Raw genomic sequence first — 230,686 nt, forward strand, 5'->3', positions numbered from 1 at the left:
GACAACACGAGGAGCGGCGGATTCTCCGTGCGGGCCAGGGCGACGGACACCGGTGCCTGGATCACCTTCGCCGAGCGGACGGTGCGGATCCCGGCACGCACCCGCGCGGACGTGCCGTTCACCGTGAGCGTCCCGGCGGGCGCCACGCCCGGCGACCACCCCGGCGCGATCGTCGCGAGCGCCGCGGGGCGGACCGCGGCCGTACGCGTCCATCTGCGGGTCGAGGGCCCGACCCTCTCCGCGCTCACCGTCGAGCACGTACGGGTCAGCGGCGGGCGCATCTCGTACGAACTGGTCAACCGCGGCACCACCGTGCTGACCCCGAGACTCGCCGTACGCGCCGAGGGGCTCTTCGGCGAGGTGCTGGACCGGGCCCCGCGCACCCTGCCCGTCGAACTGCTCCCCGGTCGCCGCGTCGCGCTCACCGAACCCTGGCCCGACCGGCCCGCGCTCGACTCCGTCGACGTCGAGGTGGCGGTCACGGCGGCGGGCGGGGCGCACGACGAGGCGGGCGCGTCGGCGCGGTTCGTGCCGTGGGGAGCGGTGGCGGGCACGGCGGCGATCGGGCTCGTGGCGTGTGCGGCCGGAGGCCACTGGTTCGTACGACGTCGTGGGCGGGCGCGGGAGACACCGGACGCCGGACAGCCGCGTACGGAAGCCGAGTTGACGGGAGCGGTGACGTGAGCGCGAAAAGCGGGGTGCGGATTCCGGCGGTGGTCGTGGTGCTCGCGCTCGTTCTGTTCCCCATGGCGGGGGCGACCGCCTCGGCGGCGGAGAAACCGGTGGTCAAGCTGTCCAAGTCCCAGGCGGGGACGGGTGGTTCGATCACGGTGAGCGGTACGGGGTGGCGGCCGAACGCGCTGCTGATGATGCTGATCTGCGGGCAGTCCTCGACCGACCGGGGCGTGATCGGCGGGACCAACTCCTGCGCCAACGCGGACGGCCGGGCCGTCACGACCGACGCTAAGGGCGCCTTCAGCAAGAAGCTGCCGGTCGCCGAGCCGCCCAAGCCGTGCCCCTGCGTGGTGCACGTGGCGACGGTCACCGGGGAGAAGGCGGAGGCGGACGCCCCGTTCCTGGTCGCCGGACACGATGTCGAGCCGCTGCCCAAGCAGGACAGTGCCGGACGGCTCTCGGTGCTCACCGACACCCGGCTCGACGGGTCGAGCGGCCTGCTCGCCTGGTTCGGCGCGCCGCCGTCCCGCAAGCTCGTCTTCACCGTCGGCAACGTCGGCACCACCGCCGTCAAGAACCCTGTCTTCCAAGTCGGCACCTCCCACGGCGTGTTCGCCCCGCAGTGGGAGGAACAGCAGTGGCGCGGCACCATCGGCCCCGGCGAGAAGGAACGGATCACCCTGCCGGTCGAGCTGACGGCCGGTGCGCACGGCGACTACACGGTCTCGCTCAAGTTCGGCGGCAAGGTGCTCGCCGAACAGCCGTGGGGCGTGGGGCGCCCCTGGGGCGTGACGCTCTTCTGGATCCTGGTGTGTGTCGTCGTACCGGCCGCGGTGTTCCGGATCGGAATGGCCGTGGTCGACCGGATGAGGCCGCGCGGTTCCTCCGGGCGTGCCGGGCGCTTCGGCGGCGGCAGGGGAGGGCGGCCGGGACGTCCCGGGCGTGGCGCGCACGGGGTGCGGCGCGGCGGGCTCCGGCTGCCCGAAGTCACCCTGCGCATGCCGAAGTCGATCCTTCCGTCGGCCTCCTCGGAGGAGTCCGAGGCCGACACCACGACACGTACGCGATCCCGTACGAACCCGACCCTGCCCTGGTTCACCCCGGACACCGATCCGGGGGCGGCCGAGGCCGATCCGCTCTCCGCACCGCACGAGAACAGTCCGACGACCCCCACCAGGAAGGGAAACACGTGAGCACGCAACGGAGAGTCCGGCCGGGGCCGAAACGGCCCAGAGGCAGCCGGAGAGCGGGCGCGGCCGGGGTCGCGATGATGCTCGGCGGTGCGGGAGTCCTGCTGGGCGTGGCCGCGGCGCCGGCCCAGGCCGCCGAGGTGTCCTACGCGACCGACTGCGTACCGCCTCCGGCCGCCGGGCTGCCGACGGTCAAGGGCACCACCAAGGTGGAGGTCACCGCGCCGGCCACGGCGAAGGTCGGCGACGAGGTCGAGGTGGTCTGGAAGTTCACGCAGGCCGCGTCGAAGAACCCCGACCTCATCGACCTGCCCGCCAACTCGGTCCAGCCGTCCGGGACCCTCAAGGCGGCCGGCGCGCAGGCCGCGTCCATCGCGATGCAGGGGCCGCGCGAGAACCCGGCGATCCCCAAGGGCGGGGCGATGGTCCTGTCCGACATGAAGGGCAAACTGAAACTGACCACGGCGGGCGAGGTGACGCTGACGCCGGACGCGTACGCCATCAACGTCTTCTCGACGGACACGAAGTGCGCGCCCACGGAGACGGTGAAGCCCGCGGCGACGATCAAGGTCACGGCGGGGGAGGGGACTCCGCCTCCCGGGACGCCCGATCCCACCGAGACCACCAGCCCGCCGCCGAGCGGTGAGCCGACCCCGACCGAGAGCGAGACCGGGGGCAGCGACACGGGCGGGACCACCGGTGGCGGCGGTGAGACCGACTTCACGGGCAAGGAGGTCAAGATCCCCTACGCGTGCAAGACGCCGATCGGCGACAAGAACGCGACCTCTCCCGTGCAGATCAACGCCAAGAAGGACGGCGGGAGTTACGACCTCACCGTGCAGTTCAAGGGCTCCGTGATGGACAGCCCCGCCGACATCCCGGCGGACTCGGTCAAGCCGTCGATGGAGGTCGTGCTCGGCGGTGCCGACAAGGGCACGGTCCATGTCGAGGGGCCGACGAACCCCGAGGCGATCAAGTCCGGGGATCCCATGGTGATCTCCGACATGACCGGCACGTACAAGCCGGGCGCCGACGGGGAGTCGACCCTCTCGCCCGGCGTGCTGACGGTGAAGGCGCTCGGGACGACCACGACGTGCACGCCGGAGAAGTCCGAGGTGTCGTTGACGCTGGACACGTCTGCCCAGCCGGGTGGCGCCGCTGGTGGGAGTGGCTCCGCCGGTGGGACCGGGACGTCGGGGTCCGGTGACTCCGGCGGAGGGCTGGCCGACACCGGGGCCGATGACAGCGGAGGGCTGCGGGCGCTCGGGTTCGTTGCCGGGACCGCGATTCTGCTCGGCGGGGCGGTGTTCACGTTCATGCCCGGACGGAGGGCCTCGCGGCGAGCGCCGTAGGGGTGGCGCTCAGTTCCTCGCGCCCCTAAAAGCCAAAAGACTGCGCAGTTCCCCGCGCCCCAAAATGGGGGCGCGGGGAACTGCGCAGTCAGTCACAACGGACCCGCGGTTGACCTGCCGGACCTCGGCGGAGCGTCTAGCGGACGTCGCCCATCAGGGACTTGACCTTGTTGCGGTACATGTAGACCGCGAAGCCGGCGATGACGGCGAGGGTCGCTTCCAGGGCGACGATGCCCATGCCGTTGAGGTCGACGCCCGCGATGGAGAGCAGGCCCGTCGTGGCGTCGCCGGCGGTGACGGCGAGGAACCAGACGCCCATCATCTGGGAGGCGTACTTCGCGGGAGCCATCTTCGTGGTGACGGAGAGGCCGACCGGGGAGACGGTCAGCTCGCCGACGGTCTGCACGAAGTAGATGGCGACCAGCCACATCGCGGCGGCCTTGTGACCGCCCTCGGCGATCGACAGGGGAGCCAGGAACAGGAAGAACGACGCGCCGACCAGGACCAGACCCGAGGAGAACTTCACGATCGTGCTCGGCTCCTTGCCGGCGCGGTTCAGCGCCAGCCAGGCCCAGGCGAAGACCGGGGCGAGGGCCATGATCAGCACGGGGTTGACCGACTGGTACCAGGAGACCGGGAACTCCCAGCCGAACACGGTGTTCTCGGCCGACGACTCGGCGAAGATCGACAGCGTGGAGCCGCCCTGGTCGTAGATCATCCAGAAGACGGCCGCGGCGATGAAGAACCAGATGTACGCGGACATCTTCGACTGCTCGACACGGTCCAGGGACTTGTCCCGCTTGATACGGGCGATGACCCAGACCGGGATGACCAGGCCGAGAATCGTCAGCGGAACCAGGATCCAGTTCAGCGTGTAGTGGCCGGAGAAGCCGACGACGGCGTAGAAGACGGCGGCGACGGCCAGCCACAGCAGACCCTTGCGCAGCGTCGAGGCCTTCTCGGCGGCGGACAGAGGCGTCGGGACGACGTCGGAGCGCGTGTCGAGGTGGCGGCGGCCGATCAGGAACTGCGCCAGACCCAGCGCCATGCCGAGCGCGGCGAGCGCGAAGCCCAGGTGCCAGTTGACGTTCTCGCCGATGGTGCCGATCACCAGCGGCGCGGCGAAGGCGCCGAGGTTGATGCCGATGTAGAAGACGGTGAAGCCGCCGTCACGGCGCGGGTCGTCCGGGCCGTCGTAGAGGTGGCCGACCATCGTCGAGATGTTGGCCTTCAGCAGACCCGAGCCGATCGCGACGAGGCCGAGACCGGCGTAGAACGTGCCGGACGAGGGCAGCGCCAGCGTCAGGTGGCCGAGCATGATGACCAGGCCGGCGACGGCGACGGTCTTGCGGGGGCCGAGCACGCGGTCCGCGAACCAGCCGCCGGGGAGGGCGAGCAGGTACACGAGCGACAGGTACACCGAGTAGATCGCGGTGGCGGCGGTCGCGCTCAGGTGCAGGCCGCCGGGGGCGACCAGGTACAGCGGGAGGAGTGCCCTCATGCCGTAGTAGGAGAAACGCTCCCACATCTCGGTCATGAAGAGAGTGGCCAGTCCGCGGGGGTGGCCGAAGAAGGTCTTCTCGGAACCGGGGGTGCCCGGAGAGACCGAGTCCTTCGTCAGGCTGGACGCCATGGTCGTTCCTTGCTGGTCGGGACGCGCTGCAGAGCGTCGCGCGCCCGGTGGGGGAGGCGGCCGGCACCGGCGGGGAGGGCCGTCCTGCCCCACGCCCACGGGGAGTCCGCTCCGGATCGTCGGAGCGGAGGACGGCGACCACCGGGATCCACGCCCCACACGCGTCCTCGCGCTCGGGGCCCGGCCACAGGTCATTCCTTTCAAGGCTGGTAGACACCAGCCCGCACACAAAAGAGACCTTCGGCGTCAAGCTCCCGCCAAAGGTCCCTGCGTGGTGCTACAGGCGTCTGGTCACCATAAGGCCCCACGGCATGGCATTGCCGCATATGACATGACTTGAGAGATGGATCACAGGTATGGATGGAACTATGCGCCTGAATCGAAGGCCGTTCATAGATTTACATCCCTAACCCACAGGGTTTCATCTCCCGCGCGGTGCGGGTGAATCACGGGCGGCGATCACCCTGTCTGCACTGGTCCGCAGCGGACTACCATCAGTTCATGACCCGAGTACTGCTCGCCGAGGACGACGCGTCCATCTCGGAACCCCTGGCCCGCGCCCTGCGCCGGGAGGGGTACGAGGTCGAGGTACGCGAAGACGGCCCCACCGCGCTCGACGCCGGCATCCAGGGCGGCATCGATCTGTGTGTGCTCGACCTCGGGCTGCCCGGCATGGACGGCCTGGAGGTGGCCCGGCGGCTGCGCGCCGAGGGGCACACCGTGCCGATCCTCATCCTGACCGCGCGCGCCGACGAGGTGGACACGGTCGTCGGCCTGGACGCCGGAGCCGACGACTACGTCACCAAGCCGTTCCGCCTCGCCGAGCTGCTGGCCCGTGTCCGGGCCCTGCTGCGGCGTGGCGCCGCCGAGCCCCAGCAGCCGCCCGCCACGCACGGGGTGCGCATCGACGTCGAGTCGCACCGGGCCTGGATGGGCGAGGAGGAGCTCCAGCTCACCGCCAAGGAGTTCGACCTGCTGCGGGTGCTCGTCCGGGACGCGGGGCGGGTCGTCACGCGTGACCAGCTCATGCGTGAGGTGTGGGACACGACGTGGTGGTCCTCCACGAAGACCCTCGACATGCACATCTCGTGGTTGCGGAAGAAGCTCGGTGATGACGCGGCGAACCCCCGCTACATCGCGACGGTACGAGGTGTCGGGTTCCGCTTCGAGAAGAGTTAGCTCGTTGCTGTTGGGCTGCGCCTCATCGCCGTTGTGACGTTGGTGAGTGCGCGGCCGCGGGGTGTGTGGCTGGTCGCGCAGTTCCCCGCGCCCCTTACGGGGACGCGGTCCTAGCCCTCATTGATCAGTTGCCCGGAGGGACCTGTGCGTCGCCGTCTCATCAGTTCCACGTTGGCCGTCGTGCTGGTCGTGGTCGCCGTGTTCGGGGTCTCGCTCGTCATCGTCGAGACCCGCACGATCAGCGACAGCGCCCAGGAACGCGTGGAGACCGAGGCGGTGCGGCTGGCGAGCATCGTCGACAGCCGCATCCTCGGTGACGAGCAGATCAGCGCGAAGATCCTCAAGGACCAGGTCGCCGACGACCGGTACGCCCGCATCGAGATCCCGGGCCGCGCCGCCATCCACATCGGCACCAAGTCCACGGGGGACGTCACCACCGCCAGCCGTGAGGGCGAGGAGGGCGAGACGGTCACGGTCCAGGAGCCGCGTTCCGCGGTCACCCGGGAGATCGGCCGTACGCTCCTGCTCATCGCGGCGGTCGCCCTGCTCGCGGTGATCGCCGCCGTGCTCCTCGCGGTACGCCAGGCCAACCGGCTCGCCTCCCCGCTGACCGACCTCGCGGAGACCGCAGAGCGGCTCGGCTCAGGGGATCCGAGGCCGCGCCACAAGCGCTACGGCGTCCCGGAGCTGGACCGCGTCGCGGACGTCCTGGACGGCTCCGCCGAGCGCATCGCCCGCATGCTGACCGCCGAGCGGCGCCTCGCGGCCGACGCCTCCCACCAGCTGCGTACGCCGCTGACCGCGCTGTCCATGCGCCTGGAGGAGATCACCCTCACCGACGACCCGGACATCGTGAAGGAGGAGGCGACCATCGCGCTGGGCCAGGTCGAGCGCCTCACGGACGTGGTCGAACGGCTCCTGACGAACTCCCGGGACCCGCGCACCGGCTCCGCCGTCACCTTCGACCTCGACGAGGTCATCAAGCAGCAGCTCGCGGAGTGGCGCCCGGCCTACCGCAACGCGGGCCGTGCCATCGTCAACTCGGGCAAGCACCGTCTGCAGGCCGTCGGGACGCCCGGGGCCGTGGCCCAGGTCCTCGCCGCACTGATCGAGAACTCCCTGATGCACGGTGGCGGGACGGTCGCCCTGCGCACCCGCGTCATCGGCAACCAGGCTGTGATCGAAGTCACCGACGAGGGGCCCGGTGTTCCGGCCGATCTGGGTGCCCGGATCTTCGAGCGGGCCATCAGCGGCCGGAACTCCACGGGGATCGGGCTCGCCGTGGCCCGTGACCTCGCGGAAGCCGACGGGGGGCGCTTGGAGATGCTCCAGGCCCAGCCTCCGGTGTTCGGGCTGTTCCTGTCGCGTACGCCGCTCAAACGGCCGCAGGACGGCGACAGTGACGGCGAGGAGCAGACGGTCCGCTGAGGCGGCTGTGGCTGGTCACACAGTTCCCTGCACCCCCGCAAGGCCCCTCTACCGCACGCGCTGGACCTGGCGGAACTGGCGGGTCGGGCGGTCCTCGTCCTGCAGGTAGGCCTGGCGCTCCTGGTCGAGGTAGGGCTCCGGGTTCTCCAGGAACGATTCCGCGCTGGCCACGGCCTCACGGGCCGGAGCAGCCCGGAAGACCCAGGTGCGGTAGGACCAGAAGCGGAAGAGCGTCGCGATACCGATGCCGACGAACTTGAAGACGTTGCTGGCGAGGGGGCTGTCCAGCCCGAGCCCGTACGTGGCGGCGTAGAGGAAGCCGTTCTCGATGACGAGGCCGACCGCGCTGAACAGCACGAACAGCGTCAGCTCCTTGGTGCGGCCGCTCTTGTCGCGATCGCGGTACGTGAAGTACCGGAAACCGATGTAGTTCGAGACGATCGCGACGACCGTGGCGATCACACTGGCCCGTACGACCTGAAGATCCGTGGTACTGCGCACCAGGTTGAAGGCGATCAGGTTGACCAGCAGACCGGCTCCGCCGACCGCGCCGAACTTGGCGACTTCCCTGGTCAGCCGGTCGATCCGCATGCGGACAGCGCTGGGCGGCCTGGCATGTGCCCTGCGTTTACCACCTTTGCCCATGGTGTCGCCCAGCCCCCGTCTCGTCGGATACGTCAATTTCGTCAACCTTCGTCGACTCCGCCATGCTAACCAGCGGTTCCCTTCGGTGCCCGGCTTGGACTCGAATATGTGGCCGGGATGTGATGAACATGCGGAACTTCCGATGATCATGCGGGTGACAGGGGTGCCCCGGTATGGCCGATACCCTGGGGGCGTGACGTTCCCGGTAGTCGGCATGGTCGGCGGGGGCCAGCTCGCTCGTATGACACACGAGGCGGGCATCCCGCTCGGCATCAAATTCAAGCTCCTCAGTGACACCCCCCAGGATTCCGCGGCGCAGGTCGTCGGCGATGTCGTCATCGGCGACTACCGCGACCTCGACACGCTGCGGGCCTTCGCGCGGGGCTGCGACGTGATCACTTTCGATCACGAACACGTACCCACCGAGCATCTGCGTGCCCTGGAGGCGGACGGCATTCCCGTGCGCCCCGGGCCCGACGCGCTCGTGCACGCCCAGGACAAGGGCGTGATGCGCGCGAAGCTCGACGAGATCGGCGTGCCGTGCCCGCGGCACCGGATCGTGAGCGATCCGCAGGACGTGGTGGCCTTCGCGGCGGAAGGGCTCCCCGAGGGGGCCGAGGGCGACGGCTTCCCGGTCGTCCTCAAGACCGTCCGCGGCGGCTACGACGGCAAGGGCGTGTGGGTCGTACGGTCCGAGGCGGACGCCGAGGACCCCTTCCGCGCCGGCGTCCCGGTCCTCGCCGAGGAGAAGGTCGACTTCGCACGGGAGCTGGCGGCCAACGTCGTACGGTCGCCGCACGGCCAGGCCGTCGCCTACCCCGTCGTCGAGTCCCAGCAGGTCGACGGGGTCTGCGACACGGTCATCGCGCCCGCGCCCGGCATCTCGGACGAGCTCGCGCTGCGGGCCGAGGAACTGGCCCTGCGCATCGCGAAGGAACTCGGCGTAGTCGGCCACCTCGCGGTCGAGCTCTTCGAGACCCGTGACGGCCGCATCCTCGTGAACGAGCTGGCCATGCGCCCGCACAACTCCGGCCACTGGACCCAGGACGGCGCGATCACGTCCCAGTTCGCCAACCACGTCCGCGCGGTCCTGGACCTCCCCCTCGGCGATCCGCGCCCGCGTGCGAAGTGGACGGTCATGGTGAACGTCCTGGGCGGCGACTACCCCGACATGTACTCCGCGTACCTGCACTGCATGGCCCGCGACCCCCAGCTCAAGATCCACATGTACGGCAAGGACGTGAAGCCCGGCCGCAAGGTGGGCCACGTCAACACCTACGGCGCCGACCTGGACGACGTCCTGGACCGCGCCCGTCACGCAGCCGCCTACCTGAGAGGCACGATCACCGAATGAGCACGTCCGCAGATGCGTCCTCCGAGTCGCCCGTAGTCGGCATCGTCATGGGCTCGGACTCCGACTGGCCCGTCATGGAAGCGGCCGCACAGGCCCTCGACGAGTTCGAGATCGCCTACGAGGTCGACGTGGTCTCCGCACACCGGATGCCGCGCGAGATGATCGCGTACGGCGAGGAGGCGGCCGGGCGCGGCCTCAAGGTGATCATCGCGGGCGCGGGCGGCGCGGCCCATCTGCCGGGCATGCTCGCCTCGGTGAGCCCGCTGCCGGTCATCGGCGTCCCGGTCCCGCTGAAGTACCTCGACGGCATGGACTCCCTGCTCTCCATCGTCCAGATGCCCGCGGGCGTCCCGGTCGCCACGGTCTCGGTCGGCGGCGCACGCAACGCGGGCCTGCTGGCCGCCCGCATCCTCGCCACCCAGGACACCGAACTCCTCGCCCGAATGCGAGAGTTCCAACAGGACCTCAACGACCAGGCCACGGAGAAGGGCAAGCGCCTGCGCTCCAAGGTCGAGGCCGGCGCCGGCAACGGATTCGGATTCGGGAAGTGACACGCATGCCGTCCCTGGAGCGCGCCCGCGCCCTGCTCGCCGACTTCCCCGTCGTCGACGGCCACAACGACCTCCCCTGGGCGCTGCGCGAGCAGGTCCGTTACGACATCGGTGCCCGTGACATCGCCGTCGACCAGAGCGCCCATCTGCACACGGACCTGGCCCGGCTGCGGGCGGGCGGGGTCGGTGCGCAGTTCTGGTCGGTGTACGTGCGCTCCGATCTGCCCGGTGCGGTGACGGCGACGCTCGAACAGATCGACTGTGTACGGCAGTTGATCGCGCGTTACCGCGCCGACCTGCGCGCCGCGCTGACGGCCGCGGACATGGAGACGGCCCGCGGCGAGGGCCGTATCGCCTCGCTGATGGGCGCGGAGGGCGGTCACTCGATCGACAACTCCCTCGCCACGCTGCGCGGGTTGTACGAGCTGGGGGTCCGCTACATGACCCTCACCCACAACGACAACATCGCGTGGGCGGACTCGGCGACCGACAAGCCGTCCGTCGGCGGCCTGTCGCCCTTCGGCCACGAGGTCGTACGGGAGATGAACCGCCTGGGCATGCTCGTGGACCTCTCCCACGTGGCCGCCACGACGATGCGGGACGCGCTGGACACGTCCGTCGCGCCGGTGATCTTCTCCCACTCCTCCTCGCGCGCGATCTGCGACCACCCGCGCAACATCCCGGACGACGTGCTGGAGCGGCTGCCCGCCAACGGCGGTGTGGCGATGGTGACGTTCGTGCCGAAGTTCGTCCTCCAGGCCGCCGTCGACTGGACGGCCGCCGCAGACGAGAACATGCGCGAGCAGGGCTTCCACCACCTCGACACGACCGCCGAGGCGATGAAGGTCCACCGCCTATTCGAGGAGTCCAACCCCCGCCCGGTCGCGACCGTCCCGACGGTCGCCGACCACCTCGACCACATGCGCGAGGTCGCGGGCGTCGACCACATCGGCATCGGCGGCGACTACGACGGCACGGCGTTCACGCCCGACGGCCTCGACGACGTCTCCGGCTACCCGAACCTCATCGCGGAACTCCTGGACCGCGGCTGGTCGTCCACCGACCTCGCCAAGCTGACCTGGCAGAACGCGGTCCGCGTGCTGGGCGCCGCCGAGGACGTGGCCCGCGAGGAGCAGTCCCGCAGGGGCCCGTCGAACGCGACCCTGGAGCAGCTGGACGGCTAGGTAAGGCCAAGTACGGCCAGGCACACGGCGGTCACGCGGGTGCGGGGTTCCCCAGCAGCATGGTCGGGGCGCCCTTCACCCGGGTCAGGAACACGGTCGCCGAGTTGGGCCCCTGCGGCTTCACCTTGCGCCGCAACTCCTCCGGCTCGACGGCGGATCCGCGCTTCTTGACGGTCAGGACACCGACCCCGCGCTCCCGCAGCAGCCCCTTCAACTTCTTCACGCCGAAGGGGAGTTGATCGGTGATCTCGTAGGCGGTGGCGTACGGAGTGGGGTCGAGGGAGTCCGCGGTGATGTAGGCGATGGTCTCGTCGATCAGGCCGCCGCCGTCGAGTTCCTCGGCGACCTCCGCGACTAGGTGCGCCCGGATGACGGCCCCGTCGGGCTCGTACAAGTACCGTCCCAGGGGCCGCACTTGGGGGTCGGGCAGTCCCCGGCCGACGAGGGTCCGCGGCCCGGGCAGCAGGGTCGCGCGTACGGACCCGGCCTCTCCCGTGCCGAACCACAGCACGGCCTCCTTCACGTCCCCGGAGTCCGAGATCCACTCGGCCCCGGCCTCGGCGGGGACGGTCTCGTGCGGAATCCCGGGTGCGATCTTCAGCGCGGCGAGGGGCGCTTCGAGGGCGGTCCGCACGGCCCACGACAGCGGCGGCGAATAGGCCTCGGGATCGAAGACGCGCCCGCGCCCGCCCCGCCGGGCAGGATCCACGAACACGGCGTCGTACGCGGCTGTCGAGACCTCCGTGACATCCGCCTCGCGCACCTCGATCAGCTCGCCGAGCCCGAGCGCGTCGGCGTTCGCCCGCGCGACGGCCGCCGTCAGCGGGTCCCGGTCGACGGCGAGGACCCGGATCCCGGCCCGGGCGAGCGCGATCGCGTCACCGCCGATCCCGCAGCACAGGTCCGCCAGGGACCGCACACCGAGCTCCTGGAAACGCCGGGCCCGGTAGGCGGCGACACTCGCCCGGGTCGACTGCTCCACCCCGTTCGGCGTGAAGTACATCCGCTCCGCGTCCGCCGCGCCGAACTTCGCCACGGCCCGCTGCCGCAACCGCGCCTGCCCGAGCGCCGCCGACACGAGCCCGACGGGATACTCCCGCCGCAGCCGGGTCGCGACGGCCAGCTCCTGAGCGGGTTCGGTGTCCCGCACCTCGTCGAGCAGGGCGCGGCCCTGGTCCGTGAGCAGGGAGGCGAAGGCGGAGAGGGGATCGAGGTCGTTCACCGCCCCATTGTGGGCCAGTCGGTGGACGGGACGCGGTCGCCGGATGTGTCGAGGGCTTGTGAGGGGTGTGACCTGTGAGGATCCGGGTTCATGCGACTTGTACGACAAAATGACGGAAATGATGTCAATGGCGGCTCAGGGGGTGCCCGCTCAAGGGCGCGGGGAACTGCGCGACAAGCCTCCACCGTCCGGCAGGTCGCAATCCGGCCGTCCCGCGCGGCACGCACCGCTCTCGTCCTGCTGACGGTCACCGCACTGGCGGCCGGCTGCGGAGAGGCAACATCCACCACCGCCGAGCCGGCCGCAGGCCAACAGCTCCTGAAGGCCCCAGCGGCCCGGGCCATGGAGGCCTACGCCACCAAACTCCGCCAGGAGCAGCGCGCCCGCGCGACGGCGGCAAAACGGTGGGGCCTGGCCAAGCCCCCTCTGCCCGCACCCCCCGCCCCCAAGAAGAAGCCCGGCATCGGCACCCGTAAAGGCTTCGAGGTGGACGACCACGAAGGCCTGCCACCCGTCTTCACCACGATCCCCACCAAGGACAAGGTCGTCTTCCTCACCATCGACGACGGCGCCGAGAAGGACCCGGCGTTCCTGCGGATGATGAGCGAACTGAAGATCCCGTACACGGCCTTCCTGAGCGACTACCTCGTCAAAGAGGACTACGGCTACTTCAAGAAGATGCAGGACAGGGGCGTGGTCCTGAACAACCACACCCTCAACCACCGCTATATGCCGAACCTCTCCTACGAACGGCAGAAGCAGGAGATCTGCGGGATGCAGGACGTGATCGAGAAGCGCTACGGCAAGCGGCCGACCCTCTTCCGCCCGCCCTTCGGCAGCTACAACGAGAACACCCTGCGCGCGGCCAGGGCCTGCGGCATCAAGGCGGCCCCGCTGTGGAACGAGGAGGTCTTCGTCGACCGCTGGGACTACCGCGAGCTGGACCGGGACCTCCATCCCGGAGACATCGTTCTCAGCCATTTCCGCGGCAAGGAGCACTGGAAGGGCACGATGCCCGACATGGTCCGCCGCTTCCTGAAGCTGGTCACGGACAAGGGGTACGCGGTGGCGCGCATCGAGGACTACCTGTGATGAAGCGGCCGGCCGCCGCCGCGGCACTGCTCGCGGGGCTGGTCTGCCTGGCCGGCTGCGCCCAGTCCGTGGACCCCATCGAGCGGCTGGGCAAGAAGGCCGCGGAGAAGGTACGCACGTACGGGCCCACCGAGCACCCGTACCGCCGCTGGGGTCTGACCGCCCCGCTCGCCCCGGCGCCGAAGCCGCCCGACCGGCGGCCCTCCGCCCGCACCGCGGGGCCGGGTCTGCCGCCCGTCGTCGACCGCGTCGCCACCCGCGACCGGGTCGTCTTCCTGACCTTCGACGACGGTGCCGAGAAGGACCCGGGGTTCGTCGACATGGTCCGTGAACTGCGGCTGCCGGTCACGATGTTCCTCACGGACAGTGTGGTCGGGCCGGGGTACGCCCACTTCGGGCGGCTGCGCGCGGTCGGTGCGAGCGTGCAGAACCACACGCTCGATCACCCGTACCTGCCGGGCCTCCCCTACGCCGGCCAGCGCGCCGAGATCTGCGGCCAGCAGGAGAAGCTCAAGCAGCGCTTCGGAATCCGCCCGCGGCTCTTCCGCCCTCCCTACGGCGACTACAACTCCGACACCGTGCAGGCCGCCGCCGACTGCGGGCTCGCCGCCATCGTCCTCTGGCACGATGCCGACCGCCTCCGCCCGGGCGACATCCTCCACTGCCCCGAGGGCCGGAACGGTACGACCCTCACCCGAACAACCGCCAAGACCCTGAACCGAGCCCAGGACCAGGGCTTCACGGTGGCCCGCCTGGAGGACTACCTCTAGGGATTCTTCGCCCCCGCCGCCCCTACCCATTCCCGTCCCTTACTCAGGGGCTCCGCCCCCGAACCCCCGCTCCTCAAACGCCGGAGGGGCTGAAGATTTCGCGGGCTGGGAGGAAGACTTCGAGGCTGCGCTCAAGGCTCCGGGGCTGCGCGCAACACTTCGGGGCTGGGCCGAAGACTTCGGGGGCCGGCCTGAAGATTTCGGGGCTGGCGGAAGACGTCGGGGGCTGGCGGAAGACTTCGAGGGCTGGGCTGAAGATCTCGGGGCTGGTCTGAACGTGCCGGGGGCAGGGCCGAACTTCTATGGCCCGGTCCAGGCGCATCTCAGCCCGTCCGGCGTTTGAGGACGAGGCCGTTCAGGCCGATTGCGGGGGTCTGGGGGCGGCAGCCCTCAGGGGCGTTCACCCCGGTTCTGGGCGCCGAACACCCCCTGACCGCCGGAGGCAACTGGCACTCCGCTTGACCGAGTGCTAATCGCAGTCATAGTCTCAGGCCTGGCACTCACCGCAGGAGAGTGCCAATAGCGACGGGCAGGTCCGGCACCCGCGACGACGGATCCACCTGGTCGCCACCTCAGACAGTTAACCCCGTGAGATCTCCGAAGGGGGAGGTCGGATCGTGACGACCACCAGCTCCAAGGTTGCCATCAAGCCGCTTGAGGACCGCATTGTGGTCCAGCCGCTCGACGCCGAGCAGACCACGGCCTCTGGCCTGGTCATCCCGGACACCGCCAAGGAGAAGCCCCAGGAGGGCGTCGTCCTGGCCGTCGGCCCGGGCCGCTTCGAGAACGGCGAGCGTCTTCCGCTCGACGTCAAGACCGGCGATGTCGTGCTGTACAGCAAGTACGGCGGCACCGAGGTGAAGTACAACGGCGAGGAGTACCTCGTCCTCTCGGCTCGCGACGTGCTCGCGATCGTCGAGAAGTAATTCACCCGGCACCACCAGCATTCCCGGCATTACCAGCATTGCAGTGAACTGCGCCCCTGGCCCCCGCGACCTTATGAAGCCGGGCGTCGGGGGCGCAGTTCGTTTCACCCACGTTTTCCGAGAGGGCTGAACCGCTCCCATGGCGAAGATCCTGAAGTTCGACGAGGACGCCCGTCGCGCCCTCGAGCGCGGCGTCAACAAGCTTGCCGACACGGTCAAGGTGACGATCGGCCCCAAGGGCCGCAACGTCGTCATCGACAAGAAGTTCGGCGCACCCACCATCACCAACGACGGTGTCACGATCGCCCGCGAGGTCGAGATCGACGACCCGTACGAGAACCTCGGCGCCCAGCTGGTGAAGGAGGTGGCGACCAAGACCAACGACATCGCGGGTGACGGTACGACCACCGCCACCGTGCTGGCCCAGGCGCTCGTCCGCGAGGGCCTGAAGAACGTCGCCGCCGGCGCGTCCCCCGCCCTCCTGAAGAAGGGCATCGACGCGGCCGTCGCCGCGGTCTCCGAGGAGCTCCTCGCGACCGCGCGCCCGATCGACGAGAAGTCCGACATCGCCGCCGTCGCCGGTCTGTCCGCCCAGGACAGCCAGGTCGGCGAGCTCATCGCCGAGGCGATGGACAAGGTCGGCAAGGACGGTGTCATCACCGTCGAGGAGTCCAACGCCTTCGGTCTGGAGCTGGACTTCACCGAGGGCATGGCCTTCGACAAGGGCTACCTGTCGCCGTACTTCGTGACGGACCAGGAGCGCATGGAAGCCGTCCTGGACGACCCGTACATCCTGATCCACCAGGGCAAGATCTCCTCCATCCAGGACATGCTGCCGCTGCTGGAGAAGGTCATCCAGACCAACTCCTCCAAGCCGCTGCTGATCATCGCCGAGGACGTCGAGGGCGAGGCCCTGTCGACCCTGGTCGTGAACAAGATCCGCGGCACGTTCAACGCCGTCGCCGTGAAGGCCCCCGGCTTCGGTGACCGCCGCAAGGCGATGCTCGGTGACATGGCCGCGCTCACCGGCGCCGAGGTCATCGCCGAGGAGGTCGGCCTCAAGCTCGACCAGGTCGGCCTCGACGTGCTGGGCACCGCCCGCCGCGTCACCATCTCGAAGGACGACACGGTCATCGTCGACGGCGGTGGCGACACCGGTGCCGTGGCCGGCCGTGTCAACCAGATCAAGGCCGAGATCGAGAACACCGACTCCGACTGGGACCGCGAGAAGCTCCAGGAGCGCCTCGCGAAGCTGGCCGGCGGCGTGTGCGTCATCAAGGTCGGCGCCGCCACCGAGGTGGAGCTCAAGGAGAAGAAGCACCGCCTTGAGGACGCCATCTCCGCGACCCGCGCCGCGGTCGAGGAGGGCATCGTCTCCGGTGGTGGCTCCGCGCTGGTCCACGCCGTGAAGGTCCTCGAGGGCAACCTCGGCAAGACCGGCGACGAGGCGACGGGTGTCGCGGTCGTCCGCAAGGCCGCCGTCGAGCCGCTGCGCTGGATCGCCGAGAACGCCGGCCTGGAGGGTTACGTCATCACCTCCAAGGTCGCCGAGCTCGACAAGGGCCAGGGCTTCAACGCCGCGACCGGCGAGTACGGCGACCTGGTCAAGCAGGGCGTCATCGACCCGGTCAAGGTCACCCGCTCCGCCCTGGAGAACGCCGCCTCCATCGCCTCCCTGCTCCTCACGACCGAGACCCTGGTCGTCGAGAAGCCGGCCGAGGAAGAGGGCGACGCGGGCCACGGCCACGGTCACGGCCACTCTCACTAGGCGCAAGCCGCTTCCGGGCGGCCCGAGGGGGCGTACGTCCCTTTGAGCGCCCGGCGAAGGCCCGGTTCCCCGTCGCGGGGGACCGGGCCTTCGTGCTGCCGGGCTCTCGTGCCGTCGCCGCCGCACTCGGCCCGGCGCGGTCAGATCTCCAGCTGGTCCAGCACCCCGAGCTGGTCCATCAGCCCCAGCCGGTCGTACTGCCACCACCCCTCGACGATCTTGCCGTCCTCGCGGCACCGGTGAATGGTCATGCCGGTCATGGTGACCTTCTTGCCACTGCCCGGGATCCCCATGAAGTCACCCTTGTGGGTGCCGTTCCAGGTCCAGCGCGTACAGACCCGGTCGCCGTCGGAGATCTGGTCCTCGATGGTGAACATGAAGTCGAACCCGGCCCGCCACATGTCCACCTCGCGGCGCATGGCGTCCATCCCGATCACGTCCTGCTCGTTGGACGGATCGTGGTCGTGGTAGTTCTCCGCGACGGTCTCGTCCCACGACGGCAGCGTGCCCCTCCCGGCGAGCAGTCCGAAGAGATTACGGACGCTGGCCTTGTAGAGCCGCTCGTCCCGCACCACCTCGAGATCCGTGAACGTCGGCATCTCGTCACAGAGCGCCACCATCTCCCGGAAGATCCGGTCGGTCTCCGGAAGGTTCGAGTTCCGCATCGCCACCTCGAACGACGGAAACTCCACGATCTCGATGAAGTGCCCGGCGTTGTGCCGGTCCTTCCCGATCACGTTGTGCGTCGCGGTCCGCTTGCCCTTGGTCTGCTCGACCCAGGTGTCCATGAGCCGGTTCATCTCGTCGATCCGGCTCGTCTTGCAGTCGATCAGCTGTACGAAAGTCATGGCGCCGCCTCCCGGCACTTCGAGTCCGGTTGAATACGCCCATTTTAGTGAAAATCCCCTCCAGCCGTTTTTCGGCCGAAGGGGATTCCACCTGTGTCCGTGCCCGCGCTGTCCGCGCCCTCTACGTGATCCGTGCCGTTGCCTAAGTGCCCGTCCGTGTCACCGCGCACCAGCGGGCTCACTTCGGCCCGTACTTCCGCCCCGTCTTCGAACTGATCCCGCTGAGCAACGCCCGCGGTGTTACCTTCGCGACACCCATCAGGGCCTTGTAGCGCGGATCCGGGATGGACAGCGACTTGCCCCGGGCCAGGTCGGCCAGCGCGGCGGCGACCACCTTGTCGGCGTCCAGCCACATCCAGTTCGGGATGTTGTCCGTGCCCATCCCGGCCCGCTCGTGGAACTCGGTCCGCACGAACCCGGGGCACAGCGCCATCAGCCGGACACCGCTGCCGGACAGGTCCTTCGCCACGCCCTGCGTGAACTGCACGACCCACGCCTTCGACGCCCCGTACGTACCGCGCGGCAAGAACGCGGCCGTGGACGCCACGTTGACGACACCGCCGCGCCCCCGCGCCCGCATGGACTCGGCCGCCGCCGACGTCAGCCGGAGCACCGCCTCGCAGTGCACCTTGAGCATCTTCAGCTCGTCGGCCATCGGTACGTCCAGATAGAGGCCCTTGTTGCCGAAGCCCGCGTTGTTGATCAGCAGGTCGACCGCGTTCTTGCGGTCCGAGAGGCGGGCGGCCACCGCCTCGATGCCCGAGTCCGTCGCCAGATCCGCCGTCAGCACCTCCGCCTCGATGCCGTGCCGGTCGTGCAGTTCCGTCGCCTGCTCGCCGAGCCGCTTCTTGTCACGCGCCACCAGCACGAGGTTGTGCCCGTCGGAGGCGAGCCGCCGCGCGAAGGCGGCACCGATGCCCGCGGTCGATCCCGTAATCAGAGCCGTTGTCATGGCCCAAGATTAGTGACCTGTCTCATGCTGTCCGTGCGCCGAATGACCCGAAAGTGCACCCGTCGGCTGTCCCTTCCCCACAACCTCCACAACGACGAACTGCCCCGTCATCTCCAGGCCTTCGCGATGCGGCGGACGGCGGAGGGATTTGCGCGGAGTGTTCGGGTCGGCGGCGCGTCGGTGCCGAGCTCCGTCAACTCGCCCGACCGGGACGGCGGTCCCGGCTCACCTCGCGTCCTGGCCGTACTTCTCGACGTACTCCCGGGCCTTCTTCAGTGCCTCCGGGTGAAGCGCGTCGCCCGCCTCCAACACCTGTGGCAGCAGGCCCCGTTCGGTCGTGACGGCGCGGAACTGGAGGGCGACGGTCACCTCGTGGTCGGGCCGGTGGACGATCTCGATCGGGTCGCCCGCCCGCAGCTCACCCGGCTCGATCACCCGCAGATACGCACCGGGCGCGCCCTTCGCGGTGAACCGCTTGACCCACCCCTTCTCGCCCAGATGGCCCTGGAAGGTGAGACAGGGAATCCGCCCGGAGGTGACCTCCAGGACAACCTCGGAGCCGACCCGCCAGCGCTCCCCGATCCGCGCGCCGGACACGTCGACGCCCTCCGTCGTGAGGTTCTCCCCGAACATGCCGCTGGCCAGGGGGCGCCCCAGCTCGCGCTCCCAGTCGTCGAGGTCCTCGCGCGCGACGGCGTACACCGCCTGGTGGTCGCCGCCGTGGTGCCGCAGTTCGCACACCGCGTCCCTGGCGAGCCCGCTCGCGCCGACCCCCTTGGGCCCGGGCGCGGACACCCGCACCGGCCCGTCCACCGGCCGCTTGTCGATCCCGGTCACGCCGTCCGCCTGGTCCGTGTAGTCGACGGACTTGGGGCGGCCAAGGTTCAGAGACAGAAGCTTCATGACTGCACGCTAGACGGTACGATCCAAAGCCTCGACGCAATATTCGTCGCCGTATCCAAGATTCGCTTATGCTCGGAGGGTGATCGAGGCCCGTCATCTCCGTGTGCTGCGCGCCGTCGCCGCCACCGGCTCCTTCTCGGCGGCGGGGCGCGAACTGGGCTGCACCCAGCCCGCCGTCAGCCAGCAGATGAAGGCCCTGGAGGCCTCCGTCGGCACGCCCCTGCTGATCCGCACGGGCCGCGAGATGCGTATGACCCAGGCCGGCGAGGCCCTCGTACGGCATGCGGCGGGCATCATCGCCGGGCTGACGGCCGCCGAGGAGGAGGTCGCCGCGATCGCGGGCCTGCGGGCCGGCCGGGTCCGGCTCGTCTCCTTCCCCAGCGGCAGTTCCACGCTCGTACCGGCCGCGCTCGCCGCCCTGCGCGCCGCGCACCCCGGCACCCGCGTCTCCCTGGAGGAGGCCGAGCCGCCGCGCTCGGTCGAGATGCTGCGCGAGGGCGACTGCGACGTCACACTCGCGTTCCGGTACGAGGGCGCGGCGGGCGCCGAGGAGTGGGACGACCTGGTGGTACGGCCCCTGCTCAGGGACCGGCTCGTCGGCCTGGTCCCCGAGGGGCACCGGCTGGCCCGCGCGCGGACGGTCGCCATCGGCGAACTGGCCGACGAGCCGTGGATCGCCGGCTGCCCCCGCTGCCGCGGCCAGCTCGTCGAGGTCTGCGAGCGCGCGGGCTTCACACCGCGTATCGACTTCGCGACCGACGACTACCCGGCCGTGGTCGGCCTGGTCGGAGCGGGCCTGGGGGTCGCGGTCCTGCCGGAGCTCGCCATCGAGTCCGTACGCCCCAAGGGTGCGCGCACGGTGATGGTCGAGCCCGCCCTGCGGCGGGAGATCGTCGCGCTCACGCTGCCGGACCTCGCCCAGGTGCCCGCGGTGGCGGCCACACTGGATCAGCTGGCCCGGGCCGCGGCGCGCTGACCCGCCGGAGAGCCGCGGCGCGCCGACTCCTCGGGACAGTGGCTGACCTGCTGGAAGGCCGGCCTATGGGAGGGCTTGTCTGTCGGAAAGTAGGGGCACGCGCGCGTGCCCGTTCGAAGAAACGTTCCTTCAGTGATGTGACGGAGTGCCTCCGCCGGACGTCGACGCCGACGCCGAGACCAGGCGGTTGCGTGCCCGCCCCATGAGTTCCTCGCGCTCGTCCTCGGTGAGGCCGCCCCACACGCCGTACGGCTCGCGCACCGCCAGTGCGTGCGCCGCGCACTCCGCGCGTACCGGGCACCTCATGCAGACCTCTTTGGCCGAGTTCTCACGAGCGCTCCGTGCCGCACCGCGCTCGCCCTCCGGGTGGAAGAAGAGCGAGCTGTCGACCCCGCGGCAAGCCGCGAGGAGCTGCCAGTCCCACAGATCCGCGTTCGGTCCGGGAAGGCGGGAGAAATCTGCCATTTCGTTGTCCCCTTGTAGCCGTTCTGGGCGGTTACGTGCCCATGACCGTACATCTACGATCTAAGGAGATGAAAATATGACTCATTGCGAATCTAGCCTCAGACACCAGTAAATGGGAAGAAAAGCGGCTAAATGGGGCATAGGTTGTGATGAAACCTTGAGGGTCCGCCGTGGGTGTCTCCACCGTGTCCGCGCCCTCACGTAGAGTGCCGAACGTGGCTCACCGCCCCGTAACTCTTTCGGGTGACCGTCGTTGAGAGTGCGGAGGCGGTTGAAAGAACAAGCGCTCGGGCAAGCGTCCGAGAGCGTCAACCGCACAGGTGACGATTCGTACCAGCCTGGAGGCTCAAGGTGACGCGCATCAGCTGCGGAGGACGGCCATGACATCCGTCCTCGTCTGCGACGACTCCCCGCTTGCCCGAGAGGCGCTCCGCCGTGCGGTGGCGACCGTGCCCGGCGTAGAGCGCGTGACCACGGCGGCCAACGGCGAGGAAGTCCTCCGCCGCTGGGGTGCCGACCGTTCGGATCTGATTCTGATGGACGTACGCATGCCCGGTCTGGGCGGCGTGGAGACGGTCCGGCGGCTGCTGTCCGCCGACCCCGGTGCGCGCATCATCATGCTCACCGTCGCCGAGGACCTGGACGGTGTCGCACTCGCGGTCGCCGCCGGTGCCCGTGGCTATCTCCACAAGGACGCCTCCCGTGCGGAGCTGCGTGCGACCGTCACCCAGGCTCTCGCCGACCCGACCTGGCGGCTCGCGCCGCGCAGACTGCGGTCGGCCGAGATGGGCGCGGCGCCGACACTAACCGCGCGTGAGATCCAGGTCCTGGAAGGCATGAGCCACGGCCGGTCGAACGCGGAGATCGGCCGTGAGCTGTTCCTCTCCGAGGACACCGTCAAGACCCACGCGCGGCGGCTCTTCAAGAAGCTCGGCGCCTCGGACCGCGCGCACGCGGTGGCGCTCGGGTTCCGATGGGGCCTGGTCCGCTAGGTGAACCGCCGCGGGGGTACGGGTGTCCCCGCCCGCCGCACGGCGGGTGGGGCCGGACCCGACGGGGGATCGAAATCGGCCGTTCGGGCGCCCGATCCCCGTTTCCCGGCGGATGCCGCATCCTTGAGGTGTGGAGTTCCTCGGGAACGAGTCGGTCGAGCGGGAGGGGAGGGCGCAGGAGATGAGTTCCGGCGCACCTGCTCATAACGCTTCGGTGCACAACTACGGACGCGGTGCCACGGACAGGACGACGCCAAGGCACCATGGACCGATGCGTGACGACGAGGCGGCCACTGCCCAAGGGGCAATCGGTGCGCTCGTCCATCGCGCGGTCGACGGAGACGAGCAGGCCACGCACGACCTGCTCGCCCATGTCCATCCCCTCGCGATCCGCTACTGCCGCACACGTCTGTCCCGACTGCCGGGTGACGCACGGCACTTCGTGGAGGACCTGGCGCAGGAGGTCTGTGTCGCGGTGCTCCTCGCACTGCCGCGGTACAAGGACACCGGGCGCCCCTTCGAAGCCTTCGTCTTCGCCATCGCCGCGCACAAGGTCGCCGACCTGCAGCGCGCCGCGATGCGCCATCCCGGCTCGACGGCCGTGCCGTCGGACGAGATGCCCGAGCGGCCGGACGACTCGCTCGGCCCCGAGGAGCGTGCCCTCCTCAGCAGCGACGCCGAGTGGGCCAAGAAGCTCATGGCCAACCTCCCCGAGAACCAGCGGGAGCTCCTCCTGCTGAGGATCGCGGTGGGCCTCACGGCCGAGGAGACGGGCCAGATGCTGGGCATGTCACCGGGCGCGGTCCGCGTGGCCCAGCACAGGGCGCTGAGCCGTTTGCGGGCACTGGCGGAGCAGTAGGCGGGCGGACTTCGCGCGCTTTGCGGGGCTTCTGAGTGGGGCCTCTGGGCGGAGCGACGGGTTGGCATTCGGCGGGTGAACCGGTGGGCCGGGGGCACGTGCGGCCGGTGGGCCGGGCTCACGTGCGGCCAGACGGCTGGTGTGCCAGGTCAATGTGCTGCGGTCGCGCGACCGGTGCGCCAGGCCCATGTGCGGTCGGACCGCCGGTGCGCCGGGGCCGGTGATCGCCGGGTGAGCCTCTCGGCAGGGTGGGCTTTCTCATGCGTACGGCAAATTTTTTTCCGCCGTCCCGGGCGAGGCGCGGGGCGGCGACGCGGGGCACGGCCCGCTCAAGGCCCGTGCCCCCGGCGGGCGGGCGCCGGATGAACGCGGCGGTCGTCCTCCACGTACGAAGCTACGAAGCCCAGGGGCACCCGTAACCGTGGAATGAGAGAGCCATGCTTCCCGTTAGCATGGACATCCGCACCGATCAAGGCCATTTGGGGAAGGTGTCATGACTGCAAACGTCGACGGAGTGCCCGAGAAATTCGCGACACTCGGGCTGACCTACGACGACGTGCTGCTGCTGCCGGGCGCATCCGAGGTGCTGCCCAACGCGGTCGACACCTCGTCCCGCATCTCCCGCAACGTGCGCGTGAACATCCCGCTGCTGTCCGCGGCGATGGACAAGGTGACCGAGTCGCGCATGGCGATCGCCATGGCACGGCAGGGCGGTGTCGGCGTACTGCACCGCAACCTGTCCATCGAGGACCAGGTCAACCAGGTCGACCTCGTGAAGCGCTCCGAGTCCGGCATGGTCACCGACCCGATCACGGTGCACCCGGACGCGACGCTCGCCGAGGCCGACGCCCTGTGCGCCAAGTTCCGCATCAGCGGCGTGCCGGTTACCGACGGCAACAAGAAGCTGCTGGGCATCGTCACCAACCGTGACATGGCCTTCGAGACCGACCGCTCCCGTCAGGTGCGCGAGGTCATGACCCCGATGCCCCTGGTCACCGGCAAGGTCGGCATCTCGGGCAACGACGCCATGCAGCTGCTCCGCCGCCACAAGATCGAGAAGCTTCCGCTGGTCGACGACGCGGGCATCCTCAAGGGCCTCATCACGGTCAAGGACTTCGTGAAGGCCGAGAAGTACCCGAGCGCGGCGAAGGACGGCGAGGGTCGTCTCCTCGTCGGTGCCGCCGTCGGCGCGAGCCCCGAGGCCCTGGACCGGGCGCAGGCGCTCGCCGAGGCCGGTGCCGACTTCCTGATCGTCGACACCTCGCACGGGCACAACAGCAACGCCCTCAACTGGATGGCGAAGATCAAGTCGAGCGTCGGCGTCGACGTGATCGGCGGAAACGTCGCCACCCGTGACGGCGCCCAGGCGCTCGTGGACGCCGGTGTCGACGGCGTCAAGGTGGGCGTGGGCCCCGGTTCGATCTGTACCACCCGCGTGGTCGCCGGCATCGGCGTCCCGCAGGTCACCGCCATCTACGAAGCCGCCCTCGCGGCCCGCGCCGCGGGCGTCCCGGTCATCGGTGACGGCGGACTGCAGTACTCCGGAGACATCGGCAAGGCGCTGGCCGCCGGCGCCGACACGGTGATGCTCGGCAGCCTCCTCGCCGGCTGTGAGGAGTCGCCCGGCGAGCTGCTCTTCATCAACGGCAAGCAGTTCAAGTCGTACCGCGGCATGGGCTCGCTCGGGGCCATGCAGTCCCGCGGCCAGGGCAGGTCGTACTCGAAGGACCGCTACTTCCAGGCCGAGGTCGCCTCCGACGACAAGCTCGTGCCCGAGGGCATCGAGGGCCAGGTGCCCTACCGCGGCCCGCTGGCCAACGTCCTGCACCAGCTCGTCGGTGGCCTCCGCCAGACCATGGGCTACGTGGGCGCCGCCTCCATCGACGAGATGGAGACCAAGGGCCGCTTCGTACGGATCACGTCGGCGGGCCTCAAGGAGAGCCACCCGCACGACATCCAGATGACGGTCGAGGCGCCGAACTACAGCCGTAACCAGTAGTCGCCACCCAGCCGACACCCACGACGAGGGCGGTCCCGGAGCATCCGGGACCGCCCTCGTCGTGGGTGTCGGGGATACTGGGAGGCGCAGAAACGAAGAGGGAAAGGCCACACACGTGACTGAGATCGAGATCGGGCGCGGCAAGCGCGGCCGCCGGGCGTACGCCTTCGACGACATCGCCGTCGTCCCGAGCCGCCGTACGCGAGACCCGAAGGAGGTCTCGATCGCCTGGCAGATCGACGCCTACCGCTTCGAGCTGCCGTTCCTGGCCGCCCCCATGGACTCGGTCGTCTCGCCGGCCACCGCCATCCGTATCGGCGAGCTCGGCGGCCTGGGCGTCCTGAACCTCGAAGGCCTCTGGACGAGGTACGAGGACCCGCAGCCGCTCCTCGACGAGATTGCGGAGCTGGACGCGGACACCGCGACCCGCCGTCTCCAGGAGATCTACGCGGCTCCCATCAAGGAGGAGCTGATCGGGCAGCGCATCAAGGAGGTGCGCGACTCGGGCGTGGTCACCGCGGCCGCGCTCTCCCCGCAGCGCACCGCCCAGTTCTCCAAGGCCGTGGTGGACGCGGGTGTCGACATCTTCGTCATCCGCGGTACGACGGTGTCGGCCGAGCACGTGTCCGGTGCCTCCGAGCCGCTGAACCTGAAGCAGTTCATCTACGAGCTGGACGTCCCGGTCATCGTCGGCGGCTGCGCCACGTACACGGCGGCCCTGCACCTGATGCGTACGGGAGCCGCGGGCGTGCTCGTCGGCTTCGGCGGCGGCGCCGCGCACACCACGCGCAACGTGCTGGGCATCCAGGTCCCGATGGCCACCGCGGTCGCCGACGTGGCCGCGGCCCGCCGGGACTACATGGACGAGTCCGGCGGCCGGTACGTGCACGTGATCGCGGACGGCGGTGTCGGCTGGTCCGGCGACCTCCCCAAGGCGATCGCCTGCGGCGCCGACTCCGTGATGATGGGCTCCCCGCTCGCGCGCGCCACCGACGCGCCCGGCCGGGGCCACCACTGGGGCATGGAGGCCGTCAACGACGAGCTGCCGCGCGGCAAGAAGGTCGACCTCGGCACCGTCGGCACCATCGAGGAGGTCCTCGCCGGACCCTCGCACACGCCCGACGGCTCCATGAACTTCTTCGGCGCCCTGCGGCGGGCCATGGCCACGACCGGCTACAGCGAGCTCAAGGAGTTCCAGCGGGTCGAGGTCACGGTGGCGGACTCGCAGCACAAGCGGTAGCCGCACGGCACTTCGAGGGGCCCGGGCCGGGGTGGTCCGGGCCCTTTCGTGTGCCCAACTGGGCCTGGTGGGGCGCGTTTTGTGATGGGGGGCGCGTGGTTGCGTTCGGGACAAATGCGCGTCTGAAGGCCATATCTGGGCGGTAACGTCCCTGTTCGGCGCCCCAGTTGTGTGGGGTGCCCCCTTCCAAGGACATGGTTCCGGACCCCGGCCGTCGGGGCCCGGCCCGAGTTCCGACGTGCTGCCTACCGGGTCAATGGGTGGCGTCGTGGAAGGGGGCGCCCATGGGCCGCCATCGCAAGCCCACCCGCTGGGACCGGATCCGTCTGTGGACGGTGAAGTGCCGGAGGAGGTGGGTCTTGCGAATTTTCGGATGGTGAGCGGCCGCCCCCACACACACTAGGGGCGGACACTCCGTGAACCATCCTGGAGCCTGCCGCAGTGACCGCTGCGGTGGGCTCCTCCTTTTGTGAGCGGCCGCCCCTAAACACACTAGGGGCGGACACTCCGTGAACCATCCTGGAGCCTGCCGCAGTAGCCCCTGCGGTGGGCTCCACCTTTGGTGAGCGGCCGCCCCCATACACAGTAGGGGCGGACACTCCGTGATCCATCCTGGAGCCTGCCGCAGTGTCCCCTGCGGTGGCCTCCACTTTTGTACGGTACCGGCGTGGAGCGCTCCGTGCCACCAACCCCAGAGGCTCGGGACCGCCCCGCACGCCCCCGGTCACAACCTGTGCGCCGCCCCCGTAGGCGTAGCCCCCCGTGTGTCCAGCAGCAGCTGTGCCTTCACCGATAGCCCCTGAAGGTCGTACGTGCGGTGTTGCTGGAGGAGGATCGTCAGGTCCGCGTCGGCTGCCGCCTCGTAGAGGGAGTCCACGCGGGGGACCGGGCGGTCGAGGATGCTCCAGGACGGGACGAGCGGGTCGTGGTAGCTGACGGCGGCGCCGAGTTCCATCAGGCGGGTCGCGATCTCCTTGGCGGGGGAGCCCTGTTGGTCGGCGTGGTCGGGCTTGTAGGTGATGCCGAGGAGGAGCACGCGGGCGCCGCGGGCGGACTTGCCGTGCTCGTTGAGGAGCGTGGCCGCGCGCTGGATGACGTACTGCGGCATGTGGTTGTTGACCTGCTGGGCCAGTTCGACCATGCGCAGGGAGCGGGTCCTCGGGCCCGCGAGGTCCCGGGGGACGGCGTGGCCGCCTACGCCGGGGCCGGGGCGGAAGGCCTGGAAGCCGAACGGCTTGGTCTCGGCGCAGCGGATGACGTCCCACAGGTCGACGCCCAGGTCGTGGCAGAGGACCGCCATCTCGTTGACGAGGGCGATGTTGACGTGCCGGTAGTTGGTCTCCAGGAGCTGCACGGTCTCCGCTTCCCGTGGTCCACGCGCGCGTACGACCTTGTCGGTGAGGCGCCCGTAGAAGGCGGCGGCCGACTCGGTGCAGGCGGGGGTGAGGCCGCCGATGACCTTCGGGGTGTTGGCGGGGGTGTGGTCGCGGTTGCCCGGGTCGACGCGGCTGGGTGAGTACGCGAGGTGGAAGTCGCGGCCCGCGCGGAGACCGGAGCCCTCTTCGAGGAGCGGCCGGAGGAATTCCTCGGTCGTACCCGGGTACACGGGGGACTCCAGGATCACCGTGGTGTGCGGGCGCAGGTGTGCGGCCAGGGTGCGGGCGGCGTCGGCCAGTTGGCCCAGGTCGAGTGCGCCGTCCGCGCCACGCGGGGTCGGCGCGCAGATGACCGCGGTACGGACCCGGCCGAGTTCGGCCGGGTTGGTGGCCGGCCGGAAGCCCGTCGAGAGCATCCGGCGCTGGTCGGCCGCGGCCAGCGGCGCGGGGTCGCCGCACTGGTAGCCGAGTGTGGAGATGCCGGCGCTGACGGCGGCCTGAGCCAGGGGCAGGCCGAACTGGCCGAGACCGATGACGGCGAGATCTGCGGGCATGGCGGTGGGCCGTCCTTCCCAGTAACCGAAGGGGGACAAGGACGCAAGCCCTGTGGACAGAACGGGCGAGCGCAATGTCAGACTAGGAGTAAATATGACCGATTTGCGGGATTGCTCGGCTGTGTTTCTCCGGAAGTCACCGAGAGATATCCACAGGCGGACGGCTGGTGGTGGCCGAAGGCGGGCAACGGGTTGAGAATTTGGGCATGGGGGATGTGAGCCGGGCCTCGCCGGACGGGTGAGCCCGGCGCGACAGACAGCGGGAGGCAACTGTGCGGACAGCGACACTGGGACCGGCGGAGCGCGCCGAGTCACTCGCGGGAATGGCCGAGCACGAACTGGATGTGCTGGTCGTGGGAGCAGGCGTGGTCGGTGCGGGCACGGCACTGGACGCCGTGACCCGCGGTCTGTCCACCGGCCTGGTCGAGGCGCGTGACTGGGCGTCGGGCACGTCGAGCCGGTCGAGCAAGCTGATCCACGGAGGTCTGCGCTATCTGGAGATGCTCGACTTCCCGCTCGTACGGGAGGCGCTGAAGGAGCGCGGGCTGTTGCTGGAGAGGCTCGCGCCGCACCTCGTGAAGCCGGTTCCGTTCCTGTATCCCTTGCAGCACAAGGGCTGGGAGAGGCTGTACGCCGGTTCGGGCGTCGCGCTCTACGACGCGATGTCGATGGCGCGCGGGCACGGGCGCGGACTGCCGATGCACCGTCACCTGTCACGCCGTCACGCGCTGCGTGTCGCCCCCGCCCTGAAGAAGGACGCCCTGGTCGGCGCGCTGCAGTACTACGACGCGCAGATGGACGACGCCCGTTATGTAGCGACCCTGGTGCGCACGGCGGCGGCGTACGGAGCGAAGGTCGCCAACCGCGCGCGTGTGACCGGCTTCCTGCGCGAGGGCGAGCGGGTCGTCGGTGCCAAGGTGCAGGACGTCGAAGGCGGCGGGGAGTACGAGGTCCGCGCCAAGCAGGTCGTCAACGCCACCGGGGTGTGGACGGACGACACCCAGGCGATGGTGGGCGAGAGGGGCCAGTTCCACGTCCGGGCGTCCAAGGGCATCCATCTGGTCGTACCGAAGGACCGGATCACCTCGACGACCGGACTGATCCTGCGTACGGAGAAGTCCGTGCTGTTCGTGATCCCCTGGGGCCGGCACTGGATCATCGGGACGACGGACACCGACTGGGACCTCGACAAGGCGCACCCGGCGGCGTCCAGCGCGGACATCGACTACCTGCTGGAGCATGTGAACTCCGTCCTCGCCGTGCCGCTGACACGTGATGACGTGGAGGGGGTGTACGCGGGGCTGAGGCCGCTGCTCGCCGGCGAGTCGGACGCCACGAGCAAGCTGTCGCGCGAGCACACCGTGGCGCATCCGGTGCCGGGGCTCGTGGTCGTGGCCGGCGGCAAGTACACGACGTACCGGGTGATGGCCAAGGACGCGGTGGACGAGGCGGTGCACGGGCTCGACCAGCGGGTCGCGGAGTGCGTCACCGAGGACATCCCGCTGATCGGTGCCGAGGGGTACCGGGCGCTGTGGAACGCGCGGGCGCGGACCGCCGCGCGGACCGGACTCCATGTGGTGCGCGTGGAGCACCTGTTGAACCGGTACGGATCGCTCGCGGAGGAGCTGCTCGACCTCATCGCCGCGGACGCCTCGCTGGGCGAGCCGCTGCCCGCCGCCGAGGACTATCTGCGCGCCGAGATCGTCTATGCCGCCTCGCACGAGGGGGCACGGCATCTCGACGACGTGCTGACCCGGCGGACACGCATCTCGATCGAGACCTTCGACCGGGGTACGCGCAGCGCGCGGGAGGCCGCTGAGCTCATGGCGCCGGTGCTGGGCTGGGACAAGGACCAGATCGAGCGCGAGGTCGAGCACTACGAGAAGCGGGTGGAGGCGGAGCGGGAGTCGCAGCGGCAGCCGGACGACCTGACGGCCGACGCGGCTCGGCTGGGGGCGCCGGACATCGTGCCGTTGTAGGGGCGGTGGCGGCGGCGCACGTGCGATGGGGCCCGGGAATCCGAGTGGAGGGTTCCCGGGTGTCACTCGAACGAGTGTCCTGAGCTGGGATCTCTGCTCGGAACCCGGTCGTTTCAAGGGGTGCGGGGGCAGAACTCGGCGGCGAGAAGGGCCGGTTCGAGGTCGGGCAGAGGAGGGTCAGGCACACAGGAAGAGTCAGTAGCGTCCTCGGAGGTGGCATGAGGTGCTTCCTCGGCGCTGCTCATCGTGAGGGACGGGCTCGGCCGGGTGACGGGCGGGGCAGGTGAGGGGCGGCGCGGGGAAGGAATGCTTCCGCGAGGGGGCACCCGGGGCGTCGGACGGTGGTCGGGTGGGTGACAATGGAGGCTCTGTCAGGGCGGGTTGCATGAGGGGACGCATGTCGGAGGCGGAGCGCGCGGGAGCATCCCGGCAGGACGAGAGCGATCGTCTTCTCGCCGGGCGATACCGGCTGGGAGGAGTCCTCGGACGCGGCGGCATGGGCACCGTGTGGCGGGCCAAGGACGAGACGCTGGGCCGGACGGTCGCGGTCAAGGAACTGCGGTTGCCGGCGCGGATCGACGAGGACGAGAAGCGGCGGCTGATCACGCGGACCTTCCGTGAGGCCAAGGCCATCGCGCGGATCCGGAACAACGGCGCGGTGACGGTCTATGACGTGATCGACGAGGACAACCGGCCGTGGATCGTGATGGAGCTCGTCGAGGGCAAGTCGCTCGCCGAGGTCATCCGTGAGGACGGGCTGCTCACGCCGAAGCGCGCGGCCGAGGTGGGGCTGGCCATCCTCGACGTGCTGCGTTCGGCGCACCGCGAGGGCATCCTGCACCGGGACGTGAAGCCGTCGAACGTGCTCATCGCCGAGGACGGCCGGGTCGTGCTCACCGACTTCGGCATCGCACAGGTGGAGGGCGACCCGTCCATCACCTCGACCGGCATGCTCGTCGGCGCGCCCTCGTACATCTCGCCCGAGCGTGCGCGAGGGCACAAGCCCGGCCCCGCGGCCGACCTTTGGTCGCTCGGTGGGCTGCTGTACGCGTCGGTGGAAGGCGTGCCGCCGTACGACAAGGGATCCGCCATCGCGACGCTCACCGCGGTGATGACGGAGCCGATGGAGCAGCCGAAGAACGCCGGGCCGCTGGAGAAGGTCATCTACGGGCTGCTCGTCAAGGACCCCGAGCAGCGGCTCGACGACGCCGGGGCCCGGACGATGCTCACCGAGGTCATCCACGCGCCCGAGCCCAAGGACGAGCCGGAGCCGCAGGACGCGACGAAGGTCGTGCCGTTGCCCGAACTGCCGGTGGACGCCCCTGCCAAGAAGAAGAGTTCGGGCGGCAGGTCCGCCGGCGGGAACAAGAAGGGCGAGGAGCCGGTGGAGCGGCTCCGCGGGGCGCTGCGTTCCGTGCGGAAGGGCAAGGGTGCTGCTGCGGCCGCGGCGGCGGGTGCTGCCGCGGTGGTCGGAACCGGGAAGACCGGTGCAGAGAAGACCGGTGCCAAGGCCGGTGCCGGGGAAGCCGCGGGCGCCGAGGCGCCGACCTCGCCGGAGGGGGCGGACGGCAAGGCCGCCAAGGCCTCGAACTCGACCTCGGCTTCAGCCTCGGCCGCTCCTGCGACCTCCTCTTCCCCCTCCTCCTCCGCCCCCGCTTCGCCTTCCTCTTCCCCTGCTGCCTCCCCCGCTGCCGCTGCTTCTGGCTCGGACTCCGAGGCTGTTTCCCGGTCTGCCTCCGTGGGTGCGGCCGGTTCGGCCAAGGGGCGGGCTTCTGCTGCCTCCGAAGTGAACTTCAGTTCGGTGGGCGGGAGTTCGGGTGGTCCCGGGGACACGCATCCGCGGACCGTCGCGCCCAGGGCCTCGCTCACCGATGTGGTGCCCCGGCGGACGTTGGTGATCGTCGCAGTGGTCGTCGTGCTGGCCGTGCTGGGCACGATCCTCGCCGTCACGCTCAGTGGCGGCGACGACTCCGGAGCAAACGAGAACAAGGGCGGCGACGACAAGTCGGCGTCCAGCGGGGCGAGTGCGGGCAGCGATACCAAGCAGGACGAGAACAGCGGTACCGAAAAGGACAACGGAGAGAAGACCGACTCCGCCGGCGGGGACGCGAACACCGGCAGTTCGCCGAGTGCGAGTGCTTCGAGCGGGACCGGCGGTTCGAACGACGACTCCGGCAGCGGTTCGGGAGACGGCGCCGCGGAAACATACAAGAGCGGGCAGGGGTTCTCGATCGGGCTGCCCAAGGGATGGAAGTACGAGTCCACGAGTGCGGCCGGGTCCCGGTTCGCCGGTCCTGACGGGCAGAAGCTGCTGGTCGGGTGGACGACGACGCCCAAGAGCGACCCGGTGGCGGACTGGAAGAACCAAGAGCAGTTCATGCAGCGTCCGCAGTACAAGCGCATCCGAATAGAGAAGGTGGACTACCGCGGCTGGAACACCGCCGACTGGGAGTTCACCTACGTGGACAGTGGGACGCAGTATCGGTCGATAGACCGAGGGTTCGTCGTCAACGACAGCCTCGGATATGGGCTCATGTACACCGCGAAGGGCTCGAAATGGGACACCGAGCTTCGTAAAAACACGTGGCAGACGCTTACGAAGTCGTTCGAACCGAAGTCCTGAGGGGCACGAGATTCCTGAGATCTCGCATCTCCTCACTGTGGGTTGCCTCCGGCACGTATCGTGAGTGGTTGCGGACCGTACGCAGCCACATCTGCAGCCACAACGGGACGCATGGCGAACGGAATTGACCAACCGGGCGGCCGGGGGAGGCATCGTGGACGACTATGCGGGACGGGTACTCGCCGACCGTTACCGTCTGCCGCTGCCGCCGTCGGACGAGTACGAACTCGCCGAGACCCGGGCCTTCGACACGTACAGCGGACAGGAAGTCCTGGTCCGGCAGGTGCCGTTGCCCGAGATCGTCGAGGCGGAGGTGCTCGACGCGGACGGGCTGCCCGACGGGTTCGTGGCCCGGGACGCCGGGGTGCGGCGGGCGTCCGCGCGGACCACACGGCGGCCCACCGAACCGGCGGTGCGGCGGGCGATCGAGGCCGCGCAGGCCGCGGCCCAGATTCCCGACCACCCGCGGCTCGACCAGGTCTTCGACGTGTTCGCCGAGGGCGGGTCGTTGTGGATAGTGAGTGAGATGGTGGCCGCGCGGCCACTGGCGGCGCTGCTCGCGGAGCGACCGCTGAGTCCGTACCGGGCCGCCGAGGTCGCCTCCGATGTGCTGACCGCGCTGCGGGTGCTGCACGGCCACGGCTGGGTGCACCGGAACATCACCGCGCGCACGGTGCTCGTCTGCGACGACGGGCGCGTGATGCTCACGGGGCTTGCCGCGGGGGCCGCGGAGGAGGCGCTGTGCGGGTACGACCCGGTGCCTGCCGCCGACGGTGAGGGCGAGGCGGGCGGCTCCGGAACGGCGGGCGGTGCGCCGGGGCAGACAGGTCAGGCGGGGCAGACAGGTCAGGCTGGTCCGGCAGGCTCGGCCGGGCCTCACAGCCAGGTCGGTCAGCACGGGCAGTCCCAGCAGGGTGGTTCCGGTGGTGTGCCCGGTGCGCGGGTTGCCGGTGGTGGTCGTGCCGCCGTCGAGGCCGTGCCAGGAGGCGGCGGAGCGCTGGCGCCCGTCACTCGGGCACAGGCGTCGGCCGCGGGGCAGCGGGCGCTGGACGCCGGCGGTGATGTGCGGGCCGCGCGGGCCGGTGCCATCGCGGCCTACCGCGCGGGCGCGCGGGCCGCGGCCCGGGTGCAGGAGGAACAGCGGGGCGGCCGGAACGCGGCGTTGCCCGCGCCGAGGTCCCGGCCCGCCGAGGGTGAGGCCGAGGCCGAGGTCGGACAGATCTCCGGGCTCGGAGTGGAGCGCACCTCGCCGCCGGGGCAGATCGCCGACCCGTACGGGGTGGGGCGGACCAGCTCCTGGCACGGCGCGGCGCCGCGTCATGGTGCGCCCGCGCTGGGCGGGAACGGACAGGACCAGCCTCCCGCGTTGCCCGGTGCCGGAAGCAGCGGCAATGGCGGCAACGGGGGCAATGGGGGCGGCGTATCGGGCCACGGTGACGGCAGCGGATACCCCGGGAACGGCAACGGCGTGTCCCACACCGGGACGAGCAACGGCATCGCCGGCCACTTCGCCCACACCTCTGACCCCGCCTACAGCACAGACACCGCCCACGGCACAGACCCCGCCTACAGCTTGGACCCTGCCTACGGCGCAGACCCCGCCCACGCCGCCGGCGCCACCACCGGGGCGCCCACCCAGTGGAGCCGGCTGACCGCCGACCCCGCGCCCGCCACCCATCGGGGCCCCGCCACCGCGCTGGCGGCCGAGCGGGCGCGGCAGGCGCGGATGGCTGTTGTCGGACCGGTCACCGAGCGCTGGGCGCCCGAGCAGGCCGGGCCGGTGCACGAGAACTGGCAGTTGGCGGCGCCGATCGGGCCCGCGACAGACCTGTGGGCGTTGGGGGCGCTGCTCTTCCGGGCCGTTCAGGGGCACGCGCCCTACCCCGAGGAGAACACCGCCGAGCTGGTGCAGCTGGTGTGCGCGGAGCCGCCCGCGTTCGCCGAGGAGTGCGGGCCGCTGCGGCCGGTCGTGGAGTCGTTGCTCCGCCAGGACCCCACCGAGCGGCTGGACTTCGAGGAGCTGCGCGGCTGGCTGCGGTCGCTGGTGCGGTCGGCGCCCGAGCCGGAGGCCGGGACGTACGTGGTGGCCGCGCCGCCCGTGGATCCCAAGCGGCTGCCCGTCGTGCGCCGCCGGGGCGAGCTCGTCCGAAGGCGCCGCGCGGGGCTGCCCGACACCAGCCCGCACGGCCGCCACAAGCGGTCCAAGCGGGAGGCCAAGCCCCGTCGACTCGGCCGCACGCTGCTCCTGCTGATACTGCTGGCCATGGCGGCGGCCGTCGCGTATGCCGTGGCCTTCATGCCCAAGTCCGACAACGCCGGGGAGCGGACCGGTTCCGCGGGGGACATCGCCACTCCGAGCCCGGGACACTCGGCCGACACGGACACCGGCACGGACGGGAACGCGGGCACGGATCCGCAGGACGAGAAGTCTCCGAGCAAGGAGAACAGTCCGACGCAGTCGTCCAGTTCCAGCACGCAGACCACCGGACCCGAGGTCGCGCAGGGCTTCACCCTGCGCAAGGACTCCGAGGGGTTCCGTGTCGCGGTCGCCAACGGCTGGGACCGGACGGGGAAGAACGGCCGCGGCCAGATCGTCTACTCCCAGGGCGACTTCGAGCTCCTGATCGTGCCCGGCCGCGACACGACCAGCCAGTACGGCACTGATCCGATGTCGTACCAGCGTGAGGACGAGCGGGAGTTGCAGCCGTTCCGCGACTCGACGTGGGCCACTTCCAGCGGGATGCGGCGCATAGAGGTGGGCGGACGGACCATGGCCGAGGGGCAGTTCACCTGGCAGGACTCCCAGGGCCGCGAGGTCTTCGTACGCAACCTCGCGATCATCGTCGACGGGCGGTACCACGTGGTGCAGGTGCTCGGTCCGGAGGCCGAGCGGGACGAGGTGACGCGGCTCTACGAGCAGGCGTCGGCGTCCTATCAGGCCACGGGCTGAGACCTGTCAGGCCACGGGCTTGGGCCTGTCAGGCGACGGACTGAGACCTTGTCAGGCCCCGGGGCCGGAGCCTGTCAGACCACTGGCCGGCCTCCGATCGCCGGGCCGTAACCGCTCGTTCACGCTCGGGCGAACCGTCACAGTGCTGTCTCCGTAGGGCCCCGCCGGTTCCCTGGGTGGGGGCCGGTCCTTAGTCTGACCCTGTCAAGAGCATTGCGGGGAAACGTGAATCAGATGCAGGGCCTGCTGTTGTCCGGGCGCTACCGGCTCGTCGACTCCATCGGCAGTGGCGGCATGGGCCGGGTGTGGCGTGCGCACGACGAGGTGCTGCACCGGGCCGTCGCCATCAAGGAGTTGACGGCCGCGCTCTACGTGGCGGACAGCGACCAGCCCGTGCTCCTCGCCCGGACCCGGGCCGAGGCGCGCGCCGCCGCGCGGATCAACCACTCGGCCGTCGTCACCGTGCACGACGTGCTGGAGCACGACGGCCGCCCGTGGATCGTGATGGAGCTGGTCGAGGGTCACTCGCTCGCCGACGCGGTCAAGGAGTCCGGGCGCGTCGAGCCCCGGGAGGCCGCGCGGGTCGGGCTCTGGGTGCTGCGCGCGCTGCGGGCCGCGCACGCCGCGGGCGTACTGCACCGCGACGTCAAGCCCGGCAACGTACTGCTCTCCAACGACCGGCGCGTCCTGCTCACCGACTTCGGGATCGCGCAGGTCGAGGGCGACACGACGATCACGCGCACCGGGGAGATCGTCGGCTCGGTCGACTATCTGGCGCCGGAGCGCGTACGCGGCCACGATCCGGGTCCGTCCTCCGATCTGTGGGCGCTCGGCGCGACGCTCTACACGGCGGTCGAGGGGAGGTCTCCGTTCCGGCGGACGACCCCGCTGACCACCATGCAGGCCGTGGTCGGCGAGGAGCCCGAGGAGCTGACGCACGCCGGCCCGCTCGCGCCCGTCATCGCCGCGCTGCTGCGCAAGGATCCCGCCGAGCGGCCCGGTCCTGAGGAGGCCGAGCAGATGCTCGCCGAGGCCGCGGAGGGGCGCGCACCGAGTTCGGCGCAGGCCTATGTGCCCACGGAACATGTGGCCACCTCACACGAGTCCGGTGAGTCCCCTCAGGCTCCCGAGTCGTCCGTGCCCCAGGGCATGTACGGGCCGGCCCATGCCGCTTACGGGCCGCAGGGCTCGTACGGCGGCCCGCAGGGTGTGCACGGGACCCAGGGAGGACCGGGCACTCCCGGCGCTTCCGGCGGCCATGCCGCCTACGGCAGCCACGGCATGCACGACACCTACGGCAGCCAGGGCCGTCCCGCGCCCGACTCCGTCGCCACCATGAACCAGCCGGCGGTCGCAGGGACGCAGCGCCGCAAGGTCAGCACGCTCGTCCTCGTCGTCATTCTGGCCGCGCTCGTGGGCGGCGGAGGCGTCGCGGCGCTGCTGTACGCGGACGGGTGGGGCAACAGCAGCAACTCCGAGTCCTCGTCCGACCCGTCCTCCTCCGCCCCGTCGCCCTCGGCGAGTGCGACGGACGACGGGAAGGGCAACCAGACCCCGGGCACCGGTACCGGCGGTGTGCCGGACGGCTGGGAGCGCGTCGAAGACCCACAGGGTTTCAGCCTTGTCCTGCCCAAGGGCTGGAAGCGCCAGACCGAGAACACCCAGGTCGACTACACGCCCGACAACGGCGAGCACTTCGTCCGCATCGCCGTCGACGACTCCCCGGACTTCGACACCCCGTACACGCATCTGCTCGACCTGGAGGAGCAGTTGGGGCGGCTGCAGGACTATCGGCGGGTCGGTCTGGAGGAGAACACCTTCCGTGACCGGCCGGGCGCGCTCTGGGACTTCACCTGGACCGCGCTGGCGAAGGACACGGAGTTCCCCGGCCCGCGCCGAGCCAGCGAGCAGGCGTATCTCAGCCGTGAAGGCGTCGAGTACGTGATCTACATGTCCGCGCCGGCGGCCGACTGGGCCACCGCGAAGGAACAGTTCGACACGATCCTGCGCAGCTGGCGGCCCCCGGGCGCCCAGTGACCCCGTACGCCCCGTAGGTACGGCCGGCCCGGCAGGTGACCGCGTACGTCGCTTGTCGGCCACCCGCGCGTCAGCGCCCCGGAAGGCCTTCGTCCGGTGCGGCATGATGGGGCGCATGGTGACCGAGGGGGACAACGTCCGTGTCATCGCGGGCCGTTACCGGCTGGAGGCCAGACTCGGCCGGGGCGGTATGGGCGTCGTATGGCGGGCCACGGACCAGTTGCTCGGCAGGCAGGTCGCGGTCAAGGAACTCGTCCTCGACACCTCGCTCTCGGCGGAGGAGTCCCGGCTGCAGCGCGAGCGGACCCTGCGCGAGGCGCGGGCGATCGCCCAGTTGCGGGACCCGCACATCATCGTCGTGCACGACGTCGTCGAGCAGGACGAACGCCCCTGCATCGTCATGGAGTTGATCGAAGGTGGCTCGCTCGCCGAGCGGATCTCCCGGAGCGGGCCCGTGGACGCGGCCGAGGCGGCCCGGATGGGGATCGACCTGCTCGGCGCGCTGCGCAAGGCGCACGGCGCGGGCGTGCTGCACCGGGACCTGAAGCCCGCGAACGTGCTCCTCACCGCGGAGGGCCGTGTCGTCCTCACCGACTTCGGGATCGCCCAGGTCGCGGGATCGACGACGCTCACCGAGAACGGGTCGTTCGTGGGCTCGCCCGAGTACACCGCGCCCGAGCGGATGTCCGGGGCGAGGACCGGGCCCGAGTCCGACCTGTGGTCGCTCGGCGCGCTGCTCTGCACGGCCCTGAGCGGCGAATCGCCGTTCCACCGCGACTCGTTGGGCGGAGTCCTGCACGCGGTCGTGATCGACGAGATACACCCGCCCGAGGCCGCCGCGCCCCTGCTTCCCGTCGTACGGGGCCTGCTCGAGCGCGATCCCGAGCGCAGGCTCGACGCGGTGGAGGCGGAGCGGCTGCTGCGGGTGTTTCTCGACACGGGCCGGATGCCGCCGGTGCCGCCCGGCTACAGACCGACCCGGCGGGACGCGCCGAGACCGCAGCCGCAGCCACCTCACGCGCCGTCGTCCGAGTCGGACCCGCCCGTGACATCGCCGATGAGGTCCGTCGCCTCCTCGCGCTCCGCCACGCGGAACGTGCTGATCGCGGTCGCGCTCGTCGCCGCGATGGCGGTGGCGGGCGTGTCGGCAGCCGCGCTGCTGATGAACGGCGACGGGGGCGACGGGCCCTTGTCGCCCACGAGTTCCGCGCCCTCGTCCCGGGCGACGACCACCGCTACGACCACCGCCACGATCACTTCGACGACCGGCCCGACGGCGAGCGCGCCCACGAGCCCCGCCACGAGCCCGGCCACCACGAGTCCCGCGCCCCCGAGCGCCGCGCCCACCGGCACGGTGACCCGCCCGGGATCCGGCGGAGCCGCCCCCTCGGGCACGTGAGCCGAGTGGCTCCGTAAAAGGAACAAAAGCGACGCCGCGCGTCACGGGTCTGTGACTGGAAAGCGCCCAGGGTGGCTCCCGAACCGCTTGCCGCGATAGGGATGAACCTATGAGCAACAACGGGGGAGCCCCTTACGGACCCGACGAACCAACGAGTTTCGGCCTGCAACCGCCGCGGCCTCCCGTCGCCGTGCCGCACCCCGGGAACCCGTACGCCGCGCCCACCCAGGTCGTGCCCGACCAGCAGGCGCCGCAGGAGCCGGGCACCGGTCGGCTCATCGCGGGCCGTTACCGGCTGCTCGGCAAGCTCGGGCACGGCGGTATGGGCACCGTGTGGCGGGCGAAGGACGAGACGGTGGACCGGGAGGTCGCCGTCAAGGAGCCGCGCGTACCGGATCACCTTCCCGAACGCGAACGGGCCAACGTCTCCGAGCGAATGCGCCGCGAGGCGCGCGCCGCGGCCCGGCTCGACCACCCGGCCGTCGTGAACGTCCACGATGTCGCGGTCGTGGACGGCCAGCCGTGGATCGTCATGGAGCTCGTACGGGGACGGTCGCTCGGTGACGCCCTCCAGGAGGGCACGATCGGGGCGCGCGAGGCGGCGAGAATCGGCCTGGAGGTGCTCGGCGCGCTGGAGTCCGCGCACGCGGCGGGCATCCTGCACCGCGACGTCAAGCCCGACAACGTCATGCTCGGCACGGGCGACCGGGTCGTCCTCACCGACTTCGGCATCGCCCAGATCGAGGGCGAGACGAACCTGACCGACACCGGCGGCTTCGTCGGCTCGCCCGAATACATCGCGCCGGAGCGGGTGTTGGGGCAGCGCCCGGGTCCGGCCTCGGACCTCTGGTCCCTGGGTGTGGTCCTGTACGCGGCCACGGAGGGCGTGTCGCCGTTCCGCCGCACCAACACGCCCGCGACGCTCCAGTCCGTCCTCAACGCCACGCCGGCCGCGCCCAACGCGGCCACCGGACCGCTGGCCGACGCCATCAACGGCCTCCTCGACAAGGACCCGGCCCGCCGCCCGGACGCCGCGCGGGTGCGCGCGCTCCTGGAGCAGGCCGCGCGTCCGCCCGAGCCCGCGCCCACGCAGGTCGTACGGATGGCGGAGCCCGGCGGCAGCTCGTTCCGTGTCGGCCGCAAGGGGTGGGCCGGGATCGGAGCCGTCGTCGTCGCGGCCGCGCTGGCGGCCTACCTGGTGGTCGCGGACCCGTTCGCGGGGCCACTGCCCGACAACTGGGACAAGAAGGACCTGAAGGCCCTGGGTGCGACGATGGCGGTGCCGGACGGCTACCGGAAGACCGTGCCCAAGCCCGACGCGGCGAAGGACGAACACTGGGTCCAGTTCACCGACTTGAGCGGCAGCCTCTGGATCAGCCTCACCCTGGCCAAGAAGACCGAGGACACCAGCGGCGAAATCGCCGGGTCGGCGGCGGCCGAGATGTACGACGACGACGCGAGCTACCGGCAGAGCGGCAGCTACGGCATGGACATGGACTCCGAGCCCGCTCCCAAGAGCAAGCCCGATACGACGACGTACAAGGACCGGAAAGCGGCCCTCAACACCATCACCTACCGGACCACGGACACCGAGGCGCCCCTTCCGCGCGAGATGCAGGTCCTCTACTACAAGACCAAGTCCGGCGACATGTACAAGCTCATGATCGGTTACCCGGGCGAGGGCGACTTCACCGAGCGCGGGCGCGAGGTCGCGAAGACGGCGATCGCGAACCTGGACATCGACACGCTCTGAGCACGCCGCGCCGGGGAGGCGCTCAGGCTCACGCGGCGAGTCGGCGACGGCATACGGCGAGTCGGTGACGGCATACGGCGAGTCGGTGACGGCATACGGCCCGGTGTTGTGCGGGAACCCCCGTGGTAGCGTCGGTATACAAACTGTATGCGATGTCTTGGGGGTTGCCGTGGCGTCCGGTCGGGAGAAGGCCTACGCGTATCTCAAGGACACGGTGCTGACGGACCCCGAGATGCAGGGGGCCTTCGTGTCGGAGCAGGAGCTCGCCGATCGTATCGGCGTCTCCCGCACCCCGATCCGGGAGGCGCTGCTGCTGCTCGCCGCGGAGGACCTGGTCGAGCTCGTGCCCAAGCGCGGTGCCCGGGTGGCACCGCTGACGGGGCGGGAGGTGCGCGAGCTGATGGAGCTGCGCGGCCTCGTCGAGCGGTACGCGGCCGAGCGGCTCGTCGCGGCCGGGCGGGTGCCCCTGGAGGAGCTGCGCGCCCTGCTGGAACAGCAGCGCGCGCTCACCGGCGCCGAGGAGACCCGGGAGTTCATCGCCGTGGACCACCGGTTCCACGCGTCCCTGGTCTCGGCCGTCGGCAACACCCTGCTGGACCGGCACTACGACGGCCTGCGCAGCCGCCAGGTACGCGCCGGAGTGGTCGCCGTCTTCAACCAGCAGGGACGGCAGAAGGCCGTGCTCGACGAGCACGAGGCCATCGTGGACGCCCTCGCCGCCGGTGACGCGCCGGCCGCCTGCGCGGCCATCGACCACCACCTGGAGTCGACCCTCAAGGTGCTCCTCGACGGCTGAGCCCCCGCCGCCGGGGAACGCTCCCGTGCCCGCCCGGATCAGGGGTACGTGATCACGAGCATCGTCACGCCGTCCGGCGAGGTCCAGGGCCCGTGCGGCATGCCCGGGGGACGGCAGGCGTACATGCCCGCGGTGAAGGTGCGCTCCAGCGTCAGGTCGTACATCGCACCCTCGACGAGATAGACCTCCTCCCACACGTCGTGCCGGGCCACGCCTCCGGCCGAGGTGTCGGTGCCGGGAGCCCAGCGGACGAGCGCGGTGCGCCGGCCGCTCTCGGGGTCCTCGGCCAGCACGCACTCCTCGACGCCGGGTCCGGCACCGGCCGGGGCGAGCCAGGGCCCGTCGGGCCGGTGGAACTCCAGCTCGGGCCCGCTCATCGCCACACCTCGGGTCGCCGGTTCGCCAGTACGGACGTCTTCTCGCGGACCGCGCCGACCTCCTCGACGTCCAGGTCCGTGACCAGCAGCTCCGGATCGGCGCCGAGAGAGGCTCGTACGGTCCCGTCGGGGCCGACCAGCAGGCTGTGTCCGATGCCGGTCGGCGCGGGGCCCGGAGGGGTGCCGGGGTCGGCCTGGCCGACGGCGGCGACCCAGACGGTGGCGTCCAGCGCGCGGGCCCGCACCAGCAGCTGCCACTGGTCGAGCTTGCCGGGGCCGGCTCCCCAGGAGGCCGCCAGCAGGGTGCCCACCGCCCCGGCGTCGGCGTGCGCCCGGAACAGCTCGGGGAAGCGGACGTCGTAGCAGGTGGCAAGGCCCAGCCGGACGCCGTCCACGTCGATCACTGCGGGGCGGGAGCCCGGGGCGACCGTCTCGGACTCGCGGAAGCCGAAGGCGTCGTACAGGTGGATCTTGTCGTACGACTCCTCGACGCCGGGGCCGGTGGCCAGCAGGGTGTTGGCCACCCGGCCCTCGTCGGCCGGGGTGAACATGCCGGCCACGACGACCGTGCCGGTCGCGCGGGCGATCTCGCGTACGCCGTCGGCCCACGGCCCGTCGAGGGGCTGGGCGAGCGGGGCCAGCGGCGTGCCGAAGCAGGCCATCGACGCCTCCGGGAAGACGACGACGCGGGCTCCGGCGTCCGCGGCGCGGCGCGTCCACTCCTCGACGAGGCGCAGGTTCTTGTCGGGGTCGGGGCCGGTGGTGAGCTGGCCGATGGCGATCCGCATGGGGCGGTGCCTCCTTGTCCGGTGGGGGCGTGTGGCTGTTGTCAGCGGGGCAGGGGTACGTCCGCCGCGGCCGGGGGCTTCCGCGCGGCGAGCTCCGCGTCCTCGTCGACGGCGGCCTCGGGATTGCGGCCCAGCAGGACGCCCACCAGGGAGACCGCGCAGGCGAGAGCAATGTAGACGGCCAGCGGTACCCAGCTGTCGTAGGCACTCAGCAGGGTGGTGAACAGCAGCGGGGCGATGGCGCCGCCGATGATCCCGGCCAGGGTGTAGGCCAGCGAGGAGCCGGTGTAGCGCAGCCGGGGCGAGAACTGCTCGGCGATGAAGGCGGCCTGCGGTCCGTAGAGGCAGCAGTGGATCACCAGGGCGACGAGGACTCCGGCGGCGAGCGGCAGCCAGGAGCCGCCGTTGGCCATCGGGAAGAACACGAACGGCCACACCGCGGCGGCCACCGCGGCGACGCCGTACAGCAGGCGCCGGTTGACGCGGTCGGAGAGCGCGCCGGCCAGCGGCATCAGGAAGACCTGGACCGAGGAGCCGATGAGGACGGCCGCGAGGGCGGAGCCGCGCGACATGTCGAGCTCCTGGGTGGCGTACGTCAGCACGAACACGGTGAACATCGCGTACAGCACGTCGGGGCCGACCCGGCACAGGATCGCGGCGGTCAGGGCGCGGGGCTGGGTGGTGAAGACCTCGCGGATGGGGGCCTCGGGGCGGGACTTCTCGGCCTCCATCGCCTTGAAGACCGGGGTCTCCTCCAGCTTGGCCCGGATCCACAGGCCGAAGGCGACCAGGACGCCGGACAGCAGGAAGGCCACACGCCAGCCCCACGACTCGAACTGCGCCTCGGTGAGCAGGGCGCCGAGGGCGGCGAGCACACCGTTGGCGAGCAGGTTGCCCGCGGGCGGGCCCACCTGTGCGGCGGAGGCGTAGAAGCCCCGGCGGCGCGGGTCGCCGAACTCGCTGGACAGCAGCACGGCGCCGCCCCATTCGCCGCCGACGCCGACGCCCTGGGCGAAGCGCAGCACGACCAGCGCGATGGGCGCGGCCACACCGATCGTTCCGTAGGCGGGCAGCAGACCGATCAGGAAGGTCGCCACGCCGATCAGCACAAGCGTGGCGATCAGCACCTTCTTGCGGCCGATCACATCACCGAGGCGGCCGAAGACGAATCCGCCGAGGGGGCGGGAGACGTAGCCGACCGCGTAGGTGGAGAACGCCAGGAGCGTGCCGGTGAGCGGGTCCTCCGACGGGAAGAACAGATCACCGAAGACCAGGGCCGCGGCGGCGGAGTAGACGGCGAAGTCGTACCACTCCAGGGCGGTGCCGGTGAGGCTCGCGACGAAGGCGCGGCGGACGCCGGAGCGCTTCTCCGCGGCCCCGGCGTCGCTCTTCGGGGTGTCGTGCATGGTGCCCATCCTTGCTCGGGGACATCGACCTTCCGGCATACTTCTTGTATACAGGTCGTATGCGCAACCCCTGCGCCGGAAGTTAACCGCGGAGAAATCAGGATCCGCAGACCGTTCCAAGATCCCTGGGAGTGCCCTCATGGCCGTGCTGACCTTCGAACTGCCCGACGGATCGACGCGCGAGGTCGATGTCGTCCAGGTCCTCAACGCCGGGTACGCCGGTCGCAGCCAGGACGACGTCGCCGCGCACGTGGCGGAGCTCGCCGAGCTGGGCGTGCCGGGACCGTCCGTGACGCCGGCGCTCTACCCGGTCTCCCCGTACCTCGCCCAGCAGACCGAGCGGGTCGCGGTGCAGCACGGCCGCACCTCCGGCGAGGCGGAGTGGGCGCTGGTCGTCGCCCAGGGCGGGGAGCTGCTGCTGACCGCGGCATGCGACCACACCGACCGCGATCTGGAGGTGCACGGGGTGGCGTGGAGCAAGAACGCGAGCCCCGACGTCCTCGCCCGCCGCGCCTGGCGGCTGGCCGACGTGGAGTCCCGCATCGACGAGATCACCCTGCGCGCCTGGGTCAGCCACGACGGCGCCGAGACCGAGATCCAGACCGGGACGCTCGCCGAACTCCTCACGCCGGGCTACTGGGTCGACGTCCTGCGGTCCCGCGGCGAGCTGACGCCCGGGACGGTCCTGATCTCCGGCACCATCCCGATGGCTCCCGGCGTCGACCAGTTCGCCGACGGCTGGCGCGTCGAACTGTCCGACCCGGCCGGCGGCGACACCATCGCCCTCGCCTACGACGTCCGGCCCATGCCGCAGCCCATCGGCTGACGCGTCGACCACGGGAGGGCGGGCCGGTGACTCCGGCCCGCCCTCCTCATGCGTGCTGCCTGTCGGGGCTGCCTATGGACGCAGCCCCGACAGCCCTCGCCTCAACAGCCCTCGCCTCAGCCGAGCTTCGCCGTCTGCGCCTTGATCAGATCGGCCGGTACGTCGTAGTCGGAGACCTTCGCGTCGTCGGCGAACGCCGCCATGCTGATCGAGTAGTACGTGGCGATCGTGCTCCCGTGCCGCGCGACCTCCGCGTGCACGACCGGGCTGCCCTCGGAGTCCGCGGTCACCGCGAACGCCAGCGACTCGTCGCCGTTCCCGGAGGCCTTCTCCGCCTCGACCTTCTTGAACTTCTGGGGCTCGTCCTTGGCCGTGGCCGTGAAGCCGCCGCCGCAGCCCTCGATCGCGGCGGAGAGCGAGGACATGGTCTCCTTCGCACCGTCGCCCTCGTACGAGGACAGCGCGACGAGGGTGACGGTCGAACCGAGGGCGTCGGTGATCGAGTTCATCGCGTCCTCCATCTCCTCCTCCGTCATGTCCTCCAGGTCCTTGGTGGGGGACGCGCTCGCCTTGGCCGTCGGGTCCTCCTGGGCCATGCGGTTGACGGCCGCGGCCGAGTCGCCCGGCGCGAAGCCGGTGAGGACGTACGCGACGGGCTTGCACTTCTCGACGTCGACCTTGATCTCCTCCTTGGAGGAGGCGAACTGGTCGGACTGGTCGGCCGGGCCGACCTTGAAGCCCTTGACGTCTGCCGTCGCGATGATGAGCTTCTCCAGCTCACCCTTGGCGAGGGTCTTCGCCGCCGCGGCCTGATCCTTGCCCGCGGCCTTGTCGTCCTTGCCCGATACGGAGTCGGAACCGCTGTCGGAGCAGCCGGTCACCAGGGCGAGCGAGAGGACGGACACAACGGCTGCGGCGCCGGGACGCGGCAGCGCGAGTCTCTTCATTATTCGAATGTTCCTTCGGTGGTATTGCGTTGAAGCTGGGAGTCTGAGGGCGGGTCAAGAAAACGTCAAGCCGGTTCCGGAACGGCATACTGCTCAGCACCGACGGACAACAGGGACGACAGCCGCCGACCCTCCCCGCGGCTTTCCTGTGGAGAGAGGTGACGGGCGTGGGCCTGGATCTCGACGTGCGTGCGCACGCACGCCAGCGGTGGGCGGCGCGCGGTGCCCTGGCGGCCGCCGGCCTCGCCGTACTGCTGCCGATCGGGTTCGCCGGGGCCGCGAGCGTGCTGCTCGTGGTGATCGGGGTGCTCGGTACGGCGATCACGGTCGCCGCGCTCTGGTGGGTACTTACCCTCCGGGGACCGGCCAGGGGCGCGGCCGGGGTGCTCGCCCTCGCGACGCCCGCCGCGGTCGTCTGGCTCTTCGCCGTCGCGAACCTGCTGTGGGTCGTCGTGGTGTCCCTGGCGCTGTGGGGCTCCGCCGTCTGGGCCGGGAAGTTCGCGCTCAGCCTGACCAAGTCGCATGCCGTGCGCGTGTCCGAGCACCGGACCCCCGCCCCCGCCAGGCCCTTCCTCATCATGAATCCGCGCTCCGGCGGCGGAAAGGTCGAGCAGTTCGGGCTGAAGGAGAAGGCCGAGCGGCTCGGCGCGCGCGTCCATCTCCTCGACCCCGAGCAGAAGGAGGACGTCACCGAGCTCGCCCAGCGGGCCGTCGCCGACGGGGCCGACCTGCTCGGCGTCGCGGGCGGGGACGGCACACAGGCGCTGGTCGCCGCGATCGCCGCCGAGCACGACATCCCGTTCCTCGTCGTCTCCGCCGGGACCCGCAACCACTTCGCCATGGACCTCGGACTCGACCGGAACGACCCCGCCACCTGCCTCGACGCGCTCACCGACGCGGGGGTCGAGGTCCGTGTCGACCTCGGCTTCGCCGACGAGCACCCCTTCGTCAACAACGCCTCGTTCGGCGCGTACGCGGTGGTCGTGCAGAGCCCCGAGTACCGGGACGACAAGGTGCGTACGACGCTGGAACTGCTGCCGGAGCTGCTCACCCACCAGCGGGGGCCGCGGCTGACCGCCCGGATCGAGGAGCCGGGCGGGACGACCGCGGGGACTGCCGGGACCGGCGGGAGCGGCGGGAGCGGCGGGACGGATGGTGGGGCGGAGGAGGCCGGGGTGGCCGTCATCGACGCTCCCCAGGCCCTCCTCGTGAGCAACAACCCCTACCGCATGGACGATCCGGCGGGCCTCGGCTACCGCGAGCGGCTGGAGTCCGGTCTGCTCGGCGTCCTCGGCATCAAGGTGGAGAACGCGGCCGAGGCCGCCGGGCTGCTGCTGGGCGTGCACTCCACCGGGCTCACGGTGCTCACGGCCCGCGAAGTGGTCGTCGACGCCGACCTCCCCGAGGTCGAGGTCGGCGTGGACGGCGAGGCCTTCGTCCTGCCGACCCCGGTGCGGTGCCGCATCGAGCCCGGCGCGCTGCGCGTGCGCGTCCCCCGGAACCGGCCGGGCGTGCCGGAGACCAAGCCGCCGATGGACTGGCGCCGGCTGCGCAAACTCGCGGCGGCGGTGGGCCGTACGGCACTCCCCAAGCACCGGGCCCTGCCCAGGAACCAGCCTCTGCCTGAGAACCGGACCCCGCCCACCGCATGACCCACCGCATGCCCCTCCTCATGACCCACCGCAGGACATCGACAAGCTCAGGCCCCGCACGGTACTGATGGGGCATGAGCGATGACGGGGGGCGGTTGATCGGCGGCCGTTACCGGCTGGCCGAGCGCATCGGCTCCGGCGGCATGGGCACCGTATGGCGGGCCGTCGACGAACTCGTGGAGCGGGACGTCGCGGTCAAGGAGCCACGGCTGCCCGGCGATCCGCAGGACGCGGCCCACCAGCGCGCGTACAACCGACTCCAGCGGGAGGCACGCGCGGCGGCGCGCGTGGAACACCCGGCGGCCGTCGCCATCCATGACGTGGTCGTGGAGGACGGACTGCCCTGGATCGTCATGGAGTTGATCCGCGGCGAGTCCCTCCACGAGGTACTCCAGCGCGGCGCGCTCCCGCCCGCCGAGTGCGCCCGCATCGGGCTCGCCGTCGTGGGCGCGCTGAAGGCCGCGCACGCCAAGGGCATCGTGCACCGGGACGTGAAACCGGCCAACGTGCTGCTCGGACAGCACGGCCGCGTCGTGCTCACCGACTTCGGTATCGCCCACATCCAGGGCGAGGAATCCATCACGATGAGCGGGGAGTTCGTCGGCTCCCTCGAATTCATCGCACCCGAGCGGATGTCCGGCCGCGGCGCGGGTCCCGCCGCGGACCTGTGGTCCCTCGGCGTCTGCCTGTACGCGGCTGTAGAGGGCTGGTCCCCTTTCCGGCGTACGACGCTGGAGTCCACCCTCGCCGCGATCCTGTCCGGCGAGCCACCGGAACCCAAGCAGGCGGGGCCACTCGGCGCCCTGATCGTGCAGCTCCTGGCGAAGGACCCGGACGTGAGGCCGGACGCCGACGAGGTGGTCGCCGTGCTGGAGGCGGTGGCGGAACGGTGGCCGGTCGCGGCTCCGGTCGCGCAGGGAGAACTGACGATCCCTCAGGATGCCTCCGCGTTACGGGAGTTCGCGGACGATTCGGGGACCGTGCAGCTCGTCGGGCGTCCCGCCTCGGACGGGGCGCAGGAGAAGCCGAGGTCGTCGGAGAAGCCGAGGTTGCCGGAGCCGTCGGAGCCGCGTGAGCCGTCCGGGCCGCGTGAGTCGTCCGAGTCGTCCGAGGAGCCTGGCTCGCCCGCCCGCTCGGACACGGCCACTTCCTCGGAGGCAGCCACCCCCTCCGATCCCCCCGCCCCGTCGGAGGACACCCGGGCCGAGTCCATCCCCGCAGGCTCCGTACGCCCCAAGCGCAAGCGCTCCACCGCGCGCCTCGTGGCCGTAGCCCTCGCCGGTGCCCTCCTCGTCGCGGGAGGTGTCTGGGCCGGGACCTCGCTCACCGACGAGAGCGCGACCGCCGCAGGGCGCGAGCCGTCGGTGACGTCGAACCAAAGAGCCTCGAACTCGCCGACCACCAGGGACAGTTGGGTTGCCCACGAGGAGCAGGACCTGAACGCCGTTCTCTCCCTCCCCAGGCAGTACGTGCGCTTCCACGAGCAGGGCGGCCCCGACGACCAGCCCCGCATGGCCATCTACGACAACGACGACGTCGTCCAGGTCCGCCTCACCCAGTGGGACGAGGCGCCGCGCTCGCCGATGGGCCAGGCGAAGGACTCGGCCGAGACATGGGCCGGGTACGGGGAGTCGCAGACGCAGTACACGAAGACGTCCTTCCACGGGAACGAGGCCGTGCTCGTCGACACGACCTACGAGACCGAGGGCAGGATGGTCCGCGTCATGGAGCTGATGATCCTCACCGACGACAGCCGGCTGTACGAGCTGCGTGTCGACATGCCGAAGGGGACGGCGGACGAGAAAAGGGGCACGGAGGTGTTCAAGGGAGCACGCGACCGACTGGAGATCGGCGGGTCGAGGAAGTGGTCGCCACGCTCCGATTTTTCGGCCGGTCCCTGATCGTCGCCGGACAACCCCCTGATCAGGCCATTCATTGCCAGTGATCGCTGGCGCTGTGTGTGCACTCGGTGAATCCCTATTACCGCCGGGTACCCAAAGCGGCGGGCCCGGGCATACGCTGCGGGCCATGACCGACTCGCAGGCCCCGGCACAGGCCCCGGAAAAGACCGGCACCAACCCCCTCGCGCCCGCCCCCGAGGGCGCCCGCACGGCTGCTGACGTGGTCACGCCGGAGCTGATCGCACAGCTCACGCGTGGCGTGGTCGGTTCGGGCCGCACCGCCAACCACACGCCGTTCACGGGCGAGAAGCTGGCCGACCTGCCCGAGTCCACCCCCGAGGACGTGGAGCGGGCCTACGAGAAGGCCCGCGCCGCCCAGGCCGTCTGGGCCCAGACCCCGGTCAGGCAGCGCGCCGCCGTCCTCCTGCGCTTCCACGACCTGGTGCTCGCCCGCCAGGCCGAGGTGCTGGACCTCATCCAGCTGGAGACCGGCAAGGCCCGGCTGCACGCCCACGAGGAGGTGCAGGCCGTCGCCGTGGCGGCCCGCCACTACGGCCGCAAGGCCGTCTCCTACCTCAAGCCGAAGCGCCACGCGGGCGCCGTGCCGACCCTCACCAAGGTCACCGAGCTGCGCCACCCCCGGGGCGTCGTCGGCCAGATCGCCCCCTGGAACTACCCGCTGGAACTCTCCGTCGGTGACGCGATCCCCGCCTTCGTCGCGGGCAACGCCGTCGTGATGAAGCCCGACACCGAGACCTGCCTCACCGCCCTGTGGGCCCGCGACCTGCTGATCGAGGCGGGCCTGCCGGCCGACGTCTTCCAGGTCGTCCTGGGCGAGGGACCGGTCGTCGGCCCGGAGGTCGTCAAGCGCGCCGACTACGTCTCGTTCACCGGCTCCACCCGCACGGGCCGCGAGGTCGCCCAGAGCGCGGCTGCCCGCCTGGTCGGGGTCTCCCTCGAACTCGGCGGCAAGAACGCCATGCTGGTCCTGGAGGACGCCGACATCGACAAGGCGGCGGCCGGCGCGGTCCGCGCCTGCTTCTCGTCCGCGGGCCAACTCTGCATCTCCATCGAGCGGTTGTACGTCCACGAGTCGATCGCGGACGCCTTCGTGGAGCGGTTCGCCACGCGCACCAGGGCGATGCGGCTCGGCAAGTCCCTCTCGTACGGCGCCGAGATGGGCTCGCTGGTCGGCGAGCGCCAGCTGGAGACGGTGACCCGGCACGTCGAGGAGGCCGTCTCCAAGGGCGCCAAGCTCGTCGCGGGCGGTGTCGCCCGCCCGGACATCGGCCCGTACTTCTTCGAGCCCACGATCCTGGACGGCGTCGAGGCGCCGATGGCGGTCTGCAACGAGGAGACCTTCGGTCCGGTCGTCTCCATCTACCGCTTCAAGGACGAGGACGAGGCGGTCGAACTCGCCAACTCCACGCCGTACGGCCTCAACTCGTCGGTGTGGACGAAGGACGGCCGCCGCGGCGCCAAGGTCGCGGCCCGCCTGCGCACCGGCACGGTCAACGTCAACGAGGGCTACGCGCCCGCCTACGGCAGCGTTCAGTCCCCGATGGGCGGCATGAAGGACTCCGGCCTCGGCCGCCGCCACGGCTCCGAGGGCATCCTCAAGTACACCGAGGCCCAGACGGTGGCCCAGCAGCGCCTGCTGCCCATGGCCCCCTCCCTCGGCATGGACGACGAGGGCTACGCCCAGTTCATGAGCCGCAGCCTGAGGCTCATGAAGGCATTCCGGTTCCGGTAGGCGCCCCGGGGCGCGGGGCTGCATCGACATGCGGCTCCGCCGCGTGAGCGCGAACAACCACATACAACCCGCACGGACACTCAACGAGGAGCACACGTGCCTCAGGACGCTTACGACTACGACGTCATCGTCGTGGGTTCAGGATTCGGCGGCTCGGTAACGGCCCTTCGCCTGACGGAGAAGGGCTACCGCGTAGGCGTCCTGGAGGCGGGCCGCCGCTTCACCCCCGAGTCCCTCCCCAAGAACTCCTGGGACCTCAAGAACTACCTCTGGGCGCCGAAACTCGGCATGTACGGCATCCAGCGCATCCACCTCCTCGGCAACGTCATGGTCCTGGCGGGCGCAGGCGTCGGCGGCGGCTCGCTCAACTACGCCAACACCCTCTACGTACCGCCGAAGCCGTTCTTCGAGGACCCGCAGTGGAAGGACATCACCGACTGGCAGGAGGAGTTGAAGCCGTACTACGACCAGGCCCAGCGGATGCTCGGCGTACGGCTCAACCCGACCATGACCCCGTCGGACGTCCATCTCAAGGCGGCCGCCCAGCGGATGGGCGTCGGCGACACCTTCCACATGGCGCCGGTCGGTGTCTTCTTCGGTGACGGCGAGGACGCCGACGGAACCGCGAAGGCGAGCCCCGGACAACAGGTCGACGACCCGTACTTCGGCGGGGCGGGGCCGGCCCGCAAGGCATGCGCCGAGTGCGGCGAGTGCATGACGGGCTGCCGGCACGGCGCGAAGAACACCCTCAACGAGAACTACCTGTACCTCGCCGAGAAGGCGGGCGCTGTCGTCCACCCCATGACGACCGTCGTGTCGGTCACGGACGACTCGCAGGGCGGCTACGCCGTCGCGACGCTCCCCACGGACGAGAAACGCAAGGGCGAGGGCCGGACCTTCAAGGCCCGCCGGGTCGTCCTCGCCGCCGGTACGTACGGCACACAGACCCTGCTGCACCGTATGAAGTCGAGTGGCCAACTCCCGTACCTGTCGGGCAGGCTGGGCGAGCTGACCCGTACCAACTCCGAGGCCCTGGTCGGCGCGCAGACCGACAACCGCCGCTACCGGAAGGCCACCGGCGAGGCGAAGGTCGACTTCACGCGCGGAGTCGCGATCACCTCGTCGGTCCACCCGGACGAGAACACCCACATCGAGCCCGTCCGCTACGGCAGGGGCTCCAACTCGATGGGCAGTCTGTCGATCCTCCAAGTCCCTTACACCGAGGGCTCGTCGAGGGTGCTGGGCTGGCTGGTCAACGCGGTGAAGCACCCCACCCTCGTGGCCCGCTCGCTCTCCAACCGCCGCTGGTCGGAGCGGACCATCATCGGCCTGGTGATGCAGTCCCTCGACAACTCCCTGACGACGTACCTGAAGCCGAAGGGCGCGGGCAAGGGCCTGCTGACGGCCAGGCAGGGCCACGGCGCCCCCAACCCCAAGCAGATCAAGGCCGCTTCGGAGTCCGCCTCCGCGATCGCCGCGGAGATCAACGGCTTCGCCGGCTCGAACGTCGGCGAGCTGATGGGCACCCCGCTCACCGCCCACTTCCTGGGCGGCTGCCCGATCGGCGCGTCGGCCGCCGAGGGCGTCATCGACCCGTACCACCGGCTGTACGGCCACCCCGGCATCTCGGTGGTCGACGGCGCCGCGGTCTCGGCGAACCTGGGCGTCAACCCCTCGCTGACGATCACCGCGCAGGCGGAGCGGGCGATGTCCTACTGGCCCAACAAGGGCGAGGCGGACCCGCGTCCGGCGCAGGGCACCGCGTACGAGCGTCTGAAGCCGGTCGAGCCCCTCGCCCCCGCCGTCCCCGCGGACGCCTTCGGCGCACTGCGCCTGCCGTTCCTGGGAATGCCGACGGTGCCACCGAAGAAGTAACCCCGGTCGTACTCCCCGCACTCCCTGCGGCAGACGGCCAGGAAACGACGAAGGACCTGCGCCCCCCTCCGAGCGCAGGTCCTTCGTTTCTTGCGTGAAGCGTTGGTCGCGTGAAGCGAGTTACGCCCTACGCGTCCTAGACGTCGGCAGCAGCCTTGCGGCGGCGGACGACGAACACCGCGCCGGCACCGGCGACGACGGCGGCGCCGCCGACGAGACCGATGGTCGGCAGGGCGGAGCTGGAGCCGGTCTCGGCGAGGTTGCCGGTCGGCAGCTCGGAGACGTTGCCCTGGGGCTTCTTCACCGGGTCCTTGCCGTTGTCACTCGGGTCGGCGGTGCCCGGGTCGGGGTTGGTCGAGCCGGCCTTCAGCACCTCGAAGTCGTACTGCGCCCAGCCCTCGGCGATGCAGTCCTGGCCCTTGATGTTGTCCAGGTAGGCGCCGGAGCCGAAGGAGTACGAGTCACCGGCCGGAGCGCCCTTGTCGACGCTGAAGCGCAGGTCGACCTTCTCGCTCGCCTTCGCCTTCAGGGTCTCGACGTAGAAGAAGTAGTCGCCGGCCCAGCTCTCGTCGCCGATCCGCTCCCACTTGCCGGACTCGGTGTTCTTGAACTCCAGCGTGACGTACGGGCTCAGGAACTTCGCCTCGTCGAGCTCGTAGTTCTCGATCTCGGCGTAGAAGGCGACACCCTTGAGGTCGGCCTTCGACTCGTTGGTGACGACCAGGTTGAAGTTGTGGAAGCCGTCGCCCGCGACGATCTTGCCGGGCAGACCCTTGATGTCCGCGGAGACCTTGGCGTCGCCGTAGTTCTCGTCGAGGTCCTCGCAGTACGGGACGTCCGGGTCGGTCGGGTCCTCGCTCGGCTCGGGCGTCGTGGTCGGCGACCCGGTGGGCGTCGTGGTGGTGCTCGGGGTCGGCGTGCCCGAGGGGATCTCGGTGCTCGGCGGCGTCGTCGTGGGCGTCGGGCTGGGCGTCGTCGTCTCGGTGGTGGACGGCGTCGGGCTCGGCGTCGTGGACGCGGACTCGGTCCCCGTGGGCGTGGGGTCCGTCGCGAAGGCGGCGGGAGCCGACAGCAGCGCGAGCGGAGCTATGACGGCCGTCGTGGCCGCGGCGGCCATGACACGGCGAAGCTTCATGAAGACCTCGGAGAGTCCGGCGTACCGCAGCGTTGCGGCACGAGAGGTTGGGAGGCCTCCGCGTGCGGGGTACGCGGGTACGGCCGTTGGTTCCGCAAGTGAGACCTGTGACTCCTGTAAAGGGTTGTCCCCGAACTCACAGGATTCTTATGTGGGCTGGGTCACAGCAGGCTCGGACTTGTGAACTCCCGTGCCCACGCCATAGAACTGTCCATCGTTTGTCCGTCGAGTAAGTCCGTCCAGTAATCCGTCGAGCAATTCGAAGAACACGTCGATCCGCGGGTCGATCATGGGGGAGAGGCGCGAGCGCCGTGGCCGAGAAGCCGTCGGAGAAGTCACCCGAGGAGCCCGGGAAACCCGGAGAGCCCGGGAAGTCCGGTGAGTCCATACCGGAGGACGTGTGGGCGCAGTTCGTCCAGGACAGCGAGCGGGACATCCACACGTCCGACGCGCCCAAGGAGCCCTCCGCGCGGGCCCGCATGGTGACCGAAAGGCTGCGGCAGCAGGAGGCGCGCGGCGAGCTGCCCCCGGGGTGGCGCACCGGGCCCGCCTGGCAGGAGATGAACGGGCGGGCGGCCCGGCGCCGCAAGGTGTGGACGGTCATCGGCGTCGTGCTCGCGATCGCGCTGGCCGTGGTGGCGATGAAGCCGTCCCTGCTGCCGGGTGACCTGTTCGGCACGGGCACGGACACGGACGAGGGCACGCAGTCGGCGAACCCGCTGCCCGACGAGACCGCGGCCCCGACGAACGCCCCCTCGGCCGCGCCCGGAACGCCCACGCTGGACGAGCCGTTCGCCGGCTCCCCGGCCGTGCGGTACGCCGACGGCGCGGCCGGAATCGTCCTGCCGGAGGCCAAGCCGGTCGGCGCGTTCGGCAAGGACCAGGTGGCCAAGGCCCTGGCACAGACCAAGTCGCTGCTCGTCGACACGAACCTCGACCGCAAGACCCTGCTCGGCGGTACCCCCGAGACCACGCTCGACAAGATCCTCGACCCCAAGCAGCCGGACATGATCGACGACGCGAAGTCCTGGCTCCGCAAGCCCGGCAAGGACAACGACCCGCTCTGGCTCTTCAGCCGCTTCGACCCGGACGAGGTGCGGCTCGTCGGCGACGTGGTCAAGACCCGTGGCCGTACGACCTTCAAGGCGGGCAAGGACGGTGCCGTCGTCATCCACGCCGACTACACCTTCGTCTACCCGCTGGCCCTGGCCGACCCGGACTCCACCGAGGTCTCCCGCACCATCGTCCGCCGCATCCTCGACCTGGAGCTCCTCAATCCGGCGAAGTACGAGGTCACACCGGGCAGGCTCTCGGTGAGCCGCTACGACCAGAATCTCGCCAACTCCGCCTGCGACATCTACGACGGCTTCCTGCACCCGCAGTTCGACTCGGTCGAACCCACGGGCGCCCCGCCGAGCGGGCCCACGACCGACCCGTACGACCGCAGCCAGGAGCTCGACAAGTCCGGGACGGAGGCGTGTGGGACCGTGTCCCGGACATGAGTACGGACATGAGTGGGACATGAGCAAAAGGATCACGCGGACCCTAGTGGCCGCATCGGTCGTCGTCGGCCTCGGGTGCGCCTCGGCGTGCTCGGGCGGCGACGGCAAGGACAAGAAGGCGGCACGGACGTCGGCCACCGGACAGTCGGCCGACACATCGAAGGAGCAGGGCAAAGAGGGGGCCGAGGGCAAGGACCAGGGCCAGGACCAGGCGAAGGGGTCGAGCAAGGGTTCTTCGGTCGCCTCGGACGCGGACGAGCCCCTGACCCGGGCGCAGTTGAAGAAGGCCGCGCTCGCGACGGGTGACGTCAAGGGCTACAAGGTCGAGGGCGCCGGATCCGCCGACCTCCAGGGGGCGTCCTCCCCGGCGGCCCCGGCCAAGTGTCAGCCGGTCGCCGACATGTTCCTGTTCACCACCGACCCGGTCTCACGGACCTCCCTCAGCCGTGGCATCACGGCCAAGGACGAGACGGACGCCTCGGTGACCACGCTCGCGCTCCTCTCGTACGGATCGGGCGAGGCCGACGACGTGCTCGACGGGCTGCGCAAGGCGACGGGGGAGTGCACCGCGTACCAGTACGTCGGCTACAAGTACTCCGGGGTCAAGGAGCTGGCCGATCCGAAGCTGGGCGACGAGTCCGTCGCGTTCCGGCTGGTCGCCTCCATCGAGGGGGCGGAGGTCCCGGCCGCGTACACGGTCGTCCGCGACGGTTCGACGCTGGTCGCCTTCAGCTCGATGAACATGCTGGACGCCGACGAGGTCGAGGTCCCGGCCGAACTCGTCGAGGCGCAGCTCGCCAAGCTCAAGAAGACGACGGCCTGACAGGACGGGACGGAAGGGCACGGCCCGGGACACGGGACCGGCCGCACGGCGTACCGACGACGCACCGACGGTGTACCGACGGCGCACCGACGGCGCACCGGACAGGCGAAGGGCCCCGCGGGACAACCGCGGGGCCCTTCGTGGTCAGCACCGACGTCAGGGCAGCGCCGGTGCCTGCGGGACGGCGCCGGGGGGTGCGCCGTTTACTGGCTTGTCCGCCCGGTCGGCGCCCCGGCGCACCGGGGGAGTGCGCATGGTCTCGACCAATGGCGGTAAGACGATCCAATGCTGCTGTCTGCTCTGGGACTTGGGGTGGTTCCAAACATCGTGCTCGATGGGCCGCGGCCTCCGCAACCGTTTCGACCGCCCTTGCACAGATTCCGCCGGTCGGTTCCGGGCGTCCCCGGAACCGACCTCTCTTGGGTGACCGGGCTGCTGTCCCCTGCCGTCCGGTCACTTCTCTGGAACGAGGTCCCACGGCGCACGTCCGTACGCCTCATCGTTCCAGCGGAGCCACGCGTGGTTCTTCGGGCCCGCCCCTGGCTGACACGGACACCGGGACCAACGAAGCCCGCCGCGGGGCGGTCACGCGCCGTACGGGTGAGAGGACATGCGTACGTGCGTGCACCGGACGTCCGTCGTACGGGGATGTCGTACGCGGATCGGATCCCGGACGTCCTCGGCCTCCCCGGATCTCGGAAGCCGGCTTCAGACGCGGCCCCGGCACAGCTCCAGGAGCGTCATCGCGAGCGAGGTGCCCGGCTTGCCGAGCGCGTCCCTGTAGTGGCCGAGGACGTCCATCTCGCGTGACAGGTTCACGCGGCGGCCTCCGGAGGCGATCCGGGCCTCCTGGATGACCGCCGAGATCGCCATGCGTTCCTGGACGAGGCCGATGATCCGGTCGTCCAGGGCGTCGATGCGTTCGCGGGCGCCGGTGATGACGTCGGCGGCCTCTTCGGTACGGGCGCCGGTCTTGTCCGTGTCGGTGGCTGTGCTCATCTCGGGGGCTCCTCTTCGGGTGGGGTGCCCCGGAGCGGCAAGGCCCGGAAACCGCGAGGCGCCCCGGGCCTTGTCGGCCCGGGGCGCCTGGGAAGTCGCTTGTCAGTTGCTCAAGCAGCACGACCATGGCAGCCGGTGGGCCGGTTGCCATAGGTAAAGACGAAGGTCTCGTGCGTGAGCATGGGAGCAGTATGCCCGGGCGGGCGGTGCCGTCCAACTCGGTTCGAATCCTGAGACATCTTCTTTCGCCCCCGCCGCCCCTACCCATTCCCGTCCCTTTTCAGGGGCTCCGCCCCCGAACCCCCGCTCCTCAAACGCCGGAGGGGCTGGTTGTCAGCCCGTCCGGCGTTTGAGGACGAGGCCGTTCAGGCCGATGGCGGGGGTCTGGGGGCGGCAGCCCCCAGGGACGGGACGGTGGCTCCGGGCGCCCGGTTAGACTCGGGAGCACATCCCTGCTGAACCGCCGGAAGGCAAACCGTGCCAGAAGCGTCCCCCGTCGCCCCCGACACCGTCCTGGTCGTCGACTTCGGTGCGCAGTACGCCCAGCTCATCGCCCGCCGAGTCCGCGAGGCCCGCGTCTACAGCGAGATCGTGCCGAGCACCATGCCGGTCGCGGAGATGCTCGCCAAGAACCCGGCGGCGATCATCCTCTCCGGCGGCCCCTCGTCGGTGTACGCGGAAGGCGCGCCCCGCCTGGACCGCGCGCTCTTCGAGGCCGGCGTCCCGGTCTTCGGCATGTGCTACGGCTTCCAGCTGATGGCGACCACCCTCGGCGGCACGGTCGACAACACGGGCGCCCGCGAGTACGGCCGTACGCCGCTGCACGTCTCCAAGTCGGGCTCGACCCTCTTCGAGGGCACCCCGGACGAGCAGTCGGTGTGGATGTCCCACGGCGACGCGTGCAGCGCGGCCCCGGAGGGCTTCTCGGTCACGGCCTCCACGGACGTCGTCCCGGTCGCCGCCTTCGAGAACGACGAGAAGCGGCTGTACGGGGTCCAGTACCACCCCGAGGTCATGCACTCCACGCACGGCCAGCAGGTGCTCGAACACTTCCTGTACCGGGGCGCGGGCCTGACCCCCTCCTGGACCACCGGCAATGTGATCGAGGAGCAGGTCGCCGCGATCCGCGAGCAGGTCGGCGACAAGCGCGCCATCTGCGGCCTCTCCGGCGGCGTGGACTCCGCGGTCGCCGCGGCCCTCGTCCAGAAGGCCATCGGCACCCAGCTGACCTGCGTGTACGTCGACCACGGTCTGATGCGCCAGGGCGAGACCGAGCAGGTCGAGAAGGACTTCGTGGCCGCGACCGGCGTACAGCTGAAGGTCGTGGACGCGGAGGAGCGCTTCCTCACCGCCCTCAAGGGAGTCAGTGACCCCGAGGAGAAGCGGAAGATCATCGGGCGCGAGTTCATCCGCGTCTTCGAGCAGGCCCAGGCCGAGATCATCGCGGACGAGGGTCCCGAGGTCGCCTTCCTGGTGCAGGGCACGCTCTACCCGGACGTCGTCGAGTCCGGCGGCGGCACCGGCACCGCCAACATCAAGTCCCACCACAACGTGGGCGGGCTGCCGGAAGACCTCGAGTTCAAGCTGATCGAGCCGCTGCGCAAGCTGTTCAAGGACGAGGTCCGGATGGTCGGCCAGGAGCTCGGCCTGCCGGACGAGATCGTCCAGCGCCAGCCGTTCCCGGGCCCCGGCCTCGGCATCCGGATCGTCGGCGAGGTCACCAAGGAGCGGCTCGACCTGCTCCGCGAGGCCGACGCCATTGCCCGCGAGGAGCTGACGGCGGCCGGCCTCGACCGCGACATCTGGCAGTGCCCGGTCGTGCTGCTCGCGGACGTCCGCAGCGTCGGCGTCCAGGGCGACGGCCGGACGTACGGCCACCCGATCGTGCTGCGGCCCGTCTCGTCCGAGGACGCGATGACCGCCGACTGGTCGCGCCTGCCGTACGACGTCCTCGCGAAGATCTCGACACGCATCACGAACGAGGTCGCGGACGTCAACCGGGTCGTCCTCGACGTCACGTCGAAGCCGCCGGGCACCATCGAGTGGGAGTAGCCCCACGGCCCCGGGTGTCCCCGGGGCTCACGTCCGCTTGAGAGTCCGCACCGGCTCTCCGGGCTTCCAGATCTCGACGACCAGATACGTGTCGTCCTCGACGTAGGTCCGTACGACCTCCGTCAGCTCGGTGCGGAAGAGGTGGAACGGCTCCGGCGGTTCCACCTCTTCGGCGTACCGGGCGCGCTCCGCCGGGTCCTCGACCTCGACGGCCCGGCCCGCGATCCGTACGTCGCCGCCCGCCATCTCCGTGCCGGGACCCGGATTGGCCTGGAGGGCGAAGCGCGGGTCGCGGCGCAGGTCCAGTGCCTTGAGCGAGTCGGGCATCATGCCGAGCCACAACTCCCCGTTCAGGAAACGGACTTCGAGTCCCGAGGTGCGTGGCGACCCGTCCTTGCGGAGGGTCGCCACGATGTGGTGCGTGAAGGCCGAGAACCGGTCCTCGACGGTCTTGGCGAGGTCCGGTTCCGCGGCGGTGAACGCTGCCCAGTTCGATGTCCTGCGAGTCGATGTCGTCCGAGTCATACGACGAGTCTGACGCCGATACCCGACATCTTCTGGCGCCTTTCAGGCGGAGGATTCCTCTTCGGGCGGATCGCTCAGATCAGCCCCGCCGAGCGCAGCCGGCGGGCCAGCCGGTCCTTCCGTAACACCTCCAGACGCAGGAAGAGCGCGAACACCGCGGCCATGGTGGCGCTCGCGGCGAGCGAGGCCCTCCAGCCCGCGGGGATCAGCAGCAGCGCCATGAGGGCCGCGCTGGCGGTCATGAAGACGGCCTTGCGGCGCCAGTCCAGGTCGTCGGAGAGCGCGTCGAACTCGATACGGGCCTTGAGCAGGCCGACCGCGGGCGCCACGTCCGGCAGCGGTTTGAGCGTGCCGGGGCGCATGCCCGGAGCGCGGCCGGCGGCGAGGCGGCCGAGGGCGGCCGTGCTGCGTTCGCGGGCCTCGGGGCGGGGGTCGCGGGTCAGGCGGACCTGGAGTGTCTGGCCGAGTCTGTTCGTCTCCTCGTAGCGGAATCCGTACTGCACGGCGATGTAGGTGAGCGCGGCGAGGCGGCGGGGGGATCCACCGAGGTCGTCCAGGACGACCACATCGCGCGTGGCGATCTGTCTGAGCATGCCTGTGACAAGGCGCTCGTTTCTCTTCATGGGCGGGTGGGGGGTGCGGTCGCGGGACGCGGTCCGCGCAGCATAGGGGGGTGACTGCGCACGGGGGGTCCTCCAGGGGGCGTCGGTGCAGGTGCCCGACCGAATAGATTGGCTCCAGACAGGCAGACCAGCGACCCCGTGCAACGGTTGTGCACTCTCTTCACGAACATCTCTGTTCTCCTGCGCTGACCGCCGGTAACTTCCCGCCCGTAAACACGTACGGAGTCCGTACCTCAGGGCTGGAGGACATATGCCCGGGCCCACACCGCCCCTGCCGCTTCCCACCGACCGGCTGCGGTTCGCCATGCCGCCGATGCACGAGTCGCTCGACGACGAACGGCGGCACCGCAAGGAACGCCTCGCGGGCGCGCTGCGGCTCTTCGGCCGGCTCGGGTTCGAGGACGGGGTCTCCGGTCACATCACCGCGCGCGATCCCGAATACAGCAACTGTTTCTGGGTCAACCCGTTCGGAATGCCGTTCAAGCACGTCACGGTCAGTGACCTGGTCATGGCCAACGAGGACGGGCAGGTGATCGAGGGCCGGTATCACGTGAACCAGGCGGCGTTCACCGTGCACGCCCAGGTGCACGCCGCCCGGCCGGACGTCGTCGCGGTCGCCCACTGCCACTCGGTGCACGGCCGCGCGCTGTCCGCGCTCGGCGACCTGCTCGACCCGATCACCCAGGAGAGCTGCGCCTTCTACGAGGACCACGCGCTGTACGACGCGTACTCGGGGGTCGCCGTGGACGCCGAGGAGGGGCGGCGCATCGCCTCCGGGCTCGGCACCCGCAAGGCGCTCGTGCTGCGCAACCACGGGCTGCTGACCGTCGGCGACTCGGTGGACGCGGCGGCCTGGTGGTTCCTGTCGATGGAGCGCTCGTGCCAGGTGCAGCTGACCGCGTGCGCCGCGGGCCGTCCCGTACTCATCGACCACAAGCAGGCGGTCGCGACACGGGAGCAGCTCGGCGGGGATCTGGTGGCGTGGATCAACTACCAGCCGCTGTGGCAGGACATCAGCCGCAGCGAACCCGATCTCCTCAGCTAGCCGGTCTCCCCAGTCGGAAGGCCCCAGTCGGAAGGCCCGAGTCGCCCGTGTCAGAAGTCCCGCAGCACCGCCGCCTTCGTCGTCGCGAACTCCTCGTCCGTCAGCACCCCGTCGCGGTGCAGTTCGCCCAACTCCCTGAGGCGGCGCAGGAGTACGTCGTGGTGGCCCTGCCGGGGCAGCTGCGGTACGGCGTCCTCGGGCGCGGCCGGGAGGCGGGGCGGGTCGCCCTGGGCGTACTCGCCGGACCGGGTGGACGGGTGCGGGAGCCGGGCCATGACCGCGGTGGCGACCAGCGCCGTGAGCAGATCGCGCCGGGCACTGCCCCACAGGTCGAGGGCGAACGGGTCCTTCTCCGGCGGCAGTTTGGAGAACACCGAGTCGCGCGTCACGAAGCGCAGGAACCCGTCCTCGTAACCGGAGTTGGGCAGCCACTCCACCTGGACCAGGTCCGGCAGGTCGATGATGCGCGGGCCCGTCGCACGCTTCACCCGGTCCGAGGTGTCGCTCCAGTCGATACGGACCCGGGTGCCGTCGAAGGACACCGTGCCGTCGCTGGAACGGACCGAAACGGGGACGGGCGGGCCGGGCACGAGGTAGGTTCTGGCCGGTTCCTTGGGAATCTCTTCGAGGAGCAGGGCGCGCCGGATCTCCTCGGCGACGTACTCGGCGACGCCCGAGCGGTCGATGTCCACCACCAGCCGGTACGGGTCCGCGGGCTCCGGCAGGCGGCCACCGGTCGCCTGGAGCAGCGGGTCGGCGCCCTCGCGGAGTCTCAGGCGCAGGCGGCCCCGCTTGCGTTCGGGTTCGTAGGCGACGCCCGCGACCGCTTCGAGGGGCACGGCGATCTCTCCGTACGTCTGCCGGAACAGCGGCACGGAGCGGTGCAGTCCAGGAGTGATCCGGACCGTGCTGCCGTCGAAGGCCCAGGTCCCGTCGCGCTGGATGATCTCGGCCATACGGGAATTCTCGCAGCCGGGTCAACACGGGGGTGGGTGGTTCACCCGCGCTGACCAGACCTGGCGGACGCGCGGGGTGTGGGGTACGGCACAATGCGCTGTCGTCGCGAGGCAGTTGTGCGGCTGCGCAGATGTGCGGGGGTTGACTGTGCGACCGGTGGCCGTGGGGCCGGTGGTCGTGCCGCTGTCCGTGGTGCGGCGGTGGCGTGCGAACGTGGCATTTCGGTAGGGCGTGCGGTCGGTTCGGTGGGGCGTGCGGTAAATGAGGGTTCGACCCAATGGTCTGGAAGGCGGCAACGGGCGTGGCGGTGCAGGAGACTGGACAGGGCGTGGGGCGTGAAGCCGGGCGCGGCGCCGGTCGGAGCGGGCACGAGGGGGGCTGCACCTGCGGGAACTGTCCGCACGGGGCACGCGAGGGGCATCGGCGAGCCGTTGCCGAATTCCTTTCCAAGCGGGACGAATTGGCCTCCGGGCGGGGTCTGCCCGCGGCCGTCGCCTACTCGGCCGGGGCATCCAGGCAGTGGGTCTCGGACGAGCTGACCCAGTCCGCGGACGTCGTCGCGGAGCGCGGGCGGGCCGAGGGCGAGGTCTGGCTCGGCCTGGTGTGGCGGCGAACCGTCATCGCCGTATGGGGAGTTGTCGTCGTCCTGCTCCTGGTGCAGACGTTCACCGCGATCGGGGCGGGCTGGACGGCCGCGCGGACCGCGGGGCTGGTGGCCGCGGTGGTCGTGAGCGCGCTGCTGACCGGGGCCTCGTGGTTCCACCGGGCGCGGGGCGGGGTACTGGCGCCCGTCATCGGCGAGGACAACCGGCTCTCCACCTCACGTGCCGTGGCGGTCGGCTGGGTGCTGTTCGTCGTCTACGCCGTGCTCGTGCTGGCGGGCCGGCTGGCCGGCGCGTCCTCCCCCGACCAGCGCGACTCCCTGATCGCCGGGCTCGACCTCGCACGGGGAGCCGGGATCGTGACCGTGCTCGCCGTCGTGTGCGCGATCGCCGTGCTCGTGCGGCGGGTCGTGGGGCTGCGCGTCCTCGGACAGCGGCTGCAGAAGGTACGGGCCGACCGGCCCCGGGCCGCGGATCTCCTCACCGACGACTCCGGCCGCGGCAGCTTCGCCGACATCCAGTACGTGGTCGTGGGCGCCGTCGCGCTGGTCTTCGCGGCGGTCCGGCTGGCCCGGCGGCCCGAGCAGCTGCCCGATCTGCCGTGGGGGCTGGCCGTGATGGTGCTGGTGTCGGCCGCCACGTACGTCGCCGGGAAGTACGCCGAGGGCGGGCGGCCGGTGATCCTGTCGGTCGTGCGGGCCCGCGAGGCGGGGGACCTGGACGCGCCGATCCGGACCGGCGACGACATCGAGATCCGGGGTGCCGGATTCGTGCCGCCCGGCGCGCAGGGCGCGGACCGGCTGTCGCGGATGGTCGTGCGGATCGGGGCCGTGCATGTGCATGTGCCACTGGTTCCGGTGCCCGGCGGGTTCAGCAACCCGTCCGACGCGGTGCTCACCGTGCCGGTACCGGCGGACGTGGAGCCCGGGCGGGTGGACGTACAGGTCGTCACCGCGGCGGGGCTGGAGACGAACCGGGTGGGGATCGATGTGACGGAGTGACGGCGGCGCCCGGCCCAGGGCTCCCACCCGCCACTCGCATGGACGCCGTAGGGACATCTCCCCGGAGGGCGGCCTGCGGATGCGGATCCTCCGTTCCCGTACAGGCCCAAAAGGGATGTACAGGGGGACCTGGTGAAAATTTGTGCGTCCGCTCTTGAGCGGGAACTTCTCTTCGTACGTATCGTCTGTTGAGGGGTGAACCGTTCGGCGGCGGCGAGAGGCGGCGGAGAGCGATGGCTCACGGCATGCGAATGGACACGCACTCCGGGTACGGGGACGACGGCGGCGGTGACTGGCGGGATACCGCGACGCGCTACGCCCTGCTACCGCTGCGGGTCTTCCTCGGCGTCACCTTCATCTACGCGGGAATCGACAAGCTGACCGACAGCGCCTTCATGCACGACGCCGGGGCCGGGTCCGTCGGCGACCTGATGCGGACGGTGCGCGACTCGTCGGCCATTCCCGCGCTCGTCGATCTCGCCCTGAAGAATCCCGTCGGCTTCGGCTATGCCATCGCCTTCGGTGAGCTCGCGGTGGGTATCGGCACGCTGATCGGCCTCTTCGCTCGTCTCGCCGCGTTCGGCGGCGCCCTGATCTCCCTCAGCCTCTGGCTGACGGTGAGCTGGGCCTCGGACCCGTACTACTACGGCAACGACCTCCCCTACCTGATGGCCTGGCTGCCGATCGTGCTCGCCGGGGCGTCGGTGTTCTCGGTGGACGCGATGATCCGGTCCCGGCGCAGGCGCCGAACGAGCAGCGCCTACTAGGCGCTCCGCCGGACGAAGTGATCAACCCGTGGGCCGGTGGGGCTGGTCGCGCCTCCGCGGCGGAGCCGCATATGTCACAGCCCCGCGCCCCCTTGGGGGCGCGCCTCTTCCTGAGCCTCTCGTGTCGGTAGCGCGCGGCGCCGCCGACGGCGGATTCCGTGGGCCAGGGTGCCCGCCGCGGCTGCCAGGCAGAGGCCGACCGTGACGAGGGGGATCACCACGAACCACGGGGTGTCCCAGGCCTCGCCCGCGTCTCCGGCGTAGACGACGCCCGTGAGGGTGAGGAAGAGGCCCGCGATGAGCCGGCCGGGCTGGAACTCATGACGTGCCACGGGTGACCTCCGCCTGTCCGATGCCGACTTCGAGGGTGAGGTCGAGCGTGCCGCCTGCCTTGGTCTTGTCCGTGCTCTTTCCCGTGGGGGAGAGCGTCACCTGCTTGTGCTTGCCCGGGGCCACGTCCACGTCCTGCTTGTCGTCGCCGGGCAACTGGATGTCGCCGACGCCCACTTCGACGACCAGCTTCACCGTCACGTCCTCGGGCAGGATCACCTTGAGCTGTCCCATCCCCACCTCGGCGTTCGTCGTCACGGTCCGGCCCTCGGCGAGGTCGATCCGGCTGAGGTCGAGCGTGCCGACACCGGTGCCGAGGTTGTAGTGCTCCTGTACGGCGGCGGCCGTGGCCGGTGTCCAGTCCGTACGGACCCAGTGGGTGGTGATGTCCTTCGGCAGTGCCGCCGAGCCCGCCAGGAGGCCCGCCGTGACGATGGCGAGGAAGATCGACCCCGCTCCCGTACGCCCCCGGAATGCGCTGACCGCGATGCCCACACCGAGCACGCCGAGCGCACAGGCCAGGCCGGTCTGCAGGCTGGCGCCCAGTGGGCGGTCGTCCCAGGTCAGGCGGGTGGCGAGCAGGCCCGCGAGGAGGGCGAGCAGGAACACCGAGCCGCCGATCGAGCGGGGGCCGCGCGGCTTGGGCGCCCGGGGCCGTATGTCCCGGCCGTGGCCGCCGCCGTGCGCGATGGTGATCGCCGCCGCGATGTCGCGCTCGCGCACGTCCTTGGGACCCCACAGATAGCCCGTGCCGCCCACATGCGTGCCGTCCTTGACGATGGGCTCGCGCCACCAGGACGGGAACGAGGCAGGGACGGGCGGTGCCTGTGCCTCCGGCGGCGCGTCGGCGACGGCCTGCGCGGCGAGCGGGTCGGGGTCCTCCGTCGCGCGCTGCCGCGACCAGTACCCGGCGCCCGCGAGGAGCAAGGAGAGCGTCGTCGCGAACGTCAGCACGCCGCGGTTGGTCAGCATGGACAGGAACACACCGCAGCCGACCAGGGCGAACAGCACGCCCGCCAGCGCCTGGCCGTCGACCCGGCCGGTGAGGAGCTTGCGCACCTCGTTCTCGTCCTCGTCGTCGTTCGGGACGAAGAGCCAGGCGAAGCCGTAGAAGATGAGGCCGAGGCCGCCGGTCGCCGAGAGCACGGCGAGCACGATCCGGAAGATCACCGGGTCCATGTCACAGTGCCGCCCGAGCCCCGCGCACACGCCGCCCAGCATCTTGTGCCGCGGGTCGCGCCGGAACTTCCGCGGGACCTCGGGCTCACCGGGCTCCCCGGGCGGGACCGGACTTCCCGGCGTCTGCGGCTCCCCGGGTACGCGCGGCTCCTCGCCCGCCGTCGCCCGGGCGCCCGCCGCGGGCACGGTGTCCTGCGGCTCCGCCCCCGGGATTCCGCTCCCGGCCGGGCCGGAGCCGGGTCCCGGACCCGGCGCGGCGTGCTGGTGATCTGTCATGTGTCCATGGTGACGGCCGCGACGGCCTGACGGGAGTCGGTACGACCCTGGCCGAACCCTGAAATCGACCCTGGGCCGGACCCTCAGGCGGTGATCGCCGAGGGGACTCCGCGCAGATTCGGAGGCGACCCCCGAGCAGATTCGGAGGCGACCCCCGAGCCGATTCGAAGATCAGGGGAGTCTAGGGGGTCGACCCTGATGCCCGGCGCCCTCCGGCGTGTGAACATCGATGGCATGCCGGAAGCCGCAACCCTGATCGTCGAGAACCCGCGGCCGCCGCGCAAGCTCTACCGCAGCAGTGACGGACGCTGGCTCGGAGGGGTGGCGCGGGGGCTCGCGGGCCATCTCGGGCTGCCCGTGATCTGGGTGCGCCTGGTCTTCGTCGGACTGATGATGGCGGACGGCCTCGGCGCGTTGCTGTACGCGGCGTTCTGGTTCTTCGTCCCGCTCGGCGTCGGCGGTGTGGACGCCGAGCGGCCCCCCGCCCTCGCCACCGAGACCGCGCCGGACGGCCGCCGCAGACTCGTCGCCCGCAAGCCCGACAAGGGCCAGATCGTCGCGCTGCTCGCCATGGTCGTGGTGGCCCTGATCTTCGTCGGCAATGTGGACCTGAGCGGCGGAGCCAAGGCCTACCTCTGGCCCACCGTCCTCGTGGGCGCGGGCGTCGCCCTGGTCTGGCGCCAGGCGGACAACGCGCGGCGGGCCCGCTGGATGGAGGTCGGCCGCCGCAAGCGCACGATCACCCTGCTCCGCTCCGCGGCCGGCGTCCTGCTCGTCGCCACGGGCGTCTCCGCGATCTTCGTCCTCCAGGGCTCCGCCGCCCACCTCGGATCGGTCCTCCAGGCCGCGCTCGCGGTCCTCGTCGGCATAGCGCTGCTCGCCGGCCCGTATCTCGTCCGCATGACCCAGGACCTCTCCGAGGAGCGCCTGATGCGCATCCGCGCCCAGGAGCGCGCGGAGGTCGCCGCCCACGTCCACGACTCGGTGCTGCACACCCTGACCCTGATACAGCGGAACGCGGAGAACGCGAACGAGGTCCGACGCCTCGCCCGCGCCCAGGAGCGCGACCTGCGCAACTGGCTCTACAAGCCCGAGGGCACCGGCAAGGACGAGGACGACGAACCCGGCACGCTCGCGGAGGCCGTGAAGCGCAACGCCGCCGAGGTGGAGGACAAGCACGGCGTCCCCATCGAGGTCGTGGTCGTCGGCGACTGCCCGCTCGACGACCGGATCGGCGCCCAGATGCAGGCCGCGAGGGAAGCCATGGTGAACGCGGCCAAGTACGGTGGCGAGGGCGGCGCGGTGCAGGTCTTCGCCGAGGTCGAGGGGAGGACCGTCTTCGTGTCGGTTCGGGACCGCGGTCCGGGCTTCGACCTGGATTCGATACCCAACGACCGCATGGGCGTCAGAGAATCGATCATCGGCCGCATGGAGCGCAACGGCGGTACGGCGCGGCTGCGCGCGGTGCCGGACGGCGGCACGGAGGTCGAGCTGGAGATGGAGAGGGCGGAGACATGAGCGACGCGAACGAACCGACCGGAGCGGTCGAGCCGGACGCCGGCACGACCGGCGCGGGCACGGCCGGCGGCCCTGCCGCGGCGACCGGTGCGGCCGGTTCGACCGGAGCCGACACACCGTCCGGGGCCGCCACGGCCAACAACCCTGCGGGCGCCCCCGATCCGGCGGGCTCCGCGCCCGGGCGACGCGTGCGCGTGGTCCTCGTCGACGACCACCGCATGTTCCGTACGGGGGTCCAGGCGGAGATCGGGCAGACCGAGCGGACCGGCGTCGAGGTGGTCGGCGAGGCCGCCGACGTCGACCAGGCCGTCACGGTCATCACGGCGACCCGGCCCGAGGTCGTCCTCCTCGACGTGCACCTGCCGGGCGGCGGCGGGGTCGAAGTCCTGCGGCGCTGCTCGCCGTTGATGGCGGACGCCGAGCAGCCGGTGCGGTTCCTCGCGCTGTCCGTGTCGGACGCCGCGGAGGACGTCATCGGTGTGATCCGCGGCGGCGCCCGTGGCTACGTCACGAAGACGATCACCGGCACGGACCTCGTCGACTCCATCTTCCGCGTCCAGGACGGCGACGCGGTCTTCTCGCCCCGCCTGGCGGGCTTCGTCCTCGACGCCTTCGCCTCCACCGACGCCCCGCCCGTCGACGAGGACCTGGACCGCCTCACCCAGCGCGAGCGCGAGGTCCTGCGTCTCATCGCCCGCGGGTACGCGTACAAGGAGATCGCCAAGCAGCTGTTCATCTCGGTGAAGACGGTCGAGTCCCACGTCTCGGCGGTGCTGAGGAAGCTCCAGCTGTCGAACCGGCACGAGCTGACGCGGTGGGCGACGGCGCGACGGCTGGTCTGACGTCAGGGGCAGGGGGCAGGGGGCAGGGGGCGGGGGAAAGCGGGACCCCGAGGACTGGGATGTCAGCCGCCTTGACCCTCAGCCGCCCTGATCCTCGGCACCAGGAGCGGCGGCTGCCGGTGCTGCCCGGGGCCCCAACACCCGTACGGCCCACCGATAGTGCCGTACAGCCTTTGCCACGCCGATCAGACCGGTCAGCCAGAGGATGAACCCGATCCCCATCACGAGCACCACGTCGCTGTAGGCGTCCCGTCCGGGCCTCGCCTCCGCGACACCCGCGAACGACGTCCACAGCCCGAACGCGCAGACGACGAGCGAGGAGAGCAGCCAGAAGAGGCTCAGCCCGGAGGAGCGCAGGCGGTCGTCGGTGGGCGGATGGCTGTCCAACCGCAGCCAGGCGTCGAGAAGTTGGCTGATATGGCGGTCCCGCCGGACGGCTAGGACGACGGCCACGACGGAGGGCGCCAGCGAGGCCAGACCGAGGACCGCGAAGAGCGGACCCAGGATGAACCCGGTGGGATCGCGTTGCTCCAGTTGCTGCAACGGCAGGACCAGCAGCGCCCATCCGATGATCGCCGCGACCGCCAGCAGCCAGAGCAGCAGCACCCGGTGCACCCCGAGACTGCGTCTGCGCAACTCCTCCAACGCCCGCCCGCGGTCCGCCAGCAGCGCCGACCTGTCCGGCCAGCCGCTGACGTACGCGGGCGGCAGCGGAGGCGGCAGCGTGGGGCCAGGCATCGAATCCTTCGGGAGGGCGACGGCGAACCAGGCGGAACGGGACGGCAGAACGGGGTGGAAGAGAATGAAGCATGCGAGAGAGCGAGGCGAACGGGACCGAGCGGATCGCGACCGTGCGGTGCGGCATGTCGAACAGTGCCACGAGGACGCTACCTCGCCGCTGTACCCGCGCGACGCCCATCCACGCCAGTCCGACGCCCGAACGGCTTGAACTCCCCCGCTCCCTCCACCAATCCCTGCCTGTTCCACCCAACCCTGCCTGTTCGCCTGCCGGCCGGCTCACGCCACGCGCGTGGCCCCCGCGAACGGCATCTCGTCGATCGGCGCCACCCGCACCGGCGCCGACGGATTGGGCGCGTGGACCATCTGCCCGTTGCCCACGTACAGCCCCACATGGCTGATGCCCGAGTAGAAGAACACCAGGTCGCCGGGGCGCAGTTCGGACCGTGACACCCGCTGGCCCGCGTTGATCTGCGCGTACGTGGTGCGGGGCAGTTCGATCCCCGCGGCACGGTACGCGGCCTGCATCAGCCCCGAGCAGTCGAAGGCGTCGGGTCCGGTGGCGCCCCACACGTACGGGCTGCCGAGTTTCCCGTACGCATACGAAATGGCGTTCGCAGCACGGGAGTTGGGGGCAGCGGCCGACGAACCGGTGCTGCCGCCCAGATCGCGCGGGCCCGCGGCGGAACGTGAGGCGCGGGCGGTGTCCGCGTCGTCGGCGCCGATGCGGGCCCGGTCCGAGTCCGAGAGCCGCGACAGCAGATCCCGTGCCTCTCCCAGCTTCCCGGTGACGGTCGTCTTGTGCCGCTTCAGCTCCGCCTGCCGCTCCTTGAGCGAGGTGAGTTCGACGTGCGCGGCCCCGCGCAACTGCTCGATCTCGCGCAGCTGTCGGCGTACGCGCGACACCTTCGAGGCCTGCCTGCTGCCGGCCCGCTCGGCGAACGCGGCCCCGTCCAGGTACTGGTCGGGATCGGAGGAGAGCATGAGCCCGAGCGCGGGGTCGACGCCGCCGTCCCGGTACTGCGCGGCCGCCAGTGAACCGAGCGCGTCCCGCTCCGAGTTGAGCCGTTCCGTCCGGCGCGCGGCCTCGTCCGCCAGGGTGTCCAGGCGGCCCCGCGTCTTCGTCGACTTCTCCTTCGCGCCGTTGTACTTCTCGGTGGCGACCTCCGCCTCCTGGTACAACTTGTCGACCTTCGCCTTGACCTGAGCGGGTGTCAGCTCGGGAGCGGCGGTTCCCGTCCCCTCGAAGCCGGTCGCGCTCGCCGCGCCCGCCAGCGCGATGGTGAAGGCGGTGCGGGCCGTACTGCCGCCGACTGAGCGCTGTCTCGGCTTGCGGTGCGCTGCCACGTGCGATCCACGTCCTTCCGTACGGCCGCCGAGGAGTTGGTGCGTCCCGCGGCGGCGGCCCTCAGGGCCGGTTGCACGTCCGGCGGCGGCCCGCACAGGGGGAGCGGGCCGCCGCCGGACCTTTCTCGGCGGTGGTGTCCGGATGCCGCCCCTGACCCGGGCGGTGGTGGGGAGCCGGTCACCTGGAGAAGGACGCTAAACCTGCGACCGCGGCGGGGGTAACGGCATGTACGGAAGTGGTGGGACTCGGACATGAGCTGACCGGGTACGACCGCGATCCGGGCCCGGGGCCGCCGACTTGACGTGGTGCGGTGACCGATGCGCGGATTGTGGGGAAACGGGGGGCGACCGGGTGCTATGGGCTCCGCCGGAGCCGGGTATTCGAGGCGGGTGTGCGGGCCGGGGGCGGTGTGCGGTGGTACGGAGGCGTTTGGTTAGTGTCCGGAGCCATGGACGTACTCATTCATGTCTTCGTCGCCCTGCACATCATCGGCATCGCGTCCCTCCTCGGCGGCTTCCTCACCCAGCTGAAGGCCATGAGCGACGGCACGGCCCGCTTCAGCCCGGCCATGCTCCACGGCGCGCTGACGATGCTGGTCACCGGCGCGATCCTGGTCGGCCTCAACCAGGCCGACGACCAGACCGTCAACAACATCAAGATCGGCGTGAAGCTCGCCCTGCTGGTCGTGATCCTCGGCCTCGTGTACGTGAAACGGGACGAGGAGAAGGTGGAGAACAGCCTGTTCGGCCTGGTGGGCGGACTGACCACGGCGAACATCTTCATCGCGGTGCTCTGGACCTGAGCGGAAACGGGAGCCTGAGCGGAAACAGGAGAGGGCACACGCGCGTGTGCCCTCTCCCATTTCCACCCAGGTCTACGAAAGGCCCCTCACGAAGCCGAAGCCCCTCACGCCGGGCGCACCACGCTGTGGATCGGCATGTAGTAGATCGACTCCTCGCGGACGTACGCCCCCGGCTTGGGCGCGTGGATCATCATGCCGTCGCCGATGTAGATACCGACGTGGCTGATGTCGTCGTAGAAGAAGACCAGGTCACCGGGTTGGGCGCTGTTCACGGAGACCGTCGTGCCGGCCTTGACCTGGTCCCAGGTGGTGCGCGGGAGGGTGACGCCGGCGGCCTTCCAGGCGGCCTGGGTGAGGCCGGAGCAGTCGTACGAGCCGGGGCCGCTCGCGCCCCAGACGTACGGCTTGCCGATCTGGGCGCGGGCGAAGGCGAGCGCCTTGTCGGCCTTGGCGGTGGAGGCGGTGGAGCCGGACCCGGAGGTCCCTGAGGCGCTCCCGGAGCTCGTGGATGTCCCGGTGTCCTGCGCGGCCTCCTGGCGCCGCCGCTCGGCGTCGGCCGCCTGCTGCCGGGCCAGCTCGTCGGCCTTGCGCTGGGCCTCTTCCTGCTTCTGCCGCTCGATCGCGGCGAGCCGCGCCTTCTCCTCGGTGGTCAGCTTCGAGAGGAGGTCGCGCGCCGTGGCGAGCTTCCGCTGGACGTCCGCCTTGGACGTCTTCAGCGAGCTCTGCGTCCTGGTGAGCGTCTCCAGGCTCTCGGACGCCTCCTGCCGCTTCTCCGTCGTCGCGGTCTGCTGCGTCACGTAGTCGTCGACGGACTGCTTCTGGCGGCTGGTGAGCCGGTCCATCAGCTGGGTCTGGTCGAAGTAGTCCTGCGGGTTGTCCGCGAGGAGGAGGGAGGCGGTGTCGGGGGCGGCGGCCCCGGTGCGGTACTGCGCGGCGGCGAACGTACCGAGCTCCTCGCGCGCGTCGTTGAGCTTCTCCGTGCGGCGCGCCACGTCGTCGAGGAGGGTGTCGACGCGCTTCTTCTGCTTGGTGGTCTTCTCCTTGGCCGCGTTGTACTTCTCGCTGGCCGTCTCCGCCTGGCGGTAGAGGTCGCCGACCTTCTTCTCGACTTCCTCGAGGCTCGGCCTGGGCTCCTCGGAGGGCGACGCGTTCGCCGTCTGGGAGAGGAGGGCCACCGAGGTCAGGGCCGCGGTGGCGATGGCCGGAGTCCGTATGCCCATGGGACTGGGGGGCCGGGACCTGCGGTGTGGCGCCACGAGGGCGTCTCCTTCCGTCGTCCGCCTACCGAGTTAGCTGTCGGGTTCGGGCGGGTGCTCCGGAAGGTTTGCCCTACGGCCCGTTTCCCCGAAGGGAGTTGGACCGATTCACCCCAAGGTCGGTGGGTCCCCGGCTCCGTCGGCCACGAGGGCCTGCCGGACTCGGCGGAGGCCGCTCGGCCCGGCGTGTTCGCCGGTGCGGGTCGTGCGGCCCACATAAAAGTTAGCCAATTCGTGTGGCCCCTGTGAAGTTTGATGTGCGATATGCCCGATACATTTTCGTGACCTTAGCCTTGGACTCGATTCGCGATTGCCAATTCGGATGGTTCTGCCCCGAGTTGTCTACTAGGTGAAGCCCGCCCCACTGCAGCGCCCCTTCAGGGGCGCGGGGAACTGCGCACGCCAACCAAAGCCGACCCGCACCCACGACACACCGCTCCCGAATCCCAGCCGAAGCCGCAGCCAGACCACGTGATCACGGACCGCTGCAAACCCCCACCGGAGGGTGACGAAACTCAAGGCGAGCAGCCACGGAAACCCGCACCCCCGCGGAGCGACCCCGTCGAGTTTCCAAGGTGGCGGCAGGCTGTCAGTGGGGGCGCCTAGACTCGGAGAGCGATGAGCAGCCTCTTTGATGACAGCTTCCTGGCGGACCTCAAGCCCTCACGGGCCCACGAGGAGGAGCCCCCGCCGCCCGAGGACGAGCCCCCGCCGCCGCCGGAGGACCAGGGGCAGGAGTCGGAGCCCGTTCCGGACGATTTGTTCGGCGGCCAGTTCGACGTGCCGCCGAGCCGGGACGGGTACTACCGCGACGGCGCGCCCCGGCCGCACGTGGACCCGGCCGCGCTCCTGGACGGGCTGAACGAGAACCAGCGCGCGGCGGTGGTCCACCACGGCTCGCCGCTGCTCATCGTGGCCGGCGCGGGCTCGGGCAAGACCCGTGTGCTGACGCACCGGATCGCCCACCTGCTGGGCGAGCGCAGGGTGCACCCGGGCCAGATCCTCGCGATCACTTTCACGAACAAGGCCGCGGGCGAGATGAAGGAGCGCGTCGAGCAGCTCGTCGGCCCGCGCGCCAACGCGATGTGGGTGATGACCTTCCACAGCGCCTGCGTACGGATCCTGCGGCGCGAGTCGAAGCAGCTCGGCTTCACCTCCTCCTTCTCGATCTACGACGCCGCAGACAGCAAGCGCCTCATGGCCCTGGTCTGCCGTGACCTGGACCTCGACCCCAAGCGGTTCCCGCCCAAGTCGTTCAGCGCCAAGATCTCGAACCTGAAGAACGAGCTGATCGACGAGGAGGACTTCGCCGCCCAGGCCGCCGACGGCTTCGAGAAGACCCTCGCCCAGGCCTACGCGATGTACCAGTCCCGCCTGCGCGAGGCGAACGCGCTGGACTTCGACGACCTGATCATGACGACGGTCAACCTCCTCCGCGCCTTCCCGGACGTCGCCGAGCACTACCGCCGCCGCTTCCGGCACGTCCTGGTCGACGAGTACCAGGACACGAACCACGCGCAGTACGCACTGGTCCGCGAGCTCGTCGGCACCTCCGAGCACCCCGTGGACGTACCGCCGAGCGCGCACGACCTCCCGCCGGCCGAGCTGTGCGTGGTGGGTGACGCCGACCAGTCGATCTACGCCTTCCGCGGCGCGACCATCCGCAACATCCTCCAGTTCGAGGAGGACTACCCGAACGCGACGACGATCCTGCTGGAGCAGAACTACCGCTCGACGCAGACGATCCTCACCGCCGCGAACGCGGTCATCGAGCGCAACGAGTCGCGCCGCCCCAAGAACCTGTGGACCAACGCGGGCGCGGGCGCGCAGATCACCGGCTATGTGGCCGACACCGAGCACGACGAGGCCCAGTTCGTCGCCGACGAGATCGACCGGCTCACGGACGCGGGCGACGCGAAGGCGGGCGACGTCGCGGTCTTCTACCGTACGAACGCGCAGTCCCGTGTCTTCGAAGAGGTCTTCATCCGTGTCGGCCTGCCCTACAAGGTCGTCGGCGGCGTCCGCTTCTACGAGCGCAAGGAGGTCCGGGACGTCCTCGCGTACCTGCGCGTGCTCGCGAACCCCGAGGACTCCGTACCGATGCGCCGCATTCTCAACGTCCCCAAGCGCGGCATCGGCGACCGCGCCGAGGCGATGATCGACGCGCTCTCCCAGCGCGAGAAGATCAGCTTCGCTCAGGCGCTGCGCCGCGTCGACGAGGCGTACGGCATGGCGTCCCGCTCGACGAACGCCGTCAAGAAGTTCAACACGCTGATGGAGGACCTCCGCACGATCGTCGAGTCGGGCGCAGGCCCGGCGACGGTCCTTGAGGCGGTCCTCGAACGGACCGGCTACCTCGCCGAGTTGCAGGCCTCGACCGACCCGCAGGACGAGACCCGCATCGAGAACCTCCAGGAACTGGCCGCCGTGGCCCTTGAGTTCGAGCAGGAGGCCGGCGAGGGCGAGGCGCCGGGCGGGCTCTCCGCCTTCCTGGAGCGGGTCGCGCTCGTCGCCGACTCCGACCAGATCCCGGACGAGGAGGAGGACGGGTCCGGCGTGATAACGCTGATGACCCTCCACACCGCCAAGGGCCTCGAATTCCCCGTGGTGTTCCTGACCGGCATGGAGGACGGCGTCTTCCCGCACATGCGCGCGCTCGGCCAGGCCAAGGAGCTGGAGGAGGAGCGCCGGCTCGCGTACGTCGGCATCACGCGTGCGCGGGAGCGGCTGTATCTGACCCGGTCGTCGATGCGCAGCGCCTGGGGCCAGCCCTCGTACAACCCGCCGTCGCGGTTCCTGGAGGAGATCCCGGAGGCGCATCTGGAGTGGAAGCGCACGGGCTCCCTGGGCCCGGCGGCCTCCGGTCCGGTCTCCGGCGTGGCGGCCTCCCTGTCCTCCTCGCGCTCCCGCTCGGCGGCCTCGGGCGCGTCCGGCTTCGCCACCCGACGCGGCGCCACGGACAAGCCGGTGGTGTCACTCGCCGTCGGCGACCGCGTCACCCACGACCAGTTCGGCCTCGGCACGGTCGTCGGCGTGAAGGGCACGGGCGCGAACGCGGAGGCGACGGTCGACTTCGGCGAGGAGAAGCCGAAGCGGTTGCTGCTGCGGTACGCACCGGTGGAGAAGCTGTAGCCGTGGGGCCGGGGGGCTCCCCCCTCCGGCCTAGTGGGTCACATCGGGTGGGTCAGGTCGAGGGGCCTGGGCTAAGTCGGGTCGATGCCGTGGCTCCGCAGCCACGGCAGCGGGTCGATCGCCGAGCCACCACCCGGGCGCACCTCGAAGTGGAGGTGCGGACCGGTCGAGTTGCCGGAGTTCCCGGAGTACGCGATCGGGTCCCCGGCCTTCACGACGGCCCCCGAGGCGACCTTGTACGTGGAGAGGTGGCAGTACCACGTCTCCGTACCGTCCTTGGCGGTCACGATGACCATGTTCCCGTACGCGCTGTTCCACTGCGTCCGGACGGTCCCGTCGGTCGCGGCCATCACCGTCGTGCCGTACGAGACGGGGAAGTCGATGCCGGTGTGGACGGACATCCAGTTGATGCCGGCCTGTCCGTAGTAGGCACTGAGCCCGTGCTGCGCGACCGGCAGTGCGAACTTCGGCCGCAGCCGCTCCTTGCGGGCCGCCTCCGCCGCCGCCTTCTGCTTGTCGGCGGCCTGCTGGGCCTTCAAGTCGATACGTTCCTGCGTACGGCTCGCACGGTCGGCGAAGTCGTCCGCGTCGGCCGAGAGGTTCTCGAGCTGGGTGTCCAACTGGTTGTTCGCGGCAGCGGGCTTCACGGCGCCCGCGTCGGGTGCGGCGGCCGTCGTCCGTGCTTCGTCGTTGCTGCTGCTTCCGCCGGTCACGGACGCGGCGGCGATTCCGGCGACGCCCATCACACACGCCGAGGGCACGGCGACCGTCAGCAGGGCGGAACGCTTCGGCGGGGTGCGGCGGCGGGAACGGGGCGCGGAACGGCCGGCCGCACGTGACGCGGAGCGGCCGGCCGGGGCGGCGGTGGCGACGGAGGTGGTCTCCTCGACGTCGTCGGACGGTGCGGATTCGTCGTGGGTGTGGCTGTGGCCATCGGTACCGGAGTCCGCGTCGGCGTCGTCGGAGGGGGTGAACTCGCCTTCCGCGGTGACCTGTTCCTCGTACGGGACCTGCTCGAAGGTACTGGTGGCCTGCTGGTCGTACGACTCGTGCCCGTCGTAGGACTCTTGGTGGTCGTACGACGCCTGCTGGTCGTACGACGTGTTCTGGTCGTACGACGTGTGCTGTTCGGTCGGATACGACTCGTGCTCGGCCTGCGCCTGATGGTGGATCTGAGGCTGGACCTGAGTCTGGTTCTGGTTGTGCTGGTTGTGGTCGCCGCCGTCCGAGTTCCACGCCGTCGCGTCGTACGTGCCGGTCTCGAAGGTCGGCGCGGTCCACTGCTGGGTGGGGTCGACCGGATCGGCCTGGAGCCAGGCGTTCGCGTCCCACTGGCCGCTGGCGTCCGGGCTCCCGGCCTGCGTCGGGATCTCGCCGAGCTGCTGGTAACCGGAGCCCTGCCAGACACCGCTCGTGTCATAGCTGCCGGTCTCGAACGCGGCGTGGTGCTGGGCCGCGTACGGGTCGTAGTTCAGCGTCTGGTGACTGCCGGTGCCCCACTGGGTGGCGTCGTACGAACCCGTGCCCGCGCCGCTGCCGTCGGTTCCGCCGCCGCCGTGGCCGCCACCGTTGCCGGGGAGGTCGCCGAACAGGGGGTCGGTGTCGAAGGTCGTCGTCGCGTAGGCGCCCGTCGTGTCGTAGCCGCCCGTCGCGCCGTACGTGCCGGAGGCGGTGGCGTCAAAACCCGTGGCGGAGTAGCCGTCGTACGTGGTGAAGTCGCCGTACTGGACGCCCTGTTCGCCATAGGACGCGTAATGCGCCGAGGCGGCCTCGGGAGCCGGAGCCGGGGGAGTTGCGGTCCCCGACGGGTGACGGTCGTTCACCAACTTCTCTTTCGCCTCGACGACAGGGGCTGGCAGAGCAGTGCGGCGACTGTACCCGGCGGTACGAGGGCGCGACAATCTTCGGCGGCTTTCCTCCTCTCAGGAAACGGGCATTCGGCCGTCTTTCGGCGGAGGGCGGGCACAGCTTTGGCCTGGCGTTCGATGAATGTTCGAAGAAACGTCGGTTCTCGGAGCCGGTTGAACGGGTTCGACGGCGCCTTCCGGTTGTGCCGGTTGGCTTTTGCGCCGCTTACGCTCCGCCGCTTCCGGTTGGCTCACGCATCCGGGCGCGCCGTCGTGCGTCGGTCACGTCACCGTCAGGCCACCGTCAGGCCGTCGGCGTGGGCGGCGGCCGGGCGGGCCTCCGCCTCCTCGGCGTCCAGGGCCTGCCGGATGCCGGCCGCGACGGCCGGGTGCACGGGGAGGGCGAGATGCCCGATCCCGCTCACCCGCACGTTCTGGACGAGCAGGTCCGGGTGCTCGATGCACGCGGTCTCCAGCGGGTCCATCAACTGGTCGAGGTCGCTCCAGAAGCTCACGAACCGCGTCCGGCAGTGCGGCGCCGGCTGGCACAGCTCGTCGAGCACGCCCGAACCGGGGCGCATCTGGCGGACGATCGGGTGCGCGTTCATCAGTGGGACGACCCGCGTGCCCGAGTGCGGCGTGCCCAGCGTGACGAGGGTCCGGACGCGGACGTCACCACCCAGGCACTGCACGTAGTACCGCGCTATCAGCCCGCCCAGGCTGTGCCCGACGATGTCCACCTCGTGACGGCCGGTGCGCTCGCAGATCTCCTCTATGTGCCGGCCGAGCAACTCGGCGGCGGTCCGGATGTCACAGGTCAGCGGGGAGTAGTTGAGCGACTCGATCTGCTGCCTGCCGTGCTGGGCCAGCGAGCGGCGCAGCATCACGAAGACGGACCGGTTGTCGATGAAGCCGTGCAGCAGGACGACCGGGGGTTTGGTGGGGGTGGGGAGCCGGGTGGTGTCGCCGGTGCCGGTGCCTGTACGTGTGCCTGTGTCGGCCAGGTCGGTCGGGGTCCCGGGTGGGTTCGGGGCCGGGCGGCGCTCCGGAGTGATGCCGGTGGGATAGAGGAGGAGGTGACCCGCGAGGATCGCGATCTCCAGGGCCGTCGCCTTCAGGAGGGCCAGCGAGAGTCCGGCGATTCTGCCGGGGAGCAGGCGCTGGCAGAGCGGAAGAAGGGGCGACACTGCCCTGGTGACCTTCATGGCCGACCTCCCGTCGGCGCACGGGAGGACGACTCCGGCCCCCGTGTGCCCTCGTGAGAAGCCGGTGACGAGGAAGGCGAGGTGCACGTGCGGCGCGTGTGACGCCGGTGGAGCGACGGGCGTGCCCGTCGTCGTGCGATCGCCGATGCGCCGCACCACCTTGCCGCGCGGCTGACGGCGCGGCGGTGCGGCGACCTCGTAGCGGCTCCCCTTGCGCCCGGTCCGGCAGCGGCCCATCGGCCGCCGGCTGCGGCCCATGTGCCGCGTGATGCGGGACCGTGCGCGGCGAACTTGTCCCACCGTGTGATTTCCCCCTCGGTCCACACCGCGAAACTGCCGGTAGCGGGATGGTGGCGATAACGTTCGTTCACCTTCCCCGGCCGTGTCGTGCGGGGTCGCTGTGCCACCGGGGCATATCTGACGTGAGCGCGGTGGCGGCGAGTCGCCGTCCCGGCCCCCGGGTGCTATCAGTCGGTACAGGTCCGAGTGGATCTCCGTGGATCTCGGCGGAGGTCCGTGGAGGCCCACGGGGATCCGCGGAGGTCCGTGGATCATCGCGGGCTGTGCGGGTCGGTAGAACGGTGATCGGTGTAGTCGGTTCATGGAGGCAGTGATGGGTGTGGCAGCCGGTCCGATCCGTGTGGTGGTGGCCAAGCCGGGGCTCGACGGCCACGACCGCGGGGCGAAGGTGATCGCGCGGGCGCTGCGGGACGCGGGGATGGAGGTCATCTACACCGGTCTCCACCAGACGCCCGACCAGATCGTCGACACGGCGATCCAGGAGGATGCCGACGCGATCGGGCTGTCGATCCTGTCCGGCGCGCACAACACGTTGTTCGCCGCGGTGATTCAGCTCCTGAAGGAGCGGGATGCGGAGGACATCAAGGTGTTCGGGGGCGGGATCATTCCGGAGGCGGACATCGCGCCGTTGAAGGAGCTGGGTGTGGCGGAGATCTTTACGCCAGGGGCGACGACGGCGTCGATCGTGGAGTGGGTTCGCGACAACGTGCGGTAGGGCTCCGCCGGGTTGGCGGGGGTTGTTGCGGCTTGGCTTGTGTTGTGGGTGCGGGTTGGTCGGGGTGGAGTGCGCGGTTCCTCGCGCCCCTTGAAGGTGGGAGGGGTGAGGGCGTTGCGAGGTGCTGTGAGTCTCTGCCCTGGTTTCGGCTAGGCCTCGGCGCTTACTCCTCCTCGAGTTCTCTCTGCATCGCCGCTCGTAGGCGCAGGGTTGTGACCAGGCGTTGGAAGGATTCTGCCCAGTAGCTGCCGGCGCCGGGGGCCGCGTTTTCCGGTTCGTCGGGGATGGCGGTGAGGGTTTCGAGGTGGGGGGCCTCCGAAGGGTCGAGGCAGCGTTCGGCCAGGCCCATGACTCCGCTGAAACTCCATGGGTAACTGCCCGCGTCGCGCGCGATGTTGAGGGCGTCGACCACGGCCCGCCCCAAGGGCCCCGACCAGGGCACCGTGCACACGCCGAGCAGCTGGAACGCCTCGGACAGGCCGTGTACGGCTATGAATCCCGCCACCCAGTCGGCCCGCTCGGCGGCCCCCAGCGTGCCGAGCAGCTTGGCGCGCTCGGCGAGCGACACCGCACCCGGTCCGCCCGCCTCCGGTGCGGCGGGAACTCCCAGCAGAGCCCTGGACCAGGAAGGGTCGCGCTGGCGCACCGCGGCCCGGCACCACGCGGCATGCAGCTCGCCCTGCCAGTCGTCCGCCACGGGCAGCGCCACGATCTCCTCCGGCGTACGTCCCCCGAGCCGCCGCGACCACGTGCCGAGCGGGGCCGCCTCGACCAACTGGCCCAGCCACCAGGACCGTTCGCCCCGCCCTGCCGGAGCCTTGGGAACCACTCCGTCCCGCTCCATGCCCGGATCGCACTCGTGCGGCGCCTCGACCGCTATCGTCGGCGTGCCCTGCGTGTGGTCGACGGCCACGCAGGACTGCGCGCGCTCCGCCATCCGTCCGGCGAGCGCCGAACCGGGCAGCGCGGACAGCAACTCCGCCGCCGTGGCCCGCACATTGCGGCTCCGGTCGGCCAACGCCCGCTCCAGGAACGGCTCGTCCGCCGCGTGCAGCCCTGTCCGCAACGAGTCGAGGAACATCAGCCGGTCCTCGGCCCGCTCCGTCGCCCACGTGGTGGCGAGCAGCTCCCGCGCGGCCGTCGCGTCCCGGGCCCGTATCCCCGAGAGGAGCGCGACCCGCTCGGCGAACAGCCCCTCCTCCCACAACTCCCGTATGCGATCGGGCTCCTCGGGCCCGGGCAGAGCCGCCCCGCCGCCCGGCGTCGAGCGCAGCGCGAACCGCCAGTCCGCGTTCAGCCGGGCCAGCCACAGCGCGCGCGGCCCCGCGAACGTCAGCACCGCCGGCCGCAGATCCGTACGCCCCCGGGCCGCGTCCAACAGCGCGGGCAGAGCCTCCGGGCGGGGCGCGAACCCGCGCCGGTTCGCCGTGGCGAGCCATTGCGGGAGCAGCTCCATGAGGTCGGGAGCCGAGCCTCTGCGGCCACCACCGCCGCCGCCCGTCCCGGGTCGGTCGGCGAGCAGCATCGCGAGTCTGCGTGCCGCAGCGGGCGGCAACAGCGGACGTGGATCCGCCGCCGCGGGCTCCACCCGGGCCGCCGCCCGCCCCGGCCGCATCCCGGCCCGCCGCCGCACGGTCTCCACGGCCGCCGCGTCCAGCAGCGCCGTCGGCGCCTCCCGGCCGGCCGGGATCCCCGACGGCGTACGCCGCGCGGTGCCCAGGAGGGCCGCGGTCACGAGCTCCTCCCAGTGGCTCCCACCGGATTCCTCCCAGCGGCTCCCGCCGGACGCGTCCGCGGAGGCCGTGTCCGTGGAAGCCGTGGCGGCCGTGTCGGTGGGAGCGGGGGTCCTGTTCATGTGAGTCCCTTCCATGGATCCACCAGGTCCGTCACGTCGGTCGAGTCGGTCACGTCGGTCGGGTTCGTACGGTCGGTCGGGTCCGTGGGCCGCGAGGAGGCCGGGAGCGGTGTCGTCGTCAGCACAGGGGCACCGCCTCGCCCGGGCCATCCGGCCAGGCCGTGAGGGGCGTGAAGCCGCGGTGGCCGCACTCTCCGAAGACCGTGACCGGTGTGCCGCCGGACAGGGCGACCAGGCGCCACAGGCCCGAGCCGGACCGGGCCGCCGGGGTGAGGGGGAGCGCCAGCTCGCCGTCGGCGTCCGCCAGTTGCCAGGTGTCGCCGTCCGGGGTGGGTATGACGCGGCCGAGTGTCACCGGGTGGGAGTCCAGCCACGGGTCGTCCCGGAGTGCCTCGCCGTACTTGGCCGCCGCCTGCGCCACGCTCACTCCCGGCGGGCGGACCGCCGTGGGCGCCGGAGGCGTGAACTGCTCGCCGAGCGCGGCCCGCAGCTGTCCCGCGCCCGGATACGCGGACACCTCGGCGTCGAGCGCGAGCCCGACCGGCAGGGCCAGTTCGGGTGCGCGGCCGGCCGCCCCGTACGACAGGAGCAGGACCGGGCGCTCCGACTCCGCCCCGTGCAGCCAGATGCGACGGGTGGTGAGGCGGCTGTCCGACGTGTCGTACTGGGCCAGGACCAGCCAGTGGTCGCGGACCGGCGGGCCGTCCGCCGAGCCGGTCAGCCCGATCCGTGAACGGACCGTCGCGGCCAGACCGTCCGGCAGTCGCTCACGGCGCAGCCAGCCCTGGTCGAGGAGATGGATCAGCGCGCACTCCTCCAGCAACCGCACCGGCCAGCCAGGGCCCGACGACGGGATCGCCCCCAACTCCCGCACCCGCGCGGCCAGTCCGGACGCCTGCGCGTCGACCATCCGGGCCGCCGTCTCCTCCCACAGCCCGTACCCCGCCTGCTCCGCCGTGGCCAGGCCGCCCCTGAGTAGATCGGCCAGCCGCTGCTCCAGCTCCGCCGCCCCCGCGGTGATGTGCTCGGCCCGCCGCTCCGCCCTGCGCCGCGCGGCCTCCGGATCACCCGAGCCCGGGGAACCCGCCGCGCTCGCCGCACGTTTGTCGTCCGCGCGCTTCCTCCTCGCCTCCGTCCACTCCTCGGCCCAGTCCGGCACCTGCCCCCGCGGCACCGTGCCGTCCTCGCCCGCCCAGAGCAGCAGCAGCCCCAGCGCGTGCTTGCACGGGAACTTGCGGCTCGGGCAACTGCACTTGTACGCGGGCCCGGTGGAGTCCGCGATGTCGATCACCGTCCGATACGGCCTGCTGCCACTTCCCCTGCACAGCCCCCACACCGTCCCCTCGTCCGTACTGCCCGCCTCCGACCACGGCCCTGCCGCGCCGAGCTTGCTGCCCGCCTTGCGTGACGCGGCGTCAGGCGCCAGTGCCAGCACCTGATCCGCAGTCCAACGCACCCCCTGCTGAGTCATGTCATCGAAGGTAGGTCCCACCACTGACAATCGACCCTGACGAGCGCGTTTTCGCAGGTCAGAGCGATTGTCAGTGGCGTAGTGCACGGTGGAACCAGATCCGAACCGGCCGAGCCGCAAGGGGGACCGCTCCATGTCCGTGTCCGTCGACCAGACGTCCGTCGAACCGAGCCCGCAGCACTCCGCGCACACGAGGGAAGCAGCGGACGGCGAGGCGCTGCGGCCGCACGCCGAGGACGCGTTCGCCGCCGAGCTCGCGGCGCTGGCCGCGCAGGACGACCGCCCGCGCCCGGTCCGCTGGCGGATGTCGCCGTGGGCCGTCGCGACCTATCTGCTCGGCGGCACACTGCCGGACGGCACGGTGATCACTCCGAAGTACGTCGGCCCGCGCCGCATCGTCGAGGTCGCCGTCACCACGCTCGCCACCGACCGGGCCCTGCTCCTGCTCGGCGTGCCCGGCACGGCCAAGACATGGGTCTCCGAGCACCTCGCCGCGGCCGTCAGCGGCGACTCCACGCTCCTCGTGCAGGGCACGGCAGGCACACCGGAGGAGGCGATCCGCTACGGCTGGAACTACGCGCAGCTGCTCGCGAACGGCCCGAGCCGGGACGCGCTGGTGCCCAGCCCGGTCATGCGGGCCATGGCGGAGGGGATGACGGCCCGGGTCGAGGAACTGACCCGCATCCCGGCCGACGTACAGGACTCGCTCATCACGATCCTGTCGGAAAAGACCCTGCCGATACCGGAGTTGGGCTCGGAGGTGCAGGCGGTCCGCGGCTTCAACCTGATCGCCACGGCCAACGACCGCGACCGCGGGGTGAACGACCTGTCGAGCGCTCTGCGCCGCCGCTTCAACACGGTGGTCCTGCCGCTGCCCGAGAGCGCCGACGCCGAGGTCGACATCGTCTCGCGCCGCGTCGACCAGATCGGCCGCTCCCTCGACCTGCCCTCGGTGCCCGACGGAGTCGACGAGATCCGCCGCGTCGTCACGGTCTTCCGCGAGCTGCGCGACGGCATCACCGCCGACGGGCGTACGAAGCTGAAGTCGCCCAGCGGCACGCTGTCCACCGCGGAGGCGATCTCCGTCGTCACCAACGGCCTCGCCCTCGCCGCTCACTTCGGGGACGGCGTCCTGCGCGCGAGCGACGTGGCCGCGGGCATCCTCGGCGCCGTCGTCCGCGACCCGGCGGCCGACCGCGTCATCTGGCAGGAGTACCTGGAAGCGGTCGTCCGCGAGCGCGACGGGTGGAAGGACTTCTACCGCGCCTGCCGGGAGGTGAGCGCGTGAGCGACCGCGACGGGGGGACCGGGCCCCTTCTGCTCGGGGTGCGCCACCACGGGCCCGGCTCGGCCCGGGCCGTACGGGCCGCGCTGGAGGCGGCGGGCCCGCGCACCGTACTCATCGAAGGGCCGCCGGAGGCCGACGCGTTGATCGCGCTGGCCGCCGACGAGGACATGCGGCCGCCCGTCGCCCTTCTCGCGCATGTCGTGGACGAGCCGGGGCGGTCGGCGTTCTGGCCGCTCGCCGAGTTCTCGCCCGAGTGGGTGGCCATCCGCTGGGCCCTGGAGCACGGGGTGCCGGCCCGCTTCATCGACCTCCCGGCCACCCACACGCTGGCATGGGGACGGGAGGAGAGAGAGGACCAGGAGCAGGAGCCATCGGAGAAGGGGGAGCCGGGGGGACTTCCGTCCGAGCCCGCGGAGGCCGTGCGGATCGACCCGCTCGCCGTCCTCGCCGAGACCGCCGGGTACGACGACGCCGAGCGGTGGTGGGAGGACGTGATCGAGCACCGGGGGGCGCGCGACGGGGACGCGTTCGCGCCGTTCGAGGTGCTCGGCGAGGCGATGGGGGCGCTGCGGGAGGCGTTCGGGACCGGGGGACATGAGCGGGACCTCGTGCGGGAGGCGTACATGCGGCTCCAGGTGCGGGCGGCTCAGCGGGAGTTCGGGGACGACGTGGCCGTGGTGTGCGGTGCGTGGCACGTGCCCGCGCTGCGGCAGCGGACCACCGTCGCCGCCGACCGGGCACTGCTGAAGGGGCTGCCCAAGGCCAAGGCCGACATGACCTGGGTGCCCTGGACCCACCGGCGGCTGTCGCGGATGAGTGGCTATGGCGCGGGCATCGACTCACCGGGCTGGTACGGGCACTTGTTCGGCGCCGCCGATCGTCCGATCGAGCGCTGGATGACGAAGGTGGCCCGGCTGCTGCGCGACGAGGACCGGCCCGTCTCGTCCGCGCACGTCATCGAGGCGGTGCGGCTCGCCGACACGCTCGCCGCGATGCGGGGCCGCCCCCTGCCGGGCCTGACCGAGACCACCGACGCCGTACGGGCCGTGATGTGCGAGGGCTCGGACGTGCCGCTCGCGCTCGTGCACGACCGGCTCGTCGTCGGTGACGTCCTGGGCGAGGTGCCCGCGGCAGCACCCGCCGTGCCGCTGCAGCGCGACCTCGACCGCCTCCAGCGGCGGCTGCGGCTCAAACCGGAGGCGCAGGAGCGGGAGTTGGAGCTCGACCTGCGCAAGGAGAACGACGCCGGGCGCAGCAGGCTGCTGCACCGGCTGCGGCTCCTCGGCATCGAGTGGGGCGAGCCGACCGCGTCGCGCGGCAGCACCGGTACGTTCCGGGAGACCTGGCGGCTTCGCTGGGAGCCGGAGCTCGCGGTGCGGGTCGCCGAGGCCGGGGTGTGGGGCACGACCGTGCTCGCCGCCGCGACCGCGAAGGCCGAGGCGGACGCCGTCGGCGCCCGTTCCCTCGCCGATGTCACGGGCCTCGCCGAGCGCTGCCTCCTCGCCGAACTCCCGGACGCGCTCCCGGTGGTGATGCGGATCCTCGCCGACCGCGCCGCCCTGGACGCCGACGTCGGCCACCTCGCCCAGGCGCTCCCGGCCCTGGTCCGCTCCCTCCGCTACGGCGACGTACGCGGCACCGATACGGAGGCCCTGGCCGAGGTCGCCGCGGGGCTCGCCGAGCGCGTCTTCGTAGGGCTGCCACCGGCCTGCGCCGCACTCGACGCGGACGCCGCGGAGGAGATGCGCGGGCATGTGGACGCGGTGCACGGGGCGGTGGGGCTACTGGAGGAAGGGGACGGGGACGGGGAGGGACAAGGGGAAGACTCCGCCTCCCAAGGGGAAAACTCTGCCTCCCGCGCCGGCATACGTGGCCGTTGGCACGGCGTTCTGCGCACACTCTCCGGGCGGGACACGGTTCCCGGGGTCGTCCGGGGGCGGGCCGTGCGGTTGCTGCTGGACGACGGGGCGTTGGGGCAAGAGGAGGCGGCGCGGCTCATGGGGCTCGTGCTGTCGCCGGGTACGGAGCCGGCGGACGCGGCGGCATGGATCGAGGGCTTCGTCGGCGGGGGCTCCGGGGGCGGGATGCTGCTCGTGCACGACGAGCGGCTGCTCGGGCTGGTCGACGCCTGGCTGACCGGGGTGCCGGGGGACGCGTTCACCGACGTACTGCCGTTGCTGAGGCGCACCTTCTCGGCGTACGAGCCCGGAGTGCGCCGAACCCTCGGCGAACTGGTCCGGCGCGGACCGGGAACCTGCGGAAGCGCCACAGCCACCGCCTCGGGCATACCCGGCTTCGCCTCCGACCTCGACACGGCACGAGCCGACGCGGTGCTGCCGGTGCTGCGCCTGCTGCTGGGGCCGGACGAAACGGTGGACGCGGAGGGAGCCGGCGACACCGGCACCAATGGCAGCAGCACCCATAACAACGCCGCCAACGAAAACGGCGCCGATGACAACGACCTTGTGGGGGTGGGCCGATGAGCGCGGGAGCGGTGAACACAGGAGCGACCGGTCAAGTCGAGGCGCCCGAGCCGGGCGGCGTGCCCGATCCGGCCGGCGCCGGCGACGAACGGCTCCGCCGCTGGCGGCTCGTGCTCGGCGGGGAGGACGCGGACGGCACCGGGTGCTCGCTCACCGGGCAGGACGCCGCGATGGACGGGGCGCTCGGCGCGCTGTACGGGAACGGCAAGGAGGGCAGGGCGCGGGCGGGGCGGGAGCGTTCGGCGGGGCTCGGGGCGTCCGCGCCGTCGGTCGCCCGGTGGCTGGGGGACATCCGGACGTACTTCCCGTCCTCCGTCGTCCAGGTCATGCAACGGGACGCCATCGACCGGCTCGGCCTGTCCGCCCTGCTCCTGGAGCCGGAGATGCTGGAGGCGGTGGAGGCGGACGTCCATCTGGTCGGCACGCTCCTCTCGCTCAACAAGGCCATGCCCGAGACGACCAAGGAGACGGCAAGGGCGGTCGTCCGCAAGGTGGTTCAGGACCTGGAGAAGCGGCTGGCGACCCGCACCAGGGCCACGCTCACCGGCGCCCTCGACCGCAGCGCCCGTATCAACCGGCCACGCCACCACGACATCGACTGGAACCGCACGATCTCGGCCAACCTCAAGCACTACCTGCCCGAGTACCGAACGATCGTGCCCGAGCGGCTCATCGGGTACGGGCGTGCGTCGCAGTCCGTGAAGAAGGAGGTCATCCTCTGCATCGACCAGTCGGGTTCGATGGCGGCGTCGGTCGTGTACGCGTCGGTGTTCGGCGCGGTCCTCGCCTCCATGCGGTCCATCAACACCCGGCTCGTGGTCTTCGACACGGCGGTCGTCGACCTCACCGACCAGCTCGACGACCCGGTCGACGTGCTCTTCGGCACACAACTCGGCGGCGGCACGGACATCAACAGGGCACTGGCGTACTGCCAGTCGCAGATCACGCGCCCCGCCGACACCGTAGTCGTCCTCATCAGCGACCTCTACGAAGGCGGCATCCGGAACGAGATGCTCAAGCGGGTCTCGGCCATGAAGGCGTCGGGGGTGCAGTTCGTGACGCTGCTCGCGCTGTCCGACGAGGGGGCTCCCGCGTACGACCGTGAGCACGCGGCGGCGCTCGCGGCGCTGGGCGCACCGGCGTTCGCCTGTACGCCCGACCTCTTCCCGGACGTGATGGCGGCGGCGATCGAGAAGCGCCCGCTGCCGATACCGGACACCGGGAGCCCGGGTCAGTAGAGGCGGCAGCGGGGGCGGACGCGCGGGCGGGGGCGCGGGTGGACGCGGGGGAGCCGAAAGACGACGGATAAAGCGGACATGAGTATCCATCGGTAACAGGGGACTTGCGCGACCTCGGGAGTCCCATGCAAGGATCGGCGGGACTTCAGGGGGCGCGCAGCCTCGTAGCCGCGCCCCATCTCGCTCCACCCCGCTCCGCCTCACCTCACCTCATCTCGCTTCTCCCCATCTCGCTTCTCCTCGTCCCTCCGCACGGGAGGCTCTCCCCGCCTTGGCCCTGTCAGCCGTACTGCCCGATGCCGCTCTGCGCGTGACGCGCACGGCGGCGGGGCGGCGTGCGCTGCAAGTGGCGCTGCTGGTGGGCGGGTTGTTCGTGCTGGGGCTCCTCTGCGGGGAGCAGGCGCGTGCGGCGGACGGGGTCGCGCCGGCCTCGAAGCCCACGGATGTCGTGCGGTCGGTGACGAGTTCGGTCGAGCAGGTGGCGAACTCGGGGTCCGCGAGGGTCTCGTCGTCCACCACGCCGCCATCCGCGGCCACCGCGCCCTCCGACTCCGGCTCCGCCACGGCCTCCAGCTCCGCCACCGCCACCGGCTCCGAACAGCCTCGGCTCCGGCTCCCCAAGGCGATCGCGCCCGCGACCGACGAAGTCCAGCGCGTCGTAAGGCCGGTCACCGAGCCTGTCGTGCGGCCGGTGACCGAGCGCGTCGTGCGGCCGGTCGCCGAGCAGGTGGTGCGCCCGGTCACCGAGCGCGTCATACCGCCGGTCGCCCAGGACGTCGTACGGCCCATCGGTGATCTGGTGGATCAGATCACTGGCGGGGTCACCGGCGGGATCGTCGAGCGGCCGGCCCCGCCGCAGTGGTGGCCGTCGCTGCCTCAGCTGCCCGCGCTGCCGGGGCTTCCCGGGCTGCCGGAGTTGCCCGGGCTGCCGCTGCCGGCGGTTCCGGGGCAGACCCTGCCGGTCGGTACGGCGCCGCAGCAGCCCGGCGGGGCGAAGGACGACCACCGGGCGGCCGAGAAGCAGTCGCGCGACGAGAGCGCGGCGACGCTGTACGGGCCGCGGTTCGCCGTTGGCCTCGCCGCGGCCGGTGACGGCGTACGCCACCACACCGACATCCGGGGCACAGGGGCCGTGCAGGCACCCGTGCACCAGGTTCCCGACGGCGATCCCACGGGTGCGTTGGGGCGTCACTCCGCGGTCGACAACGGGTCGCCGCGGCACGGTGACGGGCAGGCCGTCGCGTTGAACGAGAGGGCCCGGCCGACGCTGGTGCCCGGTGCCGCCGTGGACGTCACCGCGGCCGGGACCCGGGACAGGCACCGGGACATTCCGGCGTTCCCCGGCTAGGACCGGCCTTCCCCCGCTGAGACCTGCCGCGCGGGGGCGGAACAGGTCTGCCCGCGCCCGTCCGGATACCCCTCTGATCTCTCCGGACGCGATCGGCCGGACACACCCCGGACGTGGGCCGCTGCCAAGGCCGTCGGTGCTCGACCCCCCTCACCGACGCGGCGCATCGGCCCCTCCGGACGCCCGGTCCCTCTCCACACCACGTCCCGAATCTCTCGGTCTTCCGAAGGACTGACGTACGCATGCACAAGAACATTCGCCGTTCCATCGTCATAGCCGCCGGGGTCACCGGCGCCTGGGCCCTCGGCTCAGCCGTAGCCAGCGCGGACGAACTGCCCGCCGCGTCCGCCTCCGTACCCGACGCGTCCCTCTCCGTGGACGACGTGGTCGGCACGGTCACCGACACCGTCGACGGGGTGGTCGGAGACGTCCGCACCGACGTCTCGCCGGCCACCGGCACGACCACGGACACCCTCACCGACGTCACCGGCGGCACGACCGCCAAGGCGCAGGACACCGTCGCCGGCACGAAGCCAGCCGCCGCCACGAAGACGAAGGCGGCCGACCAGGCCCGCCGGTACGTCGACGCCGAGCTCCCGGCCGCCCAGAAGCCCCAGGCCAAGGCCGTGGCCGAGACCACCGCGAAGACCGCCGCCGACGCGACCGCCAGGGCCACCGACGCCCAGCCCGACGCCCCCGGCCCCCGCCCCCAAGGCGAGGTCGACTACCTCTTCGGCCCCCTCTCCGCGTTCGCGCCGGAGCTGGAGCAGGCCCTCGCCGCCACGCAGACGAAGCTCGGGGCCACCCGGCGCACCGCAACCGCCGTCCCCTCCGGCGCCCGCGCGAAGGTGCAGCAGACCGTCGCCGCCGCAGGCCGGACCGCCCCCGCCGCCCACGCCACCACGAAGGGCGTGCCCGCCCACCTTCAGAACACGGCCGCCGGCCTCCCCTCCACCGTCCTTGGAGTCCAAGGGACCGTCACCCCGGTCGTCGACGAGACGGCCGCCACCGCGCTGCCGCCCGTCGTCGCCACCGCCGTGCACGGGGTCACGCCGGTCGCCGGGCGGGCCGTCGGCGGGGTCAGCCCCGTCGCCGACCGGGCCGTGACCGGAGTCACCTGGGTCGCCACCGGCGCCGTGAACGGCGTGGTCCCGGTCGCCGGCCAGACCGTCGGCAACTCCACCGGCCTCGCCCACGAAGTGGTGGCCGACGCGGTGGCCGACGTACGCACGTACACCGACGGCGTCACCGGCGACGTGACCCCGTACGCGACGGGCGTCGTCGGGAACATCGGCCCGTACGCGACCGGTGTCGTCGGAGATGTCGCCCCGTACGCCACCGGCGTGGTCGCGGACGTCCCTCCGTACGCCACCGCCGTGGTCACCCAGGTCGCCGACGAGACCGTCGACTCCGTCCTCCCGCCCGTCGTCGCCACGGCGGTGGACGGTGTGGTGCCCGTCGCCGGGCGGGCGGTCGGGGACGCGACCGTGCTCGCCGACGGCGTAGTCGGTGTCGTCGGCGACGTGCGGCCCTTCGCGGACGGTGTCGTCGGTGACGTCCCGCCGCTCGCGTACGGCGTGGTCGGCGAGGTCGACCCGTTCGCGCAGGGTGTCGTCGGGCAGGTCGGACCCTTCGCCGAGGGTGCCGTCGGCGCGGTGCGGCCGGTCGTGGACACGGTCGTCCAGTACGTCCGGCCCGTCGTGGACGGTGTCGGCGGCAGCGCCACGACGCTGGCGTACGGCGTCACCGGCGACGTACGCCCCTTCGCAGAAGGCGTCGTCGGCGAGGTCGCCCCGTTCGCGGCCGACGTGACCGGACAGGTCGGACCCTTCGCGCGGAACGTGACCGGAACCGTCGAGACGGCCGCCACCCCGCTGGCCGAAAACGCCGTCGGCGGAGTCGAGGACATCGCCGAGTCCGTCACCCCGAGCTACCTGCCGACCGCCCAGTACGGGGTCACCCCGGGCCACGCACCGACGCCGGCCGCCCCGTACGGGCAGCACGGCTCCCCCTACGGCGTCTGACCGACGCCCCCGCCGTACGACCGTGCCCGGCGGCCGGGCGTACGGCACCCATCCGACCCCGCAGGGCGACGGCCACGTACGGCCGAAATCCGTCGGTCCGTGCGACCGAAACCCTGCGGTCAGGGCCGGGCGGTCCTCATTGGGGTGGGGACCGGCCGCCCTACGCCCCTTAGATCAGTGTTAGGGGCTGTTCGAGGGGCCTCACCAGGCAAACCCCAGCCTGGTGAGGCCCTTTAAACTGGCAATCTGTGACCGTAATCACCGCCCAGGTGTGATCTGCGATTTACGACCCCACCACGAGCGGGGATAACCTGCGAGGCGGACATGCCGCGTGCCGGCCACCGTGCCCACGCCCTCCTTGTGACCGCGCAGTCACGTTGCCCTTCGCGGCACGCCCACGCAGACAACGAACCGCGAGATACCTGATAGGGACGGACGCGCGTGGACCTGTTCGAGTACCAGGCGAGGGACCTCTTCGCCAAGCACGGTGTACCGGTGCTGGCCGGTGAAGTGATCGACACGCCTGAGGCAGCCCGCGAGGCGACCGAGCGGCTTGGCGGCAAGTCCGTCGTCAAGGCCCAGGTGAAGGTCGGTGGCCGAGGCAAGGCAGGCGGCGTCAAGCTCGCCGCCGACCCTGACGAGGCGGTCGCCCGTGCGACCGACATCCTCGGCATGGACATCAAGGGCCACACGGTCCACAAGGTGATGATCGCCGAGCTGTCCCCGGAGATCGAGGCGGAGTACTACGTCTCGTACCTCCTCGACCGCACCAACCGCACCTTCCTGGCCATGGCCTCGGTGCAGGGCGGCATGGACATCGAGGAGGTCGCGGAGAAGACCCCCGAGGCCCTCGCGAAGGTCCCGGTCAACGCCGTCGAGGGCGTGAACATCGAGAAGGCCCGCGAGATCGTGGCCCTGGCGAAGTTCCCGGCCGAGGTGGCCGAGGGTGTCGCCGAGGCGATGGTGACCCTGTGGGAGACCTTCGTCGCCGAGGACGCGCTCCTCGTCGAGGTCAACCCGCTGGTGAAGACCAAGGACGGCCGCATCCTGGCGCTGGACGGCAAGGTCTCGCTCGACGAGAACGCCGACTTCCGCCAGCCCGGGCACGAGGCGCTCGAGGACAAGGACGCGGCCAACCCGCTGGAGGCCGCCGCCAAGGAGAAGAACCTCAACTACGTCAAGCTCGACGGCGAGGTCGGCATCATCGGCAACGGCGCGGGTCTCGTCATGAGCACCCTCGACGTCGTCGCGTACGCCGGTGAGAACCACGGTGGCGTGAAGCCGGCCAACTTCCTCGACATCGGCGGCGGCGCGTCCGCGGCCGTGATGGCGAACGGCCTGGAGATCATCCTCGGCGACCCGGACGTCAAGTCCGTGTTCGTCAACGTCTTCGGTGGCATCACCGCCTGTGACGAGGTCGCCAACGGCATCGTCCAGGCGCTGCAGCTGCTCGCCGACAAGGGCGAGGAAGTCACCAAGCCGCTGGTCGTCCGTCTCGACGGCAACAACGCGGAGCTGGGTCGCAAGATCCTGTCCGACGCCAACCACCCGCTGGTGCAGCGCGTGGACACCATGGACGGCGCGGCCGACAAGGCCGCCGAGCTGGCCGCGGCCAAGTAAGGGACGAGGGAAAACCACAGCCATGGCTATCTTCCTCAACAAGGACAGCAAGGTCATCGTCCAGGGCATGACCGGCTCCACGGGCATGAAGCACACCAAGCTCATGCTGGCCGACGGCACCAACATCGTCGGTGGCGTCAACCCCCGTAAGGCCGGCACGTCCGTCGACGTCGACGGCACCGAGATCCCGGTATTCGGCACGGTCGCCGAGGCGATCGAGAAGACGGGCGCGAACGTGTCCGTCCTCTTCGTGCCGCCGGCCTTCTCCAAGGCCGCCGTGGTCGAGGCGATCGACGCCGAGATCCCCCTCGCGGTCGTCATCACCGAGGGCATCGCCGTCCACGACTCCGCCGCCTTCTGGGCGTACGCGAAGTCGAAGGGCAACAAGACCCGCATCATCGGCCCGAACTGCCCTGGCCTCATCACGCCGGGCCAGTCCAACGCCGGCATCATCCCGGGCGACATCACGAAGCCGGGCCGTATCGGCCTGGTCTCGAAGTCCGGCACGCTGACGTACCAGATGATGTACGAGCTCCGTGACATCGGCTTCTCGTCGGCCGTCGGCATCGGTGGCGACCCGGTCATCGGTACGACGCACATCGACGCGCTCGCCGCGTTCGAGGCCGACCCCGACACCGACCTGATCGTGATGATCGGTGAGATCGGCGGCGACGCCGAGGAGCGGGCCGCGGACTTCATCGCGAAGAACGTGACCAAGCCGGTCGTCGGCTACGTCGCGGGCTTCACCGCGCCCGAGGGCAAGACCATGGGCCACGCCGGCGCCATCGTCTCCGGCTCCTCCGGCACGGCCGCCGCGAAGAAGGAGGCCCTGGAGGCCGCCGGAGTCAAGGTCGGCAAGACCCCGACCGAGACGGCGAAGCTGGCCCGCGCCATCCTCGCCGGCTGAGCACGGCTCCTGGCCGGCTCCCGGATCAGCCCCGGCGCAGCTTCCGGACGGCTGAATCGCAGCCTGTACGCGGACGGGCCCGCACCCCTGGAGAAGGGGTGCGGGCCCGTCCGCGTAGCCGTCTGCCCGGCGCTTTCTCGTACCCGTGCTCCTTCAGCGGAGTTCCGGGCGGAGCCTCTCCGGACCGTTCTGGAACATCGAGCGGAGCTTGGCGCGGATCTCCTGCTCCTCCTCGGACAACGGACCGGAGCCCGACCGCGGCGGAACCCCGCTGATCGTGGCGGCGGGCGCCTGCGGGGCCTCGTAGTGGTCGGGGGCAGTGCGGAGCGTGAACGCGGTGGACCCGATGAGCAGGACCGTGAAGGCGATGGCCGCGCGGGTCCAGCGGCGGGCGCGGCGCTCGCTTCCCGACCGCACCACGACGGGTTTCGCGGCGGTCCGCAGCGACTCCTTGCTCCCGAGCTCCGTCAGCCTGAGCCGCAGCTCCCCGGGATCCGCCAGCTCGGGCACGCGCGCGGCGACGACCTCACGCGCGTGCAGCAGCCGGCCCGCCGCCGCGGGCGTGCTCGCCTCCGTCTCCGCCGCGGTCTCCGGCAGCCCGATGCCGAGGCCGTCGTAGAGGAGCACCGTGCGGCGGTACGCGGGCGGCAGGCTGAGCAGTACGGAGAGCAGCCGGCGGTCGTCCAGCGCGGCGGGCGGTGGCTCAGGAGTCCGGTGCCGAAGACGCAGCCGGTGCCAGGGGGACATCGCGTACTCGTACGCCGCCGCCCGCACCCAGCCCGCCGGGTCCCGGTCGACCGCCACCTCCGGCCAGCGCTGCCACGCCAGTTGGAAGGCCCGCTCCACGGACTCGCGCGCCAACTCGCGCCGCCCGGTCAGCAGATAGGTCTGCCGTACGAGGGCGGGGGCCGCGAACGCGTAGAGGGCGTCGAAGGCCTGACCGGGAGTCAGAGCGGGCGCGGGGGGCGCGGGTTCGAGGTCGGCCTCCGCCTCGGTCCCGTCCGGATTCTCGGTCCCGTCCGGATTTTCGGCCGGGTTGTCCGTCTGGTTGTCCGTCTGGTTCTCCGCCTCGGTATTCACCTCGGTCCCGTCCTCGGCCTCGGCCTCCGGAAGTGGCGGCGGGCAGGCAGGGGTCTGCGTCACCGGGCGCCCCTTCGTACGTAAAAGTACATAAAAAGTATATTGAGCGACACATCCGTAGTTCGCCTGTTACGAGGAGAAAGCGCGTGTCGTTGGGAGCATGGCGGCGTGACCCAGACGACCGACCGCAGTCCGGACCGCAGCCCTTCCCCGCCGTCCCTGCCGACCTTGCTGACCAAGCCGGCCCTGCTGGCCCGATGGCGCAGGAGGTCACCGGGACTGGCCGCGAGCCTGGTCGGCGGCGCGCTCGCCGCGGGGCTCGGACTGGCGGCGCTCACCGTACTCGTGACGGTCCTTTGGATCAGTTCGCCCTATCCGGACAGCGGTCCTGACGGGGCGTTGCATGTCGCCGCCGGGCTGTGGCTGCTCGCCCACGGCTGCGAACTCGTCCGCACGGACACGCTGTCCGGCGTACCCGCGCCCGTCGGTGTCACCCCGCTGCTCCTGGTCGTACTGCCCGCGTGGCTGCTGCACCGCGCGGGGCGCGACGCGGCGGACGGCGACGAGGAGTCGGCGCCGCCCGCCGTCCGTACGGCCTGCGGCGGAGTCGTCGCGGGCTATCTGACGGTCGGCACGGCCGCGGCTCTGTACGCCTCGGGCGGTGCTCTGCGGCCGTCCTGGGCGTCGGTCGCCGTATGGCTGCCGCTGGTCGCGGTGACCGCGGCGGGGATGGGCGCGTGGACGGCGTACGGGCGCCCGCGGGGGCCGCTGGCGCCGCCCGTGCGCCGGGCCCTTCGAGCCCTGCCCTTCGCCTCCTTCGTGTCCTCCGCCCCCGGGCTCCGGCTCCCGGCCGCCGTGCGCGCGGCGAGTGCGGGTGCGGCGGTGCTCGTTGGGGGCGGGGCCGTGCTGGTCGGCGCCTCACTCGTGTGGCACGGAGGTCTGGCCCGCGTGTCGTTCCTGCATCTCACGGAGAGCTGGTCGGGACGGTTCGCGGTACTGCTGCTGGCCCTGGCCCTCGTGCCGAACGCGGCGGTGTGGGGGGCCGCGTACGCCCTCGGGCCCGGCTTCGTCCTCGGCGCGGGGCACGCGGCCGATCCCCTGATGTCGTCGCCCGGTCCGCTGCTGCCGCCCTTTCCTCTGTTGGCGGCGGTACCGGGCGCCGGTCCCGGCACTCCGGTCAACTGGGCGGCTGGGGCCGTGCCGTTGATGGCGGGCGTGGCGGTGGCGTGGTTCACGGTGCGGGCGGGGGTGCCGGGGCGGATCGACGGGGGAGAGGCGATCGGAGAGGGAGACGGAGAGGGGCAGAGGCAGGGGAAGGGGAAGGGGAAGGCTCGGGTTCCGGTGGCGGCCCACCGTGGTGAGGCCTGGTCACCCGGCCGGACCGCCGGGAACGCGGCCCTCGCGGCCCTCCTCTGCGGACTGGCCCTCGCGATCCTCGCCGCCTTGTCGGGCGGCCCCCTCGGCACGCACGCACTCGCCGACTTCGGCCCGGTCTGGTGGCAGACGGGGCCCGCGGCGGCCGGGTGGACCGTGATGGTGGGCGTGCCGGTCGCCCTGGTTCTGCGCGGCTGGCGGCTGCGGCAGCCGCGGGTACGGGTGCCGCGGGCGCCCCGAGTGCCCCGGGTACGGGCTGTGCGGGGGAGTGGGGTTCGGGGGTGGGCTTCCTGGGTGCGGGGGCCTTGGGGGCGGAGGCGGGGAGTCCAGGAACCGGTGGTTCAGGAAGCGGTGGTTCAGGAACAGGGGGTGCAGGGGAACGGGGTTCAGGAGCATGCGGGCCCGAAGCGTTCGGCCAATGAGCCTGTGGGCGGGGCGACTCCGGTGCCTGAGCCTCTGCTCGCGAAGCCTTCGGCGGATGAGCTTCTGGTCTCGGACCCCTCGGCCCGTGATCCTCTGGGCTCGGCGCCTCTGGGCTCGGCGCCTCCCGGCTCGGCGCCTCCGGGCCGTGAGTCTCGGGTCTCGAACCCTTCGGCCCGTGAGCTTCTGGGATCGACGCCTTCGGGCGCGAAGCTCTCGGCCGATGAGTTTTCGGCCGATGAGTTTTCGGGCCGGGTGACGCCGGCTCATGAGCCGCTTGTCCGGGAGCCGTCGGCCAATGAGCCGCAGGCACACCTTCCGGGTTCCGAGCCGTCAGGAGGCCTGTTCCCGTCCCACGGCCACGAGCGGCGGTCAGGAGCCGAGCTCCCCGATTTCGAGCGGCCAGGAGGGGCACGCCCGGGCGACGAGCCCTCCGAACAGGCCCATCAGCCGGGCTTCGGGCTCTCCGAGCGGGTCCCTCGGACCGAGCTCAAGGCCTCCCAGCAGCCCCCTCGCCCCGCAGCCGGGCCCCCCGAGCCGCCCGCATCCCCCCTCCACTCCCGCCCGGCTCCCGAACTCCCCACCGAACCCCCGCCGTCCCAGGGCACCCCGCGCACCAGCTGGTTCTCGCGTGTCCGACGTCGGCGGCAGCCGGAAGCGCCGCCCGGCACCCCCAGCACCTCCGGGACCCCCGTCACACCCGGCACCCCCGCCGAGAGCCGCCGCGCCACCCCGGACCCCGACTTCGAGCCGTACGACTTCCTGCCCCCCTCCGACTCCTTCGGCTCGCTCTGGCACGACGACGTCTCGCGGGAGGCGCGTTGGGCCGCTCTCAAGCAGGCGTCCGGCCCCACCGATCCCCCGGGTCAGGGGGACCGAACGGCCTGACGCGGGTCAGCGGGCCGCGTCCAGGCGGGCCCGCTGTTCCGCCGTCAGTTCCAGGTCGACCGCCGCCAGGTTCTCGTTCAGCTGGGCCACCGAGGAGCAGCCGACGAGGGGGATCGCCGGGACCTCGCCGTCGATCAGCCATGCCAGGACCACCTGGTTGACCGTCGCGCCGGTCTCCTCGGCGACCGAGCGGAGCGCAGCCAGCCTGGCCGGGGTGCCCGCGTGGTCGAACTCCGGGCCGAGCGGCTTGTCCTCGCGGACGTAACGGCCGGACAGGAGCGGGGTGTAGGCGACGAGCGTGAGGGACGGTTCGGCGCGCAGATAGCTGAGCAGGTCGCCGCCGGTCACACCCTGGTCGCCGTCCGGCGAGAGCTGCCCCGGCAGGTCGGCGCGCTTGCGCAGATAGCTGTGCTGGTACTGCAGGACCTCGTAACCCGGCAGGCCGGCCGCCGCCGCAAGACCGCGGGCCCGCTCCAGGCGCCAGGTCCAGTGGTTGCTCGCGCCGAGCAGCCCGACCGTGCCCTCGGCGACGAGTTCGGCGAAGCCCTCGACGGTCTCCCGCAGGGGTACGGCCGTGTCCTCGATGTGGGCGTACAGCAGGTCGAGCTTAGGGACGCCGAGCCGCTCGCGGCTGCCCTCCACCGCCTCCCGGATCGCCTTGGCGGACAGCCCCTCCGGGTTGTCGGTGTAGCTCGTGCCCGGGGCGAGCGGCCGTGCGCCGAGCTTCGTGGCGATGACGATCTCGTCGCCGATGCCACGGCTGCGCCGCCAGCGGCCGAGCAGCGCCTCGCTCTCGCCGCCCTGCGTGCCGTTGACCCAGAACGCGTAGTTGTCGGACGTGTCGATGAACGTGCCGCCCGCCTCGACGAACCGGTCGAGGATCGCGAACGAGGTCGCCTCGTCCGTGACCGTCCCGAACAGCATCGCGCCGAGGCTGAGGACGCTCACCTCACGGCGGGTCCCGGGGGCCGTTCCGATCGTGCGGTAGCGCATGCGGGTGTCCTCCCCTTACGGCCCGCCGTGCGGCGGGCGTTGAGAGGAGCATGGATTTTGAAGCGCACTCGAAGTCAACCCACGGCCGTACCCCGTACGGAACTCACGGCCGCACCCATGTACGGAACCCACGGTCGTACCCCGTGCGGAACTCAGGGCCGCGCACTCCGTACGTCACCCACGGCCGTGCCCCGTACGCCGTACCCCGTACGGCGCGGGCCGTCAGCCCTGCGTCCCCAGCAACCCCCGCAGCTCCTCCGGCAGCAACTTGTCGCAGGACTTCTTCGCCGTGTTCGTGAGCGAGTCGTTCACGCACGTGTAGTAGTCGCTGTACACGAGCTGTGCCGTGAAGGTGGCCGCGACCATGGCGAGGGCCAGGGACGCGGTGACCAGGCCGCTGATGGCCGCCGTGGTCTGGGGCCTGGCGCCCGAGGTGGGCGGGGCCGGGGTGTTCGGGTCCGACGCGCGCGGAGGCTTGGCGCGCAGCGCGCTGATCGCCCAGTACATGGCCAGCGCGCCGAGCAGCAGCGCCACGTACGGCCAGCTGAAGAGGGCGAAGAAGAACGCCCACATGCCGGACAGCAGCGCGAAGCGGGCGCGGCGCTGGGCGGGGTCCGTCGGGTCCCAGCGCATGCCGGTGCCCGGGCCGCCGGGCCCTTCCGGACCGTTCTGACCGCCGCCGGAGCCGCCGTTGGACCCGCCGTTGGAACCGGGCCGGTCACCGAACCGGCCGCCCTGCGCGGGCCCCGGCTGGCGGTCGCTCCACTGGCTGCCCCAGGGGGAGGAGCCGTCGCCCTGGCCGTCCTGGCCCTCGCCCTGCCCGCCCGCGGGCCGCCGCGGCTGCCAGGGCCGGTCGGGCGTGCCCTCGGGCGGCGGGGCGAAGGGGTTGTCGTCGGCAGGAGGCTGCGGCGGCTCGGGCCGTTGGCCGGAATCGGGCGCACCGGAGCCGCCCGCGCCACCGGAGCCGCCCGGGCCGCCCGAGGAGCCCTGCCCACCTGCGGAACCCTGGCCGCCCGCTGAGCCCTGCCCGCCCTCGGGCACGTCGTCGCTCTCCCGCGGCGGAGTGGGAGAGGGGCGCCGCTCGCGCAGCAGGAGTGGAGGGAGTCGGAGACTGCGGTCCGGCATCAGGTGTGCGTCTTCCCCTTGATGGTCTCTGGCGGCAACGTGTCCACAGAGCTGGTTACGTGTCCGGGGCTCGCGCCCAAGCGTTCGTACCCGTCCCTGGTCAACGTCCCGTGCGCAAAAGGCGTTCCCCTGTGCGCACCGTGTTCCCCGGGCGGATCCTCCCCAGACGCTACCTTCCGGCCACGCCCCCGTCCCGTGGGGGCCGCCCGGTGTGCCGGTATCGTTGCTGACGGTCGGCCGCTTCGTAGACTTCCCCGTATCCGGGGGCTCGATGCATTCGTACGACCGTACAAACGCCGACCGCGGACGCGCTCTCCCCCGAGAACCGCCTCCCAAGAACCGCAAGAGCTCCCCAGAACCCGCAGAACCCCCAGAAACCCCCAAGAACCCCCGAGAAAGGGCCCCGCCGTGGCCAAGGCCAAGCGCCTCGTCGTGCTGGTCTCCGGATCAGGTACGAATCTGCAGGCTCTCCTCGACGCGATCGCGTCGGAGGGGACGGCCGCCTACGGAGCCGAGATCGTCGCGGTCGGCGCGGACCGCGACAACATCGTCGGCCTGGAGCGCGCCGAGAGCGCCGGGCTTCCCACCTTCGTGTGCCGGGTGAAGGATCACGCCACGCGTGACGAGTGGGACAGGGCACTGGCCGAGGCCACCGGCGCGTACGAGCCGGATCTCGTCGTCTCGGCCGGGTTCATGAAGATCGTGGGCAAGGAGTTCCTGGCCCGCTTCGGCGGCCGGATCGTGAACACCCACCCCGCGCTGCTGCCGAGTTTTCCGGGGGCGCACGGCGTTCGCGACGCCCTCGCGTACGGCGCGAGGGTCACCGGGTGCACCGTCCACTTCGTCGACGACGGCGTCGACACCGGCCCGATCATCGCTCAGGGCGTGGTCGAGGTCCGGGACGAGGACGACGAGAGCGCTCTGCACGAGCGCATCAAGGAAGTCGAGCGAAGCCTGCTCGTCGATGTCGTGGGGCGGCTCGCCCGCAACGGCTATCGCATTGAGGGACGAAAGGTAGTTATCCCGTGACCGCCGAAGGTACGCAGGGCACTCAGGGCGCGCAGGACACCAAGCGGGTCATTCGCCGCGCGCTCATCAGCGTCTACGACAAGACCGGTCTCGAAGACCTCGCCCGCGGCCTGCACGCGGCCGGTGTCGAGCTGGTCTCCACCGGCTCCACCGCCGGGAGGATCGCCGCCGCCGGGGTCCCGGTCACCAAGGTCGAGGAGCTCACCGGCTTCCCCGAGTGCCTGGACGGCCGGGTCAAGACGCTGCACCCCCGCGTGCACGCGGGCATCCTCGCCGACCTGCGCCTGGAGTCCCACCGGCAGCAGCTCGACGAGCTGGGTGTGGAGCCGTTCCAGCTGGTCGTCGTGAACCTCTACCCGTTCCGGGAGACCGTCGACTCGGGCGCCACGCCCGACGAGTGCGTCGAGCAGATCGACATCGGCGGCCCCTCGATGGTCCGCGCCGCCGCCAAGAACCACCCGTCCGTGGCCGTCGTCACCAGCCCCGAGCGGTACGCGGACGTGCTGTCCGCCGCCCGCGACGGCGGCTTCGACCTGCACGCCCGCAAGCGGCTCGCCGCCGAGGCGTTCCAGCACACGGCCGCGTACGACGTCGCCGTCGCCTCCTGGTTCGCGAGCTCGTACGCGCCAGCCGACGAGTCGGGCTTCCCCGACTTCATCGGCTCGACCTTCGAGAAGCGCAACACCCTGCGCTACGGAGAGAACCCGCACCAGGGCGCCGCGCTGTACGTCGACGGCACGGGCGGTCTGGCCGACGCCGAGCAGCTGCACGGCAAGGAGATGTCGTACAACAACTTCACGGACACGGACGCCGCGCGCCGTGCAGCGTACGACCACGACGAGCCCTGTGTGGCGATCATCAAGCACGCCAACCCGTGCGGTATCGCGATCGGCGCGAACGTCGCCGAGGCGCACCGCAAGGCGCACGCCTGCGACCCGCTCTCCGCGTTCGGCGGTGTGATCGCCGTCAACCGTCCCGTCTCCAAGGAGATGGCGGAGCAGGTCGCCGACATCTTCACCGAGGTCATCGTCGCGCCCGAGTACGAGGACGGCGCGCTGGAGGCCCTCACCAAGAAGAAGAACATCCGCGTGCTCCGCGCCCACCAGGGCCCGGCCGCCTCCGTCGAGGTCAAGCAGATCGACGGCGGCCGGCTCCTCCAGGTCGCCGACCGCCTCCAGGCCGACGGCGACAACCCCGCCTCCTGGACCCTGGCGACCGGCGACGCCCTGTCGCCCGGCGAGCTGGAGGAACTGGCCTTCGCCTGGCGGGCCTGCCGCGCGGTGAAGTCCAACGCGATCCTCCTCGCCAAGGACGGCGCCTCCGTCGGCGTCGGCATGGGCCAGGTCAACCGCGTCGACTCCGCCAAGCTCGCCGTCGAGCGCGCGGGCACCGAGCGCGCCCGCGGCTCCTTCGCCGCCTCGGACGCCTTCTTCCCCTTCCCCGACGGCCTGGAGATCCTCACCGACGCCGGCGTCAAGGCCGTCGTCCAGCCCGGCGGCTCGGTCCGCGACGAACTGGTCGTCGAGGCCGCCAAGAAGGCGGGCGTCACGATGTACTTCACGGGGACGCGGCACTTCTTCCACTGAGCCGCATGCGCGAGGCGGTCCGCCGGGCAGCCCACCCGGCACACCGGCGGACCGCTGCCCGGCGACCCCTAGAGGGTGTAGACCGTGCAGGTCTCACAGCCCTTGTGCTGGGATCCCTGGTAATTGCCGGTGGAGTTGCTGATGGTGGCCTTCGACGGGTTGTGGAGCCACGACTTCCACGTGCCGTTCGTCTTGACCCGGACCCAGGCGTGGCCCGCGCAGGAACTGCCTGTCTTCTGGGTGTAGACCAGGGTGCGGCTGCTGTAGGCGTCGTACTGGGTCTTGACGCCGTTGCACGTACGCGTCCACGAGTCCGTGGCGGCCGACGCCGGGGAGGCGGCGAACACGGTGACTCCCATGGCGACGGCCCCGAGGAGGGCGCCGGTCTTCAGTCTCGTTCGCACAGCGGGTCCTTCTTCCTCTCGGTGTTCACGTTGAGCCCTACGGGTAGAGGGTGTAGACGTTGGCGCTGCCGCAGTTGCAGTCCTTGTGCTGTGAGGCCTCGATCGCGTAGACGGGGCTTCGCCTCGTCGCCGTCGTGTTGCTGTCGGCCCAGGTGCCCCACGACCCCTGCACCTTGATCCGCACCCAGGCGTGCCCCGCGCAACTGCCGCCGGACTTCTTGGTGGTGGCCACGTGGTCGCTGACGTTGGCGGTGTAGGTGCTGTCGCGGGCGCAGTTGCGCTTCCACGTCTTGCTGTCGGCGGCGGATGCGGGTGCGGCGGCGAGCATCGTCACGCTCATCGCCGCGGCGGCCATCGCGACCCCGTACTTCACTCGGGTCGGTGACATCGTCATGGGTTCTCCCCGTTTCGCATGGACGGTCCGTGCGCTTGCACCTGCAAGCTCGGTGACCAGCGTGAAGGGCTTCCGTCCCACGGGGTACCTATAACTATTCGGGTGGCTCCGGAGAGCGTCGTCAGCAGCGGGCGATCCACCTGTGGGACAGCGGGGCGTACGTGCCTGCCAGGTTTCCCTGGTTTCGCTGGGAGGTGCAGCCTGTGCGGTTGCGGGCGTTCTCGCGGGTGACGTCCGCGCCGACCGGGGTGAAGTCGCGGCCTCTGAAGTACGCGACCGCGCCGAGGCCGTTCTCGTCGTCGCTGCTGTTGTTGAAGATGGACTTCACCGGTTGGCCGCTGGTCCACTCGCAGGTGTCCGGACCCGACAGCCAGTCCGTGTCGTCCTCCTCCCAACTGCACATCTCGCCCGAGCCGTTGGGCTCGCTGAAGAAGCAGACGGAGTCGGCCGGGCAGCGGTGGTAGCCGTAGGTCAGACCCTGGTCGTCCTCCCGTGTCGCGTACACCAGCGCCGTCGTCGCCACGATCAGCGCCGCCGCCGCGAGGGTGCCCACCAGCGCCGGGCGCCACCGACGGCGGGGCCGCAGTCTCGGCAGGCGGGCCGAGCGGGCGGTGCCCGCGGCCCGCTCCACCCGGCGCAGCAGCGAGGCGGTGTCGTGCGCGGCACGCTCCTCGTGCGTACGGGCCAGGCAGTCGGTGACGATCTCCCGCCAGGCGGCGGGGAGTTCGGGGGACAGGCGCAGTTCCTCTGTGCCACGCGCGTACCGCACCGCCGCGTCGCAGCGGGCCTCCGTGGTGCCGCCGGGCAGCGGGAACGTGCCGGTCAGGACGAGGTGGGCCAGTACGCCGAAGGACCAGACGTCGGCGGTCGGGCGGATCTGCGTGCCGCGTTCGCTGACCTCGGACCAGAGGAGTTCCGGCGCGGTGTAGTCGGGGGTGGCGAAGGCGGGCGCGTACGCGTGGGTGCCCTCCATCTCCGCCGCCATGTTGAAGTCGCCGAGGCGGGCCGAACCGTCCTTCATCAGCAGCACGTTGGCGGGCTTGAGGTCCCCGTGCACCCAGCCCGCGTGGTGCAGCTGGTGCAGTCCCTCGCAGACCTGGGCCAGCAGCGCCGGGCCGTGCGGCGGTCGCGGTGAGTGGTCCAGCAGGGTGGCCATGGAGCCCTCGGCCCGTTCCAGTACGAGGACTGTGGCGCCGTCGAGTTCGGGATGGTTCGGGTCGTCGACGGTGAGGGCGTCGTACATCCGGATCAGCCGCGGCGAGCGCAGCCGGCTCAGCAACTCCTGCTCACGGTGGGCCAGTTCCCGCAGGTGGTGGAGTTGGCGCGGGGTGCGGGTGCCGGTGGGCAGGAACTTCAGCGCCGCGTGGCGGGGGAGTGGACCGGTGCCTTGGTCGGCGGGGGTCCCCTCGGCGGGCCGCCTCGCCCCAGCCTCGCCGGACCTCGCCCCGGCCTTGGAGGAGCTGTCCCCGGCCTCGGCGGGCCTCTCGCCGACCTCGGGGGACCTCTTCCCGGTCTCGGCGGGCCGATCCCCGGCCTCGGGCGGCCTTTCCCCGGCCCCAGCAGGCCGGTCCGCCGCCTCACCCCCGTCACCCGCGAGCCTGGCCGCCCCCGCGAGCCTGGCCGCGTACACACTGCCGAACGCGCCGGACGCGAGAGGCTCCCGTACCTCCCAGGGCCCCACCCGGTAGCCCTTCGGGACGGGGACGGTGGGGCCTCCGTTCACTGGCCCACCTCGCTCGGGGTCGCCGCGAGGACGACCAGATCGTCCTCGCGTACCAGGTTGAAACGCAGGGCCAGGGAGACCAGCGACTCCTTCTTGCCGTAGACGCGAGGGCCGGGCTCCGCCGCGTCCGGGCCGGGCCGCAGCCGGAGTTTGACCGCCAGGTAGTCGATGTTCCAGTACACGGAGGAGCGGTTCGCCGCGGGCCAGCCGGGCCGCAGGCGTTCCACGAGCTGGTCGACGGTGGGCAGCGGGGCGTGCGGTTCGCCGCGCAGCCGGGGCTCGCACAGGGCGGTGAGCACGGCGAAGTACCGCTTCGTACGGTCGAGGGTGAACGCCGGTGCCGTGGCGGTGCCGGAGAGCCCGGAGCGGGCCGCGGCGCCGTAGCTGTGGCGCGGCGCCCACACGTCGAAGCTGAGCAGCTCGCCCGCCGCGGGCAGGACGACACGGGAGAACTCGAACGACACGGGCGCGTCCAGGCGGCCCGGCGCGACCTTGATGTGCTCGCCGGCGCCCTCCGGATTCTCGACCACGTAGGTCTGGTCCTCGCTGAGGTTGCTCAGGATCCAGAAGGCCCGGTGCGCGGTGATCTCACCGGCGACCCTGGACACCCCTTCGTGGGCGATCCTCAGTCCGCCGTCCCGCGCGGTTCTGCCGAAGGAGAGCCTCTCACCCGACGCGAGCCTGATCTGGCCGTCGCATCCGTCGGCGGATCCGTCAATGGATCCGCCACCCTGCGGTGGCACCACGATGACGCTGTACATGGAGTCGTCCCCCTCCTCCTGCCTCAACGGAGGCCAGAGTAGGGCGAGTTACTGGGGACATGTCACGGCGGCGCGACGGGGGAGGGCACGGCGACGGCGGCCTCCGGCCCTCCCCCGAGGGGGTCGGAGACCGCCGCGTTCACATGGACCGATACGCCCACCCTGCGGGCGTACGTCCGCGAGCGGTACCTCGGAAGTCTCAGGGTCACTTCTTCTCCGCGGGCGTGTACTCCTTGAGGTAGTGAGCGACGCGGGCGGCGTAGTCGCGGTACTTCGGGGGAACACCGGCCGCGTCGTTCACCTTCTCGTACGACGTCCGGTAGGCGGCCGCGATCAGCACCCGGTGGTCGCCGTCGAGCTTGGGATCGAGCCGCGGCGCGATCCAGCACAGGTATCTGCTCATGGCGGGGATGGACTCGGCGGGGGAGAAGGGCGGCTTCGGGATCGTCTTGGCGGTGACGCCGTCGGACCGGATCCACCAGCGCAGCACCCGCGGGGTCCAACGGGCGATGCCGTACTCGTCGTTGGCGGGGTCGGACAGGCCCGGGTCGAAGTCGCTCTCCACCTTCAGCATGGCGGCGAGGAGTGCCGGGGTGACCTCCTCCTGCACACAGTCGTGCGCGGAGTCGACGATCAGCGGCCGGTAGCCGGCCGGTACGCCCTTGTCGGTACGGAGTTCACCGGCGCCGTACGAGGCCTGGACGACCTTCTCGGTGGCCGGGGCACCGCCCTCGCTCCCCTCCGTTCCGCTCCCGCTGTCGCCCGCCCAGGTGGTGATGCCGTACGCGAGCCCCGAGACGGCGACCGTGGCCGCCGCGGCGGCGAGGACCAGCGTCGAGCGGCGTCCTCCGCGCCGGGCGCGCAGCCTCGGCAGGCGGGGCGAGCGGCTGGTGCCGGCCGCCTCCTCCACCCGTCGCAGCAGCGTCTCCGTGGAGATCCGTTCCGTGTGCGTACGGGCCAGACAGTCCCGCACGATCTCCCGCCAGCCGTCCGGGAGTTGGGGGGACAGCCGCAGCTCGTCGGTGCCGCGCGCGTACCGGACCGCCGCGTCCCGGCGGGCCGAGGGGGTGCCGCCCGGCAGCGGGAACGTGTCGGTGAGGACGAGATGGGCGAGGACACCGAAGGCCCAGATGTCGGCCGAGGGCCTGATCTGGCGACCGCGCTCGCCGATCTCCGACCAGAGGAGTTCGGGCGGGGTGTAGTCGGGGGTGGAGAAGGCGGGCGTGTAGGCGTGGGTGCCCTCCAGCTCGGCGGCCATGTTGAAGTCGGCGAGCCGGGCCGAACCGTCCTTCATCAGCAGCACGTTGGCGGGCTTGAGGTCGCCGTGGACCCAGCCGGCGCTGTGCAGCTGGGCCAGTCCCTCGCAGGTCTGCGCGAGCAGCGCGGGGCCCTGCGGCGGGTGCGGGGAGCGGTCCAGCAGGGTGGCCATGGAGCCCTCGGCCCGTTCCAGTACGAGGACTGTGGCGCCGTCGAGTTCGGGGTGGTCCGGGTCGTCGACGGTGAGGGTCTCGTACATCCGGATGAGCCGCGGGCGCGTGAGTCTTCGGTGCAACTCGACCTCGCGCTCGGCGAGTTCACGCAGATGCGTCAGCTGACGGGGCGTACCCGTGCCGGTGGGCAGGAACTTCAGCGCGGCCGACTTCGGCAGGCCCTCGCGCGGCTGGGCGCACCGGGCCTCGTAGACGCTGCCGAACGCGCCCGTGGCGATCGGGTCCCGCACCTCCCAGGACCCCACCCGGTACCCCTTGGGCACCGAGACCGCGTACGCCTCGGTCACCGCGCCGACCGGCTCGCCGGCCCCGTCAGGACGAGCAGATCGTCCTCCCGTACGAGATCGAAACGCAGGGCGAGGGAGACCAGGGACTCCTTCTTGCCGTTGAGGCGCGGGCCCGTGTCCGCCGTGTCGGGGCCCGGCTTGAGGCGCAGTTTCACGGCGAGGTAGTCGATGTTCCACTGGACCGAGGTGCGGGACGCGGCGGGCCAGTGGGGGCGCAGCCGCTCCACGACCTGGTCGACCGTGGGCAGCGGGGCGTGCGGTTCGCCGCGCAGCCGGGGCTCGCAGAGGGCGGCCAGGACCGCGAAGTACCGCTTGGTGCGGTCGACGGAGAACGCGGGCGTGGTCGTCGCCCCGTCCAGGCCCTCGGGGGAGCGCAGATAGTCGTGGCGGGGTGCCCACACCTCGATGGGCAGCAGGTCGCCCGCCGCCGGGAGCACGATCCGGGAGAACTCGAAGGGGACCGGCGCGTCCAGCCTGCCGGGTCCGACCTTGATGTGCTCGCCCGCGCCCTCCGGGTTCTCCACCACGTACGTCTGGTGGGCCGAGAGGTTGCTCAGTACCCAGAACGCGCCCTGCGCGGTGATCTCCCCGGCCTTCCGGGAGACGCCTTCGTGTGCGATTGCAAGCCCGTTGCCGTTCGCGGAACGGCCGAAGGGCAGCCGCTCACCGGGCGCGAGCCGGATCTGGGGCCTGGTGCGTTTCGCGCCGTGCGTCGCGACACGCGTCCCGCTGTTCGTGCCGCCGTACGTGCCACTGTGCGCGTCGCCGTACGTGCTGCCGTACGCGTTGCCGTATGTGCCGTTGTGTTCGTCCTCCGTGGTCGGCGGAGGTACCACGATGATGCTGTACAAGGCCGTTCTCCCCGTCCCGCTCCCCGTTCCCAGTCCCGTACGCGGTTACCGGATCAGGGTATGGGGACGCGGCAGGGCCGTGTCCCCCCTCAGCGGGGTGAAACACGGCCCTTGGCGTGAATGGCGTGAACGTGCCGTTCCGGAGCCGGAGCCCGGGGGCTCCGGGGTGGGTGCCGCGGAGGCTCCGAGGTCAGTACCGCGGGCGGTTGAACCACGCCGAGGCGGCGCCGTTCACCATCGAGGCGAGGATGATGCCGGCGATGGCGAGGGAGATGAGCCCGCCGAAGGTGCCGGAACCGCCCCCACCCTGCACGGTGTTGACGAGGCCGCCGAGGATCATCAGCGACGCGTACACGATCGTCGTGATGCGGATCCCGCTGCCGCCGTTCTTGAACTTGACGCCGAGGAAGATGGACAGGGCGCCCAGGCCCACCAGCAACGCGGCGACGAAGAAGCCCAGACCGGCGAGGGTGTCGGTGTCGTCACCGCTGCCCACGCCGTTCGACACGTCCTGGACGGCGCCGACGGCGATGCCCGCGATGATGCCGAACAGGATCTGGAGGCCGGCCAGGATGAACAGCAGGACACGCGCGGTCTTCATCAGACCGGGCATCTCCATGGGCATGTGGTTGCCGCCCGGGTAACCGGGATAAGCGGGCTGCTGCGGGTAGCCGTAGCCGGGCTGCTGCGGCGGGGCGCCCTGCGGGTAGCCGTAACCGGGCTGGCCCTGCGGAGGATAGCCGGGCTGGCCCTGGGGAGGCTGGGGCGGGTATCCGGGCTGCTGGCCCTGCGGCGGACCGTATGGGTTGTTCGGGTCGCCAAAACTCATGGCGCTTTCCTCCGTCGTTGCGTAAGTGCGGGGACGACGCGGCACATTTCGGAGGAAAGTTCTACAGATGCGGTTCGTCCCCCCGGTACTGTCCGCGGCACTGTGCCGCTCATCGTCCTTAACACGTCGCTTATTTGTCCAGCCGGATACCGCGTGTGTTGTGCAAGTGCAACATCGCCGATCATGGCCGCGGGCCGGACTGTGACCGGACGGCGACCGGACGGTGACCGGGCGGAGCGTGCCGGGGAGGTCCGCCGGGGAGGCCGGAAGTGGCCGTGGAGGGCCGGATTGGAACCAGGGCCCGGTCATCCGCGAGGATGGGGACATGACCGCCCAGATTCTCGATGGCAAGGCCACCGCAGCCGCGATCAAGTCCGATCTGACCGTCCGCGTGGCGGCCCTGAGGGAGAAGGGCATCACGCCCGGCCTCGGAACCGTCCTGGTGGGCGACGACCCCGGCAGCCAGAAGTACGTCGCGGGCAAGCACCGCGACTGCGCCCAGGTCGGTATCGCCTCCATTCAGCGGGAACTGCCCGCGACCGCCACCCAGGAGGAGATCGAGGCGGTCGTCCGCGAGCTCAACGAGGACCCGGAGTGCACCGGTTACATCGTCCAGCTGCCGCTCCCCAAGGGCATCGACGAGAACCGCATCCTGGAACTGATGGACCCGGACAAGGACGCGGACGGGCTCCACCCGATGAACCTCGGCCGCCTCGTCCTGAACGAGCCGGCCCCGCTGCCCTGCACCCCGAACGGTGTTCTGACCCTCCTGCGCCAGTACGGCGTGGAGATCAAGGGCGCCGAGGTCGTGGTCGTCGGCCGTGGCGTGACGATCGGCCGTCCGATGCCGCTGCTGCTCACCCGCCGCTCCGAGAACGCGACGGTGACGCAGTGCCACACCGGCACCCGCGACCTCGCCTCGCACCTGCGGCGGGCCGACATCATCGTCGCCGCGGCGGGCTCCGCGCACCTGATCCGGCCCGAGGACGTGAAGTCCGGGGCCGCCGTCCTGGACGTCGGTGTCTCCCGCAGCGCCGAGGGCAAGATCGTGGGCGACGTCCACCCCGGCGTCGCCGAGGTCGCCGCCTGGATCTCCCCGAACCCCGGCGGAGTGGGCCCGATGACCCGCGCCCAGCTCCTCGTCAACGTGGTCGAGGCGGCGGAACGCAGTGCCGTCTGACCGGGCCGCCACGGGGCGGGACACCGAGACGGACACGGCGGTGAGCGCGGACACGTCCGCGAAGGGGCATGCCTCGACGAAGGCGGGTGCCTCGGCGAAGGCCGACGGTGCGGGCCAGGGGGCAGAGGGCACAGAGGGCACCCCGGACGTTCAGGACACCGGGTCGCACGGGACGTCCGCCGCTGCCGGGGTATCCGTACCGGAACAGGAGCCGACTGGCGCCGAGCCGGAGACCGGACAGGCACCGGACGCGCAGCCGGACGGCACCGAGCCGAGTGGCGCCGAGTCGAGTGGCGCAGAGTCGCCCGGCGCCGAGCCGCACCCGGCGCACGCCGACGAGAGGGACTCCGGCGAGGCGGACTCCGACGGCGCCCCGGCCGAGGACGCCGAAGCCGGTGTCGACGCGGCCCACGAGGACGAGCCCACCGCCCGGGACGCGGTCAGTGCGCCCGGCCCCGACGGCCGGCCCCGGAGGACCACGCGCCGGTTCCCGCTGTTCACGCGGGACACCGCGCGGCCCGAGGGCGGTGGCAGGGCGGCTCCCCGAGACGCGCCCGCTCCCGCGCGGCAGTGGCCGATCCTCGCGGTCATCGGCACCGTCGGACTCGGTCTGCTGCTGACCGCGCTCGACCTCTTCAAGGTCGGCACCCTGCTGATCGGGGTCGCGCTGCTCGCGGGCGGTGTCATGCGCTGGATGCTGCCCGACGTGGGCATGCTCGCCGTCCGCTCCAGGTTCACGGACCTCGTCACGTACGGCGTCCTGGGCGTGACGATCGTGCTGCTCGCGATGATGGCGCAGCCCAACCCGTTGCTGGAGATCCCGTTCCTGGACGACACGCTGCACTTCACGATCAGGACCTAGCGCTAGCGAGCGCGGCGCCCGTACGACAAAAGCCCGTCCCCTCTTGCCGAGGAGGCGGGCTTCTTCGTGGACGGGAGCGGCGCCCGTCCACTCCCCCGAGCGAGGACGGGCGCCGCCTGGACTCCAGAGTCATGGACGTGCCAACGGCGGTTCAATGCCTGTCAGTCCCCTGTGGCACGGAGGTGACGGTTCCGGTACCTCCCACCCGTCAGGGCCCCGCAGGGCGGCCGACGTGTGCCGTCGAAAACCGTCGTGGGGCCGTCGTGTGGCGTGCGTCCCGCGACGCGTCCCGTGGGAACCAAACCGCCGTCGGTGCCGTCACCCGGTGATAGCGGGGGACATACGAGGGAGACGGCGAGGGGGCGAGGAGAGGGATGAGTGCCTGGCAGCCACTGCCTGCGGATCTTCCGCCGGAGGTGGGGCATTTCGTGGAGCAGCTGCGGCTGCTCAAGGACCGTACGGGGCTCAGCCTGGTCGCCCTGGGCGAGCGCACGGCGTACAGCAAGTCCTCCTGGCACCGCTATCTCAACGCGACGCAGCCCCCGCCCCGGCAGGCGGTCGTCGCCCTGTGCCGGGTCACGGGAACGGACGCCGAACGCTTCTGCGTGCGCTGGGAACTGGCGGTGCGGGCGTGGCCGCGAACGGTGGCTCCGGCGGCGGTGCCTGCGGCGGCCCGGGCAGGCGTGACCGGGGGCGCGGGCATGAGCGCGGGCGCGAACCGGGCGGCGGACGACGGCGGATACGAGGACGACCCCACGGTCCCGTGGTGGGACCTGCTCGCCGAGACACCGGAACCCGAGCCGGAATCGGACCCCGTCCCCGCCCGGCACTCCTGGGCCGCCTCGCACCGACTGCTGCTCTACGCCCTGGTGCTCGTCCTCGTCCTCCTGCTGACCGCGGTGATCGGCGCCGTCACCCTGGCGTGATCACACGTCGGAGTGACGGCCCGAGGGCTCGGGACACAAGGCCTCGGCAGCACCGGTCGCCCACCGCGACCTTCCCCTGCGTACCGATCTTGACGTAGTACTTCCCGCTCAGCCGCTCGAACGTGACGTCCCGCTGGTAGCCGCCGTACGTAACCTTGCCGCCCCGTTACGAGCCGTCGGGGACGTCGTCTGTGTGGCTGAAAGTCTCCTTTCCGACGGTGCCGTCGACGTCCCGGTTTCTCCTCCACTTCCTCCTCCGCTTCCTCGCGCACCTGCCCCCACGTCGTGGCCGACTGCGTCCGCCGTCCGAGGACGCCGTCGGTGTCGTACTCCGCGAAGGGGTGTTTCACGCCGTTCTCGTCCCTCGGTCTGGCGCCGTGACCCAGTTGTTGTAATAGCCGCCGGTGTCGTCCATGACCTGCGGAGAGTCGGCGGATCCGTACGCGGGCGACGTGAGCCGGCCCTCACTCCGAGCGCGGGTTCAGTGTTCGTCGGCACGGTGACCGCGATGAGCGGTCGACGATTCGACCTGCCCATCGTGTGCGTGTGATCCCCCTGGGACCACGAGTGACGCACGAGGTCGCGCATGTGTTCCCCACGTGTCGATGTGTTGACAAGTTCGAGGATTTACGCTGATCGCCACCGACACCAGGGATAACGTGGGCAATCGGGACGCTCCGGGACGTCCCGTGCGCTGACCAGGCGATCCCGTCGGCCGAGAGGGAAGTCGGTGGGACACTGGACCGCAGACCAACGGGCGTGCAACGGTGCATGCCCACAGGCCCGAATGCTCCCGTGCGCCCCCATCCCGGGAACTGAGATCCTTACTGTGCGCATCCCTGTGGGTAGCCAGAACGAGGACTCGGCAGAGGGCTTCACGCGCGGGAAAAGCCAGCATGTACGGGGGGAAAGAGGGGGGTAGCAATGCCTCGTTGGAGGGCCTTGCCGGATGAACTCGATCCGCAGGTCAGGGAGTTCGCCAGCCAGCTGCGCCGGTTGGTCGACCGCGGTGGGCTGAGTGTCGCCGCCGTGGCCGACCGCACCGGGTACAGCAAGACGTCCTGGGAGCGGTATCTGAACGGCCGACTGCTCGCGCCGAAGGGCGCGATCGTGGCTTTGGCCGAGGTGACCGGGACCAATCCCGTCCATCTGACGACGATGTGGGAGCTTGCCGAGAGGGCCTGGAGCCGCTCGGAGATGCGCCACGACATGACCATGGAAGCGATCCGGATCTCCCAGGCGCGTGCCGCGCTCGGCGAGTTCGGGTCGACTCCGGCCAAGGGGGGACGGAACGGGAAGCAGGCGCGCGCCGGGGGTAGCGCGACAGCAGCGCCCACGCCGGGTATCGCGGGACCTGCGGGGGTGGCGCCCACGGTGCCGCCGCAGACTCCTGTGCAGGGGGAGGAGCGGCGGACGCCGCGCGGCGCCGGGGCCGGCAACGGCTCGGGCGGGGCCTCGGGTTCGCGCGGTGGCGGCTGGGGAGCCGTCGCCACGCCTTCGGGGGCGTCCGGGTCGTCCGGAGCGTCCGGGGGGTACGGATACCCCGGGGGTCTGGGTGCGTCGAGTGCCGGCGCGTCCGGCTCCGCCGGTGTGGCCGGTGCGTCCGGGGCGTCGGGCCTCGGCCCGTCGGGTTCCTTCGGGCCGTCCGGTATGGCCGGTCCCGCGGGTGCTGCCGGTTCGGCCGGGGGGCCGCCTCAGGACGCGCGTCCGGGTTCGGGCGGTTCGCCCGACGGGAAGCGGGGGAAGCGGCGGCTCACGATGTTCCTCGCGGGGGTCGTGGGAGCGCTCGTGGTGATAGCCGCGGCCGTGTTCCTCACGGACGGCGGGGGCGACGACACGGCTGGGAGCGACACCACGCCGACGCCGACACCGACCGTCAGCAAGGAGCTGCCGGCCGGTGTCGAGTGCTTCGGCGCGGACTGCGCGGGCAAGGACCCGGAGAACATGGGCTGCGGCGGGACGCTCGCGACGACGGTCGAGAAGGCCGTCGTGGGCACCGCCCAGGTCGAGGTCCGTTACAGCGAGACGTGCGGGGCAGCGTGGGCCCGCATCACCGCTGCCGGGCCCGGCGACGAGGTCCGGATCACGGCGGGCAAGGCAGCCGCCCAGACCGCCGAGGTCGACACGGACACCGACGCCTACACCCCCATGGTCGCCGTGAAGAACGCCACCGCGGCCAAGGCCTGCGCCACCCTGCAGACCTCGGGCGAGGAGGGCTGCACGAAGTAGCTCCACCGAGGCTCACGCTGAACGAGCTTCAACCGGGTGCCCGCCTCACGAGAGGCGGGCACCTGCTTTTTCGGTGGTCCGGGAGGCCATGCCCTTCCAGGGCCGCAGACCCCCTGTCTCCAGGGGCGCGGGGAACTGCGCGACCAGCCCAACCGGCCCCGCACACACCCACAGCCCCAAGCCCACCCAGGCCCGCCGAACCCCACCCGCAACAATTCCCCGTACAAGAGGAATGTCCTCCCTCCGCCGGGGCAGGCGAACCGTACCCCCACGGGAGTCCGGCGCCGTCCGGGAGATTCCCCCCTCCCGGACAACTGGCACCCCCACCAAGGCGGCCGTCGTCCTTCTCTCCCGGAACGACGGCCGCCTTCCCGTGTCCCGCGACCCCGCCGAGCGCCCTGTGGGGTGGGCCACATCGGCCCCGGCCGTCCGGGATCCCGGATGCGCGATAGCCTGACCGCTGGATCTCTCTTGACGCCAAGAGATCGATCATCGACACAGGTGATCGATCATCCCGGCGGCAGGGCAGGGGATCCCGTACCCCGGGGCAGGGACGCCCCACCGTCGTCAGCTGTCATACGGAGAACGCCATGACCCGCACTCCCGTGAACGTCACCGTCACCGGCGCGGCCGGCCAGATCGGTTACGCCCTGCTCTTCCGCATCGCCTCCGGCCAGCTGCTCGGCGCGGACGTGCCGGTCAAGCTGCGTCTCCTGGAGATCACGCCGGCGCTGAAGGCCGCCGAGGGCACCGCCATGGAGCTCGACGACTGCGCCTTCCCGCTCCTCCAGGGCATCGACATCACGGACGACCCGAACGTCGCCTTCGACGGCACGAACGTCGGTCTCCTCGTCGGCGCCCGCCCCCGCACCAAGGGCATGGAGCGCGGCGACCTGCTCTCGGCCAACGGCGGCATCTTCAAGCCCCAGGGCAAGGCCATCAACGACAACGCCGCGGACGACGTCAAGATCCTCGTCGTCGGCAACCCGGCCAACACCAACGCCCTCATCGCCCAGGCCGCCGCCCCGGACGTACCGGCGGAGCGCTTCACCGCGATGACGCGCCTGGACCACAACCGCGCGCTCACGCAGCTCGCGAAGAAGACGGGTTCGACGGTCGCGGACATCAAGCGCCTCACCATCTGGGGCAACCACTCCGCCACCCAGTACCCCGACATCTTCCAGGCCACGATCGCCGGCAAGAACGCCGCCGAGACCGTGAACGACGAGAAGTGGCTGGCCGAGGAGTTCATCCCGACCGTCGCCAAGCGCGGTGCCGCCATCATCGAGGCCCGCGGCGCCTCCTCGGCCGCCTCGGCCGCGAACGCCGCGATCGACCACGTGTACACGTGGGTCAACGGCACGGCGGACGGCGACTGGACCTCGATGGGCATCCCGTCCGACGGTTCGTACGGCGTCCCGGAGGGTCTCATCTCCTCCTTCCCCGTCACCACGAAGGACGGCTCGTACGAGATCGTCCAGGGCCTCGACATCAACGAGTTCTCCCGCGCCCGCATCGACGCGTCGGTGAAGGAGCTGGAGGAGGAGCGCGAGGCGGTCCGCGCCCTCGGCCTCATCTGAGCCGTACCGCACGTCGACCTGAAGGCCGAGCCCCAGGCTTGACCTCAAGCTCGAAGCCCCAAGCCTGAAGCCGCCCCCGGGAGTCCCCGGGGGCGGCTTTTCGCGCACCGCACGTCACCGCGCACCGTGCACCGCTCACCGTTCACCGTTCACCGTTCACCGAGCGGCCGTCCGTCCAGTACCTGCTCCCCCCTGTGCAGCAGGTCCCGGACAGCGCGGCGTACGAGCCCGGCTCCGGCTCAGGCGGTGTCGATCCAGTGGTTCGTGATGGTGGGGCCGCCGGAGCAGCGCAGGCTGGTCGGCGTGGTGACCCTCTTCCAGGCGGACCACTTGTAGTCGCCGTCGGAACACCGGATGCCGAGCCGCCAACTGCCGCCGCCCGCCATGCTGTTGCAGGCACCCCGGGCGAAGGTCGGGCTGGTCTGCTCGCTCCAGCAGGCGCTGGGCGCGGCGCTTGCCGGTGCGCTCATGACTCCCAGGGCGAGCGCGGTTCCGAGTCCGGCACTCGCCAGGGCATGACGAAGACGCATGAGTAACTCCTCAGGGATTCCTCAGGGATGGGGCCCGAGCAGTGGACCTGCCGGGCAGGAAAGAGCTTGCTGGGGCGGGTCGGGCGGGGACAACAGCGTCGGGCCGTCCCGGACAGTTCCGTGCTGTCCGGGCTGGTCAGCGACGTGTCCGGGTTTCCGCGAGCGCTCGTGCGGCCGGTGCGAGGGGGCCTGAAAGGGCCTTTGCCGTGTGACGTGCCTCCGACAAAGATGTCTGGCATGGGCGACCACGGGCACTCAGCGCCGCAGCAGCCGTCACAGCAGACGCCTCCCGACACGCCTCCTGACACACCTGGGCCGACGCCTCAAGGGACGCGGAACGCCGCTGAGTTCGCCGCCCGACTGCGACGGCTCAAGGACCGGTCGGGGCTTTCCTACCGGCAGTTGGAGGAGCGGGCCGCCGAGCGGGGCGAGGTGCTGCCGCGCAGCACCCTGGCCGACGTACTGCGCCATGACGCCCTGCCGCGCCCGGAGATGCTGACGGCGTTCCTCAACGCCTGCGGGGCGGGAGCCGAGACGGAGGCGTGGCTGACGGCGCGGAACCGGATCGCCGAGACGGAGCCGTCCGTGACCCGCCCGGACGAGGGCCAGAGCCCGAACCAGAACCAGAACCAAGCCGAGGACCAGGAACACGAGCAGGCGCACGAGTACGAGCAAGAGCGGGCCCACGCACACGTGCAGCCGCCAGGAGGCCCGGACGCGTCAGCCCCCGGCCCCGAGGCCGGCCCATCACCCCGCCACCGCCGACTGCGTACCCTGATCAGCTCGCGCAGGCGATTATCCGGTGCTGTGCTGGCCCTGCTGGTCCTGGCCGGCGGCGGCTACCTCGCGTCGGCGGCGAGTGACGACGGGGCGGACGGCGACGGAGCCTCGCCCGTCCCGGGCACCTACCAGATCCGCTCCCTCACCTCCTCCCTCTGCATCTCCGAACGGGACGGCGAAGAGACGGGCAGCGTCTACCAGTTCGACTGCGCCCGCGGCCTCCTGGCCTACGCCCTGGAGGACCAGGGGGACGGGGTCTACCGGATCCGCTCGCTCCACCCGGTCTTCGGCTACGGCTGCCTGGGCGTGACCGGCGGCAGCACCCGGGGCGGCGCGCGGCTGGCCGACGACTACTGCGGCCACCGAGGCAACGCCGAACGCTTCCGTCTGAAGGCGGTCGGAGCAGACGGGGCACAAGGGTCACGCGGGCCGCGCGGATACCGCATCATGCCCCTGCACACCGGCTCCTGCGTCTCGGTGCCCGGCGGTTCCAAGAAGAGCTGGGCCCCGGTGCTCCAACTGCCCTGCGGCAAGGACGAGTCGGGCCAGACGTTCCGCTTCGACCCTGTCCCCTCCCCGAGCGCGGTGCCCTCGATCAGCAGCAAGGACGGCTGACGGGCAACGAACGCCGGGCGACCTGCGACGGGCGCTGGTCCGTACGTCAGCCGGGCGGGACCAGCACCTTCTCGAACCAGTAGCTGGCGTGCGCGTTCGCGTCGTACGCCGGGATCTCGACGTACCCGCTCGTGCGGTACATCGCGGCGGCCTCCTTGAGGACCTCGTGCGTGTCGAGGCGTACGACGTGATGCCCGCGCCCGGCCGCCGCTCGTTCCAGTGCGGTCAACAGCCGTCGCCCGAGGCCGAGTCCGCGGGCGTCGGGGTGCACCCAGAGGTGCCGGATCTCGGCCGTGCCGGCATCGAGCGCGCACAGCGCCCCGCAGCCGACGGCACGCTCCTCCTCGTACGCGACGAGGAGGACGGCGATCTGCTCCGGCGGTACGAGGTCCGCGGTGGCGTATCCCTCGGGGAACCGCTCGTCGAGCTCGGCGGCGAAACCGGCCAGGCAGGCGCGGGCGTCGGCCGACCGGGCGTCCACGGCCCTGATGCCGACCCCGGCCAGTCGCAGCAGCCGCTCCGCCACGGTGACGGCCTCCGTGAGCCGCCCCCGCTGCTCCTCGCTCAGCCCGTCGAGCAGGCCCTTTGCGAGTCCGTCGGCGCGCCGGTTCTGCTCCGCCAGCTCCGCCCGCCCGGCCTCCGTGAGCTCCGCGAGGCGCAGCCGGCTGTCCGTCGGGTGCACGCTGACCCGGACGAGCCCCTGGCCCTCCAGCGCGCGCACCATCCGGCTCAAGTACCCGGCGTCCAGGCCGAGTCGGGTCCTCAGCTCCTTCAGTGACGCGCCGGTCCCGATCTCGAACAGCAGGCGCGCCTCGCCGAGCGGACGGTCCTGCCCGAGGTAGTGGTCGTCGAGCACACCGATCCGGCGGGTGAAGTACCGGTTGAAGCGGCGCAGGGTGGTCACGTGCTCCGCGGACACTGACGCTGTCACTGGCTCCATATTTCTTTGACTTTAGTCAAAGGGCTGCCGGGTGTCCATGGAGCGGGCCGAAAATGCCCCTGGTCGCGCCTCGCGTTTCGCGCCACTTAGCCCCATTTCCGGTGATTTTTCAGTGACCCCGCGCACTATCCGTCACTGGTTGTGCATGCAAACCAGGTCGCGGGGCAGGTGCACTCGGCCCGCGAGAGTGACACGCGTGTGACACAGGGGCACGGAACAGGAACGGAAGGCAACACCGAACATGTCGGGACACCAGGCGCAGCAGACGATTCACGTGGGCGGAGAGTGGCGTGCGGCCGCCTCAGGGGCCACGCGCGACATTCTCGACCCGGCGGACGCCAAGACGTTCGCCGTCGTCGCCGAAGGCGGCGTACCGGACACGGACGCCGCCGTCGAGGCCGCCCGGCGCGCCTTCGACCACGGAGAGTGGCCACACACGCCCGTCACCGAGCGGGCCGCGCTCCTGCGCCGCGTCGCCGACCTCCTCGTACGCGACCGCGAATCGCTCGGGCTGCTTGAGAGCCGGGACGCGGGCAAGACCCTGGAGGAGGGGCGCGTCGACATCGACTGTGTCGCCGACGCCTTCCGGTACTTCGCCGATCTCGTCGTCGGAGAGGGCGCCGGACGGGTCGTCGACGCCGGGTCGGACGACATCCACAGCGTCGTCGTGCACGAACCCGTCGGCGTCTGCGCGATGATCACGCCCTGGAACTACCCGTTGCTGCAGGCGAGTTGGAAGGTGGCCCCCGCCCTCGCCGCCGGGAACACGTTCGTCATCAAGCCGAGTGAGATCACTCCGCTGACCACGGTCGCCCTCGTCGAGCTGCTGGTCGAGGCCGGGCTGCCCGAGGGTGTCGCCAACATCGTCACCGGTCCCGGCCACAGCGTCGGCGCCCGGCTCGCCGAGCACCCGGACGTCGACCTCGTGTCGTTCACCGGCGGACTCGTCAGCGGTACGAAGGTCGCGCAGGCCGCCGCCGTCACCGTGAAGAAGGTCGCCCTCGAACTCGGCGGCAAGAACCCCAACGTCGTCTTCGCCGACGCCTGCGCCACGGAGGAAGGGTTCGACACCGCCGTCGACCAGGCCCTCAACGCCGCCTTCATCCACAGCGGGCAGGTGTGCTCCGCCGGTTCCCGGCTCATCATCGAGGAGTCCGTGCGCGAGCGCTTCGTCGCCGAACTGGCGCGGCGGGCCCAGCGGATCCGGCTCGGCCGCGGCACCGAGGACGGCGTCGAGTGCGGACCGCTCGTCTCCGCCGACCAGCGCGAGAAGACCGAGTCGTACGTCGCCGCCGCGCTCGCCGAGGGCGCGGTACTGCGAGCCGGCGGCGCCCGCCCCGAGCCGTCCGCCGAGCGGCCCGCCACCGGTTACTTCTACGAGCCGACCGTCCTCGACCAGTGCCACCGCGACATGCGGGTCGTCCGGGAAGAGGTGTTCGGCCCGGTCCTGACCGTCGAGACCTTCCGTACGGAGGACGAGGCCGTCGCGCTCGCCAACGACACGGAGTACGGGCTCGCGGGCGGCGTCTGGACCGCCGACGCGGGGCGCGCCCGGCGCGTCGCCGGCAGGCTGCGGCACGGCACCGTCTGGATCAACGACTTCCACCCCTACCTCCCGCAGGCGGAGTGGGGCGGCTTCGGCAAGAGCGGTGTGGGACGCGAACTCGGGCCCGCGGGGCTCGCCGAGTACCGCGAGACCAAGCACGTCTACCAGAACCTCGCGCCGAAGCCCGTCCGGTGGTTCGCGGGCTGACCCCCGGCCCCGACCTCCTTCGACCCCCCACCGCACAAGGCACCTTGGAGAGCCACGCCATGCCTGAACACGCCACGCCCCCACCCGCCGCCCCGCCCGAGGAACAGAACACGTACGACTACGTCGTCATAGGCGGCGGCACCGCGGGTTCCGTCATCGCCTCCCGGCTCACCGAGAACCCGGACGTCACCGTCGCCGTCATCGAGGGCGGCCCGAGCGACGTCGGCCGCGACGACGTCCTGACCCTGCGGCGCTGGATGGGCCTGCTCGGCGGGGAGCTGGACTACGACTACCCGACGACCGAGCAGCCGCGCGGCAACTCGCACATCCGGCACAGCCGCGCCCGGGTCCTCGGCGGATGCTCCTCGCACAACACGCTCATCGCGTTCAAGCCGCTGCCGTCCGACTGGGACGAGTGGGAGGCGGCGGGCGCCAAGGGCTGGGGCGCGGTGCCGATGGAGGCGTACTTCCCGAGGCTGCGCAACAACATCGTGCCGGTCGACGAGAAGGACCGGAACGCCATCGCCCGCGACTTCGTGGACGCCGCGCAGTCGGCGCTCGAAGTGCCGCGCGTGGAGGGCTTCAACAAGCAGCCGTTCACCGAGGGCGTCGGCTTCTTCGACCTCGCGTACCACCCGGAGAACAACAAGCGGTCGAGCGCGTCGGTCGCCTACCTGCACCCGTTCATGGACGAACGCCCCAACCTCCACATCCTCCTGGAGACCTGGGCGTACAAGCTGGAGCTGGACGGGACGCGCGCCCGCGGTGTGCACATACGCACCAAGGACGGCGAGGAGGTCCTCGTCCGGGCGCGGAACGAAGTGCTGCTGTGCGCCGGTGCCGTCGACTCGCCGCGGCTGCTCATGCACTCCGGCATCGGGCCGCGCCAGGATCTCGAAGCGCTCGGCATCCCCGTCGTCCACGACCTGCCGGGCGTCGGCGAGAACCTGCTCGACCACCCCGAGTCCGTCATCGTCTGGGAGACGGACGGGCCGATCCCCGAGAACTCCGCGATGGACTCCGACGCGGGCCTGTTCGTGCGGCGCGACCCCGAACACGAGGGTCCGGACCTGATGTTCCACTTCTACCAGGTCCCCTTCACGGACAACCCGGAGCGCATCGGCTACGAACGCCCCGCGCACGGCGTCTCGATGACTCCGAACATCCCCAAGCCGCGCAGCCGCGGCCGCCTCTACCTGACGAGCGCCGACCCGGCCGAGAAGCCCGCCCTCGACTTCCGCTACTTCACGGACGAGGACGACTACGACGGCCGCACGCTCGTCGACGGCATCAAGATCGCCCGCGAGATCGCCAGGTCCGAGCCGCTCGCACACTGGCTCAAGCGCGAGGTCTGCCCGGGACCGGACGTCACGGACGACGAGGAGCTCAGCGCGTACGCCCGGTCGGTGGCGCACACCGTGTACCACCCGGCGGGAACCTGCCGCATGGGCGCGACCGACGACCAACTGGCCGTGGTGGACCCCGAGTTGCGCATCCGTGGCCTCGAAAACATCCGGATCGCCGACGCGTCGGTCTTCCCGACGATGCCCGCCGTGAACCCGATGATCGGGGTGCTCATGGTCGGCGAGAAGTGCGTGGACCTGCTGGGAGGCGGTGCGTGATGAGTAGTAGTAGTACGTCAACCGATGTTCAGGACACGGCTGTTGAGCCCACGGGCGGGAAGCGCGCGGGTGCCGAGCCCGTCTTCGCCGTCGACGGTCTGTGGAAGGTCTTCGGCCCCAAGGCCGACCGCGTCCCCGCCGACCCCGAGCTCGCGGCCCTGACCCCGGCCGAACTCCGGTCCCGTACCGGCTGCACGGCCGCCGTCCGGGACGTGAGCTTCGATGTGCGCAAGGGCGAGGTCTTCGTCGTCATGGGCCTGTCCGGCTCGGGCAAGTCCACCCTCGTACGCTGTCTGACCCGGCTCATCGAGCCGACGGCCGGCTCGATCGTCATCGACGGCGAGGACGTCCGCGCCATGGACAAGACGCGGCTGCGCGAACTGCGCCGCCACCGCGCCGCGATGGTCTTCCAGCACTTCGGCCTCCTGCCGCACCGGACCGTGCTCGACAACGTCGCGTACGGGCTCGAGGTCCAGGGCGTCGGCAGGCGCGAGCGCCGCGAGAAGGCCCAGGAGGTCGTCACCAAGGTCGGCCTCGAAGGCATGGAGCACCGGCGGCCCGGCCAGCTCTCCGGCGGTCAGCAGCAGCGCGTCGGACTGGCGCGGGCGCTGGCGGTGGACCCCGAAGTCCTGCTGTTCGACGAGCCGTTCAGTGCGCTCGACCCGCTGATCCGGCGCGACATGCAGGAGGAGGTCGTCCGGCTCCACCACGAGGAGGGCCGCACGATGGTCTTCATCACCCACGACCTGAACGAGGCCCTGCGCCTGGGTGACCGCATCGCCCTCATGCGCGACGGCCGCGTCGTCCAGCTCGGCACGCCCGAGGAGATCGTGGGCTCGCCCGCCGACGACTACGTACGCGAGTTCGTACGGGACGTGCCGCGCGAGCAGGTCATGACGGTACGGCGGGCCATGCGGGCCGCGTCCGCGCAGGAGGCGGGCGAGGGCCCGGCCCTCGCGCCCCAGGCCACGGTCTCCGAGGCCATCGAGGCGGTCGCGCGCACCGGACAGACCGCCCGCGTGGTCGACCGGGGGCGCTGCCTCGGGGTCGTCGACTCGGACGCGCTGCTGGGAGTGGTGGCGGGGACCGGCGGGCAGTTCGCCGACCCTGACACAGGTTCGGACACCGATGCGGCCACCGGTTCGGAGTCGGGTGCCGGTTCGGCCGAGTCCGTTCGCGACCAGGGCGACGGAACGGCCGAGCCCGCTCGCGAGGGGGTGGCCTGATGGCCACGATCACCGCGACCGCTCCCCGAAGCGGTCTCCCCGGCTTCCTCAAGCACCCCGCCACCGGCAAGCTCCTGCTGCTCGCCGTCGCGGCGGCGGTCCTCGTCCCGCTGGCCAATGCCCGCTGGGCGAGCGGCAGTTGGCCGCACGCCCTCACCGTCGACCTCACCGAACCCCTTGGCAAGGCCAGCGACTGGGTCATCGACAACCGCGACAGCCACCCGCTGTTCCTCTACTTCTTCGGGTACATCTCCAACGCGGTCGTCCTCTCCGTACGCGCCGTCTACCTCGTCCTGCTCGCCGCCGGCTGGGCGGGCGTCACGGCCGCGGCGGCACTGGTCGCCTGGCGGGTCGCGGGGGTGCGGCTGGCGCTCGGCACGGGCGCCGCGTTCCTGGCCTGCGGGCTGCTCGGCATGTGGATCCCCACCATGCAGACGCTCGCGCTCATGGTGGTCGCGGTCCTCGTGTCCGTCGTGCTCGGCGTGCTCCTCGGCCTCGCGGCGGGGCTCTCCGACCGTACGTACCGCGCGCTGCGCCCCGTGCTCGACACCATGCAGGTGTTCCCGGCCTACGCGTACCTCCTGCCGGTCGTCCTCGTCTTCGGCATGGGTGTGCCGGCCGCGGTCCTGGCCACCGTCGTGTACGCGGCCCCGCCGATGGCCCGTCTCACCGCGCTCGGTCTGCGCGGCGCCGACGCCGGGGTGATGGAGGCCGTCGAGTCCCTGGGCACCACGGCCCGGCAGCGGCTCCTCACCGCCCGTATCCCGCTCGCCCGCAAGGAACTGCTCCTCGGCCTCAACCAGACGATCATGATGGCCCTGTCCATGGCCGTCATCGCGTCCGTCATCGGCGCGGCCGGCCTCGGTGACCGCGTCTACCAGGCGCTCGCCTCGGTCGACGTGGGCGCGGCGCTCGCCGCCGGCATCCCGATCGTGCTGCTCGCGGTCGTCCTCGACCGGGTGACGGGAGCGGCGGGAACGGTGACTTCGGCGGGATCCACGGGCGATGGACCCGGCGAACCGAAGTCCCGCTGGACCGGCTGGGCCTACGCGGCCGTCGTGGCCCTCGCCGTCGCGGTCGCCGGACGCCTCACCGGCCGTCTCGACTGGCCCGAGGCCTGGCTCGTGAACATCGCCGAGCCCGTCAACAGGGCTGTCGACTGGATGACGGACCACCTCTACTCCGGCGTCCCCTACGTCGGCGGCACCGCCGACTGGGCGGGCCACTTCACCACCTGGGTCCTGGACCCGATGCGCGACGGCCTGCAGTGGCTGCCCTGGTGGTCGGTCCTGCTGATCGTCGCCGCGCTCGCCTGGCTGATCGGTACCTGGCGCACCGCGCTCACCGCGGTCCTCGCGATGGCCGCGATCGGCGTACTCGGCGTGTGGGGGCCGTCCCTCGACACGCTGTCGCAGGTCCTCGCGGCCGTGGCGGTCACCCTGGTGCTGGGCTTCGCGACCGGCATCGCGGCGGCCAGGAGCGAGCGCTGCGAACGCGTGCTGCGGCCCTTCCTGGACGTCTTCCAGACGATGCCGCAGTTCGTGTACCTCATCCCCGTCGTCGCCCTCTTCGGCGTGGGCCGCGCCCCGGCGGTCGCTGCCGCGGTCGTCTACGCCCTCCCCGCCGTCGTCCGCATCACCACACAGGGCCTGCGCCAGGTCGACCCGGCCGCCATGGAGTCCTCGCGCTCGATGGGCGCCACGGGCTGGCAGCAACTCCGCCAGGTCCAGCTGCCGTTGGCCCGCCCCGCACTGCTGCTCGCGCTCAACCAGGGCGTCGTACTCGTCCTCGCCGTCGTCATCATCGGCGGCCTGGTCGGCGGTGGAGCGCTCGGCTACGACGTCGTGTTCGGCCTCGCCCAGGGCGACTTGGCCACGGGCCTGGTGGCCGGCGCGGCGATCGTCTGCCTCGGCCTGATGCTCGACCGGGTGACCCAGCCGACGGACCGCCGCACGAAGAAGGGAGCCTGAGATGCGTACGCGTATGAGTCGTGCGACCGGTGGTACGCGCATGACGGGCGTGCTGGCAGTCGGTTGCTCCCTGCTGGTGCTGACGACGGCCGGCTGCGGAGCCGCCGACATGACCAAGCAGGCCTCGCCCTTCGCCAACGCGCAGGGGGCCAAGACCGTGACCCTGTCCGTGCAGTCGTGGGTCGGCGCGCAGGCCAACGTGGCCGTCGCGCAGTACCTGTTGGAGCACGAGCTGGGCTATCGCGTCGACACCGTCCAGGTCGACGAGGTCCCCGCGTGGGACGCGCTCAGCCAGGGCCGGGTCGACGCGATCCTGGAGGACTGGGGCCACCCCGAGCAGGAACAGCGGTACGTCAAGGACAAGAAGACGATCGTGAACGGCGGCGGCCTCGGCGTCACCGGGCACATCGGCTGGTTCGTACCGACGTACTTCGCCAAGCAGCACCCCGACGTGACCAACTGGAAGAACCTGAACAAGTACGCCGACCAGCTCCGCACCCCCGAGAGCGGCGGCAAGGGGCAGTTGCTCGACGGCTCACCCTCCTACGTCACGAACGACAAGGCGCTGGTGAAGAACCTGGACCTCGACCTCCAGGTGGTGTTCGCCGGTTCGGAGGCGGCCCAGATCACCCAGATGCGCCAGTTCGCCAAGGAGAAGAAGCCGTTCCTGACCTACTGGTACTCACCCCAGTGGCTCTTCAAGAAGGTCCCCATGACGGAGGTGAAGCTGCCCGCCTACAAGGAGGGCTGCGACGCCGACCCGGAGAAGGTCGCCTGCGCCTATCCGCACACCCCGCTGCAGAAGTACCTGAACACGGACTTCGCGAAGAGCGGCGGCAAGGCGGCGGCCTTCCTGAAGAAGTTCAAGTGGACGACCGAGGACCAGAACGAGGTCTCCCTGATGATCGCCGACCAGAAGCTGACGCCCGAGGAGGCGGCACGGAAGTGGGCCGAGGGACACGAGTCCACGTGGAAGGCGTGGCTGCGGAGCTAGCCGACCGCCGTACGGGCCGTCCAGGCGGCCCTCCCTGTACGGGTGCCGGGTGTCTCCCTGACGAGGGCACCCGGCACTCCCGTATGTCGTAGTGCTGTTTGGGCGCTTGCGCGCTTGCTGTGCCGTTACTTGTACTGTCCGGCCGTGTAGTGGCCGGCCACGAGACGGCAGGTCACGCCGAAGCGGTTCCAGGCGTTGATCACCGTGATGGCGGCGATGAGCTGGGTCAGCTCGGCCTCGTCGAACTGGCGGGCGGCGGCCTCGTACACCTCGTCCGGCACGAAGCCGTCCGTCAGGACCGTCACGGCCTCGGTGAGCGCGAGCGCGGCGAGCTCCTTCTCCGTGTAGAAGTGCCGTGACTCCTCCCACGCGCTGAGCTGGACGATCCGCTCGACGCTCTCGCCCGCCGCGAACGCGTCCTTCGTGTGCATGTCGAGGCAGAACGCGCAGTGGTTGAGCTGCGACGCGCGGATCTTCACCAGCTCCAGCAGCACCGGGTCGACACCCTTCCGGGCGGCCGCGTCCAGCCTGACCATGGCCTTGTAGACCTCGGGGGCGAACTCGGTCCACTGGAGTCGGGGGGTGTGCTCGGGGGCGAGCGGGGTGTCCTGCGGGATGTCGGTGGCGGTGTCTGCGGTGGCCTCGGTGGCGGTGGTGTTCGTCGTCATGATCATGAGCCTACGTCCGGAGTAGCCCAGGAGTATGGTCCATTTCCATGGTGAAATCCTGGGCCACTTTCGGAGTGGATCTGCATGTCGACGTGACGCGCACCGGCTCCGGCCTGCGCAAAGGCCTGACGGACGCGCTGCGGGCCGCGGTGCGCGGCGGACGGCTCGCGCCCGGGACCCGGCTGCCGTCGTCGCGCTCCCTCGCCGCCGATCTGGGCATCGCGCGCAACACCGTCGCCGACGCGTACGCCGACCTCGTGGCCGAGGGCTGGCTCACCGCCCGCCAGGGCTCCGGCACGCGGGTCGCCGAGCGGGCGGTGGTGGCACCGGCCTCCGCCCCGCCCCGGCCGCGTACGCCCGGCGGCCCCGCGTACGACCTCGTGCCCGGCACCCCCGACCTCGCCTCGTTCCCGCGCGCCGAGTGGCTCAAGGCATCCCGCCGAGCCCTCGCGGCGGCCCCGTACGACGCCCTCGGATACGGGGACCCGCGAGGCCGCGTCGAACTGCGCACCGCGCTCGCGAGCTACCTCGCCCGGGCCCGCGGCGTACGCGCCGACCCCGAACGCATCCTCATCTGCTCCGGGTTCGCCCACGGCCTGATGCTGCTCGGCGCGGTCCTGCGACAGCGGGGCGCGGGGGCGCTGGCGATGGAGTCGTACGGACTCGACGTGCACTGGAATCTGGTGGAGCGCGCGGGCTTGCGATCGGTGACCCTGCCGTTCGACGAACTGGGCACGCGGACCGAGGAGTTGACCGGGGGAGAGCTTGGCGGGAGCGGGAGCGGGAGCGGGAGCGGGAGCCGGAGTGCGAGTGCGAGTGGCGGCAAGAGGGGTGGGCCCGGCGGTGTGCGGGCGGTGTTGCTGACCCCCGCCCATCAGTTCCCCATGGGCGTGCCCCTGCATCCCGACCGCCGTGCCGCCGTGGTCGACTGGGCGCGGCGGACGGGCGGGCTGATCCTGGAGGACGACTACGACGGGGAGTTCCGCTACGACCGGCAGCCGGTCGGCGCGCTCCAGGGCCTCGACCCTGACCACGTGGTGTACATGGGCACCGCCAGCAAGGCCCTGGCCCCCGGGCTGCGCCTCGGCTGGCTGGTCCTGCCGCCCGACCTGGCGGCCGAGGTCGCGGCGGCGAAGGGCTACGCGGACTGGTCGTGCGGTGTTCTGGACCAGCTGATCCTGGCGGAGTTCATCACATCGGGCGCGTACGACCGCCATGTGCGCGCCTCCCGCCTCCGCTACCGCCGTCGCCGCGACCACCTCGTCTCGGCCCTGGCCGCCCACGCCCCGTCGGTCACGGCCACCGGCATCGCGGCCGGTTTCCACGCGGTACTCCAACTCCCGCCCGGCACCGAGCAGTCGGTCGTCCGCGCGGCGGTCTGGCAGGGCCTGGCGGTGCACGGCCTGACCCGCTACCGCCACCCGTCCGCCACGGCCCCACCCCTGGACGCACTGGTCGTGGGCTACGGGACGCCCACGGACAGCGGATGGCCGGGAGCGCTGGAGGCACTGATCAGGGCGCTGCCCTAGCGCCGCCCCAGTGCTGCCGGGCGGTGAGCCGCGCGAGGCGCGGCGGCCCCGCGCGGAGCGGAACCGACGACCTGTGGAGCCCTAGGGCGCAACCGACTCCGACTCGTCCACCTCCACCGGCGCCTCCCCGAAGCGGGCCAGCGCCAGCGCCCCGGCCACCGCCACGGCGAAGCCGAGCACGGCCAGCCAGGCCAGCCCCTCGCGCGTACGGTCGCCCAGCCACACCACGCCCACCACCGCGGGACCGATGGTCTCGCCGATGACCAGCCCCGCCGTGGCCGTGGTCACCGAGCCCCGCTGGAGCGCCGAGGTGAGAAGCAGGAACGCCGCGCCTCCGCCCAGCAGCAGGGCGTACGTCGCCGGGTTGGTGAAGAGCGCCGAGGGGGTGAGGCCGTCGATGAGCCGGACCGACACCTCGACCACCCCGAACCCGAACCCTGCACCCAGTCCGAGCGCGAGAGCCCGGGCCCGATCGGGCAGCCGTCCGGCCAGCGCGCCGAGGAGCAGCACGACCACGGCGGTGCCGAGCATCGCGTACTTGAGCGCGGTCGACCCGGCCTTGTCCCCCTCCTCCCCGGACGCGAGCCCGAGCATCGCGAGCCCCGCGCACACCACCGCTACCGCGCCCCATTCCAGCCCGCTCAGCCGCACATGGAGCAGCCATGCCGCGACCACCGCCGTCACGGCGAGGCTCGCGGCGAGCGCCGCCCCCACCGTGTAGATCGGCAGCGACCGCAGAGCCGCGATCTGCAGCACGAACCCGACCCCGTCGAGCGCGAGCCCGGCGAGGTACCGCCACTCGCGCAGCGCCCGCCACAACAAGGCGGCGTCCACACCGGACGAGCCGGAGGCGTCCGCCGTCGGTTCGGCCGCCCGCGCCGCGATCGCCTGCAAGACCGTCGCCGTGCCGAAGCACACCGCCGCGCCGAGGGCACACACCATTCCAAAGAGCACAAAGCGACTCTAGGGGAGGGAGAGTTCAGGAGAGCCGTTTGTACAACCCGCTCACCTGATCTTTAACCTGTCCGGGGCCGGACAAGCGAACCGGCCATGGACGAGCCCGCCGGACGGGCCCAACGGGGGAGAGAACATGGCGGACCAGCGCAGGAAACTGCGTTCGAGCACGGTCGTACTCGGCGGAATGGGCGTCCTCGCCGCGGCCCTCACCTCGTGCGGTTCCGACCCCGACCGCCGCTGCGTGGACCGCGACAGCTACGAGTACGACGGCTACAAGATCGTCGCCGACAAGAACTGCAAGTCGGGCTCCACCTCCTCCTCGTCCGGCAAGAACCGCAAGAGCGGCGGCAGCCGGACCGGCACGATCGACGCCGCCTGGTACTACGACTCCGACGTCAGCGCCGGCTACGCCGACTACGGCACCTTCAGCCGCAGCGAGGCCGTCGACCGGGACGGCTTCGGCTGCTCCGGCTCGGGCAGCGGCGGCGGCTGACCCCGGGAAGTCGGGAGAACCCAGCAACTCCGAGGAACCGGACCGCCGTCATGGAACGCCGCACCACGACCCCCCGCCCCGGCTGGCAGCAGACCGTTGAGGAACAGGGCCTCATCTACCCCCTCACGCGCTACCCGGACGACTCCCTGCGCCCGTACTGGGACGAGTCCGCGTACTACGTCTTCTCCCTCCCCGAGGTCGAGGCACTGGAGGAGGTCGTCGAGGAACTCCACACGATGTGCCTGGCCGCGGCCGAACACATCGTCACCGAGAACCGCCTCACCGACCTCGGCATCACCGACCCGCGAGTCGTGGAGGCAGTCACCGAGGCCTGGCACCGCCGCGCCGAACTCCCGTCCCTGTACGGCCGTTTCGACCTCCGATACGACGGCACGGGCCCGGCGAAGCTCCTGGAGTACAACGCCGACACCCCGACCTCACTCGTCGAGGCCGCCAGCCCCCAGTGGTTCTGGATGGAGGAACGCTTCCCCGGCGCCGACCAGTGGAACTCCCTCCACGAACGCCTCATCGACGCGTGGAAGAAACAGTCCGCCCTCCTCCCGCCCGGCAGCCCCCTCTACTTCGCGCACTCCGCCGCCGACGAACTCGGCGAGGACCTGATGACCGTCGCCTATCTGAAGGAGACCGCGGAACAGGCCGGCCTCGACACCTCCTGGATCGCCATGGAGGAGATCGGCTGGGACCGCCTCTCCGGCCGCTTCGTCGACAAGCAACTCCGCTTCATCCGCAGCTGCTTCAAGCTCTACCCCTGGGAATGGCTCACCACCGACCGCTTCGCCCCGCACGTCCTCGCCACCCTCGACAACGGCGGCGGCACGGGGACCACGATGTGGATCGAGCCGGCCTGGAAGATGCTGCTCAGCAACAAGGCCCTCCTCGCGATCCTCTGGGAGCTGTACCCGGACCACCCCAACCTCCTCCCCGCCTACCTCGACGGCCCACGCGAACTGGCCACCACCCGCGGATACGTGGCCAAGCCCCTGCTCGGCCGCGAGGGCGCCGGAGTCACGGTCCACGAACCGGGCTCCGCTCCCGTCCTCCGCGAAGAACCCTGCTGCTACCAGGAGTTGGCACATCTCCCTTCCTTCGACGGCAACCGCGTCGTCCTCGGAGCCTGGGTCGTCGAGAACGAGTCGGCAGGCCTCGGCATCCGCGAATCCTCCGGCCTGATCACGGACGAGTACGCCCGCTTCCTGCCGCACGTGATCCTGTGACCCCCCGGCTGTCCACCGGCACCGCGCCGGGCGCCCCCGGTCCGGCGAGACCAGAGGGGCCTGCGGGATCAGAGGGGCCTGCGAGACCGGCGAGACCGGAGGGGCCGGTCACACCCCCAGCACACCCCGCAGCTGCGCCAGCCCCCAGTCCAGGTCCTCCTTACTGATCACCAGCGGCGGCGCGATCCGGACCGTGGACCCATGGGTGTCCTTGACCAGCACACCCCGGTCCATCAGCTTCTCGGAGATCTCCCGCCCCGTGCCGTACACCGGGTCGATGTCGATCCCCGCCCACAGCCCGCGCCCCCGCACCTGGGTGATCCGGCCCGAACCGGCCAACTGCCCCAGCTCCCGGTGCAGATGGTCGCCCAGCTCGGTGGCCCGCCGCTGGTACTCGCCCGACCGCAACATCGCGATCACCTCCAGTGCCACCGCACAGGCCAGCGGATTCCCGCCGAACGTCGACCCGTGCTCACCCGGCCGGAACACCCCGAGCACCTCGCGCGACGACACCACCGCCGACACCGGCACGACCCCGCCCCCGAGCGCCTTGCCCAGCACATACATGTCCGGCACGACCCCCTCGTGCTCACACGCGAAGGTCCGCCCCGTCCGCCCGAGGCCCGACTGGATCTCGTCCGCTACGAACAGCACGTTCCGCTCCCGCGTCAGCTCCCGTACGCCCGCGAGATAACCGGCCGGCGGCACCAGCACCCCCGCCTCGCCCTGAATGGGCTCCAGCAGCACGGCCACCGTGTTCTCCGTGACCGCCGCGCGCATCGCCGTCAGATCCCCGTACGGCACGATCTCGAAGCCCGGCGTGTACGGACCGAAGTCCGCCCGCGCCTCGGAATCCGTGGAGAAGCTGATGATCGTCGTCGTACGCCCGTGGAAGTTGTTGCCCGCCACGACGACCTTCGCCATCCCCTCGGGCACGCCCTTGACCCGGTACCCCCACTTTCGGGCGGTCTTCACGGCCGACTCGACCGCCTCCGCGCCCGTGTTCATCGGCAGCACCATCTCCATGCCGCACAACTCGGCCAGCCGCGCGCAGAACTCGGCGAACCTGTCGTGATGGAACGCCCGCGACGTCAACGTCACCCGCTCCAGCTGCGCCTTCGCCGCCTCGATCAGCCGCCTGTTGCCGTGACCGAAATTCAGCGCCGAATACCCGGCCAGCAGATCCAGATAGCGGCGCCCCTCGACATCCGTCATCCAGGCCCCGTCCGCCGTCGCCACGACGACCGGCAGCGGGTGGTAGGTGGGCGCGCTGTGCGCTTCGGCCGAGGCGATCAGTTCTTCGGTGGTGCTCACGGGGTCTCCGTTTCCGGCCGCACAAGGGCTCGTGACCTGCTTCTTTTCCCGCTTCTGTGCCAGAGCTCCGGCCCGCCTCCCTGCCGGCCGTACGACTGCGTGTGGCCCCTTTCCTATCGTCGCTCGCATGGTGGACGCGGGAACCCGGTGAACCGGCGCGCCCGGTACGCTGATCCACGGGCCGTGACTGGCGCGCTGGGATGGGATGGACCATCGGGGAGCGGCCCATGAACTGTGTGCCGTGCGCCTGGGCCGAACCGTGAACGCCGAACGCCCACGTCCGGAGGCCGTCATGCCAGAGCCCCTCTCCAACGAATCCACCGCCTTCCGCAGCGCCCTCGAAGTGATCCGCGCCGTCGAGCCCCGCGTCGCCGACGCCATCGGGCAGGAAGTCGCCGACCAGCGCGAGATGCTCAAGCTGATCGCCTCCGAGAACTACGCCTCCCCGGCCACCCTCCTCGCGATGGGCAACTGGTTCAGCGACAAGTACGCCGAAGGCACCGTCGGCCGCCGCTTCTACGCCGGCTGCCGCAACGTGGACACCGTCGAGGCCCTCGCCGCCGAGCACGCCCGCGAGCTCTTCGGCGCCGAGCACGCCTACGCCCAGCCGCACTCCGGCATCGACGCCAACCTCGTCGCCTTCTGGGCCGTCCTCGCCGCCCGCGTCGAGGCCCCCGCCCTGCAGAAGGCCGGCGTCCGCAACGTCAACGACCTCTCCGACGCCGACTGGGCCGAACTGCGCCAGGCCTTCGGCAACCAGCGCATGCTCGGCATGTCCCTGGACGCCGGCGGCCACCTCACCCACGGCTTCCGCCCGAACATCTCCGGCAAGATGTTCGACCAGCGCTCCTACGGCACCGACCCCGCCACCGGCCTCATCGACTACGAGGCCCTGCGCACCTCCGCCCGTGAGTTCAAGCCCCTGATCATCGTCGCTGGCTACTCCGCCTACCCCCGTCTCGTGAACTTCCGGATCATGCGGGAGATCGCCGACGAGGTCGGCGCCACGCTCATGGTCGACATGGCGCACTTCGCGGGCCTCGTCGCCGGCAAGGTCCTCACCGGCGACTTCGACCCGGTGCCGCACGCCCAGATCGTCACCACGACCACGCACAAGTCGCTGCGCGGCCCGCGCGGCGGCATGGTCCTGTGCGACTCCTCCCTCGCCGACCAGGTCGACCGCGGCTGCCCGATGGTTCTCGGCGGCCCCCTTCCGCACGTCATGGCCGCCAAGGCGGTCGCACTCGCCGAGGCCCGCCGCCCCGAGTTCCGCGACTACGCCCAGGCCGTCGTCGACAACGCCCGCGCTCTCGCCGAGGGCCTGATGCGACGCGGCGCCACGCTGGTCACCGGCGGCACCGACAACCACCTCAACCTCATCGACGTCGCCTCCTCCTACGGCCTCACCGGCCGCCAGGCCGAGTCCGCCCTGCTCGACTCGGGCATCGTCACCAACCGCAACGCCATCCCCGCCGACCCGAACGGCGCCTGGTACACCTCCGGCATCCGCATCGGCACCCCGGCCCTGACCACCCGTGGCCTCGGCGCCACCGAGATGGACGAGATCGCCGGCCTCATCGACCGCGTCCTCGCCACCACGGAGCCCGGCACCACCGCCAAGGGCGCCCCTTCCAAGGCCCAGCACATCCTGGACCCGAAGATCGCCGACGAGATCTCCCACCGGGCGACCGACCTCCTGACCGGCTTCCCGCTCTACCCGGAGATCGACCTCGGCTGAGACCGAGGCCCCGACTCACAAGTCGATCAACTCCTGTCGTGACTCCCGCGGCGGCCCAGGCTCACGCCCGGCCGCCGCGCGGCGTATCAGCAGGGTGCCGCCCGAGCCGAGGGCGAGGCCCGCCGCGAGTCCGGCTATCGCCCACCCCGGGCCGCCCGCGGGACCGGCCGCACCGCCCGTCACGCGCCCCGGACCGAACAACTCCTTCCCCTCCAACTGGTCGTAGACCGACCGCGGTGCCCGATGCCAGCGGATGTCGTCGTCGTTCACGTCGACCGCCGGGTCGCTCCGTATCCAGGGTGTGCCGTCGTCCGCGAGAAACAGCTGGTCCTGGCGCCCCATATAGATGTCGCCCCCGGGCGCACTCTCCGTCTCGGGCCAGCCGCCCACGCCGGTAGTCCCCCAGATCACGGTGGCCCGCACGGCAGGAAAGTCGCCCTCCAGCCACTCCTGCGGAACCTTCTCCGTGTCCGTGGCCGACGGCCCCAACAGCCGCCAGAGCCGCGCGAAGTACGGATCCCCCGAACGCACGCTCGTCGTTCGCCCGCTGCCGTCCCCCGCCATGACCACGGCCAGGTTCGGAACGTCGGGATCCGGCGCCGGGGCCGGCGTCGATGGCGATGGCGATGGCGATGGCGATATTGGGGCCGCGGACGGCACCGCCGCGTGTGCCCGAGGCGCCCCGAGCCCGGCGAGAGCCACGACGACAAGCGCGGCTATGACGCACACGGTTCCGGCAGACACTCCGCCGCCGAGCCAGCCGCCCGGGCCCTCTCTTACCTGCCTGCCCGGACCCGCATCTGCCCGCCCGGCTCGAGGGCGACGGGCCGCACTCATGCCCTGGGGCCTCGTTCCACGGATCCGTAGGCTCCAGATTCGTAGGCCCCGGATGCGTCGGCCCCAGATCCCTAGCCCCGGGAGCAGCATGTCCCGGACCCTCGTTCCCCGGACCCCCGTTCCCCGGATTCGCCCGCCACGGGCCGCCCCCGTTCTTCGGCGCCGCAAACCGAGGTTCGTCCCCAAGTGCCCGCCCCCGACCTTCATGAGCCCTGCCTCACGGCTTCCCCCTCACAAGCCCTGCTCACCGCAACTCGCCCTCCACCCAACTCCTCCTCCGCACAAGGCCCCTCCTCCGACAGGTCCCCCCCCGACACCCCACCCGGAAGTCCCTCTCAAACGCCCCTTGTCAGACGCCCTTCTCAGAAGCCCGGCTCAGACATCCCTCAGCTCCTGTCGAGGACCCGCCTCCCGCACGCGCGCCCGTCGACGGCTCAATTCCCGTACCCCCGGCAACCGCCCGACGACCGGCCGCAGTCCCAGGGCCAGCACAGCCCCGGTCGCCAGCCCAGGTATGGCCCACCACCAGTCGGTGCCGTCGTCCGGCGTCGCCGCCGCGGTCGCCGTGCCGGACTGCTCCGTGGGCCCGGACTCCGGCGCGGGCGCGGCGGCGGCACCCTCCGTCGTCTCCCAGGGCGCCGGATAGATGGCCCCCGCGCCCTCGCCGGGCGACGATTCGCCAAGCACGCCGAGCTTCTTCAACAGCGCTCGCACCGCGGCTGGTTGCCCGGCCCTGTGCCAGTAGCCGTTCATGGACTCCGGAACGTTGGCCGCCGTGTGTATCCAGACGTCCTTGGTGCGTGGTGTCTCCGGATAGACGCGGTCGACCCGCCAGGGCGACACGTCATGGAGCATCCACGTGACGTTGATCTGCCGCCCGCTGCCCACGCCCAGCCCGGGCGGTTCCTTGCGGGTGCCGCTGTCCGGCGCTCCGAGGAGGCGCTGCAACTCCCCGTACTCCTCCTTCGAGTTGTAGAGCGCCGCGCTCTGTCCGCTCTCCGGCGAGACGACCAGCACACTCGTCGGACCACCGGCCGTCGCGGTGGGCGCCCACATCACGACCAGGCCGAGCGCCATCGCCCACACCGAAACCGCCGCCCAGCCCCGGCCCCAGCCCCAGCCCCGGCCCCGGCTCCCCGTCACCCGTGCACGAACCCTGCGCATCCCGACACCCCCCAATCGGTCCCGGTGCGGTCCGTCCGCACCCGCGTGTCACTTCTGGTACACCGCTCGACCCGCCGGGGTTCCCACTCGACACGGACCAAAATTTCGAGGACCCGGGCCCACCCCAGCCCGCTTCGCCCTGCCCCGCCCCACCCCGGCCAACAGGCCCGCTATTCCAGCGACTTCGCGATCTCCACCGCCCGCGCCCTCGACGCCACGCCCTCCAGCCGGAGCGTCATGTCGCCCCCGTGCACCCACAGCAGAGTGGGTCCTGCGGTCCGCGTGGAGTGGATGAACTCCCCGTCCCCGTCCATCAGCCAGAGGCGCAGCAGATGAGGGTCGGAGAACCACAGCGCCGTACGCTCCACGAAGTCTGAGTCCTCGCCCAGCGGCACATACTCCGGCTGCTCCGTCACGAACTTGGTGAAGCCGGGACTCAGCACCGCCGGATACTCGTCCAGCCGGACCGTGTGCCCCTGCTCGCGCCAGCACAGGGTGATCAGGAACCGTCCCTTCGGCTCGCGGGTCACCGTCACCGCTTCCGGGGTTCCCAGGGCAGGGGGTGCGAGGGGCGCGAAACCCGCCCTCCGCTCGGCCTCGGCGAGCGTGAGGGACGGGCCGCCGCAGCCGGGCACCTCGGCCCCCGGTGAAGGCGTCGCCGACGGGTCGTACCGCACCTCCACCCCGCCGAAGTCGAACCACTCGACGACCGCGGCGCGCACCGGAGGCGTGAGCACGAGGACCGCCAGCAGCCCGCACAGCCCCGCGGCCAGCGCACGCCGACGCGCCCGGGCCCAGCGGCGCACGGCCCTCAGCCGCTCCGCGAGGCCCGGGGGCTCGGCCACGGGGACCGGCACGTGCTCGGCGAGTATCTGCTCCAGCACCCGCTCGACCATCGACTCACCGCCCGCCGCCCCGGGCCGGTCCAGCGCCCGCCCGAGCGCCCGCAATTCCTCGGGCAACCGAGAGACACCCTCCCCGCGCCCATTTCCTTGCCCCGCCCGCGGCCCCTGCCCGTCCCGGCCTCCATCCCGGCCCCGATCACCGGAGGACGCCCCCGCGCCCCCCGCCTCGTACGACTCGTCGGAGTCACTCACGCTCATCACCTCCTCCCCGCGCCTTCCGACCTCTCAGGCCGTCCCGGCTTGGACGGCCGTCCAAGCCCTCCGAACCCCCTGAACTCCCCGAACCCCCCGAGTCCGCCAGCCCCTCCCGCGGCTCGAAATCCGGCAGAAGTCTGCCGAGCTTCCGCAGGGCGCGGTTGAGCCGGGATTTCACCGTCCCCCGTGGCCAGCCCAGGGCCTGGGCGGTCTCCGACTCGTCCATCTCCAGCAGATAGCGGTAGGTGACGACCAGGCGGTGGTCCTCGCCCAGTCCTTCCAGGGCGGTGAGCAGGGCCGTCCGGCGCTCGACCTCCAGGGCCGCAGCCGCCGGATCCGCCGATTCCGGTATCAGCGGCTCGGCCTCGACGAGAGCGGCCTCACGGCCGGCCAGCGTCCGCTGGCGCACCGCCGTCCGCACTGTGTTCCTCGTCTCATTGGCGACGATCGAGAGCAGCCATGGCTTGAACGCCGCGCCGTCCCGAAAGCGCCCCAAGGAGCAGTAGGCCTTGAAGAAGGCCTGCTGCACCACGTCCTCCGCGTCCGCACCCGCCCCCAGTGCCGCGGCCGCCCTGAGCGCGAGGCCCGTATGGGCACGCACCAGCTCCGCATACGCCTCCGGCTCTCCGGCGCGCACGCGTGCGATCACCGCGGCCTCATCGACGATGCGGCCCCCCTCCCGCGTCCTCACGCTCTTGTTACACCGCCCGAGGCAGATCGGTTCCCACCCGTGTCACATCTGTTTCCGACCAGTTCCGGAACGGCGCCCGACACCTGAGAGAATGGTGAGCATGGCTTCAGACCGTCCTCGCGTGCTTTCTGGAATCCAGCCCACCGCCGGCTCGTTCCACCTCGGCAATTACCTCGGCGCCGTCCGTCAGTGGGTGGCCCTGCAGGAGTCCCACGACGCGTTCTACATGGTCGTCGACCTGCACGCGATCACCATTCCGCAGGACCCCGCGGACCTCCGCGACAACACCCGGCTCGCCGCGGCCCAGCTGCTGGCCGCCGGTCTCGACCCGGAGCGCTGCACGCTCTTCGTCCAGAGCCATGTCCCAGAGCACGCACAGCTCGCCTGGATCATGAACTGCCTCACCGGCTTCGGCGAGGCGTCCCGCATGACCCAGTTCAAGGACAAGTCCGCCAAGCAGGGCGCCGAGCGCGCCTCGGTCGGCCTCTTCACGTACCCGATCCTCCAGGTCGCGGACATCCTGCTGTACCAGGCCAACGAGGTCCCGGTGGGTGAGGACCAGCGCCAGCACATCGAGCTGACGCGCGACCTCGCCGAGCGCTTCAACGGCCGCTTCGGGCAGACGTTCACCGTTCCGAAGCCGTACATCCTCAAGGAGACGGCGAAGATCTTCGATCTCCAGGACCCGGCGATCAAGATGAGCAAGTCGGCGTCGACTCCGAAGGGCCTCATCAACCTTCTCGACGAGCCGAAGGTCACCGCCAAGAAGGTCAAGAGCGCGGTCACCGACACGGACACGGTGATCAGGTACGACGTCGAGAACAAGCCCGGCGTCAGCAACCTGCTGACCATCTACTCCACCCTCACCGGAACCGGTATCGCGGAACTGGAGCAGAAGTACGTCGGCAAGGGCTACGGTGCGCTGAAGACCGACCTCGCCGAGGTCATGGTCGACTTCGTGATGCCGTTCCGGGAGCGTACCCAGCAGTATCTGGACGACCCGGAGACGCTCGACTCGATCCTGGCCAAGGGGGCCGAGAAGGCCCGCGCCGTCGCCGCGGAGACCCTCTCCCAGACGTACGACAGAGTGGGTTTCCTGCCGGCGAAGCACTGACTGCCGGGACGACGCCCGGAACCACAACCGGGCCGACGACCGGGACAACAGCCAGTACGAGACCAGGACAACACCGGTACGACAACCGGAACGGGGCCGTACGGCCGTACAGTCGATAGCCGAACCGGCAGCAACCCCTGCCCGAGACGTACATAAACACGACGGAACATCAACACAACGACGAACGACAGGAGACGACGTGGGGACCGTAACGATCGGTGTGTCGATCGCGGTCCCGGAGCCACACGGCAGCCTGCTCCAGGAGCGGCGCGCGGGCTTCGGCGACCCCGCGGCTTCCGGCATCCCCACGCACGTCACACTGCTGCCGCCGACCGAGGTCGAGGAGTCGGCGCTGCCCGCGATCGAGGCGCATCTCGTCGAGGTCGCGGCGGCCGGCCGGCCCTTCCTGATGCGCCTGTCGGGCACGGGAACCTTCCGTCCGCTGTCGCCCGTCGTGTTCGTGCAGGTCGTCGAGGGGGCCGAGGCCTGCACCTGGCTGCAGAAGCAGGTCAGGGACGCGTCCGGGCCCGTGGCGCGCGAGCTGCAGTTCCCGTACCACCCGCATGTGACGGTGGCGCACGGCATCGACGACGAGGCGATGGACCGGGCGTTCGAGGAGCTTGCGGAGTACGCGGCCGACTGGCCGTGCACCGGCTTCGCGCTCTACGAACAGGGCGCCGACGGCGTGTGGCGCAGGCTGCGTGACTACGTCTTCGGGGGCGCGGTCGTACCGCCGCAGGCCGCCCGCGCCGAGCGGGGCCCGCTCCCGGCCCGCTGAGCGCACGGTCCGTGGTCGGACAGTCTGTGGTCGGACAGTCCGCGGATCAGACCTTTGTCGCGGATCAGACAGGCCGCGGGCCGGGCGGGCGAGGTGTCCGGCGATCAGGACGACCAGGGGGATCATTGCGCAGGATCGTGACGGGGCTCGCCGTGCTGGGCCTCGCGCTGGCCGGATGCGGTACGGAGGCCGACGGCGACGACGGAGATGACGGCAAGGCGAAGCCGCCCTCGTCCTCCTCACCGGCCACCGGCGGGACGTCCGGGCTGACCTGGGCGTACGACGAAATCCTCGACGCCGGGAGTGACGAAAGCGCCGAGAGCAAGCTGACGGACGTGATCGCGACGGCCGACGACGACGTCTGGGCAGCGGGCACGGTCACCGCCACGGACAGTGCGAATCCGTCACCCGACGACGGCTTCCTGCTCCGCTACGACGGCACGCGCTGGCAGCGGCAGCCGATGCCCGCCGCGCTCGGCTCCACCGTCCACGAGGCCCGTTTCGACTCCCTGGGCCCGGACGGGTTCCTGCTGACGGCCTCGCAGCCGACCCTGGCAGGGCCACGGACGGTCCGCTGGGACGGCACACGCTGGACCGCGCTCCCGGAGCTGCCGGGCGACGGCGGCCGGCTCGTCGACATGAAGGCCTTCGCGGCCGACGACGTCTGGGCCCTGAGCGGCGAGTCGCGGATCCACCACTGGGACGGCACCCGGTGGAGCACCTCGACCCTGCCCGCCAACGTCGTCTCTCTCGACGGCGTCGCGGCCGACGACCTGTGGGCCGTCGGCCACCGCGATACGGGTGACGGCAGTGACGGCGGAGAGTTCACACAGCCCGCGGCCGTGCACTGGGACGGCTCCTCCTGGCAGCTGACGGAGACCCCCGCCTACCGCTTCCCCGAGCCGGTGCCGCCCGAGCCCAGCGCCTCGATCGACGACGTCCTCGCTCTCGCGGCCGACGACGTCCGCGCGTACGGCACGCACAGCTTCAACCACGGCGAGGTGGAGGACGAACCCCAGGAGGAGGCCGTACGGCTCCGCTGGGACGGCTCCGACTGGGCCAAGGCGCCCGACGCCGAGGGGGACTGCGCCGGGCGCGTCCCGATGGCGGTCGACGGCAAGCGTGGACTCTTCCTGGACGGCAACCGGTACGTCGGCACGGACGGTGCCTGTACGAAGATCAAGCGGCCCCGGTTGCCCAGCGAGGGTGGGGTACGGCCGACTTCCCGGCAGTCTCTGTGGCTGTCGGCCGTGGAGGTCGTGCCGGGTACCGACCGGGTTCTTGGCGTTGGGCACGTCCAGGTCAACCAGAGCGGGAATCCGATGAGCAAGTCCGTGATCGTCTCGCTCGAGCGGTAGCGCTCCGCGGGGAGCGGGGCAGTGGCCGGGGCGGTACTTGGAGTGCGGGGTGCCCAGAAGGCAGTCCCCTAGATCGGCAGGCGGCGGAACACCGCCCGCGGTACGTGCCTCAGTGCCGACATGACCACCCGCAGCGCCCCCGGCACCCACACCGTCTCGGAGCGTCGGCGCAGGCCCGTCTCGATGGCCGTGGCGACCGCCTCGGGGGTCGTCGCGAGGGGAGCCTCCGGCAGGCCCGTCGTCATCCTGGTGCGGACGAAGCCGGGGCGTACGACCATCACGTGGACGCCCGTGCCGTGCAGGGCGTCGCCCAGGCCCTGGGCGAAGGCGTCGAGGCCCGCCTTGCTGGAGCCGTAGATGAAGTTGGCGCGGCGGGCGCGCTCGCCGGCCACCGAGGAGAGCACGACCAGGGAGCCGTGGCCCTGGGCCTGGAGGGCCCGCGCGCACACCAGCCCCGACGACACCGCGCCCGTGTAGTTGGTCTGCGCGACACGGACCGCCGAGCCGGGCTCGTTCTCGTCGCGCGACTGGTCGCCGAGGACACCGAAGGCGAGCAGTACGAGGTCGATGTCGCCCTCGGTGAAGACCTTGCCGAGGGCGGTCTCGTGGGCGTCCGGGTCGAGCGCGTCGAAGGCGACCGTACGGACGTCGGCGCCGAGGACGCGCAGGTCGGCGGCGGCCGTCTCCAGTGCGGGCGAGGGCCGGCCGGCGAGCCACACCGTGCGGGTGCGGCGGGCGATCAGCCGCCGCGCGGTGGCCAGCGCGATCTCGGACGTGCCGCCGAGAACGAGCATGGACTGGGGGGCACCGAAGGCGTCCTTCATGAAACCGAACTCCTATGGAGAGAGATTCAGAGAGAGTGGGAAAACCGAACTCATCGAGCGGCTCGCCTCAGAGGCCGAGGCGGCGGGACAGGTCCGAGGTGAAGACGGAACGCGGGTCCAACTCCTCGCGCAGCGCCCGGAAATCGCCCAGCCGCGGATACATCTCCGAGAGCAGCTCGGGCCGCAGCCGGGAGTCCTTGGCCAGGTAGACACGCCCGGCCGCCGCGGTCACCTCCTCGTCCAGCTCGTCCAGGAAGCCGCCGAGCCCCGGCAGGTTCGCTGGGATGTCGAGCGCGAGGGTCCAGCCGGGCATCGGGAAGGACAGCCAGCCCGGATCGCCCTCCCCGAAGCGCTTCAGTACGGCGAGGAAGGAGGGGCAGCGGCGCTGCGAGATGCGGTGCACGATCCGGCGCAGGGCGTCCTCCTGCCCGTACCCGACGACGAACTGGTACTGCACGAAACCACCGCGCCCGTAGACGCGGTTCCAGTGCGGCACGCCGTCGAGCGGGTGGAAGAAGGTGGAGATCCGCTGCAGTTCGCCGCTGCGCGCGCGGGGCGCCCTGCGGTACCAGAGCTCGTTGAAGAGGCCGACCGTCGTCGGGCCGAGCAGTCCCTCGGGCAGCCAGGCGGGGGCGGCGGGCAGGCTGCCGGGACGGAACTCCAGTGGGGCTCTACGCGCGCGCGTGCGGTCCGCCAGCGCCTCCAGGGGTGCGTGATCGCCCCGGGTCAGCACCGAACGCCCCATGGACGCGCCGCGGGCCAGCAGATCGATCCAGGCGACCGAGTAGCGGTAGCGGTGGTCGGTGGCCGTGAGGCGGGCCATCAAGTCGTCCAGGTCCGTGGCGCGTTCCGTGTCGACCGACATCAACGACGTCCGGACGGGCTGCAGCCGGACGGTGGCCGTGAGGATGACACCGGTCAGGCCCATCCCGCCCGCCGTGGCGTCGAAGAGGGGCGTGCCGTGGCTCACCGTACGGATCTCGCCGTCCGCGGTCAGCAGTTCGAAGGAGAGCACATGGCGGGCGAACGAGCCGGACACGTGGTGGTTCTTGCCGTGGATGTCCGCGCCGATCGCCCCGCCGACCGTCACATAGCGCGTCCCGGGCGTCACCGGCACGAACCAGCCCAGTGGCAGCAGGACTTCCATGAGGCGGTGCAACGAGACGCCCGCGTCGCACAGCACGGTCCCGCCGTCGGCGTCGATCGCGTGGACGCGGTCCAGGCCCGTCATGTCGAACACGGCCCCGCCCGCGTTCTGTGCCGCGTCCCCGTACGCCCGTCCCAGGCCCCGTGGGATGCCTCCGCGGGCCCCGCACTCCCGTACGGCCGCCGCGGCCTCCTCGTACGAACGAGGGCGGATCAGACGGGCGGTGGTGGGGGCGGTGCGGCCCCACCCCGTGACGGAAACCGTGTCGGCAGGCATGCACGCGACCGTATCGCCCGAAAGTGACCGGTAGTTCCCTAACATCCTTACTCTCCCCGAAATGGGTGATTAATGGGATGTCGCTCAATATTGCCGGAGTTCCTGCCGTGTTGACGTGAACAGTGAGTCCACATGGACCACCACGACGACCAGCACGACGACCGCCCCGACCTGGACCACCGGATCCTTACGGCCCTCCACGCCCGCGGTGCCACCCCCCGCGTCGCCGCCGCCGCGCGGGCCCTGTCCCTGGCCGGCGAGCACGGCGCGCTGTGGCTCGCGGCGGGCCTCGCCGGAGCGGCCGTCGACCGGGAGCGGCGCGGCGCCTGGCTGCGAGGCACGGCCCTGACCGCGGGCGCGCACCTCGCCAGCATGGGCGTGAAACGGCTCGTACGACGCCCACGCCCACGGCACGTCGAACCGCTGGTCCGCACCGCGGGCCGGCACTCCTTCCCCAGCTCGCACGCCACCTCCGCGGCGGCGGCGGCCGTGGCCTTCGGAGCGCTCGGCGCCCACGTGGTGCCCCCGCTGGCCGCCGCGATGTGCCTCTCGCGGCTGGTCGTCGGCGTCCACTACCCCTCCGACGTGGCCGCGGGCGCGGCGCTCGGCGCGATCACGGCCCGGCTCGGGGCCCGTTGGATGACAGGAGGCCGTGACCATGGCTGAAACGGTCCTCCTGGAGAGCACGCACAAGAAGCACGAGAAACAGCCCGCCCGGGAGAAAAGCGGCCTCCTAAGAGGGCTGATCAGGACCGCCCGTCCGAAACAGTGGGTCAAAAACGTCCTCGTGATCGCCGCCCCGGCCGCGGCCGGTGAGCTCTTCTCGCGTCACGCGCTGACCCAGATCGCGCTGGTCTTCGTGCTGTTCACGGCCTGCGCCGCCGGCGTCTACCTGGTCAACGACGCCCGGGACGCCGACGCCGACCGCGCCCACCCGGTCAAGCGCCACCGGCCGGTCGCCGCCGGACAGGTGCCCGTAGCGGTCGCCTACTCCGTAGGGATCGCGCTCGCCGTCGTCGCTCCGACGGTCGCCGCGTTCCTGTGCTCCCCGCTCACCTCGGCCCTGCTGACCGCCTACCTGGGCATGCAGTTCGCGTACTGCATCAGCCTCAAGCATGTCCTCGTGGTCGACCTCGTCGTGGTGACCACCGGGTTCCTGATGCGGGCCATGATCGGGGGACTCGCGCTCGGGATTCCGCTGTCGCGCTGGTTCCTGATCACGACCGGCTTCGGCGCGCTCTTCATGGTCTCCGCGAAGCGCTACTCCGAAGCCGTGCAGATGGCCGGGAAAGCGGGCGCCACGCGCGCGTTGCTCACCGAATACACCACCGGCTACCTGCGCTTCGTCTGGCAGCTCGCCGCCTCGGTCGCCGTCCTCGGCTACTGCCTGTGGGCCCTGGAGGAGGGCGGCGTACCCCACACCAGCGTCCTGCCCTGGCGGCAGCTGTCGATGGTCGCCTTCATCCTCGCGGTCCTGAGATACGCGGTGTTCGCCGACCGCGGCACCGCCGGCGAACCCGAGGACGTCGTCCTGCGCGACCGCGCGCTCGCCCTCATCGGCGTGGTGTGGCTCGCGATGTACGGCCTGGCGGTGGCCAACTGGTGAGCCACGCACAGCGACTCAAGGCCCCCGGGCCCCAGGCTCAGGCCCAGCCTCACCCACGGCCGAAGTCGCGGGCCCGGCGCCCCGGCGCCCACGAGCTGCTCGGCTTCGCCGCCGTCGGGCTCCTTGCGTACGCCGCCGACCTCGCCCTCTTCGTCTGGCTGCGCGGCCCCGTCGGGCTGGACCCGCTGACCGCCAAGGCCCTGTCGTTCGTGGCGGGCTGCTCGGTCGCGTACGCGGGCAACGCGCTCGGCACCTACCGCCACACGGCGACGGGGGGCCTGCGCCGGTACGCGGTCTTCTTCGCGGTGAACGTCGCCGGCGCCCTCGTCCAGCTGCTGTGCATCCTCATCAGCCACTACGGCCTCGGCTTCACCTCCCCGCGCGCGGACACGGTGTCGGGTTCAGGAATCGGCATGGCGCTCGCCACTGTCCTGCGGTTTTGGGGTACCCGGACATTGGTTTTCCGAGGCGAGGGCAGAGTCGGATCATGGACTGGCTGAAAAAGCTCCCCGGCGTGGGCCCGTTGGTCACACGTCTGATGGCCACGCACGCGTGGCGCTCGTACGAACGGCTGGACCGGGTGAAGTGGACGCGGCTCGCCGCCGCGATGACCTTCATCAGCTTCGTCGCGCTGTTCCCACTGATCACCGTCGCGGCGGCGATCGCCGCCGCGACGCTCGACAAGGAGGGGCAGGACAAGCTGCAGGAGAAGATCGCCGAGCAGGTGCCGGGCATCTCCGACCAGCTCGACATCGGCGGTCTCGTCGACAACGCCGGCACGGTCGGACTCATCGCGGGCGCCCTGCTGCTGTTCACCGGCATCGGCTGGGTCGGCTCGATGCGCGAGTGCCTGCGCGCGGTCTGGGAGCTGCCGGACGAGGAGGACAACCCCTTCCTGAGCAAGCTCAAGGACGCCGGCGTACTCGTCGGTCTCGGCGGCGCCGTGCTCGTCACGCTCGCCGCCTCCACCGTCGCGTCGAGCGCGGTGGGCTGGACGGCCCGGCAGTTCGGCATCGACGAGGACGGCTGGGGCGGGGTGCTGCTGCAGACCGCCGCGTTCGCCGTGGCCGTCCTCGCCGACTTCCTGCTGCTCCTGTACGTCCTGACGCTGCTGCCCGGAGTCCAGCCCGCGCGCCGCCGCCTCGTGGTCGCCGCGCTCATCGGCGCGGCCGGGTTCGAGCTGCTGAAACTGCTGCTCAGCGGCTATATGCAGGGTGTCGCGTCGAAGAGTATGTACGGGGCGTTCGGGGTGCCCATCGCACTGCTCCTGTGGATCAACTTCACCTCGAAGCTGCTGTTGTACTGCGCCGCATGGACGGCGACGGAGCACGAGGAACCGGCCGGGTCCGAAGAGCCGTCCGAGCCCGACGACTCCGCCGCGGCGGACGGACCGGCCGGGTCCGGCGGGTCAGCCGGACCCGGCACGGTCACCGACTCCGGCGGATCCACCGGCACAGGCGTCGGTAAATCCGCAGGCATCGGCAAATCCGCCGGAGTCGGCAAGTCCGCCGGTGTCAGCGGCGGCGGCGCATCAGGTCGGGCAGCGGCCAGCGGCGGTTGATCACGAAGACACCGGCCGCGAGGAGCACGAGGACGCCGCCCGCGATCGCCAGCGCGATACCGACCCCGCTCGAACCGTCCGTCTCGGCCGAGGCCGCGACGGGCTTCGAGGAGTCCTTGCCGTCGCCCGAACCGCCCGCCTCGCCGGAGGCGTTCGCGCCCGGCTGCGCGCCCGTGTCCGCGCTCTTCGGCGGCACAAGTTCGCCCACCGGGTCGACCTTGCCGGACGCCTGGAAGCCCCAGTCGAGGAGCTTCGCGGTCTCCTTGTAGACCTGGTCGTGCTCCTCCTTCTCGGGGTTCATGACCGTGACGAGCAGCACCTTGCCGTCGCGCTCGGCGACACCAGTGAAGGTCGAGCCCGCGTTCGTGGTGTTGCCGTTCTTCACACCTGCGATGCCTTTGTAGGCGTCGAGACCGTAGTCACCGGTGAGCAGCCGGTTGGTGTTCTGGATCTCGAAGGACCCGCGGGTCGTCTTGCCCTTCTTGTTCTTCTTGGTCTCGCCGGGGAACTTCGCGCGGACCGTCGAGCAGTACTCCCGGAAGTCCTTCTTCTGCAGGCCGGAGCGGGCGAACAGGGTCAGGTCGTACGCCGACGACACCTGCCCCTTCTCGTCGTACCCGTCCGGACTGACCACGGTCGTGTCGAGGGCCTGGAGCTCCTCCGCGTGCTCGTTCATGTCCTTGACGGTCTGGTCGACGCCCTTGTTCATCGCGGACAGGACGTGGACCGCGTCGTTGCCGGAGCGAAGGAAGACGCCGAGCCACAGGTCGTGGACCGTGTACGTCTCGTCCTCCTTTATGCCCACCATGCTGGAGCCCGGGCCGATGCCCGCCAGGTCGGACGACACGACCTTGTGCTTCTCCGTCTTCGGGAACTTCGGCAGCAGCGTGTCCGCGAAGAGCATCTTCAGCGTGCTCGCCGGGGGCAGCCGCCAGTGCGCGTTGTGCGAGGCGAGGACATCGCCCGACTCGGCGTCCGCGACGATCCAGGAACGGGCGCTCAGGTCCTTCGGGAGGACCGGGGCACCGGCGCCGAGGTTCGCCTGGGTGCCGGACCGGCCGAGCTGGGCGCCGCCCACGGTCGACATGTCCGCCGGGGGCGTGGCCGAGGGGCTGGTCGACGACTTGCCCGACGGAGAGGACGACGTTGACGGAGTCGCCGACGGAGTCGAGGAGGGCTTGTCGTCCGCGAGGGCCGGCGCGGTGGCGGTCGCGGTGAGCGCGAGCGAGAACGACAACAGGGTGGCGGAGGTGACCAGCAAGGAGGACTTGGCGGTCTTTTTCATGGCGGGCACGGTCGAGAACGTACAGGGCGAGGGGCGTGAAGTCGCGCGGTGCTCCCCGCCGTGGCGCGTATCGCCGCGGTCGTTCCCGCTGTGGTCCTCCCCACCCCGGACGCCGGTGCCGTTCGACGGCGGCGATACTGAACCCATGAAGCTCAGCCGTCCCGTCTCCTGGTTCCTGCTCGCCTTCGGAGTGTGGAGCTGGGTCATCTGGATCACTTTCGTCAAGAACCTGTGGAAGGACGGGAGTGGGCTCGCGTTCGACGACGCGGGCGATCCGACCGGGTACTTCTGGGTGCACCTGACGCTCGCCGTTGTCTCCTTTGTCTTGGGGACGGTCGTCGGGGGCATCGGGTTGCGCGGTGTTCGAGCCTTGCGTCACACGTCATAACGGGGAGTCTCCGCGTGATCATCGTGTTCGTGGTCCTGGTCCTGGCCGTGTTCGGCGGTCTGCACTGGTACGTGTGGCGCCGGATGGTGCGCGACACGACGGCGCGGCCGGGCGTGGCCCGTCGGGTGGGCACGGCCCTGGTCGTCGGCGGGCCGTTCCTCATGTTCGCGGCGATCGCGTCCGAGCGGGGCGGGGCACCGTTCTGGCTGCAGCAGGTGCTGGCCTGGCCGGGGTTCCTGTGGATGGCCTTCTCGCTCTATCTCCTGCTGGGGCTGCTGGTGGGAGAGGTCGTGCGGCCGTTGCTCCGGCGGGTTCTGGAGCGGCGCTCGACGCCGGCGGTGGAGCCGGTGGGCGTACGCGAGAACACACCCGTACGCACGCGAGTGCCAGACCTGGAAGCCGATCCTTCCTCGGAACCCGAGACACTCTCCGAGGCCGAGGCGGGAGCAGAAGCCGGGGCCGAGGCCGGATCCGGAGCCAAGCCCGGGCCCGGGCCCGCCGAGAAGCCGGAGCCCGCGGCCAGCGGTCCCTCGCGTCGCCTCTTCGTCTCGCGCGTGGTCGGCGGGGCCGCTGCCGCCGCGGCGGTGGGGACCGTCGGATACGGGACGTACGGCGTCCTGCGCGGGCCCAAGGTGAAGCGGGTGACCGTACCCCTCGCGAAACTCCCCAGGTCGGCCCACGGATACCGGATCGCCGTCGTCAGCGATGTGCACCTCGGGCCCGTACTGGGACGTGGGTTCGCGCAGAAGGTCGTCGACACGATCAACTCGACGCAGCCCGACCTCATCGCGGTCGTGGGGGACCTCGTCGACGGCAGCGTGAAGGATCTCGGGCCCGCCGCCGCGCCCCTCGCCCAGTTGAAGGCACGGCACGGGTCGTTCTTCGTCACCGGCAATCACGAGTACTTCTCCGGGGCCGAGGAGTGGGTCACGCGCGTACGGGAGTTGGGGCTGCGCCCGCTGGAGAACGCCCGTACGGAACTGGCCGATTTCGATCTCGCCGGGGTCAACGACGTGGCCGGTGAGGACGAGGGGCAGGGGCCCGACTTCGTCAAGGCGCTCGGCGACCGGGACCGGTCGCGGGCATGTGTGTTGCTCGCACACCAGCCGGTGCAGATCCATGACTCCGTCGAACATGGCGTGGATCTTCAGCTCTCGGGGCACACGCACGGCGGCCAGTTGTGGCCGGGCAGCCTCATCGCGGATCAGGCCAATCCGACCCTCGCCGGCCTGGAGCGGTACGGGGACACGCAGTTGTACGTGTCGCGGGGCGCCGGTGCCTGGGGGCCGCCCACGCGGGTGGGCGCGCCGTCCGACATCACGATCGTGGAGCTGGCTTCCCGGCAGGCCTGAGGCGCACACGTCACGCCTGGGAGCGAGCTGGGAAAGCGGCCGGAAACCATCGCTTGGTCAGCTTTCTCCCAACACTCCCCATAAGCCTTCCGTCGCCCGAAACCCCTGTGGTTGAGTGCCTCGCGCCACCGGGGAGTGGCACGAGGAGCCACTGGGGGAGTGGCGGGATCGAGCCACGGGAGCGTGGCTCCAGGAGGGGCGCCGATGCGATCGGTTCGCATACGGATTCTCGCGGTGGTTCTGGTGCTGGTCGCCGTAGGCATCGGCGGCTGGCAGCTGCTGCCGACGGGCGGCGGCGGGTCCATCACCGTCGGTACGACGGACGCGGTGACGGCCCTCGATCCGGCGGGCGCCTACGACGCCGGGTCCTGGGACCTGTTCAGCAACGTCTTCCAGTCGCTGCTGACCTTCGAGCCGGGCGGCGCGGCCCCCGTGCCCGACGCCGCCAGGAGCTGCGCATTCGTCGGTACGGGCCTGACCACGTACCGGTGCACGCTGAAGGAGGGCATCACATTCCCCAGCGGGCGCACGATGACCGCAGAGGACGTGAAGTTCTCCTTCGACCGGGTCAGGTCCATCGACTCGGCCGTGGGACCGGCCCCGTTGTTCGACACGCTGGGTTCGGTGGACGCGGAAGGGCTGACCGTCACCTTCCATCTGTCGTCGCCGGACGCCACGTTCCCGTTCAAGGTCGCCACCGGCGCCGGTTCGATCGTCGACCGCACCCGTTACTCCGGGCACTCGCTGCGTACCGGCAACGGGGTCGACGGCTCGGGACCGTACACGCTGAAGACGTACACGAAGGATCAGCGGGCCGTGCTGACGCCGAACTCCCGCTATCGGGGGGCGGCGCGGAGCAAGGGGGAATCCGCCGTCGTGCGCTACTACGCGACCCCCGCGAAGCTCGACGCCGCCTGGAAGGCCAAGAAGGTCGACGTCGTCGCGCGCACGCTGCCGCCGAAGGTGCTCGCCGGGCTGTCGCCGAGCGATCCCGGCCATCGCGTCACGGAGGCGGCCGGCGCGGAGACACGCAATCTGTACCTCGACGTGCGGGCCGGATCACCGCTCCACGACCGCCGCGTACGGCAGGCGCTGGTCCTGCTGGTCGACCGCGACGAACTGGCCGCCACGACGTACCAGGGCACGGTCGATCCGCTCTACTCGCTGATCCCCGCGGGCATCACCGGGCACACGGACTCCTTCTTCGACGCCTACCCGAAACCCGATCCCGCGCGGGCGAAGGCACTGCTCACCGCCGCCGGAGTGAAGACACCCGTGCGCTTCACCTACGGCTACGCGAAGGGAAGGGACGCGGCCGGCGCGGAAGCCGCCGAGCTCAAACGGCAGTTGGAGCGGGGCGGACTCTTCCAGGTGACGCTCAAGGGCTACGAGTGGACCGACTTCCAGAAGCGGTACGCGGACGGCGAGCTGGACGCGTACGCCGTCGGGTGGGTCGCCGACTTCCCCGACCCGGACAACTTCACCGCGCCGCTGGTCGGCACCGGCGGCAGCATGAAGAACGGCTACAGCAGCAAGGACGTGGACCGGCGGATTCAGGACAGCCGGCAGTACGCGGACCGCAGTCGCACGGAGGGGGACTTCCGGGCGGTCCAGGACGACGTCGCCCGCGATGTTCCGCTCGTTCCGCTGTGGCAGCGCAAGGATTACGTACTGAGCAGCGAGGCCGTGGGCGGCGGACAGTACCTGTCCGACGGCACCGGGGTCTTCCGGCTGTGGAGCCTCGGTCGGATCTGACGCGTTCGCGCGGGGTTGACGATTGCGTCAGTGACGCGATGGGCTCACCCCACGCATACCTTGTGACGAAGGTGTGCGCGGGGTGAGGAGCAAACGTGTTGAGACGCAACTCCTTCCGGCTGCCCCGGCATCCGGCTTCGGTCGGGCTCGCCCGGCGGCGGGTGCGCGACCATCTGTCGAACTGGGGGCACAGCGCGGGGGAGCAGGCCTTCGAGGACGTCGTACTGCTCGTGTCCGAGCTCGCGACGAACGCCGTGCGCCACGGGCCGCTGCTGGAGCGGGAGTTCGAGGTCGCCGTCACCGTGATCGCGGACGGCTCCTGCCTCATAGAGGTCTCCGACGAGAGCCCCGTCCAGCCCCGCCTGCGGGTGGTCGGCGAGTACGACGAGGAGTCCGGCCGAGGCCTGACCCTGGTGGAACACCTCACGTCTGCCTGGGGAGTGTGGAGCCGGGGAAGATACGGCAAGACGGTGTGGGCACTGGTTCCGGCGGCTTAGCCCCCCGAGAAGAGCCGCCCGGACAATCAACCGCAGGCCTTCGCAGGCAACGTAACCGTCACCGCCAGCCCCTCACCCGGCGCCGTCCGCACCACCACCTCACCCCCATGAGCCACGACCACCCCCTGAACGATGGCCATGCCCAGCCCACTGCCCGCACCCCCGCCCGCCCGGAAGAACCGGTCGAAGATGCGCGAGGCGTCGTCCTCCTCAAGACCGGGCCCCTCGTCGGCGACACAAAGACGCACGACCCCGTCGACCCGCTCCAGACCGAGCGTGACCGCGACATCCGCGGGCGTGTGCGTCCGTACGTTCGCCACGAGGTTGCCCAGGATCTGGCGCAGGCCCGACTCGTCGGCGTGTATCAGCAGGGCCCCGTCGGCGCCGACGGTCACCGGCCGTTCGGGCTGCTGGGCCCGCAGATCCTCGGCCGCGTCCCGCACGAGACGGCTCAGGTCGACGTTCTTGAAGCGCAGTTCGGGCTGCTGGTCGAGGCGGGCCAGGGTGAGCAGCTCGTCGACCAGGCGGGCCATGCGGTCGGCCTCGCCGGTCATCCGGTCCCAGGCCCGCTTGCGCTCGCCAGGCTCGCGCAGCATGCCCTTGTCGTACAGCTGGAGGTAGCCGCGGATCGCCGACAGGGGCGTACGCAGTTCGTGGGAGGCGTCCGCGACGAAGCGGCGCAGCTGTGTGGCGCTCCGCTCGCGGGTGCGGTACGCCGACTCGACCTGGTGGAGCATCGAGTTGAGGGCGAGCCGCAGCTGCTCGACCTCCTGGGTGGGGTGGTGGCTGGAGGGCACGCGCCGGGCCAGATCCCCCTCGGCGATCGCCGACGAGGTCTCCACCATGTCCTCCAGGGGCCGCAGCCGGCGGCTCACGCTGAGCATGGTCAGTACGGCGAGGAGCGCCAACAGCAGTGCGCCGAAGGTCAGATCGAGCTTGAGGGCCTTGGCCATGCCCTTGTGCAGGGCGTCCGTCGAGGTGGCCATGAGGATGGTCGTGCCGTCCGTGAGGGAGACGGCCGTGACCCGGTACGGATCGCCGCCCACGCTCACGTCGTGCGGCTCGGCGTCACCGGTGAGGGCGCGGGGGTCGTCCACCGCGTCCGCCAGCTCGTTCTGGTTCTCCGTCGGCTTGAAGCGGCCGATCGTGGTGGCCCGCCCCTCGTCGTCGACCGCCGCGAAGAGGGAGTCCGATTTCGGCGGCCCCTGTGTTTCCGGGACCCTCCCGTCCCGGACGAGTGCAAGCGCGCTCAGGGAGTCGATCTGCCGGGCGGTGAGCTGCGTACTTCCCAATGAGTCCCGTGTTTTGAGGAGTTCCGAGTCGATCTGGTCCAGCAGGTAGTACCGCATGCCCATCAGGCTGACCGCCGTCGCCACGATGATGCCGAGCGCCAGCAGCGCCACGTTGGCCAGCGTCAGCTTGCCGCGCAGCGAGTGGATGCCACGGCTGTGGCAGCGGGAGAAGATCATGCGAGCCCGTATCCGACGCCCCGGCGGGTCGTGATCACCGGGGCGCCGAGGGCGTCGAGCTTGCGGCGCAGATAGCTGATGTACGTCTCGACGACGGTCGACTCGGCCGAGTGCTCGTACTGCCAGACGTGGCGCAGGAGTTGCTCCTTGGGGACGATCCGGCCGCCGTTGCGCACGAGGAAGCGCAGGAGCGCGTACTCCGTGGGGGTGAGCTCGACCGAGCGGCCCGCGCGGTGCACCGAGTACGTCGTCTCGTCCAGCTCCAGGTCCCCGTAGCGCAGGGGCGGGCGCTCGGGGAGGACGTCGGCAGGACGGGTGCGGCGCAGGACCGCGGTGATGCGGGCGATCACCTCGTCGATGTTGAACGGCTTGGTGATGTAGTCGTCGCCGAAGGCGAGCGCGCCGACGATCTCGGCCGGCGCGTCCCTCGCGGTCAGGAACACCAGGGCCAGATCGGGCTGTTTCGCGCGCAGTTCGCGGCCCAGTGCCCGGCCGTCGCCGTCCGGGAGCATCACGTCGAGGAGCGCTGCGTCCGGGCGGGTGCGCTCGGCCAGCGTCAGCGCCTGGCGCACGGTCCCCGCCGTCATCACCTCGAAGCGGTGGTAGCGCAGAGCGATGGCCAGGACGTCCGCGATGCTCGGTTCGTCCTCGACGACCAGGACGGTCGCACCCTCGTGAGCGGTCATGCCCCCAGTATCGGCGCGGGCACTGACAACGGGGCCGGGTCGTGCTTTGGAGTTCCTTGTGAGTCATGGCCGAGTCGTGTCCACCGGTGCGTGCCACCCCGATGCTGAGCCGCAGGACCTGGGGGACCGACCGAAGACCGACTAAGGAGCGTTGAGGCGTGACGACATTGGCACGGTGGTGCTATCGGCACCGGCTGGTGGTCCTGTTGTTGTGGGTGGGGGCGTTGTTGGGGCTCGGCTTCGCGGGATCCGCCGCGGGCACGAACTACGCGGACACCTTCACCCTTCCGAACACGGACTCCACGCGCGCGTACGACCTGATGGAGAAGGCCTTCCCGGAGAGGTCGGGCGACACCGACACGGTGGTGTGGAAGGTCGACGACGGATCCGTACGGGACGATTCCGTACGCTCCCGGATCGAGCCTGCCCTCGAGGAGATCGGGCGCATGAAGGGCGTCGGCGACGTCAGCAGCCCGTACGCCGCCCAGGGGGCCACGCAGATCAGTGAGAACGGGCGGATCGCCTACGCCCAGGTGACCTTCACCGAGCAGGCGAACGGCGTTCCCAAGGAGCTGGTGCAGGACGTCGTCGACACGTCGCAGGACGCCGAACGCGCCGGTCTCCAGGTGGAGCTGGGCGGCCAGGCGATCACCCGCATCCAGGAACCGCCCACCGGTATCGCCGAGATGGTCGGCATCATGGCCGCGGCGGTCGTCCTCTTCCTCGCCTTCGGCTCGCTCTTCGCGATGCTGCTGCCGCTCGTCGTCGCGATCGCGGCCCTCGGAACCGGCCTGATGGCGACCTCGCTCCTCAGTCATGTCACCGACGTGCCCGAAGTGGCCCCGCTGCTCGGCTCGTTGATCGGTCTCGGCGTGGGCATCGACTACGCGCTGTTCATCGTGACGCGGCACCGGCGGGGCATCCTGCGCGGCATGAAGCCCGAGGAGTCCGCCGTCACGGCCCTCAACACCTCGGGCCGTGCCGTGCTGTTCGCGGGCGGCACGGTGTGCATCGCGCTCGCCGGAATGCTCGTGATGAACATGCGCTTCCTGGACGGTGTGGTCGTCGCGACCTCGCTGACCGTCGTGCTCAGCGTCCTCGCCGCGACCACCCTGCTGCCCGCGCTCCTCGGCCTGCTCGGCATGCGCGTCCTCAGCCGCAAGCAGCGGCGCAGGCTCGCCGCGACGGGACCGGAGCCGGCCGAGGCGAGCGGCCTCGCTGCACGCTGGTCCATGTACGTGCAGAAGCGACCGCGCTCGATCGCCGCCGGGGCACTGGTCGTGATGGTGATCCTCGCGCTGCCCGTCCTGTCGATCCGGCTCGGCGCCACCGACCAGGGCAACCACAAGGACTCGACGACGACGCGCCAGGCGTACGACCTGCTCGCCGAGGGCTTCGGGCCCGGCTTCAACGGCCCGCTCCAGGTGGTCGTGGACGGCGGTGACACGGACGCGCTCGTGTCGACGATCCGCTCGACGGAGGGCGTCGCCCAGGTCGCCGCCGCGCCGCCCTCCCAGGGCGTCACGGTGATCCAGGTCGTGCCCACCACGTCACCGCAGTCCGAGAAGACGGACCAGCTGATCGACCGGCTGCGCGACGACGTGATCCCGGAGTCCGGGACCGAGGCCCACGTGGGCGGAGTGACCGCCGTCTTCAAGGACTTCGCGGCCGTCACGGGAGACCGGCTGCCGTACTTCGTCGCGGCGATCATCACCCTCGGCTTCCTGCTGCTGATGGTGGCCTTCCGCTCCCTGGTGGTGCCGCTGACGGCCGCCCTGATGAACCTGATCGCCGCAGCCGCGTCCTTCGGAGTGCTCGTCGCGATCTTCCAGTGGGGCTGGGGCACGGAACTCCTCGGCATCGGCAAGGAGGGGCCGATCACCGCCTTCCTGCCGGTCATCATGCTGTCGCTGCTCTTCGGGCTCTCGATGGACTACCAGGTGTTCCTGGTGAGCCGCATGCACGAGGAGTGGGTGCACACCAAGGACAACGCGCGGGCGGTCCGGGTCGGCCTCGCCGAGACCAGCCGGGTCATCAACTGCGCGGCCCTGATCATGATCTGCGTCTTCTCCGCGTTCGTCCTCAGCGGCGACATGGAAGGCGCGATGGCGGGCATCGGCCTGGCGGCGGCGGTCGCGCTGGACGCGTTCATCCTGCGTACGGCGCTGGTGCCGGCCGCGATGCACCTCCTGGGGAACTCCAACTGGTGGCTGCCCGCCGGTATGGAGAAGCGGCTGCCGCACCTCGCGGTCGAGCCCCGCGAGGAGGAGGTTTCCGAGCCCCACGCGCGCGTGCCCGACGACGCCGACGGCGGTTCGACCGTGATCCACGGCTTCGTCCGCACCCCGGACGGCGCACCCGTCGAAGGCGCCGCGCTGACCCTGCTCTCCAAGGGCGGCCGTCAGCTCGACCGGGTGACGTCGCTGGCCGACGGCTCGTACATCGTCTCGGTGCCCTCCCCCGGCTCGTACCTGCTGGCCGTGACGGCCGCCGAACACCCCTCCCGCGCCCGGCACGTGATGGTCGGCGCCGAACCGCTGGTGTACGACGTGGAGCTGGCGGAGGACGAGGTGGACGCCGTGAACTGACCGCGCGGGGGCGCTATTTCGCGGACTTCTTGGCGGGGTCGGGCAGTGCGTTCGTCATCCCCGGCAGGAAGTCCGTGAACAGCCCGTGGACCTCCCGGACCAGGGGCCGCAGCACCCGGAAGCGCGCCAGCGAGACGCCGAGCGAGGTGAGCCGGGCACCTCGTTCGGCGAGCCGGTAACTGCGCTCGCGGCCCTCCGTGCGGTCGAAGACCCAGTACAGGACGAGACCCATCTGGGAGAGCCACAGCAACTCGGGGAGCACCTCCCGCAGTTCCTCCGGGATCTTCGCCTTGGAGCCCGTCAGCACCTCGCGGCAGACCGCGATGGCCTCCACGCGCGCGTGCTCCGACTCGGCGGAGAACGGGCTGAGCGGGCTGTCCGGATCGGCCGCGTTCTTGAAGAACTGCACCGCGAACTCGTGGTACGGCGTCGCCACGTCCAGCCACGCCTTCAGCACCCCGGCGATCCGCGCCTCCAGGTCCTTCTCCTGGTCCAGGACCTCGCGGACCGCCACCCTGTGCTCGGCGGCGAGCCGGTCGTAGAACCCCTGGATCAGGTGCTCCTTGCCGGCGAAGTAGTAGTACGCGTTGCCTACGGAGACCCCTGCCTCCTTGGCGATGGCCCGCATCGTCGTCTTCTCGTAGCCCCGCTCCTGGAACAGGCGCATCGCCGTCTCCAGGATCAGGGCCCGGGTCTGCTCGCTCTTGGCGGGCGTACGGGACGGCCGGGCGGGGCCCTCCGGCTCCGCGGGGCCGTCCGACTCCGCGGGGCCGTCCGGACGACTGGCACTGTCTTTCGCTGCTGGCACGGGACAGAGCCTAACGAGGCGCGCAGGTGTCGCTGTCGCAGGCGGGTGCGTTGTAGGTCCACCCCGTGGCCGGGGAGTACTGCCATCCGTCGGCCCCGTAGTACGCGCCTCCGCCCCACGCGCCGTGCCTGCGTGCCCACTGGCCCTCGCGCCACTTGGCGGCGGCGAGGACCGCGCCGCGCGCGAGCCGTGCCCCGGCCGGGGTGCTGAACCGGTGGGCCGTCGGGCGGTGCTCGGCGAGCGCCCACAGGGTGACGATCCAGGCGGCGGTGCCCCGGTAGACCTGGCCCGAGTCGCCGATCACGGTGATCTCGTCGAGCGTCGCCGCGTGGTCGAGCCCCGGGAAGCGCCGCATGGCGGCCTCCGAGCCGGCGGGCACCAGCTCCAGGGGCACCAACTGGCGCTGCCGTACGAGCCAGTCGCGCAGGAAGCCGCAGAGCGAGCACTGCGCGTCGTACAGGACGGTGAGCCCGCGGACCGGGACGCGCGCGGCGTCCCGGTCCGGGGTGGCGGCGGTGGCCATCGCGGTCACGCCCCGACCGCCGGCGCGACCCAGTCCTGCGGCGGCACGGGCGGCTGCTGCTCGCGCTCCATGATGCCCCGGCGCCGGATCTTGTTGAGCACGTAGACGTTGCCCAGGTGCATGGCGCCGAGCACCAGAAGCACCACGCCGATCTTCGTCGACAGGGCCTCGAACACCCCGCGGGCGTCGGCGATCTCCTCGTCCTGGCTCAGATAGAGGGCCACGAAGCCCAGGTTCACCAGGTAGAAGCCCACCACCAGCAGGTGGTTGACGGCGTCCGCGAGCTTCTCGTTCCCGTGCAGCACATCCGCCAGAAAGATCCGCCCGTTCTGGCTGAGCGTCCGCGCCACCCAGATGGTCAGCGCCACGCTGACCAGCAGATAGATGACATACGCGACGACCGTGAGGTCCATGTCCCCACCCCTTCTCGACTTCTTGAACGCGTTCAAAACGCGCTGTCGAAGAAGAATGTAGACCTGTTTTTGAACGTGTTCAAGTCAGTTGCGGGGCGTGCGTGTGTGACGTGCGGCTCAGGCCGCGAGGGGGTGAGGGGGAGCCTGGGGGGCCCTGGAGGGTTGGGGTGCGCTCGGTCGGTGCTGGGGGCCGGGGCTCAGCCGATGCGCGCCAGCTCCGGCCGCTTGCCGTAGTCCGTGAAGCCGATGACGTTGCCCCAGGGGTCGGCGATCTCGACGGTCCAGCCGGTGGCCACCGGGAAGGGCTCGTCCAGGGGCTGGATCCCGGCCGCGGTCAGTGCCCGTGCCGTCACCCGCGCGTCCCGCACCTCCAGCCACACGCGGCACGCCGGCCAGGACGGCCCCCGCTGCCCGAGCTCCTCGTCCACGCGCAGCAGCACGCCCGGAGTCTCGTTCCCGACCTTCAGCAGGGCGATCCCCGCCTCGTCCAGGCGGAAGGCCACCGGAAACCCGGCCCGCCCGTAGAAGCCCAGCGCCTCGTCGAGGTTCCCGACGGGCAGCAGCACGTTGTCGAAACCGAGCAGTTCGTACGACTCGTCATCTGACATACCGTCAGAATAGGTCGCCGTCCGCTCAGGGCGAGGGAACCGGCTGCGGCGTCGCGCGCGTGGCGAGCAGCCGCAGCGCCTTCTCCGTCGAGGAGCCGGGCTCCGCCGTGAACGTGACCAGGGTCTGGCCGGGATCCGAGGGCAGCGGCAGCGACTCGTAGTGCAGCCACAGCTCGCCCGCGACCGGGTGGGTGATGTGCTTCACGCCGTAGCACAGGCCCCGTACGTGCTGCTGGTCCCAGCAGCGGCGGAACTGCGCGCTGTGCTCCAGCAGGTCGGCGATCAGCGCGGCGAGGGCAGGGTTGTCGGGGTGCCGGCCCACGTCGGCGCGGAGCGTCGCGGCCATGTACTCGCCTCCCGCCTCCCACTCCGGATACAGCGACCTGGACTGCTCCTCGTCCAGGAAGTACAGCCGGGCCAGATTCCGCTCCCGCGGCTCCAGCGCGGCGAAGTCGTAGGAGACCTGCCCGCCGAGCGTGTTCCAGGCCAGGACGTCCATGGCCACGCTGCACACGTACGCGGGTACGTCGTCCATGGCGTCGATCAGCAGCCGGATGCCCTGCCGGACCTGCTGCGATCCCGTCGTCCCTGCCGTCCCCGTCGTCGGCGTCCGGCGTCCCGGGAGGGTGAGGTCCCGCAGATAGGCGTACTCGGAATCGGTCAGCCGCAGCGCGCGGGCGACGGCGTCCAGGACGGAGTCCGAGATGTTGGGCGTACGGCCCTGCTCGATGCGCGTGTAGTAGTCCACGCTGATCCCCGCCAGCTGGGCGGCCTCCTCGCGCCGCAGGCCGGGCACGCGTCTGCGGTTGACCCCCGCCGGAAGCCCCAGCTCGGCCGGGTCGAGAGCGGCCCGGCGGGCCTTGAGGAACGCGCTGATGTCGGGTTCGGGACGCGTGACCATGCTCCGAGTATCGCCCAGCGCGATCCGTGGGCGTGGCCGTGGCCGATGCCGTCCGCCGGATCCGTGACCGCTTCCTGGTACTGCCAGACCCAGGCTGGACCGGGCCTGGTCCGGATGTGCGGCGGGAGGGAGGGTCGAAAGGTATCCACACAGTCACGTGAAGCAAGCCCACAGCCATGTGAAGCCCACGCCACGTGAAGCCTTTGGAGGCTGGACAACTCATGCAGCGCAGGATTCTGGGCGGCACCGGCATCTCGGTCAGCGAGTACGCGCTCGGCGCGATGATGTTCGGGGAGATCGGCAACCCCGACCACGACGATTCCGTACGGATCATCCACGCGGCCCTGGAAGCGGGCATCAACTTCGTGGACACCGCCGACATCTACAGCACCGGCGAGTCCGAGGAGATCGTCGGCAAGGCCCTCAAGGGGCGCCGCGAGGAGGTCGTCCTCGCCACCAAGTTCCGGCTGCCCATGGGCGACGAGCCCAACCTGGCCGGAGGCTCGCGCCGCTACATCATGCGCGCGGTCGAGGACAGCCTGCGGCGCCTGGACACCGACTACATCGACCTCTACCAGATGCACCGCCCCGACCCGCTCACGGACATCGACGAGACCCTGTCCGCCCTGTCCGACCTCGTACGGTCCGGAAAGGTACGGGTCGTGGGCTCCTCCTCCTTCCCGGCCGACCAGATCGTGGAGGCCCAGTGGACGGCCGAGCGGCGCGGCCACGTCCGGTTCCGTACCGAGCAGCCGCCCTACTCGATCCTGGCCCGCGGGGCGGAGGGCAGCATCCTTCCGGCCGCTCAGCGCTACGGCATGGGCACGCTGACCTGGGGTCCGCTCAGCGCCGGCTGGCTCTCCGGCCGTGACCTCGCGGCCAGCGGGCGGGCCAAGCTGGAGGGCTTCAAGTTCGACCCGGCCCTGCCCGGCAACGCGGCCAAGCTCGCCGCGGTCGCGGACCTCAAGAAGGTCGCCGCCGACGCCGGTCTCCCGCTCCCGCACCTGGCCCTGGCCTTCGTACGCGCCCACCCGGGCGTCACCTCGGCCATCATCGGCCCGCGCACGATGGACCAGCTGACCGACCTGCTGGCTGGTGCCGACGTCACCCTCGACGACGCGACTCTGGACCGCATCGACGAGATCGTCCCGCCCGGCACGGACCTGAACCGGGCCGACAACTACTTCGTCGAGCAGCCCGCGTTGACGGACCCGTCGCTGCGTCGCCGCAGGTAGCGCGGACGGTACGGCCCACAGCGGACGGTACGGCCCGCGGTTCGGCGGGGCCCTGAAACCGGGGCCCCGCCGTCGGCCTTTCCCCCGCGGTGACTGATTGTCAGTGGCGCCTCGTACTGTCGACGGCATGGGAATGGTGACGTTCGTCGACGAGACGACAAGCGGGGACCGCGGTGCGGGCTGGGGGCTGGAGATCGCCGAGGAGCGGCTCGCGCTGCGCGAGTTGATCCGGCGGCGGGTCTTCCAGGAGGTGGCCGAGTTCAACGCGCGTACGCCGGAGGTGTTCCAGGGGCTGGTGCAGCCCAAGGACACCGAGCGCGTGCTGAACGGGTACGCGTTGCGGACGCCCCGGCGGATAGACCCCGAGGTCCAGACCGAGCTGGCGCTCAAGGCCTTCGCGGGGAACGGGTTCCTGGTGCTGGTGGGGGACCGGCAGTTCACCGACCTCGACGAGGAGATCGAGCTGAAGCTCGGCACCGAGGTCACATTCCTGAAGCTCGTGGCGCTGGTGGGTGGCTGATGGCGTCGATGCGATCGCACACGCAGAAGATCCGCAACCAGATCGCCGCGGGGAACATGGGCAAGCTCGCCGACGAGGTACTGAAGGCCGCTGTCGCCAACCACGGCTTCTGGGGTGACGAATGGTGCGAGCTCTTCGACACCCTGCGCGACCTGCCCGTGGAGGAGCGTCGCCGGCTCGCCCACGCGTTCATCGAGTGCTTCGGCTCGCTCGGCACGGAGTCGGAGACCCGGCAGAAGGTGCTGACGCTGCTCGGCATCATCGCCCATGACCTGCCCGAGGACTTCTTTCTTCCCACCGAGCGGCTGGCGGAGCTCCAGTCGCTCGGTGCGCGGCACTCCTACTGGCACGCCACGCGCCTCGACCTCCTGGCGGAGGCGGAGCTCGCGACCGGCCGACAGCTCGCGCCCGCCGTCGTGGCCGTCTTCCGTCGTACGGCCCTGGTCGCCTACCGCTCGGAGCACCTCGTGGAGTTGGTCAAGAAGCTCACCACCCCTGTCCTCAACGTCGGCGAGGCGTGGGCCGATCACGCCATGGAGCAGCTCACCGGCTCGGACGACGACCCCTGGCAGGCCCTGCTCGTCCACGCCCTCTCGGCCACCGCCTCCAAGCCCAGCGCCAAGTGGGACAAGCAGGCCCAGGCCCTCATCGACACCATCGGAGCGGACCGGGTAAGGGAGACCACGCTGTCGTGGCTCGCTCTCGTCGGCCGCCCGCGCACCATCCCGCTGGAACGCCAGACGTACGAGCCGGACATCAACAACGCCTACGACCCCTACAACGCCAACGCCCTGCGCGGACTCGCCTGGCTGCTCTCCCTCCTCCCGCCGCACCCCGACACCGCCCGGGCACTGGGCGCGCTCGTCGAGACCTCCCTCAAGAAGGTCGCCGGAATGGGCCCGCGCAACCCGAAGGTCGCCAACGCGGGCGTCATCGCGCTCTCCCGCGTCGACAGCGAGGCCGCCCTCGCCGAACTCGCCCGCCTGGCCACGCGGGTGACGTACAAGAACACGGCGAAGCTGCTCGACGTGGCGTTGGAGGCGCGCGCCACCGCTCTCGGCCTGAGCCGGGAGGAGATCGAGGAGCTCGCCGTCCCGGCGTACGGACTCACCGAAGTGGGGCGTGCCCGGCACCAGTTCGGGGACGTCACCGCCCTCATCGAGGTCCACGGCACCAAGTCCGTGCTCGGCTGGCGCAACGCGGCGGGCAAGGAGGTCAAGAGTGTGCCCGCCGCGGTGAAGCGGGACCACGCCGAGGAGCTCAAGGAGCTCAAGGCCGCCGCCAAGGACATCGACAAGATGCTCTCGGCGCAGGCGGAGCGGCTGGACCGCCAGTTCCTGGCCCGGCGCACGTGGGCGTACGACGCCTGGCGCGAGCGCTACGTCGACCACCCGCTGGTCGGCACCCTCGCCCGACGCCTCCTGTGGACGGTCGACGGCAGGCCGGTCGGGTTCACCGACGGCGAGCTGCGCACGCTCACCGACGACCCGGTGACCACGGGATCGGAGGTCCAGCTCTGGCACCCCGTGGACCGCGAACCGGCCGAGATCGTCGCCTGGCGCGACTGGCTGGAGCGGCACGAGATCACCCAGCCGTTCAAGCAGGCCCACCGCGAGGTGTACCTGCTCACCGACGCCGAGCGCGCCACGGGCACGTACTCGAACCGTTTCGCGGCACACGTGCTGCGGCAGCACCAGTTCAACTCGCTGGCCGCGATCAGGGGTTGGCGCAACAAGCTCCGGCTCTGCGTCGACGACTCGGCCCCGCCGGCCAGTCGGGAGCTGCCCCAGTGGGGCCTGCGCGCCGAGTACTGGATCGAGGGCGACGGTGAGGAGTACGGCGAAGACACCACGGAGTCCGGCAGCTACCTGCGGCTGCGCACCGACCAGGTCCGCTTCTACCCGATCGACGCCCCGGAGAACTCGGCGCACTGCTACGGCGGCGAGTACAGCATGTGGCTGCGGGACGGACAGGACCCGGTCGAGCCCCTGCCCCTCACCGAGATCCCGCCCCTCGCCCTCTCCGAAATCCTGCGCGACGTCGACCTGTTCGTGGGCGTGGCGAGCGTCGGCAACGACCCGACCTGGCAGGACGGCGGCCCCGGCGGTCGCTTCCAGGAGTACTGGTCGGGATACAGCTTCGGCGAGCTGAACCAGAGCGCCGAGACCCGCCGGGCCCTCCTCGACCGCCTGATCCCCCGGCTCGCGATAGCCGACCGCTGCACCCTGGAGGGCCGCTTCCTCCACGTGAAGGGCGAGCGCCACACGTACAAGATCCACCTCGGCTCGGGCAACATCCTGATGACCCCGAACGACCAGTACCTGTGCATAGTCCCGAAGTCCGCGCCGACGTCTCCCCAGACCGGCTACTTGCCGTACGAGGGAGACCGAACCCTCGCCGTCATCCTCAGCAAGGCGATGATGCTGGCCAAGGACACGGAGATCACGGACCCGACGATCCTCAGCCAGCTGTAGCCGGTACCGGGACGTCGAACGCCGCCCCCGCTATCCGCAGGACGTACGGCAGTTCCGGGGACCGGTCCGTCGGGTTGAGGGCGTAGACGAGAAGGCGGCGGAGGTCCCGGGTGGCGAAGGCGCCGCTCGTGTAACCCGGGACGTGCCCGCTCTTGCCCCAGACGACCGTGCCGTCGGGGAACTCGGTGCGCTGGAGCCCGCCGTAGCTGAACTGCGTGTCACCGGACGCCGCGGCGGGCATCCGGAAGAGGTCCTTCTGCTGGGCCGGCGGGAGGAGACGGCCGCGGTACAGGGCCGTGAAGAAGCGTGCCAGGTCAGGGGCGTTGGAGATCATGCCACCCTCCGCCCAGCCGTACGGGTTCTGGACGCTGACGTCCGTGAGCTCGCCGGAACTCCCCGGCACAGCCACCAGACCGCGGGTGTAGGGCGCCGGGATGGACCAGTCGTCCAGGGCAGGCACGTACGTGTCGCGCAGACGGAGGGGGGTGAGGATGCGGGCGCGGACCTCGGAGCCGTACGTACGGCCCGTCACCTGCTCGATGATCAGGCCCGCGATGAAGTAGTTGATGCCGTTGTATCGCGTGGCCTTGCCCGGCTCCGTCGGCTCGCCGCAGGCCAGCGAGGCGTCCACGGCCTCACGCGGTGACATGTCCTCCGTGGCGCAGGTCATGATCTGCAGACCGCTGGTGTGGCTGAGCAACTGGCCTACGGTGACGGGGAAGTAGCCGGCCGGCAGAAGGCCAGGCATCAACTCCTGCACCGTGTCGTCGAGGGTCAGCCGTCCCTCGGCGGCCAGTTGGAGCAGCACGGTCGACGTGAAGATCTTCGTGACACTGCCGATCCTGAAGTGCGCGTCGGCCGTTGGCACGGACGGCCCGGCCGTACCCGTCCAGCGGCCATCCGTACCGGACATCCGGATCAGCCCACCCGTCACATTCTCATCGGGCAGCCCGGCGAGGGCCGCCCGCAGAGCCTCCTTGTCGAGCCCTCGACCACTCTTGCCGGGCCCCTGGTCACCGCGGGCCACACCGTGCCCGGGGCCCGCGGCCACCGCCGGCACGGTCCCGGCCACCAGCACGGCCGCCACTGCTCCGGCGCTCGCTGCCGTCCTCCAACGCCTCTTGCGCCCACGTAAGTTCGCCATGCCCACCAGCCTCGCCCCACACATCCCTCCCTTCCATCGGGAAGATCCCGGACCCGACCCTGACCTCACCCTGAGCCTGTTCCTGCTCGAGTTCGAGGCCTCCGCGATGGTCCAGTGGGCTCAGTCGGGGCGGTGGGGTATTGCGAGCAGCACGGCCGCCGCGCCTGAGATTGCGACGGCCGTTCTCCGGAGAGTCGTCATCCGATGGCGATGCGAGTCTTCCAGTAGCTTGCGGGGGCGATGATCTCTGTGCCGGATCCTGAGAGGACGACTTTCCCGCCTGCGTAGAAACGGACCGAGCCGTCGGAGCGTACGGTCCAAATGCCGGGGATGGAGTCTCCGTCGGCGTCCGGTTCCGATCAGAAGCGGGATACTGGTGCTGGACCAGCCGACCGCGCCGAAGGTCACGGACGCGGCGGGCAACGCCGGGACGTACGCATACGACGCCCGTGGCCGAGTGAGCGCATGGCGGCTAACTATTGCGTCGATAATTTCAACAATTGCGTTGTCGATGCGAGGGCGTATGGCCGAGGGAATTTGATCGAGGGTTTCGTCGCGGAATTGGTAACCGGTGGAAAGGCCGCGACGCGGGGTGTCAAGGGAGTAGCCGGCACCTGCAGGTGTTTCCTTGCCGGAACGAATATCCTAATGGCTGGTGCTGGAGGGCTCTCCGCGTATCAGGACGTGGCCGGTAGATTCATGCTCGGGGGCCTCGGCGGGGATTTAGTGTAGGGCGAAGGGACCCTGTTCCAAGTGGATCGCGAAACCGGACACTTCGGTATGCTCGACAGTCGGGCAAGTATTCAGGCGTTCTTCCTGCCTGGCGGGAATTTGGATGACTGCATGCGGGATCAGCAGGCAAAGTATGGAGGGTCCTTCATCGAGTGACTGGAAGCTGGGTGTGCTGTGCCCGCAAAGAAGGAGGGGGAGCTTTGGGTGTCGGAGCTGGTTTTCTCGAAGCGTACGAACGTGTGCAGATGAATGCAGGTCTAGGTGAAGGCGCTTCCGCCGTGCGGGACTTGGCGTCATGGAAGGGGTTTGTGGCTGCGTGCGCGGAAGGTTATGACGATGTACTCCACGAGTACTTCCATGACCTGCGTGTGCGTGACGCCATCGAGCGCGGGCTGGTGGCGGAATCGCTTATGGGTGTGGAAGGGTTTGGTGATTTCTGCCGCGCCGTGCGCGCCATCGATGAAATATTTCGTGAGATCGCTACTGTGCCTATCTCGCTGGCTGATCCCAGCGCTTTTTCCTGGTGGCATCATGTGGTGCCAGGAAGGGGTGGTGAAGACTTCGCGGATGACCTTCGGCACCACTTCGGTGTCACGATCCACATCATCGAGGGATAGCGGTATGTGTCTGATCGACGCCCTCGAGGTAGACGGTTGCGTCGAGGTGGAACTCGACGCAACCGCACTTCGCGGCGGCGGCCGGTACGGAGGTCCCCCAGGCGGTCCAGTTGCCGGTGGGACCGAGATCCGAGCCGACGCTGCAGAAGAGGCCGCACGCCGGAACAGGGGAAACCCGTCCTGGGCTGGAACGTTCGACCCATACTTGTGGCTCTTCGAGAAGACTTGGGGGAAGGGCGGGACTGGTGCGACGATTGTTGACGGTCGGGTTCATGCCGAGCGCACTGTTCGTCACCTGCGTATGGGTGTTGGCCCGTGCCGGAAGCTACGACGGCCGCAGCGACTGGGGACCAGCCCTCCCCTCGTCGCCCGGGGACTGGACCGGCACCCTCTTCGGGATCTCGGCCTGCGGCTCTCTGCTCGCCCTGCTGCTGCATCCGTTCCAGGTCAGGGCGGTGCGGGTGCTGGAGGGATACTGGGATCGATGGCCCGCCACCGCAGGTCTCGCGGGCGTTCTCGCGGAGATGCAGCGCCGCCGTCATCTCGCTCTCCGGGCCAAGGCCTCCCGGCCCGGCCCGGTTGCCGCCGACGCCCGTCGTCGCCTCGCGGCGCGCCCGCCGGCGGAAGCACTGCTGCCGACCGCTCTCGGCAACGCCCTGCGCGCGGGGGAGTTGAGCGCGGGCGAACGATACGGCCTGACGACGCTGTCCTCTTGGCCCCGCATCTACATGCAGGTCTCCGACCGGATGGCGCAGGCCTTGCGCTCGACGCGGGACGCCTTGGACACCGCCGTCAACCTCTGCTGGAGCCTCCTCGCGTCAGCCGTGGCCCTGGGCGTCGGACTGTCCGACGAGCCGGGTGCGCGCTGGCTCTGTGTCCCGGTGCTCGTACTCGCGGCCGTCGCGTACAAGGGTGCTGTGATCGCGGCTCAGGCGTACTCCGGGCTGATGCACGTCGTCTTCGACCTGCACCGCTTCGATCTGCTGGACGCGCTGCACCACCGCCTGCCGACGGAGAGAGAAGAGGAGCAGGAGGTCTTCGAACAGGTCTCGCAGCTGTTCGCGGGGCGGGAAGTGCCGGACCTGCCGTACGAGCACGGCACGCGGTGCGCCTCATACGCGGACGATGCTGACGGCACCGCAGAGTCCTAGGACATGCACGGTCAACCCGCCCTTTCCGAGCGGAGGTTGCAGCTCGGAGGTGCTGACCCGGGTGAGCGCCGCGCCCGTCCTGTGTATCCGCACCGGACACGCCCGCGGAACCGTCAGCCGTACATGCCCAGCCACCGCTGTGACATGGACAGTCACCCTCTCGGCAGCCACGCCCGTCAAGTCCGCCCGCAACTCCCCGAGTACCGCCCGCACTGTCAACAACGCTCCTGCGTCGGCGGGCACTATGACCCGCCCGGTCGACAGGACCCTGGACCACCGCGTCGTACGGTCGTCCCGTCCTGCGGACAGCAAGATCGCGACCCCGATCGCGGCGAGTCCGGCCGGCACGACCACGTTCTGTACGGTCTCCCCGCTCAGTCCCGTCGCCAGCCCGGCCAGCGCCACTGCTCCGAGCACAAGCGGCCCGATCAGCGCGTCCGTCGCCACAGCCGACCGCAGGACATTGAGGGCCGCGAGCCCGAGCAGGGCCCACGGCCACCAGGCCGAGGCGACTTCGACGGCGTTACGGGCGCGGTCGGCGGTGTCCCCGACCGTGTAGCAGCCGGCGGCGAGGGCCGCGACTCCGACCCATGTCCGCGCCCGGGGCGCACGCCCACCGCGCTCGCCACCGTCCGCCATGCCCGCTCGCCGTCTCCTGGGTCCTGCGGGCCAGGTGATGGCCAGCGGCGACATGCTAACCAGGGCTGTCTACGGCGCGGATCGGAGGGGGATCAGAAACCAGGGACTCCTGGAGCGCGAGTCTGAGGCCGGGGCGGCAGCGGTGGAAGTTCCGGGAGGTCCGGGAATACTGTGCGCACTTGTTCGTACCAGGCCCGGGCTTCGGTCGATGTGGCGCAATGGATGAGGACGCCTGGGTGCACGCCCTTGGCCGGGCACCTCTCCGGATGCGCGACCGCCACGTTGGACTCCGCGAGGTGCCTTTCGAGTGGGGTCTTGTCACCAGCGGCAGCCTCGGTGCACAGCTCATCGAGCGCGTTGAGCGACCCCTCAGGCAACGTGCCGATCTCGTTAAGGCATCCCGGGCATCGGGCTATGCCCCCAGGGGGCAGAGGCAGCCCTGGGAGGACGACGTCATGCAGCATCCGGCTTCTCCCTACGATCGGTCTACGGATTCCTTGTACATACGACGGATCCACACCGTTTCCGCGATGGTGCAGACGGCCACCAGTCCTGCCGCGATCCACCGCCACAGCACCTGCTTCCCGTCACTGGGAGGAGCGAGCGACGCGGCGATGCCCAGGCCGAGCAGCACAGTTCCCGAGTTGTAGCTGTGCACCGAGTAGAGCGCGAACCTCCGGTACCGGGCGCGCGCCCTTTTGTAGATGGGGAGCAGTTGTTCTCGTAACTCGGCGTCTCCGCTCATGCCGTGCCACATGTCGGAGCGGTCGACCCAGGACTGCTCCAGCTCCTGGTAGGTGAACAGGAACTGTCGGGCGTAATAGCTGAGTTGAATGCTCCCGAGCAGAGTCAGGGCGGTGGTCACGAGCAGCAGGAGCGTGGGGCCGGGCCAGAGGAACTGTTCGTCCGCCCCGGCGACGACTCCCGCGAGGGAGAGCGCGGCGGCGGTCAGCAGCGGCGCGGCGATGAAATGAGCCTCCTTGATGGCTGTGTCGTAGCCCAGGCGCTCGTCGTCGAAGCTCATGCCCGTCTCCCCGCCCCCGAGTAGTCGCACCGATTCGGAGTGTGATGGCGGAACGGGGCATTCAGTAGACCAGGGGGCGCCCCAGAGCAAAGGACCCCCGCCACTCGAAAGTGACGGGGGCCTTCAATTCCGTACTGCGGGCAGATGGGTTCAGAACCGCCGAGTGATCAGCGCCCTCTTCACTTCCTGGATCGCCTTGGTGACCTCGATGCCTCGGGGGCAGGCGTCCGTGCAGTTGAACGTCGTGCGGCAGCGCCAGACGCCGTCCTTGTCGTTCAGGATTTCGAGGCGCTGCTCGCCTGCCTCGTCACGGCTGTCGAAGATGAAGCGGTGGGCGTTCACGATCGCGGCCGGGCCGAAGTACTGGCCGTCGTTCCAGAAGACCGGGCAGGAGGAGGTGCAGGCCGCGCAGAGGATGCACTTCGTCGTGTCGTCGAAGCGCTCGCGGTCCTCCGCCGTCTGGAGGCGTTCCCGGGTCGGCTCGTTCGTGTCCTTCGTGATGAGGAAGGGCATGACGTCGCGGTACGCCTGGAAGAACGGCTCCATGTCCACGACCAGGTCCTTCAGGACCGTCAGGCCCTTGATGGGCTCGACCGTGATGGGCTTCTCGGGGTTGATGTCCTTGATCAGCGTCTTGCAGGCAAGGCGGTTCCTGCCGTTGATCCGCATCGCGTCCGAGCCGCAGATGCCGTGCGCGCAGGACCGGCGGAACGTGAGGGTGCCGTCCACGTCCCACTTGATCTTGTGGAGGGCGTCCAGGACGCGCTCCTTCGGGTCGATCTCCAGCTGGAAGTCTTCCCAGACCGCCTCCGCCGAGACCTCGGGGTTGAAGCGGCGGACGCGGAAGGTGGCCGTGATGTACGGGGAGTCGGCGAAACCGGGCTCGGGGGTGCCGGCCGCGTCCGCCTTGTCCAGGGTGGGGGTAGCCATCAGTACTTACGCTCCATCGGCTGGTAGCGGGTCTGGACGACCGGCTTGTAGTCGAGACGGATGGACTCGGTGCCGTCGTCGCCGACCTCGCGGTACGCCATGGTGTGGCGCATGAAGTTGACGTCGTCGCGGTTCGGGTAGTCCTCGCGGTAGTGACCGCCGCGGGACTCCTTGCGGGCGAGGGCGGAGACCGCCATGACCTCGGCCAGGTCCAGGAGGTTGCCGAGCTCGACGGCCTCCAGCAGGTCGGTGTTGAACCGCTTGCCCTTGTCCTGGATCGAGACGTTCTTGTAGCGCTCGCGCAGCTCCGCGAGCTTCTCCACGGCCGTCTTGATCGTCTGCTCGGTGCGGAACACCATGACGTTGGCGTCCATGGTCTCCTGCAGCTCGCGGCGGATGTCCGCCACGCGCTCGTTGCCCGTCGACGAACGAAGCCGCTCGATCTGCTCGACGACCAGCGACGCCGGGTCCTCGGGCAGCTCGACGTGCGCGGCCACCTTCGAGGAGTACTCCGCCGCGGCGATGCCCGAGCGGCGCCCGAACACGTTGATGTCCAGGAGGGAGTTCGTGCCCAGGCGGTTCGCGCCGTGGACGGACACACACGCGACCTCGCCGGCCGCGTACAGGCCCGGGACGACCGTGGTGTTGTCCGACAGGACCTCACCCTCGACGTTCGTCGGGATGCCGCCCATCGCGTAGTGCGCGGTGGGCTGGATCGGGATCGGGTCCGTGTACGGCTCGATGCCCAGGTACGTACGGGCGAACTCCGTGATGTCGGGCAGCTTGGCGTCCAGCTGCTCCGGCGGGAGGTGCGTGAGGTCGAGGTAGACGTGGTCGGCCTCGGGACCGCAGCCGCGGCCCTCACGGATCTCCGTGTAGATGGAGCGGGACACGACGTCGCGGGACGCGAGGTCCTTCATGACCGGCGCGTACTTCTCCATGAAGCGCTCGCCGTCCTTGTTGCGGAGGATGCCGCCCTCACCGCGGGCGCCCTCCGTCAGCAGGATGCCCATGCGCCAGATGCCGGTCGGGTGGAACTGGAAGAACTCCATGTCCTCCAGCGGCAGTCCGCGACGGTAGACCGCGGCCTGTCCGTCACCGGTCAGCGTGTGCGCGTTCGACGTCACCTTGAAGAACTTGCCGGTGCCGCCGGACGCGTAGATCACGGCCTTCGCCTGGAAGACGTGGATCTCACCGGTCGCCAGTTCGTACGCGACGACGCCGGCCGAGTGCTTGACGCCGTCGATCTCGACGATCAGCTGGTCGAGGACGTAGAACTCGTTGAAGAACTCCACGCCCTCCTTCACGCAGTTCTGGTACAGCGTCTGGAGGATCATGTGGCCGGTGCGGTCCGCGGCGTAGCAGGACCGGCGGACCGGGGCCTCGCCGTGGTTGCGGCTGTGACCGCCGAAGCGGCGCTGGTCGATGGTGCCGTCCGGCGTGCGGTTGAACGGCAGGCCCATCTTCTCCAGGTCGAGGACCGCGTCGATGGCCTCCTTCGCCAGGATCTCGGCGGCGTCCTGGTCGACCAGGTAGTCACCGCCCTTGACCGTGTCGAAGGTGTGCCACTCCCAGTTGTCCTCCTCCACGTTGGCCAGCGCGGCGGCCATGCCGCCCTGCGCGGCGCCCGTGTGGGAGCGGGTGGGGTAGAGCTTCGTGAGCACGGCGGTACGGCTGCGCTTCGTCGCTTCGATCGCGGCGCGCATGCCGGCGCCGCCCGCGCCGACGATGACTGTGTCGTACTTGTGGATCTTCATGATTCTCGTAGCCCCGGATCTAGCGGATGTTCGGGTCGAAGGTGAAGATCACCAGCGTGCCCAGCAGGATGGTGAACACCGTGGCCGTGTAGAGCAGGCCCTTGAGCCACAGCCGGGTGTTCGCGCGCTCCGCGTAGTCGTTGATGACCGTGCGCAGGCCGTTGGCGCCGTGCAGCATCGCCAGCCACAGCATCAGCAGGTCCCACGTCTGCCAGAACGGGGACGCCCAGCGGCCCGCCACGAAGGCGAAGCCGATCTTGGATACGCCGCCGTCGAGGACGAGCTGGATCAGCAGGTGGCCGATGACGAGGACGACGAGGACGATGCCGGACAGCCGCATGAACAGCCATGCGGCCATCTCGAAGTTGCCACGGGTGGACTTCGGGGTCTTCTTCGTCCGCTTGCGCGGGGCCTCGATCAGGGGCGCCGGGTTGTCGACGCCGTAGAGGGACGCGCCCTCGACGGGGCCGATGCCGGAGGCGGCGGTCTTCTCAGTGGTGGACATTGTTGGCGTCAGCTCCCGAAGACTTCACGAGCGGCGTGGCCGAGTACGGGGTACAGGGCCCCGATCATCAGCACGACCCAGATGCCGACCACGGTCCAGAGCATCTGCTTCTGGTAGCGCGGGCCCTTCGACCAGAAGTCGACGGCGATGACGCGCAGGCCGTTGAGGGCGTGGAAGAGGATCGCGGCGACGAGGCCGTACTCCAGCAGTGCCACGATCGGCGTCTTGTAGGTGGCTACGACCTTGTCGTAGTCCTCGGGGGAGACACGCACAAGAGCGGTGTCCAGCACGTGTACGAACAGGAAGAAGAAGATGAGGACGCCGGTGACTCGATGAGCCACCCATGACCACATTCCTTCCCGGCCGCGGTACAGCGTTCCAGCCGGCACGGAAGAACCCTCCGGGAGCGGGGATTGGGGCCGCGCCGGCTTCTGTGTCGGTCGGGCCCGGCCGGGTACGGTCCACCGGCCCTGGCCATCGTAGCGACGTGTTGTCGGAACGTTTACGGGGGGCCTACCGATGTGATCGAACCGGCAGTCATATGGGACACGGACGGGCTACTCCGTAGGGGGTGGGGGTGGCCACCGGGGTGGGGGTTCGGGTGTTTTGCCTGGTTCGGGTTGGTTGTGGCTGGGGTGCGCAGTTCCCCGCGCCCCTAAAAGATCGCGCCGTTCCTCGCGCCCCCAAAGATTGCGCAGTTCCCCGCGCCCCTGGACGCCTGCGGCGATCCCCGCGGCCCGAGACGCCTGCGCAGCTCGTCGCACCCCTGAAAGATTGCGCAGTTCCCCGCGCCCCTAGGCGCCTGCGGCGATCCCCGCGGCCCGAGGGGCCTGCGCCGTTCCTCGCGCCCCTGAAAGATTGCGCAGTTCCCCGCGCGCCCTAAAAGCCTGCGCCGTTCCCCGCGCCCCCAAGAGGCCGCGCCGCGGCCCCGGAAAGACCGCAGCCGTTCCCCGTGCCCCTATGGGATGCCCTAGGAGACCGTGCAGTTTCCTGCTGGGCTGAGGGATCTGGTGAGGCGGCCTCTGGTTAGGCGGCGGAGTTCTTCGGCTGTGAGGGTTCGTTCCTCGTCGGGATCGTTTGTCAATCGTGATCGGATTCCGGCCAGGACCTGGTCGAGGGACTCCTCGGGGGCCGTGTCGTCCAGGCAGATGACGAAGACGTGGCCGAAACGGCTCTCGTAGGCGGCGTGGGCGGCGCTCAGGGCGGTGTGGGCCGCGGAGTACGCGCCTTCCGGGAGGAGCGTGAGGGATTCGCAGGCCAGGGCCTCGGCGAGATCGCCGGGGGTGAGGTCGTACGCCGCCTCGTCGGCCGCGGCCAGCAGGGACTCCAGGTCGGGGTACGGGCGGTGGGCTGCGACGCGGCGGGCCCAGTGGTGGCTGCCGCAGCAGGCGAGGAGGGCGCGCTCGGCCTCCTCGGTGGGCATGCCGTTGAACCCGTCCAGCCCGGTGCGACGGGTGGGAGGGGTGGGACGGGGTCCGGTGGGATCCGGCGCCGAGCGGGTCTGCCCCGGCAGTTCCGAGGGCCCCGAGGGCCCCGAGGGCTCCAAGAGCTCCGAGGGGCCCGACGGGTCGGTCGGTTCGGACGGGTCCGGAATGGCGACGGCCTGGCCGGGGAGGCGGGAAGGACGGTGCGCGGGCAGCGTGGGTTCCTCGGCGGTTCGGTGACGCCCGGACGGGCGCCACGCGTGGTTCGGCAGGGGGTCAAGTGAGAGATGTGTCATCACGCTATCGAGGTGTGACGCGACCTGTCCGACGGATGCCCGAATATCACCCGTAAGAGAGAGTTTAAGAACGGGCGGTGGACGGCGGCCCCGGGTGACTGGGCCTAGGTTCACAGTGAAGGTACAGGTACGAGAGTGATCGCAGGAGGGTGAGTGGTCTGTGGTGAACGGGCGTGGGCACAGGGCTTCGCGGTCCGTGCCGGGCGGCAGGAGGACTCTGCTGGTCGGTGCGGGCGTGGCGGTCGCGGCGGGTGCCGCGCTGACCGTCGGGCTCTGGCCGAGCGGTGACTCCGGCGCGCCCTCGTCCCAGCGGCCCTCCGGAGGGAGAACCGCCCTGGCGCCGACACCGTCCACTTCCCCCACTCCGTCACCCAGTCGGACGTATCCGCTGTCGAAGACTCCGCGGACCATTCCGGCCGTACGGGAGCACACCCCGGCGCGGGGTCCCGGCTGGCGTCCCGCGAAGGGCGGACGGGTCGTCGTGGGCGACGACGCGCTCGCGGACGAGGGGCGGCTGCTCGCCGGGGAGCTGGGCCTGGCCTACGCGGGCTCCGGCGGGGCGCGGGCCGGCGACGTGGAGCTGGGCCTCACCGACGAGGACGCCAACGCCGAGTCGTACACGCTCGCCGTGAAGGACGGGCGGGTGCGGATCAGCGGGACGGCCGAGGCGGGCGTCTTCTACGGCACGCGCACGCTCAAGCAGGAGGTGCGCCAGGGCGGCACGGCACCCGAGGGAGTCGTACGGGACTCGCCGGCCAAGCCGCAGCGCGGGTTCATGCTGGACATCGCGCGCAAGCACTTCACGGCCGGGTGGATCGAGGACCGGATCCGTGAGCTGGGCGACCTGAAGTACAACCAGCTCGGGCTGCACTTCTCCGACGACCAGGGCTTCCGGATCGCCTCCGACTCGCATCCCGAGGTCGTGTCGAAGCAGCATCTGTCGAAGGCGGAGGTGCGGCGCATCCTCGCGCTCGCGGCGAGCCGGCACATCACCGTCGTGCCCGAGATCGACTCGCCCGGCCACTTGGGCGCGGTGCTCGACGCGCACCCCGACCTCCAGCTCCGCAACACGCAGGGCGTCGTCTCGCGGGGCTCGCTCGACATCTCCAAGCCCGGGTCCGCGAAGATCGTGGACGACCTGCTGAACGAGTACGCGGGTCTCTTCCCCGGGCGCTACTGGCATCTCGGCGCCGACGAGTACCGGGCGCTGACGGTGCCGAACCCGGCGGCCTCGTATCCGCAGCTGGCCGCCGCCGCGAAGGACAAGTACGGCTCGGGCGCCGGGATCGCGGACCTCGCGACCGGGTGGCTCAACGACCGCGCCAAGGTGGTGCGCGGGCACGACCGGACCCCGCGGGCCTGGAACGACGGGTTCTTCCCCGGGGGCACCGTGCAGGCCGACGACGACATCCAGGTCGCGTACTGGACGGGCAAGGAGATCGGCGCGCGGCAGCCGGCCGAGTACCTGCGGGCCGGGCGCGAGCTGATCAACTACAACGACGAGTACCTGTACTACGTCCTCGGGCAGCCCAACGCCTTCGTCTACCCGACCGGGCAGCGCATCTACGAGCAGTGGACCCCGCTCGTCGTGCGCGGGACGACGCCGGTGTCACGGGAGTACGACGACCAGATCCTCGGCGGCTACTTCGCCGTCTGGTGCGACCTCTCCGCCTCGCAGACGCAGGACCAGGTGGCGGCGGGGATCCGGATGCCGCTGCGGGCGCTGACACAGAAGCTGTGGGATCCGCGGAAGCCGGGGATGCCGTGGGCGGAGTTCAAGGAGCTCGCGGGGAAGCTGGGCTGACGCCGAGATGGGATGTTGCCCTCGCGGTACGTATGGGACGAGAGGGACGAGTGGTGTGGCCGTGACGGACGTGACGGTCGTGTCGCGTGGACGTCAACACCCAGGTGACGGTATGCAGGACGAAAAGGCCTGGCCTGGATCACGCGCCGGTGTGGTGTAGTTGCGGCGGCTTGCCCGTTTCGGTGGCGAACTGCCGTGCGTGTGTGGTGTATTCACGCTGGCCGAACCGATACACCGGGGGAGCGGGATGGGCTACTGGGGATATTTCGTCGTAGGCAGGAGCGAGCAGCCGCTCGCGGAACTGGAGGCGCTGTCGGGCGCGACGGGCCTGACGCTGCACCAGACGGCGGACGACGGCTGGCAGGTGTGGGAGTACCCGAACGCTCCCGACGACCCTGCCAAGGGTGACGTCGGCAACATGAATGACCTGGCCCAGGAGACGGGCGCGCCCGCGCTGTTCGGGTACGTGATGGACAGCGACTGCGTGGTCGTCGAGGCGGCGGCGCCCGAGAGCGGTGCCTGGACGACCTGCCTGAACAGGGACGCGATGGCCGGGTACCTCGGCGGCAACGAGGACGGGCTCGCCGTCGACGACTTCTTCCTCGAACCGCACGACGCCGTCGGACGAGCTGTCGCCTGGGCCGCCGAATCGGGGCGTCCCGTGCCCGAGGAACCCCTCCTCGACGTGCTCACCTCCGACGCCGATCCGTCGGCCGAGATGCTTTTCTTCCGATTTCTCGACCGGCTCGGCGTTGTCCCCATGTAGATTTCGGCCAACTCGCAGTGTGACGTTCCGGCCACAGTGCACGCAGTAAGGGGAAGTGCGGGCTCCGTTACCAGAGGCGGCCCCACCGAGGGAGGCGTGATGAGCCTGGTGGAACTGATCGCTCAGGCCGACGAGCGTGGTCTTGCGGCGAGCGGGCTGGCGTGTCTGGACCGGTGCGTGCCGCTGTTGGGCGGGGACGACGAGATTCTGCGGCCGTTGTGGGCGAGCCTTGCCGAGAGCGAGGGGTGGGGCGAGGACTGGGGGGAGCGGGTCGAGCAGGCGCGCGCCAAGCTCGATGTGCCCGGGGTTGGTGCGGGTGTTCCGGGTGGCCGGGGGTTTGCCGAGGGGGAGGCCTCCGTGCTCGCTCATCGGATGCTCGGTGCCGTTCCGGTGGACCGGGGGGCCGGGAACCTTCGTGAGTGGGCCGACGCCTGCTCGGTCGCGGCGCTCCAGATCCATCGTCTGCTCGATGCCGCGAGTGATGGTGCGTCTTCTGTGACGGCTCGGCGGGAGGGGCGTACGCAGGACATGTCGCCGCTTGTCGCGGCCGAACTGCGGCGTCAGATCGCCATCTTGGAGGTGCTGTCCGCGCATGGGCCGGCGGGGCTTCGTCAGGCGCTGGCCCTGTCGACGGAGGGTCGCCGCGTTCTCCGTGCGGTCGTCTCGCGCCGGGCGCGTGGGCGAGTTTGAGGGGTTTCGCCCCCGCCGCCCCTACCCATTCCCGTCACTTCCTCAGGGGCTCCGCCCCCGAACCCCCGAAAAGATTGCGCAGTTCCCCGCGCCCCTAGGTTTTTAGGGGCGCGGGGAACTGCGCAGTCCAGCCGCGACTCACCCGCACGCATCCACCCCGCCAGCCCCCTCCCACCCAGCCCGTCCGGCGTTTGAGGACGAGGCCGTTCAGGCCGATCCCCACCCACCCACGTCTCCCCTCCCGTCCACCCAGCCCCTCCGGCGTTTGAGGAGCGGGGGTCTGGGGGCGGAGCCCCCGGTAAGGGACGGGAATGGGTAGGGGCGGCGGGGGCGAAGAAAAAGCCGGGGCCCGCACAACGCAGGCCCCGGCTCTCAGCTGTGCGGCTACGGGGTCAGGAACTGGCCCAGGCGGCCAGCCGTCGGCGTAGCGAGTTGGGCTACGCCGTAGTAGGCCGACTTGGCGACGGAGACGCCGGAGGCCGTCGTCGGGAGGTACAGGAGCGTGCCGTTGCCCGCGTCCTCCCCCTCCGCGCCGATCAGCAGGTGGGCGCGCCCATGGCCCGAGACGTCCGTCAGGGAGACGGACGAGCCCAGCTTGTCGTCCTTCTCCGTGGAGCCGGGGATACCCGCCGTGTCCTGGGAGTAGGACAGCGAACCGGTGCCCGTGAGGCCCGAAGAGGCGCCCTTGAAGAGCCAGATCGCACCCGCGTTGGCACGGTTGGAGGTGCGGGTGATGTCCTCGTTCGGGGCACCCGCGAGGACGTCCGCGTAACCGTCGGCGTTGAAGTCGCCCACGGAGACCGACGTACCCAGCGCGTCCCCGGACTCGTTGGCGCCCGCGACCCCGGTCGTGTCCTGCGTGATCTTCGTCATCCCGGTCGTGGTGAAGCCGGTCGACGTGCCCGGAACCATGGTGACCTGGCCGCCGGAGATCGCGCCGGACTCGGTGGCGTACGGCTGCCCGATGACGATGTCGTCGTAGCCGTTGCCGTTCACGTCGCCCGAGGCGATGGAGCGGCCACCCTTGACGGAGATCGTGGACACCTTCGACAGGCCCAGTGACTTCGAGCCCTTGAACCAGGTGACCCTGCCGACACCGGACGCGTCGCGGTAGTTGAGCGCCACGTCCGCGTAGCCGTCCCGGTTGAAGTCACCGCTCGTGGCGTCCGCGTACGACAGGGCGCCGGAGACGGTGGTGAGGTCACCGGCGACCTCGTGGCCGTCGTTGAAGCGGGCCGCCCAGTTGCCGCCGGTGCCGGTGGCCGCCGTGAAGACGTCCGCCTTGCCGTCGGCGTTGAAGTCGCCGACCGCGACCGTCGCACCGAACCGCGCGCCGGCCGGCTCGTAGTCGTCGCCCAGCGCCATGGTGTCGGCACCGGAGTCGAACTTCGGGCCGTACAGGATCGTTACGGCACCACGGTCCGCGTGGCCGGTCGTGTCGTCCTCGCCGGGCGCGCCGATCGCGAGGTCCGCGTAGCCGTCGGCGTTGATGTCGCCCCAGGCCGTGGCCGTGCCCCACTGGTCGCCGGACTCGGCGGCACCCGGAACACCGGCGCTGCCCTGGTTGAGCTTCACCTTCGAGGCGGAGACGGGGCCGTTGACACCGCCCGGCACGAGCGTGAGCCAGCCGCTGCCCTGCTTGGGCGTCGCGGCGACGACGTCGCTGATGCCGTCACGGTTGAAGTCGGCCGTGGGGATCGCGGAGTTCTTGCCGGGGCTGGAGGCGTACCGGCGGATCTCGCTCAGCTTCGAGTAAAGGTTTTTGCCGGGGCACGCGGTGGCGAAGCCGTCGCGGTGGCCGGAGATCGTGTTCAGCGTGGCCTTCTCGCCCGCCTTCCACACACCCGTGTCGGCTGCGGCGGTCAGCGTGACCTGGCCGCTCGGGTTGCCCCCGTACTGGCCCAGCTTCCACGCGGCGACGCGCGCCACGGACTCCAGCGCGGCGCGGCTCGGCTTGCCCGCGGCCTTCGCCGGAGTGGTGGAGGTGGCGGCAGCGCCCTCGAAGTCACCGAGGACGGCGATGCCCGCCGAGTCACCGTTGAAGCCGTACGTGTGCGCGCCGCGCACCGGCAGGTCGATGCCGCCGCCGCGGCCCTCGAAGATCCGGCCGCACTTGTCGACCAGGAAGTTGTAGCCGAGGTCGTTCCACCCCTCGCTCTGCACGTGGTACGCCATGATGCCGCGGACCAGCGCCGGGGACTCGGCGCAGCTGTAGTCGTTCGTGCCGACCGTGTGGTGCACGAAGACCGCGCTGACCTTGTCGATGTACTCCGGCGGGTCCTTGACCATCGACTCGTCGGCGCCCCACTGGGCACGGGAGACGATCGGCGGCTGCGCCACGGTGGACGGCGGCGGGGACGGGACCGGGTCGGGCGTCGGCGAGGCGGACTCCGACGCGCTCTCCGAGATGCTCTCGGTGGGCGTCGCCGGCGCGCTGGTCGTGGGCTCCGTACCGGTGGAATCCGTCGGCGACGGGGAGTCCGAGGCCGGGTCGGTCGGGGTCGGCGAGTCGGTCGGGTCCTCGGCGACGAACGCGGCGTTCTCCAGGGAGGTGCCGGTCGTCGTGCCGAGCGCCTTGTTCTTCGCCTCGGCCGAGGTCACACCCGGGTCGACCAGGCTGACCTCAAGGCCCTTGGGCAGCGGCGAACTCGTCGAACCGTCGGCCGCGACCACCCGCGCCTCGACACCGTCGCTCGGGCCGACCCACAGCGGATCGGAGGCACCGCGGGCCTCCTTGGCGCCCGGCTCGGCCTTGTCGACCGGGTGCGGCTCCAGATCCAGGTTCTGCCAGCCGGTCCACTCGCCCGTCGCCAGGTCGCGGGTGCGTACCTGGGCGGTGCCGTCCAGCTCGGTCTTCGCGCCGGTCCAGGTGACGCCGAGCAGCGAGAACTGCGCGGTGCTCGTGCGCTCGACCTCGCGCCGGTCCGAGCCGTCGCTCTGCATCGTCAGCTCGTGCACCTTCACGGGCCGCTTGCTGCGCGCGGCGTCCACGGCCGGGTCCGAGCTCGGGTTCGCGACGGCGTACGTCACGGCGCCCGTCCCGCCCAGCACCACGGCCCCTATCGTCAGCCACGCTCTCCGCTTCAGGCTCAGCGGCTTGTACGCATGGGTCGTCCGGCGACTCAAATGCCCCACCCCTAGGAAATCCTCACAAAAAACCCACCCGTCACTGGGGTGGCTTTCTAATTCAGCGGTAAGACGAGGTTAAACATCACCCAACAGGGGTGTGGGGTACGTCACTTCAGGTTCGCGCAGACATCCGAGAGGGTCGGATGGTTGTACGGGTATCGACGACTTGTGGCGTGACCCTTGTCACTGAGGTGACGTGTGATGTTCGCGGCGCCCGCCCCGCTTGGTCCCCCAGAGGCAGATGCGTGAGCGGTGAGCCAGGGGGCGGAAACGGTGGAAAGGGCAAGGCTGTCGGCCGACCTGCGGATGCGGCGGCACGCGGCGGAGTTCGTACGGGACGTCACGGCACGCAGCCGGCTGCCGTTGGACTACTCGGTCGCGAGCCTGCGGGTGGTCGACTTCGTCGTCGACGGGCTGCGCAAGAGCGGCCGGGACCGCGCGGCCGTGGGGCACGTGCTGTTCGGGCTCGGGGTGTACGCCGGTGAGGTGCTCGTCCGCCGGGCCGGTGCCGTGTGGGTCGAATTCGACGAGGGGCGGCGGGAGTTGTTCGGCCAGCCGGTGGGCGTACGGATGCCGGACGGGCGGCTCTGGAATCCCCTGGGCAAGGTCGTGAAGCGGTTCGAGGTCGGGGAGCGGGAGTCGCTGCGGACGTTCTATCTGCAACTGCACGGTCGGGCGCGGCCCGGGCTGCCGGGGTTGCCCGCGCAGCCCGGGTCCACCGAGGCGGGCGGGACCGACGGGACCAGCAGGATTGGTGGGACCGGCGGGACCGGTGATCGTGCTGGCCGTGGAGCCGACCGCAGGACCGCGCATGGAACCGATCGCGGAGCCGTGCGTGATGCCGATCGTGGAACCGCGCGTCGCGCCGGTCGCGGAACCGGTCGTACGGCCGCCGGGTCATCTGACGGGCTGTGACATTTCCGTGCCGTCCGACGCTGATGACCTTGGGGGCGCGCGGGCATGGCGACCCGCGCCGCGCGGTGCGGATCCGGTACGAACTCGGCGTGAACGAGGACACTGTTGGGCCAGGGAGGGGAATCCCACCGCGGGCGGACGTCCGACGGTGAACTCGGCGCGGCCGTCGCACGGGCGCAGGAAGGGGACGAGGCCGCCTTCGCCGTCGCGTACCGGCTCGTGCAGCCCGGACTGCTCGGGTATGTGCGGGGCCTGGTCGGGGACGAGGCGGAGGACGTGGCGTCGGACGCCTGGCTGGAGATCGCCCGGGACCTGGGGCGGTTCCGCGGCGACGGGGCGGGGTTCCGCGGCTGGACCGCGACCATCGCCCGGCACCGGGCCCTCGACCATCTGCGGCGGCTGAAGGTGCGGCCACGGGCGTCCGCGCTGGAACAGGACATGCTCGACCTGCCCGGCCCGCACAGCACGCACGACCAGGCCCTGGAGTCCCTCGCCACGGAGTACGCGCTCGAACTCGTCGCGAGCCTCCCGCGCGACCAGGCCGAGGCCGTACTGCTGCGGGTCGTCGTCGGACTCGACGGCCCCGCCGCCGCGCGCGTCCTCGGCAAACGCCCCGGCGCGGTACGTACCGCCGCGCACCGGGGCCTGAAGCGCCTCGCGAGCCGGCTCGACGCCGAGGGTGTGACGGATGACGGGCCCAGCACGCTGGGGGAGTCGAGATGAACGGCGAGCGGTCCTTGGCCGGCGAGGGTGGATACGGACATGGCTGAACAACGCGGCCCCGACGACCCTTCGCGCCCCCCTGCCGTGAACCCGCCCGACCTCGGCGAACTGCTCGCCGCCGCCGTGCGCGGCGGCGCGGTCGACGCCGACGCCGAGCGGCGGGTCCTCGCCGCGTTCCGGGCGGCGCGGGACGAGGGGGCGCACCGGGCGGCCGCGCGCAACCGGCGGCGGGACGACTGGCGGCCGGAGCGGGAGCGGCGGGGCGGCCGGTCGGTGCGGACGGCCCTGATCGCGTTGGTGGCGAGCCTGACGCTCGGCGGGGTGGCGGTCGCGGCCATCGGCTCGGTGGGCGGCGGAACGGGGGACGAGGGTGCAGAGCGGGGCGGGCCCGTGCCCGCGAGCAGCGCTCCGACCGGCCCGGCCGTCGCCGCGCCGAATCAGTCCGAGCCCGCGCAGGCCGACCGTGGTTTCCGCCGTCCGCCGTCCGCCCGGGACACCGAGGCCCACTGCCGTGCGTACGACTCCGGCAAGAAGAGTGGCAAGGCCCTCGACTCGACCGCCTGGCAGCGACTGATACAAGCCGCGGGCGGCGCGGAGAACGTCGGGGCGTACTGCGCCGAGCAGCTGGCCGAGAAGAAGGAAAAGGAGAAGCAAAAGAAGAAGGAGAAGGGGAACGCCGGGAAGGACAAGCCGAGCAAATCGCCTAAAGCACCCAAGGCGTCCAAGACTCCCGGCGGTGGCGCCACGAAGAAGCCGAAGAGTGCGAAGAGCCCGAAGAGCAAGGCCGACTGACCGAGAGCGGCCGATAAAAGGGTGCAAAGCGGGATGAAACACCAGCCTCACCGTGCCGATGGCAACGGCCGAGGCCGCCACCCCCCACAGGAGAGGCCCCGGCCGTCGCGCGGCACGGGCCGCGCGGCGGCCCGTACTTGCTTCAGCGTCGGAGGTGCGTTTTGTGTCACACCCCACGCCGGGACGGGATAGTTGCACGTTGTACGGACATGGACGGGGAACGGTTTCACGCCGTAACGTGCCTTTCGCGCCGGACTGCGGCAGACCTGAATCCACGAAGGATCCACGACCGCGACCATCGATCGGGCAACCACGATGGTGAGCAACCACGTCCGCGAGAGCGGCGCCGGTTTAGGCGCATGAGGGAGTGCGGTGCTGGGGGACGACGCGGAGCTGACCGCCGCGGTGCTTGCGGCACAGGACGGAGACGAGACCGCGTTCCGGACTGTGTACCGAGCCGTGCATCCACGGCTCCTGGGGTACGTACGGACGCTGGTCGGCGACCCGGACGCGGAGGACGTCACGTCCGAGGCCTGGCTGCAGATCGCCCGTGACCTCGAACGGTTCAGCGGCGACGCCGACCGCTTCCGTGGCTGGGCCGCCCGGATCGCCCGCAACCGCGCACTCGACCACATACGCATGCGTGGCCGCCGCCCCGCGATAGGCGGCGACGAGACCGAGCTCACCGGCAGGGCGGCCGAGTCCGACACCGCCGGTGAGGCCATCGAGGCCCTCGCCACCGGCAGCACCCTCTCCCTCATAGCCCAGCTCCCGCAGGACCAGGCCGAGGCCGTCGTGCTGCGCGTCGTCGTCGGCCTCGACGCGAAGACCGCCGCCGAGACCCTGGGCAAACGGCCGGGCGCCGTCCGCACGGCCGCGCACCGCGGTCTGAAACGGCTCGCGGAGCTGATCGGCGCGGATCCGGAATCGGCCGGATCGCTGAGTTCCGTACCCCCACAAAGACCCCCACACACAGAACCGCGTACCCGCGCGGTGACGTCCGCCGGTGTGACGCATACGCGTTCGCGGACGCAGAAGGACATGTGATGGCCGACGAGCAGTACAGGTGGCTGGACCGCGAAACGGCGGAGCGGCTGCTGCGCGGCGAGCCGCTGCACGCCGTCGACGCCGACAACCGTGACCAGGCCGACCGGCTCACCGAGGCGCTCGAAGCCCTCGACGCGCTGGGCACGCAGACCGCCGAATCCACGCCCGCCGACGCCGAACTCCCCGGCGAGGCAGCCGCGTTGGCCGCCTTCCGCAAAGCACGCACCGGCAAGAACGGCGAACAGGCGACCCTCGGCCCGCGCACCCGTACCCGCTCGGCAGCCTCGGCCACAGCCACTTCCTCCGCGGCCTCCCGGATCTCCTCCGACGCGGGCCTGATCCACCTCGGCCGCCCCGCCGAGCATCGGCGCGTCCCCACCCGCTGGGGTCGCCCGGTGCGATACGGACTCGCCGCCGCGCTGGCCGCGGGGATGATCGGCGGGGCCGCCATGGCCGCGACCTCCGGTGTCCTGCCGTTCGGCGGAGAGGAACCGGAACCCGGCTCGTCCGCGACGGTCTCCGTCAGCCCGGACCGCCCGCTCGTCTCGCCGTCCCCCGAGAAGAAGCCGGGCGGCGGCCCCGACCGGCCGCGGCCCGACAGCAGCGCGGGCGGCCCGACCGGCAAGGGTTCGGCCCCGGACGGAGAGGCGCGCGGCGGTACGGACGCTGGCGCACGGCCCGATCCCGGCGACGACCGGCCCGAGGGGCGGCCCGCCCGGGGGTGGCGCTGGCTCGCCTCGGTCTGCCGCGACCTCCGCGACGGCAAGAACCTCGGCTCCGAGCGCAGACGCGGCCTGGAGGACGCGGCGAACGGCGCCGAGCAGGTGAAGAAGTACTGCCAAGGCATCCTGAAGAACTGGGGCGACCGCGACTCCGGCGACGGCCGGAGCGGCAGCGGGTCGGGCAGGGGCGGGTCGGGCAGGGGCGGCTCCGGCTGGAACAACGACCGCGAGGACAGGGACGGCAGGGACAACGACGACGACGGTGACGAGGACGGGGACGGCTCGCACATAGGCGCGGGCGTGTCCCCGGACGCCGGCGGCACGGTCCGGCCCATGGCCCTCGCCCCGGCCGCCGCCCGGTCCTCGGCGACGCGGACGCCGACACCCGTACGGACCCTGCTCCAGGCACCGAGCACACCGAGCACACCGAGTGCACCGAGCCGGACGCCGGTGCGGACGCCGATTCGAGCGCTCGCCTCCGATGCCGGCGCCCCGACGCGACCCGCAGCGGCCCCCACCTCGGCGCTCTCCACGCCGGACCGGTCCACCCCGGCCCGGTCCACGGGATCCAAGCCCCGCTCCACGGAACCCAGGGCGTCCGCCCCGCGCACCCAGCGGGCGCTCCCCGCGCTCTCGTCATCCTCCTGAACCGCCGCCCGACCTGGGGTTTCCCACCGCTGCCCGGCCGCCGCCGCCCGGGTGTGACGTTTTCAGCCGCGCTGACGCAGTAGTAAGCGAGCCGACTGGTCATCGGCTGTCGCACGAGCCGGGGTTCCCCCCGTACCCACGGCTCAGTGCACAGTGGCGCGGGCGGGACACGTTCCCCCGGTCCCGCCCGCGCCCACGTACTCTTCCCGCCGCCGGTTCCTCACCAGTAGACGACGACCTTGTCGCCGTTCCTCACCTGGGAGAACAGTGCCGCGATCTTCCCTTCGTCCCGTACGTTCACGCAGCCGTGCGAGGCTCCGGAATAGCCCGTCGCCGCGAAGTCCGAGGAGTAGTGGACGGCCTGGCCGCCGCTGAAGAACATCGCGTACGGCATGGGTGAGTCGTAGATCGTCGACACATGGTGGCGCGACTTGAAGTAGACGTTGAAGACACCTTCCCGGGTTGGCGTGTACTGCGAGCCGAAGCGCACGTCCATCGTCGAGACCGTGCGGCCGTCGATCATCCAGCGCAGGGTGCGGCTCGTCTTGCTGATGCACAGCACGCGGCCCGTCAGACAGCGCGGGTCCGGAGTCGCGGCCGGCTGACCGCCCGACGCGTACAGCTCCCACTTGCCCGGCTCGCGCGTCATGTTCAGCAGCCGCTGCCACGTCACGGTGTCCGTCTTCCCGGTCCTCGGCAGGCCCCGCTTGCCCTGGAAGCCCTTCACCGCGGTGACCGTCGAGCCGTCGTACGTCCCGGTCGGACCCTCGAAGAGCCAGGCCACCTGACGCAGCCGGGCCTGCAGTTCCCGTACGTCCCTGCCCCGGTCGCCCTTCGACCACAAGGTCCTGGGGGCGGGCGTGGGCGGCGCGGCGGGCTTCGGCTTCGACGGCTTGGCGTCGTCCGGGGAGGCGTCGTCCGGGGCACCGCCGGGCGTCGCAGACGTACCGGCCGACGGCTTCCCGGCGGGTGTCTGTCCGCCGGGTGTCTCCTCGGCGGGTGGGACGACGGTCTGGACGGTGCATCCGCTCACCGCGACGAGCGCCGCCACTGTCGTCGCCACCGCGCCTGTTCGCCACATGACCGGAATACGCATCCGAACCCCCCGTTGCTCACCGACCCCCGGTGGCGCGTCGTGTCCCCTGAGATGTTTCCCGCGCGTGCCTGGTTGCGAACTACGCGGCATTGTTGGGGGCACAGGCCCGTCCCGGTCCAGTGGGAGGCAGACGTCATGGCGCGCGAGTCGGAGTCCGGACTGCCCATCGAGCCGGTCTACGGGCCGGATGCCCTGGAGGGCTGGGACCCGGCGGAGAAACTGGGCGAACCCGGTGCGTATCCCTACACGCGGGGCGTCTACCCGTCCATGTACACAGGACGGCCGTGGACCATGCGCCAGTACGCCGGGTTCGGTACGGCCGTCGAGTCCAACGCCCGCTACCAGCAGCTGATCGCGAACGGCACGACGGGCCTGTCGGTGGCCTTCGACCTCCCCACCCAGATGGGCCACGACTCCGACGCCCCGATCGCGCACGGCGAGGTCGGCAAGGTGGGCGTGGCGATCGACTCGGTCGAGGACATGCGGGTGCTCTTCGACGGGATCCCGCTGGACCAGGTGTCGACGTCCATGACGATCAACGCGCCCGCCGCGCTCCTGCTGCTGATGTACCAGCTGGTCGGCGAGGAGCAGGGCGTGCCCGCCGACAGGCTCACCGGCACGATCCAGAACGACGTGCTGAAGGAGTACATCGCGCGCGGCACGTACATCTTCCCGCCCAAGCCCTCGCTGCGGCTGATCGCGGACATCTTCAAGTACTGCCGGGCCGAGATCCCGCGCTGGAACACCATCTCGATCTCCGGCTACCACATGGCCGAGGCGGGTGCCTCGCCCGCGCAGGAGATCGCGTTCACTCTCGCCGACGGCATCGAGTACGTGCGCACGGCCGTCGCGTCCGGCATGGACGTCGACGACTTCGCGCCCCGCCTGTCCTTCTTCTTCGTGGCCCGTACGACCTTGCTGGAGGAGGTCGCCAAGTTCCGTGCGGCGCGCCGGATCTGGGCGCGGGTGATGCGCGAGGAGTTCGGGGCCAAGAACCCCAAGTCGCTGATGCTGCGCTTCCACACGCAGACGGCCGGCGTGCAGCTGACCGCGCAGCAGCCGGAGGTGAACCTGGTCCGGGTGGCGGTGCAGGGCCTGGCCGCCGTCCTCGGCGGCACGCAGTCGCTGCACACGAACTCCTTCGACGAGGCGATCGCCCTGCCGACGGACAAGAGCGCCCGCCTGGCGTTGCGCACCCAGCAGGTGCTCGCCTACGAGACGGACGTGACCGCGACCGTCGACCCGTTCGCGGGCTCGTACGTGATCGAGAGGATGACCGACGACGTCGAGGCCGCCGCGGTCGACCTGATGGGCCGGGTCGAGGACCTGGGCGGCGCGGTCGGCGCCATCGAGCACGGCTTCCAGAAGGGGGAGATCGAGCGCAGCGCGTACCGGATCGCTCAGGAGACCGACTCCGGCGAGCGGGTCGTGGTCGGCGTCAACCGCTTCCGGCTCGACGCGGAGGAGCCGTACGAGCCGCTCCGCGTCGACCCGGCGATCGAGGCCCGGCAGGCCGAACGCCTGGTCAGGCTCCGTGCCGAGCGCGACCAGCCGGCGGTGGACCTGGCCCTGGCCGCGCTGAAGAAGGCCGCCGAGGGCGAGGACAACGTCCTCTACCCGATGAAGGACGCGCTGCGGGCCCGGGCGACGGTCGGCGAGGTGTGCAACGCGCTGCGGGAGGTCTGGGGGACCTACGTGCCGAGCGACGCGTTCTGACGCCCGTCCCGGAGCCCGGACCCCCCTCCCGGACGCCCCCTCCCGGACGCCCCTTCCCGAACACGTCTCCCGGACCCGGTTCCGGGCGTCGCGGCGGGGCGGTTCGCCCGGTCCGCGCGGCGGCTGTCCCGCGAGGTGAAACACCCGGGCGGATTGTCGTACCCGCGTGCCACACTTCGTCTCATGCTTGGCGTAATCGACCTCCCCACGTACCTCGCGGGCCTCGTGCTGATCGTCCTGCTGCCCGGGCCCAACTCCCTCTATGTGCTGTCCGTCGCCGCGCGGCGGGGCATCAGGACCGGATACCGGGCCGCCGCGGGCGTCTGGTGCGGGGACGCCGTGCTGATGACGCTGTCGGCGGCCGGCGTCGCATCGCTGCTGCAGGCCAACGCACTGCTGTTCGGGATCGTGAAGTACGCGGGCGCCGGGTATCTGACCTGGCTGGCGGTCGGCATGCTGCGCGCCGCGTGGGGCATGTGGCGCACCCGCAAGGAGCGGACCGAGTCGCAGGAGGTCGCCACCCCGGGCGCCGAGGAGCGGCCCTTCCGGCGGGCGCTCGTCATCAGCCTGTTCAACCCGAAGGCGATCCTGTTCTTCGTCGCCTTCTTCGTGCAGTTCGTCGACCCGGCGTACGCGTACCCCGCGCTGTCCTTCGTCGTGCTCGGCGCCTTCGCCCAGCTGGCGAGCGTCCTCTACCTCAGCGCCCTGATATTCGGCGGTACGAAGCTGGCGGCGGCCTTCCGGCGGCGCAGGCGGCTCTCCGCCGGGGCCACCTCCGCGGCCGGTGCCCTCTTCCTCGGCTTCGCCGTGAAGCTCTCCCTCGCCAGCAGCGTCTAGCCGACGGCCTCCGACCCGGCCCGGTCACCGGCGCCCGGGCCCACGCCCACACCCGCCGCGTACTCCGTGAGCCCCTCCGCGGTCTCGCCCGCCCAGCCCACGTAACCGTCGGGCCGGACGAGGAACACCCCGGTTCCGTACGCCTCGTACGCCGGAATCCGGACCGTGCGGGCCGCGAGTCCGGGCAGGCCGGTGTCCGTGCCCACCGCGAGCAGCGTCCAGTGCGGGCCGCGGAACGCGTCGAAGAGGCGTACGCCGCCGCGGGTGCCGTCCGGAGCGCGGTCGCCCGCGTGGAGGGCGTCCTCGGGCAGGCCATCCCGGGTCTCCCGCACGAGCGAGGAGCCCCGGTAGCCGAGGCCGAGCTGCTGGGTGGCGGTGCCGCGCCGGACCTCACCACGGTGGACGCGGGTGGAGAGACCGAGCATGTGCGCGGCGTTCGGCAGCCGCTCCTCCTCGTACGAGTCGAGGAGGGCCTCGGAGGACTCGGGAACCTCGCCCCGCAGGACGGCCGCGAGCTTCCAGCCGAGGTTGTAGGCGTCCTGGACGCTGGTGTTCATGCCCTGTCCGCCCGCCGGTGAGTGGACGTGCGCCGCGTCGCCCGCGAGGAACACCCGCCCCTGCCGGAAACGGTCCGCCATCGCGGCGCGCGGCCGGAAGTCGGAGGCCCAGCGCACCTCGGTCACATCGTCGGCCGAGAGATGCGTCCGCGTGGCGACCAGCTTCCGGATGCCGTCGAGGGAGAGGTCCGGTTCGGCGGCCGGATCCTCGAAGCCGCCCGCCAGCTGGAAGTCCTCCGTGTGCGGCAGCGGGCAGATCGCCAGGAAGCCCTCGCCGCCGGCGGGCGGGAAGACATGCCAGTTGTCGCGGTCGAGCCCGGTGATGCGCAGGTCCGCCACGATCGCCGGGGCCGGGTCCACCGTCTCCCCGGTCATGCCGATGCCGAGCGCGCGCCGCACGACCGACCGGCCGCCGTCCGCGGCGACGGCGTAGCGGGCCCGGACCGGGGCGCCGGAGGCGAAGGCCGCGGTCACGCCGTCCGCGTCCTGGGAGAGGCCGGTCAGTTCCCGGCCGAAGGCCACGCTCCCGCCCAGCTCCTCCAGGCGCGCGAACAGGATCTGCTGCGTGCGCCACTGCGGCACCATCCACGGGATGCCCGCGTAGGGCTCGGCCTCCGTCGTCTCCGTCGCGTCGAACATCCGGTGCTCGCCCTGCCGGGTCCCGTCCTGCCAGATCATCCCGACGGGATACAGGCCGCCGCCCGCCCGGATCGCGTCCAGCACGCCGAGGTCGTCGAAGACCTCCATGGTCCGCGGCTGGATGCCCTTGCCGCGCGAGCCGGGGAAGAGCTCGCCGGCCCGCTCGACGACGAGGGCGCGCACCCCGCGCCGGGCCAGGTCGACCGCGAGGGCGAGCCCGGTGGGGCCCGCGCCGACGATCAGCACGTCGGTGTCTGCAGTGTCTGCCGTGTCCTTGTGTCCATGCGCTTGCGTGGCCATACCCGTACTCCTTAACGCTGTTAAGTTCGCCGCTCTTCGAGAGTGGCCTTAACGCCGTTAAGCTGTCAAGTGTGAATACGGAACGCCGGGCGCCCCTCGACCGCAAACGGGTCGCGGACACCGCCCTGAAGCTGCTGAACGAGGTGGGCCTGGACGGCCTCAGCCTGCGGGCCATCGCGAAGGAGCTGGACGTCAAGGCGCCCGCTCTGTACTGGCACTTCAAGGACAAGCAGGCGCTGCTCGACGAGATGGCGACCGAGATGTACCGCCGGATGATCGCCGGCACCGCCCTCGACCCGGACGACACCTGGCAGGAGCGGCTGCGCAAGTCCAACCGGGGGCTGCGGGCCTCGCTGCTCGACTACCGGGACGGCGCGAAGGTGTTCAGCGGCTCACGCTTCACCGGCATCGAGCACGCCGGGCAGATGGAGGAGAGCCTGCGGCTGTTCACGGCCGCCGGTTTCACCCTCGGCCGGGCGGTCCGCGCGATCTCGACGACGTACCTCTACACCCTCGGTTTCGTCACCGAGGAACAGGGCGTCGAGCCACTGCCCGGCGAACGCCGAGAGGGCTACGACGTGCAAGAACGCGCCCGCCTGATGGCCGACTATCCCTTGTCGGCGCAGGCGGGCGCGGAGATCTTCGAGAGCTTCGACGAGCACTTCGAGGAGGGCCTGGAACTGGTGATCGCGGGGATCGCGGCGCGATACAGGTCCGGCTGAGGGGCAGTTGCCTAGCCGCGCTCCGCGCGCTTGGCCGCCCGGCTCCGGCGCACGGCACGCGTGACGACCGGCGGCAGCAGGTCGAGGGCGATCCGGCGGGTACGCGACCGCCCGGCACCGCGGGCCGCGGGCCGTGCGGTGGCCGGCGCGGGCGTCTGGACCGGCTCCGGCACGGGCTCCACGTAGTGACGGGAGCGAGGAAAGGGCGGCGGCTTCATGCCCTGGGACCGGGTCCGGATGAGCCGGTGACCCGCGGCCATCTGCACGCTCAGACCGAAGTCGTCCCGCTCCTTGATCATGGCGAGCAGCTTCTCCTGGAGCGGCTCGGGGTCGCCCCAGGTCCCGTACAGCTTCTGGGTGCTCAGACAGATCGGCCGCAGACCGCGGTTGAGCACGGCCTCCCACGCGGCGACCGAGACCCCGGGGGTGTGCTCGGAGCGGAAGTCGTCGAGGACGACGATGCCGCCGGGCAGCAGGATGTCGTGGGCCGCGCCGATGTCGCCGTGGACGTGCTCGTACAGGTGCGAGGCGTCGATGTGGACGAAGCGACAGGTCTTGGGGGAGACCTCCTTGGAGATCACGGAGCTCGGTCCCTGGACGACCGTGGGCAGCGCATCGTGGAAGGAGAGGTAGTTCCGCTCGAAGATCTGCCTCGTCAGTGACGCGTACGACTTCGTCGCCTCGGCCCGGTTGGACTCGTCCGGCGCGTCACCCTCGAACAGGTCGCACACCGTGAACTTCTCGTCGTCCCTCAGATGGTGACCGAGGAGGATCGCGCTCTTGCCCATGTAGACGCCGAGTTCCAGCAGATCGCCACGTATCCCCTCCGTCTCCTGCTGTTGGAGCAGCCAGGTGAAGAGCACCTGGTCCAGCGGCGGAAACCAGCCCGGGACGTCCTTGAGCTCGCCGGGGTGGCTGGGGATCTGCTGTGAGTTGGCCATGTGATGAGTCTTCTCCCTCGGTACGTGGCGAACTTTCGAGAACCTGAATGTCCGGTGAACAGAGCGCGCGCCGCCGCTGGAGGATCCGGCGTCAGCGCGGCTTGGAGAGCATCTTGCGCATGCGGGGTGTCAGCGGGTCCTCGACGAACCGGTTGAGGAGCCAGGCCAGGGCGAGCATCGTCAGAACCGTCAGGGGCAGGGTCGCGTACGCCGGGATGCCGAGCGTCTGGTGGTATGCCTCGATGGCGACCCAGCCCAGGTGCTCGTGCACCAGGTAGAAGGGGTACGTCAGGGCGCCCGCGACGGTCAGCCAGCGCCAGTTCGCCCAGTTCAGCCAGCCCAGGGCGATCACGGCGACGGCGACGAAGCCGAACGTGACGACGAGGACGATGCCGAACGAGGTGCGGTAGGAGAAGAAGTCCGGGTTCGGCGCGTGCCACAGCCCGCGCACCGCCTGGTTCTGGCCGATCAGCCAGCTCACGATCACTATGCCCCAGGCGTACGCGTCGTGCCGGTCGCGGTGGACCAGGTAGAGGCCGATGCCGCCGATGAAGAACGGCGCGTACTCGGGCATCAGGACCAGGTCGAGCAGCGGCTCGTCGGCGGCCTGGGTGAGCCCCGCGGCCAGGGTCCAGCCCGCGCAGAACATGATCACGCGCTGCCGGGTCGCACCCGGCATCACGACGCACAGCGCGAACAGCGCGTAGAAGCGGACCTCCGCCCAGAGCGTCCAGCAGACCCCGAGCACCCGGTCCGCACCGAGCGGCTGCTGCATCATGGTCAGGTTCACCAGCGTGTCGCTCGGCGAAACAGTCTTGTACGCAACAACCGGCAGCGCGAACACCACCGTCACGATGATGATCGCCGCCCAGTAGGACGGCAGCAGCCGGGACGCCCGGGAGGCGAAGAACGAGCGCAGCGGCCTTCCCCAGCCGCTCATGCAGATCACGAAACCGCTGATGACGAAGAAGACCTGCACACCCAGACAGCCGTACGCGAACCACGAGTGCAGCGTCGGGAACTGGGCCTTCGCCGAGGTTCCCCAGGCCTGTGTGACCTCGCCGCCGCGACCGCCGTAGTGGTACGCCGCCACCATCAGCGCGGCGACCAGCCGCAGCCCGTCCAGGGCCCGCAGCCGGTTCTCCCGAGGCCTCTTCACCTGAGGCGGGCTGGGCCTGTCGGCCGCCGGGAGGACGGCACGGACCACCGTGCCCACGGACGTCGTACGTGTGTCCTCGGGAATGTCGGTCACGGGTCCCCTCAACGGCCGTTCTGTGAAGTCGTGCGCAGTGCGGGCCGTGGATTCCGTGACCCGGGGCCTCCGAGGGCCTCAGCTAATTCACAGCACACTAGTCCGACTCACAGCTGGGGCCCGGTTGAAGAACTGATCATTCCCTGACCGGACCCCATGAATTCACCGTCCGTTTGTTCTCAATTCCCGGAGGAACTCAGCGCCCCACTGCTTTCTTCAGGGAACGGGCGCGGCGGGCCACCCGGCGCACGGTCGCGTTGCGCGGAAGGAACGCCAGCTGTGCCGGGACCGCGCCGGGCAGCGCCAGCGAGGTGAGGCGCTTGCGCTTGAAGTACCGCCAGGTGTGCGTGTTCAGATGCTTCGTCAGATAGGCCTCGGCGGCCGGGCGCAGGTCCGGGTAGATCTTCGGCTGCATCGCGTAGCCGACGGCCCGCACGAGGTCGGTCAGGCCCTGCTCGTCCGTGCCCCGGCGCTGCCCGGTGACCGCCTTGCGGTCGGTCAGGTCCGGCAGCAGCGCGTCGACGACCGTCACCGGCACGCGGTTGCTGTTCTCGTACGGCGTCAGCCGGTCGAGCAGGGTGGCGGTGCCGACGCGGGCGACCGGCAGGCCGTACAGCGCGTAAGCGGTGAGCAGTGCCGTGGAGAAGCAGCCGACGACCAGGGCGGGACGCATCCGCTGGTAGAGGACCTCGGCGAGGACCGGGGTGTCGAGCACCGTCAGGTCGGCGCCCAGCCTCTCGGCCTCCTTCTCCAGACCGCGGGTCCAGCGGGCCGGCGCCGAGGGGTGCGGCTTGAACACCACGCGGGTGTGGCCGAGCTCGACGGCGCCCTTCAGCATCCGGACGTGGAGGTCCTCCTCCTGCTCGGGCGTGAGGATGCCGAGCGCGGAGAGGTACTGGCCAAGGAGCAGGGCCGGTTCGTCGACCACCGGCAACGAGTCGCCCGTGTCGACCAGTTCGGCGAGCACCTTCACGAAGGCGTCCGTCGGCACGATCTCCGAGCCCACGCCGAACTCGGTGAGCAGGAGCGGCTGGAGACCCGGGACCAGGTCGAGGTGGAGCAGCCGGTCCACGCGGGTGCCGACCAGCGGGTCGATCTTGTTGCGGGTGGGGCCGTAGCTCATCAGGCCGTCGGCGTACACGGTGACGGGCGCGCCGGTGAAGATCTGCGTGACGCCGAGCGCCGGGTTGACCTGGATCGACTCGACGGCGAGTTCCACCGGATCGTCGCCCAGCCCCCATGCGAGCCGCAGGTGCCGCTCCCAGATCGGGACGTCGTCGAGCCGGGGGGCCCAGCCGCCCGGGTGGAAGGGGGAGATGGTCTCGTTCCACGACACCACGTCGTCGAACCGCTCGCGCAGCCGCTCGAACCCGGGCATCTCGTCCACGCCGGGCGTCGTCTCGGGCGTCGTCGTGTTGTTGCAGACGAGCAGGATGCGGCGGTCCGCGGGCGCGAAACAGTCGGAGTCGAGGGCGGCGGCGAGCGTGGCCGTGCCGTACAGCGTCGACGCCAGGAAGATCTGCGTGGTCACGCGGCGACCCCCGCGGCGGCCGGGCGGCGGCGCAGCCTGCGCAGCCGGGTGGCGCGCTGGACGTCCATGGAGTCGAGGGCCTCGTCGAGGACGTTCTGCGGCATACGGCGCAATGCCGCGGCGCTCATCGACTTCAGTTTCCGTGCCACCTGTGGCTCGAACCTTTCGATTGATCCCAGATGATGGGAAATAATCGCGCAATATGTGCGCACGGCCTTGGGAAGCAGTTTGTCCGCGTCCGGGTCCTGCGCGGTTTCCACGACGACCTGGTCGAACGCGCGAATGAAATCGAGCTGGCGCACATCGCCGATCTGGGTGAGCGAGGACGCCACGCCACGCCGGTAGAACACGCCGAGCAGCCCCACCGTGGCGAACGACTCGGCCTCCCGGTGGAGCTTCCAGATCCACGGCCGGTCCTCGGCCGTGCGCAGCCCGTCGGTGAAGTGCAGCAGGCCCCGCTCGACCAGCCGGCGGTGGTAGATGCCCGCCCACGCGTACGCGTAGTCGACGGAGGTGGACCGGTCGGCGGGCAGGATCGCCTCGCGCGGATTCAGCACGACACCGCGCCTGCCGTGCGGAACGCGGTGGATGGCGCGGGCCCGCGCGGTGCACTGGACATGGTCGGTACGGACGAAGTCGCACCCCAAGTCCTCGATGGCGGCGAGCAGTTGCTCGTAGTAGCCGGGGGCCAGCCAGTCGTCCCCGTCGAGGAACGTGAGATATTCGCCGCTCGCCGCGTCGATTCCCGTGTTGCGCGCGGTGGCCAGCCCTCCGTTCTGCTCGTGTCTGACATGCACCGCGCCCGGGAGCTCGCGCTCCGCGCGCGCGAGAATGTCCGGGGTCTCGTCGCGCGAACAGTCGTCGACGAGAATGAATTCGAAGTCCTCGCGTGCGTTCGCACGCAGACTCCTCAGGGTGTCGGGTGCGTATTGCTGCACGTTGTAGAACGGCACGATGACGGAGAGCTTGACCACCCGTGTGACGTTAGGCGGCGGCCCGGCATTCGTCTTGACCGCCGGTGAGATGCAAGGTGAACGACGCGTGGCGGATTGGTGAATCGGGTCTTTTCCGCTGCCGATCCGAGGCCGATTCGCCATTCGGCGATGTGCTGTTAACCCTTTGTTGCATTCTGGTTGGGCCGCGCATCGGAATCGCTTCCTAGCGTCTTGGACGTGCCAGCAAGTACCTCGAAGTCCCTGCGAGTCGCCGTCCTCGCCGATTCCGACACCCGGTGGAAATGGGGCTCGCTCACCGCGAACCGCATCGCACCGGCCGATTCGGACATCAGGCTCGACGGCTACCTCCTGCGTGGCCGTGCGACCCCCACCGCCCGACAGCTCGAAGAGGTCGGCGTGCGCGCCGACTCCCTCCGGGAGGTCACCGCCGTGGAGTTCCTGCGGGAGATGGCCCGCGCCTCCGAGGGGGCCGAGGGGACTGAAGAAGGGGCGCCCGCGTACGACCTGGTCGTGCTCTCGCTCGTCGGCGGCGCCGTCCAGGCCATGCTGCACGGACTCTCGTACCAGTGGCGGGAGCGCTTCGGACCGGGGCGCGTGAAGCGGCCCGTCGTCGTCACCGGCTATGTCGGGGTCGTCTACGAGAAGCTCGCCGACGGTCTGCTGCTGCGGCACGGCGCGGACCTCGTCCTCGCCAACTCCCGCCAGGACGCGGACCGTTTCACCGCCGTCTACGAGGGAGTGGGCGCCGACGCCTCCTCCGTGACCGAGGTGGCGCTGCCGTTCCTCGGCGGCGCCACCTACGAGAAGCACGACCCGTACACGGTCGTCTTCGCCGCGCAGCCCTCCGTCCCGGAGAGCCGCAAGGACCGTACGTACCTGCTGAACCGGCTGGTGAAGCACGCGAGGCTGCACCCGGACCGCGAGGTCCTGCTGAAGCTGCGCTCCAAGCCGGGCGAGCACACCACACACATCGAGGAGCAGCCCTACCAGCGCCTCGCGGAGCGGATCCCGGGCGGCCTGCCCGCCAACTTCCGCCTCGTGTACGGGCACATGGGCGAGGTCCTCGACCGTACGGACCTGCTGGTCACCATCAGCTCCACGGCGGCCCTGGAGTCCCTGCACCGTCGGATCCCCACCGTCGTCCTCACCGACCTCGGTGTGCGCGAGTCGCTCGGCAACCACCACTTCGTGGGCTCCGGGTGCCTCGCCTCCTGGGACGAACTCGACGCCGGGCACGAGCCGTCGCCCGACGAGCAGTGGGTGAGCCGGCAAGGGGTCGCGGCCGACGGATCGTACGAGACGGCCTTCGACGCGGCCCGTGAGCGCATCGCGAAGCTGCTCGGCCAGGGCGGACTGACCGCCCTCGCGCCCTACTACACCCCCGCCACCGCGCCCGGCTATCTGCCCGGCATCCTCGCCCGCCACCACCTCGGCCCGGACGGCAGCCCGCTGCCCGGCGCCCCCGACGCCGACAAGGAACCGGGCCCCGTGCGGCAGATCGTGCGCCGGGCGGCCCGGGGTGCCTACCGGCACGGGGTGCAGCGGGTGGCGCCCGTCATCCGGCGGATGGGCGAGCTGTGACCGCCCTCCCGACGGATCCGCGAGCCGCGGGCGTCCAGAACCCTCCTCAAGGAGTACAGCCAATGACCAACTCGCAAGCGGGCCAGGCGACAGCGGGCCGGGCGAAGCCGGTGCGCCGGGTGCTCGCGGTGATCCCCGCGCGGGGCGGCTCCAAGGGCGTCCCCGCCAAGAACCTCCTCCCCGTCGGCGGCGTACCCCTGGTGGCCCGCGCGGTGCGCGAGTGCGTCGCGGCCCGGCTCGTGACGGACGTCGTGGTCTCCACCGACGACCAGGCGATCGCCGCCGCCGCCCGCGAGGCAGGCGCCGAGGTCGTGCTCCGCCCCGCCGCCATCGCCGGCGACACCGCCACCTCCGAGGCCGCCGTCCTGCACGCCATGGACGCCCACGAGGCGCTGCACGGCTCCGTCGTCGACGCCGTGCTCCTCGTGCAGTGCACCAGCCCCTTCATCATCCGCGAGGACATCGACGGGGTCGCCGGCGCGGTCGTCGAGAACGGCGCCGACACCGCGCTGACCGTGGCGCCCTTCCACGGGTTCATCTGGCGGGACGCGGACGACGACCCGACCGCCGTCGACACCGAGCGCACCCGGGCCGTCGGCGGCACCACCACCGTCGCCAACACCACGGCCACGGACGGCGGTTACGGCGTCAACCACGACAAGTCCTTCCGCCCGCGCCGCCAGGACCGCCCCCAGGACCTCCTGGAGACCGGCGCCGCCTACGCCATGAACGCGGCGGGGCTGCGCGAGCACAAGCACCGCTTCTTCGGCCGTACGGAACTCGTCCGCACCGACCCCGCCCGGGTCCTGGAGATCGACGACCCGCACGACCTCGCCCGTGCCAGGGCCCTCGCGCCGCTCTTCGACGCGAACCGCCCCGGCACCCTCCCGACCGCCGAAGACATCGACGCGGTCGTCCTCGACTTCGACGGCACCCAGACGGACGACAGGGTGCTGATCGACTCCGAGGGACGGGAGTTCGTCTCCGTGCACCGCGGCGACGGACTCGGCATCGCGGCCCTCCGCAAGAGCGGCCTCACGATGCTGATCCTGTCCTCGGAGAAGAACCCGGTCGTCGCCGCCCGAGCCCGGAAGCTGCAGATCCCGGTGCTCCACGGCATCGACCGGAAAGACCTCGCACTGAAGCAGTGGTGCGAGGAACAGGGCATCGCGCCCGAGCGCGTGCTCTACGTCGGCAACGACGTCAACGACCTCCCGTGCTTCGCCCTCGTGGGCTGGCCCGTGGCGGTCGCGAGCGCCCACGACGTCGTACGCGGCGCCGCGCGCGCGGTCACCACCGTTCCCGGCGGCGACGGCGCGATCCGAGAGATCGCCAGCTGGATCCTCGGCCCTTCTCTCGACTCCCTCGACAAGTAAGGAACTTCTCCACCATGAGCACCAACTCCCGTCTGCGCCAGTTCGGTTCGAAGACCGCCGGCCCGGGTCACCCCGTCTACGTCGTCGGCGAGATCGGCATCAACCACAACGGCGACCTCGAGAACGCCTTCAAGCTGATCGACGCCGCCGCCGAGGCCGGCTGCGACGCCGTGAAGTTCCAGAAGCGCACCCCGGAGATCTGCACCCCGCGCGACCAGTGGGACATCGAGCGCGACACCCCCTGGGGCCGCATGACCTACATCGACTACCGCCACCGCGTGGAGTTCGGCGAGGACGAGTACCGCCAGATCGACGAGTACTCCAAGTCGAAGAACATCGCCTGGTTCGCCTCCCCGTGGGACACCGAGGCCGTCGCCTTCCTGGAGAAGTTCGACGTCCCCGCCCACAAGGTCGCCTCCGCCTCCCTCACGGACGACGAGTTGCTGCGCGCCCTGCGCGCCACCAACCGCACGGTCATCCTCTCCACCGGCATGTCGACGCCGAAGCAGATCCGCCACGCGGTCGAGGTCCTCGGCAGCGACAACATCCTGATGTGCCACGCCACGTCGACCTACCCGGCGCAGGCCGAGGAGCTCAACCTCCGCGTCATCAACACCCTCCAGGCCGAGTTCCCGAACGTCCCGATCGGCTACTCCGGCCACGAGACGGGCCTGCAGACCACCCTCGCCGCGGTCGCCCTGGGCGCCACCTTCGTCGAGCGTCACATCACCCTCGACCGCGCGATGTGGGGCTCCGACCAGGCCGCCTCCGTCGAGCCGCAGGGCCTGACCCGCCTCGTCCGCGACATCCGCACCATCGAGGCCTCCCTCGGCGACGGCGTCAAGAAGGTCTACGAGTCCGAGCTCGGCCCGATGAAGAAGCTGCGCCGCGTCCCGGGCGTCGTCGCCGAGGCCGAGATCGCGGCGGCGGCGGGCGAGCCCGTCGCCGTCTGAGTCACCTCCGAATCCCGATCAGGATCAAGGGAAAGCGACGGTCGTACGTCGATGAGTCCCCGTGCCGGGTCCACCGGCCCCCAGTCACCCGCACCCGCCACACTGGCTTTCGTGGAGAGCCCGGTGCAGCTCCTCAACGTCCTGGAGTGGGCCCACGTCCACGCCCTCAGGACGGCGGCGGAGCCCTCCGGACCCCCGGGTCCGGAGGTGGAGGGCGGGCGGCCACGGCCCGGCGGGGGACTCACCCTTGTCGTGCTCTCGCCCACCGACCCGATGACCCGCGGACAGCTCCGGCGCATGGCCGAGCTGGCGCGCGACGAGGGATACGAGGTGCGCTGGGAGGAGGCGCGGGGCGGTGCGACGGCCCCCTTCCACACGGTCGGGGGGCTCGCCCCACTCCTGCGGCGGGCCGAGCGGATCGTCATGGGCGACCCGTTCTCCCGCTACGTACAACTGCTGCTCACCATCACCCGGGCCCGTGACCTCGTCGTCGTCGACGACGGGACCGCGACGATGGAGTTCGTCTCCCAGCTCGCCAAGGGCGAACGGCTGGTGCGCTGGCACCGGCGCGGCGGTCGTCCCGGGGCCCGGGACCTGGTCTTCGCACCGGTCTCGGCCCGGGCCCGCCGCCGGCTCACACCGGGTGTCGGCCGACGCGTGGAGGTCTTCTCCGCCATGCCGATCACCGAGACGCCCGAGGGCGTCACCATCACGGCCAACGACTTCTCCTGGACCCGCTCCCGGTTCGGCCCGCCCCGGATCACGAAGGGCGCCGACCTAGTCGGAACGTCCCTGGTGGAGACGGGAGTCGTGGACCCCGACCGCTATCTGGAGGCGGTGAAGGGGCTCGCCAGGACCTATGGCGCCACCCGGTACTTCGCCCACCGCCGGGAGAGCCCGGACAAGCTGCACCGGCTCGCGGTCGAGACCGGCCTGGAGATCGTCCGTCCGGACCTCCCCCTGGAACTGATCGCCCGCCGCGGCCCCATCGGCCGTACGATCCTCAGCTTCCCGTCGACCGTGGTGCACACGCTGCCCCTCGCCCTGGTCGGCACGGAGGTCAAGGTCGCCGTCTGCGACATCGACCCGGCCTGGCTCACGGAGAACGCCTCCCCCCGGGCCCAGGGCTTCCTCTCGGGCGTCACGGGCACGGCCCGGGACGTCCACCGGTTGTCTGCCGTCTCGACGGCCACGTGATCCTGTACCCCCGGGGGGTAACTGGTTGCGAGTAGGGTGCGGGCCGCTTGTGGCTGAGTGCGCAGTTCCCCGCGCCCCTGAAGATGCCGGTGTCGAGGTCTGTTCGCGAGGTGCGCGCCGTCCTGGGTTGCTCGCGCAGTTCCCCGCGCCCCTAAAGACAAAAGCAGGGGCGCGGCCCCGCCGTCTCCGCCCCGTCCGCCAGGTGAACAGAACCGGCCACGCCCACGTATGCGTGGTATGCGTAGAGAGCCCTGTCCCGGAGACCCGGGAATGGGCATCGCCGCCCGGAGGTTGTCCCATCAGGAGACCTGGATCACGATCCATTCGGCCACCCAGGACCCACACGGCTGAAAAGCCGGGCGAGTTTACCCATCCCAGTCAATATCTATGCGCCACGCGGCCAGGTTTTCTTCACCGTACGGGTTGAAGTTTTGTTGATCGTGGGTCAGTTGGCCGTCGCGTCGCCCTACCCTTCAGAGGGTGAACCAACTGATGTCCCGAGATTCCGAGGCCGACCAGCCCGGGGAAGCCACGCTTCCCGGCACGCTCCCGGGTGCGCTCGCAGACGCCCTTCCCGGCGCCCTCCCCGGCACGCTGCCCGAGGCACTCCGCACAGAACTCGTGGCCTTCCGCCGCGATCTGCACATGCATCCGGAGCTCGGCAACCAGGAGTTCCGCACCACCGCCGCCATCAAGGCGCGCCTGGAGCGGGCCGGCCTGCACCCCCGCGTGCTCGCCATCGGAACCGGTCTCATCTGTGACATCGGCGACCCGGACCCCGCGCGTCCGATGCTCGCCCTGCGTGCCGACATCGACGCCCTGCCCATCCCGGACACGAAGACCGAGTGCGCGTACCGCTCGACCGTGCCCGACCGGGCCCACGCCTGCGGCCACGACATCCACACCACCGTGGTCCTCGGCGCCGGCCTCGTCCTCGCCCAGCTGCACGAGCAGGGCCTGCTCGACCGGGCCGTGCGCCTGATCTTCCAGCCCGCCGAGGAAGTACTGCCCGGCGGCGCTCCGGACGTCATCGAGTGCGGGGCGCTGGACGGCGTCGGCCGGATCGTCGGGGTGCACTGCGACCCGAAGGTCGACGCGGGCCGGATCGGGCTGCGGCACGGCCCCATCACCTCCGCTTGCGACCGCCTCGAGGTGTCGCTGGACGGGGCCGGCGGGCACACCGCACGCCCCCACCTCACCACCGACCTGGTGACGGCCGCCGCCCGCGTCGTCACGGACGTGCCCGCCCTGGTCGCCCGGCGCGTCGACGCCCGGTCCGGCCTCGCCGTGACCTGGGGCCGGATCGAGTCGGGCCACGCCTGCAACGTCATCCCGCAGCACGCCGAGCTCTCCGGGACCGTACGGTGTCTGGATCTCGCCTCCTGGCGGGCCGCGCCCGATCTGGTGCACGCGGCCATCGACGAGATCGCGAACCTGTACCGGGCCAAGTCGGAGATCAACTACATCCGAGGGGTGCCACCGGTCGTCAACGACCCGGACACCACCGACCTGCTGCGGGACGCCATGGCCGCGCGGCGCGGACTCCACTCCGTGGAGGACACCGAGCAGAGCCTCGGCGGCGAGGACTTCTCCTGGTACCTGGAGCACGTGCCCGGGGCCATGGCCAGGCTCGGAGTGCGCACCCCGGGGGAGCGGACCGTACGGGACCTGCACCAGGGCGACTTCGACGCGGACGAGTCGGCGATCACCGCGGGAGTGGAGCTCTTCACCGCGGCGGCCCTCCTCGACGCCGGGGCCTGAGCGGCGGTCGCGCCCGCTCCCGTCGGCGGGCGCGGCCGGTCCTTCCGGTCGCGCCGCGTACCCCCGCGCAGTACCGTTGTGCACTGTCAAGAACCACTCGTGTCGTCACGCGGACTCCACCGCCCCGGTTGCGGAGCGTGACTGCCGTGGTGGGTGCTGTGTCCCTGTATGCCCCTTTCGGTCCCGGGGTTCACAAGGACGTAACCGGCCATCGGCACGAATGGATAACGGCCAAGCGCTACCCCGTTCCCTCAAGGGTCTACGCGCGTTAATGTGCGCCGAACTCAGCACCCACTGCGGGGCTTGGAGAATGGGGAACTTCAGATGCGTCGGATATCCAGCCTGACCCGCGTCGCGGTGGGGGTCGCGTCGCTGGCACTGGCGGCGACCGCCTGTGGCGGCACCAGCAGCGACAGCAGCAGTAGTGACAGCAGCGAGAGCAAGGGCGGCAAGGGCCTTGCCATCGCGTACGACGTCGGCGGCAAGGGCGACCAGTCCTTCAACGACGCCGCGTACGCCGGTCTGGAGAAGGCGAAGAAGGAGTTCGGCTACCAGACCGCCGACATCGAGCCCACCGACGGTGAGACGGACGCCGACAAGGAACAGCGCCTCGTCTCGCTCGCCAAGCAGGGCTACAACCCGGTCGTCGGTGTCGGCTTCGCGTACGGCCCCGCGCTGGAGGCCGCCGCCAAGAAGTACCCGAAGACCAGCTTCGGCATCGTGGACTCCGTGGTCGAGGGCGACAACGTCGCGTCGCTCGTCTTCGCCGAGCAGGAGGCCTCGTACCTCGCCGGTGTCGCGGCGGCCAAGGCCACCAAGACCAACACGGTCGGCTTCGTCGGCGGTGTGGACATCCCGCTGATCCACAAGTTCGAGGCCGGCTACACGCAGGGCGTCAAGGACACCAAGCCCAGCGTGAAGGTCCTCTCCCAGTACCTGACGCAGACCGCCGAGGAGGGCGGCTTCTCCAGCCCCGACAAGGGCAAGGCCGCCGCCGAGGGCCAGCTGGAGAAGAACGCGGACGTCATCTACCAGGCCGCCGGCCTGTCCGGCCAGGGCGTCATCGAGGCCGCGGCCAAGAAGAAGGTCTGGGCGATCGGTGTCGACTCCGACCAGTACAAGCAGGAGGCGCTGGCCGCGTACAAGGACTACATCCTGACGTCGGCGCTCAAGGACGTCGGCGGCGCGGTGTACTCCCTCGCCAAGTCGGTCGAGGACGGCAAGCCGCTGACCGGTGTCCAGACCTTCGACCTGAAGGTGGACGGCGTCGGCCTCGCCGACAGCAACCCGAAGATGGGCGAGATCGCCGGCCTCACCGACGCGGTGGCCAAGGCCAAGGAGGCCATCATCGGCGGCACCATCAAGGTGAAGACCGAGTAGTCCGGGGGCGGGCCTCCGGGCCCGTCACCGCCTGAACGGGCGAAGCAGTCGAATTCACACAGAGCGGGCGGGCATCCTCGATGCCCGCCCGCTCTGGTGTTCCCCTCGCAGGTCATCCGCCATGGACGGACCTTTGCGGTCGGCAAGCCCGCACCCGGTCCGCGGGAGCCCTCGGGCACAGCCGCATAACAAGGTGGACAGAGGGGGTTCTCTCGCGGGTCTACGCGCGTTAATCTGCGGCGAAGCCAGCGCCGAAGCTGTTCGTCCCGGCGCTTGTACAAGTTTGTACGACAGGAGCACAACACATGCGCCGGGTTCCCCGCATCGCGCTCGCAGGCGCAGCGGCCGCCTCTTTCGCCCTCGTCCTCTCCGCCTGTGGCGGTACCTCGACCTCCTCCGGTTCGTCGGAGTCGAAGGGCGACAAGGGCCTCGCCATCGCGTACGACGTCGGCGGCAGGGGCGACCAGTCCTTCAACGACGCCGCGTACGAGGGCCTGAAGAAGGCGAAGGGCGAGTTCGGCTACGAGACCGCCGACATCGAGCCCACCGACGGTGAGACGGACGCCGACAAGGAGCAGCGGCTCGTCTCGCTGGCCAAGCAGGGCCACAACCCGGTCATCGGCATCGGCTACGCCTACGCGCCGGCCGTCAAGGCGGCTGCCGAGAAGTACCCCGACACCACCTTCGGCATCGTCGACGACTCCACCATCGAGGCGGACAACGTCGCGGACCTGGTCTTCTCCGAGCAGGAGGCCTCGTACCTCGCCGGTGTCGCGGCGGCCAAGGCCACCAAGAGCAACACGGTCGGCTTCGTCGGCGGTGTGGACATCCCGCTGATCCACAAGTTCGGGGCGGGCTTCGCGCAGGGCGTCAAGGACACCAAGCCCGGCGTGAAGGTCCTCTCGCAGTACCTGACGCAGACCGCCGAGGAGGGTGGCTTCTCCAGCCCCGACAAGGGCAAGACGGCCGCCGAGGGCCAGATCGAGAAGAAGGCCGACGTCGTTTACGCGGCGGCCGGCCTGTCGGGTCAGGGTGTCATCGAGGCCGCCTCCGCCAACAAGGTGTGGGCGATCGGTGTCGACTCCGACCAGTACAAGCAGGAAGCTCTGAGCAAGTACAAGGACGCCATCCTCACCTCCGCGACGAAGGACGTCGCCAAGGCGGTGTACAACCTCGCGAAGTCGGTCGAGGACGGCAAGCCCGAGACCGGTATCGTCAGGGGCGACTTGAAGTCCGGTGAGGTCGGCCTCGCGGACTCCAACCCGAAGTTCAAGAGCGACACCGCGATCCAGGAAGCTGTTCAGGCGGCCAAGGAGAAGATCATCGGCGGCGAGATCAAGGTCAAGTCCAGCTGACAGCAGTACCTCAGGAGCAGCTAGGCACTCCGGGGAAGTTCGGACACCGATCTTCCCCGGAGTCGCTCGTAACCGCGGGGTTACGTCCGCTCAACGGGGTACGGGGAGCCTGGCTCCCCGTACCCCGTTCTCGCGGCGCGTCGGCCCCTCATGTTGCCGTAGGGGCGCTACGCGCGTAGACGACCCCCTTTCCCTTCAGGAGAGTGCGCCATCAACGCGTCCAGCAGTCCTCCGGCCGACGCGGTCAACGGATCGGTGACCGCAGTCGAACTCGCCGGGATCACCAAACGGTTCCCCGGCGTCGTGGCCAACCACGACATTCACCTCAGCGTCCGCAAGGGCACGGTCCACGCGCTCGTCGGCGAGAACGGCGCCGGCAAGTCGACGCTGATGAAGATCCTCTACGGCATGCAGAAGCCGGACGAGGGGACCATCGCCGTCGACGGCGACCAGGTCACCTTCTCGTCGCCCGCCGACGCCATCGCCCGCGGCATCGGCATGGTCCACCAGCACTTCATGCTCGCCGACAACCTCACCGTCCTGGAGAACGTCGTCCTGGGCAGTGAGAAGTCGTACGGCATCGGCGCCAAGGCCCGCCGCCGGATCGTGGAGCTCTCCGAGCGCTACGGCCTCGGCGTGCGCCCCGACGCCCTCGTCGAGGAGCTCGGTGTCGCCGACCGCCAGCGCGTGGAGATCCTCAAGGTCCTCTACCGCGGCGCCCGGATCCTCATCCTCGACGAGCCCACCGCGGTCCTCGTGCCGCAGGAGGTCGACGCGCTCTTCGCCAACCTGCGCGAACTCAGGTCCGAGGGCCTGTCGGTCATCTTCATCTCCCACAAGCTGGGCGAGGTCCTGTCGGTCGCCGACGACATCACGGTGATCCGCCGGGGCACGACGGTCGGCACGGCCGTCCCCTCCGAGACCACCCCGCGCCAGCTCGCCGAGCTGATGGTCGGCAGCGAACTGCCCACCCCGGAGACCGCCGAGTCCACGGTCACCGACCGGCCGGTGCTCACCGTCGAGGACCTGCGCCTGGTCGCGCCCGGCGGCAAGGCCCTCCTCGACGACATCAGCTTCACCATCCACGAGGGCGAGATCCTCGGCCTCGCCGGTGTCGAGGGCAACGGCCAGACCGAGCTGATCGAGGCCCTCATCGGCCTCAAGGCGGCCGACTCCGGCACCATCACGCTGGCCGCCGAGGAGATCACCTCCTGGGCCACCCGCAGGCGCCGCGAGCAGGGCATCGGCTACATCCCCGAGGACCGCCACCGCCACGGCCTGCTCCTGGAGGCCCCGCTCTGGGAGAACCGCATCCTCGGCCATGTCACCGAGAAGCCCAACGCGAAGGGCGTCTGGCTCGACATCAAGGGCGCCCAGGACGACACCCGCCGCATCGTCGAGGCGTACGACGTCCGCACGCCCGGCATCGACGTCACCGCCGCCTCGCTGTCCGGCGGCAACCAGCAGAAGCTGATCGTCGGCCGCGAGATGACCCACAAGCCGCGCTTCCTGATCGCCGCCCACCCCACCCGTGGTGTGGACGTCGGCGCGCAGGCCGCGATCTGGGACCACATCCGCGAGGCCCGCCGCGAAGGACTGGCCGTCCTGCTGATCTCCGCCGACCTGGACGAGCTCATCGGCCTCTCCGACACCCTCCGGGTGATCTACAACGGCAAGCTGGTCGCGGACGCCGATCCGGCGACCATCACCCCGGAGGAGCTCGGCTCGGCCATGACCGGCGCCGCCTCCGGACACCTGGAGAACGAAGAGCTCGTGGAACAGCTCGAAGAAGAGCAGACAGAGCTCGAAGAGAAGGCAGCGCTCGAAGAGCCTGCCGAGACGCCGGCGGACGGCCCGGCAGACGCCCCGGAAGACGAGGCCCGCTGATGAAGAAGTTCGACAAGGAGCGACTGCTCCTCGCGGTGGCCGGGCCGGTCATCGCGCTCGTCGTGGCCGTGGCGCTGACCTCGGTCGTGCTGATCGCCTCGGGGAAGAACCCGTTCGAGCCGTACTCGATCATGTTCGAGCAGGCCACGTTCTCCGACATCCAGGTCCTGATCATCAACCAGGCCTCGCTGTACTACATCGCGGCCCTCGCGGTGGCCATCGGCTTCCGGATGAACCTGTTCAACATCGGTGTGGACGGCCAGTACCAGCTCGCCGCCATGATGGCCGCGGTGGTCGGCGCCCACGCGAACCTGCCGGCGGTCCTCCAGGTCCCGCTGCTGCTGCTCACCGCGGTCCTCACCGGCGCCTTCTGGTCCGGCATCGCCGGTGTCCTCAAGGTCACCCGAGGGGTCAGCGAGGTCGTCGCGACGATCATGCTGAACGCGATCGCGACCTCCGTCATCGCCTACTTCTGGCTGCCCAACGTCTTCGGCGTCAAGGTCGGCAACAACAACACCACCGGCGAGATGCACGAGTCCGGCTGGATCCCCGGCTTCGACATGGGCGACGCCGGCGAGATCTACGGCCTCGTCGTCCTCGCCGCCCTGCTCGGCGTCGGCTACTGGGTCGTCCTCAACCGCACCCGCTTCGGCTTCGACCTGCGCGCCTCCGGCGCCTCGGAGACCGCCGCCGCGGCCAGCGGTGTGAACCCCAAGCGCATGGTCCTCACCGCCATGCTGATCTCCGGCGGCCTCGCCGGTCTCGCGGGCCTGCCGATCCTGCTCGGCGACTCGCACACGTACAGCCTGAACTTCCCGACCGGCATCGGCTTCCTCGGTATCGGCATCGCCCTGCTCGGCCGCAACAACCCGACGGGCATCGCCTTCGCGGCCCTCCTGTGGGCCTGGCTGGACAAGGCCTCGCCCGAGCTTGACTTCCACGGGTACGACAAGGAGATCGCGGTCATCATGCAGGGCCTGATCGTGATCGCGGTCGTCGTCTCGTACGAGGCCGTGCGCGAGTGGGGTCTGCGCCGCCAGCAGCGCCGCGTCGGCGCCGAACTCGCGGCGGGCCACGTCCTCGGCGCCACCTCCGACAACTCGAACCAGAAGGAGGTGGCCGGACGATGACCACCGTGACCGACCTCAACCAGCCCTCGCTGCAGCCCACGGCGCCCAAGGGCCGCCGGCTCACGCTCCCCGTCCTTCTGCTGGTCATCGCGGGCGGCCTCGCGCTGACCTCGATCGTGCGCATCATCACCGGCGCCGACGGCATCACCAACGTCAGCCAGATGTCGACCGCGCTCGAACTGGCCGTCCCGATCGGCCTGGCCGGTCTCGGCGGTCTGTGGGCCGAGCGCGCGGGCGTCGTCAACATCGGCCTCGAAGGCATGATGATCCTCGGCACCTGGTTCGGTGCCTGGGCCGGCTACCAGTGGGGCCCGTGGAACGGTGTCCTCATCGGCATCGTCGGCGGCTGCGTCGGCGGTCTGCTGCACGCGATCGTCACGGTCACCTTCAACGTCAACCACATCGTCTCCGGTGTGGCCATCAACATCCTGGCCCTCGGCGCCACCCGCTACCTCGCCCCGCTCGCCTTCGAGGGCGTGCAGGGCGGCTCGGCCAAGCAGTCCCCGCCGGTCGAGTCGATCGGCAACTTCACGGTGCCGGGACTGTCCGAGGCGCTCGTCGACCTCAACGACAAGGGCTGGTTCTTCATCTCGGACCTCGCGGGTCTGCTCGGCGGACTGGTCACCAACGTCTCCTGGCTGACCCTCATCGCCGTCGCGCTGATCCCGGCCACCTGGTGGATCCTGTGGCGCACCGCCTTCGGTCTGCGGCTGCGGTCCTGCGGCGAGAACCCGGTCGCGGCCGAGTCGCTCGGCGTCAACGTCTACAAGTACAAGTACCTGGCCGTGATCATCTCCGGCGGCCTGGCGGGCCTCGGCGGTGTCTTCCTCTCCATCGTCGCCAACCCCTTCTATCTGGAGGGGCAGACCAGTGGCCGCGGCTACATCGGTCTCGCCGCGATGATCTTCGGCAACTGGATGCCGGGCGGACTCGCCCTCGGCGCGGGCCTGTTCGGCTACACCGACAGCCTCAACCTGCGCGGCGGCGCCGAGAACGTCCACGCGCTGCTGCTGCTCGGCGCCATACTGCTGGCCATCGGCGCCATCTGGCTGCTGGTCAGGAAGAAGTACGTGCCCGGTGTGATCACCCTGGCCGTCGGCGTGCTGATGTTCACCTGGTACTCGCTCACCGACGAGGTGCCGAACCAGGTCGTCTCCGCCACGCCGTACGTCATCACGCTGCTCGTCCTCTCCCTGTCCGCACAGCGGCTGCGGATGCCGAAGGCGGACGGCATGCCGTACCGGCGGGGGCAAGGGAAGTGACGTCCGCCGGAACCGGATCCGCGGCCGAGGTCGACTGGGAGGCCCTGCGGGAGGTGGCCCGCGAGGCCATGTCCCGTGCGTACGCCCCCTACTCGGGCTTCCCGGTCGGTGTCGCGGCCCTGGTCGACGACGGCCGGGTGATCTCCGGGTGCAACGTCGAGAACGCCTCGTACGGGCTCGGGCTGTGCGCCGAGTGCGGACTGGTCTCGCAGCTCCACAGCACCGGGGGCGGCCGGCTCACGCATTTCACCTGCGTGGACGGCCGCGGCGAGATCCTGGTCCCGTGCGGCCGCTGCCGCCAGCTGCTGTTCGAGTTCGGCGGCCCCGATCTGATCCTGGAGACGCCGGCCGGGATCCTGCCGCTCTCGGAGATGCTTCCGCAGGCCTTCGGGCCGGGGCACCTCCGCAAGTAATTACGGTCGGCCCCTCCGCGTCGCGTGCCTCCAGGGCACCGGGAGGGGCCGCTGCACTTCGGAAGGAAAGGCCATGGCTTTGTTGTCGATGGATGCCATCTCCGTCATCCGCACCAAGCGCGACCGCGGCGAGCTGAGCGACGAGCAGATCGACTGGGTCATCGACGCGTACACACGCGGCGAGGTCGCCGACTACCAGATGGCCGCCCTGAACATGGCGATCCTGCTCAACGGCATGAACCGCGGCGAGATCGCCCGCTGGACGGCCGCGATGATCGCCTCCGGCGAGCGCATGGACTTCTCGTCCCTGTCCCGCCCGACCGCCGACAAGCACTCCACGGGCGGCGTCGGTGACAAGATCACCCTCCCGCTGGCCCCGCTCGTCGCGGCCTGCGGCGCGGCGGTCCCGCAGCTGTCGGGCCGGGGCCTCGGCCACACCGGCGGCACCCTCGACAAGCTGGAGTCGATCCCGGGCTGGCGCGCCCTCCTCTCGAACGAGGAGATGCTCTCCGTACTCGACGAGGTCGGCGCGGTCATCTGCGCGGCGGGCGACGGTCTGGCCCCGGCGGACAAGAAGCTGTACGCGCTCCGGGACGTGACCGGCACGGTGGAGGCGATCCCCCTGATCGCCTCGTCCATCATGTCGAAGAAGATCGCGGAGGGCACCGGCTCGCTCGTCCTGGACGTGAAGGTGGGCACGGGCGCCTTCATGAAGACGATCGAGGACGCACGCGAACTGGCCTCCACGATGGTCGGATTGGGCACGGACCACGGCGTGAAGACGGTCGCGCTCCTGACGGACATGTCGACGCCCCTGGGCCTGACGGCGGGCAACGCCCTGGAGGTCCGCGAGTCGGTCGAGGTCCTGGCGGGCGGCGGCCCGTCGGACGTCGTGGAACTCACCCTGGCCCTGGCCCGCGAGATGCTCGACGCGGCGGGTGTGAAGGACGCCGACCCCGCGAAGGCTCTGGCCGACGGCTCGGCGATGGACGCCTGGCGCCGCATGATCGCGGCCCAGGGCGGCGACCCGGACGCCCCGCTCCCCACATCGAGGGAACAGCACGTGGTGAAGGCGGCGACCACGGGCGTACTCACCCGCCTGGACGCCTACGACATCGGCATCGCCGCCTGGCGCCTCGGCGCGGGCCGCGCCCGCAAGGAGGACCCGGTCCAGGCGGCGGCAGGCATCGAACTGCACGCCAAGCCGGGCGACACGGTCACGGAGGGCCAGCCCCTGCTGACCCTCCACACGGACACACCCGAGCGCTTCGAGTACGCCCTGGAGGCGGTCGAGGGCTCGTACGACGTGGCGGCCCCGGGCACGGCCTTCACGGCGGCGCCGGTGGTGCTGGAACGTATCGCCTGAGCTGATCCGATCAGACTCGACTCGACTCGTTAGTGAAGGGGACCGGCGTCCGTCGCCGGTCCCCTTCGTCTGTTCACCAGGACCGGGCCCGGCCTCAGCCGAGGGTCGCCGCCACCACCACGAGCACAGGCACCGCCACCATCGTCGACAGCAGGATCGACTCGCGGGCCAGTACCTCGCCGACCCGGTAGCGGGACGCGTACGTGAAGAGGTTCTGGGCGGCCGGTAGGGCCGAGGTGACCACCACGTCGAGCAGGGGGGCGCCGCGGAGGCCGAAGACGCCTGCCGCAAGGGCCCAGGCTGCCAGGGGCTGGCCCACCGATTTCAGGGCTACGGAGAGAAGGACCGGGGTTCGGTCGGGGCCGCGACCGGGCATCGTGCTGCCGCAGAGGGAGATGCCGAAGGCCAGGAGGACGGCCGGGACCGACATGTTGCCGATCAGGGTGAGCGGGTCGAGGACCGGGCCCGGGACCGTCAGGCCGGATGCCGAGACCGCTACGCCGGACAGGGAGCCGATGCCGACGGGGTTGCGGATCGGAGTGGTCACCCGCCGCCACAGGGAGGTCTTCTCGCCCGGGCCGGAGAGGTCGAGGACCGTCAGGGCCACCGGGGTCATCACGATCTGCTGGAAGAGGAGCACGGGGGCCACGAGTGAGGCGTCGCCCAGTACGTACACCGCGATCGGGATGCCGAGATTGCCCGCGTTGACGTAACTGGAGCACAGCGCGCCGATCGTCGTACGGCCCACGCCCCAGCGGCGAACCGCACCGACCGCGACGAACACCCCGGCCACCGCGAACGTACTGATCGCCGTCACCAGCAGCCGGTCGGAGAGGATCACCGACAGGTCGGCCTGTGCGAGCGTGGTGAACAGGAGCGCGGGGGTGGCCACGTGGAACGCGAGCTTGGTCAGCACCTCCCGGCCGTTCTCCCCGAGATGGCCGCGGCGGCCGATCAGATAGCCGACGCCGATGACGACGGCGATCACCGCGAAGCCGTTCAGCACCCCCTGCACGGCACCTCCCCGAGCTCCCGGGGGTGGCCGGGGGCCGCGCGGAGGCGGTCGCGTATTCGGTCGGGGCGCGGTGCGGGCAGGCGGAGGGGCGCCAATTCGTGGGGCATACACCGAACCCTCTTGGGTAGGCCATGCCCAGGTCAATGTGACCTTGCGCTACCTGAACTTCGTGCTCGGTGAGCACGCAGCGATGAGTTCCGCGCCGCCCGCCGGTCTACCGCACGTGGACGCCATGACACCTGCTGTACTCGTACTGCCCGGCCCCGTCACCCGAGACGAGGTGCCGAGGCTCTGCGACGACGTGCGCGCACGGCTCGAAAGCAGCAGAGCCGGCGTCCTGGTCTGCGATGTCGCCGGTCTCGGACCACCAGGTCTGACCACCGTCGACGCGCTCGCCAGGATGCAGCTCGCCGCCCGTCGCGCCGGGGGGCGGATCAGACTGCGCGACCCGGACCCCGCCCTGCGTGCGCTACTCGGTCTTGTCGGCATCCCCTTCGAGGTCGAGGGGCAGCCCGAACAGCGGGAACCACCTCTGCGTGTCGAGGAAGCAGTGGAACCCGGTGATCCGGCCCTCTGAGGTCTCCAGGACCTGCACGGCCCACGCCGTGTAACCGCCCTTCTCCGGGTCCGGCTTGTACTGGGCGAAGCCCGGCAGGCCGTTCACCGCGACCGGCACCAGATGCGAGTTCGCACAGGGCGCGCCGAGGGTCGTCATGAAGCCCGTGATGTCCTCGGGGCCGGACAGCCACAGGTCGAACGGCGGCATCGTCATCACGGCGTCCTCGTGCAGGAGAGCCGTCAGGGCCGTCATGTCGTACCCCTCGAAGGCCGCCACATAGCGTTCCAGGAGCTTCTGCTGCTCCTCGTCGAGCGGGTCGGAGGTGGCGGCCCGGGCCGCGGCGCCGTCGCTCTCGGCGAGCGTCGCACGGGCCCGCTGGAGCGCGCTGTTGACCGAGGCGACCGTGGTGCCGAGCAGCTCGGCGACCTCGCTCGCCTTCCAGGCCAGCACCTCGCGCAGGATGAGCACGGCCCGCTGCTTGGGGGGCAGTTGCTGCAGGGTGGCCATGAAGGCGAGGCGCACCGACTCCTTGGCGACGGCGGCCTCGGCAGGGTCCTCGACCACGGGCAGCACACGCGCGTCAGGCATCGGCTCCAGCCAGGTGTGGTCGGGGCGCGGATTCAGCGCCGCCTGTGTGAGCGGTGTCGATTCCGTCAGATCCATCGGGCGGGCCCGCTTGTTCCCCGCCGACAGCATGTCCAGGCACACGTTCGTCGCGATCCGGTACAGCCACGAGCGCATCGAGGAGCGGCCCTCGAACTTGTCGTAGCTTCTCCAGGCGCGCACGAGCGTGTCCTGGACCGCGTCCTCCGCCTCGAAGGACGAGCCGAGCATGCGGTAGCAGTACCCCGTCAACTCGACCCGGTGCTTCTCGAGGCGGACGTCGAGATCCTCCACCGTCGCCGTTCCGTCGCTCATGGCCAACCCACCCCTGTGGCATGTTCGTCGTCACCTTCACCGCCTCTTTGCGATGCCGGCACTTCGGAAGCTACCGCAGCCCACTGACAATGGCCCCCCGAGATGCAAAAGGTGCAGGTCAGGACAGTTAATGTCCCGACCTGCACCCGTTCGTTCGAAAGTCGACGCGCCATGCCGCCGTGTGTCAGCGATGCACGGCCACCAGCCGCCGCTGCGTCCGGGCCGCGTGCGACCCGACCACCGTGATCGTCACGACCCCGAGGACCGCCAGCAGACCGAGCGCCACCGTCCCGGCCCAGCCGCCGGCGTGGAAGGCGACCGCGCCGAGCGTGCCGCCCGCGCTGGAGCCCAGGTAGTAGGCGGACTGGTAGAGGGCGGAGGCCTGCGCGCGCCCCTCCTTGGCGGTGTGGCTGACCGAGGAGGAGGCGACCGCGTGCCCCGCGAAGAAGCCTGCGGTGATCAGGACCAGGCCGAGCAGGATCAGCGGCAGGGAGTCGGCCAGCGAGACCAGCAGCCCCGCGGTCGTCGTACCGCCCGCCAGATACAGCGCGCCGCGCCGGCCGAGCCGTGCCACCAGCTTCCCGGCGGTCGACGCCGAGACCGTGCCGACCAGGTAGACGAGGAAGATCGAGCCGATGATGCCCTGCGGCAGCGAGAACGGGGCGTCCGTGAGGCGGTAGCCGATCACCGTGTAGACGGCGCCGAACACCGTCATGAACAGCGCGCCGATCGCGTACAGCCTGCACAGCAGCGGGTTCGCGAGGTGACCGCGGACCGTGCGGACCAGCACCGCGGGCCGCAGCGAACCGGCCTTGAAGTGCTTCGGCGCCGGGAGCAGCAGCCGGAAGGCCACCGCGCAGCCCACCGCGATCAGCCCGATGACCCCGAGGGCGACCCGCCAGCCCCACTCCTGCGCGACCCAGCCGGTGATGACCCGGCCGCTCATCCCGCCGACGCTGTTGCCCGCGACGAACAGACCGATCGCGGTGATCAGAGCCTTCGGCCGTACTTCCTCCGCGAGATAGGCCATAGCCGAGACCGGCAGCCCGGCCAGCGCCGCACCCTGCACGGCCCGCAGCGCGACCAGCCAGCCGACCGACGGGGCGAAGGGCACCAGCAGTCCGACGGCCACCGCGATCGCCAGGGACACCGTCATCAACGTACGCCGTCCGAACCGCTCCGAGAGCGCGCTCAGCGGCAGGACGAACAGCGCCAGCGCTCCGGTCGCCGCGGACACCGTCCAGCTCGCCGTGCTCGCCGTGACCCCGAAGTCGCCGGAGATCAGCGGCAGAAGGGCCTGGGTGGAGTAGAGAAGCGCGAAGGTCGCGACACCCGCGAGGAAGAGCGCGAAGCTCATCCGGCGATAGCCGGGCCCGCCGGGGGCCATACGGGAATCGGCGGGAACGACGTCGAGGGGAGCGGCCCCGGTGGAAGTGGCCGGGGCGGGAGCGGCTTCGGTACGAACGGCGGTGGCTGCGGAGGCGTCCACGATCGTGGACGCCCCGGTACTTGCGGAAGGCATGCTTCGAACCTAAAACCGTCCCGCTCATCCGTCCAATGCATGGAATCATCATAATCGTTCCCGTGATGCATCAGCAGAGGTCAGAGCCTCACCTGTCACCGTCCAGTGACACAGAAGACATCGTCGCGATCCTCGCCCCACGCCTCGCGTACTTCGCCGGGGTCGCCCGCACCGAGCACGTCACGCGGGCCGCGCAGGAGATGCAGGTCCCGCAGTCGACCCTGTCCCGGGCGATGGTCCGCCTCGAACACGACCTGGGCGTGGACCTGTTCGCCCGCCGGGGCCGCACGGTCTCACTCACTCCCGCCGGCCGCACCTTCCTGTCCTCCGTCGAACGGGCCCTCGCCGAGATCGAGCGGGCCGCCGACGAGGTGCGCGCCGACGCCGACCCGGCCACCGGCAAGGTCGCCTTCGGCTTCCTGCACACCATGGGCTCCGAGACGGTCCCCGGCCTGATCCGCGCCTTCCGCGCCGACCACCCCCGCGTCCGCTTCAGCCTCGTCCAGAACTACGGCGAGGCGATGATCGAACGCCTGCGCTCCGGCGAACTGGACCTCTGCCTCACGTCCCCCGTCCCGGACGCCCCCGACCTCGTCGCCCGCCGCCTGGACGAGCAGAAACTCCGCCTGGTCGTCCCCGCGGACCATCGGCTCGCCTCCCGCCGCCGCATCCGCCTGGCCGAGGCCGCCGACGAAACCTTCGTCACCCTGGAACCCGGCTACGGCCTCCGCCGCATCACCGACGACCTCTGCCAACAGGCGGGCTTCCGCCCCCGGGTCGCCTTCGAGGGCGAGGAGGCGGAGACCCTCCGGGGCCTGGTGGCGGCGGGCCTGGGAGTGGCCCTCCTGCCTCCACCGGCCGTACCCCGCCCAGGAGTTGTGGAACTGACGGTCACGGCTCCAAGAGCGGCAAGAGAAATCGGCGTGGCATGGCTGGACGGCCACCCCGACACGCCTCCCGTGGCGGCCTTCAAGAAGTTCCTACTGTCCAAGAGGGGCACCTTGCTCCCCGACTGAGGTCGCTTCTCGGCTGAGCCCCACGAGGGCACGCCTTCTTTCAGGGGCGCGGGGAACCGCGCAGCCAAGCCCCGACCGACCCGCACCCACCACACCCCGGGCAACTAACGCCGAAGAGACCGCCCAAACCCAGAAGCAAGCGGCATCCGCAACCCCAAAGGAGGCGGAGCCGCGAGCGCGTCCTCCACGGGCCGGGCGAAAGCCCGCCCGAACAACGCCCCCATCACGAAATCCTCGGCCAGCGCGTACACCTCGTCCCGAAAGGCGTGCAACGCATGCCCGTCGGAATGCACCTCGAACCGACACACATCCCGGTTCGCCTTCTTCGCCCGGGACGCCAGCCGGAACGACAACTCGGGATCGGTCCGCTCGTCGTTCGTGCCGTGCACGATCAGCACCCGCCGCCCCACAAGCTGCTTCACCGGTTCGGGCGGTGCGGCGACATCCTCCTCGGGCAGCCAAGGGGACAACGCCAGCACGGAGTTGACGGCGGAGTGCCCGCCCGAGTGCAGGGCGGCCCGTCCGCCCATGTCCACGCCCGCGAGACACACGGGAACGTCCCCGTACCGCCGTACGACCTCGTCGGCGGCCCACGAGGCGTCCCGCGCCTGATCCGCCTGCGTGCCGTTCCAGCCCCGGAACCGGTAGTGCACCACGTGCACGACCAGGCCGTCGTCCCGCCCGGCGCGGGTCAGCCGGCGCCCCAACGCCCGTACGGACGCGGTCGCCAGCATCGGTGAGGGTCTGCGGGCCGAGGCCTCCTCGCCGCCCGGCAGCAGCAGCACCACGCCGCTCACCGCCGTCGGTTCCGTTCCGAGTGCCCGCCCGAGCCGGGCCGTGCGAACCGGCGTCGCTTGCTGTGCCATGACAGAACAGTGTCAGAAGCGATGGTGTACGCCATCCGTCCGCACGGTCACCGTTGCGTATCGACGGTTCCGCCCAACAGGAGATCTACGCGCGTAGGCGGTAGAGTGCGGAGATGACGAGCCAGACCAAGAACAACCCGAGCTCGGAGCAGATCCGCCGGGCGCCGAAGGTCCTGCTGCACGATCACCTCGACGGTGGCCTGCGCCCCGGGACGATCGTCGACCTGGCCCGCGAGTCGGGCTATAAAAACCTCCCCGAGACGGATCCCGACAAGCTCGGCGTCTGGTTCCGCGAGGCCGCCGACTCCGGTTCCCTGGAGCGGTACTTGGAGACCTTCGCGCACACCTGTGCCGTCATGCAGACCCGCGAGGCGCTCGTCCGCGTGGCCGCCGAGTGCGCCGAGGACCTCGCCGAGGACGGCGTCGTCTACGCCGAGGTGCGGTACGCGCCCGAGCAGCACCTCGAAGCCGGGCTCACCCTCGAAGAGGTCGTCGAGGCCGTCAACGAGGGCTTCCGGGAGGGCGAGCGGCTGGCCCGCGAGAACGGCCACCGAATCCGTGTCGGCGCCCTGCTGACCGCCATGCGGCACGCGGCCCGTTCCCTGGAGATCGCCGAACTCGCCAACCGCTACCGCGACCTGGGTGTCGTCGGCTTCGACATCGCGGGCGCGGAGGCGGGCTTCCCGCCCACCCGGCACCTGGACGCCTTCGAGTATCTGAAGCGGGAGAACAACCACTTCACGATCCACGCGGGCGAGGCCTTCGGGCTCCCGTCCATCTGGCAGGCCCTCCAGTGGTGCGGCGCCGACCGGCTCGGCCACGGCGTGCGCATCATCGACGACATCCAGGTCCACGAGGACGGCTCGGTGAAGCTCGGCCGCCTCGCCTCGTACGTACGCGACAAGCGCATCCCGCTGGAGCTGTGCCCCAGTTCCAACCTCCAGACGGGCGCCGCCGACTCGTACGCCGAGCACCCCATCGGGCTGCTGCGGCGGCTGCACTTCCGGGCGACGGTGAACACCGACAACCGTCTGATGTCCGGCACCAGCATGACCCGGGAATTCGAGCACCTTGTCGACGCTTTCGGCTATTCGCTCGACGACATGCAGTGGTTCACAGTCAATGCGATGAAATCAGCATTCATTCCTTTCGATGAACGACTGGCCATGATCAATGACGTCATCAAGCCCGGTTATGCCGAGCTGAAGTCCGAATGGCTGTTCCAGCAGACCGCTTCCACCAGCGGTTCTGTGCGCGAAGAGGGCTGACGAAGAAGGACGGGAAGCGGCCGGGTGATGACGACTCGGCCGCTTTTCGATGTTTGCGGGGCGAGCTCGCACGTGATTACCGTTTCGGACCGCTCAAATCCCCGTCACAGCATGCAAGGACGAAGATGAAGCAGTCTGCTGCCAAGACCCTCGGTGTCGCCGCTCTCGGTGCCGCCTTCGCCGCCGCCGGCGCGGGTGCTGCCAACGCGGCCCCTGCCGCGCCTGCGGTCCCGGACGCCACCTCGGCGCTCTCCACCGTCTCCAGCGTGCTGCCGGTGGACGGGGTCACCAAGACCCTGCCCGGCTCGGGCGAGTCGCTCGCCCAGGGTCAGAACGCGCTCGGCAGTGGCCTCGCCGCCGCCCAGCCGGCCGTCGCGAACCTCCTCGCCGAGGGTCCGGCCGCGCCGGTCGCCGGTCTGCTCGGGGGCCTGCCGCTCCAGGGCCTGCCCACGCACGGCCTGCCGGTGAACGGGATTCCGCTGGGCTGAGTCCGGCACCTGAGCGCCACCCCTTTCGCGCCGATGGGGCGCACCCGGACCGGGTGCGCCCCATCGGCGTTCGTACTGGTGCGTCACCAGGCCGTACGCGCCGCCTTGCCCTCGGAGGGGAAGAGGATCCACAGCGCTATGTAGAGCAGGAACTGCGGGCCCGGCAGCAGGCAGGACACCAGGAAGATCACCCGCATCGTGGTCGCGGAGGTGCCGAAGCGCCGAGCCAGCGCTGCGCACACTCCGCCGATCATCCGGCCGTTGGTGGGGCGGGCAAGGCGGTTCATGAACGGCTCCTTCGTGAGCGTCGGTCCGAGGCCTCCCGTGTGGCTGCCTCATCTGTCGTCAACGCTACGGAGACGAAGGGTGCAAAGCGTCGCTCTAGGGGGCGATCCCGACCCTGGGAATCGTCGGGGTCCGACCCTGAGTCGCCTCCTCGGCCGCCTGCTTGCGGCGGAGGGCGGCGGCGACCTGGCGCCGGGTCGCCGCCCGGCGGCGCAGTACGGCCCGGGCGCCGGGCACCACGGCGACATGGGCCAGCGCCACGCCCACGGTGTTCAGGAGCAGCGAGTCGACGTCCACGACCTGTCCGGGCACCCCGGTCTGCAGGAGCTCGATGCCCAGTGAGAGCAGGGCGCCGGCGGCGACCGTACGCATCAGGGACAGCAGCGGGGAGACGGCGAGCCTGCCGCCCGCCAGTGGCAGCAGCACTCCGAGCGGGGCGAGCAGCAGCAGGCCCTTGCCGATGTTGCGGGCGGCGGCCTCGGGGCCCAGCGCCAGATCGGCCCGGATGCTCGCGAACGGACGCAGATTCGCGGCGCTCACCCACGGCACGTCCAGGGGCCGCAGCGTCACCCAGGCAACAAGCGCGAGATGTGCGACGAGGAGGACACCCCCCGCCGCACGAACGCGGATCACGGCGCTGCTGCCGTTCGAGCCTTGACGCTGCACGATCCCCAAGACGCGGCCACCGGCAGGATCGGTTCCGTGTGACGGCGGCGCTTGGCCCGCACGGGTGAGGCGTGCGCCACAGACGGGGTCCGGCCCGGGCCCGGCCGAGGGCTTCCCGGGAGGGCTCAGGCCCCCTCGGCCTCCGTCTGCGGCGGGGTCTCCGAGCCGGGGCGGGAGCGCACCGACTCCGTGCACTCGTACCGGCGCGGGGCGTCCGTGCCGGGCCCGCCGAGCGTCACCGAGTCGCCGTCCGAGGCGGCCGCCGAGTCGCTGAACGTGCAGATGACCTGGGCCAGCGCGTACGGCGTCAGATCCGCGGGCGGGGTGCTCAGGCGCAGCGTGTCGTCCGGTTCGCCGCGGCCCGGGCCGCTCACCGTGAGGCCCTGCGGCACGTCCGTCGTGTAGTTCGCCTGCTTCTCGGCGTCCGACGGGGACTCGGAGAGCTCGTCCAGGAGCGCCTGAGCGGCCCGTACACGGTCCGTCGCCGCGGGCCCGGCCTCGATGCGCACGGTCCGGTCCACCGGCGCCAGCTGCGAGGAGCAGAGCAGGAAGACCTGGACGAGGATCCCGCGCGAGGACTGCGTACCGATGTCGGGCTCGTTGAGCGTGCACGGCACCCGGGAGGGCGCGGGACCGAAGTCGGTCGGCACCTCCGTCGCCCGGATCCCGCACCCGGCGAGCGTCACGGCGAGCAACGGCACGGCGAGCGCGAGACGAGCCGCACGCGTCACGCGTACGCGCCCTTCGTGGGCCGCACGCGTCCGGCGTACGCCCCATGTGTGGCGTTCGGACATCACGCGCCCCTCTCGGTGCGGTCGTCGGCGACGGCCGCACCCGGGCCCGCGGGGTTGTCGGGGTCCTCGACCTCCGAGGCGTCGCGCGGCAGACGCAGGGTGAAGACCGCGCCGCCCTTGGGCGAGTTGGCCGCGGTGATCTCGCCGCCGTGGATATGGGCGTTCTCCAGGGCGATCGACAGGCCGAGGCCGCTGCCCTCCGAACGCGGCCGGGAGGCGCTCGCCTTGTAGAAGCGGTCGAAGACGTGCGGCAGGACGTCCTCGGGGATGCCGGGACCGTGGTCCTGGACCTCGATGACCAGGTCGTTGCCCTCGTCGCGCACGCTCACGCGCACCGGGGAGCCGCCGTGCTTGAGGGCGTTGCCGATGAGGTTCGCCATGATCACGTCCAGCCGGCGCGGGTCGACGCGCGCCATGAGACCGCGCTCGGCGTCCAGGTCCACCGCGTCCAGCCAGGCCCGCGCGTCGATGCACGCGGTGATCTGGTCCACGATGTCGACGTTGTCGAGGACGAGCCGGGCCGTGCCCGCGTCGAAGCGGGTCACCTCCATGAGGTTCTCCACGAGGTTGTTCAGCCGCCGGGTCTCGCTGACGACGAGCCGGACGGCGGGCTCGATCATCGGGTCGACGCTGCCGGTCTCCGCGTCGAGCTCCTCCTCCAGCACCTCGGTCACGGCCGTGATCGCGGTCAGCGGCGTCCGCAGCTCGTGCGACATGTCCGCCACGAACCGCCGGGACGCCTGCTCACGGGCGCTCATGTCCTCGACCCGTTTCTCCAGCGACTCCGCCGTGCGGTTGAACGTCCGTGACAGATCCGCGAGTTCGTCCGTGCCCGACACCCGCAGCCGGGTGTCCAGCTTGCCCTCGCCGAGCCGCCGGGCCGCGGTGCCCAGCCGGTGCACCGGCTTCAGTACGGTCGTCGCGGCGGCCTGCGCGAGCAGCGCCGAGCCGATCAGCGCCAGCCCGGTCGCGATCCCCAGCGACCAGGCCAGGGAGTTGAGGTCCTTCGCCTCCGGCTCCAGCGACTTGAGCATGTATCCGGTGGGCCCGCCGCCGATCACCTTCGCGCCGCCCACGAGATACGGCTTGTCGCCCTGGACTATCCGCTGCCAGTACAGGTGGTACGTGTACTTGTTGTTCGAGGAGATCTCCTGCTCCTTGTTCACCGCCTTCTGGAGGGACTTCGGTACGTCCTCCAGCGTGAAGGTGTCCAGGTCGGAGTTCCCGCGGACCGTCCTGCCGCTCTCGTCCTCGGCGATCAGCAGCACGCTGAAGCGCTGGCTGCTGTTCGCCATCTGCCCGGCGGCGCGCTGCAGTTCGCCCTGCGTGGGATGCGGCCGCAGCGCGCTGGCGCGGGTCTGCATCGCCTGCTGGAAGTCGCCGAGCACCGCGTCCTGCGTACGGGTGAGCACCGCCTCGCGGTTCAGCCAGTACGCGATCCCGGACGCCGACACGGCGGCGGTGAGCGCGACGAGCCCGAACACCACGACCAGACGCAGCCGCAGGCTCGTGAAGCGCAGACCCGCCAGTATCGTCTTGCGCGCCGCGGCCCAGCCGCGGAGCTTGTCCTGCGGTTTTGTCACTGAGGACTGTCCAGCCGGTAGCCGACTCCCCGAACCGTACGGATCAGGGTGGGGGAGGACGGCACGTCCTCCACCTTCGCGCGCAGCCGCTGCACACACGCGTCGACGAGCCGTGAGTCGCCGAGGTAGTCGTGCTCCCACACCAGCCGCAGCAACTGCTGCCGGGACAGCGCCTGCCCCGGCCGCCGGCTCAGTTCCAGGAGCAGCCGCAGCTCGGTGGGCGTCAGCTGCAGATCCTCGCCGTTCTTCGTCACGGTCATCGCCGCACGGTCGATGACCAGCGAACCGAAGGTCGCCGCGTCGTTCGCCTCGCGCTCGCCGCGGCGCAGCACGGCCCGGATACGGGCGTCGAGCACACGCCCCTGCACGGGTTTCACCACGTAGTCGTCGGCGCCGGACTCCAGCCCGACCACCACGTCGATGTCGTCACTGCGCGCGGTCAGCAGAATGATCGGCAGCTGGTCCGTACGCCGGATGCGGCGGCACACCTCGAATCCGTCGATGCCCGGCAGCATCACATCGAGGACGATCAGATCGGGCCGTTGCTCGCGCAACAGCTTCAGACCGTCCTCGCCGGTGGCAGCGGTGGCCACCCGGTGTCCCTGGCGCGTCAGAGAGAGCTCCAGGGCCGTCCGGATGGCGTCGTCGTCCTCGATCAGCAACAGGGAAGGCACGGACGTCATTCTGTCCCATGACATGGGCGTGTATCGACTGTTGGAGCGCTCCCACACATGTCCCGCGTACGAGTGGGGGTCCGTGTGCCGGATGAGTAGCCGTACGACGCTTCTCTGTGATCGGTCTGTGGGCCGGCTGGGGCAAGCCCCTGTGACAGGTCTGTGACAGTCGGCGGACACCGTCATGAAGTGGCCCCGGCAAGCTTTTGGTCACAGGCAAGGAAGCACCACAGCGAAGTACCGAAGAACCGGAACTCCACGACGGGGGGCGCGAGATGAACACGCTGCACAGCACCAGTACTGGCGCAGTTGTCACGCGGCTCCACGACGTCACGAGGAGCACGGAGAAGTCCGGTGCCGTGAGCGGGCGGGGGTGCGCTCGCGGCACCGGGCGTCAGCACACCGGGTACATGACGGTGGTTGACGCACATGCGGGGGGAAGCGGTACGGGGGTTGCCCACGGGGGAACGGGGGCAGCGTACGGGGAGGTCACGGGGGAGCGTCGCTCGGTGTCGGAGGCGGAGTTCACCGCCTACGTCCAGGAACGCCGCGCCTCCCTGTACGCAACCGCCTACCACCTGACCGGTGACCGCTTCGAGGCCGAGGACCTGCTGCAGAGCGCGTTGTTCTCGACCTACCGGGCGTGGGACCGGATCAGCGACAAGGCCGCGGTCGGGGGCTACCTCCGCCGCACCATGACCAATCTGCACATCAGCGCGTGGCGTCGCCGCAAGCTGAACGAGTACCCGACCGAGGAGCTGCCGGAGACGGCCGGCGACACGGACGCGATGCGCGGCACCGAGCTGCGCGCCGTCCTGTGGCAGGCGCTGGCCCGGCTGCCCGAACTCCAGCGCACCATGCTGGTCCTCCGTTACTACGAGGGCCGCACGGACCCGGAGATCGCGGAGATCCTCGACATCAGTGTCGGCACGGTGAAGTCCAGCATCTGGCGGTCGCTCCGCCGGCTGCGCGAGGACCAGGTCCTCAGCTTCGGCCGTGACGAGGAAGAGTCCTTCGGGGAGCTTGTCGCCTGAAGGGTGTGGGGGGATGCCCGTCACTCCGGGGGGAGGTAGCGGGCAGGGTGTTCGTCACTCCGGGGGGAGGCGGCGGACAGCACGGGGGAGCAGTACCGGGGGGAACCAACGGGGTCACGGGGGACCACGGGGGAAAACGAGAGCGGGTCCAGGCAGACCGGGGGGTCTGACTGGGCCTTCTTTCGTGTGCGCCGATGCCTGCGCCGACGCATGTGCCGAGGTGTGTGCCGTCGCGTGCGTATTCGTGTGCGCGCTTGTCGCGGTGCCCGCTACGGCGCTTGTTGCGGAGTCGTCGGGCGTGGTGCCGGGGAGTGTCCGGCGGACGCGGCGGCCAGCCGGTCCAGGGCCTCGTCCTTGTCGCAGGGGTGCGCGCCGAGCGCGGCCTGCCGGGTCACGATCGACCGCTCGGCCCGCATCAGCCGCCAGCCGCGACGCAGCAGGAACGGCACGGACTTGCGCCCCTCCCGCAGATCCCGCAGGAACCGCCGCCGGAACGTGGCCACCGCTCCCCGGTTCAGGCACAGCGCGTCGGCCAGCACCCCGGCCTCACGGCACCGCGCCACGATCTCCGCGGCGAAGATGCCCTCCGCGATGAAGGCGGACGCCCCCGCGATGTCCACGGTCTCCTCGCCCGTACGCGCGCTGAGGGAGATGTCGTACATCGGAACGTTCGTACGTCCCGTCCGGCACAGCTCCGATATCGCCGCGACGGCGGCGTCCGCGTCCCAGGACAGCGGGTGGTCCCAGTCGATGTCCGAACTCCCCGCCACCTGCGGCAGTGTCGGGTCGTCGCCCTCTTTGTAGAAGTCGTCGAGCCGCAGGACCGGAAGGCCGGAGTGGGCCGCGACCAGGGACTTGCCGGAGCCCGAGGGGCCGCACAGCAGCACGACGCGGGCGGTTGTCGCGGAATTCGGGAGATGTGAACTCACGAGACACCAGTCTGACGCATCGAGCGCCCCCGGCCGACCCCGCGGGTCGCCTTTGGAACGGGCATCACACCTCAACTACCCTTCGTGTCGACCTGATTACTTTGCGCAGCAGAAGGTGGCAGCAGTCATGGCACGATTCCCGGCCTACCAGAACCCGACCGCCCGGCGCGCGTTGCTGGCCCTCACGACCGCGGGCATCGCGGTGGGCGTGGGAGCGACCTCGGCGGCCGCGGACACCGAACCCGTCGTCGACGTGGTCCGCACCCGGCCCACCTCGCTGGGCAACGTCAACCCGCAGGCGGGCGTCCAGGCCCTGACTGGGACCGTCGGTTACGTGACCGGCCCGGTCGCCGGTCTGAAGCCCAACCCGCTGGCCGGCACGGGTGTCGACCCCCTCGACAACGGGCTCGCCACCCAGGTCGCCGACTTCCCGCCGCTGGCCACGACCATGCTGACGGCCCCGGTCGCCCAGGCCCAGTCGCTGGGCGCCGTTCCGGTACTGGGACAGGTGACGGGCCTGCTGCACTGAGCCGTACAACTCCCCGCAGTGCGACGGCGAGTCGTGCGAAGGCCGAAGAGAGAGCCGCGCCTCCCCCGGACGGTGGGGAAGCGCGGCTCTCCCGTCTTCGGCGCCCGCCGTCGGTACGGCGGACGCGGTGGCCGTCAGTAGGACGAGCCGGAGGCGCCCAGTGCGCCCGTCGGGTGCCAGACCGTCTTCGTTTCGAGGAAGGCGGTGAGGCGCTCGATGCCCGGTGCCGCAAAGTAATCCACAGCCTGTGGACGGATGACCCGCTTGAGGTTGTCCGCGGCCGCGACCTCCAGTTCCTTCGCGAGTACGTCGTCCGCGCCCGCCAGGTCGATCGCGTTGACGTCCTGGTGCGCGGCCAGCGGGGTCGCGATCTCCGCCGTCTTCCCGGAGAGGATGTTGACGACCCCGCCCGGAACGTCGGAGGTGGCCAGCACCTCGCCCAGTGACAGCGCCGGGAGGGGGGAGTTCTCGCTCGCGATCACGATCACCGTGTTGCCGGTCGCGATCACCGGGGCGATCACCGAGACCAGCCCGAGGAACGACGACTCCTGGGGTGCCAGGACCGTCACCACACCCGTCGGCTCGGGGGTGGAGAGGTTGAAGTACGGGCCCGCGACCGGGTTGCCGCCGCCCACGACCTGGGCGATCTTGTCGGTCCAGCCCGCGTACCAGACCCAGCGGTCGATCGCCGCGTCGACGACCACCGCGGCCTTGGACTTCGAGAGTCCCTCCGAGTCCGCGACCTCTCGTACGAACTGGTCCCTGCGGCCCTCCAGCATCTCCGCGACGCGGTAGAGGACCTGGCCGCGGTTGTACGCCGTCGCGCCGGACCAGCCGCCGAAGGCCTTGCGGGCGGCGACGACCGCGTCACGGGCGTCCTTGCGGGAGGAGAGCGGCGCGTTGGCCAGCCACTCGCCCTTGGAGTCCGTCACCTCGTACACCCGGCCGCTCTCGCTGCGGGGGAACTTGCCCCCGACGTACAGCTTGTAGGTCTTGAAGACGCTCAGGCGCTGCTGCTCCGCCTTTTCGGTGTTCTTGGGCTTCTCGGTGTTCTTGGGCTTCTCAGACATCGAGGTACGCCTCCAGGCCGTGACGGCCGCCCTCGCGGCCGAAGCCCGACTCCTTGTAACCGCCGAACGGTGACGTGGGGTCGAACTTGTTGAACGTGTTGGACCAGATCACGCCCGCGCGCAGCTTGTTCGCGACGGCCAGGATCCGGGAGCCCTTCTCCGTCCAGATGCCCGCGGAGAGGCCGTACTGGCTGTTGTTGGCCTTGGCGACCGCCTCGTCGGGCGTGCGGAAGGAGAGGACGGACAGGACCGGGCCGAAGATCTCGTCGCGGGCGATGGTGTGCGCCTGGGTGACGTTCGTGAAGAGCGTCGGGGCGAACCAGTAGCCGGAGGAGGGGAGTTCACAGGCCGGGGACCAGCGCTCGGCGCCCTCTGCCTCGCCCTGCTCGACGAGGGAGGTGATGCGCGAGAGCTGCTCGGCGGAGTTGATCGCGCCGATGTCCGTGTTCTTGTCGAGCGGGTCGCCGAGGCGCAGGGTCGACAGGCGCCGCTTCAGGGAGTCCAGCAACTCGTCCTGGATCGACTCCTGGACGAGGAGGCGGGAGCCCGCGCAGCAGACCTGGCCCTGGTTGAAGAAGATGCCGGAGACGATGCCCTCGACGGCCTGGTCGATGGGGGCGTCGTCGAAGACGATGTTCGCGCCCTTGCCGCCCAGTTCGAGCGTGACCTTCTTCCTGGTGCCCGCCACCTGGCGCGCGATCGCCTTGCCTACGGCCGTGGAGCCGGTGAAGGCCACCTTGTTCACGTCCGGGTGCTCGACGAGTGCCGCGCCCGTGTCGCCGTATCCCGGAAGGATGTTGACGACGCCCTTGGGCAGGCCCGCCTGGCGGCAGATGTCCGCGAAGAAGAGGGCGGAGAGGGGGGTCGTCTCGGCGGGCTTCAGGACGACCGTGTTGCCGGTCGCCAGCGCCGGGGCGATCTTCCACGCCAGCATCAGGAGCGGGAAGTTCCAGGGGATGACCTGGCCCGCGACGCCCAGCGGACGGGGGTTCGCGCCGAAGCCCGCGTGGTCGAGCTTGTCGGCCCAGCCCGCGTAGTAGAAGAAGTGCGCGGCGACCAGGGGGAGGTCCGCGTCGCGGGTCTCCTTGATCGGCTTGCCGTTGTCCAGCGTCTCCAGGACGGCCAGTTCGCGGCTGCGCTCCTGGATGATGCGGGCGATGCGGAAGAGGTACTTGGCGCGCTCGGAACCGGGGAGCGCGGACCACTTCCCGAAGGCCCTGCGGGCCGCCTTCACCGCGCGGTCGACGTCCGCCTCGCCCGCCTGGGCGATCTCGGAGAGGACCTCTTCGGTGGAGGGGGAGACGGTCTTGAAGACCTTGCCGTCCGCCGCCTCCACGAACTCGCCGTCGATGAACAGGCCGTAGGAAGGCGCGATGTCGACGACCGAGCGGGACTCGGGAGCCGGTGCGTACTCAAATGCGGATGCCATGTGGATCAGTCCACCGTCACGTAGTCGGGGCCGGAGTAACGGCCGGTGGCCAGCTTCTGCCGCTGCATCAGCAGATCGTTCAGGAGCGAGGACGCGCCGAAGCGGAACCAGTGGTTGTCCAGCCAGTCCTCGCCCGCGGTCTCGTTGACCACGACCAGGAACTTGATGGCGTCCTTGCTGGTACGGATACCGCCCGCGGGCTTCACGCCGACCTGCACGCCGGTCTGCGCGCGGAAGTCGCGGACCGCCTCCAGCATCAACAGGGTGTTCGCGGGAGTGGCGTTGACGGCGACCTTGCCGGTGGACGTCTTGATGAAGTCCGCCCCCGCCAGCATGCCGAGCCAGCTCGCGCGGCGGATGTTGTCGTACGTCGACAGCTCGCCCGTCTCGAAGATGACCTTGAGGCGGGCCGCCCCGGAGGCCTCCTTCACGGCGACGATCTCCTCGTACACCTTCGCGTAGTTGCCGCCGAGGAACGCTCCGCGGTCGATGACCATGTCGATCTCGTCGGCGCCCGCGGCGACGGCGTCCCGCACGTCGGCCAGCTTCACGTCCAGCGCGGCGCGGCCGGCCGGGAAGGCGGTGGCGACCGAGGCGACCTTCACGCCGGAGCCGGCGACGGCCTCCTTGGCGGTGGCCACCATGTCGGGATAGACGCAGACGGCGGCTGTCGACGGGGCCGTGCGGTCCGTGGGGTCGGGGCGGACGGCCTTGGCGCCGAGCGCCCGGACCTTGCCCGGGGTGTCCGCGCCTTCCAGCGTCGTCAGGTCGACCATCGAGATCGCGAGGTCGATGGCGTACGCCTTCGCGGTGGTCTTGATGGAACGAGTGCCGAGGGAGGCGGCGCGGGCCTCCAGGCCGACCGCGTCCACGCCGGGGAGACCGTGGAGGAAGCGGCGCAGTGTGCTGTCGGACGCGGTCACGTCTGTGAGTGCGTGTGCTGCGGGTGCAGTGGTGGGCATGGTCACCAGACGAGCATATCTACGCGCGTAGCGGCTGTACAGCCCTGGGGATGGGTGGGGGTGCGGGTGGGTGGGGGTTGGGATTTCGCCCCCGCCGCCCCTACCCGATCCCGTCACTTTCTCGGGGGCTCCGCC

General features: G+C 70.8%; 191 protein-coding genes, 3 pseudogenes and 2 riboswitches (1 of these 196 running past the window's edge). Of the genes and pseudogenes, 111 read left to right on the forward strand and 83 right to left on the reverse strand.

Annotated features, from left to right (window positions below; all coding sequences use genetic code 11):
* The 3 genes from ACN20J_RS29865 to ACN20J_RS29875 all read left to right on the forward strand — a co-directional run.
* Window positions 1–684, forward strand: the 3' portion of a protein-coding gene (locus ACN20J_RS29865; RefSeq protein ID WP_419668987.1) for a hypothetical protein. Its footprint begins 237 nt before the window's first position; only the last 684 of its 921 coding nucleotides appear in the window; the start codon falls outside the window, past its left edge; the stop codon is at window positions 682–684.
* Between the two features lie 62 nt (window positions 685–746).
* Window positions 747–1,868: a neocarzinostatin apoprotein domain-containing protein gene (locus ACN20J_RS29870; protein ID WP_190229744.1), complete on the forward strand. Its 1,122-nt coding sequence runs from the start codon at window positions 747–749 to the stop codon at window positions 1,866–1,868.
* 77 nt (window positions 1,869–1,945) lie between these two features.
* Window positions 1,946–3,217, forward strand: a complete 1,272-nt coding sequence (locus ACN20J_RS29875; RefSeq protein ID WP_190229745.1) for a hypothetical protein — start codon at window positions 1,946–1,948, stop codon at window positions 3,215–3,217.
* Window positions 3,218–3,353: 136 nt separating this feature from the next.
* Here the strand turns inward: ACN20J_RS29875 and ACN20J_RS29880 are convergent, their stop codons facing one another.
* Window positions 3,354–4,850: an oligopeptide:H+ symporter gene (locus ACN20J_RS29880; protein ID WP_189837160.1), complete on the reverse strand. Its 1,497-nt coding sequence runs from the start codon at window positions 4,848–4,850 to the stop codon at window positions 3,354–3,356.
* Between the two features lie 501 nt (window positions 4,851–5,351).
* On the opposite strand from ACN20J_RS29880, the gene ACN20J_RS29885 reads away from it, so the two are divergent.
* The gene (locus tag ACN20J_RS29885) at window positions 5,352–6,029 is read left to right on the forward strand and encodes a response regulator transcription factor (RefSeq protein ID WP_055614806.1); all 678 of its coding nucleotides are present in this window, start codon (window positions 5,352–5,354) and stop codon (window positions 6,027–6,029) included.
* A 144-nt stretch (window positions 6,030–6,173) separates the two neighbouring features.
* Complete coding sequence (locus ACN20J_RS29890) at window positions 6,174–7,457, forward strand: ATP-binding protein (protein WP_189837161.1); 1,284 nt, start codon at window positions 6,174–6,176, stop codon at window positions 7,455–7,457.
* Between the two features lie 48 nt (window positions 7,458–7,505).
* On the opposite strand, the gene ACN20J_RS29895 is transcribed toward ACN20J_RS29890, so the two are convergent.
* Entirely contained in the window at window positions 7,506–8,048 is a 543-nt protein-coding gene (locus ACN20J_RS29895) for a GtrA family protein (protein WP_246575226.1), read from the reverse strand.
* Between the two features lie 196 nt (window positions 8,049–8,244).
* On the opposite strand from ACN20J_RS29895, the gene ACN20J_RS29900 reads away from it, so the two are divergent.
* The 3 genes from ACN20J_RS29900 to ACN20J_RS29910 are packed head-to-tail and all read left to right on the forward strand — an operon-like array spanning window position 8,245 to window position 11,191.
* Complete coding sequence (locus tag ACN20J_RS29900) at window positions 8,245–9,456, forward strand: 5-(carboxyamino)imidazole ribonucleotide synthase (RefSeq protein ID WP_419667217.1); 1,212 nt, start codon at window positions 8,245–8,247, stop codon at window positions 9,454–9,456.
* The gene (gene purE / locus ACN20J_RS29905) at window positions 9,453–10,007 is read left to right on the forward strand and encodes a 5-(carboxyamino)imidazole ribonucleotide mutase (RefSeq protein ID WP_189837163.1); all 555 of its coding nucleotides are present in this window, start codon (window positions 9,453–9,455) and stop codon (window positions 10,005–10,007) included. The genes ACN20J_RS29900 and purE overlap by 4 nt, the downstream gene beginning before the upstream one ends.
* A gap of 5 nt (window positions 10,008–10,012) precedes the next feature.
* A complete protein-coding gene (locus ACN20J_RS29910; RefSeq protein WP_419668988.1) occupies window positions 10,013–11,191 on the forward strand; it encodes a dipeptidase in 1,179 nt (392 codons plus the stop codon).
* 31 nt (window positions 11,192–11,222) lie between these two features.
* On the opposite strand, the gene ACN20J_RS29915 is transcribed toward ACN20J_RS29910, so the two are convergent.
* Window positions 11,223–12,413 carry a THUMP-like domain-containing protein gene (locus tag ACN20J_RS29915; protein ID WP_419667218.1) on the reverse strand — a complete coding sequence of 397 codons (1,191 nt, stop codon included), beginning with the start codon at window positions 12,411–12,413 and terminating at the stop codon, window positions 11,223–11,225.
* Window positions 12,414–12,503: 90 nt separating this feature from the next.
* Between ACN20J_RS29915 and ACN20J_RS29920 the strand changes: the two genes are divergently transcribed.
* From ACN20J_RS29920 to groL, 4 genes are all read left to right on the forward strand, one after another.
* Complete coding sequence (locus ACN20J_RS29920; protein WP_419667219.1) at window positions 12,504–13,505, forward strand: polysaccharide deacetylase family protein; 1,002 nt, start codon at window positions 12,504–12,506, stop codon at window positions 13,503–13,505.
* Window positions 13,505–14,275 (forward strand): polysaccharide deacetylase family protein, encoded by a 771-nt coding sequence (locus tag ACN20J_RS29925; protein ID WP_419667220.1) that lies wholly within the window; start codon window positions 13,505–13,507, stop codon window positions 14,273–14,275. Before ACN20J_RS29920 ends, ACN20J_RS29925 begins: the two co-directional genes overlap by 1 nt.
* A gap of 617 nt (window positions 14,276–14,892) precedes the next feature.
* Window positions 14,893–15,201, forward strand: coding sequence for a co-chaperone GroES (gene groES / locus ACN20J_RS29930; RefSeq protein WP_015035628.1), 309 nt, complete (start codon window positions 14,893–14,895; stop codon window positions 15,199–15,201).
* Between the two features lie 139 nt (window positions 15,202–15,340).
* Window positions 15,341–16,969, forward strand: coding sequence for a chaperonin GroEL (groL, locus tag ACN20J_RS29935; protein ID WP_189837167.1), 1,629 nt, complete (start codon window positions 15,341–15,343; stop codon window positions 16,967–16,969).
* A gap of 140 nt (window positions 16,970–17,109) precedes the next feature.
* Here the strand turns inward: groL and ACN20J_RS29940 are convergent, their stop codons facing one another.
* From ACN20J_RS29940 to ACN20J_RS29950, 3 genes are all read right to left on the reverse strand, one after another.
* Window positions 17,110–17,817, reverse strand: a complete 708-nt coding sequence (locus ACN20J_RS29940; RefSeq protein ID WP_189837168.1) for an ester cyclase — start codon at window positions 17,815–17,817, stop codon at window positions 17,110–17,112.
* A 178-nt stretch (window positions 17,818–17,995) separates the two neighbouring features.
* Window positions 17,996–18,769: an SDR family NAD(P)-dependent oxidoreductase gene (locus tag ACN20J_RS29945; RefSeq protein ID WP_189837169.1), complete on the reverse strand. Its 774-nt coding sequence runs from the start codon at window positions 18,767–18,769 to the stop codon at window positions 17,996–17,998.
* 225 nt (window positions 18,770–18,994) lie between these two features.
* Complete coding sequence (locus ACN20J_RS29950) at window positions 18,995–19,672, reverse strand: MOSC domain-containing protein (RefSeq protein WP_419667221.1); 678 nt, start codon at window positions 19,670–19,672, stop codon at window positions 18,995–18,997.
* A 79-nt stretch (window positions 19,673–19,751) separates the two neighbouring features.
* On the opposite strand from ACN20J_RS29950, the gene ACN20J_RS29955 reads away from it, so the two are divergent.
* Window positions 19,752–20,648, forward strand: a complete 897-nt coding sequence (locus tag ACN20J_RS29955; RefSeq protein ID WP_189837171.1) for a LysR family transcriptional regulator — start codon at window positions 19,752–19,754, stop codon at window positions 20,646–20,648.
* Window positions 20,649–20,777: 129 nt separating this feature from the next.
* On the opposite strand, the gene ACN20J_RS29960 is transcribed toward ACN20J_RS29955, so the two are convergent.
* Window positions 20,778–21,113: a WhiB family transcriptional regulator gene (locus ACN20J_RS29960; RefSeq protein WP_189837172.1), complete on the reverse strand. Its 336-nt coding sequence runs from the start codon at window positions 21,111–21,113 to the stop codon at window positions 20,778–20,780.
* A 380-nt stretch (window positions 21,114–21,493) separates the two neighbouring features.
* Between ACN20J_RS29960 and ACN20J_RS29965 the strand changes: the two genes are divergently transcribed.
* The 4 genes from ACN20J_RS29965 (at window position 21,494) to ACN20J_RS29980 (ending at window position 26,203) form a co-directional block, all read left to right on the forward strand.
* Window positions 21,494–22,105, forward strand: a complete 612-nt coding sequence (locus tag ACN20J_RS29965; protein ID WP_003948568.1) for a response regulator transcription factor — start codon at window positions 21,494–21,496, stop codon at window positions 22,103–22,105.
* 271 nt (window positions 22,106–22,376) lie between these two features.
* Window positions 22,377–22,964, forward strand: a complete 588-nt coding sequence (locus tag ACN20J_RS29970; RefSeq protein WP_055612680.1) for a sigma-70 family RNA polymerase sigma factor — start codon at window positions 22,377–22,379, stop codon at window positions 22,962–22,964.
* Window positions 22,965–23,457: 493 nt separating this feature from the next.
* Entirely contained in the window at window positions 23,458–24,963 is a 1,506-nt protein-coding gene (gene guaB / locus ACN20J_RS29975; RefSeq protein ID WP_055612679.1) for an IMP dehydrogenase, read from the forward strand.
* Between the two features lie 115 nt (window positions 24,964–25,078).
* A complete protein-coding gene (locus ACN20J_RS29980) occupies window positions 25,079–26,203 on the forward strand; it encodes a GuaB3 family IMP dehydrogenase-related protein (protein ID WP_055612678.1) in 1,125 nt (374 codons plus the stop codon).
* Window positions 26,204–26,927: 724 nt separating this feature from the next.
* On the opposite strand, the gene ACN20J_RS29985 is transcribed toward ACN20J_RS29980, so the two are convergent.
* Window positions 26,928–28,133 carry a nucleotide sugar dehydrogenase gene (locus ACN20J_RS29985; RefSeq protein WP_055612677.1) on the reverse strand — a complete coding sequence of 402 codons (1,206 nt, stop codon included), beginning with the start codon at window positions 28,131–28,133 and terminating at the stop codon, window positions 26,928–26,930.
* A 272-nt stretch (window positions 28,134–28,405) separates the two neighbouring features.
* On the opposite strand from ACN20J_RS29985, the gene ACN20J_RS29990 reads away from it, so the two are divergent.
* The 7 genes and pseudogenes from ACN20J_RS29990 to ACN20J_RS30020 all read left to right on the forward strand — a co-directional run bounded on the left by ACN20J_RS29990 (window position 28,406) and on the right by ACN20J_RS30020 (window position 41,670).
* Window positions 28,406–30,112, forward strand: a complete 1,707-nt coding sequence (locus tag ACN20J_RS29990) for a glycerol-3-phosphate dehydrogenase/oxidase (RefSeq protein WP_190229523.1) — start codon at window positions 28,406–28,408, stop codon at window positions 30,110–30,112.
* Between the two features lie 397 nt (window positions 30,113–30,509).
* Window positions 30,510–32,735, forward strand: coding sequence for a serine/threonine-protein kinase (locus tag ACN20J_RS29995; RefSeq protein WP_419667222.1), 2,226 nt, complete (start codon window positions 30,510–30,512; stop codon window positions 32,733–32,735).
* 154 nt (window positions 32,736–32,889) lie between these two features.
* Window positions 32,890–35,685: a protein kinase gene (locus tag ACN20J_RS30000; protein ID WP_419667223.1), complete on the forward strand. Its 2,796-nt coding sequence runs from the start codon at window positions 32,890–32,892 to the stop codon at window positions 35,683–35,685.
* Between the two features lie 234 nt (window positions 35,686–35,919).
* A complete protein-coding gene (locus tag ACN20J_RS30005; RefSeq protein WP_190229746.1) occupies window positions 35,920–37,722 on the forward strand; it encodes a serine/threonine-protein kinase in 1,803 nt (600 codons plus the stop codon).
* A gap of 115 nt (window positions 37,723–37,837) precedes the next feature.
* Window positions 37,838–39,115 (forward strand): annotated as a pseudogene (locus ACN20J_RS30010) (serine/threonine-protein kinase); the annotation flags it as partial.
* Between the two features lie 115 nt (window positions 39,116–39,230).
* Window positions 39,231–40,874: a serine/threonine-protein kinase gene (locus ACN20J_RS30015; protein ID WP_190229527.1), complete on the forward strand. Its 1,644-nt coding sequence runs from the start codon at window positions 39,231–39,233 to the stop codon at window positions 40,872–40,874.
* A gap of 169 nt (window positions 40,875–41,043) precedes the next feature.
* Window positions 41,044–41,670, forward strand: a complete 627-nt coding sequence (locus ACN20J_RS30020; protein WP_189837179.1) for a GntR family transcriptional regulator — start codon at window positions 41,044–41,046, stop codon at window positions 41,668–41,670.
* A 38-nt stretch (window positions 41,671–41,708) separates the two neighbouring features.
* On the opposite strand, the gene ACN20J_RS30025 is transcribed toward ACN20J_RS30020, so the two are convergent.
* From ACN20J_RS30025 to ACN20J_RS30035, 3 genes are read right to left on the reverse strand one after another with little or no spacing between them, the layout of a single operon-like run.
* Window positions 41,709–42,047, reverse strand: coding sequence for a cupin domain-containing protein (locus tag ACN20J_RS30025; RefSeq protein ID WP_189837180.1), 339 nt, complete (start codon window positions 42,045–42,047; stop codon window positions 41,709–41,711).
* The gene (locus ACN20J_RS30030; protein WP_189837181.1) at window positions 42,044–42,835 is read right to left on the reverse strand and encodes a carbon-nitrogen hydrolase family protein; all 792 of its coding nucleotides are present in this window, start codon (window positions 42,833–42,835) and stop codon (window positions 42,044–42,046) included. The genes ACN20J_RS30025 and ACN20J_RS30030 overlap by 4 nt, the downstream gene beginning before the upstream one ends.
* Window positions 42,836–42,876: 41 nt before the next feature.
* The gene (locus ACN20J_RS30035) at window positions 42,877–44,241 is read right to left on the reverse strand and encodes an MFS transporter (RefSeq protein WP_189837182.1); all 1,365 of its coding nucleotides are present in this window, start codon (window positions 44,239–44,241) and stop codon (window positions 42,877–42,879) included.
* 139 nt (window positions 44,242–44,380) lie between these two features.
* Between ACN20J_RS30035 and ACN20J_RS30040 the strand changes: the two genes are divergently transcribed.
* A complete protein-coding gene (locus ACN20J_RS30040) occupies window positions 44,381–45,067 on the forward strand; it encodes a DUF2848 domain-containing protein (protein WP_189837183.1) in 687 nt (228 codons plus the stop codon).
* Between the two features lie 116 nt (window positions 45,068–45,183).
* Here ACN20J_RS30040 and ACN20J_RS30045 read toward each other — a convergent pair whose 3' ends face one another.
* Window positions 45,184–46,014 carry a hypothetical protein gene (locus tag ACN20J_RS30045; RefSeq protein WP_189837184.1) on the reverse strand — a complete coding sequence of 277 codons (831 nt, stop codon included), beginning with the start codon at window positions 46,012–46,014 and terminating at the stop codon, window positions 45,184–45,186.
* Window positions 46,015–46,181: 167 nt separating this feature from the next.
* Here ACN20J_RS30045 and ACN20J_RS30050 point away from each other — a divergent pair, with 167 nt between their 5' ends.
* From ACN20J_RS30050 to ACN20J_RS30065, 4 genes are all read left to right on the forward strand, one after another.
* Window positions 46,182–47,666, forward strand: coding sequence for a diacylglycerol/lipid kinase family protein (locus ACN20J_RS30050; RefSeq protein WP_419667224.1), 1,485 nt, complete (start codon window positions 46,182–46,184; stop codon window positions 47,664–47,666).
* Between the two features lie 74 nt (window positions 47,667–47,740).
* Entirely contained in the window at window positions 47,741–49,567 is a 1,827-nt protein-coding gene (locus ACN20J_RS30055) for a protein kinase domain-containing protein (protein ID WP_419667225.1), read from the forward strand.
* Between the two features lie 127 nt (window positions 49,568–49,694).
* A complete protein-coding gene (locus ACN20J_RS30060) occupies window positions 49,695–51,320 on the forward strand; it encodes a succinic semialdehyde dehydrogenase (RefSeq protein ID WP_326759661.1) in 1,626 nt (541 codons plus the stop codon).
* 96 nt (window positions 51,321–51,416) lie between these two features.
* Window positions 51,417–53,195 carry a GMC oxidoreductase gene (locus ACN20J_RS30065; protein ID WP_419667226.1) on the forward strand — a complete coding sequence of 593 codons (1,779 nt, stop codon included), beginning with the start codon at window positions 51,417–51,419 and terminating at the stop codon, window positions 53,193–53,195.
* Window positions 53,196–53,331: 136 nt separating this feature from the next.
* On the opposite strand, the gene ACN20J_RS30070 is transcribed toward ACN20J_RS30065, so the two are convergent.
* The gene (locus ACN20J_RS30070; RefSeq protein ID WP_361893781.1) at window positions 53,332–54,330 is read right to left on the reverse strand and encodes an LAETG motif-containing sortase-dependent surface protein; all 999 of its coding nucleotides are present in this window, start codon (window positions 54,328–54,330) and stop codon (window positions 53,332–53,334) included.
* A gap of 311 nt (window positions 54,331–54,641) precedes the next feature.
* Here ACN20J_RS30070 and ACN20J_RS30075 point away from each other — a divergent pair, with 311 nt between their 5' ends.
* Window positions 54,642–55,832: a hypothetical protein gene (locus tag ACN20J_RS30075; protein WP_259333308.1), complete on the forward strand. Its 1,191-nt coding sequence runs from the start codon at window positions 54,642–54,644 to the stop codon at window positions 55,830–55,832.
* Between the two features lie 19 nt (window positions 55,833–55,851).
* Window positions 55,852–56,655, forward strand: a complete 804-nt coding sequence (locus ACN20J_RS30080; RefSeq protein ID WP_419667227.1) for a hypothetical protein — start codon at window positions 55,852–55,854, stop codon at window positions 56,653–56,655.
* 708 nt (window positions 56,656–57,363) lie between these two features.
* Here ACN20J_RS30080 and ACN20J_RS30085 read toward each other — a convergent pair.
* Entirely contained in the window at window positions 57,364–57,654 is a 291-nt protein-coding gene (locus tag ACN20J_RS30085; protein ID WP_361893790.1) for a chorismate mutase, read from the reverse strand.
* A 477-nt stretch (window positions 57,655–58,131) separates the two neighbouring features.
* Between ACN20J_RS30085 and guaA the strand changes: the two genes are divergently transcribed.
* Entirely contained in the window at window positions 58,132–59,706 is a 1,575-nt protein-coding gene (gene guaA, locus ACN20J_RS30090) for a glutamine-hydrolyzing GMP synthase (RefSeq protein ID WP_190229536.1), read from the forward strand.
* A 27-nt stretch (window positions 59,707–59,733) separates the two neighbouring features.
* Here guaA and ACN20J_RS30095 read toward each other — a convergent pair whose 3' ends face one another.
* A complete protein-coding gene (locus ACN20J_RS30095; RefSeq protein ID WP_190229537.1) occupies window positions 59,734–60,231 on the reverse strand; it encodes a pyridoxamine 5'-phosphate oxidase family protein in 498 nt (165 codons plus the stop codon).
* A gap of 74 nt (window positions 60,232–60,305) precedes the next feature.
* The gene (locus tag ACN20J_RS30100; RefSeq protein WP_189837194.1) at window positions 60,306–60,824 is read right to left on the reverse strand and encodes a hypothetical protein; all 519 of its coding nucleotides are present in this window, start codon (window positions 60,822–60,824) and stop codon (window positions 60,306–60,308) included.
* A 280-nt stretch (window positions 60,825–61,104) separates the two neighbouring features.
* Here ACN20J_RS30100 and ACN20J_RS30105 point away from each other — a divergent pair, with 280 nt between their 5' ends.
* Window positions 61,105–61,899 carry a class II aldolase/adducin family protein gene (locus tag ACN20J_RS30105; protein ID WP_189837195.1) on the forward strand — a complete coding sequence of 265 codons (795 nt, stop codon included), beginning with the start codon at window positions 61,105–61,107 and terminating at the stop codon, window positions 61,897–61,899.
* A 50-nt stretch (window positions 61,900–61,949) separates the two neighbouring features.
* Here the strand turns inward: ACN20J_RS30105 and ACN20J_RS30110 are convergent, their stop codons facing one another.
* Complete coding sequence (locus ACN20J_RS30110; protein ID WP_361915774.1) at window positions 61,950–62,855, reverse strand: DUF4429 domain-containing protein; 906 nt, start codon at window positions 62,853–62,855, stop codon at window positions 61,950–61,952.
* 302 nt (window positions 62,856–63,157) lie between these two features.
* Between ACN20J_RS30110 and ACN20J_RS30115 the strand changes: the two genes are divergently transcribed.
* Both ACN20J_RS30115 and ACN20J_RS30120 read left to right on the forward strand, forming a co-directional pair.
* Complete coding sequence (locus ACN20J_RS30115; RefSeq protein ID WP_190229539.1) at window positions 63,158–64,459, forward strand: hypothetical protein; 1,302 nt, start codon at window positions 63,158–63,160, stop codon at window positions 64,457–64,459.
* A gap of 245 nt (window positions 64,460–64,704) precedes the next feature.
* Complete coding sequence (locus tag ACN20J_RS30120; protein ID WP_372505399.1) at window positions 64,705–65,226, forward strand: DoxX family protein; 522 nt, start codon at window positions 64,705–64,707, stop codon at window positions 65,224–65,226.
* Between the two features lie 74 nt (window positions 65,227–65,300).
* On the opposite strand, the gene ACN20J_RS30125 is transcribed toward ACN20J_RS30120, so the two are convergent.
* Together ACN20J_RS30125 and ACN20J_RS30130 are read right to left on the reverse strand one after the other, a co-directional pair.
* A complete protein-coding gene (locus tag ACN20J_RS30125; RefSeq protein WP_259333309.1) occupies window positions 65,301–65,558 on the reverse strand; it encodes a hypothetical protein in 258 nt (85 codons plus the stop codon).
* Window positions 65,545–67,011, reverse strand: coding sequence for a PspC domain-containing protein (locus ACN20J_RS30130; RefSeq protein ID WP_419667228.1), 1,467 nt, complete (start codon window positions 67,009–67,011; stop codon window positions 65,545–65,547). The genes ACN20J_RS30125 and ACN20J_RS30130 overlap by 14 nt, the downstream gene beginning before the upstream one ends.
* A gap of 234 nt (window positions 67,012–67,245) precedes the next feature.
* Between ACN20J_RS30130 and ACN20J_RS30135 the strand changes: the two genes are divergently transcribed.
* The gene (locus ACN20J_RS30135; RefSeq protein WP_189837200.1) at window positions 67,246–68,529 is read left to right on the forward strand and encodes an ATP-binding protein; all 1,284 of its coding nucleotides are present in this window, start codon (window positions 67,246–67,248) and stop codon (window positions 68,527–68,529) included.
* Window positions 68,526–69,371 (forward strand): response regulator transcription factor, encoded by an 846-nt coding sequence (locus tag ACN20J_RS30140; RefSeq protein WP_361915780.1) that lies wholly within the window; start codon window positions 68,526–68,528, stop codon window positions 69,369–69,371. The genes ACN20J_RS30135 and ACN20J_RS30140 overlap by 4 nt, the downstream gene beginning before the upstream one ends.
* Before the next feature lie 78 nt (window positions 69,372–69,449).
* Here the strand turns inward: ACN20J_RS30140 and ACN20J_RS30145 are convergent, their stop codons facing one another.
* Window positions 69,450–70,109 (reverse strand): hypothetical protein, encoded by a 660-nt coding sequence (locus ACN20J_RS30145; RefSeq protein WP_361915783.1) that lies wholly within the window; start codon window positions 70,107–70,109, stop codon window positions 69,450–69,452.
* 279 nt (window positions 70,110–70,388) lie between these two features.
* Window positions 70,389–71,456, reverse strand: coding sequence for an NlpC/P60 family protein (locus ACN20J_RS30150; protein WP_419667229.1), 1,068 nt, complete (start codon window positions 71,454–71,456; stop codon window positions 70,389–70,391).
* Between the two features lie 449 nt (window positions 71,457–71,905).
* On the opposite strand from ACN20J_RS30150, the gene ACN20J_RS30155 reads away from it, so the two are divergent.
* On the forward strand, window positions 71,906–72,259 hold the full coding sequence (locus ACN20J_RS30155; RefSeq protein ID WP_189837204.1) for a hypothetical protein: 354 nt from the start codon (window positions 71,906–71,908) through the stop codon (window positions 72,257–72,259).
* Between the two features lie 104 nt (window positions 72,260–72,363).
* On the opposite strand, the gene ACN20J_RS30160 is transcribed toward ACN20J_RS30155, so the two are convergent.
* Window positions 72,364–73,515 (reverse strand): NlpC/P60 family protein, encoded by a 1,152-nt coding sequence (locus ACN20J_RS30160; protein WP_419667230.1) that lies wholly within the window; start codon window positions 73,513–73,515, stop codon window positions 72,364–72,366.
* 6 nt (window positions 73,516–73,521) lie between these two features.
* A riboswitch (cyclic di-AMP (ydaO/yuaA leader) is annotated at window positions 73,522–73,693 on the reverse strand.
* 440 nt (window positions 73,694–74,133) lie between these two features.
* On the opposite strand from ACN20J_RS30160, the gene pcrA reads away from it, so the two are divergent.
* Window positions 74,134–76,647, forward strand: a complete 2,514-nt coding sequence (gene pcrA / locus ACN20J_RS30165) for a DNA helicase PcrA (protein WP_419667231.1) — start codon at window positions 74,134–74,136, stop codon at window positions 76,645–76,647.
* Window positions 76,648–76,718: 71 nt separating this feature from the next.
* Here the strand turns inward: pcrA and ACN20J_RS30170 are convergent, their stop codons facing one another.
* Together ACN20J_RS30170 and ACN20J_RS30175 are read right to left on the reverse strand one after the other, a co-directional pair.
* Entirely contained in the window at window positions 76,719–78,470 is a 1,752-nt protein-coding gene (locus tag ACN20J_RS30170) for a M23 family metallopeptidase (protein ID WP_419667232.1), read from the reverse strand.
* Window positions 78,471–78,787: 317 nt separating this feature from the next.
* Window positions 78,788–79,699 carry an esterase/lipase family protein gene (locus ACN20J_RS30175; RefSeq protein WP_419668989.1) on the reverse strand — a complete coding sequence of 304 codons (912 nt, stop codon included), beginning with the start codon at window positions 79,697–79,699 and terminating at the stop codon, window positions 78,788–78,790.
* Window positions 79,700–80,312: 613 nt separating this feature from the next.
* Between ACN20J_RS30175 and ACN20J_RS30180 the strand changes: the two genes are divergently transcribed.
* Window positions 80,313–80,714: a cobalamin B12-binding domain-containing protein gene (locus ACN20J_RS30180; protein WP_190229749.1), complete on the forward strand. Its 402-nt coding sequence runs from the start codon at window positions 80,313–80,315 to the stop codon at window positions 80,712–80,714.
* Between the two features lie 163 nt (window positions 80,715–80,877).
* Here the strand turns inward: ACN20J_RS30180 and ACN20J_RS30185 are convergent, their stop codons facing one another.
* On the reverse strand, window positions 80,878–82,569 hold the full coding sequence (locus ACN20J_RS30185) for a DUF5691 domain-containing protein (protein WP_419667233.1): 1,692 nt from the start codon (window positions 82,567–82,569) through the stop codon (window positions 80,878–80,880).
* A 118-nt stretch (window positions 82,570–82,687) separates the two neighbouring features.
* Window positions 82,688–84,040: an SWIM zinc finger family protein gene (locus ACN20J_RS30190; protein WP_189837210.1), complete on the reverse strand. Its 1,353-nt coding sequence runs from the start codon at window positions 84,038–84,040 to the stop codon at window positions 82,688–82,690.
* A gap of 133 nt (window positions 84,041–84,173) precedes the next feature.
* On the opposite strand from ACN20J_RS30190, the gene ACN20J_RS30195 reads away from it, so the two are divergent.
* The 7 genes from ACN20J_RS30195 (at window position 84,174) to sucD (ending at window position 94,948) form a co-directional block, all read left to right on the forward strand.
* Window positions 84,174–85,328, forward strand: coding sequence for an ATP-binding protein (locus tag ACN20J_RS30195; protein ID WP_419667234.1), 1,155 nt, complete (start codon window positions 84,174–84,176; stop codon window positions 85,326–85,328).
* Window positions 85,325–87,811 carry a DUF5682 family protein gene (locus tag ACN20J_RS30200; RefSeq protein WP_419667235.1) on the forward strand — a complete coding sequence of 829 codons (2,487 nt, stop codon included), beginning with the start codon at window positions 85,325–85,327 and terminating at the stop codon, window positions 87,809–87,811. Before ACN20J_RS30195 ends, ACN20J_RS30200 begins: the two co-directional genes overlap by 4 nt.
* A complete protein-coding gene (locus ACN20J_RS30205; protein ID WP_419667236.1) occupies window positions 87,808–89,049 on the forward strand; it encodes a VWA domain-containing protein in 1,242 nt (413 codons plus the stop codon). Before ACN20J_RS30200 ends, ACN20J_RS30205 begins: the two co-directional genes overlap by 4 nt.
* A gap of 271 nt (window positions 89,050–89,320) precedes the next feature.
* A complete protein-coding gene (locus ACN20J_RS30210; RefSeq protein WP_419667237.1) occupies window positions 89,321–90,397 on the forward strand; it encodes a hypothetical protein in 1,077 nt (358 codons plus the stop codon).
* Between the two features lie 242 nt (window positions 90,398–90,639).
* Window positions 90,640–92,421, forward strand: a complete 1,782-nt coding sequence (locus tag ACN20J_RS30215) for a hypothetical protein (protein ID WP_419667238.1) — start codon at window positions 90,640–90,642, stop codon at window positions 92,419–92,421.
* 441 nt (window positions 92,422–92,862) lie between these two features.
* Window positions 92,863–94,041, forward strand: coding sequence for an ADP-forming succinate--CoA ligase subunit beta (sucC, locus tag ACN20J_RS30220; RefSeq protein WP_189837214.1), 1,179 nt, complete (start codon window positions 92,863–92,865; stop codon window positions 94,039–94,041).
* Window positions 94,042–94,063: 22 nt separating this feature from the next.
* On the forward strand, window positions 94,064–94,948 hold the full coding sequence (gene sucD, locus ACN20J_RS30225; protein ID WP_143639188.1) for a succinate--CoA ligase subunit alpha: 885 nt from the start codon (window positions 94,064–94,066) through the stop codon (window positions 94,946–94,948).
* A gap of 153 nt (window positions 94,949–95,101) precedes the next feature.
* On the opposite strand, the gene ACN20J_RS30230 is transcribed toward sucD, so the two are convergent.
* Window positions 95,102–96,091, reverse strand: a complete 990-nt coding sequence (locus tag ACN20J_RS30230; protein WP_246575233.1) for an RNA polymerase subunit sigma-70 — start codon at window positions 96,089–96,091, stop codon at window positions 95,102–95,104.
* A 156-nt stretch (window positions 96,092–96,247) separates the two neighbouring features.
* Between ACN20J_RS30230 and ACN20J_RS30235 the strand changes: the two are divergent.
* Window positions 96,248–97,612, forward strand: a pseudogene (locus tag ACN20J_RS30235) (DUF6350 family protein); the annotation flags it as partial.
* Window positions 97,613–98,716: 1,104 nt separating this feature from the next.
* Here the strand turns inward: ACN20J_RS30235 and ACN20J_RS30240 are convergent.
* Together ACN20J_RS30240 and ACN20J_RS30245 are read right to left on the reverse strand one after the other, a co-directional pair.
* Complete coding sequence (locus tag ACN20J_RS30240; protein WP_189837217.1) at window positions 98,717–99,703, reverse strand: aldo/keto reductase; 987 nt, start codon at window positions 99,701–99,703, stop codon at window positions 98,717–98,719.
* 222 nt (window positions 99,704–99,925) lie between these two features.
* Window positions 99,926–100,828, reverse strand: coding sequence for a hypothetical protein (locus tag ACN20J_RS30245; protein ID WP_419667239.1), 903 nt, complete (start codon window positions 100,826–100,828; stop codon window positions 99,926–99,928).
* A gap of 408 nt (window positions 100,829–101,236) precedes the next feature.
* On the opposite strand from ACN20J_RS30245, the gene purN reads away from it, so the two are divergent.
* Entirely contained in the window at window positions 101,237–101,857 is a 621-nt protein-coding gene (gene purN / locus ACN20J_RS30250; RefSeq protein WP_419667240.1) for a phosphoribosylglycinamide formyltransferase, read from the forward strand.
* Window positions 101,854–103,443 (forward strand): bifunctional phosphoribosylaminoimidazolecarboxamide formyltransferase/IMP cyclohydrolase, encoded by a 1,590-nt coding sequence (gene purH / locus ACN20J_RS30255; protein ID WP_364191494.1) that lies wholly within the window; start codon window positions 101,854–101,856, stop codon window positions 103,441–103,443. Before purN ends, purH begins: the two co-directional genes overlap by 4 nt.
* Before the next feature lie 68 nt (window positions 103,444–103,511).
* Here the strand turns inward: purH and ACN20J_RS30260 are convergent, their stop codons facing one another.
* From ACN20J_RS30260 to ACN20J_RS30290, 7 genes are all read right to left on the reverse strand, one after another.
* Window positions 103,512–103,847: a hypothetical protein gene (locus tag ACN20J_RS30260; RefSeq protein ID WP_055612786.1), complete on the reverse strand. Its 336-nt coding sequence runs from the start codon at window positions 103,845–103,847 to the stop codon at window positions 103,512–103,514.
* A 37-nt stretch (window positions 103,848–103,884) separates the two neighbouring features.
* Window positions 103,885–104,241 carry a hypothetical protein gene (locus ACN20J_RS30265; RefSeq protein ID WP_419667241.1) on the reverse strand — a complete coding sequence of 119 codons (357 nt, stop codon included), beginning with the start codon at window positions 104,239–104,241 and terminating at the stop codon, window positions 103,885–103,887.
* Window positions 104,242–104,362: 121 nt separating this feature from the next.
* Window positions 104,363–105,964, reverse strand: coding sequence for a protein kinase domain-containing protein (locus ACN20J_RS30270; RefSeq protein ID WP_419667242.1), 1,602 nt, complete (start codon window positions 105,962–105,964; stop codon window positions 104,363–104,365).
* On the reverse strand, window positions 105,961–106,725 hold the full coding sequence (locus tag ACN20J_RS30275; protein ID WP_189837222.1) for an FHA domain-containing protein: 765 nt from the start codon (window positions 106,723–106,725) through the stop codon (window positions 105,961–105,963). The genes ACN20J_RS30270 and ACN20J_RS30275 overlap by 4 nt, the downstream gene beginning before the upstream one ends.
* Before the next feature lie 205 nt (window positions 106,726–106,930).
* Window positions 106,931–108,502, reverse strand: a complete 1,572-nt coding sequence (locus tag ACN20J_RS30280) for a serine/threonine protein kinase (protein ID WP_189837223.1) — start codon at window positions 108,500–108,502, stop codon at window positions 106,931–106,933.
* Entirely contained in the window at window positions 108,499–109,185 is a 687-nt protein-coding gene (locus tag ACN20J_RS30285) for an FHA domain-containing protein (RefSeq protein WP_189838399.1), read from the reverse strand. Before ACN20J_RS30285 ends, ACN20J_RS30280 begins: the two co-directional genes overlap by 4 nt.
* Window positions 109,186–109,543: 358 nt before the next feature.
* Window positions 109,544–110,182 (reverse strand): hypothetical protein, encoded by a 639-nt coding sequence (locus ACN20J_RS30290; RefSeq protein ID WP_189837224.1) that lies wholly within the window; start codon window positions 110,180–110,182, stop codon window positions 109,544–109,546.
* 325 nt (window positions 110,183–110,507) lie between these two features.
* Here ACN20J_RS30290 and ACN20J_RS30295 point away from each other — a divergent pair, with 325 nt between their 5' ends.
* The 5 genes and pseudogenes from ACN20J_RS30295 to ACN20J_RS30315 all read left to right on the forward strand — a co-directional run bounded on the left by ACN20J_RS30295 (window position 110,508) and on the right by ACN20J_RS30315 (window position 116,959).
* Window positions 110,508–111,362, forward strand: a complete 855-nt coding sequence (locus ACN20J_RS30295) for a bifunctional methylenetetrahydrofolate dehydrogenase/methenyltetrahydrofolate cyclohydrolase (protein ID WP_419667243.1) — start codon at window positions 110,508–110,510, stop codon at window positions 111,360–111,362.
* A 424-nt stretch (window positions 111,363–111,786) separates the two neighbouring features.
* Window positions 111,787–112,224, forward strand: a pseudogene (locus ACN20J_RS30300) (DUF3017 domain-containing protein); the annotation flags it as partial.
* A gap of 374 nt (window positions 112,225–112,598) precedes the next feature.
* On the forward strand, window positions 112,599–113,150 hold the full coding sequence (locus ACN20J_RS30305; protein ID WP_362305189.1) for a helix-turn-helix domain-containing protein: 552 nt from the start codon (window positions 112,599–112,601) through the stop codon (window positions 113,148–113,150).
* 924 nt (window positions 113,151–114,074) lie between these two features.
* Window positions 114,075–115,379 (forward strand): DUF2690 domain-containing protein, encoded by a 1,305-nt coding sequence (locus ACN20J_RS30310; protein ID WP_419667244.1) that lies wholly within the window; start codon window positions 114,075–114,077, stop codon window positions 115,377–115,379.
* Window positions 115,380–115,969: 590 nt separating this feature from the next.
* Complete coding sequence (locus ACN20J_RS30315) at window positions 115,970–116,959, forward strand: malate dehydrogenase (RefSeq protein WP_189837229.1); 990 nt, start codon at window positions 115,970–115,972, stop codon at window positions 116,957–116,959.
* A gap of 239 nt (window positions 116,960–117,198) precedes the next feature.
* Here ACN20J_RS30315 and ACN20J_RS30320 read toward each other — a convergent pair whose 3' ends face one another.
* The gene (locus ACN20J_RS30320; protein WP_189837230.1) at window positions 117,199–117,489 is read right to left on the reverse strand and encodes a hypothetical protein; all 291 of its coding nucleotides are present in this window, start codon (window positions 117,487–117,489) and stop codon (window positions 117,199–117,201) included.
* A gap of 237 nt (window positions 117,490–117,726) precedes the next feature.
* On the opposite strand from ACN20J_RS30320, the gene ACN20J_RS30325 reads away from it, so the two are divergent.
* A complete protein-coding gene (locus ACN20J_RS30325; RefSeq protein ID WP_419667245.1) occupies window positions 117,727–118,884 on the forward strand; it encodes a helix-turn-helix domain-containing protein in 1,158 nt (385 codons plus the stop codon).
* A gap of 46 nt (window positions 118,885–118,930) precedes the next feature.
* On the opposite strand, the gene ACN20J_RS30330 is transcribed toward ACN20J_RS30325, so the two are convergent.
* Window positions 118,931–119,824, reverse strand: a complete 894-nt coding sequence (locus ACN20J_RS30330; RefSeq protein ID WP_419667246.1) for a GNAT family N-acetyltransferase — start codon at window positions 119,822–119,824, stop codon at window positions 118,931–118,933.
* Between the two features lie 241 nt (window positions 119,825–120,065).
* Between ACN20J_RS30330 and ACN20J_RS30335 the strand changes: the two genes are divergently transcribed.
* Genes ACN20J_RS30335 through ACN20J_RS30355 form a run of 5 tightly spaced genes read left to right on the forward strand, consistent with a single transcriptional unit; the run spans window position 120,066 to window position 127,389 of the window.
* On the forward strand, window positions 120,066–121,577 hold the full coding sequence (locus ACN20J_RS30335; protein ID WP_419667247.1) for an aldehyde dehydrogenase family protein: 1,512 nt from the start codon (window positions 120,066–120,068) through the stop codon (window positions 121,575–121,577).
* 59 nt (window positions 121,578–121,636) lie between these two features.
* Entirely contained in the window at window positions 121,637–123,199 is a 1,563-nt protein-coding gene (locus ACN20J_RS30340) for a GMC family oxidoreductase (protein ID WP_419667248.1), read from the forward strand.
* A complete protein-coding gene (locus ACN20J_RS30345) occupies window positions 123,199–124,425 on the forward strand; it encodes a quaternary amine ABC transporter ATP-binding protein (protein WP_364191511.1) in 1,227 nt (408 codons plus the stop codon). The genes ACN20J_RS30340 and ACN20J_RS30345 overlap by 1 nt, the downstream gene beginning before the upstream one ends.
* Window positions 124,425–126,395 (forward strand): ABC transporter permease, encoded by a 1,971-nt coding sequence (locus ACN20J_RS30350; protein WP_419667249.1) that lies wholly within the window; start codon window positions 124,425–124,427, stop codon window positions 126,393–126,395. The genes ACN20J_RS30345 and ACN20J_RS30350 overlap by 1 nt, the downstream gene beginning before the upstream one ends.
* Before the next feature lie 40 nt (window positions 126,396–126,435).
* The gene (locus ACN20J_RS30355; protein WP_361894101.1) at window positions 126,436–127,389 is read left to right on the forward strand and encodes an ABC transporter substrate-binding protein; all 954 of its coding nucleotides are present in this window, start codon (window positions 126,436–126,438) and stop codon (window positions 127,387–127,389) included.
* A 125-nt stretch (window positions 127,390–127,514) separates the two neighbouring features.
* On the opposite strand, the gene ACN20J_RS30360 is transcribed toward ACN20J_RS30355, so the two are convergent.
* Window positions 127,515–128,057, reverse strand: coding sequence for a carboxymuconolactone decarboxylase family protein (locus tag ACN20J_RS30360; RefSeq protein ID WP_189837236.1), 543 nt, complete (start codon window positions 128,055–128,057; stop codon window positions 127,515–127,517).
* A 47-nt stretch (window positions 128,058–128,104) separates the two neighbouring features.
* Between ACN20J_RS30360 and ACN20J_RS30365 the strand changes: the two genes are divergently transcribed.
* Window positions 128,105–129,586, forward strand: coding sequence for a PLP-dependent aminotransferase family protein (locus ACN20J_RS30365; protein WP_419667250.1), 1,482 nt, complete (start codon window positions 128,105–128,107; stop codon window positions 129,584–129,586).
* A gap of 81 nt (window positions 129,587–129,667) precedes the next feature.
* Here the strand turns inward: ACN20J_RS30365 and ACN20J_RS30370 are convergent, their stop codons facing one another.
* Window positions 129,668–130,528, reverse strand: coding sequence for a hypothetical protein (locus ACN20J_RS30370; RefSeq protein ID WP_189837238.1), 861 nt, complete (start codon window positions 130,526–130,528; stop codon window positions 129,668–129,670).
* 148 nt (window positions 130,529–130,676) lie between these two features.
* Here ACN20J_RS30370 and ACN20J_RS30375 point away from each other — a divergent pair, with 148 nt between their 5' ends.
* On the forward strand, window positions 130,677–131,036 hold the full coding sequence (locus tag ACN20J_RS30375) for a hypothetical protein (protein WP_189837239.1): 360 nt from the start codon (window positions 130,677–130,679) through the stop codon (window positions 131,034–131,036).
* 50 nt (window positions 131,037–131,086) lie between these two features.
* Window positions 131,087–132,271 carry a glutathionylspermidine synthase family protein gene (locus tag ACN20J_RS30380; protein WP_419667251.1) on the forward strand — a complete coding sequence of 395 codons (1,185 nt, stop codon included), beginning with the start codon at window positions 131,087–131,089 and terminating at the stop codon, window positions 132,269–132,271.
* Between the two features lie 108 nt (window positions 132,272–132,379).
* On the opposite strand, the gene rocD is transcribed toward ACN20J_RS30380, so the two are convergent.
* On the reverse strand, window positions 132,380–133,585 hold the full coding sequence (gene rocD / locus ACN20J_RS30385; RefSeq protein WP_189837241.1) for an ornithine--oxo-acid transaminase: 1,206 nt from the start codon (window positions 133,583–133,585) through the stop codon (window positions 132,380–132,382).
* Window positions 133,586–133,758: 173 nt separating this feature from the next.
* Window positions 133,759–133,845, forward strand: a riboswitch (ZMP/ZTP riboswitch).
* A 32-nt stretch (window positions 133,846–133,877) separates the two neighbouring features.
* Here rocD and ACN20J_RS30390 point away from each other — a divergent pair.
* Entirely contained in the window at window positions 133,878–135,323 is a 1,446-nt protein-coding gene (locus ACN20J_RS30390; protein WP_190229570.1) for a glycine hydroxymethyltransferase, read from the forward strand.
* A 15-nt stretch (window positions 135,324–135,338) separates the two neighbouring features.
* On the opposite strand, the gene ACN20J_RS30395 is transcribed toward ACN20J_RS30390, so the two are convergent.
* From ACN20J_RS30395 to ACN20J_RS30410, 4 genes are all read right to left on the reverse strand, one after another.
* On the reverse strand, window positions 135,339–135,854 hold the full coding sequence (locus ACN20J_RS30395) for a hypothetical protein (protein ID WP_419667252.1): 516 nt from the start codon (window positions 135,852–135,854) through the stop codon (window positions 135,339–135,341).
* A gap of 681 nt (window positions 135,855–136,535) precedes the next feature.
* Complete coding sequence (locus ACN20J_RS30400) at window positions 136,536–137,324, reverse strand: hypothetical protein (protein WP_419667253.1); 789 nt, start codon at window positions 137,322–137,324, stop codon at window positions 136,536–136,538.
* Window positions 137,325–137,494: 170 nt separating this feature from the next.
* Window positions 137,495–138,286 carry a hypothetical protein gene (locus ACN20J_RS30405; RefSeq protein WP_419667254.1) on the reverse strand — a complete coding sequence of 264 codons (792 nt, stop codon included), beginning with the start codon at window positions 138,284–138,286 and terminating at the stop codon, window positions 137,495–137,497.
* Window positions 138,287–138,413: 127 nt separating this feature from the next.
* Window positions 138,414–139,115 carry an RNA polymerase sigma factor gene (locus ACN20J_RS30410; protein WP_419667255.1) on the reverse strand — a complete coding sequence of 234 codons (702 nt, stop codon included), beginning with the start codon at window positions 139,113–139,115 and terminating at the stop codon, window positions 138,414–138,416.
* Window positions 139,116–139,215: 100 nt separating this feature from the next.
* Here ACN20J_RS30410 and trpS point away from each other — a divergent pair, with 100 nt between their 5' ends.
* The 3 genes from trpS (at window position 139,216) to ACN20J_RS30425 (ending at window position 142,365) form a co-directional block, all read left to right on the forward strand.
* The gene (trpS, locus tag ACN20J_RS30415; protein ID WP_419667256.1) at window positions 139,216–140,229 is read left to right on the forward strand and encodes a tryptophan--tRNA ligase; all 1,014 of its coding nucleotides are present in this window, start codon (window positions 139,216–139,218) and stop codon (window positions 140,227–140,229) included.
* Window positions 140,230–140,428: 199 nt separating this feature from the next.
* Window positions 140,429–141,007 carry a 2'-5' RNA ligase family protein gene (locus ACN20J_RS30420; RefSeq protein WP_189837247.1) on the forward strand — a complete coding sequence of 193 codons (579 nt, stop codon included), beginning with the start codon at window positions 140,429–140,431 and terminating at the stop codon, window positions 141,005–141,007.
* A 125-nt stretch (window positions 141,008–141,132) separates the two neighbouring features.
* Window positions 141,133–142,365, forward strand: coding sequence for a hypothetical protein (locus ACN20J_RS30425; protein WP_419667257.1), 1,233 nt, complete (start codon window positions 141,133–141,135; stop codon window positions 142,363–142,365).
* A 68-nt stretch (window positions 142,366–142,433) separates the two neighbouring features.
* Here the strand turns inward: ACN20J_RS30425 and ACN20J_RS30430 are convergent, their stop codons facing one another.
* Together ACN20J_RS30430 and ACN20J_RS30435 are read right to left on the reverse strand one after the other, a co-directional pair.
* The gene (locus tag ACN20J_RS30430) at window positions 142,434–143,189 is read right to left on the reverse strand and encodes a decaprenylphospho-beta-D-erythro-pentofuranosid-2-ulose 2-reductase (protein ID WP_419667258.1); all 756 of its coding nucleotides are present in this window, start codon (window positions 143,187–143,189) and stop codon (window positions 142,434–142,436) included.
* Between the two features lie 67 nt (window positions 143,190–143,256).
* The gene (locus ACN20J_RS30435; protein ID WP_419667259.1) at window positions 143,257–144,612 is read right to left on the reverse strand and encodes an FAD-binding protein; all 1,356 of its coding nucleotides are present in this window, start codon (window positions 144,610–144,612) and stop codon (window positions 143,257–143,259) included.
* Between the two features lie 132 nt (window positions 144,613–144,744).
* Here ACN20J_RS30435 and ACN20J_RS30440 point away from each other — a divergent pair, with 132 nt between their 5' ends.
* From ACN20J_RS30440 to ACN20J_RS30455, 4 genes are all read left to right on the forward strand, one after another.
* Complete coding sequence (locus tag ACN20J_RS30440; RefSeq protein ID WP_419667260.1) at window positions 144,745–145,278, forward strand: phosphatase PAP2 family protein; 534 nt, start codon at window positions 144,745–144,747, stop codon at window positions 145,276–145,278.
* Window positions 145,271–146,218 carry a decaprenyl-phosphate phosphoribosyltransferase gene (locus ACN20J_RS30445; RefSeq protein ID WP_190229575.1) on the forward strand — a complete coding sequence of 316 codons (948 nt, stop codon included), beginning with the start codon at window positions 145,271–145,273 and terminating at the stop codon, window positions 146,216–146,218. Before ACN20J_RS30440 ends, ACN20J_RS30445 begins: the two co-directional genes overlap by 8 nt.
* A 95-nt stretch (window positions 146,219–146,313) precedes the next feature.
* A complete protein-coding gene (locus ACN20J_RS30450) occupies window positions 146,314–146,718 on the forward strand; it encodes a GtrA family protein (protein ID WP_246575281.1) in 405 nt (134 codons plus the stop codon).
* Window positions 146,706–147,779 (forward strand): YihY/virulence factor BrkB family protein, encoded by a 1,074-nt coding sequence (locus tag ACN20J_RS30455; protein WP_419667261.1) that lies wholly within the window; start codon window positions 146,706–146,708, stop codon window positions 147,777–147,779. The genes ACN20J_RS30450 and ACN20J_RS30455 overlap by 13 nt, the downstream gene beginning before the upstream one ends.
* Here ACN20J_RS30455 and ACN20J_RS30460 read toward each other — a convergent pair.
* Complete coding sequence (locus ACN20J_RS30460) at window positions 147,733–149,073, reverse strand: D-alanyl-D-alanine carboxypeptidase family protein (protein ID WP_419667262.1); 1,341 nt, start codon at window positions 149,071–149,073, stop codon at window positions 147,733–147,735. The genes ACN20J_RS30455 and ACN20J_RS30460 overlap by 47 nt on opposite strands.
* 136 nt (window positions 149,074–149,209) lie before the next feature.
* On the opposite strand from ACN20J_RS30460, the gene ACN20J_RS30465 reads away from it, so the two are divergent.
* From ACN20J_RS30465 to ACN20J_RS30480, 4 genes are all read left to right on the forward strand, one after another.
* Window positions 149,210–149,452 (forward strand): SCO4848 family membrane protein, encoded by a 243-nt coding sequence (locus tag ACN20J_RS30465; protein ID WP_055615755.1) that lies wholly within the window; start codon window positions 149,210–149,212, stop codon window positions 149,450–149,452.
* Window positions 149,453–149,466: 14 nt separating this feature from the next.
* Window positions 149,467–150,804: a metallophosphoesterase gene (locus ACN20J_RS30470; protein WP_419667263.1), complete on the forward strand. Its 1,338-nt coding sequence runs from the start codon at window positions 149,467–149,469 to the stop codon at window positions 150,802–150,804.
* Between the two features lie 204 nt (window positions 150,805–151,008).
* Window positions 151,009–152,559 carry an ABC transporter substrate-binding protein gene (locus tag ACN20J_RS30475; RefSeq protein WP_419667264.1) on the forward strand — a complete coding sequence of 517 codons (1,551 nt, stop codon included), beginning with the start codon at window positions 151,009–151,011 and terminating at the stop codon, window positions 152,557–152,559.
* A gap of 95 nt (window positions 152,560–152,654) precedes the next feature.
* Entirely contained in the window at window positions 152,655–153,056 is a 402-nt protein-coding gene (locus ACN20J_RS30480) for an ATP-binding protein (RefSeq protein ID WP_189837257.1), read from the forward strand.
* 26 nt (window positions 153,057–153,082) lie between these two features.
* Here ACN20J_RS30480 and ACN20J_RS30485 read toward each other — a convergent pair whose 3' ends face one another.
* Window positions 153,083–154,525: a sensor histidine kinase gene (locus ACN20J_RS30485; RefSeq protein WP_361915895.1), complete on the reverse strand. Its 1,443-nt coding sequence runs from the start codon at window positions 154,523–154,525 to the stop codon at window positions 153,083–153,085.
* Complete coding sequence (locus ACN20J_RS30490; protein ID WP_189837259.1) at window positions 154,522–155,211, reverse strand: response regulator transcription factor; 690 nt, start codon at window positions 155,209–155,211, stop codon at window positions 154,522–154,524. The genes ACN20J_RS30485 and ACN20J_RS30490 overlap by 4 nt, the downstream gene beginning before the upstream one ends.
* 167 nt (window positions 155,212–155,378) lie before the next feature.
* On the opposite strand from ACN20J_RS30490, the gene ACN20J_RS30495 reads away from it, so the two are divergent.
* The gene (locus tag ACN20J_RS30495) at window positions 155,379–157,799 is read left to right on the forward strand and encodes an MMPL family transporter (RefSeq protein ID WP_419668990.1); all 2,421 of its coding nucleotides are present in this window, start codon (window positions 155,379–155,381) and stop codon (window positions 157,797–157,799) included.
* A gap of 13 nt (window positions 157,800–157,812) precedes the next feature.
* Here the strand turns inward: ACN20J_RS30495 and ACN20J_RS30500 are convergent, their stop codons facing one another.
* The 5 genes from ACN20J_RS30500 to ACN20J_RS30520 all read right to left on the reverse strand — a co-directional run bounded on the left by ACN20J_RS30500 (window position 157,813) and on the right by ACN20J_RS30520 (window position 161,052).
* Complete coding sequence (locus ACN20J_RS30500; RefSeq protein ID WP_189837260.1) at window positions 157,813–158,607, reverse strand: TetR/AcrR family transcriptional regulator; 795 nt, start codon at window positions 158,605–158,607, stop codon at window positions 157,813–157,815.
* Between the two features lie 10 nt (window positions 158,608–158,617).
* Window positions 158,618–159,130, reverse strand: a complete 513-nt coding sequence (locus ACN20J_RS30505) for a thiol-disulfide oxidoreductase DCC family protein (RefSeq protein WP_189838403.1) — start codon at window positions 159,128–159,130, stop codon at window positions 158,618–158,620.
* A 5-nt stretch (window positions 159,131–159,135) separates the two neighbouring features.
* Window positions 159,136–159,543: a hypothetical protein gene (locus tag ACN20J_RS30510; protein ID WP_189837261.1), complete on the reverse strand. Its 408-nt coding sequence runs from the start codon at window positions 159,541–159,543 to the stop codon at window positions 159,136–159,138.
* A 197-nt stretch (window positions 159,544–159,740) separates the two neighbouring features.
* Window positions 159,741–160,151: a VOC family protein gene (locus ACN20J_RS30515; protein ID WP_189837262.1), complete on the reverse strand. Its 411-nt coding sequence runs from the start codon at window positions 160,149–160,151 to the stop codon at window positions 159,741–159,743.
* 25 nt (window positions 160,152–160,176) lie between these two features.
* On the reverse strand, window positions 160,177–161,052 hold the full coding sequence (locus tag ACN20J_RS30520) for a helix-turn-helix transcriptional regulator (protein ID WP_419667265.1): 876 nt from the start codon (window positions 161,050–161,052) through the stop codon (window positions 160,177–160,179).
* Between the two features lie 221 nt (window positions 161,053–161,273).
* Between ACN20J_RS30520 and ACN20J_RS30525 the strand changes: the two genes are divergently transcribed.
* The 3 genes from ACN20J_RS30525 to ACN20J_RS30535 all read left to right on the forward strand — a co-directional run bounded on the left by ACN20J_RS30525 (window position 161,274) and on the right by ACN20J_RS30535 (window position 165,281).
* Complete coding sequence (locus ACN20J_RS30525; RefSeq protein WP_189837264.1) at window positions 161,274–162,287, forward strand: aldo/keto reductase; 1,014 nt, start codon at window positions 161,274–161,276, stop codon at window positions 162,285–162,287.
* 127 nt (window positions 162,288–162,414) lie between these two features.
* A complete protein-coding gene (locus ACN20J_RS30530; protein WP_266759415.1) occupies window positions 162,415–162,807 on the forward strand; it encodes a hypothetical protein in 393 nt (130 codons plus the stop codon).
* 8 nt (window positions 162,808–162,815) lie between these two features.
* Window positions 162,816–165,281 carry a DUF4132 domain-containing protein gene (locus tag ACN20J_RS30535; RefSeq protein WP_419668991.1) on the forward strand — a complete coding sequence of 822 codons (2,466 nt, stop codon included), beginning with the start codon at window positions 162,816–162,818 and terminating at the stop codon, window positions 165,279–165,281.
* On the opposite strand, the gene ACN20J_RS30540 is transcribed toward ACN20J_RS30535, so the two are convergent.
* Window positions 165,268–166,425: a serine hydrolase domain-containing protein gene (locus tag ACN20J_RS30540; RefSeq protein WP_419667266.1), complete on the reverse strand. Its 1,158-nt coding sequence runs from the start codon at window positions 166,423–166,425 to the stop codon at window positions 165,268–165,270. The genes ACN20J_RS30535 and ACN20J_RS30540 overlap by 14 nt on opposite strands.
* Window positions 166,426–167,357: 932 nt before the next feature.
* Between ACN20J_RS30540 and ACN20J_RS30545 the strand changes: the two genes are divergently transcribed.
* The gene (locus ACN20J_RS30545; protein WP_190229585.1) at window positions 167,358–167,774 is read left to right on the forward strand and encodes a hypothetical protein; all 417 of its coding nucleotides are present in this window, start codon (window positions 167,358–167,360) and stop codon (window positions 167,772–167,774) included.
* A 272-nt stretch (window positions 167,775–168,046) separates the two neighbouring features.
* Window positions 168,047–168,925 (forward strand): hypothetical protein, encoded by an 879-nt coding sequence (locus ACN20J_RS30550; RefSeq protein ID WP_246575241.1) that lies wholly within the window; start codon window positions 168,047–168,049, stop codon window positions 168,923–168,925.
* Here ACN20J_RS30550 and ACN20J_RS30555 read toward each other — a convergent pair.
* The 7 genes from ACN20J_RS30555 to ACN20J_RS30585 all read right to left on the reverse strand — a co-directional run bounded on the left by ACN20J_RS30555 (window position 168,887) and on the right by ACN20J_RS30585 (window position 175,203).
* The gene (locus tag ACN20J_RS30555; protein WP_190229587.1) at window positions 168,887–169,564 is read right to left on the reverse strand and encodes a hypothetical protein; all 678 of its coding nucleotides are present in this window, start codon (window positions 169,562–169,564) and stop codon (window positions 168,887–168,889) included. The two genes, ACN20J_RS30550 and ACN20J_RS30555, sit on opposite strands and share 39 nt — an antisense overlap.
* Window positions 169,565–170,039: 475 nt before the next feature.
* Window positions 170,040–170,588, reverse strand: a complete 549-nt coding sequence (locus ACN20J_RS30560) for a hypothetical protein (RefSeq protein ID WP_190229588.1) — start codon at window positions 170,586–170,588, stop codon at window positions 170,040–170,042.
* Between the two features lie 150 nt (window positions 170,589–170,738).
* Window positions 170,739–171,518, reverse strand: coding sequence for a succinate dehydrogenase iron-sulfur subunit (locus tag ACN20J_RS30565; RefSeq protein ID WP_419667267.1), 780 nt, complete (start codon window positions 171,516–171,518; stop codon window positions 170,739–170,741).
* The gene (gene sdhA / locus ACN20J_RS30570; RefSeq protein WP_055618603.1) at window positions 171,518–173,275 is read right to left on the reverse strand and encodes a succinate dehydrogenase flavoprotein subunit; all 1,758 of its coding nucleotides are present in this window, start codon (window positions 173,273–173,275) and stop codon (window positions 171,518–171,520) included. Before sdhA ends, ACN20J_RS30565 begins: the two co-directional genes overlap by 1 nt.
* A gap of 19 nt (window positions 173,276–173,294) precedes the next feature.
* Window positions 173,295–173,780 carry a succinate dehydrogenase hydrophobic membrane anchor subunit gene (locus tag ACN20J_RS30575; protein WP_055618602.1) on the reverse strand — a complete coding sequence of 162 codons (486 nt, stop codon included), beginning with the start codon at window positions 173,778–173,780 and terminating at the stop codon, window positions 173,295–173,297.
* An 8-nt stretch (window positions 173,781–173,788) separates the two neighbouring features.
* On the reverse strand, window positions 173,789–174,169 hold the full coding sequence (gene sdhC, locus ACN20J_RS30580; protein ID WP_149511863.1) for a succinate dehydrogenase, cytochrome b556 subunit: 381 nt from the start codon (window positions 174,167–174,169) through the stop codon (window positions 173,789–173,791).
* Window positions 174,170–174,750: 581 nt separating this feature from the next.
* Complete coding sequence (locus ACN20J_RS30585) at window positions 174,751–175,203, reverse strand: 2-oxo-4-hydroxy-4-carboxy-5-ureidoimidazoline decarboxylase (RefSeq protein ID WP_246575242.1); 453 nt, start codon at window positions 175,201–175,203, stop codon at window positions 174,751–174,753.
* 514 nt (window positions 175,204–175,717) lie between these two features.
* Here ACN20J_RS30585 and ACN20J_RS30590 point away from each other — a divergent pair.
* The 3 genes from ACN20J_RS30590 (at window position 175,718) to ACN20J_RS30600 (ending at window position 178,760) form a co-directional block, all read left to right on the forward strand.
* Window positions 175,718–177,304: a beta-N-acetylhexosaminidase gene (locus ACN20J_RS30590; protein WP_419668992.1), complete on the forward strand. Its 1,587-nt coding sequence runs from the start codon at window positions 175,718–175,720 to the stop codon at window positions 177,302–177,304.
* Window positions 177,305–177,551: 247 nt separating this feature from the next.
* Window positions 177,552–178,070: a hypothetical protein gene (locus tag ACN20J_RS30595; protein ID WP_189837273.1), complete on the forward strand. Its 519-nt coding sequence runs from the start codon at window positions 177,552–177,554 to the stop codon at window positions 178,068–178,070.
* A 99-nt stretch (window positions 178,071–178,169) separates the two neighbouring features.
* Window positions 178,170–178,760 (forward strand): hypothetical protein, encoded by a 591-nt coding sequence (locus ACN20J_RS30600; protein WP_419667268.1) that lies wholly within the window; start codon window positions 178,170–178,172, stop codon window positions 178,758–178,760.
* Between the two features lie 384 nt (window positions 178,761–179,144).
* Here ACN20J_RS30600 and ACN20J_RS30605 read toward each other — a convergent pair whose 3' ends face one another.
* Window positions 179,145–181,811 (reverse strand): FG-GAP-like repeat-containing protein, encoded by a 2,667-nt coding sequence (locus tag ACN20J_RS30605; RefSeq protein WP_419668993.1) that lies wholly within the window; start codon window positions 181,809–181,811, stop codon window positions 179,145–179,147.
* Between the two features lie 351 nt (window positions 181,812–182,162).
* Between ACN20J_RS30605 and ACN20J_RS30610 the strand changes: the two genes are divergently transcribed.
* The 5 genes from ACN20J_RS30610 (at window position 182,163) to ACN20J_RS30630 (ending at window position 186,736) form a co-directional block, all read left to right on the forward strand.
* Window positions 182,163–182,804 carry a hypothetical protein gene (locus tag ACN20J_RS30610; RefSeq protein ID WP_419667269.1) on the forward strand — a complete coding sequence of 214 codons (642 nt, stop codon included), beginning with the start codon at window positions 182,163–182,165 and terminating at the stop codon, window positions 182,802–182,804.
* Between the two features lie 105 nt (window positions 182,805–182,909).
* A complete protein-coding gene (locus ACN20J_RS30615) occupies window positions 182,910–183,527 on the forward strand; it encodes an RNA polymerase sigma factor (RefSeq protein WP_189837276.1) in 618 nt (205 codons plus the stop codon).
* 39 nt (window positions 183,528–183,566) lie between these two features.
* Window positions 183,567–184,319 carry a hypothetical protein gene (locus ACN20J_RS30620; protein ID WP_419667270.1) on the forward strand — a complete coding sequence of 251 codons (753 nt, stop codon included), beginning with the start codon at window positions 183,567–183,569 and terminating at the stop codon, window positions 184,317–184,319.
* Window positions 184,320–184,691: 372 nt separating this feature from the next.
* Window positions 184,692–185,366, forward strand: coding sequence for an RNA polymerase sigma factor (locus ACN20J_RS30625; protein WP_190229593.1), 675 nt, complete (start codon window positions 184,692–184,694; stop codon window positions 185,364–185,366).
* Window positions 185,366–186,736, forward strand: coding sequence for a hypothetical protein (locus ACN20J_RS30630; protein ID WP_419667271.1), 1,371 nt, complete (start codon window positions 185,366–185,368; stop codon window positions 186,734–186,736). The genes ACN20J_RS30625 and ACN20J_RS30630 overlap by 1 nt, the downstream gene beginning before the upstream one ends.
* A gap of 220 nt (window positions 186,737–186,956) precedes the next feature.
* Here the strand turns inward: ACN20J_RS30630 and ACN20J_RS30635 are convergent, their stop codons facing one another.
* Window positions 186,957–187,832 (reverse strand): L,D-transpeptidase family protein, encoded by an 876-nt coding sequence (locus ACN20J_RS30635; RefSeq protein ID WP_419667272.1) that lies wholly within the window; start codon window positions 187,830–187,832, stop codon window positions 186,957–186,959.
* 135 nt (window positions 187,833–187,967) lie between these two features.
* Between ACN20J_RS30635 and ACN20J_RS30640 the strand changes: the two genes are divergently transcribed.
* Window positions 187,968–189,548 (forward strand): acyl-CoA mutase large subunit family protein, encoded by a 1,581-nt coding sequence (locus ACN20J_RS30640; protein WP_419667273.1) that lies wholly within the window; start codon window positions 187,968–187,970, stop codon window positions 189,546–189,548.
* Window positions 189,549–189,731: 183 nt separating this feature from the next.
* Complete coding sequence (leuE, locus tag ACN20J_RS30645; protein ID WP_419667274.1) at window positions 189,732–190,385, forward strand: leucine efflux protein LeuE; 654 nt, start codon at window positions 189,732–189,734, stop codon at window positions 190,383–190,385.
* Here leuE and ACN20J_RS30650 read toward each other — a convergent pair.
* Window positions 190,382–191,881, reverse strand: a complete 1,500-nt coding sequence (locus tag ACN20J_RS30650; RefSeq protein WP_419667275.1) for an FAD-dependent oxidoreductase — start codon at window positions 191,879–191,881, stop codon at window positions 190,382–190,384. The genes leuE and ACN20J_RS30650 overlap by 4 nt on opposite strands.
* Before the next feature lie 71 nt (window positions 191,882–191,952).
* Here ACN20J_RS30650 and ACN20J_RS30655 point away from each other — a divergent pair, with 71 nt between their 5' ends.
* On the forward strand, window positions 191,953–192,603 hold the full coding sequence (locus ACN20J_RS30655; RefSeq protein WP_190229597.1) for a TetR/AcrR family transcriptional regulator C-terminal domain-containing protein: 651 nt from the start codon (window positions 191,953–191,955) through the stop codon (window positions 192,601–192,603).
* An 11-nt stretch (window positions 192,604–192,614) separates the two neighbouring features.
* On the opposite strand, the gene ACN20J_RS30660 is transcribed toward ACN20J_RS30655, so the two are convergent.
* From ACN20J_RS30660 to ACN20J_RS30675, 4 genes are all read right to left on the reverse strand, one after another.
* The gene (locus tag ACN20J_RS30660; protein WP_419667276.1) at window positions 192,615–193,544 is read right to left on the reverse strand and encodes a class I SAM-dependent methyltransferase; all 930 of its coding nucleotides are present in this window, start codon (window positions 193,542–193,544) and stop codon (window positions 192,615–192,617) included.
* A gap of 91 nt (window positions 193,545–193,635) precedes the next feature.
* Window positions 193,636–194,796 carry an acyltransferase family protein gene (locus ACN20J_RS30665; protein WP_419667277.1) on the reverse strand — a complete coding sequence of 387 codons (1,161 nt, stop codon included), beginning with the start codon at window positions 194,794–194,796 and terminating at the stop codon, window positions 193,636–193,638.
* Window positions 194,797–194,992: 196 nt separating this feature from the next.
* Window positions 194,993–196,327, reverse strand: coding sequence for a polysialyltransferase family glycosyltransferase (locus ACN20J_RS30670; RefSeq protein ID WP_361998588.1), 1,335 nt, complete (start codon window positions 196,325–196,327; stop codon window positions 194,993–194,995).
* Window positions 196,324–197,301: a glycosyltransferase family 2 protein gene (locus ACN20J_RS30675; RefSeq protein WP_419667278.1), complete on the reverse strand. Its 978-nt coding sequence runs from the start codon at window positions 197,299–197,301 to the stop codon at window positions 196,324–196,326. Before ACN20J_RS30675 ends, ACN20J_RS30670 begins: the two co-directional genes overlap by 4 nt.
* A 198-nt stretch (window positions 197,302–197,499) precedes the next feature.
* On the opposite strand from ACN20J_RS30675, the gene ACN20J_RS30680 reads away from it, so the two are divergent.
* The 12 genes from ACN20J_RS30680 (at window position 197,500) to ACN20J_RS30735 (ending at window position 212,944) form a co-directional block, all read left to right on the forward strand.
* Window positions 197,500–198,864 carry a DUF6716 putative glycosyltransferase gene (locus ACN20J_RS30680; RefSeq protein ID WP_361998591.1) on the forward strand — a complete coding sequence of 455 codons (1,365 nt, stop codon included), beginning with the start codon at window positions 197,500–197,502 and terminating at the stop codon, window positions 198,862–198,864.
* A 62-nt stretch (window positions 198,865–198,926) separates the two neighbouring features.
* Window positions 198,927–200,240: an N-acylneuraminate cytidylyltransferase gene (locus ACN20J_RS30685; protein ID WP_190229602.1), complete on the forward strand. Its 1,314-nt coding sequence runs from the start codon at window positions 198,927–198,929 to the stop codon at window positions 200,238–200,240.
* Window positions 200,241–200,254: 14 nt separating this feature from the next.
* Window positions 200,255–201,193 carry an N-acetylneuraminate synthase family protein gene (locus tag ACN20J_RS30690; protein WP_190229603.1) on the forward strand — a complete coding sequence of 313 codons (939 nt, stop codon included), beginning with the start codon at window positions 200,255–200,257 and terminating at the stop codon, window positions 201,191–201,193.
* Window positions 201,194–201,244: 51 nt separating this feature from the next.
* On the forward strand, window positions 201,245–202,390 hold the full coding sequence (locus tag ACN20J_RS30695; RefSeq protein WP_189837290.1) for a hypothetical protein: 1,146 nt from the start codon (window positions 201,245–201,247) through the stop codon (window positions 202,388–202,390).
* A gap of 492 nt (window positions 202,391–202,882) precedes the next feature.
* Window positions 202,883–204,151: an amidohydrolase gene (locus ACN20J_RS30700; RefSeq protein WP_189837291.1), complete on the forward strand. Its 1,269-nt coding sequence runs from the start codon at window positions 202,883–202,885 to the stop codon at window positions 204,149–204,151.
* Window positions 204,152–204,475: 324 nt separating this feature from the next.
* Window positions 204,476–205,531 carry a BMP family lipoprotein gene (locus ACN20J_RS30705; RefSeq protein ID WP_361998596.1) on the forward strand — a complete coding sequence of 352 codons (1,056 nt, stop codon included), beginning with the start codon at window positions 204,476–204,478 and terminating at the stop codon, window positions 205,529–205,531.
* A 305-nt stretch (window positions 205,532–205,836) separates the two neighbouring features.
* Entirely contained in the window at window positions 205,837–206,886 is a 1,050-nt protein-coding gene (locus ACN20J_RS30710) for a BMP family lipoprotein (protein ID WP_419667279.1), read from the forward strand.
* Window positions 206,887–207,141: 255 nt separating this feature from the next.
* Window positions 207,142–208,773 carry an ABC transporter ATP-binding protein gene (locus tag ACN20J_RS30715; RefSeq protein ID WP_189837293.1) on the forward strand — a complete coding sequence of 544 codons (1,632 nt, stop codon included), beginning with the start codon at window positions 207,142–207,144 and terminating at the stop codon, window positions 208,771–208,773.
* A complete protein-coding gene (locus ACN20J_RS30720; protein ID WP_364196756.1) occupies window positions 208,773–209,903 on the forward strand; it encodes an ABC transporter permease in 1,131 nt (376 codons plus the stop codon). Before ACN20J_RS30715 ends, ACN20J_RS30720 begins: the two co-directional genes overlap by 1 nt.
* Complete coding sequence (locus ACN20J_RS30725; RefSeq protein ID WP_419667280.1) at window positions 209,900–211,165, forward strand: ABC transporter permease; 1,266 nt, start codon at window positions 209,900–209,902, stop codon at window positions 211,163–211,165. Before ACN20J_RS30720 ends, ACN20J_RS30725 begins: the two co-directional genes overlap by 4 nt.
* Window positions 211,162–211,578: a cytidine deaminase gene (locus ACN20J_RS30730; RefSeq protein ID WP_419667281.1), complete on the forward strand. Its 417-nt coding sequence runs from the start codon at window positions 211,162–211,164 to the stop codon at window positions 211,576–211,578. Before ACN20J_RS30725 ends, ACN20J_RS30730 begins: the two co-directional genes overlap by 4 nt.
* Window positions 211,579–211,660: 82 nt before the next feature.
* The gene (locus ACN20J_RS30735) at window positions 211,661–212,944 is read left to right on the forward strand and encodes a thymidine phosphorylase (protein WP_361998649.1); all 1,284 of its coding nucleotides are present in this window, start codon (window positions 211,661–211,663) and stop codon (window positions 212,942–212,944) included.
* A gap of 94 nt (window positions 212,945–213,038) precedes the next feature.
* Here the strand turns inward: ACN20J_RS30735 and ACN20J_RS30740 are convergent, their stop codons facing one another.
* Window positions 213,039–213,959 (reverse strand): AEC family transporter, encoded by a 921-nt coding sequence (locus ACN20J_RS30740; protein WP_189837297.1) that lies wholly within the window; start codon window positions 213,957–213,959, stop codon window positions 213,039–213,041.
* 190 nt (window positions 213,960–214,149) lie between these two features.
* On the opposite strand from ACN20J_RS30740, the gene ACN20J_RS30745 reads away from it, so the two are divergent.
* On the forward strand, window positions 214,150–214,536 hold the full coding sequence (locus ACN20J_RS30745; RefSeq protein WP_079052821.1) for an STAS domain-containing protein: 387 nt from the start codon (window positions 214,150–214,152) through the stop codon (window positions 214,534–214,536).
* Here the strand turns inward: ACN20J_RS30745 and ACN20J_RS30750 are convergent.
* Both ACN20J_RS30750 and ACN20J_RS30755 read right to left on the reverse strand, forming a co-directional pair.
* Window positions 214,429–215,436 carry a sigma-70 family RNA polymerase sigma factor gene (locus tag ACN20J_RS30750; protein ID WP_190229606.1) on the reverse strand — a complete coding sequence of 336 codons (1,008 nt, stop codon included), beginning with the start codon at window positions 215,434–215,436 and terminating at the stop codon, window positions 214,429–214,431. The genes ACN20J_RS30745 and ACN20J_RS30750 overlap by 108 nt on opposite strands.
* Before the next feature lie 184 nt (window positions 215,437–215,620).
* On the reverse strand, window positions 215,621–216,958 hold the full coding sequence (locus tag ACN20J_RS30755; RefSeq protein ID WP_361916887.1) for an MFS transporter: 1,338 nt from the start codon (window positions 216,956–216,958) through the stop codon (window positions 215,621–215,623).
* A 65-nt stretch (window positions 216,959–217,023) separates the two neighbouring features.
* Between ACN20J_RS30755 and ACN20J_RS30760 the strand changes: the two genes are divergently transcribed.
* The gene (locus tag ACN20J_RS30760; RefSeq protein ID WP_189837300.1) at window positions 217,024–217,974 is read left to right on the forward strand and encodes a LysR family transcriptional regulator; all 951 of its coding nucleotides are present in this window, start codon (window positions 217,024–217,026) and stop codon (window positions 217,972–217,974) included.
* Window positions 217,975–218,078: 104 nt separating this feature from the next.
* Here ACN20J_RS30760 and ACN20J_RS30765 read toward each other — a convergent pair whose 3' ends face one another.
* Window positions 218,079–218,840 carry an alpha/beta hydrolase gene (locus tag ACN20J_RS30765; RefSeq protein WP_189837301.1) on the reverse strand — a complete coding sequence of 254 codons (762 nt, stop codon included), beginning with the start codon at window positions 218,838–218,840 and terminating at the stop codon, window positions 218,079–218,081.
* A 113-nt stretch (window positions 218,841–218,953) separates the two neighbouring features.
* Here ACN20J_RS30765 and ACN20J_RS30770 point away from each other — a divergent pair, with 113 nt between their 5' ends.
* Both ACN20J_RS30770 and ACN20J_RS30775 read left to right on the forward strand, forming a co-directional pair.
* Window positions 218,954–220,108 carry an adenosine deaminase gene (locus ACN20J_RS30770; protein ID WP_190229608.1) on the forward strand — a complete coding sequence of 385 codons (1,155 nt, stop codon included), beginning with the start codon at window positions 218,954–218,956 and terminating at the stop codon, window positions 220,106–220,108.
* A gap of 125 nt (window positions 220,109–220,233) precedes the next feature.
* Window positions 220,234–220,596 (forward strand): ATP-binding protein, encoded by a 363-nt coding sequence (locus ACN20J_RS30775; RefSeq protein WP_189837303.1) that lies wholly within the window; start codon window positions 220,234–220,236, stop codon window positions 220,594–220,596.
* 83 nt (window positions 220,597–220,679) lie between these two features.
* Here ACN20J_RS30775 and ACN20J_RS30780 read toward each other — a convergent pair whose 3' ends face one another.
* The 5 genes from ACN20J_RS30780 to afsQ1 all read right to left on the reverse strand — a co-directional run bounded on the left by ACN20J_RS30780 (window position 220,680) and on the right by afsQ1 (window position 224,598).
* On the reverse strand, window positions 220,680–220,883 hold the full coding sequence (locus ACN20J_RS30780; protein WP_143644509.1) for a PspC domain-containing protein: 204 nt from the start codon (window positions 220,881–220,883) through the stop codon (window positions 220,680–220,682).
* Between the two features lie 94 nt (window positions 220,884–220,977).
* Entirely contained in the window at window positions 220,978–221,547 is a 570-nt protein-coding gene (locus ACN20J_RS30785) for a VanZ family protein (RefSeq protein ID WP_189837304.1), read from the reverse strand.
* Window positions 221,548–221,672: 125 nt separating this feature from the next.
* A complete protein-coding gene (locus tag ACN20J_RS30790) occupies window positions 221,673–222,341 on the reverse strand; it encodes a hypothetical protein (protein ID WP_246575244.1) in 669 nt (222 codons plus the stop codon).
* Window positions 222,341–223,924: a sensor histidine kinase gene (locus ACN20J_RS30795; RefSeq protein ID WP_189837305.1), complete on the reverse strand. Its 1,584-nt coding sequence runs from the start codon at window positions 223,922–223,924 to the stop codon at window positions 222,341–222,343. Before ACN20J_RS30795 ends, ACN20J_RS30790 begins: the two co-directional genes overlap by 1 nt.
* Window positions 223,921–224,598, reverse strand: a complete 678-nt coding sequence (afsQ1, locus tag ACN20J_RS30800; RefSeq protein WP_055611283.1) for a two-component system response regulator AfsQ1 — start codon at window positions 224,596–224,598, stop codon at window positions 223,921–223,923. Before afsQ1 ends, ACN20J_RS30795 begins: the two co-directional genes overlap by 4 nt.
* 275 nt (window positions 224,599–224,873) lie before the next feature.
* Here afsQ1 and ACN20J_RS30805 point away from each other — a divergent pair, with 275 nt between their 5' ends.
* The gene (locus ACN20J_RS30805; RefSeq protein ID WP_189837306.1) at window positions 224,874–225,632 is read left to right on the forward strand and encodes a SigE family RNA polymerase sigma factor; all 759 of its coding nucleotides are present in this window, start codon (window positions 224,874–224,876) and stop codon (window positions 225,630–225,632) included.
* 269 nt (window positions 225,633–225,901) lie between these two features.
* On the opposite strand, the gene ACN20J_RS30810 is transcribed toward ACN20J_RS30805, so the two are convergent.
* Window positions 225,902–226,561, reverse strand: coding sequence for a uridine kinase (locus tag ACN20J_RS30810; RefSeq protein ID WP_419667282.1), 660 nt, complete (start codon window positions 226,559–226,561; stop codon window positions 225,902–225,904).
* Window positions 226,562–226,688: 127 nt separating this feature from the next.
* Here ACN20J_RS30810 and ACN20J_RS30815 point away from each other — a divergent pair, with 127 nt between their 5' ends.
* Entirely contained in the window at window positions 226,689–227,090 is a 402-nt protein-coding gene (locus ACN20J_RS30815; protein WP_189837308.1) for a hypothetical protein, read from the forward strand.
* A gap of 134 nt (window positions 227,091–227,224) precedes the next feature.
* Here the strand turns inward: ACN20J_RS30815 and ACN20J_RS30820 are convergent, their stop codons facing one another.
* Genes ACN20J_RS30820 through deoC form a run of 3 tightly spaced genes read right to left on the reverse strand, consistent with a single transcriptional unit; the run spans window position 227,225 to window position 230,551 of the window.
* Window positions 227,225–228,160, reverse strand: a complete 936-nt coding sequence (locus ACN20J_RS30820; RefSeq protein ID WP_419667283.1) for an aldehyde dehydrogenase family protein — start codon at window positions 228,158–228,160, stop codon at window positions 227,225–227,227.
* The gene (locus ACN20J_RS30825; protein WP_189837310.1) at window positions 228,153–229,589 is read right to left on the reverse strand and encodes an aldehyde dehydrogenase family protein; all 1,437 of its coding nucleotides are present in this window, start codon (window positions 229,587–229,589) and stop codon (window positions 228,153–228,155) included. Before ACN20J_RS30825 ends, ACN20J_RS30820 begins: the two co-directional genes overlap by 8 nt.
* A gap of 5 nt (window positions 229,590–229,594) precedes the next feature.
* Entirely contained in the window at window positions 229,595–230,551 is a 957-nt protein-coding gene (gene deoC / locus ACN20J_RS30830) for a deoxyribose-phosphate aldolase (protein ID WP_189838408.1), read from the reverse strand.
* Between the last annotated feature and the right edge of the window lie 135 nt (window positions 230,552–230,686).

The organism is Streptomyces sp. 2-1, from assembly GCF_048564895.1.
Classification (GTDB): Bacteria; Actinomycetota; Actinomycetes; order Streptomycetales; family Streptomycetaceae; genus Streptomyces; species Streptomyces phaeochromogenes.

Coding starts and splice junctions, on each gene's coding strand:
- ACN20J_RS29870 (WP_190229744.1), top strand. CDS start 747: ATGGCGGGGGCGACCGCCTCGGCGGCGGAGAAACCGGTGGTCAAGCTG.
- ACN20J_RS29875 (WP_190229745.1), top strand. CDS start 1,946: ATGCTCGGCGGTGCGGGAGTCCTGCTGGGCGTGGCCGCGGCGCCGGCC.
- ACN20J_RS29880 (WP_189837160.1), bottom strand. CDS start 4,850: ATGGCGTCCAGCCTGACGAAGGACTCGGTCTCTCCGGGCACCCCCGGT.
- ACN20J_RS29885 (WP_055614806.1), top strand. CDS start 5,352: ATGACCCGAGTACTGCTCGCCGAGGACGACGCGTCCATCTCGGAACCC.
- ACN20J_RS29895 (WP_246575226.1), bottom strand. CDS start 8,048: ATGCGGATCGACCGGCTGACCAGGGAAGTCGCCAAGTTCGGCGCGGTC.
- ACN20J_RS29900 (WP_419667217.1), top strand. CDS start 8,245: ATGATCATGCGGGTGACAGGGGTGCCCCGGTATGGCCGATACCCTGGG.
- purE (WP_189837163.1), top strand. CDS start 9,453: ATGAGCACGTCCGCAGATGCGTCCTCCGAGTCGCCCGTAGTCGGCATC.
- ACN20J_RS29910 (WP_419668988.1), top strand. CDS start 10,013: ATGCCGTCCCTGGAGCGCGCCCGCGCCCTGCTCGCCGACTTCCCCGTC.
- ACN20J_RS29920 (WP_419667219.1), top strand. CDS start 12,504: ATGCGACTTGTACGACAAAATGACGGAAATGATGTCAATGGCGGCTCA.
- ACN20J_RS29925 (WP_419667220.1), top strand. CDS start 13,505: ATGAAGCGGCCGGCCGCCGCCGCGGCACTGCTCGCGGGGCTGGTCTGC.
- groL (WP_189837167.1), top strand. CDS start 15,341: ATGGCGAAGATCCTGAAGTTCGACGAGGACGCCCGTCGCGCCCTCGAG.
- ACN20J_RS29940 (WP_189837168.1), bottom strand. CDS start 17,817: ATGACTTTCGTACAGCTGATCGACTGCAAGACGAGCCGGATCGACGAG.
- ACN20J_RS29945 (WP_189837169.1), bottom strand. CDS start 18,769: ATGACAACGGCTCTGATTACGGGATCGACCGCGGGCATCGGTGCCGCC.
- ACN20J_RS29950 (WP_419667221.1), bottom strand. CDS start 19,672: ATGAAGCTTCTGTCTCTGAACCTTGGCCGCCCCAAGTCCGTCGACTAC.
- ACN20J_RS29960 (WP_189837172.1), bottom strand. CDS start 21,113: ATGGCAGATTTCTCCCGCCTTCCCGGACCGAACGCGGATCTGTGGGAC.
- ACN20J_RS29965 (WP_003948568.1), top strand. CDS start 21,494: ATGACATCCGTCCTCGTCTGCGACGACTCCCCGCTTGCCCGAGAGGCG.
- ACN20J_RS29970 (WP_055612680.1), top strand. CDS start 22,377: ATGCGTGACGACGAGGCGGCCACTGCCCAAGGGGCAATCGGTGCGCTC.
- guaB (WP_055612679.1), top strand. CDS start 23,458: ATGACTGCAAACGTCGACGGAGTGCCCGAGAAATTCGCGACACTCGGG.
- ACN20J_RS29985 (WP_055612677.1), bottom strand. CDS start 28,133: ATGCCCGCAGATCTCGCCGTCATCGGTCTCGGCCAGTTCGGCCTGCCC.
- ACN20J_RS29995 (WP_419667222.1), top strand. CDS start 30,510: ATGTCGGAGGCGGAGCGCGCGGGAGCATCCCGGCAGGACGAGAGCGAT.
- ACN20J_RS30005 (WP_190229746.1), top strand. CDS start 35,920: ATGCAGGGCCTGCTGTTGTCCGGGCGCTACCGGCTCGTCGACTCCATC.
- ACN20J_RS30015 (WP_190229527.1), top strand. CDS start 39,231: ATGAGCAACAACGGGGGAGCCCCTTACGGACCCGACGAACCAACGAGT.
- ACN20J_RS30025 (WP_189837180.1), bottom strand. CDS start 42,047: ATGAGCGGGCCCGAGCTGGAGTTCCACCGGCCCGACGGGCCCTGGCTC.
- ACN20J_RS30030 (WP_189837181.1), bottom strand. CDS start 42,835: ATGCGGATCGCCATCGGCCAGCTCACCACCGGCCCCGACCCCGACAAG.
- ACN20J_RS30035 (WP_189837182.1), bottom strand. CDS start 44,241: ATGCACGACACCCCGAAGAGCGACGCCGGGGCCGCGGAGAAGCGCTCC.
- ACN20J_RS30040 (WP_189837183.1), top strand. CDS start 44,381: ATGGCCGTGCTGACCTTCGAACTGCCCGACGGATCGACGCGCGAGGTC.
- ACN20J_RS30045 (WP_189837184.1), bottom strand. CDS start 46,014: ATGAAGAGACTCGCGCTGCCGCGTCCCGGCGCCGCAGCCGTTGTGTCC.
- ACN20J_RS30055 (WP_419667225.1), top strand. CDS start 47,741: ATGAGCGATGACGGGGGGCGGTTGATCGGCGGCCGTTACCGGCTGGCC.
- ACN20J_RS30060 (WP_326759661.1), top strand. CDS start 49,695: ATGACCGACTCGCAGGCCCCGGCACAGGCCCCGGAAAAGACCGGCACC.
- ACN20J_RS30070 (WP_361893781.1), bottom strand. CDS start 54,330: ATGAAGCTTCGCCGTGTCATGGCCGCCGCGGCCACGACGGCCGTCATA.
- ACN20J_RS30080 (WP_419667227.1), top strand. CDS start 55,852: ATGAGCAAAAGGATCACGCGGACCCTAGTGGCCGCATCGGTCGTCGTC.
- ACN20J_RS30085 (WP_361893790.1), bottom strand. CDS start 57,654: ATGAGCACAGCCACCGACACGGACAAGACCGGCGCCCGTACCGAAGAG.
- ACN20J_RS30095 (WP_190229537.1), bottom strand. CDS start 60,231: ATGACTCGGACGACATCGACTCGCAGGACATCGAACTGGGCAGCGTTC.
- ACN20J_RS30100 (WP_189837194.1), bottom strand. CDS start 60,824: ATGCTCAGACAGATCGCCACGCGCGATGTGGTCGTCCTGGACGACCTC.
- ACN20J_RS30105 (WP_189837195.1), top strand. CDS start 61,105: ATGCCCGGGCCCACACCGCCCCTGCCGCTTCCCACCGACCGGCTGCGG.
- ACN20J_RS30110 (WP_361915774.1), bottom strand. CDS start 62,855: ATGGCCGAGATCATCCAGCGCGACGGGACCTGGGCCTTCGACGGCAGC.
- ACN20J_RS30120 (WP_372505399.1), top strand. CDS start 64,705: ATGCGAATGGACACGCACTCCGGGTACGGGGACGACGGCGGCGGTGAC.
- ACN20J_RS30130 (WP_419667228.1), bottom strand. CDS start 67,011: ATGACAGATCACCAGCACGCCGCGCCGGGTCCGGGACCCGGCTCCGGC.
- ACN20J_RS30135 (WP_189837200.1), top strand. CDS start 67,246: ATGCCGGAAGCCGCAACCCTGATCGTCGAGAACCCGCGGCCGCCGCGC.
- ACN20J_RS30140 (WP_361915780.1), top strand. CDS start 68,526: ATGAGCGACGCGAACGAACCGACCGGAGCGGTCGAGCCGGACGCCGGC.
- ACN20J_RS30145 (WP_361915783.1), bottom strand. CDS start 70,109: ATGCCTGGCCCCACGCTGCCGCCTCCGCTGCCGCCCGCGTACGTCAGC.
- ACN20J_RS30155 (WP_189837204.1), top strand. CDS start 71,906: ATGGACGTACTCATTCATGTCTTCGTCGCCCTGCACATCATCGGCATC.
- pcrA (WP_419667231.1), top strand. CDS start 74,134: ATGAGCAGCCTCTTTGATGACAGCTTCCTGGCGGACCTCAAGCCCTCA.
- ACN20J_RS30175 (WP_419668989.1), bottom strand. CDS start 79,699: ATGAAGGTCACCAGGGCAGTGTCGCCCCTTCTTCCGCTCTGCCAGCGC.
- ACN20J_RS30180 (WP_190229749.1), top strand. CDS start 80,313: ATGGGTGTGGCAGCCGGTCCGATCCGTGTGGTGGTGGCCAAGCCGGGG.
- ACN20J_RS30185 (WP_419667233.1), bottom strand. CDS start 82,569: ATGAACAGGACCCCCGCTCCCACCGACACGGCCGCCACGGCTTCCACG.
- ACN20J_RS30190 (WP_189837210.1), bottom strand. CDS start 84,040: ATGACTCAGCAGGGGGTGCGTTGGACTGCGGATCAGGTGCTGGCACTG.
- ACN20J_RS30195 (WP_419667234.1), top strand. CDS start 84,174: ATGTCCGTGTCCGTCGACCAGACGTCCGTCGAACCGAGCCCGCAGCAC.
- ACN20J_RS30205 (WP_419667236.1), top strand. CDS start 87,808: ATGAGCGCGGGAGCGGTGAACACAGGAGCGACCGGTCAAGTCGAGGCG.
- ACN20J_RS30215 (WP_419667238.1), top strand. CDS start 90,640: ATGCACAAGAACATTCGCCGTTCCATCGTCATAGCCGCCGGGGTCACC.
- sucD (WP_143639188.1), top strand. CDS start 94,064: ATGGCTATCTTCCTCAACAAGGACAGCAAGGTCATCGTCCAGGGCATG.
- ACN20J_RS30240 (WP_189837217.1), bottom strand. CDS start 99,703: ATGCGCTACCGCACGATCGGAACGGCCCCCGGGACCCGCCGTGAGGTG.
- ACN20J_RS30245 (WP_419667239.1), bottom strand. CDS start 100,828: ATGCCGGACCGCAGTCTCCGACTCCCTCCACTCCTGCTGCGCGAGCGG.
- ACN20J_RS30265 (WP_419667241.1), bottom strand. CDS start 104,241: ATGACGATGTCACCGACCCGAGTGAAGTACGGGGTCGCGATGGCCGCC.
- ACN20J_RS30275 (WP_189837222.1), bottom strand. CDS start 106,725: ATGTACAGCGTCATCGTGGTGCCACCGCAGGGTGGCGGATCCATTGAC.
- ACN20J_RS30290 (WP_189837224.1), bottom strand. CDS start 110,182: ATGAGTTTTGGCGACCCGAACAACCCATACGGTCCGCCGCAGGGCCAG.
- ACN20J_RS30295 (WP_419667243.1), top strand. CDS start 110,508: ATGACCGCCCAGATTCTCGATGGCAAGGCCACCGCAGCCGCGATCAAG.
- ACN20J_RS30305 (WP_362305189.1), top strand. CDS start 112,599: ATGAGTGCCTGGCAGCCACTGCCTGCGGATCTTCCGCCGGAGGTGGGG.
- ACN20J_RS30310 (WP_419667244.1), top strand. CDS start 114,075: ATGCCTCGTTGGAGGGCCTTGCCGGATGAACTCGATCCGCAGGTCAGG.
- ACN20J_RS30315 (WP_189837229.1), top strand. CDS start 115,970: ATGACCCGCACTCCCGTGAACGTCACCGTCACCGGCGCGGCCGGCCAG.
- ACN20J_RS30320 (WP_189837230.1), bottom strand. CDS start 117,489: ATGCGTCTTCGTCATGCCCTGGCGAGTGCCGGACTCGGAACCGCGCTC.
- ACN20J_RS30325 (WP_419667245.1), top strand. CDS start 117,727: ATGGGCGACCACGGGCACTCAGCGCCGCAGCAGCCGTCACAGCAGACG.
- ACN20J_RS30330 (WP_419667246.1), bottom strand. CDS start 119,824: ATGGAGCCAGTGACAGCGTCAGTGTCCGCGGAGCACGTGACCACCCTG.
- ACN20J_RS30335 (WP_419667247.1), top strand. CDS start 120,066: ATGTCGGGACACCAGGCGCAGCAGACGATTCACGTGGGCGGAGAGTGG.
- ACN20J_RS30340 (WP_419667248.1), top strand. CDS start 121,637: ATGCCTGAACACGCCACGCCCCCACCCGCCGCCCCGCCCGAGGAACAG.
- ACN20J_RS30345 (WP_364191511.1), top strand. CDS start 123,199: ATGAGTAGTAGTAGTACGTCAACCGATGTTCAGGACACGGCTGTTGAG.
- ACN20J_RS30350 (WP_419667249.1), top strand. CDS start 124,425: ATGGCCACGATCACCGCGACCGCTCCCCGAAGCGGTCTCCCCGGCTTC.
- ACN20J_RS30355 (WP_361894101.1), top strand. CDS start 126,436: ATGACGGGCGTGCTGGCAGTCGGTTGCTCCCTGCTGGTGCTGACGACG.
- ACN20J_RS30360 (WP_189837236.1), bottom strand. CDS start 128,057: ATGACGACGAACACCACCGCCACCGAGGCCACCGCAGACACCGCCACC.
- ACN20J_RS30365 (WP_419667250.1), top strand. CDS start 128,105: ATGGTGAAATCCTGGGCCACTTTCGGAGTGGATCTGCATGTCGACGTG.
- ACN20J_RS30370 (WP_189837238.1), bottom strand. CDS start 130,528: ATGGTGTGTGCCCTCGGCGCGGCGGTGTGCTTCGGCACGGCGACGGTC.
- ACN20J_RS30375 (WP_189837239.1), top strand. CDS start 130,677: ATGGCGGACCAGCGCAGGAAACTGCGTTCGAGCACGGTCGTACTCGGC.
- ACN20J_RS30380 (WP_419667251.1), top strand. CDS start 131,087: ATGGAACGCCGCACCACGACCCCCCGCCCCGGCTGGCAGCAGACCGTT.
- ACN20J_RS30390 (WP_190229570.1), top strand. CDS start 133,878: ATGCCAGAGCCCCTCTCCAACGAATCCACCGCCTTCCGCAGCGCCCTC.
- ACN20J_RS30400 (WP_419667253.1), bottom strand. CDS start 137,324: ATGCGCAGGGTTCGTGCACGGGTGACGGGGAGCCGGGGCCGGGGCTGG.
- trpS (WP_419667256.1), top strand. CDS start 139,216: ATGGCTTCAGACCGTCCTCGCGTGCTTTCTGGAATCCAGCCCACCGCC.
- ACN20J_RS30430 (WP_419667258.1), bottom strand. CDS start 143,189: ATGAAGGACGCCTTCGGTGCCCCCCAGTCCATGCTCGTTCTCGGCGGC.
- ACN20J_RS30435 (WP_419667259.1), bottom strand. CDS start 144,612: ATGCCTGCCGACACGGTTTCCGTCACGGGGTGGGGCCGCACCGCCCCC.
- ACN20J_RS30440 (WP_419667260.1), top strand. CDS start 144,745: ATGGACCACCACGACGACCAGCACGACGACCGCCCCGACCTGGACCAC.
- ACN20J_RS30445 (WP_190229575.1), top strand. CDS start 145,271: ATGGCTGAAACGGTCCTCCTGGAGAGCACGCACAAGAAGCACGAGAAA.
- ACN20J_RS30455 (WP_419667261.1), top strand. CDS start 146,706: ATGGACTGGCTGAAAAAGCTCCCCGGCGTGGGCCCGTTGGTCACACGT.
- ACN20J_RS30465 (WP_055615755.1), top strand. CDS start 149,210: ATGAAGCTCAGCCGTCCCGTCTCCTGGTTCCTGCTCGCCTTCGGAGTG.
- ACN20J_RS30475 (WP_419667264.1), top strand. CDS start 151,009: ATGCGATCGGTTCGCATACGGATTCTCGCGGTGGTTCTGGTGCTGGTC.
- ACN20J_RS30485 (WP_361915895.1), bottom strand. CDS start 154,525: ATGATCTTCTCCCGCTGCCACAGCCGTGGCATCCACTCGCTGCGCGGC.
- ACN20J_RS30490 (WP_189837259.1), bottom strand. CDS start 155,211: ATGACCGCTCACGAGGGTGCGACCGTCCTGGTCGTCGAGGACGAACCG.
- ACN20J_RS30505 (WP_189838403.1), bottom strand. CDS start 159,130: ATGGCCACCGCCGCCACCCCGGACCGGGACGCCGCGCGCGTCCCGGTC.
- ACN20J_RS30510 (WP_189837261.1), bottom strand. CDS start 159,543: ATGGACCTCACGGTCGTCGCGTATGTCATCTATCTGCTGGTCAGCGTG.
- ACN20J_RS30515 (WP_189837262.1), bottom strand. CDS start 160,151: ATGTCAGATGACGAGTCGTACGAACTGCTCGGTTTCGACAACGTGCTG.
- ACN20J_RS30520 (WP_419667265.1), bottom strand. CDS start 161,052: ATGGTCACGCGTCCCGAACCCGACATCAGCGCGTTCCTCAAGGCCCGC.
- ACN20J_RS30525 (WP_189837264.1), top strand. CDS start 161,274: ATGCAGCGCAGGATTCTGGGCGGCACCGGCATCTCGGTCAGCGAGTAC.
- ACN20J_RS30530 (WP_266759415.1), top strand. CDS start 162,415: ATGGGAATGGTGACGTTCGTCGACGAGACGACAAGCGGGGACCGCGGT.
- ACN20J_RS30535 (WP_419668991.1), top strand. CDS start 162,816: ATGCGATCGCACACGCAGAAGATCCGCAACCAGATCGCCGCGGGGAAC.
- ACN20J_RS30540 (WP_419667266.1), bottom strand. CDS start 166,425: ATGGCGAACTTACGTGGGCGCAAGAGGCGTTGGAGGACGGCAGCGAGC.
- ACN20J_RS30550 (WP_246575241.1), top strand. CDS start 168,047: ATGCCGAGCGCACTGTTCGTCACCTGCGTATGGGTGTTGGCCCGTGCC.
- ACN20J_RS30555 (WP_190229587.1), bottom strand. CDS start 169,564: ATGGCGGACGGTGGCGAGCGCGGTGGGCGTGCGCCCCGGGCGCGGACA.
- ACN20J_RS30560 (WP_190229588.1), bottom strand. CDS start 170,588: ATGAGCTTCGACGACGAGCGCCTGGGCTACGACACAGCCATCAAGGAG.
- ACN20J_RS30565 (WP_419667267.1), bottom strand. CDS start 171,518: ATGGCTACCCCCACCCTGGACAAGGCGGACGCGGCCGGCACCCCCGAG.
- sdhA (WP_055618603.1), bottom strand. CDS start 173,275: ATGAAGATCCACAAGTACGACACAGTCATCGTCGGCGCGGGCGGCGCC.
- ACN20J_RS30575 (WP_055618602.1), bottom strand. CDS start 173,780: ATGTCCACCACTGAGAAGACCGCCGCCTCCGGCATCGGCCCCGTCGAG.
- ACN20J_RS30585 (WP_246575242.1), bottom strand. CDS start 175,203: ATGCCCACCGAGGAGGCCGAGCGCGCCCTCCTCGCCTGCTGCGGCAGC.
- ACN20J_RS30595 (WP_189837273.1), top strand. CDS start 177,552: ATGGGCTACTGGGGATATTTCGTCGTAGGCAGGAGCGAGCAGCCGCTC.
- ACN20J_RS30600 (WP_419667268.1), top strand. CDS start 178,170: ATGAGCCTGGTGGAACTGATCGCTCAGGCCGACGAGCGTGGTCTTGCG.
- ACN20J_RS30620 (WP_419667270.1), top strand. CDS start 183,567: ATGGCTGAACAACGCGGCCCCGACGACCCTTCGCGCCCCCCTGCCGTG.
- ACN20J_RS30630 (WP_419667271.1), top strand. CDS start 185,366: ATGGCCGACGAGCAGTACAGGTGGCTGGACCGCGAAACGGCGGAGCGG.
- ACN20J_RS30635 (WP_419667272.1), bottom strand. CDS start 187,832: ATGCGTATTCCGGTCATGTGGCGAACAGGCGCGGTGGCGACGACAGTG.
- ACN20J_RS30640 (WP_419667273.1), top strand. CDS start 187,968: ATGGCGCGCGAGTCGGAGTCCGGACTGCCCATCGAGCCGGTCTACGGG.
- leuE (WP_419667274.1), top strand. CDS start 189,732: ATGCTTGGCGTAATCGACCTCCCCACGTACCTCGCGGGCCTCGTGCTG.
- ACN20J_RS30650 (WP_419667275.1), bottom strand. CDS start 191,881: ATGGCCACGCAAGCGCATGGACACAAGGACACGGCAGACACTGCAGAC.
- ACN20J_RS30660 (WP_419667276.1), bottom strand. CDS start 193,544: ATGGCCAACTCACAGCAGATCCCCAGCCACCCCGGCGAGCTCAAGGAC.
- ACN20J_RS30685 (WP_190229602.1), top strand. CDS start 198,927: ATGACCAACTCGCAAGCGGGCCAGGCGACAGCGGGCCGGGCGAAGCCG.
- ACN20J_RS30690 (WP_190229603.1), top strand. CDS start 200,255: ATGAGCACCAACTCCCGTCTGCGCCAGTTCGGTTCGAAGACCGCCGGC.
- ACN20J_RS30695 (WP_189837290.1), top strand. CDS start 201,245: ATGAGTCCCCGTGCCGGGTCCACCGGCCCCCAGTCACCCGCACCCGCC.
- ACN20J_RS30700 (WP_189837291.1), top strand. CDS start 202,883: ATGTCCCGAGATTCCGAGGCCGACCAGCCCGGGGAAGCCACGCTTCCC.
- ACN20J_RS30705 (WP_361998596.1), top strand. CDS start 204,476: ATGCGTCGGATATCCAGCCTGACCCGCGTCGCGGTGGGGGTCGCGTCG.
- ACN20J_RS30710 (WP_419667279.1), top strand. CDS start 205,837: ATGCGCCGGGTTCCCCGCATCGCGCTCGCAGGCGCAGCGGCCGCCTCT.
- ACN20J_RS30720 (WP_364196756.1), top strand. CDS start 208,773: ATGAAGAAGTTCGACAAGGAGCGACTGCTCCTCGCGGTGGCCGGGCCG.
- ACN20J_RS30725 (WP_419667280.1), top strand. CDS start 209,900: ATGACCACCGTGACCGACCTCAACCAGCCCTCGCTGCAGCCCACGGCG.
- ACN20J_RS30745 (WP_079052821.1), top strand. CDS start 214,150: ATGAGTTCCGCGCCGCCCGCCGGTCTACCGCACGTGGACGCCATGACA.
- ACN20J_RS30750 (WP_190229606.1), bottom strand. CDS start 215,436: ATGAGCGACGGAACGGCGACGGTGGAGGATCTCGACGTCCGCCTCGAG.
- ACN20J_RS30755 (WP_361916887.1), bottom strand. CDS start 216,958: ATGCCTTCCGCAAGTACCGGGGCGTCCACGATCGTGGACGCCTCCGCA.
- ACN20J_RS30760 (WP_189837300.1), top strand. CDS start 217,024: ATGCATCAGCAGAGGTCAGAGCCTCACCTGTCACCGTCCAGTGACACA.
- ACN20J_RS30765 (WP_189837301.1), bottom strand. CDS start 218,840: ATGGCACAGCAAGCGACGCCGGTTCGCACGGCCCGGCTCGGGCGGGCA.
- ACN20J_RS30770 (WP_190229608.1), top strand. CDS start 218,954: ATGACGAGCCAGACCAAGAACAACCCGAGCTCGGAGCAGATCCGCCGG.
- ACN20J_RS30775 (WP_189837303.1), top strand. CDS start 220,234: ATGAAGCAGTCTGCTGCCAAGACCCTCGGTGTCGCCGCTCTCGGTGCC.
- ACN20J_RS30780 (WP_143644509.1), bottom strand. CDS start 220,883: ATGAACCGCCTTGCCCGCCCCACCAACGGCCGGATGATCGGCGGAGTG.
- ACN20J_RS30790 (WP_246575244.1), bottom strand. CDS start 222,341: ATGTCCGAACGCCACACATGGGGCGTACGCCGGACGCGTGCGGCCCAC.
- ACN20J_RS30805 (WP_189837306.1), top strand. CDS start 224,874: ATGAACACGCTGCACAGCACCAGTACTGGCGCAGTTGTCACGCGGCTC.
- ACN20J_RS30815 (WP_189837308.1), top strand. CDS start 226,689: ATGGCACGATTCCCGGCCTACCAGAACCCGACCGCCCGGCGCGCGTTG.
- ACN20J_RS30820 (WP_419667283.1), bottom strand. CDS start 228,160: ATGTCTGAGAAGCCCAAGAACACCGAGAAGCCCAAGAACACCGAAAAG.
- ACN20J_RS30825 (WP_189837310.1), bottom strand. CDS start 229,589: ATGGCATCCGCATTTGAGTACGCACCGGCTCCCGAGTCCCGCTCGGTC.
- deoC (WP_189838408.1), bottom strand. CDS start 230,551: ATGCCCACCACTGCACCCGCAGCACACGCACTCACAGACGTGACCGCG.